Raw genomic sequence first — 230,686 nt, forward strand, 5'->3', positions numbered from 1 at the left:
CGGAGCGGGCCGGGCGCCCGGCCCGCTCCGCGCATCGGGGACGGCCGGCCGCACACCCGGCTCAGCCGGGAGTGTTCACCATCGACGCCGCCGCGTACGTGAGGTAGTTCCACAGGGTCTGCTCGTGCTCCTCGGAGAGGCCGAGCTCGTCGACGGCGGCCCGCATGTGCCGCAGCCACGCGTCGTGCGCGGCCCGGTCGACCGTGAACGGGGCGTGGCGCATGCGCAGCCGCGGGTGGCCGCGGTTCTCGCTGTAGGTGGTCGGGCCGCCCCAGTACTGCATCAGGAACAGTGCGAAGCGCTCCTCGGCCGGTCCGAGGTCCTCCTCGGGATACATGGGCCGCAGCAGCGGGTCCTCCGCGACGCCCTGGTAGAAACGGCGAACGAGCCGGCGGAAGGTCTCCTCGCCGCCGACCTGTTCGTAGAAGGTCTGCTCCTGAAGCGTGCCGCGCCGTATCTCTTTCACCCGTCCATGGTCTCAGACGCGGCGGCCGAGGACCGGAGGCTTAGGACCCTCGCGGGGGACCGGAGGACGCCCTTCGTCCCGCCGGAGCGCCCCTCGTCCCGCCGCCTTCCGGGGAGCCGTTCGGTCCCGCTCCCCCCGCGGGCCGCGGGCGGACGCGTCGGCCTCACCCGCCGCGGACGCGTCGGTCCCGGCTGATGCGGATTCGGTGGCTCCGGACGCTCGCGTCCCCGGCCCGCGCGCAGGACAGTGGAGGCATGGGCGCGTACGCCGTCGGCCACGACACCGGCGACCTGGACCACCTCGCCGCCTCGGCGCGGGCGGCGATGGTGCGCGAGATCGAGGCCGGCGGCGCCCTGGACGGCGACCCGTCCTGGCGGGAGGCGTTCGCGACGGTCCCGCGCCACCTCTTCGTGCCGTCCTACTACGTCGGCGTCCGCGGCGGGTACGCGCGCCTGAGGAGCGACGACCCCGATCCGCGCGGACGCGAGCGCTGGCTCGAAGGGGCCTACGCGGACACGCCGCTCGCCACGTGGGTGCGCGACGGGGAACTGGTCTCGTCCAGCAGCCAGCCGTCGCTGATGGCGCGAATGCTCGTGGACCTGCAGATCGGGGACGGCGACACCGTGCTGGAGATCGGCGCGGGCACGGGGTACAACGCCGCCCTGCTCGCGCACCGCCTCGGCGACGCCCTGGTGACCACGGTCGACCTGGACCCGGAGATCACCGAGGCGGCCCGGCGGCATCTGGCGGCGGTCGGCCGCCGCCCGGCCGTCGTGACCGGCGACGGAGCGCAGGGCTGCCCCGAGCGCGCCCCCTTCGACCGGATCATCGTGACGTGCGCGGTGGACTCCGTACCGCCCGCGTGGCTCGCCCAGTCCCGGCCCGGCGCCCACATCCTCGCCCCGCTCGCGAACGGCCTGATCGACCTGCGCGTACGCGACGAGGAGCACGCCGAGGGGCGGTTCCTGCACACGCCCGCCTACTTCGTGCCGCTGCGCGGCGGCGGCGCACGGCCGAGGACCGGGCACCCTCCTGAGCGCCCCGACCACGAGACGCTGCCGCGCTGGGCGGTGCGGCACGAACTGTTCCGCTTCCTGCTCTCGCTGACCGCGGGACACCTGGAGCCGCGGGAGGCGCTGGCCCTGTGGGAGCGCGAGGGGCAGCCGGTGCGCGAGCGCTACGGGATCACCGTCGAGGACGGGCGCCGGTGGGCCTGGCTGGACGATCCCCGGGGCCCGCACGCCTGGCCCCTGCCCTGACCGGGGCGCCGGCGGACCCGGCGCCCCCGCGTCTCATCCCCTCATCCCCGCCGGATCGTGATGGTCGTCCAGGCGCCCACGTGCACCCGGTCGCCGTCCTGCAGCGGTACGGGGACGAAGGGCTGGATGGGCTCCTCGGCGCCGTTCACCGTGGTGCCGTTGGTGGAGTTCTGGTCGACGACCGCCCAGCCGCCGTCCGGCTGCTGGACCAGGACGGCGTGCTGGTGCGAGACGCCCGGGTCCTCCGGCGGCACCGACAGGTCGATGTCGGGGGTGTCGCCGGTGGAGTGCCGGCGGCGGCCGATGCTGACCTGGTTGCCGGTGAGCGGGCGCCGCTGCTCCGGCGAGTACGCGGGCAGGTTCAGACCCGCGGCCTCGGGGCCGGAGCGCTGCATCATCGCCATGAAGTAGTCGCGGTCGGGCCCGATCGTGACGCTCCAGGACTGGGACTGGGACTGGGACTGCGGGAAGCCGGGCGGCTGCTGGGTCCCGCCGGGGTGCGCGGACCCGCCCGCCCCCGGTGCGCCCGCTCCCGGGGCGCCGCCGGGCGCACCGCCGGACGGCGGCGAGATCACCCAGTCGTCGTCCCCGCCGAAGGACGGGCCGGACGGCTGCTGCGGGGCGGGGTAGCCGTAGCCACCGCCCGCGCCGGGCTGTCCCGGCCGATGGAACGCCTGCGCCGCACCGGACGTACCGGGACCGGCACCGGGTCCACCACCCGCACCGGGTCCACCACCGGGCCCGCCGTTCGTCCCGGGTCCGCCAGGACCAGCGGCCCCACCGGGCCCGCCGGGCCCACCAGGTCCGCCGGGCGCCCCGAACACCCCGGGCGCGGACCCGGGTCCGCCGGGCGGCACTCCGGGACCCCCGGACGTGGGCGCGGGACCACCGGGCACCGGCCCGGGGCCGGGACCTCCCGAGGTGGGCGCGGGCGCCCCGGGCGTGGGGCCGGGCGGCGGCGGGACCGGACGCGACGAGGTGCCGGGGAAGCCGGCCGGCCCGTCGCCGAAGGGCGAGGGCGGGATCGGCTCGGCGGGCCGGTTGACCTGCGACGGCCGCGAGCTCTGGTACTCGTACGAGTCGGGACCGGGGCCGGGGCGGCCGGGCGGCGACGGGAACCGCGGCGCCTGGCCCTGGCCCGACGCCGGCGGACGCGTCGCCGCGGGGGTGTAGGAGGTCGCCGTGTTCGTGAGGAAGTTCCAGCGGCACTCCTCGCAGAACGGCGCCGCGCCCTCGCGCGGGGTGTGGCACTGCGGGCACAGCTGCGGCTCGGACGCCTGGTCGGGCACTGCGGACAGGTGCGGGCGGCCGCCCTGGCCGGGGGGCGGGGGCGAGCCGGCCGGCGGATAGCCGTACCCGGCGGCCGGGGGCGGCGGCGGAGGCGGTGGCACGGCACCCGCCATACGGTGACCGCAGACCTCGCACCAGTCGTCGGAACCCGACTGGTGTCCGTTCGGGCAGGTCGGCATGTCGGCGCTTCCCCCTCTCCCGCCCGGTCCGCGGGGACCGGGTTTCTCCGCCCCCGCGGACGGGGCCGGGCTCGTTCTCCGGCTCCAGGGAGGAGCCGGACTCGGCTACTTCTTCACACGGACAGTTTTCGTGGACCGGGTCTCGAGGGTCATCTCGTCGGCCTCTTCGACCTTCGCCTTCAGTCGCACAGTACCTGCCGCCGCGTCGACCACGTCCACCACCTTCGCGAGCAGTTTCGCCGTATCGGCGTTCCCGGATGCGCCGGCGAGCTGGACGGCGCGGCCGAGCTTGGCCGTGGCGCCGTCGACATCTCCCGCTTTGCGTGCTTCCAGCCCCTGTTGGATGGCCTGTGCCAGTTCGGCCTGGCCCGTGTAGTGCGCGACCTGCGGATTGATCGACGTGGAGGCGGCCAGGTCGTCCGTCCACACCGCCCGTACGAGTCCCTGGGCGCCCAGGGACTGCGCACCGCCGTCGCCCTGGGGGACGACGAGCGAGACCTGGGCGGCGAGCATCTCCTGGCCGAGTCCGGCCGGGGGGACCTCGACGCAGACGTGGTAGTCGCGGGACTCGTCGCCCCAGGAGCCGGTCGGGTAGTCGCCCGTGCGCGGACCCGCCTCCGTACGGCGGTCCGTCAGCTCCTCCACGGTCGGAGCCACCTGCTTGACGAACCGCACGGACGCGCCGAGCGGGGTCCACAGCCGCAGCGCGACGTCGGCGACCTCCTTGCCCATGGCCGCCTCCATCATCCGCGTGAAGTCGGCGGCGAGCCCGGCCGGGTCGGCGACGATGTCCGCGGAGCCGAGCAGCGCGGAGGCGACCCCGGTGACCTCCTTGACCTCCCAGTCCGTGCCGACGCCGCGCGCGTCGCAGGTGAAGCGGCCCGCGCAGGCGTCGAGGGTGGCCTTGAGCGCCTCGGGCGACTCGTGCTCGTTGCGGCCGTCGGTGAGCAGGATGCCGTGCCGGATCGTGACGTCCGCCGAGGACAGCAGCCGGTCGGCGAGGCGCAGCCAGGTGCCGATCGCGGTGCCGCCGCCCGCGCCGAGCTTGCGCAGCGCCTGCTTGGCCTGGCCGCGGGTGGTCGCGTCGGCCACCGCGAGCCGCCCGCCCCCCGGATAGACCTCCTTGGCCACATGCGTGCCGCCGATCACCGCGAAGTGCACGCCGTCGCGCAGGGCGTCGACCGCCGCGGCCGTGGCGTCGCGGGCGCCGCGCATCTTGGTCGGCGGGTAGTCCATCGAGCCCGAGCAGTCCACCATGATCGCGACGGCCGCGTCCGGCCCCCGCCCCGTGCCGTACAGGTGCGGGGCGGTCACCGCGCCGCCGACGGTGCCGCCCCCGGTCGCCGTCACCGTGACGATGGCGTCGACCTCGCTGCCGCCCTCCGGCAGGTACGCGTTCTGGTACACGTCCACCGAGAACCGCGGAACACCGGACTTCGAGAAATTGGCCATGACGTCTGAGCTCCCCCTCACCACTCCCGCGCGTACGCGGGCGATGTCGGCCGGCGGACCGGTCCCCTCCGGTCCCGGACCGCTCCCGAACGGTCCGCGGAACCGCTCCCGTCCGGTCCCTCAGGCCGATCCTGCCCCTTGCGGCGGTGCGGGGAACGGCAGCACGGCCACTGTTACGTTGTCGTGGCCCCCGCCGTCCAGGGCGTGGCCGACGAGCACCCGGGCGGCGTGCAGCGGGCGCTCGGCGGCGTCGAGGGGCACGGCCGCGGCCATCTCCTCGGCGGCCTCGGCGTAGTTCCACAGCCCGTCGGTGCAGACCACGACGGCGCCCGGCCGGTCCGGCTTGAAGGCGGCGGTGTGCGGCTCCAGTTCGTAGGCGTCGGCGCCGAGCCAGCCGGTGATGGCGTGGGCGCGGTCGTCGGCGTACGCCTCCGCCTCGTTCATCAGGCCCGCGGCGACCATCTGCGCGGCCCAGGAGTCGTCCTCGGTGAGCCGGGCCGGGGGCGCGGAGCGGTCGACCGGCACCCAGTAGGCGCGGCTGTCGCCGATCCAGCCGACGACCAGCAGCGCCGGGGTGACGACCGCGCCGACGATCGTGCAGGCCGGCGCGTTCTGGTGGGGCGCGTGCTCGTCGTCCTGGCCGGGCCCGTCGGCCAGCGCGGTCACGGCGTGGGCGGCCGCCACGATCGCGTCGTGCATCGCCTGCTGGGGGTGGGTGCCCAGGGGCAGGGCGGCGAGCAGCGCCTCGTTGGCCGTGGCGGCGGCGGCCAGCGACGCCTCGTCGGGGCGCGTCGCCGAGGACACGCCGTCGCAGACGACCGCGACGACCGCCGGGGAGCCGTCCGGGAGCGCGGTGGAGGAGACGGCGAACGCGTCCTCGTTGCGGTGGTGGCGCAGGCCCCGGTCGCTGACCGCGGCGACCGCGCCCAGCTCCTGCTCCATGTGGTCCCGCTCGCGGGGCTGCGCGTGCCCGCAGTTCTCGCAGTAGCCGTCGGTGTCGACCCGGCCCGCGCGGCAGGCCACGCACAGCTTCGTGCCCGCGGGCGGCGTCGGGGGCTCCGCCGTGCGCGGGTCGGCGGGCGGCTGCTCCGGGCGGGGCGGCACGACCACCGGGGGAGCGGCGGGCGGCTGCGGCGCGGCCAGCGGGTAGTCGTCGGGCTCGGCGGACCCGGCGGACCCGGTGGGCTCGGCGGACCCGGTGGGTCCCACGGGCTCCACGGACTCCGCGGACCCGGCGGGGCGGTCGAACCGCACGCCGTCCTGCGGGAGCCCGAAGCCGTCGGGTCCGGCGCCGGGGGCCCCGGCCGGTACGGGCGCGGACGGGGCGCCGCCCTGCGTCCCGGGCACGGCGGCCGGCCCGTCCGACCGCGCGGTCTGCGGGGACGGCTGCGGCGCCCACCCGTTGACGGCGTTCGTCGGCGGGTCGGCCGGCGGCGGGGGGACCGCCGACAGGTCGTACCCGCAGGCGCCGCAGAAACGGTCACCCGTCTCCAGCGGCTCCTCGCAGCTCGGGCACTTCGAAAGAGCCGTCGACCGGTGCATCTGCGCCATCAATTACACCCACGTCCGGGGGCGGTAGCGGTTGGCCCGCTCCACCAGTTCGATCCTCTCCTCGCCCCGCTGGGCGAGCCGGGCCAGTGTGCGGTACGAACGCTCCAGCCCGAAACGCAGGCCGCGCTCGTCCAGTTCACTGCCGAGCAGTACGGTCCGCGTCCGCGGGGCGGTTCCGGCGGCACCGGTGCCGGGCGGAGCGGAACCCTGGCCACCGGAGAGTACCCAGTCCAGGGCGCAGCCGAGGACCTCGGCCGACAACTGCTCGCGCCTGACCGCGTCCAGGCCGTAGGCGTCCAGGTCCCGCACCTGCCGGGCCGCCGCGGTCAGGTCGTCCAGGAAGGCCGCGCCGGCCTCCTCCGCGCGCCGCCGCAGCCGCGCCCGTACGGCCGCCACCCGGGCCGCCGTGTAGTGGATGGACGCCTCCGGCACGGACTCCAGTGTGCGCACGGCGCCCCGCCGGTCGCCCGACGCCAGCAGCACGCGGGCGAGGCCGAAGGCGGCGCTCACGTACCCGGGGTCGGTGGACCACACGAGGCGGTAGTACTCGGCGGCGTTGTCCAGCTGGCCCAGCACCTCGGCGCACAGGCCGAGGGCCAGCTTGGGCGCGGTCTCGCCGGGGAAGGCGTCGTAGAGCGCGTCGAAGGACAGCGCGGCGACCTCGTGGTCGCCGGTGGCGAGCGCCGCCACGCCCCGGTACCAGACCACCCGCCAGTCGTCGGGGAGGTCCGCCTCCAGGGCGTCCAGCGCCTGCCCCGCGCCGGTGAGGTCGCTCATCTCCAGGCGGGCGCGCAGCTCGCGCAGCCGCAGCTCCGTGGAGCGGGTGGGCGCCGCCTGCAGCGCGGTGAGCAGTTCGGCGGGCGCGGACGCCATCAGACCGGCCAGGAAACCGGCGTTGGGGTCGCCGGGGTCGACCCGCGGCACGGGCAGCGCGAGCGCGGCGGCGGCCGTGTCCAGCCGTCTGACCAGGTCCGCGGAGGTCCCGGCGGGCGGCAGGACGGGGGCGGTACCGGCTGCGGAGGACGGGGGGACGGGGGCGGGGGCGCCGCCGCCGTAGGGCACCGTCCCGCCGGTCCCGGCCGCGGCGGGACCGGGTCCGGCACCGGCGCGTCCCCGCCCGGCCGCCGCGGAACCGGCGCCCGCCGCGCCGCCTTCCACGGCGGGACCGGCGGCGGCCCCGGCACCCGCGCCGGCCGGGGCGCCGCGCCGCCGCCGCACCGGCACCGGACGCGCCCCGAGCCGCGACACGTCCCCGTCCAGCGCGCCGAACAACTCCGTGTCCGTCACCCTCAGTTCGGGCCCGAACAGCGTGGACAGGGCCGGGCGGGCGCGGCCCGTCTGCACCGACACCACCTCGCGCAGCACGCCCGTCAGCTGCTCGGCCATCTCCTGCGCGGAGGCGAACCGGCGGGCCGGGTCGGGGTCGGTGGCGCGCACCAGCAGCCGGTAGAACGACTCGTAGGTGCGGAAGACCTCGATGTGGTCGGGGTCGGGCAGGGAGTCGGCGAAGACGTTGGTGTAGCCCTGGAAGTCGAAGGTGAGGACGGCCAGCGTGCGCGCCACCGTGTAGAGGTCCGAGGCGACCGACGGGCCCACCTCGGCGACCTCCGGCGCCTGGTAGCCGATCGTGCCGTAGACGGCCGACTCGTCGTCGTCCATCCGGCGCACCGCGCCCATGTCGATCAGCTTGAGCTGGTCCTCGGTCTGGATGGCGTTGTCGACCTTGAAGTCGCAGTACAGCAGGTTGCGGCTGTGCAGGTGGCCGAGCGCCTCCAGGGCCTCGATGCCGTACGCGCAGGCCTGCTCGACCGGCAGCGGGTCGCGTCTGCCCTCCGGCGTGCGGCGGCCGTTGGCGATCTCCTTGAGGGACTTGCCGCCGACGTACTCCATGACGATGTAGCCGTCGAGCGAGCCGGTGCGCTGGTCGAGGTGCTCGACGAAGTTGTAGATGCGCACGATGTTGGCGTGCTCGATCTCGGCGAGGAAGCGGCGCTCGGAGATCGCGGCGTCCATGGCGTCCTGGTCGCCGGTGTCCAGCAGGCCCTTGAGGACCACCCAGCGGTCGGCCACCGCCCGGTCCACGGCGAGGTAGATCCAGCCGAGCCCGCCGTGCGCGAGGCAGCCCGCGACCTCGTACTGGCCGTGCACGATGTCGCCCGGGTGCAGCTTGGGCACGAACGAGTACGGGTGGCCGCACTTGGTGCAGAAGCCCTCCGTGCGGCCCGGCCGGTCGCCGCGCGGACGCCCCACCGGCGCCCCGCAGTCCGAGCGCGAGCAGAACCGCTTGCGCTCGGGCACCTCGGGGTTCTCCAGGACCATCGCGCGCGGGTCGGGCCGCGGCACGCCCGGCACCTGGACCAGGCCCGCGCCGAGCCGGCTGCGGCCGGAGGCGCCGGCCGACGGGCCGGAGCTGCGCACCGACACCGAGCGGCCGGTCGACCGCCCCGACAGGGAGCGCGACAGCCGCCCCGACACCGAGCGGCGGGACTGCGAGGACCGGGACGACGAGCGGGCCGAGGACCGCGCGGACGCCCCCGAGCCGGAACCGCCGCGCGCGCCGGAGCCGCGCGAGCCCCGGCCGCCGGTGACGCCGGTCGGCGCGCCGCCCACCGTGCCGCTCCCCGGCCCCGGGCCGGACGCGGCGGCCCCGGGGGCCGCCGCGACGACCGGCGCGAGGCCGCACGTGTCGCAGTACAGCCCGCCGCCCATGTCCTCGTACGACCCCGGGCAGCCGGGCCGCTGGCACGGCCGTGGCTCGCTCACACCGCCTCACCCCTCCCGCTCGTCCGAGGGCCCCGCGGGCTCCCGCCGCGTCTGCGGCCCGCGCTGTTCGGGGACGCCCGGCGCCAGCAGCTCGGCGGCCGCCCGCTGGTAGCGCAGCACCGCCTGCTCCGCGACCCGCAGGTCGCAGGGGGCGCTCCACAGCATCCGGCGCGCCGCGTCGTACCGCTCCACGAGCAGCGGGTCCTCGGCGAGACCGTGCCGGGCGACCTTCGCCTTGTACGCGTCGAGGCGTCCGCGCAGCTCCGCGCGGACCGCGAGCGGCGCGGTGACCGCGGTCAGCGACTCGCGGGCGCGCAGCAGCTCGTCCTCGGCCCGCTCCTCCAGCGACTCCAGGAGCGGCGAGAGCCGGTGCCACTGCCCCTGCCTGCGGTACTCGGCGGCCGCCGCCAGCTGCTCCTGCAGCACGGTCGGCGGGCCGCTGACCGCGGGCACCTCGGAGGCGGCGATCTTGGCCAGGACCTCGCCGCGCGCGGAGCGCGCCTCCGCGAGCGTGCGGTCCGCGCGCGAGAGCACGTCCCGCAGCCTCACCAGCCGCGCCTCGGCGTCCTGGCGGACGGTGAGCACCGCGTCGATCTCGCGGCGCACCTCCTCCAGAGCGCGCGCCTCACGGTCGTAGCGCGTGGTGTCGGGGCGGCCGCCGCCCGGCGCCGAACTGCCCCGCGCGGGCTGCCAGAACGCCAGCGGATCGGAGATCACCTGTTCCCGCAGGTCCGTCAGCGTACGGGTGATCCGCTCCAGGTCGTCGCCGGCCGGGTGCTCACCGGGCCGCACGCCCACGGAGTGCGCGAGGCGGCGGGTGCGCTGCAGCTCGGCGGAGAGCAGGTCGATGCGGGCGGGCAGCGCCGACCACACCGCGTCGGCGGCGACGACCATGTCGAGCGAGCTCGCGTACAGCCCGTTCATCTCGTCGACCAGGGCGGCGAGCGTGAAGCGCCGGCTGAGCACGTTCGGACCGCCGGGCGCCGCCGCGGCGCCGCCGGCCAGCGTGACGCTCTCGCCGCGCAGCAGCTCGGTCAGCTCGGCCAGGTCCTCGCGGCTCGACCAGCGCCTGCGGGAGCGGATCTCGCGCGCGGAGCGCAACGCGTCCGTGTACGCGTCGAAGTACGTCCACAGCAGCGTGATCGACGCCTCCGTGGCCGTCCAGCGCTCCTGCGTGACGCCGGTGAGCCGGGCGCCCTCGAGGAGTCTGCGGCCCGCGTGGTCCTGCAGGGCGAGCAGCGAGGTCTCGACGGCCTCGTGCTCGGCGCCGAGCCGCGCCAGCGCACGGTCCACCTCGTCCCGGTCCATCACCGGCCCGGAGGGTCCCGCGACGCCCATCGATCACCTCTCGCTCTCGGTCGTCGCCCGCGGCGCGCGGGGGCGCGTCACGGGCGGCTCTCCAGTCGTGTCGGGTCGTTGTCAGGTCGTATCAGATCGGCCGGACGCCGCCGGCTAGCGGTAGCTCACCGACGGCGGCCCCGGCGACTCGCCGAGGGTCCCGGCCAGCCACTTGTCGTACGACTGCTCCCAGCCGTCCCTGCGGTAGTCCTCCAGAACCTGGTTGACGCGGCGGACCAGGTCGTCGTCGGGACCCTTCTTCATCGCCACCCCGTAGTACTCGGTGGTGAAGGGCTTCCCCTTGAGGGCGACCGACGGGTCCTGGGCGGCCTGGCTCGCGGCGAGCGCGCTGTCGGTCACCACGGCGTCCACCTCGCCGAGCTGGAGGCGTACCAGGCAGTCGAGCTGGTTGGGCACGGTGCGGATCTCGGTGGACGCGGCCAGCTCGCCCGCCTCCCTGTCCGCCTCCAGGGTGGCCAGCGCCGTGGAGTCCTGCGCCGCGCAGATCCGCTTGCCCTCCAGCATCTTCTCGTCGTAGTCCTCGATGTCCGACTTCCTGGGCGCGAGGAGCTGCTGCCCCGTCTCGAAGTACGGGGCGGAGAAGGCGACCTCCCGCAGCCGCTCGCAGCTGATCGACATGGTGCGGACCACCATGTCGACCCTGCCCTCCTTGATCGCGGGAATGCGCTCGTTGGTCGGGACGGCGCGGAACCGCACGGCGTCGGGGTCCCCCAGGATCTCCTGGGCGATCCGGTGGGCGAGGTCGATGTCGAAGCCCTCCAGTTCGGCGTCGTCCCGGTCGCTGTTGGGGTCGCGGTAGCCCCAGCGGTAGCTGTTCTGGTCGACGCCGATGACGAGCCGGCGGTCCTTCCGGTTCTTGATCGCCTCGATGGTCGGGCCGTCCGCGCCGGACGGCGGCGGGCTCTGCTCCTCCGGGTCCTCGCAGGCCTCGGCCCGCGACGGCACCGCGTGGCCGAGGCCCCCGGCACCGGTGCCCGCGCCGCCCCCGTGCGTCTGCGAGAGCGGCAGCAGCAGGGCGAAGACCGCCGTCAGGGCGCAGACGACCGCCATCGCGCCCACGCCGCCCCAGCCCCTGAGACCGGCGCGCACCCGTCGTACCCGCATCGTCACGCCCCCTCTCACCGGTACTCCGACAGCCTGCGGCCGATGCCCAGCACGGCGCCCCCCGCTCCCAGCACCGTGAGGGCCGCGGCGCCCGCGGGGAGACCGGTCATCGCGTCCCTGCCGTCCCCGGCCGCCTGCCTGAACTGCGCCTCTTCATGGCTGATCGCGTCCCCGAGCAACCTGTCGACGTTGTCGAAGCACTCGCCGGTCGGCTTCTCGCTCCTGGCGCCGATGACCCGGTCCAGCGCCTCCTGGTAGTCGCCCGCGTCGTCGGCCGCGCGGGCCTCGCCGTGGCGCTCGCGCCACTCCTTCATGCCGGCGACGGCGGCCGCGACGGGCTCCCGGCCGGCCCGGTCGTCGGCCAGCTCCTCCGCCACGGTCAGCCCCTTGCCGAGCGCGGCCATCTCCGTCCGGTACGCGTAGTCGTAGGCGTCGACGGTCCCGGAGGCGGTCCTCCTCGTCTCCGCGCCGCGGCTGACCAGCGTCAGGTTCTCGTTGCCGCGCGCCTTGAGGGAGGCGATCCGGGCGTCGTGCAGCACGTCCAGGGAGCGCACCCCGTGGTCGTAGGAGTCGTTCAGCCCGGCCCGGGCGACGCTGTGGCCGACGACGAGCCAGAGCAGCACCACCGCGGAGGCGGCCGAGGCGGCGACCAGGCCGTGGTTCAGGACCCGGTTGGTGCGCAGGTAGGTGCGGCGCTGCGCCCACGCCAGGGCGCCCAGGGCGAGGACGCCGAGGCCGATCGCGGCCCAGGGGTAGGGCGTGGCGTCGGCGTAGTCGGAGCGCAGCCGGCGGCTCTCGCGCAGGTACAGCCGCTCGGCGTCGGGGAGCATCTGCTCCTGCATCTTCTCGTTCGCGTACCGCAGGTAGGCGCCGCCCAGCGGGAAGCCCTGGCGGTTGTTGGCGCGGGCGCGCTCGACGAGCCCCTTGTACTCCGGGAGCAGCCTGTCGATCCGGGCGATCAGGTCCGCGGAGGGGGAGCCGGGCTCGGAGTTCGCGGCGGCCGTCACCAGCTTCTCCGCGGCCGTGCGGATGTCCTTCTCGTAGCGCTCGCGGGACTCGGCCGGCTCCTGACCGCCCGCCAGGAAGCCGCTGGCGGCGGCGGTGTTGGCGTCGGCGAGGGAGCGGTAGACGGCCGCCGCGTCGTCGCTCAGCGGCTGGCTGCTGGTCAGCACGGCGTCGGCGGCGTCCGCGCGCGTCGTCGTCTGCCAGGCCGTCACCGCGCCGAACGCGACGACGAGCGCGGCGAGGACGGCGCCGATGACGCGCAGCCGCCCGGGCTCGGTCGTCGCCGCGGCGCGCAGCCGGTCGACACCCTCCGCCCAGGCCGTGCGGCGCGGCGGCTCCGGCGCGCGCTCCGGCGGCCGGGCCGGCGCGGCGGGCGGACCGGCCGGGCGCGCCGACGGGGGAGCGGCCTGCGGCGGTACGGCCGGCAGCGACGGCGCGCCGGGCGCCGGCGGTGCCTGGCCGCCGTTCGGCGGGTACGTCACGTGACCTCCCCCAGGGTCATCCGTCGATCCCCGTCCACCCGGCGTGCCCACGCACGGGAGCAGGTGTACGGCCGCAAGTATCTCCGCCGGCGCGGGCCGTCGCACAGGCCTTGGCCGGATCTTGCGCGGATCATGGCGCGACGGGAGGCTCCCGCGGCACCCCTCGCCCATGAATACGCCGGGCGGATCGGTTCTGGTTCCCCCTGCCGCACACCGGCCCGCTCCTGGCGCGAAGTGCCCGGACGCCGATCGGGCCGTCCCCACGCCTCCCCGTGCTCAGCCGTCCCAGTGGGCCCGTGCGCGCGCCTGCGCCCCGGCCGTCGCGCGCACGTGGTCCAGGCCCAGCAGCGCGGCGCCCAGGACCGGGGGCGCGGTGACCGTCCGGGCCACCGCCTTCGGCGCGCGCAGGGCCAGCGCCTCGCGGACGGCGGCGTCCAGCAGCGGGTGCCGGGCGGCCAGGACGCCGCCGCCCAGGAGCACGGGGGTCTCCTCCTCCAGCAGGTCCAGGCGGCGCAGCGCGACCGCCGCCATCAGCGCCACCTCCTGCGCGAGCCGTTCGACCAGGGAGCGGGCCACCGGGTCGCCGCCGTCCGCCGTGGCGAACAGCACCGGGGCCAGCTCGTGCCGCCGTTCGGCCGCGACGTGCCCCAGATGCAGGGCCTCGATCAGCGCGTACATGGAGCCGAGGCCGAAGTGCGCGGGCAGGGTGCGGGCCAGGGCGGTCGGGCCGCCCCGGCCGTCCTCGGCGCGCGCCGCGTGCCACAGCGCCTCCTCCGTCAGGCTCCAGCCGCCGCCCCAGTCGCCGGAGATGCGGCCGACGGCCGGGAAGCGCGCGGTGCGGCCGTCGGGCCGCAGCCCGGCGCAGTTGATGCCGGCCCCGCACACCACCGCCACGCCGCGCGGCTCGTCGGCCCCGGCGCGCAGCACCGCGAAGGTGTCGTTGCGCACCACGACGTCCGCGGACCAGCCGCGGGCGAGCAGGGCGGCCGCCAGCCGCTCCTCCTCCACGGGGAGGTCGGCGTTGGCCAGGCAGGCCGAGACGTGGGTCACGGTCCCGGCGCCGGCCCCGGCGAGGGCCGGCCGCACGGCGTCCGCGAGCACGTCCACGGCGGCCGCGACGCCGGTCACGTGCGGCTGGAACCCGCCTCCGCGGGCCGTGGCCAGCACCTCGCCCCCGGCCGACACGACCGCCACGTCGGTCTTGCTGTTGCCCGCGTCGACGGCGAGGACGGTCGTCGTGCTCACGCCCACGCCAGGTGCTCCGTGTTGTGCGCGACCAGCAGGTCGGCCAGCCGCTCGGCGTACGCGTACTGGCCGACCAGCGGGTGCGCCAGCAGGGCGCGCAGCACGCGGTCGCGGCCGCCGCGCAGCGCGGCGTCCAGCGCCAGGTCCTCGTACGCGCTCACGGCGGCCGTCAGCCCCGCGAACAGCGGGTCGAGGGCCGGCACCGGCAGCGGTGCGACCCCCCGCCTCCCGACGGCCGCCTGCACCTCCACGACGGCGTCGTCCGGCAGGAACGGCAGCGTGCCGTCGTTGCGGGTGTTCACCACCTGGTACGGGCTGCCGCCCCCGCCCAGCAGCGCGGCGGCGAGGTCCACCGCGGCCTCCGAGTAGTACGCGCCGCCGCGCCCGGCCAGCAGCCCCGGTTTCTCGTCGAGCGCCGGGTCGGCGTACAGCTCCAGCAGCTCGGCCTCCAGGGCGGCGACCTCGGAGGCACGGGAGGGCCTGGTGCGCTGCTCCCGTACGACCTCGTCGTGGGCGTAGTAGTAGCGCAGGTAGTAGGAGGGGACGGCGCCGAGGCGGTCGAACAGGGCGCGCGGCAGGCGCAGGTCGGCGGCGACGGCGTCGCCGTGCTCGGCGAGCAGCCGGGGCAGCACGTCCTCGCCCTCGGGTCCGCCGAGGCGCACGGCGGTCTCCCAGGTGAGGTGGTTCAGGCCCACGTGGTCCAGGTGGACGTCGGCCGGGGCGACGCCGAGCAGGCCCGCGAACCTCCGCTGCAGGCCGATCGCCACGTTGCACAGCCCGACCGCCCGGTGGCCGGCTCGCAGCAGGGCCCGTGTGACGATTCCCACGGGGTTGGTGAAGTCGATGATCCAGGCGTCCGGCGCGGCGCGGCGCACCCGCTCGGCGATGTCCAGCACCACCGGGACGGTGCGCAGCGCCTTGGCGAGGCCGCCCGCGCCGGTGGTCTCCTGCCCGACGCAGCCGCACTCCAGCGGCCAGGTCTCGTCCTGGTGCCGGGCGGCCTGCCCGCCGACGCGCAGCTGCAGCAGGACGGCGTCGGCGCCGTCGGCGCCCGCGTCGAGGTCGGCGGTCGTCACGACCCGCCCGGGGTGCCCCTGCCGGGCCAGGATGCGCCGGGCCAGCCCGCCGACGAGCTCCAGCCGGTCGGCGGCCGGGTCGACCAGGACCAGCTCGTCCACGGGCAGGGTGTCGCGCAGCCGGGCGAACCCGTCGACGAGCTCGGGTGTGTAGGTCGACCCTCCGCCGACCACGACGAGTCTCATGCCCTGGCCCTTCCCCTCCGGCGCCACGCGACTCCCGCGCCCCGGCCGTCCCGCGGCGCCGGGGGCCCCGCACCGCGGGCCCCGCCGCCGCGCACGCTAGGCGGCCCGGCGAAGGAGCGTCAACGGTGCCCCGGTCAGCGGCGCCGGTTCGGCGCGGCGCGGGCCGCGTCCGGTGCCGGACGCGGCGACGGCGGCACCAGGGCACTCCCTGGCGCCGCCGTCGCCGTGAGCGGCCTCGTCACTTCGTGACGCTCGGCGGGGTCAGCGGGGACGCCGCCACGGACTGGGGGGACGTCGTGGAGGCGTAGGCCGAGGGGGCCGCCATGCCGGCCGTGGGGTCGGGGGCCGACTCGTCCTCCTGCTGGGCGGGGAGGCCGCCGACGATGCGGATGCCCGCCGCGTCGAAGGCCCGCTTGATGCGCCAGCGCAGCTCGCGCTCCACGGACAGGGACTGGCCCGGCATCGTCTTGGCCGAGACGCGCACCACCATCGAGTCGAGCAGGAGGCTGTCCAGGCCCAGCACCTCGACCGGGCCCCACAGCCGCTCGTTCCAGGGCTCGTCCTTGCTCATGGCCTCGCCGACCTCGCCCAGGACGGCCTTCACCCGGTCCAGGTCCTCGGACGGGCGGACCGTGACGTCCACGCCGGCGGTGGCCCAGCCCTGGGAGAGGTTGCCGATGCGCTTCACCTCGCCGTTGCGGACGTACCAGATCTCGCCGTCCGCGCCGCGCAGCTTGGTGACGCGCAGGCCGACCTCGACCACCTCGCCGGAGGCGACCCCCGCGTCGATCGTGTCGCCGACGCCGTACTGGTCCTCCAGGATCATGAAGACGCCGGAGAGGAAGTCGGTGACGAGGTTGCGCGCGCCGAAGCCGATCGCGACGCCCGCGACACCGGCCGAGGCCAGCAGCGGGGCGAGGTTGATCTCGAAGGTGGACAGCACCATCAGCGCCGCCGTGCCGAGGATCAGGAACGACGCCACCGACCGCAGCACCGAGCCGATGGCCTGCGAGCGCTGGCGGCGGCGCTCCACGTTGACCAGCAGCCCGCCCAGCGCGGTGCCGTCCACGGCCTGCGCGGTGCGGTTCATGCGGTCTATGAGCTTGGTGATCGCCCGCCGGATGGCGATTCTCAGGGCGACCGCGATCACGATGATCAGCAGGACCCGCAGGCCGATACCGAGCCAGGTGGCCCAGTTCTCCTCGACCCAGCCGGCGATGTTGCTCGCGCTCTCCTGGGCGTCCTGGAACGTGGGCGCCGTCGGGTCCCCACTGGGGTCGGCGGCCGGCAGGACGGACAAGAACACAGCAGGTACCTCCAGGCGTAGCGGTCTGCCCGCGGCTCGGGCACACCGGGAACACCGGTCGGGCGGACTAACCACACTAACGGGGCATCGTGTGTGGATCGTTGCGATGTTCGAGGGAGAGACTGTGCTCACCCGGGGATGAAGCAGGTGTGGTCGAAAACACTCCCAGCCCGTTACGGGGACATGGTGGCGCCGTCACCAGGCATGAGGGGAGACTGGCTGCAGATCGTCCCGGCGCGAGCCACGCGCCGCCGGCGTACAAGGAGGCATCCGTGCCGCATGTCCTGGTCCTCAACGCGTCGTACGAGCCACTCGGCGTCGTACCGCTCCGCCGCGCGCTCGTCCTGGTCCTCGAGAACAAGGCCGTCTGCCTCGAGGAGTCCGGCGCCCATCTGCACAGCGCCACCGTCACTGTCCCCGCACCCAGCGTGGTCCGGCTCAAGAGGTTCGTACGGGTCCCCTACCGGGGGCCCGTTCCGCTCACCCGTCGGGCGCTGTTCGCGCGCGACGGCGGCCGGTGCATGTACTGCGGTGGCGTCGCAACCAGCGTCGACCACGTCATTCCGCGCTCCCGCGGTGGTCAGCACGTCTGGGACAACGTGGTGGCGTCCTGCCGCCGCTGCAACCACGTCAAGGCCGACCGTCATCTCGTCGAGATCGGCTGGCGCCTGCGCCACAAACCAGCCCCGCCCACGGGACTGGCCTGGCGCATCATCGGCACCGGCCACAGGGACCCGCGCTGGCTGCCCTACCTGCAGCCGTACGGCGCGGACGACGCGCTGGCCCGGATCGACGGCATATCGGCCTGACGGTCCGGGCCTTCGTCTTGCCCGGTCACGGACTCCGTGCCCCCCGGGAGGTCCCCCGTGCCCCCGGAGGGCCGGACCCGGGCCGCGGCGCGCCGCGGCGTGCCCGCGCACCGGTGTGCGCGGAATCACCCGGTGCGGGAAGAGCCGCCCCGCGCGGCCACCGCGCCACGGGCGGCCTCAGGTGAAGCGCAGCTCCGCGGGGTGCAGCGAGCGGCGCAGCAGCGGCAGCGAGGTGGCCGCCGCCAGCAGACCGCCGGCCAGGACGGCCGCCGGGACGAGCAGCGGCAGCGGCGACACGCCCCCGGCGCCGTGGAGAGCGCCGTAGCCCACGTACACCGCCGTGCCGCCGGCGGTCGCCGGCAGCAGCGCCGGGACCAGCGGCAGCGCCGTCTCCAGGAGGAGCGCCCGGACGAGGACCCCGCGCGGGACGCCCGCCGCGTGCTGCGCGGCCAGGCCCCGGCGCCGCGTGGCCAGCGACTCGGCGGTCCCCACCGCGACACCGGCCACGCCGATCAGCAGCGCCACCAGGACGGCGGCGCCCGCGAGGTCGATGCCGGTGGTGTAGAAGTCCAGGTCCGCGGCGTAGTGGCGGCCGTCGCGGTGCAGTTCCTCCAGCAGCACCTCCCGGACACCGACGAAGCCGACGCCCACCACCGTCACCAGCAGCACGGCGGCGTGGGTGCGCGCGGCGGCCCACGGGTCGGCCCGCAGCCGTGCGGCCGCGATGAGGACCGCCGGGCCGCCGGTGCGCCGGCCGAGCCACCGGCCCGTGGCGCGGGCCGTGGCACCGGCCGTCCCCACCGCGCCCACGCCGGTCAGCGCCACCGCGCCGAACACCGCGAGCACCGGGGACAGGGACGACGACGGCGCTCCGGGTCCCCGGACGAGCTGCAGCAGGCCCGCCGCGCCCAGCGGCAGCACGGGCAGCACCAGGGCGAGCGCGCGGCCGCGGCCCCGGACCCCCCGCTCCCGCCGCACCCAGCCCAGCGGCGAGGCGACGACCCGGCGCAGCGCCACCGCGCCCACCAGCGAGGCCAGGACCGGAACACAGAGCGCCACGGCGGCGAACCCGGCCCACAGCACGAGCGGCGGCCGGTGCCAGAACCGCAGCAGGAGCAGCGCGCCGAAGACGGCGGTGACCGCCGTCCCGGCCATGCAGGCCAGGCCGGTCTCCAGGGCGGCGATCCGCCGCACCCGGCCGGGCGCGGCCCCGGCCAGGCGCAGCCCGGCCAGCCGCCGGTCGCGGTGCACGGCCCCGATGCGGGCGCACTGCCCGAGGAAGCCGAGCACCGGCACCAGCAGCAGCACCAGCACGAGGACCACGCCGGAGCGCTCCCCGGGGTGGTTCAGCAGGCCGGCGGCGTACGGAACGCGCACCTGGCCGCGCACGGAGGCGACCGCGACCGCAGCGAGGGCGAAGGCCGTGGCGAGGGCCGCGCCCAGCGCGGTGAGCAGCGCCCGCCACCCCTCCCGGCGGTCGGAGCCGCGTGTCAGCAGCCAGGCGAGCCGGAGGTCCGTCCTCATGCCCCGGCCTCCAGCAGTACGGCGTCGGCGTCGGCGCCGTCGGTGAGCACGGCGCCGTCCCGCAGCCGCACCTCGCGGTCCGCGTACGCCGCCACCTGCGCGTCGTGCGTGACGAGCAGCACGGACGTGCCGCACTCGCGCACGGTCCTGACCAGCGCGGTCATCACCTGCTCGCCCGCGAGGGAGTCCAGCGCGCCGGTCGGCTCGTCCGCGAACACCGCCTTCGGGCCGGTCACCAGCGCCCGCGCCAGCGCCACCCGCTGGGCCTGGCCGCCGCTCAGCTCCCCGGGCCGCGCCCCGGCCCGCTCCCGTACGCCGAACCGCTCCAGCCACTCGCCGGCCCGCTCCAGGGCCTCGGCCCGGGGCGCGCCCGCGAGCAGCAGCGGCAGCGCCACGTTGTCGGCCGCCGTCAACTCCGGGATCAGCTGTCCGAACTGGAACACCACCCCGAACTCGGTGCGCCGCAGCGTGCTCAGCCGTTTCTCCGACGCCCGGTCGAGGCGCTCGGAGCCCCGGTGGACGACGGAGCCCTCGTCGGGGCGGACGATGCCGGCCAGGCAGTGCAGCAGCGTGGACTTGCCGCTGCCGCTCGCCCCGGTGACGGCGAGGATCTCGCCCTGCCGCAGGACGACGGACGCGCCGCGCAGCGCCGGGGTGCCGCCGTACGTCTTGACCAGGCCACGGGCCGCGAGGAGCGGCGCTGGGTTGCTCATGCTGGGTGGACCTCCGCGGTCAGGGTGGTGAGCCGGGCCGCGGTGGTGGTCATCCAGCGCAGGTCGGCGTCGAGGTGGGACAGGGCGTAGTCGGCGGACAGGACGGTCGCGAGGTCGGCGCCCGGCGCGGTCTTGACCGCGGTGAGCTCCCGCATCCGCGCCATGTGCGCCTCCCGCTGCGCCCGCAGGTAGCCGGCCGGGTCGGCCGAGGCGAGGATCGAGACGACGACCTTGGCGAAGATCTCGTTCGTCACGAAGGGCGCGGGCGGGGCGACCTCCCCGGTCCAGCGGGCCAGTTCCCGCGCGCCCTCGTCGGTGGACCGGTACAGCGTCCGCTCGGGACCGCCGTCCGAGTCCGTGCCGTCGACCTCGGCGAGGCCGTCGCGGACCAGGCGCTGGAGGGTCGTGTAGACCTGGCCGTAGGCCAGCGGACGGGCCTGCGGGAAGCGTTCGTCGTGGCGTCGCTTGAGGTCGTAGCCGTGGCTCGGCCCTCCGGCGAGCAGTCCCAGCAGGATGTGACGGGTGCTCATGCCGATCATTATGTACTCGGTATATGTACTGAGTACATAGTGGAGCCGGGAAAACCCGCCGGGCGGGCACCGTCGTGCGCGCCCGGCGGGTCCGTCCCCGCTCGGGCGGTGGGTCCGTTCCTGCGCGGGCGGTGGCTACTCCGCCACCGCGTACACCTCGGCCGACCACAGGGAGATCCCGTACCGTGTCGCCCTCTTGTCGCCCTGGACGCGGACGAAGCGGGTGTCGCGGGCGTCCATGCCGATCGAGGCGCGGCCCTCGGTGCCGTGGTCGACCGTGGCCGCCGTGCGCCAGGTGCGGCCGTCGGCCGAGACCTGGACGCGGTACCGCGAGGCGTACGCCTCCTGCCAGCGCAGCACCACCCGGCCGACGCGCGCCGGCCGCGCCAGCTCCACCTGCCACCAGGCGCCGTCCTCGGCGGGGGAGGACCAGCGGGTGTCCCGCTCGCCGTCGTTCGCGGCGGACGCCGGGAAGTCGTCCGTCTCGTCGCCCGACGAGGACGCCGTGCCGGCGCGCGCGAGGTCGGGGCCCGCGGTGCGCGGGTAGGCGCGCAGGGTCAGCGTGCGCTCCTCCTCCCCGAAGGCGACGGTCACCCTGTACACGCCGGCGGGCGTGTCCGCGGGGACCTCGATCTCGACGGGCACGTCCACCGCGGTGCCGCGCGGCAGCGTCGACCTCTTCGGCACGCGCGCCCCGATGCCCGCGGGCGCCTCGACCCTCAGGCTGCCGTCGACGTCGGAGGGGCGCTGCGGCGTCAGCCGGGCCGTCACCCGCACCCGGCCGCCGAGTTCGACGTCCGCCTCGGGCTCCGGCAGCTCCAGGGATGCCTCGGGCGTGTCCGCGTACCAGGGGATCAGGTGCCGGACGCGGGCGGGCGCCGGGCCCGTGACGCGGACCGCGTCGGCGCGCAGGCCGCCCGTGACCGCGATCTCCGTCGCGCCGCCGGTGTCCAGGGCGCCGACGGGGAGCCAGCCCGCGTCCGGCAGGCGCACCTCGACCGTGCCGGTGGTGCCCGGGTCGGACAGCACGGTGACGGCGGACAGCGTGCGCGTGCGCGACAGGTGGACGGTGCGGCCGCCGGCGGCGGGGGCGCGGCCGGCCGCCGGTTCGCCGTCGATGCCCGACCACCGCTCGTACGCCTGTGCCGCGCGCTCCAGGAAGGGGTCCAGGACGCCCTCGCCGACCGTCACCCGGTCCGCCTTCAGCGCGCCGCGCAACTCCTTCAGGGTCAGGTACTCCCGCCAGGCCGCCGTGGTGTCGCCCGCGGACTGGGCGCCGAGCATGTCCACGGCGTGCTCGCCCGCCGCGCCGTAGCGCGCGAGCCGGTTCGCCCAGGGCGCCACCTCGGACGCGAGCGGGCCGCCCAGCCCGGCGGGCACGTCGCGCAGCACGCCGAACGCGGCGCGCAGCCGGCGGGCCGCCTCGCCGTCCGGCCCGGCACCGGCCGCCCCGGCGCGGTCCGCTCCGGTGCCGCCCGGCGCGGTGCCCGCCGCCGTGTCCGGCTCGGTGCGCGCCTGCCAGAACTCCTCGATCAGCGGCCGCAGGTACGCCGACTCCTCGCCGCCCAGGACGGACGAGGCGGCGTTCGCGGCCAGCGCCCGTACGGCCCGCCGGCGCCCGGAGTCGTCGCCCGCGAGGTCCTCGACGGCGGCCCGCCAGGACTCCTGGGGGCGGTAGGCGCGCGGGTTCCAGGCGTAGTCGGCGGCGGTGAACAGCGGGATGCGGGACGCCTCGGCCTGCTGCATCGCGTTGGCGAGCAGCGCGGCGGAACCGGCGGCCACGGCCGGCTCGCGGCCCGTGTAGGGGCCGAGGAAGATCCGGTCCTGCGCGTAGTCGTTGACCGGGTAGTTGTCCATGGTGACCAGCGGGTGCGCGAACGCCGAACGGGCCTCGGCCAGTTCACGGCCGGTGATGGTCCTCGGGACGACGCCCACGCCCGTCCAGGCCACCTCCACGTCCTCGCCCAGCGCGCCCGCCAGGGTCTTCCGGTACGCGGTCGCGCCGTCCTGGTAGTACTCGGTCGGCATCAGCGACAGCGCCGCCGCGCCCGGGTGGCGGGCCTTCAGGTGGCGGGCCACGGCGTTCGCGACCTCGGCGTGCGCCCGCGCGGCCGCCTCCGGGCCCGACCCGAACCGCCTCACGTCCTCCTCGCAGCCCCACTCGCTGTAGCTGACGTCCTGGAACTGGAGCTGGAAGGCGCGCACCCCCAGCGCCCACATCGCGTCCAGCTTGCGGTTCAGCGCCCGGACGTCGGCGGCGGAGGACAGGCACATCGCCTGGCCGGGGGCCACGGTCCAGGCCAGCGTCACGTGGTTGCGGCGGGCCCGGTCCGCCAGCTCGCGGAAGTCCGCGCGCTGGTTTGCCGGGTAGGCCTCGCGCCAGCGCGCCTGCCGGTAGAGGTCGTCGCCGGGCGCGTACAGGTAGCGGTTCTGCTTGGTGCGGCCCAGGAAGTCCAGCTGCGCCAGGCGCTGCTCCTGGGTCCAGGGCGTGCCGTAGAAGCCCTCGGTGACGCCGCGGACGGCGGCGACCGGCCAGTCGCGCACGACCACCCCGGTGACGCGGCGCCCGTCGAGGAGCTGCCGCAGCGTCTGCACCGCGTGGAACAGCCCGTCCCCGCCGACGCCCGCCATCGCGACCGTGTCCCGGCCGTCGACCCGGCCGACCGCGAGCCGGTAGCCGCCGGAGGGCAGGTCGGCGCGCGGCGTCGCGCCCAGCGCGGTGAGCGCCTTGTTCAGTACGGAGGTCCCCGCCGTCGACGGGGCGGCGGAGGAGCGCGGGCCGGGCACGCCGGCCGCACCGGGCCCCGGGGGGACCGTCCGCGTACCGATGGCGTGCGAACCGTCCTGCGCCGCGCTCCCCGGATGCCCGCCGAAGTCGTACGCCCCTCGTACGCTCCTGGCCGCCGTCTCGTCACCCGCACGGACCACCAGGGCGCCGGGCGGCAGCGGCTCGTCCTCGCCCAGGGTGACGACGCGCCGCGCCCCGGCCTCCGCCAGCAGCGTCCGCAGCGCCTCGACGGCGTACGGATCGGCCGCCTCGCCGGCGACCAGCGCGACCTCGTCGGTCACGGTGACCGCCGCACCGGTCGCGCGCAGCGACTGCGGGCGCGGCCACACCGCGGGCTGCGCGCTCCGCGCCGCCGGGTCCTCCGCCCGGCCATCGGGCGAGGCCGCCGGCGCCGTGCCGGGCGCCGCCGGCGCCGCGGCCGCGTCACCGGCCGCTCCGCCGAGCGCGCCCGCGACGACGGCGAACGCGAGCGCCGCCGCTCCTCCGCTGCGTCGGACCCGCACAGCCCCCTCCTCCGGCAGTTCGTCCCCCTGGTCCCGGACCCGCCGGAACGGCACGACGACACCACTGACCCGGTGGAGGTGTCAACGACAGTGGCCGATGTGCCGCGATTGCACCGAGGTGCCCCCGCCCCTGTGCGAAGAGTGACCGAACGTACGTGTTTGGTGATTGCCCCCGCGCGGCACAGAATGTGACCAGAGCCACGTTGCGCGTTCGGTCGCGTCTGCGAACGCGTCCATTGGGTAGGGCTGTCCACACCCGCGAAGCCGTACGACGACCTCACAGGAGGCCCCCGTGTCCGCATCGGCACAGCTTCTGCTCTCGGCACTCTCCAAACAGCCGGCGGGTCCGGACGTCGAGAACGTCCTGCCCGCCACCACCGACGTCGCACCCGACGTGTGCGTCTTCAGCGCCGAGGGGAACTGCGCCGAGACCCCGCTGACCAGCGAGCCGCCGATGTCCGACGCCGAGCCCCTGACCAGCGAACCGCCGCTCGCCGACGCGGCCCACCTGACCAGCGAGCCCGTCTCCGCCGGCGCCGCGGAACCCGGTCTCCACCTCGACTCCGACCCCTCGGGGATGTAGATGGCGCTGTCCCGGCTCGCCGCCCTGCACGGCGTCGCCACTTCCTACCAGCCCTCGCCGGACCGCACGGTGGAGGCCTCCGAGGCCGCCGTCGTCGCGGCGCTCGCCGCCCTCGGCGTCGACGCGAGCACGCCCGAGGCCGTGCAGGCGGCCCTGGACGCCGCGGAGGAACGGCGGCGCGGCCGGCTGCTGCCGCCGACCGTCGTGATCTGGAGCGCGACCGCGCCGCTGTCCGCGTCCGCGTCACCGCCCGGGCCCGCCGCGGACGAGACCGCGGCATCCGCCGCGCACGGGTCCGCTCCCGCCGCACATGGTCCCGCGACCGCCGCGGGCGGTCCCGCTTCCGTCGTCGGCGGGTCCGGGTCCGCCGCGGACGGTCCCGCGACCGGCGCCGACCCTCACACTTCCGCCGGTGGTTCCGCGTCCGTCGCGGACACCCCCGCTTCCGCCGCCGACGGGCCCGCGTCCGCCGCGGACGAGGCCGCCTCCGGCGCCGTCGGCTCCGCCTCCCCCGCCGGTGGTTCCGCCCCGTCCTCCGCAGGCGGCCCCGGGGATCCCGCGCCGCGCGACGAACTCCCCGCGGCCCTCACCGCGCTGCCGCCGGGCACCCGGCTGCGCGTCGAGACCGAGCAGGGCGACGTCCGCACCTCCGTCGAGGGGCTCCCGCTCGGCGTCCACCGCGTACGGGCCACCGCGCCCGACGGCCGGACCGCGGACGCCCACCTCGTCGTCGCCCCCGCCCGGCTGCCCGCGGCGCCCGGCCGCTCGTACGGGCTCCTCGTCCAGCTGTACTCCCTGTTCTCGTCCCGCTCCTGGGGCATGGGCGACCTCGGGGACCTGGCCGAGCTGAGCGCCTGGGCGGGACGGTCGCTCGGCGCCGGGTTCGTGCAGGTCAACCCGTTGCACGCGGCCGTGCCCGGCACGCCCACCGACCCCTCGCCCTACCGGCCGTCCTCGCGCCGCTACCCCGACCCCGTGCACCTGCGCGTCGAGGACGTCCCCGAGTACGCCTACCTCTCCGGCGACTCCCGCGCGCGCGTGCGGGCCCTCACCGAGCGGGCGGAGCGGCTGCGCGAGTCCGTGCTGCACAAGGGCACGCTGATCGACCGCGACGCCGTGTGGGACCTCAAGCGCCAGGCGCTGGAGCTGGTGCACGAGGTGCCGCTCGGGCCCGGCCGGCGCGCCGCCTACTGCGACTTCCTCGCCGACGAGGGCCGGGCCCTGGAGGACCACGCCACCTGGTACGCCCTCGCCGAGGAGTACGGCTCCGACTGGCAGAACTGGCCCGAGGGCCTGCGCGACCCGCGCTCGCCGCAGACCGCCCGGGCCCGCGGCGCGCTCCGGGACCGCGTCGACTTCCACTGCCGGCTCGCCTGGCTCACCGACGCCCAGCTCGGCGCCGCCCAGCGTGCCGCGCGCGACGCCGGCATGCCGATCGGACTCGTGCACGACCTGGCCGTCGGCGTGCACCCCGGCGGTGCCGACGCCTGGGCCCAGCAGGAGTTCTTCGCGGGCGGCATGTCGGTCGGCGCGCCCCCGGACGCCTTCAACGCCCGGGGCCAGGACTGGGGACTGCCGCCCTGGCGCCCCGACCGCCTCGCCGAGTCCGGCTACGCCCCCTACCGCCGGCTGCTGCGGGCGCTGCTCCGCAACGCGGGCGCCCTGCGCATCGACCACGTCATGGGCCTGTTCCGGCTCTGGTGGATCCCGCAGGGGCAGCCCCCGACGGAGGGCACGTACGTCCACTACGACGCCGAGGCCATGCTCGCCGTGCTCGCCCTGGAGGCGTACCGGGCGGGCGCCCTGGTCATCGGAGAGGACCTCGGCACCGTCGAGCCGGGCGTGCGCGAGACGCTGCAGAGGCGCGGCGTGCTCGGCACCTCCGTCCTGTGGTTCGAACGGGACTGGGAGCGCGACGGGCTGCCGCTGCCGCCCGAGCGCTGGCGCGCCGACTGCCTGGCCACCGCCACCACCCACGACCTGCCGTCCACCGCGTCCCGGCTCACCGGCGACCACGTCGAACTGCGGCACGGTCTCGGGCTGCTGACCCGGCCGCTGGAGGAGGAGCGCGCCGAGGCCGCCGCCGACGTGCGGGAGTGGCTGGCGGTGCTCAGCCGGCTCGGGCTCCTCCAAGGGGCCGGCGGCGGGCTCTCGCAGGCGTGCGAGGAGGCCCAGATCCAGGCCGTGCACCGGTTCCTGCTGCGCACCCCGGCCCGGATGGTCGGCGTCTGGCTGCCCGACGCGGTGGGCGACCGCCGGCCGCAGAACCTGCCGGGCACCTGGGACCAGTACCCGAACTGGCGGCTGCCGATCGCGGACGCCGACGGCCGCCCGGTCACGCTGGAGGAGCTCGCCGCCTCGCCCCGGCTGCACGCGCTGATCGACGTTCTGCGCGACCGTTCCGGCGACCGCGGCGGTCCCCGTACGGCACCCCCGGACGCGCGGGTCGATTAGGGGTTCGCTACTTTTGCACTGTGGACAAGAAGAACGCCCTGCGCGCCGGCGCCCTGGCCGCCGGTACGACGCTGATGATGCTGCTCATGTCGTCTCCCGCGCTCGCGCTGACGCGCGACGACGGCGACGACCCCGGCACGGGCCTGAGCGTGTTCGAGACGCTCGGCCTCTACGTCGTGGCGCCGCTGGCGCTCTTCGCGATCATCACCGGCCTGGTGATGGTCCTCGACCGTTCCACCGACCGCGAGCCGAAGTCGAAGACCGGCAAGGCGCAGGCCAGCAGGGCCTGACCGGCTGATCCGGCCGCTTCGGCCGATCCGGTGCCGGCCCGGCCGGCCCGGGGGTCTCCGCGGGAGCCGGGGCACCGGGTCCCGGCGGCAGTTCTCACGAGGGCGCCGTCCTCGCGTCCGTACGCGCATCCGCCGTACGGAGCGGGGGCGGCGCCCTCGGCGCTTGCCCGGCCCTGGTCCCGGCCCCTGCTCCGGCCCTGGTTCCTGCTCCGGTCCTGGGCCTGGTTCCTGCTCCGCTTCTGGTCCCCGTTCCGGTCCTGGTCCCTGACTCCGGTCCCGGGCGCGCGGGGCCGGCACGGCCGCGGGGCCGGGGGCCGCCACCGGGTCAGAGGGCCCCGCCCGGGTGCGGGGCCGTGAGGTAGCGCTGGACGGTGGGCGCCAGCCAGGCCACGACCTCCTCGCGGGCCAGCGCGACGGTGGGCGGGAACCGCAGGACGTACCGGGCCAGCGCCATGCCGAGCATCTGCGCTGCGGCGAGCGCGGCCCGCGCCGCCGCCTGCTCGGGGTCGGGGCAGACCTCCCGGGCGACCGGCAGCACCTGCTGCTCGAACATCGTGTGCCGGATGCGCTCGGCCCCGGCGGCGCCGGCGACGCCGACCCTGAGCAGGGCGACGAGGGCGTCGTTGCCCTCCCACAGGTCGAGGAAGTGCTCCACCAGGACCCGTCCGGCCTCCTCGGGCGCGAGGGAGCCGAGTTCCGGGAGCCGCAGGTCGAAGGAGGTGGCCGCGGCGAAGAGGCCCTCCTTGCTGCCGAAGTAGCGCATGACCATGGACGGGTCGATGCGCGCGTCCTTGGCGATGGCGCGGATGGTGGCCCGGTCGTAGCCGTCGGCGGCGAAGCGCTCGCGGGCCGCCGCGAGGATGGCGGTACGGGTGGCGTCGGAGCGGCGCACCGGGGCGGGAGGGGGATACGAGGGGGACGCGAGGGGCTGGGGAAGCTCTGAGGACGCAGGGGGCTCGGGTGACGGGGGCGCCGTGCGGGGCGGCGCCGGACGCTCGGTATCGGCCATGCCAACGAACGTATGCCAACGGCTGTTGACAGTCCAGTACGCCGGTCCTACGTTGGCCAACAGGTGTTGACCAACAATCGTTGGCATGAGGAGGTCCGCATGGACGGCACCCGCCCCCACCCGCCCACCCACCTGCCTGCCGGCTCCGGCTCCGGCGCCGGCATCGGCTCCGGTACCGGTACCGGAGCCGATGCCGGACACGGAGACGACCGCGCGCCGCGGGACCGGGAACGTCGCGCGCCCCGTCCGGCCCGGACGCCCCGACCGGCCCGGACCACCCGGACGGCTCAACCCGTCGACGGCGTCCGGACCGCCCGCACCGCCCCGGCGGTCCGGACGTCCCACCCCTCCCACCGCCCCCGGCGCGACCCCGTCGTCGTGGTGGGCGCCGGGCCCACCGGTCTGCTGCTCGCCGGGGACCTGGCCGAGGCCGGCGTCCCCGTGACGGTCGTGGAGAAGCGCCGCCATGAGATCAGCAACCTCTCCCGGGCCTTTGCCCTGCACGCCCGGACCCTGGAGCAGCTCGACGCCCGCGGCCTCGCCGACGAGCTGGAGGCGAAGGGGCAGCCCCTGGTCGACCTGCGCCTCTTCGCCGGGCTCCGGGTCGACCTCGGCACCGTGCGCTCCCGTTACCGCCACGTCCTCGTGATCCCGCAGTACGAGGTGGAGAAGGCCCTGGAGCGCCGGGCGGTCGCGGCGGGCGCGCGCTTCGCGTACGAGACCGAGGTGACCGGGCTGACGCAGGACGCCGACGGGGTGACGCTCCGGCTCAGGGCCCACGGACCGGACGGGACGGCACCGGAGCCGGGGGAGGAGCTGCGGGCCGCGTACGCCGTCGGGACGGACGGGATGCGCAGCCGGGTGCGCGAGGCGGTCGGGCTGCCCTTCCCCGGCCGCGCGGTGATCCGCTCGGTGGTCCTCGCGGACGTGCTCCTGGCCGAGCCGCCCCGGACGCTGCTCGCGGCCAGCGCCGTCGGCGACGCCTTCGCCTTCCTCGCCCCCTTCGGCGACGGCTACCACCGGGTGGTCGGCTGGCACCGCGGCCGGAACGTCCCCGACGGCGAACCGCTCGCCCTCGACGAGGTCAGGGAGATCACCCGGCTCGCCTTCGGGCACGACTTCGGCATGCACGACGCCCGCTGGATGTCCCGGTTCCACTGCGACGAACGGCAGGTGCCCGCGTACCGCGTCGGCCGGGTGTTCCTCGCCGGGGACGCCGCGCACGTGCACACCCCGGCGGGCGGGCTCGGCCTGAACACCGGGCTGCAGGACGCGGCGAACCTCGGCTGGAAGCTGGCCGCGGTGCTCGGCGGGCACGCCGGGGACGCCCTGCTGGACACCTACCAGGCCGAGCGGCACCCCGTCGGCCGGTCCGTGCTGCGCGTCAGCGGCGGGATCGTCCGGCTCGCGATGGCCAAGCACCCCTGGACGCGCGCGGCCCGCGCCGCCCTCGCGGCCGTCCTGAACCACGTCGGCCCCGCCCGCGCGCGGATGCTGGGCCGCGTCACGGCGCTCGGGTACGCGTATCCGGCGCCGCGCGGCTCCCACCCGCTGACCGGCCGCCGCGTACCGGACCTGGCCCTGGAGGGCGGCCGGTTGTACGAGGCGCTGCGCGGCGGGCGGTTCGTCCTGGTCACCCCGCTCGACGTGGACCCGGGCCCGCGCAAGGACCGGCTCGTGACGGCCCGCTGGGCGACCGGCCGGCGCACGACGCTCCTGGTCCGGCCCGACGGGTACGCGGCCTGGGCGGCACAGTCGCCGGACGCGGCGACGGTGGAACGGGCGCTGGCGGACGCCGTCGGCTGACGGCGGCGCCCGGCACCGCCTCCGCACACCGTCCCCGCCGTCGGCGCTCGACACCGTCTCCACCGCCGGCGTCGGCCGACCCTCGGCCACCCGGCGGACCTCGGCCACCGGGCGGATCTCGGCCACCCGGCGGACCCCGGTCACCCGGCGGGCCGGCACGGACGGGAGGGCCGGCGGGCTGTCGCGGGCGGAAAGGGCCGCAGACCGTCGCGGGCGGGGCGGGGCGGGGCGGGCGTGGCCCGTGGGGCGCCGGGGCCGGTGGTCCCGTCCGGCGGAGGCGCCCTTGACACTCTCCGCCGGCCAGCCGAGCCTTGACGAAGTGTGGCCGCGGGCCTCACTCCATGACGCGCAACACCCTTGTGCAGGAGAGGAGTTGGCGTGGCCGCCGAGACAGTGGACCGCCGTCCGGGGTACGAGGGGCACACGGCCGGCGGCGGTTCCCACGGTTCCTGACCGGGCCGGCGGCATGCGGGGCACCCCGTACCCCACCCTCGACGGCCTGGTGCGCGCGGCGCGGTCGCTGGTCGCGGCGCGGCCCGGCACCCTGCGGCTGCGCGTCGCGGGCACCTCGCGCGCCGGTGAGCCGCTGTGGCTGCTGTCGGCCGGACACGGGTCCAGACAGGTGCTGACGGTGGCCGGGGCGCACGCCAACGAGCCGGTCGGCGGGGCCTCCTCGCTGAGACTCGCGGGGGAGTTCGCCCGGGACCCGGCCGTCCTGGAGGCGCTCGACTGCACCTGGAACCTCCTGCTCTGCCTCGACCCGGACGGCACGCGGCTGGGGGAGCGGTGGATGACCGCACGGCCGCCCGGCGCACCGTCCTCCGAGCCGGAATCACATGAGCCGCATGAGCCGCATGAGCCGCATGAGCCGCAGGAACCGCAGGAACCGCAGGAACCGCAGGAACCGCAGGAACCGCAGGAACCGCGTGAGCCGTATGAGCTGCGCGGCTCGCACGAGCCGCGCGAGCCGTGGACGCCGACCGTCGAGGAGTACTTCCGCGGCTTCTACCGCCCCGACTTCGGGGGCCACCCGGAGTTCCCGCCCGCGGCGGGCGACCCGAGACCGCCCATCCCCGAGTCCCGGGCGCTGATGGCGCTGATCGACGACCTGCGGCCGGTCGTGCAGTTCTCCCTGCACGGCGTGGACGTAGGCGGATCCTTTCTGCAGCTGACCCGCTCCATGCCCGGCGTGCCGGAGGCGTTCCGCGCGGTCGTGGCGGAGCTGGGCGTCCCGCTGGAGCACCGGCCGTTCGACGGGATGGAGTGGTTCGTCGACAGCCCCGGTGTGCTGGTGCGGCCCGAGGGCGCACCGGACGACGACCGCGACCCGTCCGGCTTCACCTCCCAGTCGACCTGGCTGTACCCGATGCGGTACGGCGCGGTGTCGGCGGTGGTCGAGGCGCCGCTGTGGGGCGTCGCGGCGGTGGGCGACCCCAGTCCCGTCGCCGACCCCGAACGGGCGATCGCGCGGGCCGCGGACGTGCTGCTCAGCCGCACGAAGGAGCTGGAGGAGGCGCTCGGCGGCCGCGCCCACCGGCCGCCGCGCGACGCGCGGGGGACGCCGTACTACACCGCGGCCCGCGAGCTGATGGACATAGGGCCCGGTGTGGTCGGCACCTGGACCACCTACGACGCGCGCGGCCTCGGCGGCTCCGCGCTCGCCGCCACCGCGGGCAACGCCGCCTCCCTCGGCATCGCCGCCCGCCGTATCCCGCTGCGTGCGGTGGCGATGATGCGCCAGGCGTTCACGGACGCCCCCGAAGGCACCGCCGCCCTCGACGCGCTGGTCCGCGACTGGAGCCACGAGCTGACGACGACGTTCGGGGCCCGCTGGCTGCCCGTCCACCGCCAGACGTCCCTGCACCTGCGCACGATGCGGCACGTGGCCGCCCGCCTGCTGACGGGCCGTCCGCCCGCCCGATGACGTACCGCCCGCGCGCCCGGCGGTACGGGTGCGGGCCATCCGGCGGTACGGGCGGTACGGGCCGGCACGGGCGGAGTACGGGCGGTGCGAGTCGTACGGGCGAGGGGCGCCCGGTGTGCCCGGACGCCCCTCGCCCGCCGCTGACCGGTGTCCCTACTCCTGCGCCGCAGCCGCGTCCGCCGCCTGGGCCTTCAGGGCCCGCTCGACGCCGGCGCGCGCCTCGGAGACCAGCCGGCGCAGGGCCGCGTTCGGGCGGGCCCCGGCGAGCCAGACGTCCGTGCGGTCCAGGGTGTCCTCGGAGACCTGGACCGACGGGTACAGGCCGACCGCGATCTGCTGGGCCATCTCGTGGGAGCGGGACTCCCACACGGTCCCGACGGCCTCGAAGTACTTCTGCGCGTACGGGGCCAGCAGCTCGCGCTGGTCGGTCTGGACGAAGCCGCCGATCACGGCCTCCTGCACGGCGTTCGGCAGCTTGTCGGAGTCCACGACCGACGCCCAGGCCTCGGCCTTCGCCTCCGGGGTGGGCCGGGCGGCGCGGGCCGTGGCCGCGTGCCGCTCGCCCGCCGCCGTCCGGTCGCGCTCGTACTCGGCCGCGATCTCCGCCTCGTCGAAGCGCCCGGCCGCCGCGAGCCGCTCCACGAACGCCCAGCGCAGCTCGGTGTCGACGGCCAGCCCCGCCACGCTCTGCGAGCCGTCGAGCAGCGCCTCCAGCAGGTCGAGCTGCTCCGGCGTGCGGGCGGTCGCCGCGAACGCCCGCGCCCAGGCCAGCTGGTGGTCGCTGCCCGGCTCGGCCGAGCGCAGGTGCGCCAGCGTCGCGTCCGTCCAGCGGGCCAGGCCGGTCTCGCGCCAGGCGGGGTCGGCGTACAGGTCCAGGGCCAGCTTCACCTGTCGGTGCAGCGACTGGACCACGCCGATGTCCGACTCCTTGCCGATGCCGGACAGCACCAGCGACAGGTAGTCGCGGGTGGCCAGCTCGCCGTCGCGCACCGTGTCCCAGGCCGACGCCCAGCACAGCGCGCGCGGCAGCGACTCCGCGAAGTCGCCGAGGTGCTCGGTGACGTAGGAGAGGGACTTCTCGTCGAGGCGGACCTTGGCGTACGACAGGTCGTCGTCGTTGAGCAGGACGACCGCCGGGCGGCGCTTGCCGACCAGCTCGGACACGGCGGTGATCTCGCCGTCGACGTCCAGTTCGACGCGCTCGCCGCGCACCAGCCGCCCGCTCTCCGGGTCGGCGTCGTAGAGGCCGATCGCGATGCGGTGCGGGCGCAGGGTCGGCTCGCCCTTGGCGCCGGCGGGCAGTGCGGGGGCCTCCTGGCGGACCGCGAAGGACGTGATGACGCCGTCGGCGTCCGTCTCGATCTCCGGGCGCAGGACGTTGATGCCGGCCGTCTCCAGCCACTTGCGCGACCAGGTCTTCAGGTCGCGCCCTGAGGTCTCCTCCAGTGCGCCCAGCAGGTCGCCCAGGCGCGTGTTGCCGTACGCGTGGGCCTTGAAGTACGCCTGCACGCCGCGGAAGAACTCGTCCTCGCCCACGTAGGCGACGAGCTGCTTGAGCACGGAGGCGCCCTTGGCGTACGTGATGCCGTCGAAGTTGACGAGCACGTCGTCGAGGTCGCGGATGTCCGCCATGATCGGGTGCGTGGACGGCAGCTGGTCCTGCCGGTACGCCCAGGTCTTCATGGAGTTGGCGAAGGTGGTCCAGGAGTGCGGCCAGCGGGACCCGGGCGCGTACGCCTGGCAGGCGATCGAGGTGTAGGTGGCGAACGACTCGTTCAGCCACAGGTCGTTCCACCACTCCATGGTCACGAGGTCGCCGAACCACATGTGGGCCAGCTCGTGCAGGATGGTCTCGGCCCGCGTCTCGTACGCGGCGTCGGTCACCTTGGAGCGGAAGACGTACTGGTCGCGGATGGTGACGGCGCCCGCGTTCTCCATCGCGCCCGCGTTGAACTCCGGCACGAAGAGCTGGTCGTACTTGGCGAAGGGGTACGCGTAGTCGAACTTCTCCTGGAACCAGTCGAAGCCCTGCCGCGTCACCTCGAAGATCGCGTCGGAGTCGAGGTGCTCGGCGAGCGAGGGGCGGCAGTAGATGCCGAGCGGCACCGAGCGGCCGTCCTTCTCGTACACGCTGTGGACGCTGTGGTACGGGCCCGCGATCAGCGCGGTGATGTACGACGAGATCCGCGGCGTCGGCTCGAAGACCCAGACGTCGTCCTTGGGCTCCGGGGTCGGCGAGTTGGAGATCACGGTCCAGCCGCTGGGCGCCTTCACGGTGAACTGGAAGGTGGCCTTCAGGTCCGGCTGCTCGAACGACGCGAAGACGCGGCGGGCGTCCGGCACCTCGAACTGCGTGTAGAGGTAGGTCTGGCCGTCGACCGGGTCGACGAAGCGGTGCAGGCCCTCACCGGTGTTGGTGTAGGCGCAGTCGGCCACCACGCGCAGCTCGTTGCGGCCCGCCAGCAGTCCCGGCAGCGCGATCCGCGAGTCCGCGAAGACCTCGGCCGGGTCCAGCGCGTCGCCGTTGAGGGTCACCTCGAGGACGGCGGGGGCGACCAGGTCGATGAAGGACGAGGCGCCGTCCTCGGCGGACTCGAAACGCACCGTGGTCACGGAACGGAAGGTGCCCTCGCCCTCGCCGGACCCGCCCCGGGCACCGGAGAGGTCGAGTTCGACCTCGTACGAATCCACGGTGAGCAGCTTCGCCCGCTGCTGCGCCTCTTCGCGGGTCAGGTTTGTGCCAGGCACGCGGTCATCTCCTCGTTATGTGACGGTTGCGCCATCCTTCCACGCCGTCCCGCCCGACGCGATGTCCGTTTCCCGCCGGTGCCAGGCGTCGCCGCGCGCCAGCCTGAGGCCATGACCACGTACACCGCACGCCCCATCGCCCCGGACGTCCTGGAGGAGCTGCGCGTCACCGACGACGCGGGCCGCCCCTGCGCCGCGTACACCGCCGAGGAGGGCGGCGAACCGCTGCGCTGCTGCCTGCGCCCCGCGCGGCCCGGCGAGCGCGTCGCCCTCGTCTCCTACGCCCCGCTGCGCCGCTGGGCCGCGGCGACGGGGGCCGCGCCCGGCGCGTACGACGAGCAGGGTCCCGTCTTCATCCACGCCGGCGCCGGGGAGTGCGCGGGGCCGCAGGCCGGAGCGGAGGGCTACCCGTTCGCGCGGCCCGGCGCCCTGCGCACCGTGCGCCGCTACGACGCCGCGGGCCGGATCGTCGGCGGCCGCCTCCTGGAGATCCCGCAGGCGGCCGGGGAAGGGTTCGACCGGGCCTTCGCGGAGGCCTTCGCCGATCCGGAGGTGGCCCTGGTCCACGTCAGGGCGGTGGAGTACGGCTGCTTCCACTTCGAGGTGCGCAGGCCGTGAGACGCGGGCCGCGGGGCGCGGGCCCGGAACGGCGGGCGGGTCCCGGAACGGCGGGCGGGCCGTGGCACCCGCGTGCCACGGCCCGCCCGGGGACGGCCGGGGTCAGGCGACCGGCTCGGTGCGGGCGGACAGCTCCGCCGCGACCAGCTCCGCGATCTGCACCGCGTTCAGCGCGGCGCCCTTGCGGAGGTTGTCGTTGGAGATGAACAGGGCCAGGCCGTGCTCCACGGTCTCGTCCGCGCGGATGCGGCCCACGTACGAGGGGTCCTGGCCCGCCGCCTGCAGCGGGGTCGGGATGTCGGTGAGGGCGACGCCGGGGGCGCCCGCCAGCAGCTCGGTGGCGCGCTCGACGCTGACCGGCCGGGCGAAGCGGGCGTTGACCTGGAGGGAGTGGCCCGAGAACACCGGCACGCGCACGCAGGTGCCCGACACCTTCAGCTCCGGGATCTCCAGGATCTTGCGGGACTCGTTGCGGAGCTTCTGCTCCTCGTCCGTCTCGTTCAGGCCGTCGTCGACGATGCTGCCCGCCATCGGCAGCACGTTGAAGGCGATGGGCCGCTTGTAGACGTCCGGCTCGGGGAAGTCGACCGCGCCGCCGTCGTGGGTGAGCTTGTCGGCGTCGGCGACCACCTTCTGGGCCTGGCCGTGCAGCTCGGCCACGCCGGCCAGGCCGGAGCCGGACACCGCCTGGTAGGTGGCGACGACCAGCGCCTCCAGGCCGGCCTCCTCGTGCAGCGGCTTGAGGACCGGCATCGCGGCCATCGTCGTGCAGTTCGGGTTGGCGATGATGCCCTTGGGGCGGTCCGCGATCGCGTGCGGGTTGACCTCGGAGACGACCAGCGGGACCTCGGGGTCCTTGCGCCAGGCCGAGGAGTTGTCGATCACGACCGCGCCCTGCGAGGCGACCTTCTCGGCGAGCGCCCTGGACGTGGCGCCGCCCGCGGAGAACAGCACGATGTCCAGGCCGGTGTAGTCGGCCGTGGAGGCGTCCTCCACCGTCACGCCGTCGACGACCGACCCGGCCGAACGGGCCGAGGCGAACAGGCGCAGCTCGGTGACCGGGAAGTCCCGCTCCACCAGGATCCTGCGCATGACCGTGCCGACCTGACCGGTGGCTCCGACGATTCCGACCTTCACGGCGACTCCTCTGTGCCTTCTCGTTATGTGGCCCGCGGCTCCATGATGCGTCTCCTCCCGGCATGCCTGTCCAATTCTTTGCCCGGGACTCCCGAGGAGTGGGACGGACGGTGTGACCTGCGCCTCCCAACCCCCTTGGCACACCGGGAGCGCGCCGGGCGGACGCCCGTGGATGTGATCTGCGCCTCGGCCGAACGTTCCGGGCCGCCGCCGCGTCGTAGGAGGGACGCGGGGAGGGGAGGACGGCTGTGCTGCGCGGAAGAACACGGCGTGGACCGGGGGCGGGGAGCTCCGGCGGCCCGGCGGGGGAGGGTCCCGCCGGGCCGCCGGCGGAGGATCCGCTGGACGCGGCCCAGGAGAGCCGGGTGCGGGCGGTGCTCGCGCTCGGCGGGGTGCCGCACGCGGACCTGCCGGACGGGGTGCAGCAGGTCCGGCTGCGGCTCCTGGAGCGGGCCGCGAGCGGGCGCGAGGCGCCGCGCGACGTGTCGGCGTGGGCGGCCGTCGTCGCCTCCAACCTGGCGATGGACTGGCACCGGGCCCGGCGCCGCCAGGAGCGCGTGGGGGAGCGGCTGGCTTCGCTGCGGCAGTGGGAGCACGCCCCGGGCGACGACTCCCGCGAGCTGTCGCTCGCCGTGGCCCACGGCCTGGACGAGCTGCCCGCCGCCCAGCGGCAGGTGCTCGTGCTGCGCTTCTACGCCGACCTGACCGTCCGCGCCATCGCGGCGGAGCTGGGCGTTCCGGAGGGGACGGTCAAGAGCAGGCTGCACACGGCGGTCCGCGCCCTGCGGACCCGCCTGCACGAGGACGAGGTGGTGTGACGTGGCCGGGAACGAGCGCCATGCGGCCGTGGACGCACTGCTGGCCGCGATCACCGGCGAACCCCTGCCGGAGGACCTGCGCGACGACCCCGCCGCCCTGGCGGAGCACCGCAGGGCGGCGACGGACGTGGCGCTGCTGCGCGAGCAGCTGACCCTGCTGGGGGACGCGCTGGCGGCGCCCGCGCCGGAGGCACCGCGGGCACCGGACGGACCCGCCGCACCGGCGGAGCCGGTGAGACCCACCGGACCGACGGCACCGGCCGAGCCGGCGGCGTCGGCGGTGACCGGAGCGTCGGCCGAGCCGGGCGCATCGGGGGCTTCCGGCGGGCCGGTCCCTCCGACCGAACCGACCGGACCGGCCGAACCGGCCGGCCCGCGGCGTCGTTCCGCCGCGCGTCCGCCCGCCGGGAAGCCGCGGGGCGCGGGGCGGCCGGCCGGGCCGTCCGGGCGGCGGGGCCGGCGCGGTGCGCGCCTGCTCCTCGGCGCCGGTGCCGCGAGCGCGGCCGCCGTGCTGCTCGGCGGTCTGGCGTGGCTGGGCGTACAGGGCGGCACCTCGCAGGGCGGGGGCGCAGGGAGTTCGGCCGCGCAGGCCGACAGCGGCACGAGCGGCGCCAAGCTGTCCCAGGAGGGCCTGATCGCCTGTGCGCGGCTCGTCGTGGAGGGCACGGTCGTACGGGTGGAACCGGTGCCGCAGGAGCGCCGCGACCGGATCACGCTGCGGGTGACGCGCTACTACAAGCCGTCCTCGGGACCCGAGGAGGTGGTCTTCCCGGTGGACCGCGACGCCGGCCCCCGGCTGGAGGAGGGGGACCGGACGCTGGTCACCGTCCCGGTGGACGGCGCCGAGCCGGTCGACCGGGCCGTCGGCCGGGACCTCGCGTCGCGGCGCGACTCCGTGCTCCGGGCGCTGCCCGGAAGCCGCGGCCTGACCTGCGACGGAGGCCCCGGCCCCACCGAGTGAGCGGGTGCTTGCCCAGTGGGCGGGTGACCGTCGAGTGGGCGGGTGTCCGTCGAGTGGGCGGGTGTCCGTGCGGCACGACGAGGGCGGGCGCCCGTTCCCGGACGCCCGCCCCTTCGTTCACCGTGTGCTAGCGGGTCACGGCGTGACCTCGCCGATGGCGACGCTGCCGGTGCCCGCGACCGTGCCGTGGGCGTTCACCAGCTGCACCCGGCCGAAGAACTCGCGTCCCTCGGGGGCCGGGGCCGCGGCCACGACCTGGGCGGACACCGTCGCCGAGGCGCCGGTGGCGAGCTTCACCGAGGTCGACCCGTCGACCTTCACCTCACCGAGCGCGGAGGAGAAGAACACGTCGAGGTAGTCGTACACGGTGGAGCCGGCCGGGACCGCGTAGCCCACGACCTCGACGGTGTACGTGCCGGCGGCCGGGGAGGCGACCGAGACGGCCTCCTCGGAGTCGCCGTCCGCGGACTGCCCGACGAGGGCGCCCGCGGCGTCGTAGACCGCCAGGTCCAGGTCGGCGCCCGTGTCGGAGACGTTGCCGATGGCCACGTCGAGCGACTCCGCGCCCGCGGGCACCTCGACCGTGGTCGTCTGCGTCGCGCCCTCGCCGATCGTCGGCCGCGCGGCCTTCGAGGAGCCCAGCGGGCCGCCCTTCAGGGAGCCGTCGATCGCGGCGAAGCCGTTCTTCACCGTCCAGGAGACGTCGGCCGGCGTGCCCGCCTTGATCTCGGGCACCTTCACGACCTCCGGGTCGAAGGTCGCGCCGAGCACGGAGACGTCCAGCTCGTACGGGTTGTCGAGCACCGGCGAGGTGCGGCGCGACTCGACCTCGATCTCCCAGACGCCCGGCTGCGGGTCCTCGTAGGAGCGCACGTCGGGCTTGCAGCCGTTGCCGTCGAGATAGTTGTTGTAGCAGTACGGCGTGGAGGTGTTGTCCACCGGAGTGCCGTACGGGTGGATGGCGATGAAACGGGTCTGGCTGTCCTTCTTCAGCCCGCCGATGGCCACCTCCAGCGTCTTCGCGCCCTCGGGGACGGTCACGAAGTACGACTTGGAGCTGTTGCGCTGCACGGAGCCGGACGCCGCGTAGCTGTACTCCAGCGGGGCCGAGACCACGACGGTCGACATGACCTGCTTGTCGACGCCCACGGTCAGCGGGTCGTCGACCTCCAGGATCGCGCTGCTCAGACCGGCCGCCTTCGGCTCGGCCTCGACCTTGACGGTGACGGCCTTGTTCAGCGGCAGCAGCACGGTGGACGGGCCGACGACGCGGAACGTGCCGCCGGCGTTGTTCACCAGGCGCAGCTTGTGCAGCAGCGCGAGCTTCGAACCGGTGGTGCGGGTGATGGTGACCTCGTAGGTCTTCTTCTGCCCGGCCTTCAGACCGCCCTCGCGGTCGTAGATGCCGGTGCCGAAGCCGGGGGTCTCCAGGGCGTAGTCGATCGCGGTGTCGACCGGGGCCTTGACCGTGTAGTCGTGCGCGTCGGCGCCGATCCGGGCGAGCTGGATCGACTTCCAGGCGTCCACGATGTCGATCAGGCCCGCGCCCTCCTCGTACGCCTGCACACCGTCGATGTGCTTCGCGGTGGAGGTCAGGGCGGTGCGCAGCTCGGCCGGGGTGAGGTCGATGCGCTTCTGCTCGGCGGCGCTCAGCAGCAGGGCCGAGGCGCCCGCGGCCTGCGGGGAGGCCATCGAGGTGCCCTGGAGCATGGAGTAGCCGGCCGGCAGGGAGTAGCCCGCCTCGGCGACCGGGCCGCCGGGCAGCCAGGTCTGCGTGGTGTTGATCGCCGCGCCGGGCGCGGTCAGGGTCGGCGTGAACCCGCCGTCCTCACGCGGACCGCGCGAGGAGAAGGGCATCATCGCGTACTTCTTCTCGACGGCCGAGCCGTAGTTGGCCGCCCAGGTCTCCTTGGAGATGGAGGCGCCGACCGAGATGACCTTGTCGGCGAGGCCCGGGTCGCCGATGGTGTTCGCGCCGGGGCCCGAGTTGCCCGCGGAGATCACCAGCTGGACGCCGTAGGTGTCGATGAGACGCGTGTAGAGCTCGGCGCGCGCGTTGTTGCCGTCGTTCAGCGCGGGCAGGCCGCCGATGGACATGTTGACGATGTCGACGCCGCGGTTGGCGACGAGGTCGATCATGCCCTCGGTGAGCGCGACGTTGGTGCAGCCGCCGGTCCAGGTGCAGGCGCGCGAGGAGACGATCTTGGCGCCGGGGGCGGCGCCGTTCATCGCGCCGCCGAACAGGCCGTTGGCCGCGGTGATGCCCGCGACGTGCGTGCCGTGCTCGGACTCGATGACGCCGATGTTGACGAAGTCGGCGGTCCTGCCGACCCAGTCGCCCCCGTAGGGGTCCATCGGGACGTCCTTGCGGATCTCGACGACGAACGGCTGGCGCTCGACGACGTCCGTCTTCGGGTCGTCGGTGCCGAAGTACCCGATCCGGAAGCCGTCCTTGTACGGCTTCATCGGCTCGTCGTCGCCGAAGTCGTTGTTGTTGTTCAGGTCGACGCGGACCGTGCCGGCCTTCGCGTCGTACAGCACGCCCCAGGAGTCCGTGGTGTCGCCGTCGCGGTTGGCGTCGCCGGCCGCGTCGCCGCCGGCGGTGTACGACTCGCGGAAGGAGCTGATCCGGTACGAGCCCGCGGGCGCCTTCCAGGTCTGCCCGCCGTAGGTGAAGGAGGACCCGGAGACCGAGGTCACCATCGGGCGCCAGGTCTGGTCGCTGTCGACGATCGGGTCGGTGGCGGTCACCCAGTCGACGATCTTGCGCTCGCCGGTCGTCGTCCTCTGCAGCGCCGGGTGGCCGAGGTCGACGCCGGAGTCGAGGATGCCGATGGTGACGCCGCGGCCGTCGGCCTTCGGGTTCTTCTTCACGAAGTCGACGGCGCCCGTCTCGAAGGACGGGTTGTACGGGTTCTTCGCGGGCGTCTTCCGGTCCGGCGCCGCGTAGGTGCCCGACGTGGTGGACTTCTCGGCGCCCTTGGCGGTGTCGGCGCTCGGCGTCGGGTCGTCGAGCTCGATCTCCTGGCGCAGGTCGATGCCGTGCACGGAGGAGAGCTTCGCGGCGGCCGCGATGGCCGCGTCCGCCTTGCCCGTCGGGACGGTGGCGCGGACGTAGCCGAGCTTGTCGTAGGTCCGGCCCACGGAGCCGCCCTTGACCGCGTCCAGCTTCCCGGCGACCTCCTTGGTCGCGCCGGGGGCCGTGGCGATCATCATGGTGACGTTCTTGTCGCCGTTGGCCTTGGCCTCGGCGAGGGCGTCGGCGTCGGCCGAACCGAGCTTGTCGGCCGCGGACTTGACGGTCGGGTCGGCCGGCGGGGTGTCGGTACCCGCGGCGTAGGCCATGGGTATGGGTCCGGCCGCGGCCAGCGCGGCCACCAGGCCCGCGGCCACGGCTATGCGTGCCGCGCGTCTCGCGCCCGTGCCGGGGGCGCTCTGAGGGTCGGGAGTCATCTGCATCCCTTGAGGTGAAGGAACGACGGGTGACGATCGGTTCGATCGCGAGGGTCCGGAATGTGAACCCGGATGACGGATCAGCCTTGTCCACAGCGTGGCCCTTTGGGGAGAGGTGACCGTGGCGGAATTGAGCCATGGCGTACTTCCGCCATCGGGCATGGGCCCGATGTCCTGCGATAACGCCATCTGTCCCCGGATACTGGCGGATGGGCGACTCCGCCGCGTGCCGGTCCACCGGCTCCGGCACGAGACGGCTCCCGGCTCCCGGCTCCGTCGGCCGCGGGCCGGCTCCGTCCGTGGACGGCCGGTCGCCCGTCGGACGCACGGAAGCCGGTCGGCGGCCCCGTCCGGAACCCCGGCCGGAGCCACCGGCCACCGCACCGTCCGCCGGCCACAGGACCGCATGCCGGCCACAGGACCGCATGCCGGCCACTGCACCGTCCGCCGGCCGACGCGTGCCCGGCCGGGCCGGGCCCTCGGCCGAGGGCGTCGGCGGCGGTGAGCCGGTCGGGCACCGGCCGCCGGGCGCGGGGTGCGGCTGGTCCGATCCCCTCTCGCCGTCCCGCTCCCTGCCGTAGCGTCGCTCCATGCACAAGGAGTTGAGGGTGGCGGCCTACGCCATATGCGTGCGGGACGGGCAGCTGCTGCTCGCGCGCTGGGTGGCCCGCGACGGGAGCAGACGCTGGACGCTGCCCGGCGGCGGCATGGAGCACGCCGAGGACCCGTACGACACCGTGGTCCGCGAGGCCGCGGAGGAGACCGGGTACGCGGTGGAGCCGGTCGCGCTGCTCGGCGTCGACTCGATCCGGCGCCGCTACCCGCGCCGCATGGGCACGTACGCCGACTTCCACGGGCTGCGGCTCGTCTACGAGGCCCGCGTCACCGGCGGTGAGCTGCGCCACGAGACCGGCGGCTCCACCGACATGGCCGCCTGGCACCCCCTGGACACGGTGCCGGAGCTGGAGAGGGTGGGGCTCGTCGACGTCGGCCTGGAGCTGTGGCGGCGGCGCCCGGCGGTCGGGCGGACCGCCCCCGGCGCCTAGGACCCCTGCCCCGGCGGATGAACGCGCGGTGACCGCCTCCCGGCGACTTCGGGGAGAGCCGGTGGACGCCGGGGAGGGCGGAGATCCACGTACGGCGATCGGCGCCGCTCGTTGCCGCCGCGTTCACGTCCAGGTCATCCCCGCTGCCAACGATCCGGTACGAGCGGAGTGTTCGCCATGGCGAACGGTCCGCGACCACCGCCGACGCGTCCGCATCCGGGGAGACCGCGCCATGCCGCGCTCACGCTCTGCCGCCACCGCCCGCGCCCTCGACCGACGTTCCCTGCTGGCCGCCGCCGGGGCGGTGTCCCTCTCCGCGGGCATCGGCCTCACGCTGCGCGCCGGCGCCGGCGGGACGGCCTCGGCCGCCGACTCCGCCCGCGGCGGCGCCGGGGCCGTGTCCCGCCGGGCACCCGCCGCGCCCCCGGCCCCCTGCACCGGCGGCACCACCCTGGCCGCCGCCGCGGCACCCCGCCCCGGCACCGGCTACCGCAGGCTCGGCGACGGCCCCGCCTGGCCGCGGGTGGTGCGGTCCGAGCTCGCCGCCCCGGGCGCCCGGCGCGCCGGGCGGCGCACCGCGCTCGCCGCGTTCGTACAGTTCACCGACCTGCATCTGGTCGACGTGCAGCACCCGCTGCGCTACGAGTACCTGCGCGCCGAGACCGGCAGCGCCTGGCGCCCGCAGGAGGCGCTGTCGGTGGCCGGCGCCGTCTCCCTCGTCGAGCGGGTCAACGCGCTGCGCGGGGCCCCCGTCACCGGCTCCCCGCTGCACTTCGTGATGACCACCGGCGACAACACCGACAACAACTCCCGCACGGAACTGGACTGGTTCCTGAAGGTGATGAGCGGCGGCCGCGTCACGCCCAACAGCGGCCACCCCACCCGGTACGAGGGCGTCCAGAACAGCGGTCTGAAGCTGTACTGGCAGCCCGACACGGACCTGCGCGACGCCGACAAGATGCTCGGCTTCCCGCGGCTCGACGGCTTCCTCGACGCGGCGATCCGCGAACTGCGCAGCCCCGGCCTGAACCTGCCCTGGTACTCCACGGTCGGCAACCACGACGCGCTGCCCGGCGGCTGCTACGCCCCCGGCGACTCCTTCTTCGCCGAGTTCGCCGTCGGCGGCAGGAAGCTGATGAGCCTGGACGCGTCCGTGGGCGCCGCGCTGTGGAAGAACGTGCGCAAGGGCGGCGACCCGGGGGGCGAGGCATGGCGGGAGGTGCTGAGGTCCCAGGCCCGGCGGATGCGGTCGGTCACCCCGGACGAGGGCCGGGCCCCCTTCACCCCCGCCGAGTACCTGCGCGCGCACCTCGACCCCGCCCACACCGGTCCGGGCCCCGTCGGCCACGGCTACTCGCAGGCCAACGTCGAGGAGGGCACCCGGTACTACGCGTTCCGCGTCGCCGACGACGTCCTCGGCGTCAGCCTGGACACCACCGACCCCGGCGGCCACTACGAGGGCTCGCTCGGCACCGCCCAGCTGAAGTGGCTGGAGCGCACGCTCGCGGCGGCGGACCGGGACAAGGACCACGTCGTGGTCTTCAGCCACCACACCAGCAGGACGATGCGCAACCTGCGCGAGGACCCGCACCGCCCGGGCGAGCGGCGGCACGGCGGCGACGAGGTGCTCGCCCTGCTCTCCGGCCACCGCTCGGTGCTGGCCTGGGTGAACGGCCACAGCCACAAGAACGAGATCACCCCGCACGCGGCGTCCGGCGACCGCTCCTTCTGGGAGGTCTCCACCGCCTCGCACGTCGACTTCCCGCAGCTCGCCCGCGTCATCGAGATCGTGGACAACCACGACGGCACGGTCTCCCTGTTCACCACACTGATCGAGTCCGCGGCCCCGTACCGCACCGACTTCGCGGACCTCTCCCGGACGGGCCTCGCCGCGCTCTACCGGGAGCTGGCGTTCAACGCGCCGGGCGCCCGCACCACCCTCACCGGCGACCCAGGCGACCGCAACACGGAACTGGTGCTGGAGAAGGGCTAGCCCCACGCGCGGCCGGGGACCGGTCCGCCGCGCGGCCGGAGGCGGGCCCGCCGCACGGCGAAGGGGCGGTCCGCGCCCGCCGGGCCCACCCCGGGCCCGCCGCGCGGTCCGCCCCTTCGCTCCCCTCCTGACCCTCCTGCTTCCCGCCGCCCCGTCCCGGTACCTCGTTACCGGGGGAGCACCACCACGTACGCGGCCGGCTCCCGGTCGCCCGCCGCCATCAGCGCGGTGCGCACCACCGTGGCCTGCTGGTCCAGCGCGTCGCGCAGCTTCTTCGGCGTGAGGTGCACGACGGTGATGCCGAGCCGCTCCAGGTGCTCGCGCTTGCGCGCGTACTCCGACCACACCGCGTCGTCGTCCTCGCGCAGTTCGTGCCGCGGGGCCCTGGTGTCCAGCTCGACCGCCACGGCGTGCTCGGGCCAGTAGGCGTCCAGGCCGCCGAGGTGGGGACCGCCGGGCAGCCGCAGGTCCACGTTCCACACCGGGTCCGGCAGGCCGTGCTCGCGCACCATCCGGTACAGCCGGTCCTCGGCGATGGCCCGGCCCTCGGCCAGCAGCGAGTCGACGGCGTCCACGACGTGCGGGCGGCCGAGCAGCCGGGCCTGCGCCAGCTCGTGCACGACGGCGGCCGGTTCGCAGTGGCCGCCGCGCACCGCCTCCGTCAGCAGGCGGCGCACCGTGCACGCGTCCTCAAGACCGGCCACCGCGTCGGCCAGGGCGCGCGGCACGGGCGCCACCGGCAGGCCCGTGAGCTGCTGGGGGACCGGCATCGAGGAGGTGCGCAGGACGCGCGCGCAGCCGGTGCTGCGCAGCCGGCGCAGCCGCGGCACCAGGACGTCGATCCGGTCCAGGGAGAGCAGCGGGGGAGCGCCCGAGAAGCCGTGCAGGGTGAGCGCGGCCAGACCGGTGATCACGGCGTCGGCGTAGGGCTGGGGGACGTGCGGCTTCCTGGCGCCGGGCTGGGCGGGGACACCGCCGGTCCGCTCCCGCGCCGCCTGGGGGCGCCCCGCGTACAGCAGGACCGCGTGCAGCCGCTCCTCGCTGGTGGCCGGGCCCGGGTGCAGCAGGACGACGCCCGGCAGGATCTGCTGCCAGGCGCCGCCGGGCCGGCACCGCTCGGTGGTCTCGGCGGCGGTGACGCCGCGCCCGCGGAGCTGGGCGGAGGTCAGCACCCGCTGCCGTACGTCGGACAGCCGGCGAAGGGGGTGGGGGGAGAGCGGGGTGTCGTGGTTCATGCCCCGCAATTTCCCGTGCCTGATCGCTCCCGTAACTCGTGTTACACGTTCGTCGACAAAGCCGGACGAGCCCGTCCTAAAGTGCAAGCGTTCGAAAGCCGAAAACCCCTGGTCCGAACGGAGGTTACGGGGCCGATTACCTGCATTCCGTAACGGTTGGCCGCGGACCCGTCCGCGCCCCCGCACCGGACGGCCGCGTGGCCTGTGAGCGCGCTCATGACGGGAGGCGCGCCCTGGCTCAGGGGGCGCGCCTCCGTGTGCGAGCGCCCCGTGGGCGGCGGTCGCGCCGCCCACGGGAAGGCTCACCCGGTCGTCAGCCGGCGGTCGCGTCGCACTCCTGCGCCCGCAGCGCACGGGCCAGGTCGTCGCGGGCCTCCAGGACCAGGCGGCGCAGGGCGGGCGGCGCGTCCGCGTGCGCGGCCAGCCACGCGTCCGTCGCCTCCAGCGTCTCCGGCGAGTCCTGCAGGGACGGGAACAGGCCCCGCACCACGTCCATGCCGATCTGGATGGAGCGCTCCTCCCAGATCCGCGCGATCACGGCGAAGTACTTCGGCACGTACGGCGTGACCAGCTCGCGCTGCGAGGGCTGCGCGAAGCCCGCGATCGTCGCCTCCACCAGCGCGTTCGACAACGCGTCCGACTCCACCACGGCGGCCCACGCCTGCGCCTTGACCGCGGCGGACGGCCGGGCCGCCAGGCACCGCACGTGGTGCCGCTTGCCCGACGCCGTGTCGTCGCGCGCCAGCTCGGCGGCGAGCGCGGACTCGTCGGCGGCGCCGTGCGCGGCCAGCGGTTCGAGCAGCGCCCAGCGCAGCTCCTGGTCCACGTCCAGCCCGTCGATCTTCGCGGTGCCCTGCAGCAGGCCCTGGAGCAGCTGCAGGTCGGCCGCGTCGGAGGCGACCGAGGCGAAGAACCGGGCCCACGTCAGCTGGTGCTGGCTGCCCGGCTCGGCGATCCGCAGCTCGTGCAGCGCGCCCTGGGCCAGCAGCCGCTCGCCCGTCGCGCGCCACAGGGGCGCCGCGTAGTGGACGAGGGCGGTCCGGGCCCAGGCGTGCAGCATCTGCAGCACGCCGATGTCCGTCTCGCGCCCGGCGAACCGCAGCACGAGGTCGAGGAAGTCCCGGGCGGGCATCAGCGCGTCCCGCGTCAGGTTCCACAGCGCCGACCAGCACAGCGCGCGGGCCAGCGGGTCGGTGATCTCGCCGAGCCGCTCGCGCAGCGTGGCCAGCGAGTTCTCGTCGAAGCGGACCTTGCAGTACGTCAGGTCGTCGTCGTTGACCAGCACCAGCTCGGGGGCGTCGGCCCCGGCCAGCTCCGCCACGACCGTGCGCGGTCCGTCGACGTCGACCTCCGCGCGGGCGTAGCGCACGAGCGAGCCGTCGGCGTCCTCGCGCCGGTACAGGCCGACGGCCACGCGGTGCGGCCGCAGCGTCGGGTGGGACTCCGGCGCCTCCTGCACCACGGCCAGCTCGGTGATCCTGCCCTCGGCGTTCAGGATCACCTGCGGGGTCAGCGCGTTGACGCCCGCGGTCTGCAGCCAGGCCCGCGACCAGGCGGTCATGTCGCGGCCGCTGGTCTCGTGCAGCACGGACAGCAGGTCCTCCAGGCGCGTGTTGCCGTACGCGTGCCGCTTGAAGTAGCGCCGGGCGCCCTCCAGGAAGGCGTCCCGCCCGACGTACGCCACGAGCTGCTTGAGCACGGAGGCGCCCTTGGCGTACGTGATCCCGTCGAAGTTGAGCTTGGCGTCCTGCAGGTCGCGGATGTCGGCCGTGACGGGGTGCGTCGAGGGGAGCTGGTCGGCCCGGTACGCCCACGCCTTGCGGTTGTTGGCGAAGGTGGTCCAGCCGTTGTCGAAGCGGGTCGCCTCGACCATGGAGAAGGTCCCCATGAAGTCCGCGAAGGACTCCTTCAGCCACAGGTCGTCCCACCACCGCATGGTGACGAGGTCGCCGAACCACATGTGCGCCATCTCGTGCAGGACGACGTTGGCCCGCCGCTCGTACGACGCGCGCGTGACCCTGCCGCGGAAGATGTACTCCTCCCGGAAGGTCACCATGCCCGGGTTCTCCATCGCGCCGAGGTTGTACTCGGGCACGAACGCCTGGTCGTACTTGCCGAAGGGGTACGGGTAGTCGAAGTGGTCGTGGAAGAAGTCCAGGCCCTGCTTCGTCACCAGGAAGACGTCGTCGGCGTCGAAGTGCCGGGCCAGGCCCTTGCGGCACATCGCGCCCAGCGGGATCTCCAGCCGCGTCCCGTCCTCGAGGACCCGCTCGTAGGTGTCGGTCACGTAGTGGTAGGGGCCGGCGACGACCGCCGTGATGTACGTCGAGATCGGCTTGGTCTCGGCGAACCGCCACACGCCGTCCGCCTGCTCGCCGGCGCCGTTGCTCCACACGGTCCAGCCCTCGGGCGCCCGCACCTCGAAGCGGTAGGGGGCCTTCAGGTCGGGCTGCTCGAAGTTGGCGAAGACGCGGCGGGCGTCCGCCGGCTCGTACTGCGTGTAGAGGTACACCTCGCCGTCCTCGGGGTCGACGAAGCGGTGCATGCCCTCACCCGTGCGGCTGTAGGCGCACTGGGCGTCGACCACCAGCTCGTTCTCCTCCCGCAGGTCCTCCAGGAGGATGCGGGAGCCGTCGAAGACGGCGCCCGGGTCGAGGTCCCGGCCGTTGAGCCGCACGGCGGTGACGCTCGGGGCGAGGAGGTCGGCGAAGGTGCTCGCGCCCGGCTCGGCGCAGCGGAAGCGCAGGGTGGTCACCGAGCGGAAGGTGCGCGGCTCGGCGTCGGTGTCGCCCACGGCGGACCGCAGGTCGAGGGACACCTCGTACCCGTCGACGGAGATCAGGGAGGCCCGTTCGCGGGCCTCGTCGCGGGTCAGATTCTCACCGGGCACGTAACGGCACTCCCTCGTGGCGTGTGGTTCTGGCGGTCTTCGGTCAGGACCGATCCTGCCATGCGCCTCTGACGCCGGACACCCGGGAATGGCACGGACGAGCTGCGGCGTTGAGCATGGGACCGACGACGCGTCGACGACGACCTCATGAGGAGACCCATGTCCGAGCAGACTTCCGGCAAGACCCCTGTCGACTTCTGGTTCGACCCGCTGTGTCCCTGGGCGTGGATGACCTCGCGGTGGGTCCTGGAGGTGGAGAAGGTCCGGGACATCGAGGTCCGCTGGCACATCATGAGCCTCGCGGTGCTGAACGAGCCGAAGCTCGACGAGCTGCCGGAGGAGTACCGCGAGATGCTGTCCACCAAGGCGTGGGCGCCGGTGCGCGTGGTGACCGCGGCCTGGCAGAAGCACGGCGAGTCGGTCCTCGGCCCGCTCTACACCGCCCTCGGCACCCGCTTCCACAACAACGGCGAGGGCCCGACCCGCGAGGCGATCGCGGGCGCCCTGGCGGACGCGGGCCTGCCCGCCGACCTGATCGACTACGCCGACCAGGAGGACTTCGAGTTCGAGGCCGAGCTGCGCGCCTCCCACAAGGAGGGCATCGACAAGGTCGGCCAGGACGTCGGCACCCCGGTCATCGCCGTCCCCGGCGCCGACGGCGAGCAGCTCGCCTTCTTCGGCCCCGTCGTCACCCCCGCCCCCAAGGGCGAGGAGGCCGCCAAGCTCTGGGACGGCACCCTCCTGGTCGCCTCGGTCCCCGGCTTCTACGAGATCAAGCGCACCCGCACGGCGGGCCCGGACTTCAGCAACCTGTAGACCGGTACGGCACACGCCTGCCGCACCAGGGGAGAACCCCCGCGAGTCCTGTCCTTGCGGGGGTTCTCCGTCGTGCCGCCTGCCCGGTGAGCGGTGAGAAGACGATCACGAGGCAGGACGTTCCGGGGGCCGCCGGTCGGGTTCAGGGGGCCGGCAGCAGGGTGTTCGCGCGGGACCTGGCGGCCTCGTAGCGGCGCGCCACGTCCTGCCAGTTCACGACGGCCCACATGGCCTCGACGAAGTCGACCTTCTGGTTCCTGTACTGCAGGTAGAAGGCGTGCTCCCAGGCGTCGAAGACCAGGATCGGGGTCGAGCCCTGGCCGACGTTGCCCTGGTGGTCGTAGACCTGCTCGACGATCAGCCGGCCGCTCAGCGGCTCGTACGCCAGCACGCCCCAGCCGGAGCCCTGGGTGGTCGCGGCGGCCTTGGACAGCTGCGCCTTGAAGCCCGCGAACGAGCCGAAGGACTCGGTGATCGCGTCCGCCAGCTCGCCCACGCCGTCGGCGGCCAGCGGCTCCCCGCCGCCGTCCTTCGGACCGGTCATGTTCTGCCAGTAGATCGAGTGCAGGATGTGGCCGGAGAGGTGGAAGGCCAGGTTCTTCTCCAGGCCGTTGACGGTGCCCCAGGTCCCCTTGTCCCGCGCCTCGGCCAGCTGCTCCAGGGTGTCGTTCGCGCCCTTCACGTACGCCGCGTGGTGCTTGTCGTGGTGCAGCTCGATGATCTCGGGGCTGATCACGGGCGCGAGCGCGGAGTAGTCGTACGGCAGTTCAGGAAGGGTGTAGACGGGCATGCCAGGTCCTCTCCGGCTCCGCTGCTTATTGCGAACAACTTGCAAGTGCACGCTAGCAGCAAGAGAGTGCGCCTGTCCGCCGGACGCGCCCCGGCCCGGCGGACGGGCACGCCCTTCGTCCGGTACGCCGCCGTGCACGCGAAAGGGCCCCCGCGCGAAGCCGTCCTTCGCGCGGGGGCCCTCGTGCGCGGGGCCGTACGGGGTCAGCCCCCGGCGCGCGCCCGCTGCCGGGCGTAGCCGACGGCCGCCAGCACCAGCGTCATCGCGCCCGTCGAGTACAGCTGCACCCGGGTGTCCGGCTCCCGGGCCATCAGGACGAGGACCGTCGCCATGCCCGCGAGGGCCACCCAGGTCAGCGCCGGGAACAGCCACATGCGGACGACCAGCTTCTGCGGGGCCTCCCGCTCCATGCGGCGGCGCAGCCGCAGCTGCGAGACGGCGATGAGGATCCAGACGACCAGGATCACCGCGCCGATCATGTTCAGCAGCCAGGGGAAGACGTCGTCGGGGCGCCAGTAGCTGAGCAGCACGCAGACGAACCCGAGGACGCTGGAGACGAGCACGGCGACGCGCGGGGTGCCGCCCTGGGCCCGGCCGAGCGCCTTCGGCCCCTGACCGCGCTCGACCAGGGAGTACGCGATGCGCGAGGCTCCGTAGATGTTGGCGTTCATGGCCGAGAGCAGGGCCACGAGGACGACCGCGTTCATCAGCTGCGCCGCGCCCGGGATGCCCAGGTGGTCGAGGACGGCGATGTACGGGCCCTTCTCGGCGACCTCCGGGGAGTCCCACGGGACGAGCGTGACGGCGACGGCCATCGAGCCGACGTAGAAGACCGCGATGCGCCACATCGCGGTGCGCACCGCGCGGGCCACGCCGTTCACCGGGTCCGGCGACTCGGCCGCCGCGATCGTCACGGTCTCCAGGCCGCCGTACGCGAAGACCGACGCGAGCAGCCCGGCCACCAGGCCCTCGGCGCCGTGGGGCAGGAAGCCGCCGTCACCGGTGAGGTGGGCGAGGCCGGGGGCGTCCGTGCCGGGCAGGACCCCGGTGACGGCGAGGACGCCGAGCACCAGGAAGAGGGAGATCGCGCCGACCTTCAGAGCCGCGAACCAGAACTCGAACTCGCCGAAGTTCTTCACCGCGGCCAGGTTCGCGCCGCAGAAGACGACCATGAACAGCGCCACCCAGGCCCACTCCGGCGTGCCGGGCAGCCAGCCGGTGACGATCTGTGCGGCGCCGATGCCCTCCAGGCCGACGGCCGTGCACAGCAGCACCCAGAACGACCAGCCGGCGGTGAACCCCGCCCACGGGCCGATCGCCCGCTCGGCGTGCGCGGAGAAGGAGCCCGACGAGGGGTACGCGGCGGACATCTCGCCGAGCATGCGCATCACCAGCGTGACGAGCAGCCCGGACAGGACGTAGGCGAGCACGATCGACGGGCCCGCGGCGGCGATGCCGGCGCCCGAGCCGACGAAGAGGCCCGCGCCGATGACGCCGCCCAGGGCGATCATCGACAGGTGGCGCTGCTTGAGTCCGTGAGAGAGGGAGGCGTCCGCGGCGGGCGCGGCGTCGGTGGGGGTACGGGGCATGGTGCGGGGCCCTTACGTGCGGCTGGGCAAAACGACCCCAGTCTGGTCGTCTCCCCGGCCCGCCCGGGGCGGCCGCCCACGATGTGGACGGACACGATACGGAATGTGCGGGTCCATTCACTTGGACGGGGCCTCCGGCGGGCCTCCGGACGTCCTTCCGGCGAGGCCCCGGTGTCCTTCCGGTGACCCCCGGCCCGTGCCGTTCCGGCGCTCCGGGCCGGGGCGGAGCGTTTGGCGGATCCCTACAGTTGCGTCCCGTACGGCCTCCGGGAGCGGACGACCCCCTGCCAAGTGACCGGTGTCACGCCCTTCCGGGTGTAATCGGCATCCTTTGTAGGGGGCACACCAAGCGTGTACTCCGCGGTTTGTCGGCCGCCGACCGTGATCCGCCGCGGTGCCCTGGGATAGCGTCACCGTGTCCCGATCCGTCCTCCCGCGCTCCCCGGAGCGGGGAACACAGCCGCCGGAGTCCCCATGAGCACTGCCGCCGCCCCGTCCCGCCCCGGCCAGGTCCTCGCCGACCTGCTTCCCTCCCCCAAGCTCTCGGCTTCGCTCGAGCGGGGCGGTGCCCCCACCCGCGTGCGGGACGTCGCGCTCGTGCTCGGCGGTGCCGCGCTCACCGGCGTCGCCGCCCAGATCGCGGTGCCCGTGCCGGGCTCGCCGGTGCCGGTGACCGGCCAGACCTTCGCGGCGCTCCTGGTCGGCACGGCCCTCGGCGCCCGCCGCGGCTTCCTGTCGATCGCCGTGTACGCGCTGGCCGGCGTGGCGGGCATGCCCTGGTTCGCCCAGGGCGGGTCCGGCGCCGCCGCCCCGTCCTTCGGCTACGTCCTCGGCATGCTGCTCGCCGTCACCGTGGTCGGCGCGCTCGCCCGGCGCGGCGCGGACCGCTCGGTGCTGCGGACCGCCGGCACGATGCTGCTCGGCGAGGCCCTCATCTACGCCGTGGGCGTCCCCTACCTCGCCCTCGCCACCGGCATGACGCTCGGCCAGGCCGTCGCCGCGGGCCTGGTGCCCTTCCTCGTCGGCGACGCCCTGAAGGCGGCCCTGGCGATGGGCGCGCTGCCCACCGCGTGGAAGCTCGCCACCCGCCGCGACTGATACGGCCGGGGCGCGCGGCCCGCGCCGCGCCCGGCCCGCCGACGTACGCCCGTGCCGCCGCACCCGACCGAGGGGACGGCGGCGCGGGCGTTTCCGGGCACCGCGGCCGGAGCGGTCCGCTCCGCCCGGGCGCCGTCCCGGGCCGCCGCCCCGGGGACGTGTCCGCGTACGGACATCACGACAGGTCCGGCCCCGTACGACCGGCCCGGCGCCGCGGAGCCGGGCCGGTCGTACGGGGCCGTCCGGGCGTCGTCCCGGCGTTCCGTGTACGGACATCACGACCCGCCCGGCACCGCCCCACGGGCACCCCGGCGTCGCCCGGAACCACCGCCTTCCGCCACGTCACAGTGGTCCGCTCGCCGTGACGGCCCGTCAGACTTCCACCGCGGCGCGCGGTCTCGTGCGCCCTCCCCGACTGTGTTGTCATGGAGGGAGGTTGGGGGTGGGCACGGATGCTTCCTGTCGTGAACCGGTACCGGCTCCTCGAACCCATCGGCCAAGGGGGCATGGGCCGGGTCTGGCGGGCGGCCGACGAACTGCTCGATCGTCCCGTCGCCGTCAAGGAGCTGCGGCTCGACGTCATCGAGTCCGAGGACACCGGAGTGCGCCGCGAGCGGGCGCTGCGCGAGGCCCGGGCGAGCGCCCGCATCGACCATCCCAACGTCGTCCGCGTCTACGACGTGGCGGAGCAGGGCGACCGGCTCTGGATCGTCATGGAGCTGGTCGAGGCGCCCTCCCTCGACCGGACCGTCCGGGACCGGGGCCCGCTCGGCGGCCACGAGACGGCACGGGTCGGGCTCGCGCTCGTCGAGGCGCTGCGCCGGGTCCACCTGGCCGGCGTGCTGCACCGCGACATCAAGCCCGGCAACGTCCTGCTGGAGCCCGGCGGCCGCGTGGTCCTCACCGACTTCGGGATCGCCGCCGTGCAGGACTCCACGGCCCTCACCCGCACCGGCCTCATCGTGGGTTCCCCGGAGTACATGCCCCCGGAGCGCATCGCGGGCCGCGCCCAGGGCCCGCCCTCCGACCTGTGGTCGCTGGGCGCCACCCTGTGCACCGCCCTGACCGGCCACTCGCCCTTCGAGCGCGGCTCCACGCTGGCCACCCTGCACGCGGCGATGTACGAGGACCCCGAGCTGCCGCCCGCGGACCACGCGCTGACGCCCCTGCTGCGCCGGCTGCTGGAGCGGGACCCGGCGGCGCGGCCGGACGCGACGGAGGTGGCCCGCGTCCTGACCGGCGTCCTGGGCCCGGCGCTCCCCTTCCCGTACCAGCTCCAGGCCCTGGCCCAGACCCCGTTCCCGGCCCCGCCCGCCGACCGGTCCGCGGCGCCGGGCCCGTACCCGTCCGTGACGCCGGAGCCGGGGCGGAACGGCGGCCGGCGCACGGCGCAGGGGGACCGCCGGTCCGCCCTGTGGGGGCGCGGCCGGCGGTCCGCGCCGCCCGTCGCGGCGGACGGCGGGGCGCGGACCGCGCCCGGGGGCGGCCGCGCGCCGGCCCCCGCCCCGCGCCTGGACGGCGTCCCGGCCCCCGCCCGGCGCAGGACCGGTCCCACCCGTCCGCCCCGGGCCGCGCGGCGCCCCGGGGCGGACCGGACCGTACGGCGCCCCCGGCCCGACGGCCCCGGACGCGGGTCCGGCGCGCCCGGCCGGCAGGCCCCGGAGTGGCTGCCCCGCCTGCTCACCGTCCTGGTGCTGGTGGTCGCCGCCGCGGTGGCCGCCGTCATGATCGTCACCGCGGTCCGGCCCGGCGGCGAGACCAGGCTCCCCGAGCAGAGCACGCCGCCCACGGTCGCGGGCACCTCGCGCCCGCCGGCCTCCCCGGACGCGACGACGCCCCCGCGGTGAGCCGCGGAGGCGTCGGAGGGGCCGGAGGGCGGGCGGGGGAGAGGTCAGACCCCGGCGTGCCCGGTCCCGGCGCGCTCGCCGCCCGCCGGGTCGTCCGCCGCGCCGGCCACCGGTCCGCCCCTGCGGCGGCGCACCGCCTCCAGGACCAGCGCCAGGCCGACGACGACCGCCGCCACCAGCAGCGACAGCAGCACCGTCGTCCGCCCGTCGTGCTCGGTGTCGGTCAGCATGTAGCCGAGGACGAAGACGATCAGGCCGATCGTGGCCCAGGTCAGGTACGGGTACAGCCACATCCGCACGATCAGCTTCTCGGGCGACTCGCGCTCGACGATCCGGCGCATGCGCAGCTGCGAGGCGCAGATCACCAGCCACACGAACAGGGCCACCGCGCCGGAGGAGTTCACCAGGAAGAGGAAGACCGTGTCCGGGAACTCGTAGTTGAAGAAGACCGCGACGAAGCCGAAGACCACCGACGACAGGATCGCCGTCCGGGGCACGCCGCGTCCGGTGGTGCGGGCGAAGGACTTCGGGGCGTCGCCGCGCTCGCCGAGCGAGAACGCCATGCGCGAGGCCGTGTAGAGGCCGGAGTTGAGGCAGGACAGCACCGAGGTCAGCACGATGAACTTCATGATCTCGCCGGCGTGCGGGATGCCCAGCGAGCTGAGGGCCGCGACGTACGAGCCGTCCTCCTGGATCGCCTTGTCGTCCCAGGGCAGCAGCGTGACGACCACGAGGATCGAGCCGAGGTAGAAGACGCCGATCCGCCAGATGATGCTGTTGGTGGACTTGGTGACCGCGCGCTGCGGGTCCTCCGACTCGCCCGCCGCGAGCGTGGCGATCTCGCTGCCCATGAAGGAGAAGACGACCAGCAGCACGCCGGTGAGGATCGCGCCGGGGCCGTTGGGCAGGAAGCCGCCGTGGTCGGTGAGGTTCGACAGGCCCGCCCGCTCGCTGTCGACGCCGGGCAGGATCCCCAGCACCGCGAGCGCGCCGATCACGATGAACGCGCCGATCGCGACGACCTTGATGCCCGCGAACCAGAACTCGAACTCGCCGTACGAGCCGACGGAGACCAGGTTCGTCGCGGTGAGCACGAGCATGACGATCAGCGCCCAGCCCCACTGCGGGACCGCCGGGATCCAGCTCTCCAGGATGACCGCGCCCGCGGTCGCCTCGATGGCGAGGACGACGACCCAGAAGAACCAGTACAGCCAGCCGATCGAGAAGCCGGCCCAGCGGCCGAGCGCCCGGTCGGCGTGTGCGGAGAACGAGCCCGAGGTCGGGTTGGCCGCGGACATCTCGCCCAGCATCCGCATGACGAGGACGACCATGGCGCCGACGAGGGCGTACGACAGCAGGATGCCGGGTCCGGCGGTGGCGATGCCGGAGCTGGAGCCGACGAAGAGGCCGGCGCCGATCACGCCGCCGATGGCGATCATCGACAGGTGGCGGTTCTTGAGCCCCGCGTGGAGGCCGTCGCCGGAGCGGGGCCCGCCTCCGGGGCCGTCGGCGGCCTTCGAGAGGGTCGGCTGCGAAGTCATGGGCGAAAATCCTTTGCGCCGGGGTACGGAGCCTCGTCCGGGCTCCGGACGAGTCGGTCCAGTGAATCCCAGGCCAATAATTTCGTGAACCTTTGATTCCGGATCGTTATTTGAGGTTTCCTTGAGGTTTCACGGTTTCGTATACGAGTCTTTCGGGCGGGATCGTCCGCTTCCCCCGCACGGGGCCGTCCGCGCTCCTCGGCCGGAACCCCACAGGGCCGATCCGGAACCGGCGTGACACACTCGGAACCATGCGCGTGTACCTCGGCTCCGATCATGCCGGTTACGAACTGAAGAACCACCTCGTCGAGTGGCTGACGGCCGCCGGCCATGAGCCCGTGGACTGCGGGCCCCACGTCTACGACGCCCAGGACGACTACCCGCCCTTCTGCCTGCGCGCCGCGGAGCGCACGGCGGCGGACGCCGGCTCCCTCGGCGTCGTGATCGGCGGCTCGGGCAACGGCGAGCAGATCGCCGCGAACAAGGTGAAGGGCGTCCGCGCGGCCCTCGCCTGGAGCGAGCAGACCGCGGCCCTGGGCCGCGAGCACAACGACGCCAACGTCGTCGCCGTGGGCGCGCGGATGCACACGCGCGAGGAGGCGACGAAGTTCGTGGAGATCTTCGTCAACACCCCCTTCTCCGGCGACCAGCGCCACATCCGCCGCATCGAGATGCTCGCGCGCTACGAGGAGACGGGCGAGCTGCCCCCGATCCCGGCGCACCACCCGCAGCAGGACTGACGGACCGGGGCGCCGCCCGCCCGGAGCGCCGTACGCGGCCGGATGCGCCGCGCCGGTACGCCGCACGCGGACACGGGAAGAGTGCCGCGCCGCCGCGCGAGGCCCCGCGCACACGTGGACGGGACCGGGCACAACACCCGCCACGCGGGCGTTCCGAGTACACAGGGGGCGGGGCCGCGTGTCCCGCCCCCGGTCATGCACCAGCACGTATCAGGAGGTCACGTGCCCGAGGGGCACACCATTCACCGGCTCGCCGAGGACTACCTCGCCTCCTTCGGCGGCCGCGTCGCGCGGGTCACCAGCCCGCAGGGCAAGTTCGCGGACGCCGCCGCCCTCCTGGACGGTACGGCGCTCACCACGGCCGAGGCCCACGGCAAGCACCTCTTCCTGCGCTTCGGGGGCGAGGACTGGGTCCACATCCACCTCGGCCTGTTCGGCAAGGTCCGGTTCGGCCCGGTCCCCGCGCCGCCGGCCGCGGACACCGTCCGGCTGCGCCTGGTGAACGACACCGCGTACGTGGACCTGCGCGGGCCCACCGCCTGCGCCCTGATCACGGACGCGGAGAAGCGGGCGGTGCACGACCGGCTCGGCCCGGACCCGCTGCGCCCGGACGCCGACCCCGACCGGGCCTACGCCCGGATCTCCCGCAGCCGCACCACGATCGCCGCGCTGCTCATGGACCAGAAGGTGATCGCCGGCGTCGGCAACGTCTACCGCGCCGAGGTCCTCTTCCGGCACGGCATCGACCCGTACCGCCCGGGCCGGGAGATCACCCGCGCCGAGTGGGACGCGATGTGGGCGGATCTCGTGGGGCTCATGCGCGAGGGCGTCCGCAACAACCGCATCGACACGGTGCGCCCCGAGCACGAGCCCGAGGCCATGGGCCGTCCGCCCCGCAGGGACGACCACGGCGGCGAGGTGTACGTGTACCGCAGGGCCACCCTGCCCTGCCACATCTGCGGCGGTGAGGTCCGCACCGCCGAACTCGCCGCCCGCAATCTGTTCTGGTGCCCGGGCTGCCAGCGCGCCTGACGCCGCCGGGGCGGCCGGGGAACGGGCCGGAACGGGCCGCTCCGGCCTGCCCGTGACAGCGCCCGCCCGTGACAGCGCCCGCCCGTGACAGCGCCCGCCGGTGCCCGTCACCGGAAGGCCGCCGGCGTCCGCTCTTCCCCGGAAGGCCACCGGCGCCGGCCGCCCGCCCTCAGAACCCGTGCGGCAGCCAGGGCGCCACGGTGGAGGAGAAGCCGAGCGCGGCCTCCGCCAGCGCCCCCTGCCGCAGCTCGCGCACCCGCCCCGCCGCGGCGAGCGAGGTCAGCGACGCCCCGCCGAGGTAGGCGGCCCCCAGCTCCCGTACGGACAGGGACAGGTCGGCCGGGTCGGCGGTCCGCTCGCAGGACGCGCCCTTGGCGTCGCCGGTGAGCCGCCAGCGGCCCTCGTTCCAGGGGCAGAAGGCGTCCTGGACCTCGAACACGACGTCCACGGGCGCCTGGTACGTCCGCGCCTCCAGCGCCGCGCCGACGTCCACGAGCCGCACGTGCAGCGAGTCCCGCACCCCCACCTGGCAGCGCCGGATGTCGGACACGAGGTGCTGCCAGGCGTCGTCGACGGGCCGGTTGTACGTCTCCACCGCCGAGGTCAGGTCGATGTCGAACAGCATGCGCCACAGCGCCGCGTACGCCGCCGGGTCCAGCGCCTCCAGGTCGCGCAGCGCGATCGTGCCCTTCGCCCCCGACTCGTCCCACTCCGGCCGGTTGAAGTAGCGGGCGTAGCCGACCACCTCACCGTCGCGCTCGGCGAGCACGCACTGCAGCGGAGAGGAGCCCTTGCGCGCGCTCTCCGGGTCCAGGACCGGCAGCCGCTCCCAGCCGGGCCGCCGGACGAGCATGCCGGGCCGCCCCGGCACCAGCCGCGCGTACACCGCCTCGCACGCGTCCCGCACCCCGGGCGCGCCCGGCTCGGCGAACCGCAGCCGTACGTCGTCCGTGCCCTGCGGCACCGCCAGGCTCACCCGGGCCGTGTCGATCCGCGCGTGCAGCTGCTGGGTCGCGATGCCGTAGCCGAACCGGCCGTAGATGGCCGGCTCGGACGCCGTGAGCACCGCCAGCGGCTCGCCCCAGGACCGCACGTCGTCCAGCTGCCGCCGCATCATCGAGCGCAGGACGCCGCGCCGCCGGTGGGTCGCCGCGACGCTCACCATCGTGACGCCCGCCGCCGGCACCGCCGCGCCGCCGGGCACCGACAGCCGGAACGTGAACGCCCCCGCGGTCCCCACGCACTCGTCCCCGTCCCACACGCCGAGGGAGCGTCCGTGCTCGGTGAGCTCCTGCCACAGCGCGCGCTCCTCGGGCGCCTCGGCCACCCCGCCGAAGGCGAGTTCCAGCCGTGCGTACCAGTGGTCGAACTCCGCGGGCTCCAGGACGCGCAACTCAGTCGTCATACGGCCATGCCTACCAGGGCGATCCGGGATGAGCGAGGGGATTTCTCCCGGTCGTGCCCCCCGTCCGCCGAACCTCGGTCATCCTGTGACTCGGGACCTCGGACGGGGGACAAGTGGGACCTCCCGTGCCAAGGTCCTGGTCCGATGGATAGGGTCCCGAATCAATGGCAGCAGGACGACAGCGGCGCGCGGAGGCCGACACGTTCACGGCCCGGTTGAAGAAGCAGGTACACCGGGTCCGCACCGGCCTGCGCAGAAGCGCCGTGGACTACTTCCGCGGCGACGGTCCGGACTGGGTCGCCCTGGCCGGACTGCTGCTGACGATCCCGGTCATCACCGCCCTGACCCTGGCCAACTCGGTGTGGTGCGCCCCGGCCGCCCTGGTCCTGCCGATCGTGGCGGGCGGCCTGCTGCTGCGCCCGTCGAGCCTGCTCGGCCTGTACGCGGCCGCGGCCACGGCGCTGATCGTGGAGTCCGTCGCGCTGGGCCCGTACACGGAGGGGCCGTCCCGGGTGACGCCCGGCGTGGTCCTCGTGGTGGCCGCGGGCGGCTTCTTCGGCCTGCTGATCGCCCAGTTCCGCAGCCGGGTCGGCGTGCCCTGGCGGCGCGGCGGAACGATGCTCTTCGACCTGCGCGAGCGCATCCGTGTCCAGAGCAAGCTGCCCCCTCTGCCGACGGGCTGGCACCACGAGATGGCGCTGCGCCCGGCCGGCGGCCAGTCCTTCTCCGGCGACTTCGTGGTCGCCGCCCGGACGAACGGCGGCCGCACCCTGGAGGTCGTCCTCACCGACGTCTCCGGCAAGGGCATGGACGCGGGCTCCCGCGCCCTGCTGCTGTCCGGCGCCTTCGGCGGCCTGCTCGGCTCGCTCCCGCCGCACGCCTTCCTGCCGGCGGCCAACGGCTACCTGCTGCGCCAGGACTGGGACGAGGGCTTCGCGACCTCGATCCACCTGGTCCTCGACCTGGACTCGGGCGACTACGAGCTCTTCTCGGCCGGGCACCCGCCGGGCCTCCAGCTCAGCGCGGGCAGCGGCCGCTGGGAGCAGAAGTCGGCCGAGGGCCCGCTCCTCGGGGTGTACGACGGCGCGCAGTTCGACCCGGTCAAGGGCTCGCTGCGCCCCGGCGACGTGCTGATGCTGTTCACGGACGGCCTGGTCGAGACCTCCGACCGGGACATCGCCGAGGGCATGGACCGGCTCACCGGCGAGGCCGACCGCTACGTGGCGGGCGGCTTCCACGGCGCGGCCTGGCACCTCATCGAGGCGGTCGCCAAGGACGTGAACGACGACCGCGCGCTGCTGCTGATCTGCCGCGAGGGCTGAGACGGGCCCCCGGGGCGGCCGGAAGCCCCAGGACCGCCCCGGTCTCGCGTCCCGCCGCCCCGGCTTCACGTCCCGCCGTCCCGGCCCCACGTCCGTGAGCGGAACCGGGGCGGCCCCGCCGCGGTGCGTGCGGCGGGGCCCCGGTCCGTCGTGGCGCCGTCCCCGCACCCCTACGCGGGGACCTGCTCCCGGGGCGACATCGTGCCGCCCCCGGTCCCGTCGCCGCCGCGCGGCCCCGTCGTCCACGAGGGCAGGACGCGCGCCAGCCGGTGCGAGCGGCCCGCGGCCAGCGGCCCCAGCACCGCCAGCAGCAGGACGTATCCGGCGATGAACGGCGACAGCCGCTCGTCCAGTCCTGCCGCCGCCGCCATGGTGGCGAGGATCAGCGCGAACTCGCCGCGGGCCAGCAGCGTCGTGGAGATGTTGGCCGCCGGGCCGGGCCCGAAGGAGTAGATCCGGGCGGCGCCGAGACCCGCGAGCACGTTCATGGCGAGGGTCAGCGCCACCGCCAGCAGGACCGGCACCCACACCGTCGGCAGGTCGCCGGGGTCGATGGAGAGGCCGAACGCGAAGAAGAAGATCGCGCCGAAGGCGTCCCGCAGCGGGTGCACCAGCTTGAGTATCCGCTCGCCGGACGCGGTGCTGCCGAGCATCAGGCCGACCATGAACGCGCCGATGGCGTCCGCGACCCCGAACCACTCCGAGACCCCCGCGACGAACACGGCCGCGCCCAGGAAGGAGATGACGAGCAGCTCGTCGTCCCGGGTGTGGAAGAGCCGGCTCACCACGCGCGTGCCGAACCGGGCGGCCAGCGCGAGCAGCAGCAGGAAACCGAAGGCCTTGCCGCCGTCCAGCACCGCCGAGGAGAGCGAGTCCGCCCCGGACAGGATGGGCTGCAGCGCGGCCAGGTACAGCGCGAGGAACACGTCCTCGACGACGATGATGCCGAGGATCGGCCGGGTCTCCGGATTGCCCAGGCGGCCGGTGTCGACGAGCACCTTCGTGACGATCGCGGACGACGAGATGCCGAGCACCCCGGCGAGGACCAGCGCCTCGGAGGTGCCCCAGCCGAGGGCGAATCCGAAGCCCAGGCCGGCGCCGACGTTCAGCGTCAGGTAGAGGCCGCCGGCGAGGGCCATGCGCCGGCCGCCCGCCTTGAGGTCGTCCAGATGGAACTCGAGCCCGAGGTAGAAGAGCAGCAGAACGAGGCCCAGCGCGGAGAGCATCTCCAGGTCGTGCGGGTCGTGGACGATGACCACGCCGGGCGTGTGCGGGCCGAGCAGGATGCCGGCCAGGATGAACAGGGGGATCGTCGGGAGTCCGATGCGTCCGCCGAGGCGGGCGAGGACGGCGGCGGCGAGAAAGGCGCCGCCCATGGCGATGAGGGTGTCCGCGTGTCCGATGGGCCGTTCCTCCTTCGGAAATGGGGGTGCGGTCGGTCGGGCAGATGCGCTCTCAGTCAAGAAAAGGTCAAGAAAGCGTCAATACTTAGCTTACCAAACGGCTTCGTGGGGGGATGTGCCGGTTTCCTCGCGAGGGCGGCCCGAACAGCGGAAGAGGGCGGGGCGGCGCGCGCCGGAGCCGGTGCGCGGAGCGTGGAGCGTCGTGGAGGACGGAGAACGGATGGCGGGGAACGGGACGGAGCGCGGAGCGGCGGGCGGCGGGACGCTGGCCCTCGCGGAGGTCGAGGCCCTGGCGCGTCGGGCGCACGCCGCGCAGACCGACAAGGCCGGGCGCCCGTACGCCGAACACCTGCGGGCCGTGGCCGACGGCGTGCGCGCCCGCGGGGGCGACGAGGAGCAGATCGCGGCGGCCTGGCTGCACGACGCGGTCGAGGACGACGCGCTGTCCGAGGAGTGGCTGCGCGAGGCCGCGCTGACCTCGCGCACCAAGGCCATCGTGCTGGCCCTCACCAAACGCGCCGGGGAGCCGCCGGAGGCGTACGCGCGCCGCGTCCTGGAGACCGAGGGAGCGCTCCTGGTCAAGGAGGCCGACCTGGCGCACAACGCGGACCCGGCCCGCCTCGCGGTGCTCGACGGCCCGACGCGCGCCCGCCTGACCCGCAAGTACGCGACCATGCGCGCGCTCCTGGGTCTCGCCTGAGGCGGCCCGCCGCCGCGCGGGGCAGGGGAGAGCAGGGAAAGGGAACGGGGCCCACTGCATGTGGGCCCCGTGGGGCGGACGGACGGGGTGAGGCGGGGCTAGACGGCCGTCGGGCCCTTCGCCCCGACGCGCTCGCGGGCCGGATCGGCCGCGTCCCGCTTGAAGGCCCACTCCATCCTCGGCTCCATCGCGAAGCGGAAGACGCGCTGCACGGGAGGTGTGCACAACGCGGTGACCAGCGCCGCGGCGAGGAGCGTGACGAGGACCTCGCCGAGCGGCCGGTGCAGCCACGCGGGCTCGTACCAGTCCCAGAAGCGGGAGCCCTTGATCAGGAAGCCGTGCAGCAGGTAGCCGTACAGCGTGCCCGCGCCCAGCACCGTGAACCACGTCGTGCGGCCCGGCACCCACGCGAAGAAGCAGGCGGTCAGGACCATCGAGCAGCCGAAGAGGGCGAGCGTCATCACGACGCCGGCCCACCACGGGGCGCCCAGCTCCTGCGCGCTGTCGCGGTGGTAGAACCACGCGGAGTTCATGCGCGGCGCGGCCCAGTACGCCAGGGCGAGGGCGGCCGCGAACACCGGCACCGACAGGACGCGCGCCGCACGGCGCCGCACCTGCCGGAAGTGCTCGGGCCTCATGCACAGGCCGGCGACGAAGAAGGGCAGGAACTGCAGCACCCGCTGGAGGTCCAGGTCGTCGCCGATGTCGGGGGAGACGGAGGCGAGGACGGCGACCGCGAGGGCGATCGGCAGCGGCCACCGCACGGTCCGCCACAGCGGGGTGGTCAGCCGCCACACGAAGAGCGCGACCAGGAACCAGGTGAGGTACCAGGGGTCGAGCAGGCTGACCGGGTGGGCCGGGTCGTCGTCGGCCCACCGCTTGAAGAGCGAGTACGCGGTCTCGAACACGATGTACGGCACGGCGACGCCGGTCACGAGCCGTCGGATCCGCTTCGGGCTGCCGTCGAAGCCGCGTGAGAAGTAGCCGGAGATGACGATGAAGGCCGGCATGTGGAACGTGTAGACGACCATGTACAGCGCTTCCGCCGTACGGCTCTGATCGGTCAGCGGTTCCCAGACGTGGCCCACGGCGACCAGCACGATCGCGAGGTACTTGGCGTTGTCGAAGAACGCGTCGCGCTGTCCGGCGGGGCGTGCGCCGGGCACGCGGGCGGGGGCGGTGCCCGCGGGAGCGCCGGTGCCCGGGCGGGGGCTCGGCACTCCGTCCGCCGGGAGCGGTGCCGGCGGAGCTTCGGTACGGGGGTGCGGTCGGAGCGAGTTGGTCACAGGCGGGCCTCCCACCGGGCACTGGGGGAGACGCTCCGCGGCCTCACTGCGCGTGGGGGGGACGAAGCAGTGTGGAACATTCGAGGCACCCTAGCGTCGGCGGCGGGATTTCGTAAAACCCCTGACGCGTATCGCGCGTATCGCGTCCGGCCGCTTCGGATTTCGCCAAGTCCGCATGTCGGCAGTCGTATGGCCCGACCGGGCCGCCTGGGGTGTTCTGTCCGTGTTCATCACTACTAAGTAGTGCATAACGGCCGGGGGTGACTCCGGGGGAATGTCCGGATGCCCGACGAAGGACGGTCGTTCCACGGCTTCTTCCGGTCGGCTGTGCCGATAATTCGAATTACCTGCGAACAGGGTGTGTGGGTAAGGAAACGATCATTCCGAATTCCGCGTCCGGGTGCGTTCCCGAATTGCCGCGCGGGACACGGCCGTTCACGCCGCGCCGCGGTCGCGGAAGCGCAGGTCCCGCATGTGCGTGGCCGACGATGCCTCACCTGCCGCATACCCGGGCCCCGTTGGTGGCACGATGGTTCTGGCGGGGGTGTGCGGGGTCGCATCCCCGGGCCGGGAGAGCGGACCGACCGTAGGGTGTGATCAGTTGTGGCCATTTCGCTGTCAGTTGTGCTGCTGTTGGCGATCATCCTGATCGTGTTGATCCGAGGAGGGTCCCTCAAGGGTGGTCCGGCGATCGTCGCGATCCTCTTCGGCTTCTTCCTCGCCTCGACCGGCATCGCGCCCTCGATCAACAGGTTCCTGAACTCGATAGCGGAAACGATCAACTCCATCAGCTTCTGAGGAACCGGCCCGCTCCCGGTGACGACGGACCGGCCGGCGGCGCTCCCGGCGGACGGCCGCCCGGCGAGGACATGACGGACACCGCACCACCCGGCGAGGAGCCCCGCGGCCCCGCGCCGGGCCACACGCGCGCGCAGGGACCGTACGGCCTGTGCGATGCGCCCGCCCGCCGCTCCCGTGCGCGCGGCCGTCCCGTGCGCGTACGCGGGCCCGAGAGCCGGCCGACCGCGGAAACGGCCCGGGGCCGGACCGGAGGGTGAAACCTCCGGTCCGGCCCCGGGCCGTACAGAGCGGGCGACGGGAATCGAACCCGCGTAGCTAGTTTGGAAGACTAGGGCTCTACCATTGAGCTACGCCCGCAAAGGGGATGCCGCCGGACATCGTGATCGCGAACTGTGATCGCGAACGGGGCACGGGAGCATCGTAGCGGGTCGTCCCCCTCCGCCGCACACCCCTTCCGACGGATCGGCCTGCCGCCCGCTGTTGCGAGGGCCGCACAGTCCCCGGGCATGTACCCTACGTGTCGCACCGTACGGGGTGTGGCGCAGCTTGGTAGCGCGTCCGCTTTGGGAGCGGAAGGCCGTGGGTTCAAATCCCGCCACCCCGACCACGCCGGCCCCGCCGGGCGGCCCGGCAGCCCGGACTCGCCTTTGGGTGCGTGTACCGCCTGCGGTTACTATGCAGACTGCGCGCCCGTGTGTCTGCACTTCCACGTCTCTCAAGGGCCGCGAAGCCGCTGAGGCCCTGCCCGACCCGGGCAGCGGCAGCCGGCGGATACCCAAGAAGTCAGCCACAAGGAGACCGAACCGTGAAGAGCGCCGTGGAGAACCTGAACCCGACCCGGGTTCGGCTCACTGTCGAGGTGCCCTTCGAGGAGCTCAAGGACAGCCTCGACGCGGCGTACAAGAAGATCAACCAGCAGGTCACGGTGAAGGGCTTCCGCAAGGGCAAGATCCCTGCCCGCGTCATCGACCAGCGGTTCGGCCGCGGTGCGGTCCTGGAGGAGGCGGTCAACGACGCGCTTCCGAAGCTCTACACCGATGCGGTGAACGAGGCCGAGCTCAACGTCCTGGGCCAGCCCGAGGTCGACATCACCGAGCTGAAGGACGGCGAGACGCTGAACTTCACCGCCGAGGTCGACGTCCGCCCGGCCATCGAGATCCCGGACTTCTCCGGCATCGAGGTCGAGGTCGACGCCGTCGAGGTGACCGACGAGGACGTCGACAAGGCCGTCTCCGACCTGCGCGAGCGCTTCGCCTCCACCACTCCGGTCGAGCGCGCCGCCGAGGACGGCGACGTCGTCACGATCGACCTGGAGGCCAAGGTCGAGGGCGAGGTCCTGGAGGACGGCATCGCCAACGGCGTCTCCTACACCATCGGCTCCGGTGAGCTGCTGGACGGCATCGACGACGCCGTGAAGGGCCTGGAGGCCGGTGGCGAGGCCACCTTCGCCTCCGAGCTCAAGGGCGGCTCGGCGGCCGGCAAGGAGGCCGAGGTCACCGTCAAGGTCACCCAGGTCGCCGCGCGCGAGCTGCCCGAGCTGGACGACGAGTTCGCCCAGCTGGCGTCCGAGTTCGACACCCTGGAGGAGCTGCGCGCCGACAGCCGCAAGCGCCTCGAGAACATGAAGCAGTACGACCAGGCCACGCAGGCCCAGGAGCGCGTCCTGGAGAAGCTGCTGGAGCTCGTCGAGGTGCCCGTCCCCGAGAAGCTGCTCGAGGACGAGATCAACACCCGCAAGCACAACCTGGAGCACCACCAGCTCGGCCAGATGGGCCTGACCCTCGACAAGTACCTGGAGATCCAGGGCAAGACCGCCGAGGAGTTCGAGACCGAGACCCGCGAGGCCGCGGTCAAGGGCATCAAGACCCAGTTCGTCCTCGACGAGCTGGTCAACAAGGAGAAGCTGAACGTCAACCAGGAGGAGCTCACCGAGCACCTCATGCGGCGCGCCGCCTCCTCCGGCATGTCCCCCGACCAGTTCGCCCAGGCGGTCGTCGAGGGCGGCCAGGTCCCGATGCTCGTCGGCGAGGTCGCCCGCGGCAAGGCGCTGGCCCTGGTCGTCGAGGCCGCCACGGTCAAGGACACGAACGGCGAGGTCGTGGACCTCGACGACGAGGACGAGACCGAGGCCGAGTCCGGTGAGGCCACCGAGGCCGCCGCCGAGACGGCCGAGGAGAAGGCCGAGGAGAAGCCCGAGGCGTGACGACGGGCGGCTCAGGCCGCACCGTCATGGGCCCCGGGACGCGTCAGCGCCCGGGGCCCGACGCGTACCGGGGGCTGCCCGACGCGTACCGGGAGCCGGACGTGCGCGGAGGCCGGTCGGCGGCCCGTCCGCATCCGGCTCGCCCGGCGGCCGGCCCGCCCCCGGGGCGCGCGGCCGTTCCGTCCGCGCCGCTCGCCCGCACGGTCACCCGGTCGGCCGGGCGCCCGCGCCGGTCCCGGCCCGCGCCGGTCCCGGCCCGCGCCGGGTCCGTCCGCGGCGGTGCCGTGCCGGCGACCCGCGCGGCACCGGCGGACGGGGGAGTCGGGGCGCCGCCCGGTGACGCCGTGCACCAGATGTGCGCCGGGTGCGTGCCGGGTGTGCCCCGCACGGCCCACCGCCCCACCCGGATGGCCCCCGGAGTGCCGCCCCTTCCGGACGCGCGCGTCCGGGGCGCGGGTGCGGCCGGTGGCCCGGGGAGGCCGTGCGCGGCGGCGGGCGCAAGGTCCCCAAGTGCCTCGGCGCCGTTCGGCCGAGCGTGGCGACCTGCGCTCACAGCGAACAGTCCGGGAACCGGGATGGCACCCGCCTGCCTGCGCGTTAGGGTCCATGAATACGAGGGCAGGGGAGTCCCCGAAGCCGCCCGAGGCGGCGCGCGCCGGGGTCCCACGCCCCGGCAGAACACGTGAGACGGCCCGGCGCCGTCGTAAGACGAGCAGGTGGATACGTGACGAATCTGATGCCCTCCGCCGCCGGCGAGCCCTCCATCGGTGGTGGCCTCGGCGACCAGGTCTACAACCGGCTGCTCAACGAGCGGATCATCTTCCTCGGCCAGCCGGTCGACGACGACATCGCGAACAAGATCACCGCGCAGCTGCTGCTCCTTGCCTCCGACCCGGACAAGGACATCTACCTCTACATCAACAGCCCGGGCGGTTCGATCACCGCGGGTATGGCGATCTACGACACCATGCAGTACATCAAGAACGACGTGGTGACCATCGCCATGGGCATGGCGGCCTCCATGGGTCAGTTCCTGCTGAGCGCGGGCACGCCCGGCAAGCGCTTCGCCCTGCCGAACGCCGAGATCCTGATCCACCAGCCCTCCGCCGGCCTCGCCGGCTCCGCGTCGGACATCAAGATCCACGCCGAGCGGCTGCTGCACACCAAGAAGCGGATGGCCGAGCTCACCGCCTTCCACACGGGTCAGACGGTCGAGCAGATCACCCGCGACTCCGACCGCGACCGCTGGTTCGACCCGGTCGAGGCCAAGGAGTACGGCCTGATCGACGAGGTCATCACCACCGCTGCCGGCATGCCGGGCGGCGGCGGCACCGGGGCGGCCTGACGCCCACGCCGATCCGGACGCCGTACGGCGCCGCGAGACCGCCCCACGGCGGCGCCGCGGTCCCCGGCGGACCGGGGACGCCGTCCCGCCCCAGCCGACCGCCTCAGCCCCTTCCAGGCCTCTCAGGAGACACAGTGAACGACTTCCCCGGCAGCGGCATCTACGACCGCACGCGCGCCGAGTACACCGGCCCCGCGGCCGAGTCCCGTTACGTCATCCCGCGCTTCGTCGAGCGCACCTCGCAGGGCGTGCGCGAGTACGACCCGTACGCGAAGCTCTTCGAGGAGCGCGTGATCTTCCTCGGCGTGCAGATCGACGACGCCTCCGCCAACGACGTCATGGCGCAGCTGCTGTGCCTGGAGTCGATGGACCCCGACCGGGACATCTCGATCTACATCAACAGCCCCGGCGGTTCCTTCACGGCGCTCACGGCGATCTACGACACGATGCAGTTCGTGAAGCCCGACATCCAGACGGTGTGCATGGGCCAGGCCGCCTCCGCCGCCGCCGTGCTGCTCGCGGCCGGCACGCAGGGCAAGCGCATGGCGCTGCCGAACGCCCGCGTGCTGATCCACCAGCCGTACAGTGAGACCGGCCGCGGTCAGGTCTCCGACCTGGAGATCGCCGCGAACGAGATCCTGCGGATGCGGACGCAGCTGGAGGAGATGCTGGCCAAGCACTCCACCACGCCGATCGAGAAGATCCGCGAGGACATCGAGCGCGACAAGATCCTCACGGCCGAGGACGCACTGTCGTACGGTCTGGTCGACCAGATCATCTCCACCCGGAAGATGAACAACTCCGCGGTCGTCTGACGTAGCGCAGCAGCGTCTGCCGCTCCTTGGCGCGGTTCACGACAAAGTGAACCGCGCCAAGGGGGGCCCGAACGGGGGGCCAGGCAAGGTACCGTCGGACATAAGGCAGCACCAGGAGCCGCTGGACCTAGGCGTCTCCCAGGCGAAGGGGAAGCACACCGTGGCACGCATCGGTGACGGCGGCGATCTGCTCAAGTGCTCGTTCTGCGGCAAGAGCCAGAAGCAGGTCAAGAAGCTCATCGCAGGCCCCGGTGTGTACATCTGCGACGAGTGCATCGATCTCTGCAACGAGATCATCGAGGAGGAGCTCGCCGAGACGAGCGAGGTGCGCTGGGAGGAACTGCCCAAGCCTCGTGAGATCTACGAGTTCCTCGAGGGGTACGTCGTCGGCCAGGAGGCCGCGAAGAAGGCCCTGTCGGTCGCGGTGTACAACCACTACAAGCGGGTCCAGGCCGGTGAGAACGGCGGGGCCCAGGGCCGCGACGACGCCATCGAGTTGGCGAAGTCCAACATCCTGCTGCTGGGGCCGACCGGCTCCGGCAAGACGCTGCTGGCGCAGACCCTGGCCCGCATGCTCAACGTGCCGTTCGCCATCGCCGACGCGACGGCGCTGACGGAGGCGGGGTATGTCGGCGAGGACGTCGAGAACATCCTGCTCAAGCTGATCCAGGCCGCCGACTACGACGTCAAGAAGGCCGAGACCGGGATCATCTACATCGACGAGATCGACAAGGTCGCGCGCAAGAGCGAGAACCCGTCGATCACGCGGGACGTCTCCGGCGAGGGCGTGCAGCAGGCCCTGCTGAAGATCCTGGAGGGCACGACGGCGTCGGTGCCGCCGCAGGGCGGGCGCAAACATCCCCACCAGGAGTTCATCCAGATCGACACGACGAACGTGCTGTTCATCGTGGGCGGTGCCTTCGCGGGCCTGGAGAAGATCATCGAGGCGCGGGCCGGCGCGAAGGGCATCGGCTTCGGCGCGACGATCCGCTCCAAGCGCGAGCTGGAGTCCAAGGACCAGTTCGAGGACGTCATGCCCGAGGACCTGGTGAAGTTCGGGATGATCCCCGAGTTCATCGGCCGTCTGCCGGTCATCACCTCCGTGCACAACCTCGACCGCGAGGCCCTGCTGCAGATCCTGGTCGAGCCGCGCAACGCGCTGGTGAAGCAGTACCAGCGCCTCTTCGAACTCGACGGCGTGGAGCTGGACTTCGAGCGCGAGGCGCTGGAGGCCATCGCCGACCAGGCCATCCTCCGCCAGACGGGCGCACGGGGTCTGCGGGCCATCATGGAGGAGGTCCTGATGTCGGTGATGTACGAGGTCCCCTCCCGCAAGGACGTGGCCCGGGTCGTCGTCACGGCGGACGTCGTCCACTCGAACGTCAACCCGACGCTCATCCCGCGCGACGCCCGCGGCCGCGGCTCGGGCGAGCAGAAGTCGGCGTAACCCGCCGCCCCCGAAGTGCCGAAGGGCCGCCCCGCTGGTACGGGGCGGCCCTTCGCGCTGTCCGCGTCACTTCGCGACGCGGACCTCCTCGCGCACCTTCGCGGTGATGTCGGCGGCGACGTCCTTGGTCACGCCCTTGGTGGCGTCACCGGGCGAGACCATGGCGATGGTGCTGTAGTCGGCCCAGGCGCAGAACCAGTCCGTCTTCTCCTGCTTCGTCGCCAGGTCCGTGCCCTTGGCCGCCTGGCACTTCATGGCCGCGCCGTCCAGATCGACCTCCTCGGCCTCTCCGACCAGCTCGGACCGGGCGCCGGTGCTGCTGGAGGAGCCCTCCTTGGACGACTTCTCGAAGTTGGCGAAGAAGGTGTCCAGCGCGGCCGCGGGGTCCTCGATGTCGCCGTAGGCACCGGCGAACGTGACGCTCCTGGCGGTAGCGGCCTCGCTCGGGTCGGGCGCGGTGCTCGGGTCGGCGGGGTCGTAACCGCTCAGGTCCGCCGTCGAGTAGAAGCCGATCACCGACTTGCCGTCCTTGACGCCGCTCTTCTCCAGTTCGGCCGCGGAGTCGTCGCTCGCGCCCGCGCCGTCGTCGGAGACGCGCTTGTACTCGGTGAGCACGGTCTCGGGCGTCGTCAGCTTGTGGGCGCCGTCGTCCGCGATGCCGCCCGCGCCGCCGCCCCCGCCGATCACGAAGTACGCGCCGGCCGCGATCGCCGCCACGACGGCCACCGCGCCGATGACGAGACCTGTCCTCTTCCTGCCGCCGTCCGGGGCCGGAGGCACGGGGGCGCCGTAGGGAGTCTGGCCGTACGGCGGCTGCTGGCCGTAGCCCGGCTGCGGCGGGACGCCGGGCGGCGGGGGCTGCTGGGGGTAGCCGTAACCGGGCTGCGGGGGCTGCTGGGGGTACCCGTAACCGGGCTGGGGTGCCTGCGGCGGCTGCCGGCCGTAAGGCTCCGGCTGCTGGCCGTAGGGCCCGGGCTGGCCGTACGGCCCGGGCTGCTGAGGTGGCTGTCCGCCGTACGGGCCCGGCTGGCTGTGGCTCATCTCTGGGTTCCCCCTCCAGATGCTGATGCGTTCCGGACATCCTGGCGCAGAGGAGGTGCGCCCAGGGCGCGCGGGGCCCCACCGTTACCGAACGATCCGGTTTCGGGACGGGCCCGTGACACCCCTAAACTGGGCCCGTGACCGAGAACACTCAGCAGCAGACGTCAGCGAACCCCCCCGAACTGCCGACCCAGTACGCGCCGGCCGACGTAGAGGGGAAGCTGTACGAGCGCTGGGTGGAGGCGGGCTACTTCACCGCGGACGCCAAGAGCGACAAGCCCCCGTACACCATCGTCATCCCGCCGCCGAACGTCACCGGCTCGCTCCACCTGGGCCACGCCTTCCAGCACACCCTCATGGACGCCCTGACCCGCCGCAAGCGGATGCAGGGCTTCGAGGCGCTGTGGCTGCCGGGCATGGACCACGCCGGCATCGCCACCCAGAACAAGGTCGAGCAGCAGCTCGCCGAGGAGGGCAAGTCCCGCCACGACCTGGGCCGCGAGGAGTTCGTCCGGCGCGTGTGGCAGTGGAAGGAGGAGTACGGCGGCAAGATCCTCGGCCAGATGCGCCGCCTCGGCGACGGCGTCGACTGGTCCCGTGAGCGCTTCACCATGGACGAGGGCCTGTCCAGGGCCGTCCAGACGATCTTCAAGCGGCTCTACGACGACGAGCTGATCTACCGCGCCGAGCGCATCATCAACTGGTGCCCGCGCTGTCTGACGGCCATCTCCGACATCGAGGTGGAGTACCAGGAGGACGACGGCGAGCTCGTCTCCATCACGTACGGCGAGGGCGACGAGACGCTCGTCGTCGCGACGACCCGCGCCGAGACGATGCTCGGCGACACCGCCGTCGCCGTCCACCCCGACGACGAGCGCTACCGGCACCTGGTCGGCAAGCGGATCAAGCTGCCGCTGACCGACCGCACCATCCCCGTCGTCGCGGACACGCACGTCGACCCCGAGTTCGGCACCGGTGCCGTCAAGGTCACCCCCGCCCACGACCCCAACGACTTCGCGATCGGCCGGCGCCACGACCTGGAGTCGATCACGGTCATGGACGAGCGGGCGGTCATCACCGTCCCCGGCCCCTTCGAGGGCCTGGACCGGTTCGAGGCGCGCAGCGCCATCGTCGGCGCGCTGCGCGAGCAGGGCCGGATCGTCGCCGAGAAGCGGCCGTACGTCCACTCCGTCGGCCACTGCTCGCGCTGCCGGACCACCATCGAGCCGCGCCTGTCCCTGCAGTGGTGGGTCAAGGTCGGCCCGCTGGCGAAGGCCGCAGGCGACGCGGTCCGCGACGGCCGGGTGAAGATCCACCCCGAGGACATGTCGAAGCGCTACTTCGACTGGGTCGACAACATGCACGACTGGTGCATCTCGCGCCAGCTGTGGTGGGGCCACCGCATCCCGGTCTGGTACGGGCCGGAGGGCCAGGTCGTCTGCGTCGGCCCCGACGAGGAGCCGCCCGGCACCGAGGCCGAGGGCTGGACCCAGGACACCGACGTCCTCGACACGTGGTTCTCGTCCGGCCTGTGGCCGTTCTCCACGCTCGGCTGGCCGGAGCGGACACCCGACCTGGAGAAGTTCTACCCGACCGACGTCCTGCTGACCGGCCACGACATCATCTTCTTCTGGGTCGCCCGGATGATGATGTTCGGCCTGTACGCCATGGACGGCGAGGTCCCCTTCAAGACCATCGCCCTGACCGGCCTGGTCCGCGACGAGCGCGGCAAGAAGATGTCGAAGTCCTTCGGCAACGTCGTGGACCCGCTCGACTGGATGGACAGGTACGGCTCCGACGCGGTCCGCTTCACGCTGGCCCGCGGCGCCAACCCGGGCACGGACGTCCCGATCGGCGAGGACTGGGTCCAGGCGTCCCGGAACTTCGCCAACAAGATCTGGAACGCCACGCGCTTCGCGCTGATGAACGGCGCCACGGTCGAGGGCCCGCTGCCCGACGCCGCCGCGATGTCGGCGACGGACCGCTGGATCCTGTCCCGGCTGAACAAGACGGTCGCCGAGGTCGACGCGTTCTACGAGGACTACCAGTTCGCCAAGGTCTCCGACGCGCTGTACCACTTCGCGTGGGACGAGGTCTTCGACTGGTACGTCGAGCTGTCCAAGACGACGTTCATGGGCGGCGGCGAGGCGGCGAAGGTCTCGGGCCGCGTCCTCGGCGAGGTCCTGGACGTCACGCTGCGGCTGCTGCACCCGGTCGTCCCGTTCGTGACGGAGGCCCTGTGGACCACCCTCACGGGCGGTGAGTCCGTCGTCCTCGCGGACTGGCCGACCGACTCCGGCTTCCGCGACGACGCCGCGGAGCGGGAGATCGAGACGCTCCAGCAGGTCATCACCGAGGTCCGCCGCTTCCGCGCCGACCAGGGCCTGCAGCCCGGCCAGCGGGTCCCGGCCCGGCTGACCCTCGACGGGACCGCGCTGGTCCCGCACGAGGCGGCGATCCGCCAGCTGCTGCGCCTGCAGCCGGAGGGCGAGGGCTTCGCGGCCACGGCGACCCTGCCGGTCGCCGGCGCCACGGTCGCCCTCGACCTGTCCGGCACGATCGACGTGGCGGCCGAGCGCAAGCGCCTGGCCAAGGACCTCGCCGCCGCCGAGAAGGAGAAGGCCCAGGCCACCGCCAAGCTCGGCAACGAGGCGTTCCTGGCCAAGGCCCCGGACCACGTCGTGGAGAAGATCCGCACGCGGCTCGCCAAGGCGGACGAGGACATCGCCCGCATCCAGGCCCAGCTGGACCGGCTGCCGGCGGCCTGAGCCGGGGCGGGCGCCCCGCCCGCCGACGAGGACGAGTTCGCCGGGGCCCCGGACACGCAGGCCGTGTCCGGGGCCCCGGCGCGTGCACGGCCGTACGGCGCTGCCCCGGCAGGGCGGAGCCGGCCCGTCCTGCCCGGGCGGAACAGGTCGGTTCCGCTTCGGCCGGAACCAGTGGGTCACGCCCGGCCGGGACGGCTCGGCCCCGTCCGGGCGGAGCCTGAGCCGGAAGGGACCGAGCCGGCGCGGTACCGGTGCGGTACCGGTGTGGAGCCGGAGCCGGCGTCGAGCCGGTGCGGGACCGGCATGGGGAGCGGCGCGTCGAGCCGGTGCGGGACCGGCACGGGGACCGGTGGCCCGGGCCGGACCGGGCGCGGCGCGAGGAGTGGCGGGGGCGCTCCGTAGACTGGGGAGCGTGAGTGAGCTCCCCCCGCACGACAGCAGCGAGCAGCCCGACCCGTTCGACTCCTTCGACGAGATCGTCACGGCCGAGACCGACCGCGACCCCGACCTCGCCGTGATCGAGGCAGGCAGCCGCACCCTGCGCACGCAGGGCGGCCCGCCGCAGGCCGACGTGCCCGCGCGCCCGGACGACCCCGAGACCGACAAGGCGCTGCGCGAGGTCGAGGCCGAGCTCGCCACCCGCTGGGGCGAGACGAAGCTGGAGCCGTCGGTCGCCCGCATCGCCGCGCTGATGGACGTCCTGGGGGAGCCGCAGCGCTCGTACCCCTCCATCCACATCACCGGCACCAACGGCAAGACCTCCACGGCCCGCATGATCGAGGCGCTGCTCGGCGCCTTCGAGCTGCGCACCGGCCGCTACACCTCGCCGCACGTGCAGTCGGTGACCGAGCGGATCAGCCTGGACGGCGCGCCCGTCTCCGCCGAGCGGTTCATCGAGACCTACCGGGACATCCGGCCGTACGTCGAGATGGTCGACGCGCAGCAGGAGTACCGGCTGTCCTTCTTCGAGGTGCTGACCGGCATGGCGTACGCGGCCTTCGCGGACGCGCCGGTCGACGTGGCCGTCGTCGAGGTCGGCATGGGCGGCAGCTGGGACGCCACGAACGTGATCGACGGCGACGTCGCCGTGATCACGCCCATCGACCTGGACCACACCGACCGGCTCGGCTCCACGCCCGGCGAGATCGCCAGGGAGAAGGCGGGCATCGTCAAGCAGAACGCCACGGTCGTCCTGGCGCAGCAGCCGGTGGACGCGGCCCAGGTGCTGCTGAAGAAGGCCGTGGACGTGGACGCGACGGTCGCGCGGGAGGGCCTGGAGTTCGGGGTCGTCTCGCGCCAGGTGGCCGTCGGCGGCCAGCTGCTGACGCTGCGCGGGCTCGGCGGCGAGTACGACGAGGTGTACCTGCCGCTGCACGGCGCGTACCAGGCGCACAACGCGGCGGTCGCGCTGGCCGCGGTGGAGGCGTTCTTCGGGGTCGGCGCGCAGCGTCCGGAGCCGCTCGACATCGACACGGTCCGCAAGGCGTTCGCGTCCGTGTCCTCGCCGGGGCGCCTGGAGGTCGTGCGCCGGTCGCCGACCGTCGTCCTGGACGCGGCGCACAACCCGGCCGGGGCGCGGGCGACCGCCGAGGCGGTCGGCGAGGCGTTCGACTTCAGCCGTCTGATCGGCGTCGTGGGCGCGAGCGGCGACAAGAACGTACGGGGGCTCCTCGAGGCCTTCGAACCGATCTTCGCCGAGGTCGTGATCACGCAGAACTCCAGCCACCGGGCGATGGACGCCGACGAGCTGGCCGCGGTCGCCGTCGAGGTGTTCGGCGAGGAGCGGGTCCAGGTGGAGCCGCGGCTCGACGACGCGCTGGAGGCGGCGATCACCCTCGCCGAGGAGGAGGGGGAGTTCGCGGGCGGCGGCGTGCTCGTCACCGGCTCCGTCATCACCGTCGGCGAGGCCCGACTGCTGCTGGGAAGGAACTGATCCGTGCGTACGCTCTGCGCGTCGACCCTGATCGGCGAGTTCTTCGTGATCGGCTTCGCCGGCCTGGTCGCGATGAAGGACCCGGACCTGTCCATGACGACGGTCTGGACGGTGTGCGGCGTCGCCATGCTGCTGTCCGTACTGCTGTGCGGGATGATCACGCGGCCGGGCGGCGTCCAGCTGGGCTGGGCGCTGCAGGTCGCGCTGATCGCGAGCGGGTTCGTGGTGCCGACGATGTTCTTCATGGGCGCGGTGTTCGCCGCCCTGTGGTGGGCGTCGGTCCACTACGGCCGCAAGGTCGACGAGGCGAAGGCGCGCTTCGCGGCACAGCGGGACGGGGCGACGCCGAACGCACCGGCGTGAGCCGTGGCCGCCCCCGGGGGCCCGGGGCGGCCGAAGCCTTCGCCGACCTGCGGCGACCCGAGTCAGGCACGCCCACGGCGACGCGCGCCGAGCGTGCCTGTGACGACCCGCGCCGAGTGTGCCTGTGACGACCCGCGCCGAGTGTGCCTGTGACGACCCGCGCCGAGTGTGCCTGTGACGACACGCGCCGAGTGTGCCTGTGACGACACGCGTCAGGTGCGCCCGCGGCGACACCCGGCCCGTCGTGTCCGCGACGGTGCCCGCCCCCGTGCCTGTGGCGACACGCGTCCGGTGTGGCCGCAGGGGGCGTGGAGGGTCTTTCGGCTGTCCTGCCGTGCGAGGTCCGCCCGGAGGGGCCGCGGACGCCCCGCCGGGTCCGGTCGGCACCACCGGGACCTGCGGAGCGTGCGACGGCGCTCGTCCGGCCGCACCGCTACGTCCACGTGCGCCAAAGGCACCGGCGGTCCGTGGCCGTCGGCCTGCCGCGCGGGGCCCGCGCGAGAAGTCGGGGGCGGTCCGGCGGGCGCACGGAGTGCGCGGCGGTGCCGGGGTGGGCGCCGGCGTGTGCCGGAGGCGCCGGAGGCCGTGCCCGCCGGGGGGCGCGTCCGTACGCGCCGCGGGCGGGCGTGACGGCGCCGGTCCGGCGCGCCGGACGGCGGCCCGTCCGGGAAGGGGCCGGGCCGGCCGCGGGCCGGAGCGGGTCCCTCCCTTACGAGGTTGACTCTGCGTGACCGATACTCGGACCGGGCCTGTAGCCTTCTGAGCCCGCACATTCTTGATTAAGGAGCCCCCGTGAGCCAGCGCACCCTCGTCCTCCTCAAGCCCGACGCCGTCCGTCGCGGCCTGACCGGCGAGATCATCAGCCGTATCGAGCGCAAGGCCGGCTGGCAGATCACCGCGCTGGAGCTGCGCACCCTGGACCAGGAGACCCTGGAGCAGCACTACGGCGAGCACAAGGGCAAGCCGTTCTACGAGCCGCTGGTCGCCTTCATGTCCTCCGGCCCCGTCGTCGCCCTGGTCGTCGAGGGCGAGCGGGTCATCGAGGGCGTCCGCGCGCTGGCCGGCCCGACCGACCCGATCGCCGCCGCCCCCGGCTCCATCCGCGGCGACTACGGCACGATCGTCCGCGAGAACCTGATCCACGCCTCCGACTCGGAGGAGTCGGCGGCCCGCGAGCTGAAGATCTTCTTCCCGGGCCTGGCCTGACCCCCCGTCCCGGGAGAGGGAACCGCCCGTCCGCCGGAGCGGTGAACGACGCGCTCCGGCGGTGCCGTCCGCCGGGCGCACTCCCGGAGCACTCCGGTGGCGTTCCGGCGGACACTCCGGAACGCTACTCCCACGGCGCCGCCGTCCCCACCGTTTTCACCCGTACTTCAGCGCACCGCAAATCACCCCAGCGGGTATATCACCGAATTTCTTGACGATGTGTCACCCGGTGTATACCTCTCGCCATAGTTGGTCGTAGAATCCACGCTACCCCTGGCATATGCGTGGCGTTCGGGGGAACGCATGCCCCCGATGGCTCGTCTCCAGAAGCGAGGCGACACATCATCTGCTGACAATGGCGAAGACCCTCGCGCAGTGTTCGTGCAGGCGAGACTACGATGGAAGCCTTCACGTCACAGCACCCACTTCGCCTTACCCAAAAAGCCGTCAAAGCTCCACTTGGGAAGGCCAGACGAATCCTGATGGGGAACTCAATGTCGTTCATCGGCCGTGACATGGCTGTCGACCTCGGGACCGCCAACACGCTGGTGTACGTCAGGGGTCGCGGGATCGTACTCAACGAGCCCTCCGTCGTTGCGATCAACACCAACACCGGCGGCATCCTCGCGGTCGGCGCGGAAGCCAAGAAGATGATCGGCCGCACCCCCGGCAACATCGTCGCCGTACGCCCGCTCAAGGACGGCGTGATCGCCGACTTCGAGATCACCGAGCGCATGCTCCGGTACTTCATCCTGAAGATCCACAAGCGGCGCTATCTGGCCCGTCCGCGCGTCGTCGTCTGTGTGCCCTCCGGCATCACCGGCGTCGAGCGCCGCGCCGTCATCGAGGCCTCCTCGCAGGCCGGCGCGCGCCAGGTGCACATCATCGAGGAGCCCATGGCCGCGGCCATCGGCTCCGGCCTGCCGGTCCACGAGGCCACGGGCAACATGGTGGTCGACATCGGCGGCGGCACCACGGAGGTCGCGGTCATCTCGCTCGGCGGCATCGTCACCGCGCAGTCCATCCGCGTCGCGGGCGACGAGCTGGACAACGCGATCATCCAGCACATCAAGAAGGAGTACTCGCTCCTCCTCGGTGAGCGCACCGCCGAGCAGATCAAGATCACCATCGGCTCGGCGTACGACCTCGACACCGACGAACACACCGAGATCCGCGGCCGGGACCTGGTCTCCGGGCTGCCGAAGACCGTGGTCATCTCCGCCGCCGAGGTCCGCAAGGCCATCGAGGAGCCGGTGAACGCCATCGTCGACGCGGTCAAGACCACGCTCGACAAGTGCCCGCCGGAGCTGTCGGGCGACGTCATGGACCGCGGCATCGTGCTCACCGGGGGCGGCGCCCTGCTGCGCGGCCTCGACGAGCGGCTGCGCCGGGAGACCGGCATGCCGATCCACATCGCCGAGGACCCGCTGGACAGCGTGGCCCTGGGCTCCGGCAAGTGCGTCGAGGAGTTCGAGGCGCTCCAGCAGGTGCTGGACGCCCAGCCCCGCAGATGACACCAGCCCGCGAAACCGCCGTACGAGACGTTCCCCTCTCGTACGGCGGCTCGTTGATATAACGACATACCCTCCCGAAAGGGCGCACTCTTGGGCCCCAGTACATCCCGACGAGGAAGGCACGGCCGCCGCACGTGAGGGACACACGAGAGAGCCGGCTGCTCCTGGTGCTGCTGATCGCCATCGCGTTCGCACTGATCACGGTGGACATCCGCGGCGGCGAGGACTCCCCGGTCGACGGTGCCCGGCAGGCCGCCGCCACCGTCTTCGGCCCGGTCGAGGACGGGGTGTCGTCCGCCGTCGACCCCGTCGGCAACGCGATCGCGGCCGTCCGCGACTCCGGCGAACGCCACGACCGCGTCGCGCAACTGGAGCGTGAGAACGCCGAGTTGAAGGCCGAGCTGGGCAGCGACGACCGCACCCGCAGCCGTGCGCAGCAGCTCGACAGAATGCTGAAGACCGCGGGCGCGGGCCAGTACGGCATCAAGGGCGCCCAGGTCATCGCCATAGGAGCGGCCCAGGGCTTCTCCTGGACCGTCACCATCGACGCCGGCGCCAACGACGGCATCGAGCGCGACATGACCGTCCTCAACGGCGACGGCCTGGTCGGCCGCGTCACCACGGTCGGCCCCCGCACCGCCACCGTGCTGCTCGCCAACGACCCCGACTTCACCGTCGGCACCCGGATGGAGTCCACCGACGAGCTCGGCTTCGCCTCCGGCCAGGGCGACCGTCCCCTGCGCGTCGAGATGCTCAACGGCAAGGCCGAGGTCGAGAAGGGCGACCGGCTGGTCACCTTCGGCTCGCAGGCCGACAAGCCCTTCGTGCCCGGCGTCCCGGTCGGCGTCGTCTCCCGGGTCGACCCCTCCGGCGGCGACCTGACCCGTACCGTCTACGTGGAGCCGTTCGTCGGCTTCAGCAAGCTCGACATCGTCGGCGTCGTCGTCGAGGCCCCGCGCGAGGACCCGCGCGACGCGGTCCTGCCGGCCAAGCCCAAGCCGACCCCCAGGCCGACCGTGACCGTGACGGTCACCCCCTCGCCCGGCGCCCCCGTCGAGGACGGCCTGCAAGAGCCGCAAGAGCAGCAAGAGCAAGAGCAGTAGGAGCGGACCCCATGCGTTTCAACCGGATGCTCCTCTCCGCCACGCTGGTGGTGGTCGCCCTCGTGATCCAGGTGAGCGTTCTCGCCCGCCTGCACCTGCCGGGCGCCGTGCCCGACCTCGTCCTGCTCACCGTGCTGGGCCTCGCCCTGGTCTACGGCCACGTCGGCGGCGCCCTCGTCGGCTTCGCCGCCGGCCTGCTCGCCGACCTCGCGCCGCCCGCCGACCACGCCGCCGGCCGCTACGCCCTGGTCCTGTGCGTCATCGGCTACCTCGCCGGCCTGTTCAAGCCCGACAACGGCCGGCTCAGGTCCGCTACCGGTCCCATGGCCGTGGTCGCCGTCGCCGCCATCGGCTCCACGCTGCTGTACGCGGGCGTCGGCGCCCTGGTCGGCGACACCGCGGCCCGCCACGTCGGCCTCGGCGGCCTGCTGCTCACCGCCACCGTGTACGACCTGCTGCTCGCGCCCTTCGTGGTCCCCGGGATCATGGCCCTGGCCCGGCGCGCCGACAACGATCCGCTCGCCGACACCACCAGCGCCACCAAGGCCGCCGACGTCGCCTCCGGCTGGCTCTCCTCGGGCACCGGCCTGCGCATCGGCGGCCAGCGCAACGGCCTGCGGGCGAGGGCGGCCAAGGCGCGCGTCGCCCGCGCGGGACGCATCAAGGGGGTCAAGCGCCTGTGAGCACGGCACGGCCGGCCGCCCGCGGCCACCGGGCGGCCGGGAACACGCACGACACGCACACGCAGGGGGAGGGGGAACAGCCGCAGTGAGCAGTGCCCACCCGTCGCCCACCACCGCCCTTTCACGGGATGGCCTTCGCCCATGAGCAATATTCCGGAGACCGGGCGGACCCCGAGGGTCCAGATCCGCCTCGTCATCATCCAGATCCTCGTCTTCTCGCTCCTCGGCACCCTCGGCGCCCGCCTGTGGTACCTCCAGGTCCGCAACGGCGACGAGTACGCCAAGGAGGCCTCGGGCAACCACGTCCAGCAGGTCGTCAGCCCCGCCGTGCGCGGCTCGATCCTCGACGCCCGCGGCGTGCCGCTCGCCGACAACGAGACCCGCCTCGTCGTCTCGGCGTCCCGCACCGACCTGATGAAGATGGAGGACGACGGCGAGGCCGTCCTCACCAAGCTCGCCGGCGTCCTGGGCATGAAGCCCCGGGAGGTCCAGGAGAAGGTCCGCCTCTGCGACGCGAAGACGCCGCAGCCCTGCTGGAACGGCTCGCCGTACCAGCCCATCCCGATCACCGACGAGGCCACGCCCAAGCAGGCCCTGCAGATCCGCGAGCGCGCCGAGGACTTCCCCGGCATCACGGCCGAACCGCAGGCCGTGCGCCGCTACGCCGCCCCCGGCGAGGCCAACACCGCGCAGGTCCTCGGCTACCTCTCCCCGGTCACCGACGAGGAGATCAAGAAGGCCGAGAAGACCGACTCGCCCTACCTGCGCTCCGACCAGGTCGGCCGCTCCGGCCTGGAGCGCACCTACGACAAGGAGCTGCGCGGCAAGGCCGGCGTCACCCGCTACGAGGTCGACAACCTCGGCCGCGTCATCGGCGAGGCCGAGGGCGACGAGGCCCAGCCCGGCGCGAACGTCGTCACCAGCATCGACGCCCGCGTCCAGCGCGTCGCCGAGTACGAGCTCAACGAGGCGATGAAGACCGCCCGCGGCGAGTTCGACAGGAACACCGGCGAGAACTACAAGGCCGACTCCGGCGCCGTCGTGGTGATGGAGGCCAGGACGGGCCGCGTCGTCGCCATGGCGTCCAACCCGACGTACGACCCGAACGCCTGGGTCGGCGGCATCTCCGGCAAGGACTACGCCGAGCTGACGGGCAAGAACTCCAACTACCCGCTGCTCAACCGCGCGATCCAGGGCCAGGCCGCCCCCGGCTCCATCTTCAAGGTGATCCCGACGACCGCCGCGGTCAACGCCGGGTACTCCTTCGAGGGCCCCTACGACTGCTCCGCCTCGTACTCGATCGGCGGCCAGGTCTTCAAGAACTTCGAGTCCAAGGGGTACGGCCCCATCAGCCTCGGCCGCGCCCTGGAGGTCTCCTGCGACACCGTCTTCTACCGCCTCTCGCACGAGGAGTGGAAGAAGGACGGCGGCGCCAAGCCGCACAAGGACACCAACGACTGGTTCTACAAGACGGCCCACCAGTTCGGCCTCGGCAAGGAGACCGGCATCGACCTCCCGAACGAGGTCACCGGCCGCGTCCCCGACCGCCAGTGGAAGCAGGAGTACTGGAAGGCCAACAAGGACGCCTGGTGCAGGACCGGCAAGAAGGACGGCGACTACGCGGAGAAGATCGCCTACGAGAACTGCCTCGAGGGCAACCGGATGCGCGCCGGTGACTCCGTCAACTACTCCATCGGGCAGGGCGACACCCTCGTCACCCCGATACAGATGGCGACGATCTACGCGGCCATCTCCAACGGCGGCACCCTCTACAACCCCACCGTCGGCAAGGCCATCGTCAGCGCCGACGGCAAGCGGGTGCAGGAGATCGAGCCGAAGTCGCACGGCAGGCTGCCGATGACGAAGAAGACCCGCGACGCCATCGACGGCGCCCTGGAGGGCGTCGCGACCCGCGGCACGGCCGCCTGGCGCTTCCAGGGCTGGCCGCAGGACGAGATCGCGATGCACGCCAAGACCGGTACGGCGGAGGTCTACGGCAAGCAGACCACCTCCTGGTTCGCCACGTACACCAAGGACTACACGGTCGTCATGACCATCTCCCAGGGCGGTACGGGCTCCGGCGCCTCGGGACCGGCCGTGCGCAAGATCTACAACGCGCTGTACGGCGTCAGCGAGGACGGCAAGGTCGACAAGAAGAAGGCCCTCCTCTACACCCCGCAGAAGGACCTGCCCGAGATCAAGGCCGACGGCTCCATCGCCTCCCCGAAGATCAAGCCGTACGACCCGAAGGACGAGCAGGCCACCGGGGAGGGCGAGCAGCCGGGCAGCCCCGACAACCCGGCCGCCACCACGACCCCGCCGCCCGCCGGCAACCGGAACACCCGCAGGCGCGAGGCCCGCCGCGGCCGGGGACGGAGGAGCACATGAGCGCCAACAACTTCTCCGTCAGCGGCTACGGGCCCGACCGCCCCGGCTGGACCCGGCTGTTCGCCCGCGACTCCCTGGCCCGCCGGCTGGACTGGCCGATACTGTTCGCGGCGATCGCGCTGTCCCTGATCGGCACGGCCCTCGTCCACTCGGCGACCCGCAACCGCACCGAGCTCAACCACGGCGACCCGTACTACTTCCTGGTCCGCCACCTGCTCAACACCGGCATCGGATTCGCCCTGATGGTCGGTACGGTCTGGCTCGGCCACCGCACCCTGCGCACGGCCGTGCCGATCCTGTACGGCATCTCGGTCTTCCTCGTGCTGCTGGTGCTCACCCCGCTCGGCGCGACGATCAACGGCGCGCACGCGTGGATCGTCCTCGGCGGCGGCTTCTCCCTGCAGCCCTCCGAGTTCGTCAAGATCACCATCATCCTCGGGATGGCGATGCTGCTGGCGGCCCGCGTCGACGCGGGCGACAGGCCCCACCCCGACCACCGCACGGTCCTGCAGGCCCTCGGCCTGGCCGTGGTGCCGATGGCGATCGTCATGCTGATGCCGGACCTCGGCTCGGTCATGGTCATGGTCGTCATCGTGCTCGGCGTGCTGCTCGCCTCCGGCGCCTCCAACCGCTGGGTCCTCGGCCTGATCGGCGCGGGCGCCGCCGGCGCGATCGCCGTCTGGCAGCTGAAGATCCTGGACGACTACCAGATCGCCCGGTTCGCGGCCTTCGCCAACCCCGAGCTGGACCCCGCGGGCGTCGGCTACAACACCAACCAGGCCCGTATCGCGATCGGCTCCGGTGGCCTCTTCGGCACCGGCCTCGGCCAGGGCTCGCAGACCACCGGCCAGTTCGTGCCCGAGCAGCAGACGGACTTCGTCTTCACCGTCGCGGGCGAGGAGCTCGGCTTCGTCGGCGCCGGTCTGATACTGCTGCTCCTCGGCGTGGTCTTCTGGCGCGCCTGCCGCATCGCCCGCGAGACCACCGAGCTGTACGGCACCATCGTCGCCGCCGGCATCATCGCCTGGTTCGCCTTCCAGTCCTTCGAGAACATCGGCATGACCCTCGGCATCATGCCGGTCGCCGGCCTGCCGCTGCCCTTCGTCTCGTACGGCGGCTCGTCGATGTTCGCCGTCTGGATAGCGGTCGGCCTGCTCCAGTCGATCCGGGTGCAGCGGCCGATGTCTGCGTGACGCGGCACGGGGCAGGCGGGGAGGGAAGACTCCTCCCTCCTGCCCCGCAGGGGCCTGCCCCTGTCTCCGGAAGGCGGTTAGATTCGGTACATGGCGGACACCAAGCGCGAGATCGAGCGAAAGTACGCAGCCGACCCGACCACCGCACTGCCCGACCTCACCGCCGTGCCCGGAGTGGCGGCGGTCGTGGACAAGGGCGTCGCGGACCTCGACGCCACCTACTACGACACGGCCGACCAGCGGCTCGCCGCCGCCTCCCTCACCCTGCGCCGCCGCACCGGCGGCGACGACGCCGGCTGGCACCTCAAGCTCCCCGTCGCCGACGGCGTACGGGACGAGATCCACGTCCCCCTCTCCGACACCCTGCCCAAGGCCCTCGCCGCCCTCGTGCGCTCCCGCACCCGCGACGCCGCCCTCGGCCCCGTCGTCCGGCTGCGCTCCGCGCGCGACGTCCGCCACCTCCTCGACGCCGACGGCGGCCTGCTCGCCGAGGTCAGCGTCGACCGCGTGCGCGCCGAGCGGCTCGACGGCGGCGACGGCGCCGCCGGGTGGACCGAGATCGAGGTCGAGCTCGCCGACGGCGGCGACCCCGCCTTCCTCGACAAGGTCGACAAGAAGCTCCGCAAAGCCGGCATCGAGCCGTCCTCCTCGCCGTCCAAGTTGGCCCGCGCCCTCGACGAGACGGGGGCGCGCCCGCAGCGGCCCGTCGCGGCCGTCCCCGCCACCGGGGGACCGGTGACCGCGGGCGACCACGTCCTGGCCTACATACGGGCCCAGCGCGAGGCGATCCTCGCACTCGACCCCGCCGTGCGGCGGGACGTGCCCGACTCCGTCCACAAGATGCGGGTCGCCACCCGCCGCCTGCGCAGCACGCTGCGCTCCTTCGGCTCCGTCCTGGACCGCACCGCCACCGACCCCGTCGCCGCAGAGCTCAAGTGGCTCGCCGGCGAACTCGGCGCCGACCGCGACCAGGAGGTCCTCACCGAGCGCCTCACCGCCGCCGTCGACGCCCTGCCCCGCGCCCTGCTGACCGGACCCGTCCGCGGCCGGCTGCGCACCTGGAGCCAGGCCCGGCACGGCGGCAGCCGCCGCCGTATCCTCGCCGCCCTCGACGGCCGGCGCCACCTCGACCTGCTCGCCGCCCTCGACGCCCTCGTCGCCGACCCGCCGCTGCGCCCGGCCGCCGCGAAGAAGCCGGAGAAGGTCCTGGCCAAGGCCGTGCGCAAGGACTTCGACAAGGTCGCCGCCCTGGTCGAGCGGGCCCTCGGCCTGCCGCCCGGCACCGAGCGCGACGTCGCGACGCACGAGGCCCGCAAGAAGGCCAAGCGCACCCGGTACGCCGCCGAGGCCGCCGCGCCCGCCCTGGGCGACCCGGCTTCCGCCCTCGCCAGGGCCGTCAAGTCCCTGCAGGACGTGCTCGGCGACCACCAGGACAGCGTCATGGCCCGCGCCGCCCTGCGCGACCTCGCCGCCCAGTCCCACGCCGCCGGGGAGAACCCCTTCACCTTCGGCGTGCTGTACGGCCGCGAGGAGCGCGTGGCGGCCCGCCGGGAGGCGGAGCTGCCAAAGGAGTGGAAGCGGGTCCGCAAGGCCATGCGCCTCTGACACCGAAGGGCTTCCCGGTGGTCCCGGGGGCGCCCTCCCGGACCCCTGGGCCGGACGGGGGACGGCGGGCGCCTCCGATGGCGTTAGGCTTGAGGGTCACCCGCCCCCGTCCGGGGGCGTGCCCCCAGTCCGCTCACGAAAGTCCGCGAGATGCCTGCCGAAGCCGCCGAGGCCGCTGCTGCGTCTGTGTTTCCGCAGCTCGAAGCTCTCCTCCCGCATGTGCAGAAGCCGATCCAGTACGTCGGCGGAGAGCTCAACTCCACGGTCAAGCCGTGGGAGTCCTGCGACGTCCGCTGGGCGCTCATGTACCCCGACGCGTACGAGGTCGGCCTGCCCAACCAGGGCGTCATGATCCTCTACGAGGTGCTGAACGAGCGCGAGGGCGTGCTCGCCGAGCGCACCTACAGCGTCTGGCCGGACCTCGAGAAGCTGATGCGGGAGAACGGCGTACCGCAGTTCACCGTGGACAGCCACCGCCCCGTGCGCGCCTTCGACGTGTTCGGCCTGAGCTTCTCCACCGAGCTCGGCTACACCAACATGCTCGCCGCCCTGGAACTGGCCGGCATCCCGCTGGAGTCCCGGGACCGCACGCTCGACGACCCGATCGTGCTGGCCGGCGGCCACGCGGCCTTCAACCCCGAGCCGATCGCCGACTTCATCGACGCCGCGATCATCGGCGACGGCGAGCAGGCCGTGCTCGACATGACCGAGATCATCCGCGCCTGGAAGGCGGAGGGCCGCCCCGGCGGCCGCGAGGAGGTCCTCTTCCGCCTCGCGAGGACCGGCTCGGTGTACGTCCCGGCGTTCTACGACGTCGAGTACCTGCCCGACGGCCGCATCGCCCGCGTCGTGCCGAACCGTTCGGGCGTGCCGTGGCGCGTGTCCAAGCACACCGTCATGGACCTCGACGAGTGGCCCTACCCCAAGCAGCCCCTCGTGCCGCTGGCCGAGACGGTCCACGAGCGCATGTCCGTGGAGATCTTCCGCGGCTGCACCCGCGGCTGCCGCTTCTGCCAGGCCGGCATGATCACCCGCCCGGTGCGCGAGCGCTCCATCACGGGCATCGGCGAGATGGTCGAGAAGGGCCTGAAGGCGACCGGCTTCGAGGAGGTCGGCCTGCTCTCCCTGTCCTCCGCGGACCACTCCGAGATCGGCGACATCGCCAAGGGCCTGGCCGACCGCTACGAGGACGACAAGATCGGCCTCTCCCTGCCGTCGACCCGTGTGGACGCCTTCAACGTCGACCTGGCCAACGAGCTGACCCGCAACGGCCGCCGGTCCGGCCTCACCTTCGCCCCCGAGGGCGGGTCCGAGCGCATGCGCAAGGTCATCAACAAGATGGTCTCGGAGGAGGACCTGATCCGCACGGTCGCCACGGCGTACGGCAACGGCTGGCGCCAGGTCAAGCTGTACTTCATGTGCGGCCTGCCCACCGAGACCGACGAGGACGTCCTGCAGATCGCCGACATGGCGACCCGGGTCATCGCCAAGGGCCGCGAGGTCTCCGGCTCCAACGACATCCGCTGCACGGTGTCGATCGGCGGCTTCGTGCCCAAGCCCCACACCCCCTTCCAGTGGGCCCCGCAGCTGAGCGCCGAGGAGACGGACGCCCGCCTGGAGAAGCTGCGCGACAAGATCCGCGGCGACAAGAAGTACGGCCGCTCCATCGGCTTCCGCTACCACGACGGCAAGCCCGGCATCGTCGAGGGCCTGCTCTCCCGCGGCGACCGCCGCGTGGGCGCCGTCATCCGCGCCGTCTACGAGGACGGCGGCCGCTTCGACGGCTGGCGCGAGCACTTCTCCTACGACCGCTGGATGGCCTGCGCCGACAAGACCCTGCCGGCCTTCGGCGTGGACGTCGACTGGTACACCACCCGCGAGCGCACCTACGAGGAGGTCCTGCCCTGGGACCACCTCGACTCCGGTCTCGACAAGGACTGGCTCTGGGAGGACTGGCAGGACGCCCTCGACGAGACCGAGGTCGAGGACTGCCGCTGGACCCCGTGCTTCGACTGCGGCGTGTGCCCGCAGATGGACACGCACATCCAGATCGGCCCCACCGGCAAGAAGCTGCTGCCGCTGACGGTCAAGAAGCCCGCGGCGACCGGCGGGCACACGCACTGAGAGAGGTGCGAGGGGGCTCGTTCCGATGTGAGGCGGGGGCGCGCGGGCGCATGGCCGGATCCATCCGGTCCGCTCGTGCGTCCTCACGGACATGGAGCGGAAGGGAACGGTCGTCGAGGGCGGGCCGCACCGGAGCGAGGGCTGTCTCGCGGTGGCGGTCCGGCTGCCCGTGCGGATCGTCGTGCTCGTCCTGGTCGTGCCGGTGCGCCTCGCCTGGGACGCCCTGGCGGCCGGCGGGCGGCTCCTGAACGAGGCCGTGCTCAGGCCGCTCGGCCGGGTCCTGCTGTGGCTCGGCCGGGCCGTCCTCGTACGGCCGTGGGTGGCGCTGTGGCGCCACGCCGTCGCCCCCCTCGGGCGCGTCCTGCTCGTCGTGCCCGCGGTGTGGGCGTACCGCCACGTGCTGACGCCGCTCGGACACGGTGCCGCGTGGGCGCTGCGGCGCGCCGGTGCCGGTGCGGCCCATGTGCTCCTGGGGCTGTGGTCCGGGGTGTCCTGGGCGGGGCGCGGCGCCGGTGCCGCATGGGGGTGGCTGTACGCGCGCCTGCTCGTACCCGCCGGGCGCGGCCTGTCCCGGCTGCTCGGAGGGCTGGGCCGGGGAGCGGGCGCCGCGCTCCTCGCGGTCTGCGCGGCCGCGGTGTGGCTGGGCCGGTACGTCCTCGTCGTCCCGGCGCTGTGGCTGTACCGGTGGGTGCTGACGCCCGCCGGACACGGGATCGTGTGGTGCGCGCGGGGACTGGCGTGGCTCGTCCGGGTGACCGCCGCGGGCGTCGGCGCCGCCCTGTACCGGACCCTCCGCATCGTGGTCGTCCTGCCCGCCGCCGCCCTGTGGCGGTGGGTCCTCGCGCCGCTGGCCGGGGCCCTTCTCGTGGTGGCGCGGGAGATCGTCGACGCGCTCGGGCACGCCTGGCGCGTGGCGGGACGCGTCTCGCGCGCGGTGGGCCGCTTCCTCGGCACGCTCCTGCGGTGGCTCGTGGTCGTCCCGGCCGGGTGGACGTACCGGACCGTGCTCACCCCGGTCGGGCACGCCGTGCGCGATCTGGTGTGGCGGCCTGCGGCCGACGCCGCGCGGAGCGCGGGGCGCACGGCCCGGCAGGCTCTGGCGGCGGCCCGCGACACGGCGCGTCAAGCGCGCCGAGGTCCGCAGAGCGCTCTTCGGCGCTTCCGGGGGGCGGGCCCCGGTGCCGTCCGGAGGCCCGCGGGAGCGGACGGCGGCGCCCGCCGGGGACCCGCGCGCACCCCGCCCGGTCCCGCTCGGCGAACCCCGGCGGGAACCGCAGGCCGACGAGGCACGTACTCTAGGTAGCAGTACGACCGCTCTCACGAAGGACTGAACGACACTGGGCAAGCGACAGCCCGAAGGCCCGCCGCCCGCACCGGCGGTGCAGCGCATCCGACTGCGCTACACCAAGCGCGGCCGCCTCCGGTTCACCAGCCACCGTGACTTCCAGCGCGCCTTCGAGCGCGCGTTGCGCCGTGCCGAGGTGCCGATGGCGTACTCGGCGGGGTTCACGCCGCATCCGAAGGTGTCGTACGCCAATGCCGCACCCACCGGCACGGGCAGTGAGGCGGAGTACCTGGAGATCGCGCTCACCGAGGCGCGCGACCCCGGCAGGCTGCGCGAGCTCCTCGACGAGTCGCTGCCCGACGGGCTCGACATCGTCGACGCGGTCGAGGCCCGCACGCCGGGTCTGGCCGACCGGCTCACCGCGTCCGTGTGGGAGCTGCGCCTGGACGGCGTGGCGCCCGAGGACGCGGAGCGCGCGGCCGGGGCCTTCCGCTCCGCGGAGACCGTCGAGGTCCAGCGCATGACCAAGAACGGTGTGCGCACCTTCGACGCCCGCGCCGCCGTCGCACATCTCCAGACGCACCACGATCGGGCCGATGGGCCGATTGACCAGCCTTGTGCGATACTGCGGCTGGTTGTTCGGCACGTGACGCCTGCCGTACGACCCGACGACGTCCTGTCCGGTCTCCGCGCCGTGGCCGACCTGGCGCCGCCGGTCCCCGCAGCGGTGACCAGGCTGGCGCAGGGGCTGTTCGATGAAGAGACCGGCACGGTGACCGACCCGCTCGCGCCCGACCGCGAGGCAGTTGCGGCCGCCCCGGCCGATCGTTCAGGGGCCTCCGTGACCGCCGCCGCGACGGCGCCGGTGCCGGAAGGTCCCGCGTAGGGACGGACGTCGTAGCGCCGCCCTCGTACTCGGGAGCCACCTGGGTCGGGCAGCGCACCGACACAGAAGACTTTCGCCAGGCCGTACGCACACATGGTGTACGGAACCGGCGAGACAGGACACAGAGAGCTCCCGTGCGGCGCCCTCGCCCCCGAGAACGGCGGCACCGCGCATCGCGCGAGCCGCGGACGTCACCGGACCAGGCGCGGCGCCCGGGAGCCTGACGGGAGAACCACCCGCATGCTCGAGCCGACCGAATCCACCGCATCGTCCGTGGAACCCGAGAACGACACCCCCAGCGACACCCTGCCGCCGCGCCGGCGCCGCCGCGCCGCGTCCCGGCCCGCCGGGCCGCCGGCCGCCGGCGAGGCCGCGGCCGAGGCGACCGCACCGGCCGCGCAGCCCGCGGCCGCCGGGGACGACCAGCAGGGCGCCCAGGACGCGCCGGCCGCGAAGGCCGGGTCCGCCGAGGCGCCGGAGGCCGGGACCGGCGCGCCGGCCGCGCGTCCGCGCCGCCGTGCGACACGGCGTGTCTCGGCGCCCGCCGGTGCGCCCCAGACGGCCGGGACCGCCGAGGCCGCCGAGACCGTCACCTCCGCGGAGGCGTCCGCCGAGCCGCAGGCCGCCGAGGCTGCGGCGGTCGAGGAGGCCGCCGCTCCCGCGCGTCCGCGCCGTCGTGCCACCCGCCGTGCCTCCGCGCCCGCGGGCACGCCGAAGGCCGCCGAGGGTGTGGAGAGCGTGGAGAGCACTGAGAGTGCTGCTTCCGCCGAGGCGGAGCCGCAGGCCGAGGCCGCTGAGGCGTCCGCCGAGCCGCAGGCCGCCGAGGCTGCGGTGGCCGAGGAGGCCGCCGCTCCCGCGCGTCCGCGCCGTCGTGCCACCCGCCGTGCCTCCGCGCCCGCGGGCACGCCGAAGGCCGCCGAGGGTGTGGAGAGCACTGAGAGTGCTGAGAGTGCTGCTTCCGCCGAGGCGGAGCCGCAGGCCGAGGTCGCGGAGGCGTCCGCCGAGCCGCAGGCCGCCGAGGCCGCCGCTCCCGCGCGTCCGCGCCGTCGTGCCACCCGCCGTGCCTCCGCGCCCGCCGGTGCGCCGAAGGCCGCCGAAGGCGCCGAGACCGCCGCCCCGGCCGAGGAGCAGCCGGCCGCGCCCGCAGCCGAGGCCCCCGAGCCCGTGGCGGCCGCCGAGGAGACCGCGGACCGGGCCGCCGCGCCCGCCGAGGAGGCGGCTCCGCGCCGTACGCGCCGCCGCGCCACCCGCAAGGCCGCCACCGGCTTCGCCGCGCCGCCCGCCCAGTCCGCCGCCCCGCAGGCCGGGGCCGAGGGCACGCGCCGCCCGGCGCGCCCGGCCGTCGCCGTGTTCCGGGCGCCGGTCTTCACCGAGCCGATGTTCCAGACGCCGGAGCGCGCCGCGGCCGCCGCCGCTGCCGAGGCGGCAGAGGCCGCCGGAACCGCCGAGCCGGCTCCGGCTCCGGAGGAGGAGACCGCGCCGCGTCGCCGTCGCCGCCGCCGGGCCGCCGAGGAGGAGGCCGCCGCGCCCGCCTCCGGGACGGCTGAGGCGACCGAGCCCGCCGCCGCGCCGGAGGAGCCCGCCGACACCGAGCCCGAGGAGCCCGCCGAGTCCGCCGAGGACGCGGTGGAGGACGACGAGCACGACGAGACCGAGGAGACCGGCGGGCGCCGCCGGCGCCGTCGCGGCGGCCGCCGCCGTCGCCGGGGCGAGTCCGCCGAGGACGACTCCGCGGACACCGACGAGGCCGCCGACGAGCAGGCCGCGCAGGACGCCGAGGACACCGCCGAGCAGGCGGAGGAGGACGCCGAGGACGAGCGCGAGGAGGCGGGCGGCTCCAGCAGCAGCCGTCGCCGCCGCCGTCGCCGCCGCCGTGCGGGTGACACCTCCGTCGACACCGAGCCCGGCGACGGCGACCCCGAGCGTACGGTCGTGAAGGTCCGCGAGCCGCGCCGCAAGGACGAGCGCTCCGGCGACGCCTCCGACGAGGTGCAGTCCATCAAGGGCTCGACCCGTCTGGAGGCCAAGAAGCAGCGCCGCCGCGAGGGCCGCGAGCAGGGCCGCCGCCGGGTGCCGATCATCACCGAGGCCGAGTTCCTGGCCCGCCGCGAGGCCGTCGAGCGCGTGATGGTGGTCCGGCAGAACGGCGACCGCACGCAGATCGGCGTCCTCGAGGACAACGTGCTCGTGGAGCACTACGTCAACAAGGAGCAGTCGACCTCGTACGTCGGCAACGTCTACCTGGGCAAGGTCCAGAACGTGCTGCCGTCCATGGAGGCCGCGTTCGTCGACATCGGCAAGGGGCGCAACGCCGTCCTGTACGCCGGTGAGGTCAACTTCGAGGCGCTCGGCCTGGCCAACGGCCCGCGCCGCATCGAGACCGCCCTGAAGTCCGGCCAGTCCGTCCTCGTGCAGGTCACCAAGGACCCGATCGGCCACAAGGGCGCCCGCCTGACCAGCCAGGTCTCACTGCCCGGCCGCTACCTGGTCTACGTGCCCGAGGGCTCGATGACCGGCATCAGCCGCAAGCTGCCCGACACCGAGCGGGCCCGGCTGAAGACGATCCTCAAGAAGATCGTCCCCGAGGACGCGGGCGTCATCGTGCGCACCGCCGCCGAGGGCGCGAGCGAGGAGGAGCTGCGCCGCGACGTCGAGCGTCTGCAGGCGCAGTGGGAGGAGATCAAGAAGAAGGCGAAGAGCGGCAACGCCCCGACCCTGCTGTACGGCGAGCCGGACATGACCGTCCGCGTCGTGCGCGACATCTTCAACGAGGACTTCTCCAAGGTCATCGTCAGCGGCGACGAGGCGTGGCAGACCATCCACGGCTACGTCGCGCACGTCGCGCCCGACCTGGCCGACCGCCTGCAGAGGTGGACCTCCGAGGTCGACGTCTTCGCGACGTACCGGATCGACGAGCAGCTGGCCAAGGCGCTCGACCGCAAGGTGTGGCTGCCCAGCGGCGGCTCGCTGGTGATCGACAAGACCGAGGCCATGGTCGTGATCGACGTCAACACCGGCAAGTTCACCGGCCAGGGCGGCAACCTCGAGGAGACCGTCACCAGGAACAACCTGGAGGCGGCCGAGGAGATCGTCCGCCAGCTGCGGCTGCGCGACCTCGGCGGCATCGTCGTCATCGACTTCATCGACATGGTCCTGGAGTCCAACCGGGACCTGGTGCTGCGGCGCCTGCTGGAGTGCCTGGGCCGGGACCGTACGAAGCACCAGGTCGCCGAGGTCACCTCGCTGGGCCTGGTGCAGATGACCCGCAAGCGGGTCGGCCAGGGCCTGCTGGAGTCCTTCTCGGAGACCTGCGTCCACTGCAACGGCCGCGGCGTCATCGTGCACATGGACCAGGCGGCGTCCAGCGGAGGCGGCGGCAAGCGCAAGAAGCGCGGCCGCGGCGGCGCCGAGCAGCACGAGCACGAGCACGAGCACGAGACGGCGCCGGCCGCCGGTGCCGAGGCGCCCGAGGCCGTCGAGACGGCGGCCGAGGTCGCCGCGGAGGTCGCCGAGCCGGCCGCGCTGCCCGCGCCGGAGTTCGCCCCGGACGAGGAGCTGTACAGCAGCGTCGCCGAGGCGGAGGCCGCCGCGACCCGCGGCCGTTCGCGGCGCCGGGCGAGCCGGCGCGCGTCGGCCCCGGCGGGCGCGCCCAGGTCCGCCCGCAAGGCTGCGGTCCCGACGGCGCAGGACGTGACGGCGCGGGAGGAGGCCGAGCGTCCGGTGCGGCCGGAGCCGGCCGAGGCCGCGCAGGCCGCGCCGGCGGCGGCCGAGGACCCGGTCGTCGAGGCCCCCGCGGAGGAGCCGCAGGCGCAGGCCACCGAGGCGCAGCCCGCCGAGGCCCCGGCGGAGCCCGAGGCGGCCCCCAAGGGACGGACGCGTCGCCGTGCCACTCGCCGGGTCTCCGCGCCCGCCGGTTCGCCGGCGGCGGCCGAGGAGGCCGTGGTGACGGTCGCCGAGCCGACCGTAACGGCGGAGGAGCCCGAGGCCGAGGCCCCGGCCGCCGCCGCGCCGAAGGCCCCGGCCGAGGCCGCGGAGAGCGCCGCCCCGGCGCGCCCGCGCCGCCGCGCCGTCCGCAAGGCCACCGCCCCGACCGCGCCCGAGGAGACGGCCGTCGTGGTCGTCCCGTCGGCGCAGCAGGAAGCCGCGGAGGAGGCCACCGCCACCGCCGCGGAACCGGCCGCCGAGGCCCCCGCCGAGGACGAGGCGGCGCCCGCCAAGAAGGCGGCCCGCAAGACGGCCAAGAAGGCGACCGCGAAGAAGGCGGCCACCAAGAAGACCGCCGCGAAGAAGACGGCCGCGAAGAAGACCACGGCCAAGAAGACGACGACGAAGAAGGCCGCGGCGAAGAAGACCGCCGCAGCGGAGCAGCCGTCGGCGCCCACGGTCACGGCGACCACCGACGAGGACTGAGCCCCCGGGCCCGTACCCCTCGTCGGGACCGACGCCCCCGGTCCGGCGGATTCCCGCCGGACCGGGGGCGTCGGCGTGTCCGGCGTCCTCGGCCGTCCCTTCGCGGGCGGACGCCCCTGCGGCGGCAGCCGGGCCACCGGCACGGGCGCTCGACAACGTGCGGTGCAGGCAGCGGCAGACCGCGGGCGGCACACGGCCCACCGGCATCCGCGTCCCGATCTTCGGGCTCGTCCGGCCGGTGACCGCCGAGAGGACCGTCGCGCCGGAGAGGGCGTGCTGCGCGGTCGGCGCCGCCCACGCCGGGACCGGCAGAGCCGAGGGCCCCGGCGGCATCAAGGGCACGGGGGAGGCTGCACACCTCCGGCGACCCCGCCGTGCGCTGCCACGACGACGGCCAGGACCCGCTGGACCCCGGCAGGAAGCCGCTGACGCCGTACCCCGTCCGCTTCGAGTACGTCCTGGTCGGCGGCGTGCACGACGGGGTGCGCAACAAGATCGTCCTTACCGGCTCCGGGAACTGCACCGGATCCGCGCCGCACGGGGACGACGAGTCGAGCCCGAAGGCCGACACGACGCCGCGCACGACCCGGTACGAACTCGTCTTCGACCGGGCGGTGTGAAGGTCGTCCGTCCGGGCACCGTGGACACCACGGGCCCGTGCAGGGGCGTGAAACCGCTGCCGGCCGGCAGTGAGAGACCGACGGCCCGGAGGCGCGGCCCGGCCGCCGCGTCCCTCTTCCTCCGGACGGGCGGCGGTTGCGATGGTCGGACGGTGGCGCAGTCGGCATGCCCATTGCAGCTCACGCACTGTCCACCAGTTCTCCACCTTTTGTGACGACTTTACGGGCGCTCTGTGAATTTAGTCACTGTGCAGTGGGGGAGGAAGGTGTTGTGTGCCTCCTGTGAATAAAAGAGGATCACCTCGCTTTTAGGTTCTCTTTATCGAACGGGGAGCGCGTGTCAGGGGTGGGGAAAGCGTGGTGCCGCGGTGTGGCGACCGTTTTGTCAGGGGCATTGCTAGCGTGGGGGGTCGGCGCGGGAGGAACGCCCGCCGCGGCCGCGGTCGCGTGCCCGTCGGGCACGGAGTCGGACTTCAACGGTGACGGCATCCGGGACACGGCGATCGCCGACCCCGAGGCGACCGTCGGCGGGGTGAAGAAGGCGGGTGCGGTGCACGTCGTGTACGGCGGCGGCAAGGGCACCCTCGAACTGACGCAGGACACGGCCAACGTGCCGGGCGTCCCGGAGGCGGGCGACCAGTACGGGCACTCGCTGGCCGTCTACGACGCCAACCTGGACGGCTGCAGCGACCTGGTGGTCGGTGCCCCCTACGAGGCCATCGGCACCGCCGCCGAGGCGGGTGTCGTGCATGTCGTGTACGGCTCCACCTCCGGACTGGGCGGAGGCGCGGCGGTGACGGAGTTCGTCCAGGGCAGCGGCAGCATGAACGGCTCCTCCGCCGAGGCGGGCGACTGGCTCGGGTACGCGGTCGCGGCCGGCAAGACCTCGGCCGGCACGCCCTACCTGCTGATAGGCGTCCCCGGCGAGTCGATCGGCACGCTGGACGACGCGGGGGGCGCCTACTACGTCCATGGGACCGCGCAGACCGTGGTGGGTATCAACCAGGACACCGAGGCCGGCGGCGCCGTGCCCGGAGTGGCGGAACAGGACGACCGCTACGGCGCCTCCCTCGCCGCCACCCCGACCCATTTCGCGGTCGGCACGCCCGGAGAGGCGCTCGGCACCACGACCTTCGCGGGCGGGGTCGGTGTCTTCAGTCACACCCTGGCCTCCGGGCATCCCAAGCCTCTGTACGGCATCGGCCAGGACTGGGACACGGTCTCCGGCGCGGAGGAGGTGGGAGACCAGTTCGGCGCCTCCCTCGCGATGGTTCCGTACCGGCCCTCCGGCGCCACCTCCACCACGGAGTCGCTGCTCGCCGTGGGCATACCCGGCGAGGACCTGTCGACCACCGTGGACGCGGGCGCCGTACAGGTCTTCCGCATCCCGGCGAGCGGGGACTTCACCGAGGTGAACTGGATCGACCAGAACACCGCGGACGTGGAGGGCGAGGGCGAGGGCGGCGACTTCTTCGGCCAGCGGATCACCGCGGTCAACAGCTCCCCCAACGCGACCTCCACCGCCACCACCGTCCGGCTCGCGGTCGGCGTGCCCGGCGAGGAGTCCACCGAGGAGTTCTCGGACGAGGGCGCCGTACAGATCTTCCCGCTGGTCGGTGCGCCCGGCGCGGCCGACCGCTGGATCGCCCCCGGGAACGGCATCCCCTCGGCACCGGCGACGCGGATGCTCACCGGACTGAGCCTCGGCAGCACCCCCTCCCTGCTGTACGTGGGGGTGCCGTACGGGCCGGCCGACGGACGCGCGGTCTACGGCTTCCCGTGGGGAGTGGAGTCCGGCGGCGCACCGACGCAGACCTTCAAGCCCGGCGAGGGCGGCATTCCGGCGACCGGCGTCGCATTCGGCGCCGTGGTCCGCTGACGGGAGAGACGAGACCATGAAGCAGTGGGGGAGCGGACGCATGTCCGCGTACAGACCCGATCCGGCGCGGACCCCGGATGAGTCGGGCGCCATGAGCCGGTCGGCCGGGCCGCGTACGATGCGGCGGGCCCTGATCGCCGCCGTGCTGGCCGGTGCGGTGGCGGCCGGCACCCTGGCGGCGCTGCCGGGCGGCGACCGGCCGTCCGGCACCGACCAGGCACCCGTCGCCGCCGACAAGCCGGTGCAGACCGAGCAGCAGGCGCTGGCGGCCGCGGAGGAGAGCGGTGACCAGGTGGAGGTGGTCGGGCTGCGCACCGAGCGCCGCGAGGTCTTCGCGGAGCCCGACGGCACCTTCACCGCCCGGGAGTACACCGAGCCGGTGCGCACCGTGCGCGACGGCGCCTGGGTGGACATCGACGAGACGCTGGTGAAGCGGGCCGACGGCGGCTGGAGCCCGAAGGCCGCCACCGTCGATGTCGAGTTCTCCGGGGGCCGGGCCGACGAGCCGTTCGCGACCATCCGGCACGCGGGCCGTGCGCTGTCCCTGACCTGGCCGTACGGCGAGCTGCCCGCGCCGGGGATCGACGGTGACACCGCCACGTACACCGACGCCCTGCCCGGCGTGGACCTCACGGTCCGCGCCGAGCCCGACGGCTTCGGCCATCTGCTGGTGGTCAAGACGCCCGAGGCGGCGGCCGACCCCCGGCTCGCCGAGATCGACCTGGGGCTCACGACCGACGGCCTGACGGTGCGCGAGAACACCGAGGGTGCGATCCTCGCGGAGGACGCCGAGGTCGGCGGTACCGTCTTCGAGGCGGGCAAGCCCGCGATGTGGGACTCGGCCGCGGCGGCCGAGAGCGGCTCCGCCGGGAACGCTCCGACCGCGAACAGCGCGGGCGGCGCCCGGCAGGCCGCCTACACGGTGCAGGCCGCCGACCAGCCCGCCGCCGAAGCGGAAGCGGCCCTGGAGGGCCCCGGCGGGGGCGGTCGCACCGCGCCGCTGGAGATCGAGGTGAGCGAGGACAGGCTGACCCTCGTCCCGGACCAGGAACTGCTCAAGGGCGACGACACGGTCTTCCCCGTGGTGATCGACCCGATCCAGCGGACCACCTCACGGACCTCCTGGACCGGAGTGATGTCCGGGATGCCGTCCGAGCAGGACTGGAAGTACTCGGGGAGCGCGGGCGTGGGCAAGTGCCCGACCGACTACAACCCGGTCTCCTGCAACGGCGTGGGCGTCCGGCGCCTGCTGTTCACGATGCCGCTCTCCTTCTACAAGGGGAAGCAGATCCTCGGCGCGACCTTCTCCGCCCGGGTCGAGCACATCTACAGCGCCTCGCCGACCGCCGAGCCCATTCAGCTGTACCGGATCGGCGGCAAGAACTACTCGATCAGTTCGTCCAGCGACTGGTCCAACACCAAGGACGACTGGGACGACTACCTGCAGACCGTCGACAAGGCGATCTCCCCGACCTCCTGCTCCAGCCAGGCCAACCTGCACTTCGAGAGCGGGAAGACCGGCGAGCTGACCAACGAGATCAAGACGGCCGCGGCCGACGGCTGGAACTCCATGACACTGGGGCTGCGGGCCGCCGACGAGGGCCGGTTCGCCGAGTGGAAGCGGATCTGCGGCAACGCCTATCTGTCGATCAGCTACAACAACCTGCCGCGGCAGATCAAGACGTCCGACATGTCCACCGACCCCGGCGGCGTCTGCAAGTGGGGCTCGACCCGCGAGTACGCGGAGGTCCCGCCGACGCTCCAGGCCATCGCGAGCGACCCGGACCACGGCAACGGCCGGACCGACAAGGTCAAGGTGGAGTTCAAGGTCGAGTGGACCGACCCCACCACCAAGGAGGCCAAGTCCTACACCTACCTGACCCCGGACTGGGGCTCCCCGACGCCGGGCACCAGGTTCAAGCACACCGTCAAGTCGTCGATCCCGCAGAACACCGTCATCTACTGGAGCGCACGCGCCACGGACGGTGACGGCTACGGGCCGTGGAGCTACGACGGTGACACACCGCAGCGCTGCGAGTTCATCTACGACAAGACGCTGCCCGGCAAGCCGAACGTGCTTTCGAAGGAGTACCCCTCCGACACCGTCTACCACGACGGCGTGGGCACGTACGGCACCTTCACCTTCGCGCCCAACCCGAACGACTCCATCCCGGACACGGACGTCGTCAAGTACCGCTACGCCTTCGACTCCACCGCGAGCCCGGCGACCACCGCCACCCCCGCCAAGGCGGGCGGATCCGTCTCGGTGAGCTGGATGCCGACCCGGGCCGGCCGGCACTGGGTCGACGTCGTCGCGGTCGACAAGGCGGAGAACCCGAGCACGAAGGCGCACTACGAGTTCCTGGTGAGCGAGGGCAAGCCGGTCGTGGCCCAGTGGAACCTGGCCGACCCGGCGGGTGACACCGAGGCCCACGAGGAGAGCGGCGAGTTCTCGGCGACCGCGGGCAGCACCGTCACCTTCGGCGTGGACGGGCCGGGCGGCAAGGCAGACGCGGCCGCCCGCTTCGACGGCACCTCCGAGTCGTACCTCGACGTCGGCGAGACCGTGCTCGACACCGGCAGGAGCTTCAGTGTCAGCGCCTGGGTGCGGCCCACCGCGCTGGACACCGACATGACGGTCGTCAGCCAGGACGGCACCGGCGAGCCCGGCTTCACCCTGGGCTACGACGCCACCGCGAAGACCTGGAAGTTCGCCGTCCCGGTCAGCGACGTGGACTCCCTCGGCGAGTGGAAGGCCGTTTCCACCGGTGTCTCCGTGGTCAAGGACCAGTGGGTCCTGCTGACCGGTGTCTACGACGCGCAGAAGAGCGGCGGCCCCGAGCTCAGGCTGTACATCAACAAGGACGCGAAGGGCACCGCCCAGCGCCGCTCCGTCTGGAAGTCCTACGGGCACCTGCAGATCGGCCGGGCCACGGCCAGGAGCGGCTACCGGGACCAGTTCACCGGTGACCTCGCCGAGGTCCGCGTCTTCGACCGGGTCCTGCCGGCGGCCCAGGTCGCCGAGCTGATGACGGTCAAGCCGGAGCGCAAGGGCTACTGGCAGCTCGACGACGCCAGCGGCGGTGCCTCCGCCGAGACCGGCGGCGGCCAGCCGCTGACCCTGGCGGGCAACGCCTCGGTCTACCGCCCGGCCGACCCGCTGTTCGACACCGCCGCCCTGGTCGGCGACGGCAACCTGGTCCTGGACGGCGACGGGGACTACGCGTCCACCGCCACCGCCCCGGTCCCCGGCAACAGCAGCTTCACCGTGACCGCCCGCGCCCAGCTCACCTCGCTGGACCCGGAGAAGTCGCAGACGGTGCTGTCCCTGCCGGGCGCCAACGCCAACCGCCTCCAGGTCCGCTACCAGGCGGCCACCGGCCAGTGGGAACTGGCCGTCGCCAAGACCGACACGGCCGGAGCGGAGGTCGTCACCTTCACCGACGACCAGCAACTGGCCGACACCGGCGGTTCCGGCCAGCACCTGGCGGTCGTCTACGACGCCTTCGCCAACTCGGTCCGGCTGTACGTCGACGGTCAGCTCGTCGCGGGCGCCTACGGCAAGGACGACACCCTGTGGTCCGCCACCGGCGGCCTCCAGGTGGGCCGCTCGCTGCGCGGGGCGAGCGAGTACTTCGCCGGTGCCATCGACGAGGTGCGCGTGTACAGCGGGGCCGCGGATCTGACCGCGGTCCAGGGGATGGCCGGGCTGACGGCAGAGCCCGCCATGTGACGAGCAGTCACCTCACCTTCCGGGTTGCGCCGGGTCCGTCCAGGGCCCGGCGCAACCGCCCTCTTCCATGACCTCCTCCTCCGACCAGGGAGTTGTCCGATGTTCTTCCGTGGCCGCTCATTGAGCCGCCGCATGCCCAGATCGACGGTGGTCGCGACAGTGCTCGGGCTCTCGCTCGCGCTGTCCGCCTCGTCGGTGCAGGCGGTGGCGCTCGACGACGGCGCCCGGGGCCGCACCAGCCGCCCCGGCGTCCAGGACGACGGTGATCCCGCGAAGGGATTCGCCGCCAAGAGCAAGCCCCGCCCCTCCGACCCGGCGCGCAAGGCCGCGGTCGAGGGGCTCGACAAGGCGGTGTGGCCCAGGCGGGGCGGCGCCGAGCTGAAGCTGGGGACCGCCGCGGAAGCGGGCGGTCTGCCGGTCGAGGTCCGCCGGGCCGAGGGCACGACGCAGGCCGGAACCGAGGGCAGGGCCGGCGCGAAGGCCGACGACACCGGAGCCAAGGGCACCGAGGCCGACGGCACCGGAAGCAGAAGCACCGCAAGCAAGAGCACCGAGGCGCCGGGCAAGGTCCGGGTCGACGTCCTGGACCCGAAGCGCGCCGCGAAGCTCGGCGCCGGCGTCCTCCTCGGCGTCGAGCGCGCCGACGGCGCGGACGAGGCCGCCAAGGTCCGCCTGACCGTCGACTACTCCCGGTTCGCCGAGGGCTTCGGCGGCTCCTACGCCTCCCGCCTCCGTCTCGTCCAGCTCCCGGACTGCGCGACCGTCGCCGCACCGGGCAGCGAGGACTGCCCGCAGCAGCCCGAGGTGCTGCCGACGGTGAACGACGTGGAGGCCGGCACCGTCTCCGCCGACGTGACCGTCGCCCCGGCCCCCGCCGAGGGCGTCTCCACCATGGCGGCCGACGCGACGTCCCTGGTCGCGGTCGCGGCGGGCCCGTCGAGCGCGCAGGGCACCTACAAGGCGACCGCCCTGTCCCCGTCGGCGAGCTGGAGCATCGCCACCTCCTCCGGCGCGTTCAACTGGAACTACCCGCTGCGCTCGGTCCCGACCCCGGGCGGCCTGACCCCCACCGTGGGCCTCGGCTACTCGTCGCAGTCGGCGGACGGCCGCACCGCGGCCACCAACAACCAGGGCTCCTGGATCGGTGAGGGCTTCTCCTACGACCCGGGCTATATCGAGCGCCGCTACAAGCCGTGCTCCGACGACGGCCACAGCAACTCGGGCGAGCAGTGCTGGGCGTTCGAGAACGCCACCGTCATGCTCAACGGCACGTCCGGCGAGCTGGTCAAGGACGACGACACCGGCAAGTGGCACATGTCGACCGACGACGGCACCAAGGTCGAGCGGCTGACCGGCGCCACCAACGGCGACGAGGGCGGCGCGGACGACAAGGGCGAGCACTGGAAGATCACGACGCCCGAGGGCACCGAGTACTGGTTCGGCCTGAACCGCCTGCCGGGCTGGGCCTCGGGCAACGAGGAGACCGACTCCGTCTGGACGGCGCCGGTCTTCGGCGACGACTCCGGTGAGCCCTGCTACAACGCCACCTTCACCAGTGCCCACTGCAAGCAGGCCTGGCGCTGGAGCCTGGACTACGTCAAGGACACCCACGGCAACGTGATGTCCTACTACTACGACCGCGAGACCAACTACTACGCGCTCAACGGCAAGACGGACGCCAACGGCACCGCGTACCACCGCGGCGGCTACCTCGAGCGCATCGACTACGGCCAGCAGGACAACAAGGTCTACGCGGCGAAGGCACCGGCCCGGATCGTCTTCAACACCGCCGAGCGCTGCCTGCCCACCGACGCCTTCGACTGCGCGGAGAGCAAGCGCACCAAGGCGAACGCCTCCCACTGGCCGGACGTCCCGGTCGACCAGGAGTGCAAGGCCGACGCCAAGTGCACCTCGCCCGTCCAGACCTTCTTCACCACCAAGCGGCTGACGTCGATCGTCACGCAGATGCGCAAGGACGCCACGACCTACTCGGACGTGGACGCCTGGACCCTCACCCACCTGTTCACCGACAACGGCGACGACTCCAAGACCCTGTGGCTGTCGAAGATCGACCACGAGGGCCGGGCCGGCACGGCCGTGAAGCTGCCCTCCGTCGAGCTCTTCGGCGAGCAGCTCGCCAACCGGGTCGACGCGATCGGCGACAACATCGCGCCCTTCCACCGCTACCGGCTCTCCGCCGTCCTCAGCGAGACCGGAGCCCAGCTCGACGTCAACTACGCGCCGGCGAACTGCACGAAGAGCACGCTGCCCAGGCCGGGCGAGTCGACGAAGCGCTGCTACCCGGTGAAGTGGGCCCCGCCGGGCTACCTCGACCCGATCACCGACTGGTTCCACAAGTACGTCGTCTCCGCGGTCGTCGAGACCGACCGCACCGGCGGCAGCGACGCGATGGTCACCCGCTACGACTACCAGGGCGACGCGGCCTGGCGTAAGGCGAAGCCGGACGGCATCACCGACGCCAAGTACCTGACCTGGGGCGGCTGGCAGGGCTACGGCAAGGTCAAGGTCACCAGCGGTACCTCCGACCAGCAGACCACCCGCGTCGACTACACGTTCCTGCAGGGCATGGACGGCGACAAGGACGCCGACGGCAAGACCCGCTCGGTGAAGGTCGAGGACTCCACCGGCGCCGAGTACACCGACGACGAGGAGTTCACCGGTCACCAGCTGGAGGTCGCCGCCTACGACGGCGACAAGCTGGTCGCCAGGACGATCGACACCCCCTGGAAGCACTACACCGCCACGCAGACCCGTGACTGGGGCACCACCCGCGCGGCGATCGTGCGCACCCAGACCGGCCGCGGCTTCAGCCTGAAGTCCGACGGGACCTGGCGCGAGACGAAGTCGACGACGACGTACGACACCTCCAACGGCACCGGCCGCGTGCTGACGGTCGACGACCAGGGCGACGTCTCCACCACCAAGGACGACACCTGCACCCGCACCACCTACGCGGACAACACGGCGAAGAACATCCTCTCGCTGCCCGCGCGCAGCGAGTCGGTGTCGGTCGGATGCTCGGCCACCCCGGACCGCAAGACGCAGGTCCTGGCCGACGAGCGCACCTCCTACGACGGCGGCGCGTTCGGCGCGGCGCCCACGAAGGGTGACGCGACGAAGACCGAGCGGCTGACGTCCCACGACGGGAAGACGGCGACGTACCAGGTCACCGGCGTCACGACCTACGACGCCTTCGGCCGCCCGCTGTCCCAGAAGGACGCCAAGCAGATCGGGACGACGGACGCGACGACCACCGTCTACACCGAGACCAACGGCCTGCTGACGCAGACCAAGGTCACCAACGCCCTCGGTCACGCGACCGTCACCGACTACGCCCCCGCCTGGGGCATGTCGGCGGGCCAGACCGACCCGAACGGCAAGCGCACGGACCTCGCCTACGACGCGCTGGGCCGCCTGACCTCCGTCTGGCTGGCGGACCGGGACAAGGGCAGGGACCAGACGCCGAGCATCAAGTACTCGTACAACGTCCGCAAGGACAAGGTCACCTCGATCAAGACCGAGAAGATCGAGAACGACGGCTCCTACGGCGCCGAGTACGAGCTCTTCGACAGCCTGCTGCGTCCCCGCCAGATCCAGACCGAGGGCGCGGACGGCACCCGCATGGTCGCCGACACGTTCTACGACGGCACCGGGAACGTCAAGAAGACCAACTCGACGTACAACGCCGCCGGCGCCGCCTCGGACGAGCTGCTGCTGGTCCACAACGGCGAGGTCGGCCAGCAGAGCCTGCTGGAGTACGACGGTCTGGGCCGCACCACTGCGGAGATCTTCGCGGTCAGCGGCGTCGAGCAGTGGCGCACCAAGACGACGTACGACGGTGAGCTGACGCACGTCGACCCGCCGAACGGCGGCGTGCCCACCACGACGATCACCGACGGCCAGGGCAACACGTCGGAGATCCGCCACTACCGGGGCTCCTCGCCGGGCGTGGGTGTGCCGTACGACTCGACGAAGTACACCTACACTCCGGCCGGCCGGCTGGAGACGGTCACCGACGCCAAGGGCAACGTGTGGCGGTACGAGTACGACCAGCTGGGCCGCAAGAAGACGTCGATCGACCCGGACGCGGGAACCTCGCGCACGGAGTACGACGAGCTGGACCGGCCGGTCGTCACGTACGACGGCCGGAACAAGAAGACGTCCACGGTGTACGACAAGCTGGGCCGCGTCACCACCACCTGGCAGGGGGACGCCGGCACCGGCACCAAGCTGACGGAGACGAGGTACGACAAGGCCGGCTGGCTGGGCCAGGCGTACGGCTTCCTGAGCTACACCTCCCCGACGGAGTACTTCGCCAGCGCCGTCCAGTCGATGGACGAGTTCTACCGCCCGCTGAAGACCGCCTACCAGGTACCGGCCTCGCAGGGTTCCCTGGCCGGCACCTACGAGTTCACCTCCACCTACAACCGGGACGGGACGCTCCAGACCACCGGCCTGCCCGCCATCGGTGACCTGCCGGCGGAGAACCTGACATACACGTACGACGCCCTCCAGCGACCGATGACGATGAGATCGGCCACTGACTCGTACGTCACCAGCACCACCTACTCCAAGAACAGCCAACTGCAGCAGCTGGAGCTGTTCACGGGCAGTGGCAAGAAGGTCTGGCAGACCTACGACTACGAGAAGGGCACCGACCGGCTCACCCGCTCGGTGGTCGACGTCTACGGCGCGACCGCCCCGGCCAAGGAGTCGAACTACTCCTACGACCAGGCGGGCAACGTCCTGTCCATCGCGGACACGGCGAACTCCGCCTCGCCGGACGTGCAGTGCTTCGCCTACGACAGCCGCCAGCGGCTGACGGACGCGTGGACCCCGACGGCCACCGCGACGACCGCGGCCGGCACCGGAACGCGCGGCTCCACCGCGCCGCTGGACGGCACCGGCCCGGAGGCGTGCGGGTCCGCCCCCGGTTCGAGCGCGCTCGGCGGCCCGGCGCCGTACTGGAAGTCGTACGAGACCGACGCCATCGGCAACCGCGTCTCCGAGACCGTCCACGACACCGGCCTGAACGCGGCGAAGAACATCACCCGCAGCTACGAGTACGGCGGCGCGGGCGCCCTCGGCGACGGCCCGCACCAGGTCACGAAGGTCGTCGAGAAGACCCCGACCGGCGACCGGCAGTCGACGTACGAGTACGACGACGCGGGCAACACCACCAAGCGCACGATCGGCGGCGACGCCCAGTCCCTGGCCTGGACCGACACCGGGAAGCTGAGCGAGGTCACCGAGGCGAACGGCTCGAGGACCAGCTACCTCTACGACGGCTCGGGCAGCCGCCTCGTGCGCAAGGACTCCTCGGGCACGACCGTCTACCTCCCCGGCATGGAGCTGAAGCTGTCGGCGGACGGCACCAAGAAGGAGGCCACCCGCTACTACGACTACGCCGGCCAGACGGTCGCCGTCCGCGGCGGCGGCAAGCTCTCCTTCATCGCCTCCGACCACCACGGCACGGGTGAGGTGGCGATCGACGCCGCGACCGGCGCGATCTCCCAGCGCCGCTTCGACCCCTTCGGCGTGGAGCGCGGCGAGAAGACCGGCAGCTGGCCGGGTGAGAAGGGCTTCGTCGGCGGCACGATCGACGCCTCGACCGGCCTGACACACCTGGGCGCACGGGAGTACGACGCGACGATCGGCAAGTTCATCTCGGTCGACCCGGTCATCGACTACACCCAGCCGCAGCAGATCAACGGCTACGCCTACGCCAACAACTCCCCGGTCACGCACGCGGACCCCAGCGGCATGGCCATCCCGGAGTGCCTGCAGGGGCTGATCGAGTGCCGGGGCGGCCTCCCCGTCTCCAGCACCAAGAGGGACCCGGTCGACAAGGCCCAGTCGGACCACGACAACGCCTCCTGGCAGGTCCAGGTGGCGCAGAGCCAGCAGTCGTCGGCCAAGCAGCGCATCAAGTCGGCGGGCAAGGCCCTCGTCAAGATCGTCCGGGACATCCTGGGCGTGGACGCGGCCCTGGACTGCATCTCCAGCGGCGACGTCGGCGCCTGCGGCGAGACCCTGCTCAACATCGCCGGCAGCTTCGCGGGCGGTCTGGCGGGCAAGGTCCTCGCCAAGTACGGCGCGCCGTGGAACTGGGCGAAGGGCCTCAAGCTCGCCAAGCGGGTGACGGGCCTGGTCGGCGACCTGATCGGCGGCGCCAAGGACCTGTACAAGGCGAACAAGGCACTGGGCAAGGCGAAGGCCGGGCTCGCGAAGGCCGCGGACAAGCTCGCGGACGCGAGGAAGAAGGCGGCGGAGGCACTCAAGAAACGGAAGAAGACAGAAGAAGGCGGGTCCTGCTTGACCGGGGGGAAGCACAGCTTCCTCCCGGGCACGAAGGTGCTGCTCGCCGACGGCAAGACCAAACCGATCGAGAACGTCGAGCTCGGCGACAGCATCACCGTCACGGACCCGGAGACGGGAAGGACCACCGTACGCGAGGTCGTCGGCACGATCGTCACCGAGGACGACAAGCACTTCGTCGACCTGACGGTCAAGGACGGCTCCGGCAAGTCCGAGGCCCTGATCTCCACCACGACCCACCCCTTCTGGTCGGACTCCGAGCAGGCGTGGATCGAGGCCGGTGACCTCGAGCCGGGCATGCGCCTGCACACGCCGAACGGCGAGGCGGTCGAGATCACGGCCGTCCGCACCTTCGACAAGCGTCAGCGCACCCACGACCTGACGGTCACCGGGATCCACGCGTACTACGTGCTGGCGGGCGGCACACCGCTGCTGGTGCACAACTGCGACGAGGGCACGGCCACGGTGCGCTGGGACGAGGACATGGAGCACGCCACTATCAGGGTGGAGGTCGACGGGGAAAAGCCGTTCGAGACGGAGCAGGTCGTCAACGGTTGGGACGGCACGGACAGCCCCAACGGCTACCCCACCACTGGTGCGGTCGCCGAACCTCTGGGACCGAACGTCGTCGAGCGGACGTTCCGGCTTCCCAACGCGCGGGCGGCCCTGCAAGCGCAGCGCGACACGATGGGTGCGGATCTCGGTCCATACGACGGTATCCACAACAGTTGTGTCACCTACTGTGTGGCGATTCTGAGAGAAGGCGGCGTAGACATACCAGCGGGCGCGCGAGGCATGATCGCTCTCAAACGAACGCTGGGATAGGGGCTCCATTGGCTGACGAGAAAGAGCACTGGAATGCGGTGCTCGCCGAGATCCTCCTGAGCAAAAAGGTGGGAGTGACCCATATACGTCTGGTAGGTGACCTGATTTCGGCCCAGGCCCAACTGAGCATGGGCATGCAGGGGCGAGCCGGTCTCTCACTGGCAGAGCGGGCCGATATCGCCGAGGAACTGCTGATGCTGGAGGACGCCTACAGGACGGCCTGGCAAGCGGTGGTGGCGGCCACTGACATCGACCAGCGTGTCGCCGAGCTCCACAGACTCACGACTGCGCTGTCGGACGCCGTCGAAGGGGTCACGGTCGTGGCGCGCCGATACGGCATCCGGTCGGAGCCACGCCGCTTGGACGGCGAGCGCTAGCGACTTCTTCCCTCCCTGGAGACGGGGCCCGGTTTGACCCCTCAAGCCGGGCCCCGTAACCTAGACCGTCGGCGTGTCGACTGGCGCGCCACATCCCCGTAAACCTCTTCCTCCCGGGCGCCCCGGTGTCCGAGGAGAGGCTGCCCGTGACTGTTCCCGGGCGGCTGGACTGCGGGGGTGCCGTTCCGAGCGAGAGAGAGATCCGCGTGTACGCCATCGTGCGCAGCGGTGGTCGCCAGCACAAGGTTGCTGTCGGCGACATCGTTGAGGTTGACAAGATTTCCACCGCCAAGCCCGGCGACACGGTCGAGCTCTCGACCCTGCTCGTCGTCGACGGCGACGCCGTGACGAGCGACCCGTGGGTTCTTGACGGCATCAAGGTCCTGGCCGAGGTCGTGGACCACACCAAGGGCGCGAAGATCGACATCCTGCGCTACAAGAACAAGACCGGCTACCGCCGTCGTCAGGGCCACCGCCAGCAGTACACGGCGATCAAGGTCACTGAGATCCCCACGGCTGCGAAGTAAGGGACTGAGGAGAGATGGCACACAAGAAGGGCGCATCGTCCACCCGGAACGGTCGCGACTCCAACGCTCAGCGGCTCGGCGTGAAGCGCTTCGGCGGTCAGGTCGTCAACGCCGGTGAGATCCTGGTCCGCCAGCGTGGCACCCACTTCCACCCCGGCGCGGGCGTCGGCCGTGGCAAGGACGACACGCTGTTCGCGCTGGCCGCCGGCTCGGTGGAGTTCGGTACCCACCGCGGCCGCAAGGTCGTGAACATCGTTCCGGTCGCCTGACTCACCCAGGCTCCGTAGAACAGAGTTCTTCGCGAGGGCGGACCTCGTCTTCCCGTACGGATCTCGGATCGCGTGCGGGAAGCGGGTCCGCCCTTCGTTTGTTCACCTGAGAGACACGCGCCCGGCCGAGGGCGCACCCCCATCCCCTTACGTTGCTGGAGGCACGACACCATGACCACCTTCGTGGACCGCGTCGAGCTGCACGTCGCCGCGGGTAACGGAGGCCACGGCTGTGCCTCCGTGCACCGGGAGAAGTTCAAGCCGCTCGGCGGGCCCGACGGCGGGAACGGCGGCCGCGGCGGTGACGTGATCCTGGTCGTCGACCAGTCCGTCACCACGCTCCTGGACTACCACCACGCCCCCCACCGCAAGGCCACCAACGGCAAGCCCGGCGAGGGCGGCAACCGCTCCGGCAAGGACGGCCAGGACCTGATCCTGCCGGTCCCGGACGGCACCGTGGTGCTCGACAAGGCGGGCAACGTGCTCGCCGACCTCGTCGGGCACGGCACCTCGTTCGTCGCCGCGCAGGGCGGCCGCGGCGGGCTCGGCAACGCCGCGCTGGCCTCGGCCCGCCGCAAGGCCCCCGGCTTCGCGCTGCTCGGCGAGCCGGGCGACCTGCGGGACGTCGTCCTGGAGCTGAAGACCGTCGCCGACGTGGCGCTCGTGGGCTACCCGAGCGCGGGCAAGTCCTCGCTGATCTCGGTGCTCAGCGCCGCCAAGCCGAAGATCGCCGACTACCCGTTCACGACGCTCGTGCCGAACCTGGGCGTGGTCACGGCGGGCTCCACCGTCTACACGGTCGCCGACGTGCCCGGCCTCATCCCCGGCGCCAGCCAGGGCAGGGGCCTCGGCCTGGAGTTCCTGCGCCACGTCGAGCGCTGCTCGGTCCTCGTGCACGTGCTGGACACCGCGACCCTGGAGTCGGACCGCGACCCGCTCTCCGACCTCGACGTCATCGAGGAGGAGCTGCGGCAGTACGGCGGCCTCGGCGACCGCCCGCGCCTGGTGGTCCTCAACAAGATCGACGTACCGGACGGCAAGGACCTGGCCGAGATGGTCCGGCCCGATCTGGAGGCGCGCGGCTACCGCGTCTTCGAGGTGTCCGCCGTGGCCCACACCGGCCTGAAGGAGCTGTCCTTCGCCCTGGCCGACCTGGTGGCGAAGGCCCGCGCGGCCCGGCCGGAGGAGGAGGCGACCCGCATCGTCATCCGGCCGAAGGCCGTCGACGACTCCGGCTTCTCCGTCGTGCGCGAGGAGGACGGCCTCTACCGCGTCCGCGGCGAGAAGCCGGAGCGCTGGATCCGCCAGACCGACTTCAGCAACGACGAGGCGGTCGGCTACCTCGCCGACCGGCTCAACCGCCTCGGCGTCGAGGAGGAGCTGATGAAGGCGGGCGCCCGCGCGGGCGACGGCGTCGCCATCGGCCCCGAGGAGAACGCGGTCGTCTTCGACTGGGAGCCCTCGGTCACGGCCGGCGCGGAGATGCTCGGCCGGCGCGGCGAGGACCACCGCTTCGAGGCGCCGCGCCCCGCCGTCCAGCGCCGCCGCGACCGCCAGGCGGAGCGCGACGAGGTGGAACAGGCGTACGAGGGTTTCGACCCGTTCGCGTAGGACCGTCGCCGGCGCCCGGCGGAACCGGTGGCTGTCCGGTCCGTCGGCGCGGGCCCGCACCGCCGCTGCCGCCGCTTCGGCCATGGCGGCGGGCCGGTCCAGGAGGACGAAGGTTCCGCTCCCGGGCGCCAGCCGGGGCAGGGGCCTCGGCCTGCGGTCTCTGCGCCACGTCGAGCGGTGCAGCGTGCCCGCGCACGTCCTGGACACGGCGACTCCGCGGTCCGGCCGCGACCCGATCCTCGGCCTGGACGTGATCGAGACCGAGTCGAAGGAGTACGGGGCGGGCCGGGGAAACCGGCCGCGCCTCGTCATCCGCCCGAAGGCCATGGACGACGCGGTCGTCCTGGGCCGGGGCCTCCTGGACCGGGGCCCAGCATGACGGCGGACGCCGAGACGTTCGGTCGCCGTGGGGAGAAGCGCCGTCCGAAGGCACCGCGCCCGCCCGGCGGCACCGGCGCGACCGGCGGACGGCATGGGACGAGCTGCGGCAGCGGCTCGACGGCTTCGGGCCGTTCTGCTCCCCGAAGCCGATCCACAATCGTGACACGACAGTGGGCTCCTCATCGAACAGTCCGAATAAATTGTGGGCAGCCCGTGTGCATGTGGCCACGGATGTGCAGCGGAGGCTGCGAGCAGGAGAGAGAGCCGTGAAGTGAAGATTGCATTCCTGGTCCGGGACCTGTGCCACATGGGCGGCGTGGTCAGTGCGACCCAGAACCTGGCGGGTGCGCTCGCCGAGCGTCACGAGGTCGAGATCGTGGCCCTGCGGAAGGTGCGGGACGAGTCGTACTTCCCGCTGGATCCCAGGGTCCGGGTCCGTGTCCTCAGCGACATGCGCCCTCACTCGCCGGCCTCGGACCTCGACAATCCGCTGTCGGACAAGTTCCCGCTGATCTATCCGCTCAACGAGGGAGCCAAGACCCCTGTGGTGAGCCGGCTGGCGGAGCTGCGGCTGCTGGAGTACCTCGACACCACCGACGCCGACGTGGTGGTGAGCTCAAGCCCGCGCAACACGATCATGCTGGCCCAGGCCACGGGCGACTACCTCAAGGTCACCCAGGAACACTCGATGCCCGCCATCTACGCGGCGGACATCAAGAAGCGGCTGTTTCCCGCGTACTCGGCGCTGGACGCGCTCACCGCGCTGACCCCCGAGGAAGTGGACGCCATCGGCCGCCAGGTGCCGGCCGTGCGCAACCGGCTCGCGGTCATGCCGAACTGCGTCCCGGCCGCGCCCGTGCTCTCCAAGGGAACCAACAAGGTCGTCATATCGGCCGGCCACCTCACGGTGAACAAGAACCACGCAGCCCTCGTCGAGGCGTTCGCGAAAGTGCTGGCCCAGGAGCCCGAGTGGCGGCTGCGGATCTACGGCAGCGGCACCGAGAAGAACGCGCTGCGCGCGCGCATCGAGCAGCTCGGGCTGAACGACAAGATCTTGCTGATGGGCCCGGCCGCGCCCGTCACACCGGAGTTCGGCAAGGCGTCCCTGTTCGTCCTGCCCTCCAAGCGGGAGGCGTTCGGCAATGTCATCGTGGAGGCCATGGCGGCGGGACTGCCCGTGGTCAGCACGGACGCCGACCACGGCCCGAGGAACATCCTCACGCACGGCGAGGACGGCCTGATCGTCCCCGGCGGCGACACCGACGCCATGGCCGCGGCGATCCTGGAGCTGATCCAGGACGACGACCGGCGCCACGCGATGGCGCAGGCGGCCCGGCGCAACGCGGTGCGGTTCCAGGAGACGGCCTCCCGCGAGCGGTTCGAGGCGATCATCGCCGAGGCATTCGCCCGCAAGGAGCTGCCGCGGGACGCGACGGCCCGGGTCGACGAGCAGGGCTCGGTGCACGTGGCCGTGGGCCCGCTGCCCGCCTCCGCCACCGGTGCCGAGATCGTGGTCCGCCGCGTGGGCAAGGGCGCCGATGAGCACCGCTTCCCGCTCACGGCGGACGGCGAGGCGGTCATCGGCTGGGACGCCGGGCTGCCTGAAGGCACCTGGGAGCTGTCGCTGGCCACCGCCGAGGGCCGTGAAGTGGCGCTGCGCACCGACGGATACGGCTGCGACACCCGTGATCTGCTCTCCGTGACGCTGCCGAGGCCCCGGGGGGCGGCCCTCGCCGTCCTGCTGCCGTACCTGAACGAGGACGGCGCGCTGCACGTCCGCAGTGCGCTGCGCGATGTGCACGTCGAGGTCGGGCAGGTGCTCACGGACGAGCGCCGGATCACGGTCCATGCCGAGCTGTGGGGTGCCGCGCTGGGGCAGGGTGCCGTCCTCGAAGCCGTTCTGCGCAAGGACAAGAGCCGGTCCCTGAGCTTCACCGTGCGGGCGGACGGCGGCAGCGCGCTCATCGGAGAGGTCGACTGCGGGCGCCTCGTCGAGGCGCATGTCGCGGGCGACGAGGCCGAGGTGATCTGGGACTTCTGGCTGCGGCCCACCGCGGGCGCACCGCGCGTGGCGCTCGGCAAGCTGGCGACGGACGTGCTGAAGCCGATCGACGTGTTCACCTTCCCGCGCCCGGTGGTGCGCACGCCCGCACCGGACGCGCCGAGTATGGCCTTCGTGGCCCGCGCCGCCCGCCGCGCCGCCCGCCAGGTACACGGGAAGAACGCGGCCTCCCCGCGCCCGCGCTGGCGCAGGACCGAACTGCGGCCGTACTTCACGGCGTTGAGCCAGTTCGCGGTGAAGACCGTCACCAAGTAGCAGCGCGCGCACCCCGTACGGCAGGAGGGCCCGGCCCGAGGATCCCTCCTCGGGCCGGGCCCTCCTGCCGTACCCGGCTCACTCCTCCCGGGCCTGCTCGATCATCCGGTCCACGACACGGGCCGACGCATGGCCGTCGTCGAGGTCGCAGAACAGGTGGTGGAACCGCTCGAAGCGGTCCTGGTACTCGGCGGACACGCGGTCGATGTCGCGCAGCGCATCCACCAGCTCCTTCGACGTGGCGACGAGCGGGCCGGGCGAGTCCTTCTCGAAGTCGAAGTAGAACCCGCGCAGCGTGTCCCGGTAGTGCTCCAGGTCGTACGTGAAGAAGAGCATCGGGCGACGCAGGTGCGCGTAGTCGAACATCACGGACGAGTAGTCGGTGACCAGGATGTCCGCGGCCAGGTACAGCTCGGCGATGTCCGGGTACTCCGAGACGTCCCAGACGAACCCGTTGCCGGCACCGGGTACCCGGTCCACCACGTTCGAGTGGCGGCGGATCAGCAGGACGTGGTCGTCACCGAGCCGGCGCCGCGCGTCCTCCAGGTCGATCCGCAGATCGAACAGGAACTGGCCCGCGCTGTGCGCCTGGTCGTCGCGCCAGGTGGGTGCGTACAGAACGACCTTCTTGCCCTTTGGCAGGCCGAGCCTCTCCTTGACCTGCGCGGCGATCGCGTCCCGGTTGTCGGAGTACAGGTAGTCGTTGCGCGGGTAACCGGCCTCCAGGATCTCTCCGTCATAGGAGAAGGCCCGCTTGAGGATCGGCGTGCTGAACCGGTTCGAGGAGACGACCAGGCTCCACTGTTTCGCCTCCAGCGCCAGCTTCTCCTGGTAGCGCCGGTCGAAGTGCAGGGTGTCGATGTCGTGGCCGATCTTCTTCAGCATCGTGCCGTGCCAGGTCTGCACGATGGCCTGGCCCTTGCGGCGCTGGATCCAGTCGGGCAGGTGGCCGTTGGTGACGATGTAGCGGCTGGAGGCCAGGGCCTCGTACCACTCACGTCCCCACATGCGCACGGGCTCAGCGCCTTCGGGCAGGATGACCTGGCTGTCGCGCACCGCCCACAGGTGCTTCAGGTCCGAGCCGCGGCGCAGCAGTTCCTCGTGCATGGCGCGGGGGCTGTCGGAGTACTGCTTGCCGTTGTAGCTCAGGTAGAAGACCTGGTCCTTCAGCGGCTGCTTCAGGAGCGGCTCGTACAGCTCGCGGCGCAGCTGCTTCTGGCGGAACGGACCGCGCTCCAGGTCGCTCAGTTCGGAACGGCAGTTGAGCTGCGGGAAGTCGCCCCAGCGGTTCTCGAGCCAGTAGGTGCGGCCGTTCAGCTCCACCTTGAGCGGGAACTGGCGCGCGGCGAGCCGGTCGATGATGAACGGGGTGTCGGGCGCACCCTCCTCGGCCGGGCGCAGGAAGAGATTCCAGCGGCCCGCACGTATCGGCCGGTCGCCGTTGCCGCCCAGGCGTGACGGGTCGAACGAGACGACGAACCTGCCGTCCGGCGTCCACTCGATGTCCGCGGGGCGCTCCTCGAACCGGTTGCGCGGCTTGAGGAGGAAGCCGGAGCCGGCGAGCCGGGGGTCGGCGTGACCCTCGAGGACGATCCGGCCGTCGCGGCACGCGATCCGCTCGATCACGGCACGGCGGGTGCGGCCGGAGAACTTCAGGTAGCCGGTGTGCCCGCCGACGAGGGCGAGTTCGCACAGGTGCGCCTGCTCGCCCAGCGACGCGGGCAGATCGAAGCGCACGTCGGCCAGTGACTCGTCGAGCACGGTGCTGAACCGGCGCTCCTCGCCCTGTCCCTTGGTCGCGATCAGCACGGTCGACCAGTTGCGCCGCTCCGGCTGGGCCTTCTCGTCGACGCCCGCGTGGAACACCAGCGCCACGTCGGCCACCGGCACGGCCACCGAGAACGTCGTACGGGAGCCCTGCTCCGTCAGCTGCACCGGGTACTCGTGAACCTCGGCGCCCTTCTGGTTGGTCACACGCAGCGAGACCGTCTCGCCGGCGGCCAGCGGGACCCGGATCTCGCCGGTGACGACGATGTCCTCGCCGACGAGCTCGCGGCCGGTGATCAGTGCGCGGACCTTCTCGATCCGCAGCTTGAGCGCACCTCGCTCGATGCTGGGCAGCAACCGGTGGTCGGCGCTCAGCCACTGGTAGGGGGGGAAGTTGCAGTCCGAGCCGCCGCTGGACTGGATGCCGCCGCGGCGCACCAGACCGGACGCGTAGACGCCGATCCCGACGTGCCAGGTGCCCTCCTGCCACTCGCTCCCCTTGCGCAGCTTCGCGGGGTCGAGGGTGGCCTCCCAGCCGGCCCAGTCGTACGTGTAGCGGTCCTGACCGGAGTCCGTCGTGATCTCGGGACGCTGCACGTTGTGCGCGCGCAGCAGCAGACGCCGGCGGGACTTGTCCTTGCGCAGCTGCAGCACCTTCACGGAGGACTGCTTGCTGGGCAGGTCGATCTTGTCGATCCAGGCGCTGCCGGACAGCAGCAGCTTGCCCTGCTGCCAGCTGATCGACTGCAGGGGGGCCCGCAGCTCCAGGTCACGGTCGATGCGCAGGGCCTGCTTGGGCAGTTCCAGGTCGACGTCGGAGAGCGAGGGGAACGAGGCGTACTTGCGCAGGGCCCCGCTGACCTCGACGGCCTCCCGGCGGCGCTGGCCGGCCAGGAGTGCGATCAGCTCGTCGAGCTTGTGCTTGCGGACCAGCAGCCACTGGATGCGCAGCGCGGCGGGCAACGCCATGACGATCTGCGGGTCGATGCTGTCGAGGAAGCGGTTGGCGGAGCGCAGGAACTCGGCACGGTACTCGTCGTCGCCGTCCGGCACCACGTTCAGAAACAGGCGCAGGTCGTCCAGGAGGACGCGGGTGTCGTACTCCCGCTTGAGCCGGGCGAAGGTCTCGCCCTCCTGACGGGACAGGAAGGCGCTGATCTCCATGACGGAGGTGACGCGGTCGCGGACACCTGCCGGGTTGGTGCGGTTCTGCGTGATCGAGGGGGCGGACTCGCCCTCGCGCAGCCGCCAGTAGTAGCAGGGCTCGGAGATCACGTCGACGGAGTCGGCGAGGTAGTGCGCGCGCATGGTGACGGGCGTGTCCTCGTACAGCCGGCCCTCGGGGAAGGCGAAGCCGTGCTTCTCCCAGAAGGTCCGCCGGAACACCTTGTTGCAGGCGATCCGGTCGGCCACGAGCTTGCCGTACCGGGAGATGTGGGTCGCCGGACGAGCCTCGCCCGCGAGCATCCGCATCAGCGGGACCTGCCAGGACTTCTCGCCCTTGAGGTGGAACACGTTGCCCGTGGCGAAGTCGGAGCCGGTCTCGTCGAGGCTGCCGACCATCAGCCGGTACGCGTCCGGCGGGATCAGGTCGTCGCTGTCGATGAAGGTCAGGAACTGCGACTGCGGGTCCATGTGCTGGATGCCCGTGTTGCGGGCCGCGCCGAGACCGCCGTTCTCTTTGCGGATCAGCTTGAAGCGGGAGTCGCGGGCCGCGTACTCGGCGGCTATCTCGGCCGAGTCGTCGGGCGACCCGTCATCGACCATGAGGACCTCGAAATCCGGCATGGTCTGCGCAACGAGGGAGTCCAGACAGGCGGGCAGGTATCGGGCGACGTCGTACATCGGTACGACGACGCTGAGCCGAGGGGCCATGAGGTCTCGGTTCCTTTCGTCTCGGGGCTCGTCAGACCCGTTCAGCCAGTTCACGAAGTTGGGCAGGGGTGGGTACGGGGGTGCGCTCCGCCAGGGGGACGAAGGGGATCGGGGTGGTGTCGCCCAGGAACACCCGGCGCACGACGCGCCGGGCCGCTTGGCCGTCGTCGAATTCGCAGAAGCGCTCGCGGAAGACGGAGCGCCGGGCGTCGGTGAGCTCGGTGTCCCAGGCACCGGACGCCAGCAGGTCGATGAGTTCGTCCTGCGTCGTGGCGACGGCGCCGGGGGGCTCCTTCAGCAGGTCGAAGTAGGTGCCGCGGACCGCGGAGTAGACGTCCCAGTCGTCGGCGAAGGTGATGACGGGCCGGTCCAGGACCGCGTAGTCGAACATCGCCGACGAGTAGTCCGTGATCAGCGCGTCCGCCGCCAGGTACAGCTCCTCGACGCGCGGGTGCGCCGAGACGTCGATGATCCGTCCGCTCTTCCGCAGCTCGGCGAGGTGCGCGGAGGGGTTGGCGGAGTAGAAGTAGTGGCCGCGCACCAGCAGGGTGACGTCCGGGCCCAGCTTGTCGGCGACCCGCGCCAGGTCCAGGCGGGGGGTGAACTCCGTCTGGTACTCGCGGTGGGTCGGCATGTACAGGAACACCGTGCTGTCGTCGCGCAGCCCGAGCTCCCGGCGGGCCCGCCGGACGTCGGCCGCCGTGGCGTTCACCAGTACGTCATTGCGCGGGTAACCGGTCTCCAGCGAGGTGTACGAGCAGGGGTAGACCCGCTCCCAGACCGCCGTGGAGAAACGGTTGGAGCTGAGGCTGTAGTCCCAGCGGTCGCACCGCGCGAGCAGCGCCTCGAAGTCCATGCCCTTGGCCGATGCGGGAAATCTCCGCTGGTCCAGGCCCATGGTCTTGAGCGGGGTGCCGTGATGGGTCTGCAGGTGGATCTGGCCCTCGCGCTTGACCATCGCGTCACTGAAGTTCACGTTGTTGACGGCGTACTTGGCGCGGGCCAGTGCGCTCCAGTACTCCCGCGAGCCGACCCGGACCACCTCGACCCCGGCGGGTATTCGGTCCACGTCGTCGGCCTTCACGGCCCAGACCCGGCGGATGTCCGGGGCCAGCCGGGCGAGTTCGGCGTCGATCGCGGCGGGGTTGCAGGCGTAGGAGCGGCTCCAGTAGGCGGAGAACACGGCCAGCTTGTCGTCCAGCGGGAGCCGCAGCTGGGAGCTGTAGAACATGCTCATCGCCGTGCGCTTGGCGCGGAGGACACTGCGCCCGGCCGTCCGCCGCAGGGAGGACCGGACCTTGTTGACCCCCTTGACGCCGGCCAGGGCCGGGTAGGAGCCGAGGGCGAGCAGTCCGTACTTGTGCCCGCGAACGCCGCCGGGCCGGACGAAGCCGGCGGGCTCCAGCCGGCGGTAGTCGGCCGACGCCCGCTGGAAGAATTCCGCACGCGCGTCCTGCGGCAGCCGTCCGGGACGGTCCAGGACGGTGAGGTAGTGATCGGTCATCTTGCGGAAGAGGGCCGGCCGCCAGGATTCCAGTTCCGGGTGCTCGTCGAGGTAGTCGAAGACTCGTTTGTACTGGTCGAATACATCGAAGTGCTTGCGGCTGACCGTGCGCAGGATGTTGCCGCCGGAACGGCGCTGGCGGTACAGGACGCAGACCCGGTCCAGCACGGCGATCCGCTCGGCCGTGATCAGGGAGCAGTAGGTCCAGGGAGCGTCCTCGTAGTAGCCGGGCGGGAACGTGAAGCCGTGGTGCTGCACGAAGTCGCGGCGGTAGGCCTTGTTCCAGACGATCTGCAGCAGGTCCAGCAGTTGGGGACGGTCCGCCAGCCGGAAGGACTCGGGCCCGGTCTGGTGGAGCAGGTCCTTGCGCTGGTTGGGCCGGACCCTGCCGTCCCAGTAGGTCCGCGCGTAGTCGTAGATCAGGACGTCCGGGTCCCCGGTGGCGTCCAGCCGCTCGGCGACGGCGGACAGCGAGCCGGGCGCCAGGGTGTCGTCGCTGTCGAGGAAGAGCAGGTAGTCGCCGGTGGCCTCGGCGATGCCGGCGTTGCGGGCGCGGCCGAGGCCGACGTTCTCCGGCAGGTGCAGGACGCGGACCCGGTGGTCGCGGGCGGCGAACTCGTCCATGATGGCCCCGGAGGCGTCAGGCGAGCAGTCATCGACACCGATGACCTCGAAATCCGTGTAGTCCTGCTGGAGCACCGACTCCAGGCAGTCCCGGATGTAGCCCTGCACGTTGTACGCGGGCACGACGAGAGTCAGTCGAGGCATCCTTCACCTGTTCATAGGACCAATACAGTGGGACGCCCGGGCCTCGGGTACCGGCGACGAGTCCGGCGTGTCACCACGGTATGAGAAACGCATGAGTAGTTAGCATGACAAGTATTGGCCCTCAAAAGTTGCCCTCGAAGTCGAGCAGTGTTAAACATCTCACGATCACTGCATAGATGCGCCGGTCAAACATGGTCATAACCGGTCATGGGGTTGTGGGGAAAACCTCGACGTAAGCTGTGCGCGTCGAAGGCGGACGCACGCAGGGAGAGACAGCACATGGCGACGTGGATGGTCACGGGGGGCGCCGGTTACATCGGTGCGCACGTCGTACGGGAGATGCGGGCCGCCGGTGAGTCGGTCGTGGTCCTGGACGACCTGTCCACCGGGGACGCCACCCGGGTTCCCGCGGACGTCCCGCTGGTCACGGGGAGCGTGCTCGATCGCGCGGTACTGGACGCCGCCATCCGTGATCACGAAGTGACCGGGATCGTGCACGTCGCGGCGAAGAAGCAGGTCGGAGAGTCGGTCGAGCAGCCGCTGCACTACTACCGGGAGAACGTCGACGGCCTGCGGACGGTGCTGGAGGCCGCCGTCGACGCCGGTGTGGGCCGTTTCCTCTTCTCCTCCTCGGCCGCCGTCTACGGCATGACCGACACCGAGCTGGTCACCGAGGAGACCCCCTGCGCCCCGATGAGCCCCTACGGCGAGACCAAGCTCGCCGGAGAGTGGCTGGTCGGCGCGGTCGGCCGGGCGCACGGCATGGCGACCGCCTCACTGCGCTACTTCAACGTGGCCGGAGCCGCCGCACCGGAGCTGGGCGACGCGGGTGTGTTCAACGTCATCCCCATGGTCTTCGAGAAGCTCACGGCGGACGAGCAGCCGCTGATCTTCGGCGCCGACTACCCCACGCCCGACGGCACCTGCATCCGCGACTACGTGCACGTCGAGGACATCGCCTCCGCGCACGTCGCGGCGGTCCGCCGGCTCTCGGACGACCCCTCCGCCTCGCTCGTGCTCAACATCGGCCGTGGCGAGGGCGTCTCGGTCGCCGAACTCATCGAGATCATCCGCTCGGTCACGGGCCGCACCCACCTGGCGCCGCGTACCGTGGGCCGCCGGCCCGGCGACCCGGCCCGCGTCGTCGCCTCCGCAGAACTGATCGCCAAGGAACTCGGGTGGACCGCGCGGTACGACGTGCGGTCCATGGTCGCCTCGGCCTGGGCCGGCTGGTGCCTGCGCCACCCGGAGGCCGAGGCCGGCTGAGAACCGGGCATCCATGACAGCGAGAGGGGGCGCCGGCGACCGGCGGATCCGCAGCCGCACCCTCTCGCCGTCAGGTGTCAGGCGCTCACCACCGGGCCCGGACCGTCCGGCGTCCCCATGGGGGCGGCGGGCTCCTGCCCGGTCCCCGCGGCGGCGTTCTGGGGCCGGGAAGTGTCGTCGCGCTGGCCCGGGATCTTATGGGCGAGGCGGGCGCCCATGCGGATGCGCCGTTCGTCGGCCTTCGCGCACAGCGCCGTGACGGCCCGGTTGAAGCGGACCAGGGACGGCGGATCGGACGGACCCAGCAAGTGCTCCTTGAGCTGCGCGCGGGCACTGGCGAGCAGGTCCTTCTCCGGATGGCGGACCGAGTCCAGCAGGTCCGGGACACCGTCGGCGGACGGGGTGAGGACGACACCCGCCGACACGGTCGGAAAGCCCGCTCGGAAGGCATCCTCGCTCAAGCCGGAGGTGTTGGCGACCGCGTACGGCTTCTCGCTGGACAGCCAGTCGGAGACCACCGACGAGACATCGCTGATCAGCAGGTCCGCCTGGTTGAAGCAGGCGAAGATCGCGGGCCGCGCGCTCGTGATGATCTGGTGTTCCCACTCGGGGAAGGACGCCCAGTACGCCTTCTCCCAGGCGGCCGTGGCCTGCGCGATGGCCGCCTCGTGGTCGCCCCGGGGAGCACCCTGGAGCAGCATCCGCTCCATCTCGTCCGCGGCGGCACGGAACGACGTCGACGTGAGCCCGTCCAGCTCGGCGGTGCGGCGGGCCAGCTCGGCGGCTGCCTGCGGGTCCGGACGCTCACCCGAGCGGCGGCTGTTGGCCTCTCGGATCATCGCCTTGATCCGCTCGTTGGCGGCGCCCGCGCGCGGGTCGACGGACCCGGTCATGGGATGCGGCTTGTACAGCAGGCGCACGCCGTCGTCGGCGAGCAGCCGCCGGACGATGTTCTCGCCCGCGAGCACCACCGAGGTGTTGCCCGGGTTGCCGTCCCAGCCCTCCCAGGTGGGGGCGTACAGCACGGTCGTGTACCTGCCGGTGGGCGCGCCCGAGTAGGGGCGGATCGGTGCCAGCTGCGGGCGGCCGACCTCGACGATGTCCTTGTCCTCGACGCCGACCTCGGCCAGCGCGTAGCGCTCGCGCGCGGCCGGCCCCGCGACCCACACCTCGTCGTACGCCTTCGCGTACGGGTTGCAGGACGACAGCTTGTCGCTCTCACCGTGGTTGATGAAGGCGTGTTTGATCGTAGGGATGCGCAGGACCTGCGAGGTCTTCGCGGCGTTGGCAGGGTGCAGCATCATCTTCAGCGTCGAGTCCTCCAGCGAGAACATCGTCGCGACCTTCGGGAAGCAGATGATCGGCACGTCGGTCGCGTCGATCTTCTGCATCATGAAGCGCTCGCGCAGCACGATCAGTGGCCTGCCGTCCAGCCTGGACAGTGTGGAGAGCCACATGTTGGCCTGGTACGCCGACGTCGTACCGCCGGAGAAGTACATGGCGACAGTCGGCCGGTAGTCGGCCAGCCACCGATCCAGCCACTGGACGACCTGCTGGTCGTTCTTCGCTCGCTTCCCCGGGAGCAGCCAGGTCGCCAGGTACGCCGTACCGCTCAGCATCAGGACCAGGGCCACGCAGATCCCGAGGACGCCCCAGAGCACGTTCCTGTCGGCCGCGGTGGCCAGCAGGCCGGCTGTGGCGGGCATGGAGAAGGCCAGCAGACGGTGGCTCGGGCGGCGGGCCAGCAGCCGCGGCGGAGCGGTCGTCAGGTTCAGTGCGGAGGCGTCGATGTTCCGCGTGACGATCGGCAGGGTCCGGGCGCGGCGCACCAGCACGGCCACGGCCTGGCAGGTGAAGTGCGACGCGTACAGGATGCACAGGCCGACCAGCAGAGGGGCCTGCTCGCTCAACGAGCCGACGCCGTCGATCCGCAGCAGCCCCACGAAGAGCAGCATGTCCCGCAGCAGCTGTCGCGCCGTCACGTCGAAGCGGGCCTTGGCCAGCAGCGCAAGCAGTCCCGGCTGGCGTTGCTGGAGGAGGATGTCGAGAACGAGGCCCACCGCGGACCCGACAAGGAAGAGGGGCACATGGGGCAGCAGGGCACCCAGGAGCTGAGCGGCGTATGCCACGGATATCACGCACAGTGACATTAGCTGCACTGCGCGGCGGGACACGGGTCCGGCGTAGGGCACGAGCTGAGCTCCTGACGGCGGGATTGACACGGGGAGACCGCGCGGGGCGGCCGACCACGGCTCCAGGTACATCGCTGCGCCGCGGACGACGACAGACCGTAGATGGTTGCCCGCCCCTGTGACAATTCCGAAGTGATCTTCGTCACCGGGGTTGTGGTCAGTCACCGACAGTAGAGGAAAACGCTGTGAAGGTGCTGTGGTGTCGGTGATCGCGTCGCGTCGCTCCGGTGTCTTTCCGCCATGTTCGCGACCCCTCCACGGGCCTTCCATCGCCCTTTCACCGCCTGTTCGACCTCGGCTGTCCGGGGTCCGGACGTCCCGGGCGCGACGTGACCCGCTGCCGTAGATTGACGGAACGCAAGGGTGAGCGCCGGCCTGTCCGGCCTGCCGGGCCGAGACGAGTGAGGACGCGCAAGAGGTGCCGGAAGCAGCGGATACGGAGCAACGGGGCGCGGTCGTGACGGCCCGCAGGATCGTGGTGAAGGTCGGCTCGTCCTCCCTCACCACGGCTTCCGGCGGCCTCGACGCCGACCGGGTGGACGCGCTCGTGGACGTCCTCGCCAAGAGCCGCGGCGACGGCGAGAAGGAGGTCGTCCTGGTCTCCTCCGGCGCGATCGCCGCCGGGCTCGCCCCGCTGGGCCTGCGCCGCCGCCCCCGCGACCTGGCCCGGCAGCAGGCCGCCGCCAGCGTCGGCCAGGGCCTGCTCGTCGCCCGCTACACCGCCTCCTTCGCCCGCTACGGCGTCCGCGTCGGCCAGGTGCTGCTCACCTCCTACGACACCAGCCGCCGCGCCCACCACCGCAACGCCGCGCGCACCCTCGACAAGCTCCTGGCGATGGGCGCGCTCCCGGTCGTGAACGAGAACGACACGGTCGCCACCGACGAGATCCGCTTCGGCGACAACGACCGCCTCGCCGCGCTCGTCGCCCATCTGGTCCACGCCGACCTGCTCGTCCTGCTCTCCGACGTGGACGGCGTGTACGACGGGGACCCGAGCCGGCCCGGCACCTCCCGCGTCGGCGAGGTGCGCGGCCCGCAGGACCTCGCCCACGTCGAGATCGGCAGCGCGGGCCGGGCGGGCGTCGGCACCGGCGGCATGGCCACCAAGGTCGAGGCCGCCCGGATCGCGGCCGCCGCCGGCATCCCGGTGGTGCTGACCAGCGCCAGCCACGCCGCCGACGCCCTCGCCGGCCGGGACACCGGGACGTACTTCCACCCCACGGGCCGCCGCTCCGCCGGCCGGCTGCTGTGGCTCCAGCACGCCTCCGCGCCCCAGGGCGCGCTCACGCTCGACGACGGCGCCGTGCGCGCGGTCGTCGAACGCCGCACGTCGCTGCTGCCCGCCGGCATCGCCGCCGTCGAGGGCGACTTCACCGCCGGCGACCCGGTCGAACTGCGCGACGCGGCGGGCCGCGCCGTCGCCCGCGGACTGGTGAACTTCGACGCGAAGGAGCTCCCCCAGCTGCTGGGCCGCTCCACCCGGGAGCTGGCCCGCGAACTGGGCCCGGCGTACGAACGCGAGGTCGTGCACCGGGACGACCTGGTCCTGCTGCACCCGTAGACGGGGCGCCCGCCACCTTCTCGAACGCCCGGAGGCACAGGCCCCCGGCATGGGGACGTTCCGTAAAAACGCCCCGCGGAGCCGCCGCGCCTGTTCCACTTTGGTGCAGGGAGTTCCGCACGACCATGGTGAGAAGGAGGCCGTCGTGAGACGAGTGCGCCCTGGGGCGGCGGCGTCCCGCGGTGGTGTCGCCTGCCGGACGGTCGGCGAGGAGCGGGCGCTGACGAGCGTCGCGACCGGCGACGCCTACGAGGGCGGCGAGCCGCGCGAGCAGCCCCGGCTGTGGCACGTCACGCTGAGCGTCTCGGGCGCCGAGGCCCCGCTGAGCGAGGTGCGGCGCGGCCTGGAACAGCTCGCCCACGACCACCCCTTCCTGCTGACCAGCCGGTACGCGGCCGACCACGCCGAGATCCGGTACTGGGAGGAGGCCCGCGACCTGCACGACGCGGCCGCCGTGGCGCTGCGCCTGTGGGGCGAGCACCGGCAGACGGCGAAGCTGCCGCCCTGGGAGATCGTCGGCCTGGAGGTCATCGACCGCGAGACCTACCACCAGCGCGTCGCGGAGGGCTACGGAGTACTGCCCGCCACGCCCGTGGGCGTCCACCCCTTCTAGTGCCGTGACCGGAGAGGTTCACCGGCTCGCGGCGTCCGGCACGGCACTCCCCCTGGCTCTTCGAGCAGAGGGGACCCCACGCCCCGTTGTCGGAGCCACCCGGGTACGTCCGGTACGAGGGCGGTCCTCCGCCTCGCGGCGCACCGCACCGGACGCCGCGAGCCCGCGGCAGACCTTTCCGGTCACGGCACCAGGCCCTGTCAGAGCCCGTCACCTGCCCGTTCCCGCCGCGCGCCCCTTCCGGGGCGCATGTCGGATCCGTCTCGGTTTCTGGGACGGCGGCCGACCCGCCCGGGCGGGCGCACTACCCTGCAATGCCATGACCACGCTCTCGCCGTACGACGCCATGTCCCCGGTCACCCAGGCCGCCTACCGCGCGCAGGCCGCCGCCGCGGATCTCGCGCCGCTGCCGCGGGCCGAGAAGGACGACGCGCTCCTCGCGATCGCCGACGCCCTGGAGGTCCGCACGAGCGAGATCGTCGGGGCGAACGCCGAGGACGTGGCGCGGGCCCGGGAGGCCGGGACGGGCGAGTCGGTCGTCGACCGGCTCACGCTCACCCCGGAGCGGGTGCGCGCCATCGCCTCGGACGTGCGCGACGTGGTGGCGCTGCCCGATCCGGTCGGCGAGGTCGTCCGCGGCTCGACCCTGCCCAACGGCATCGACCTGCGCCAGGTCCGCGTCCCGCTCGGCGTCGTCGGGATCATCTACGAGGCCCGCCCGAACGTCACGGTCGACGCGGCCGCCCTGTGCCTGAAGTCCGGGAACGCGGTGCTGCTGCGCGGCTCGTCCTCGGCGTACGCGTCGAACACGGCCCTCGTGCGGGTCCTGCGCGACGCCGTCGGCGGCGCCGGGCTGCCCGCCGACGCGGTGCAGCTCGTGCCCGGCGAGAGCCGCGAGTCCGTGCGCGAGCTGATGCGCGCCCGCGGCCTCGTCGACGTGCTCATCCCGCGCGGCGGCGCCTCCCTGATCCGCACGGTCGTGCAGGAGTCCACCGTGCCGGTCATCGAGACCGGCACCGGCAACTGCCACGTGTACGTCGACGCCCAGGCCGACCTGGACACGGCCGTCGAGATCCTGATCAACTCCAAGGCGCAGCGGCCCAGCGTCTGCAACGCCGCCGAGACGCTCCTGGTGCACCAGGACATCGCCCCCGCGTTCCTGCCGCGCGCCCTGGACGCCCTCGCCGAGGCCGGCGTCACCGTCCACGCCGACGAGCGCGTCCAGGCGTACGCCGAGGGGTCCAAGGCCACCGTCGTCCCGGCCACCGCCGAGGACTGGGAGACGGAGTACCTCTCGTACGACATCGCCGCCGCGGTCGTCGACTCGCTCGACAAGGCCGTCGAGCACATCCGGCTGTGGACCTCCGGGCACACCGAGGCGATCGTCACCACCTCGCAGCAGGCGGCCCGCCGGTTCACCCGGCTGGTCGACTCCACGACGGTCGCCGTGAACGCCTCGACGCGCTTCACCGACGGCGGCCAGTTCGGCTTCGGCGCCGAGATCGGCATCTCCACGCAGAAGCTGCACGCCCGCGGTCCCATGGGCCTGCCGGAGCTGACCAGCACCAAGTACATCGTGACCGGCGACGGGCACGTGCGCCGCTGAACGGGTGGTCCGGCCGCCCGGCCGGATCGTCCCGGCAACCGGATGAATTTCCTTACCGTCTGCCCAAAATGACCCCCCAGGTCTACTCTGGACCCGTGCCGGAGGACGTGGGGGGCACGCCGTTCCCTGACGGCTGGGAGCCCGACGACGACCGCGACCGCGGAGGCGACGAGGAGTTCGCCGCCGTGGTCTTCGACGAGGACTTCGTACGGGCGGCCGTGGTCCACGAGCCGACCGCCGTGGAGCGCCTGCTGGCCGCGGCCCAGGCGAGAGCCGAGGCCTCCGAGGCGGAGGCGCGCCGGGCGCACGCGCGGGGCGCACGCGGCGACGACGACCTGTACGACGAGGGCTTCGGCCCCGACGGACCCGGCGGCTTCGGCCACGATCCGGACTTCGACGAGTACGACGACCCCGACGGGCGGTACGGCGCCCCGGGCACGTACGGCAAGCCCCGCTGGCACCGCCCCGTCGCCTGGCTGCTCGCCCTGGTGATGGGCGTCGGCATGGTGGCGCTCGCCTTCGCCGCCGTCTACCGCGGCGCCTCCGCCGGCGGCCGCGGCGAGGTCCCGCCGCCCGTCACGACGACGGGACCGGAGCAGGGCCAGGACGCCGCCCCGGGGACGGGCCCGTCGGCCTCCGCCGACCGTTCCCGGCCTCCCGTGACGGCCGTGCCGCGCACTCCCTGACGCGCCGTCCCCCGGCCGGAGCGACCGCGCCCCTCCGGCGGGCGGCCATTGGAATTTGTCGTGTACCAGCGCGTTTACCCGAGGTCCGGGGGACCTAGTCTGAAGGTATGGGCGGGCCAGGAGACCCACCGGAGGGGACACCCGAGGGAGCTCCCGGTGGGGAGGACGAGTACCGATCCGTCGTCTTCGACGAGTCGTTCGTCCGCGCTGCCCGGCTCCAGGAGTTCTCGGCCCGGGAGCGCGCAGGCGACCACGCCCCCGCCGTGCGCCGCCGGCCCCCCGCGCACCGGGGACTGTCCCGGCAGGCGCTGATCCTCGTCGTACTGATCGCGCTCGCCTTCGGCACCGCCGTCTACATGGGCGTGCGCCACCCCTACGAGACCCCGCGGGCGAAGCCCGTCGAGCCGTTGCGCATGACGGTGATCCCGCTCGCCCCGCGGCAGGCGGTGCCCGGCGCGGCGGAGCCCGAGGAGCTGTACGCGCACAGTCCCGCCGCCCAGTTCCGCATCGGCGCCGACGGCTTCACGATGCCCCCCGCCCGGCGCACCGCCCACTTCTCGGAGAGCCAGGTCGTCGCCGCCCTGGCCACGGCCAAGGACTACCTCGTCGAGTCCTCGCTCGACCCGGGGGTGCTCGCCGGCGGCTCCGTGCGCTCCGTGCGCCTGCTGGTCGAACCGCAGCAGCTCGCCCAGTTCGACCGGAGCTTCGACCACCCGGCCGCGGACGGACGGCACGCGTCCACCGGCTGGCTGGTCCGCTTCGACCCCTCCCGCACCGAGCTGGCCGACAAGAAGGTCCGCGTCCAGGGCACGCTCCAGGTCGCCGAGGCCGACTCCGACGCCCTGGAGGTCGTCGCCGACCACACCCTCGTCTACGCGCTGCGGCCCGCCGGCTCCGGCCGGGGCGCCGAGGCCTCGCTGTTCGTCGTCCGGCGCGGGCTGCACTTCCGGTTCGACCGGGACGACCTGCGGCTGCACCAGGCCGAGCTGGCCGTCTCCGACCTGCGGGCCGGGCCGCTCGCCTGCGCCGAGGAGACGGCGGACCGGCTGCGCCCGCTGCTGGCCGGGCAGACGGCCGGGACGGGCGGCCCGGCGGGCACGGACCCGTACGCGACCGGCGGCGCGACCGCGCTGTGCGGGTCGCTGGCCGCCGCCGCGCAGCCGCGGGTGTGAGGGTGTGAGCACGGGCCCGTCCGGCGGGGCGGGCCCGGCGGACGGACGGCGGGACGGGTCCGGCGGTCGGCCGGACGGCGGTCAGACGTCGTCGCGCGGAGGCGGCTCCTCGTCCTTCGGCGGCCGCTCCCCGGACGCGGCGGAGGAGCCGGACCCGGTGAAGCCGCCGAAGCCGCGCCGCACCCGGCCGCCGAGGTCCCCCGCGCCGCTCGCCAGGTCGCTGACCAGCTTCATCAGCGGGTCCTTCGAGTTCTTCACATCGCTGGCGTAGCCGGCCGCCGACTGGCGGAAGGAGTCGCCGACGGAGGCGTCCTTGTCCTGGTCGCGGCGCTCGTAGTGGCCGTCCATGATCCGCTGGTGGTCGCGGGACTCGGACCACTTCTTCAGCTCGGCGGCCCGGACGGTGGTGAAGGGGTGGCTGCGCGGCAGCACGTTCAGGATCTTCAGCACGGAGTCGCGCAGGTCGCCGCCCGCCTCGTACTCCTCGGCCTGCCGCAGGAACGCGTCCACGTTCATCTCGTGCAGGTGGTTGCCGCCCGCGATCTTCATCAGGCCGCGCATCGAGGCCCGCAGGTCCTGGCCGACCAGCAGGCCCGCGCGGTCGGCGGACAGCTCGGACTTGCGGAACCACTCGCGCAGCGCCGTCACCAGGGCCATGATCGCGACATTGCCGAGCGGGATCCACGCCACCTTCAGGGCGAGGCCCGTCAGGAACAGCAGGACCGTGCGGTAGACGGAGTGCCCGGACAGCGCGTGGCCCACCTCGTGGCCGACGACCGCCCGCATCTCCTCCTCGTCGAGCAGTTCCACCAGGCCCGTGGTGACCACGATGATCGGCTCGTCCAGGCCGACGCACATCGCGTTCGGCTGGGGGTCCTGCCGCACGTACATCTGCGGGACCCGCTCCAGGTCCAGGATGTAGCAGGCGTCCCGCAGCATCACGTGCAGGTGCGCGAACTGCTCGTCGGAGACGCGCACCGAGTCGGACAGGAACAGCAGGCGCAGGCTGCGCTCCGGCAGCAGGCCGCTGAGCGCCTTGAAGACCGTGTCGAAGCCGCTGAGCCTGCGCAGCGCCACCAGGGCCGAGCGGTCCGCCGGGTGCTCGTAGGCGCGCGAGGAGATCCCCGGGAACCGCCTGCGCCGCCTGCCCGGCACGTTGCGCCGCCCGTCCTGCTCGTGACCGTCGTCGGACATGTCGTCGTCCCCCATGTACGTGATGTACGTGTGTCGTGCCCCATACGCCCCCGAGGCTGGGGTCAGCCTAGGCGGAGTTACCGTGGACGGGCAGTACAGCGAAGGAGTCGCACGTCATGGAGCACAGTTCCGCGGCCGTCCGGTCGGCAGAGGCGGTCCTCGCCGCCGGCGAGCAGGGGCCGGGCAACCTGCTCCGCATCGTATTGATCGTGATGGTCGTCGGCTGCGTCCTCACCGCCTGGCTGCTGCTGCGCGGCTACAAGCGCGACGACTGAGGTCCCGCGGGCCACCCGGGCCCCGCGGGCCGCGCGGAGCGCCGCCCCGGCCCGTGCGGCGTACGTCACGGCCGGGCGCTCCGGGACGGCCGCCTCTCTCCAACGGCGGAGTCGGCGTGAGCGCACGGGAGGCCCCCGCATACGATGGGGCGACGTCTTTCCCGCCCACACCGGATAGGTCCTGCCGAAGATGAGCATCCAGAGCACCGCCGCCCAGCTGGTCACCCTCGCCGCCGAGGGCGGGGAGCACGGCGGCAACCACGAGAGCATCAGCCCGGCCGTCACCGGCGGCGCCGCCTTTGTCATCCTGCTCCTGCTGCTGTGGATCACCACCCGCTTCAACCGCGACCGCTGAGCCCCCGCCGGGCCCGGCGGCGGGGACTGACGGCCGGAGTCCGTCGGCCGGGCCGGTAGGGTCTGCACGCATGGGAGAGCAGGACATGCCTACCGGTCCGGCGAACGGTCCGGCACGGGGCCCCGAGTTCGGCCCGTCGAACGCGGGCAAGCGCCGCCTGGGCGTCATGGGCGGAACGTTCGACCCGATCCACCACGGGCACCTCGTGGCGGCCAGCGAGGTCGCCGCACAGTTCCACCTCGACGAGGTGGTGTTCGTACCGACCGGGCAGCCGTGGCAGAAGTCCGACCGGAAGGTCACACCGGCCGAGGACCGCTATCTGATGACGGTCATCGCGACCGCCGAGAACCCGCAGTTCTCGGTGAGCCGCATCGACATCGACCGCGGCGGGCCCACCTACACCACGGACACCCTGCGCGAGCTGCGCGCCCTCAACCCCGACACCGACCTCTTCTTCATCACGGGCGCCGACGCGCTCGGCCAGATCCTCACCTGGCGCGACACCGAGGAGCTGTTCTCCCTCGCGCACTTCATCGGGGTGACCCGGCCCGGCCACACGCTGACCGACCCCGGCCTCCCGGAGGGCGGGGTCTCACTGGTCGAGGTCCCCGCTCTCGCCATCTCGTCCACGGACTGCCGTGCGAGGGTCGCCAAGGGCGATCCCGTCTGGTATCTGGTGCCGGACGGGGTCGTGCGCTACATCGACAAGCGCGAGCTGTACCGCGGCGACTGAGCCGAGAGGGGCACCGGTGAACGACCGATACGACGCCGGCTACGGAGGCGACCAGTACGAACTCGTCGGCTACGACGAGTTCGGGCAGCCCGTGTACCGGCAGGTGCCGCCGTCGGCGCAGCAGGGCCTGCCGCAGCAGCAGGACCAGCAACAGCCGTACGGGCAGGGCGGATACGCCTCCTACGACCCGTACGGGGGCGCTCAGCAGGGCTACGGCTACGACCCCTACGCGACGGGCGCCGACGGGCAGCCGCCCGCCGCGCCCTACGACCCGTACGGCGACGGGCGGCAGCCCGGCACGGCGTACGGCGGCGGGCCGTCCCCCGACCCCTACGACCCGTACGGCGCCGGAACGTCCCGGCACGACGGCGGGGCGACGGCGTACGACCCCTACGGGCAGGCCGCCGGCACCGGGCAGCAGCCCCGGGTGGCCGAGCAGACCGCCCGCATCCCGCAGCAGCAGGCGCGCTACGCCGAGCCGGACGAGGCGGCCGGGCGGGCGCCGGCCGACGGCGGGGAGCCCGGGGACGGGGCCGGGAGCGGCGCCGACCGTGACTACCGCACCGAGCAGTTCGCCTTCGTCGAGGAGCCGGACGGCGACTCCGAGGACGTCATCGACTGGATGGCGTTCACCGAGAACCGCACCGAGCGCCGCGAGGAGGCCAGACGCCGGGCCCGCAGCCGGCTGATCGCGCTGGGCGTGGTCCTCGCCCTGGTCGTCGTGGGCGGCGTCGGCTACCTCTGGTACGCGGGCGGGCTGCCCGGCACCTCGTCCGGCGGCACCGGGGGCACCACGACCGCGGCGGGCGCCCAGAACCGCGACGTGATCGTCGTCCACCTGCACGACACCAAGGGCACCGGCACCTCCACGGTGCTGCTCGTCGACAACACCACCGCCAAGCGGGGCACCACCGTCCTGCTGCCCAACTCCCTCGCCCTGACGGACGAGGACGGCACCACCACCACGCTCGCCAAGTCCGTCGACGACGACGGCTCCTCCGGGACGCGCGAGGCGCTGGACACGGTCCTCGGCACCGAGATCCAGGGCACCTGGCGGCTGGACACCCCGTACCTCAACAACCTCGTCGAACTGGTCGGCGCCATCGAGGTCGACACCGACACCGACGTGCCCGACCCGGACGCCAAGTCCTCCGACGAGGGCGCCTCGCCCCTCGTGCACAAGGGGGAGAAGCAGACGCTCAGCGGCAGGATGGCCGTCGCGTACGCCACCTACCGCGCCCCGGGGGAGTCGCAGAACGCCCAGCTGGAGCGGTTCGGGCAGGTCATGCAGGGCGTGCTGCGCAAGCTGTCCTCCGATCCGGACGCGGCGACGGTCACCGTGCAGACGCTGGCGCAGATCCTCGACCCCTCGCTCACCGACAAGGACCTCGGCACCTTCCTGGCCAAGCTCGCCGACCTCGCCAAGGGCGGCGACTACAGGACGACGTCGCTGCCGGTGCAGGCGGACGGCACGCTGAGCGCCGAGGCGAGCGACGGCGTGGTCGAGGACGTGCTCGGCGGCGCCGCCAGGAGCCCCGAGCAGGGCGCCGCCGTCCGCGTCGGCGTCCGCAACGGCACCGGCGACAAGGACGCCGGCGAGCAGGCCCGCGTGGCCCTGGTCAACGGCGGCTACACCTTCCTGGACGCCGGTACGGCCTCCGCCGCCTCGTCCGCTTCGCAGGTCACGTACGCGGACGCCGCGAAGAAGGAGGACGCGGTCGAGGTCGCCAAGACCCTCGGACTGCCGACGAGCGCCGTGCGGAAGGGCAAGGTCACGTCGAACGCGGACGTGTCCGTCGTGCTCGGTCAGGACTACGAGGTGAGCGACGCGGCGGACGGCACGGAGACGGGGGCGGGGACCTCCGGTACGACGACCGGCTGACCGGCCGGCGGGCGGGGACCGGGGCGCCGGTCCCCCTCGTGGACCGCCCGCCGGCCGGCGGGCGGGACGTGCGCGGGCGGCGCGTCCGCCGGGGCCGCTCCCGGCGGCGGACGCCCCGGGCGGCCCGCCCGTACGCCGCCTCCCGCCCCGCGGCCGATCGAGCCGTGGGTGCTTCCGGCGGTCCGTGAGACCCTTGAGGTCCGAAGACCGTCGACCGAAAGCCGCGTAGTGACCGCCACTGACCGCTCCATCGAGCTCATCAACACCGCCGCCCAGGCGGCCGCCGACAAGCTCGCGCACGACATCATCGCGTACGACGTCAGCGACGTGCTGTCGATCACGGACGCCTTCCTGCTGGCGTCCGCACCCAACGACCGCCAGGTCAAGTCGATCGTCGACGAGATCGAGGAGCGGCTGAACAAGGAACTGGGCGCCAAGCCCGTACGCCGCGAGGGCGACCGCGAGGCCCGCTGGGTCCTGCTGGACTACGTGGACATCGTCGTGCACGTCCAGCACAGCGAGGAGCGCGTCTTCTACGCCCTGGAGCGGCTGTGGAAGGACTGCCCCGAGCTGGACCTGCCCGAGGACGCCAAGGCGACCCGCGGCAAGGCCGAGGAGCACGCGCGACGCGAGGCCGCCGAGGACGCGGACCGGTTCGGCGGGGACCAGCTGTGACCGCCGAGGGGGGAACCGGGAGCACGCCGCGGCGTGCTCCCGGCCGGGGCCGCCGCGTCGTCCTCTGGCGGCACGGACAGACCGCGTGGAACGTCGAGCACCGCTTCCAGGGCACCACCGACATCCCGCTCACCGAGGCCGGCGTGCGGCAGGCCCGGCGGGCCGCCCGCCTGCTCGCCTCGCTGAGGCCCGACGCGATCGTCGCCTCCGACCTCGGCCGGGCCGCCGCCACGGCGCGCGAGCTGGCCGACCTCACCGGCCTGGACGTGACGCACGAGGAGGGCCTGCGGGAGACGTACGCGGGCGTCTGGCAGGGGCTCACGCACGACGAGATCCAGGAGCGCCACGGCGAGGAGTACGCCGCCTGGAAGCGCGGCGAGCCGGTGCGCCGGGGCGGGGGCGAACTGGAGACCGAGGTCGCCGACCGCGCCGCCCCGGTCGTCCTGCGCCACGCGGAGAAGCTGCCCGAGGGCGGCACGCTCGTCGTGGTCAGCCACGGCGGCACGATCCGGACCACCATCGGCCGCCTCCTCGGCCTGGAGCCGCAGCACTGGGAGAGCCTCGGCGGCCTCTCCAACTGCTGCTGGTCGGTCCTGGGGCAGGGCGCGCGCGGCTGGCGCCTCCTGGAGCACAACGCGGGAAGCCTGCCCGAGCAGGTCATCGGCGACGACGTCTGACCCGGCCTCCGGGCGCCGCCGCGTCCGGTGCCCGTGCCCCCGGGAGGGCGGATTTCACTTTCCGGGGGCACGCAGGCTAAAGTTCTTCTTGTTCGCCCCGCCGAGCGGGAAGCGGAACGACATGCGGCTCAGCCGCGTGGCAAGGGGCTATAGCTCAGTTGGTAGAGCGCCTGCATGGCATGCAGGAGGTCAGGAGTTCAATTCTCCTTAGCTCCACAGGAACGAGGCGACTCGTGTCCGCGGACAACGCGGACCGGGTCGCCTTCGTCGTCCTCCCCGCGGCCGCGCCGCGCAGGGCGGAGGTTTCGCCACCCGCACCCCCTGGGACCGCGGGCGCCCTCTTCTCGCACTCCCCGGGTCCTGCCCCCCGAGCCGGGGCCGCGCTCCCTCCCCGTGTCCCCGAGCCGGGGCCGCCCTCTTCCCGCATTTCTTGATCCCGGGCCCGGTCCGTTTGAGTCACCGGGGCCCCACCGGCGTATACGTCTTCGGACGCGCTCCTCGTGTGTGCATACGCGCTGGCCACAGCGGCATGCGCGGGCGCCGTGTCCGGACTGGTACTGAGGCGTCGCTGACCGTATTGGTCCGGCCGTGGCAGAATCAAACGGCCGGAAGGGGGCGCGGCCCGACGGGAGGGAGAATCGATGCCAGCGAGCATCCTCGGGGAGGTCGGCGATCTCCTCGAAGCGGGGGAGATACGGAACCTGATCACCCCCGTGGACCGCCCCTCCTGCGGCTCGCTCCACGATCCACTGCTCGGCGACGACGGCGGGACCCTCCACATGCGCACGGCCTGCGGCCACTCCTGGAGCTGACCCATGGGTGCACACAGGAGGAAGTGCGACTGGTGCGGCAGCGGCACGCCCATCGTCCGAGACATGGAGCCCGTCAACCACGACTACCAGTACTGGTGCGAGGAGTGCGCGCGGGCGCTGATCATAAAAGGCGACCCGATCGAGACGTACCGGGAGCTGGAGGGCGAGCCGATCTACGGCCGGCTCCTGGACGAGCACTGCACCCTCAAGCGGTTCTACTCGTTCGCCACGGCGTGACCGGCCGGGGCCGGTGTCCGCGCCGGCCCTGAGGGCGACACCTGCGTCGGCCCTGACGGCGGCACTTGTGCAGGCCAAAGGCGCGATCGACGCGCACGGCGGGTGACTTGTCCGGATTGCCCGCCCGTCCGGAAATCGATTTGGTGATCCACCCACCGGACCGTGTAATGTTGGCGTCGCCGCCGGGGAAACCGGGCGGAACACCGCAAGGGGCTATAGCTCAGTTGGTAGAGCGCCTGCATGGCATGCAGGAGGTCAGGAGTTCAATTCTCCTTAGCTCCACAGGAACGAGAGCGGTCCGTCTCCGGGAAGAAACCGGAGCGGGCCGCTCTCGCCGTTCGCCCACAGCCGTGGGACGGCCGGACGACGAAGGGGGTCCCTCGCGCGAGGGACCCCCTTCGTCGTCCGCACTCGGCGGCCGGGTCAGCGGCCGCTGCCCAGGGCCCTGCGGCCGCGGCCCTCGCGTACGGCGGGGAGGTTCCGGCGCGGGGCCGCGGACCGGGTGTCCTCCTCGATGCGCAGTGCGAGCGCGGGGCAGCGGCGCACCGCCCGCAGCGCCTTCGCCTCCGCGTACCGGGGCACCGACGCCTGCGCGACGGTGGGGAAGCCGTCGGCGCCCAGCTGGAAGACCTCCGGGAGGATGTCCGCGCACAGCCCGTGGCCCCGGCACAGCGTCCAGTCGACGTGGATCTTCTGCCGGCTGGGCCCGTTCGTCTGCTCGCTTTGGCCGCCGGGGACGCCGGTGGGCAGGTGGCCGCCCTCGAAGAGCGGCAGGACGCCGTGCACGGGCCGTCCGCAGCCGTTGCCGAGGACGTGCGCGGCCAGGTCGTCCGTGAACGCCTTGAGGGTCGACTCCAGGAACATCGCGGAGCCGTCCGGGTGCGAGCAGGCGCCGCGCCGCTTCACCGCGCCCGCGACCTGCTTGAGCGCCTCCAGGGCGGCGGGGCCGCCGCCGTTGAGGATGTCCTCCATGCCACGCGCCGCGGCCGGCAGGCCCAGGTAGCAGGGGCCGCACTGCCCCGCGCTCTCCTCGGCCAGCCACTGCGCCACCCGCAGCGACTCGCCCAGCGGACAGGTCTCCTGGCTGATCGGCAGGATCGCGCCGGCGCCCAGCGAGCCGCCCACCGCGTCCAGGGAGTCGCGCGAGACGATCGCCTCGTCGACGGTCGCCGCGTCGATCCACTTGCCGTGGTAACCGCCCGTCAGCACGCCCTGGGGCACCGGCGGGGCGCCCGCGAGCTGGAGGACGTACCGCAGCGGGACGCCCGTGGGGACCTCGATCACCATGGGGCGGGCGACCGCGCCGGAGACCGTGAGCATCACGGTGCCCGGCTCGTCGTACAGGCCGGTGTTGCGGTAGCGGTCGGGGCCGATGCGGGCGCCGATCGCCAGCTGGGCGAAGGTCTCGGCGTTGGAGAGCAGGGTGGGGGCCCCGCCGACGCCGCTCCGCGAGGCGCTGACCTTGCGGCCCGGCGGGATCGCCGGGCCGCCGTCGATGGAGCGGATCAGCGAGGCGGCCGCCCCGGTGACCATCCGCACCGGATTGCGCTGCACGCGTGCGCGCAGGGCCGAGCCGCGCCGGTTGGTCAGGCCGCGCTCGGCGAGCGCGGCCTCCATGGAGCGCTGGGTCGACTCCCGGGTCACGCCGACGACCAGGGTGCGGGCGCCCAGGGCCTCGGCGACCAGCAGGGCGCCGTCCAGGATGAGGTGCGGGGCGCGGTTGATGAGCACCGTGTCCTTGCGGCAGGCCGGCTCGTCCTCGCTGCCGTTGACGACCACGACGGGCCGTACGCCGCGCTTGATGGCCGACTCGGCCACCGAGCGCAGCTTCTTGTGGAAGGGGAAGCCCGCGCCGCCGCGGCCCTTGAGGTTGATGCGCTCGGCGAGCTGCGCGAGCTGCTCGCCGCCCATGGGTTCGAGCGGCCCGTGCACCTTCAGGTGCATGGCCAGGTCGAGTCTCTCGACCAGGTCGAAGCCCGACGTGAGCTGGGGAAGGCCGACGACGCGGACTTCGGGGACGTCGGGCAGGGCCTCGTTCACTTAAAGCCTCCGGAAGGCGTGTTCCAAGGTTCGCCCGAGCCCGGTGCGTCGAAGTCGTACGAGGCGCCGGGCAGTGTTTCGGTGGCGGGACCGCTGTTGTACGTGTCGCCCGTGTCGTACGTGCCGTAGGGGCTGTTCGACTCAACGGTGTCGCGTACATCACTCACGCCGTACCCGGAGGCGTCCGGATCGCCGTACGCCGGGATGGTGTACCCGGTGTCGATGAGCGGGTCGTACGCGGACGGGGGAGCTTCGCCGACCGGCGGTGGGGACGGGATCGGCCAGGCGCCCGGCGCGCCGCCGCCCCCGTCGAAGCGCGGGAAGGTCTCGGTGGGCCGCAGGTCCGAAGGCATGTCCAGCGGCGTCTGCAGCGGGGACGTCAGGTCGGAGGCGTACGGCGGCTGCGGCCGCTGCGGGGCGGAGACGGCGCGGTAGGCGGCCGCGAAGCCCGGCTCGGCAGCCGCGGGCCGCGCCGGGGCCTCGAACGACGGCGCGGACGGGAAGCCCGGGCGCGCGGCCGCCGGGTCGGTGAACGGCGCGCCCGCCCGCGGGGACGCGGCCGTCCCGGCGAACGACGCCGCCGGCCGCTGCTTCTCGTAGCCGGGCAGCGCGGACTCGCCGGCCGCTCGGGCGCGGCCGGTCTCCGTGCCCTCGCGCCCCGGGCGCTCCTCGGTGCCCAGGAACGCGGCGATCCGGTCGGCGACCCTGCGCTTGACCGGGCGGGGCGCCGCGCGCAGCGCGAGGGCGCCCGCGACGCCGAGCAGGGACAGGCCGTAGAGGACCACGAAGATCGGCTTGGCCTCGCGGCCGGCGTACAGGCCGTGGACCAGCGCCGCGCACCAGGCCGGGTAGGCCAGCATGTGCATGGCCCGCCAGCGGGCCGCGACCGGCGCGGGGGAGGCGAAGGCGCTGCGCAGCGCGCCGGTGATGCCGACGAAGATCATGAGCAGGCCGGCCGCGGAGCCGAGGCCGATCAGCCCGGCGCTCCCGGTGACGCCGAGCGAGAAGGGGATCACGGCCGCGATCAGCGTGGTGTGGTCCAGGGCGATCTTCGTGGTGATGTGCAGCAGGAGGAACGCGATCGAGGCGACCGCGGTCGTGCGGTGCACCGCCTGGCCGACGATCCGCTGCCGGGTGTTGAGGAAGATCCGGTCCTGGGCGACGAGGCCCCAGATCACGGAGCAGCTGAGCGAGACCAGGGACAGCACGCCCGCGCCGAAGTTCAGGAAGTCGCGGACGGTGTCACCTCCGACCAGCACGACCACGGGGATGAGCAGCAGGACGGCAGCCGACGCCGCCCCATAGGCCGACCGGCCGGGTATGGGGAGCGAGCTGTTACTGCGACGAGAGTTCATGGAGGCAACTCCGAGCGGGGGGTTCGGGAAAGCGGTCCCGGGCCCGCACTCTAAGTCCAGCCATACCGAGGAGTACGAGGTTTCAGTTATTGCGCCGTTATCAAAGGGCGACGAGGGTGTTGTGATGTCCCTTAGAAGTGCTTACGCGAAGTTGTCATCGACTTCTGTTCAGTCTGTGGCGACCCTGTGAAGGTGTGGCACTCTGTGTCGTGATGGGTGCGCGCCGGACGGCGCGGTGATGCCGGGGTGGCACCGTGTGCTCGTCGCGGCCCGCTCGACGCCTGCGGTACCCTGACGCCATGCGTGCCGTACGCCTTCTGCTTAGCGAGCCGCGCTGATCAGTCCCGGCCACCGACGGAGCCGATGGCATCCGTGGCCGGAATCAGCGCGGCGTCCCCTCCTGTGCGAGGGGCTTTTTCATTTCCTGAGCCGTTGGCGGAGACGATCGATGGAGCTTTCAGAATCATGAGCGAGACGACCCACGCCGCTGCCGCCGAGGCCGCGGCGCCGCACCGCTACACGGCCGCCCTGGCCGCCGAGATCGAGGCACGCTGGCAGGACTTCTGGGACGCCGAGGGCACCTACGAGGCGCCGAACCCGACCGGTGACCTGGCGGGCGACCCCGAGCAGGCCGCCCGGCCCAAGAAGTACATCATGGACATGTTCCCGTACCCCTCGGGCGCGGGCCTGCACGTCGGCCACCCCCTGGGGTACATCGCCACCGACGTGTTCGCCCGGTTCCAGCGCATGACCGGTCACAACGTCCTGCACACCCTGGGCTTCGACGCCTTCGGCCTGCCCGCCGAGCAGTACGCGGTGCAGACCGGCACGCACCCGCGCGTGTCCACCGAGGCCAACATCAAGAACATGCGGAGCCAGCTGCGCCGGCTGGGCCTGGGCCACGACAAGCGCCGGTCGTTCGCCACGATCGACCCGGAGTACTACAAGTGGACCCAGTGGATCTTCCTGCAGATCTTCAACTCCTGGTACGACGAGGAGGCGGACCGCGCGCGGCCGATCGAGGACCTGGTCGCCCAGTTCGCGAGCGGTGAGCGGGCCGTACCGGACGACACGCGCGCGTGGGGCGAGCTGTCCGACGCCGAGCGCGCCGACGTGCTGGGCCGCTACCGGCTGGCGTACGCCTCGGACGCGCCCGTCAACTGGTGCCCCGGCCTGGGCACCGTCCTGGCGAACGAGGAGGTGACCGCGGACGGCCGCTCCGAGCGCGGCAACTTCCCCGTCTTCAAGGCCAAGCTGCGCCAGTGGAACATGCGCATCACCGCCTACGCCGACCGGCTGCTGCGCGACCTGGACGCGCTGGACTGGCCCGAGGCCATCAAGCTGCAGCAGCGCAACTGGATCGGCCGCTCCGAGGGCGCCCGCGTCGACTTCCCCGTCGGCGACCGTGCCGTCACGGTCTTCACCACCCGCCAGGACACCCTGTTCGGCGCCACCTACATGGTGCTGGCGCCCGAGCACCCCCTGGTGGACGACATCGTCCCCGGCGCCTGGCCCGAGGGCACCCGCGAGCTGTGGACCGGCGGCCACGCCACCCCGGCCGAGGCCGTCGCCGCCTACCGCGCGCAGGCCGCCTCCAAGTCCGACGTCGAGCGGCAGGCCGAGGCCAAGGACAAGACCGGCGTCTTCACCGGCGCGTACGCGACCAACCCGGTCAGCGGCGAGCAGGTGCCCGTCTTCATCGCCGACTACGTGCTGATGGGCTACGGCACCGGCGCGATCATGGCCGTCCCGGCGCACGACACCCGCGACTTCGCCTTCGCGCGCGCCTTCGACCTGCCGATGCGCTGCGTGGTCGAGCCCTCGGACGACCGCGGCACCGACCCGTCGACCTGGGACGACGCGTTCTCCTCGTACGACGCCAAGCTGGTCAACTCCGCCAACGACAGCATCAGCCTGGACGGCCTGGGCGTCGCCGAGGCCAAGGCCCGTACGGCCGAGTGGCTGGAGCGCGAGGGCATCGGCGCCGGCACGGTCAACTTCCGGCTGCGCGACTGGCTGTTCAGCCGCCAGCGCTACTGGGGCGAGCCCTTCCCGATCGTCTACGACGAGGACGGGGTCGCCCACGCCCTGCCCGAGTCGATGCTGCCGCTGGAGCTGCCCGAGGTCGAGGACTACTCGCCGCGCACCTTCGACCCGGACGACGCGGACACCCAGCCCGAGACCCCGCTGTCGCGCAACGAGGACTGGGTCAACGTCACCCTGGACCTGGGCGACGGCCCCAAGAAGTACCGCCGCGAGACCAACACCATGCCCAACTGGGCCGGTTCCTGCTGGTACGAGCTGCGCTACCTGGACCCGCACAACGCCGAGCGGCTGGTCGACCCGGAGATCGAGCGCTACTGGATGGGCCCGCGCGAGGGGCAGCCCCGGGGCGGCGTCGACCTGTACGTGGGCGGCGCCGAGCACGCCGTGCTGCACCTGCTGTACGCGCGCTTCTGGTCCAAGGTGCTGTTCGACCTGGGGCACGTCTCGTCCTCCGAGCCGTTCCACAAGCTGTTCAACCAGGGCATGATCCAGGCCTACGTGTACCGCGACAGCCGCGGCATCGCCGTGCCGGCCGCCGAGGTGGAGGAGCGCGACGGCGCGTACTGGTACCAGGGCGAGAAGGTCTCCCGGCTGCTGGGCAAGATGGGCAAGTCCCTGAAGAACGCGGTCACCCCGGACGAGATCGCCGCCGAGTACGGGGCCGACACGCTGCGCCTGTACGAGATGGCGATGGGCCCCCTGGACGTGTCGCGGCCGTGGGACACGCGCGCGGTGGTCGGCCAGTTCCGACTGCTGCAGCGGCTGTGGCGCAACGTGGTGGACGAGGCCACCGGCGAGGTGACCGTCGTCGACGCCGAGCCCGACGAGGACACGCTGCGCGCCCTGCACAAGGCGATCGACGGGGTCCGCCAGGACCTGGAGGGCATGCGGTTCAACACCGCCATCGCCAAGATCACCGAGCTGAACAACCACCTGACCAAGGCCGGCCGGCCGGTGCCGCGGTCCGTGGCCGAGGCGCTGGTGCTGATGGTCGCGCCGCTGGCCCCGCACATCGGCGAGGAGCTGTGGCGCAAGCTGGGCCACACCGACACGGTGGTGCACCGGGACTTCCCGGTCGCCGACCCCGCGTACGTCGTCGACGAGACCGTGACCTGCGTCGTCCAGGTCAAGGGCAAGGTCAAGGCGCGCCTGGAGGTGTCGCCGTCGATCTCCCAGGAGGAGCTGGAGAAGGTCGCGCTGGCCGACGACAAGGTGGCCGCCGCGCTGGGCGGCGCTCCCGTCCGCAAGGTGATCGTGCGGGCGCCGAAGCTGGTGAACATCGTCACGGGCTGAGCGGTCCGTCCGGACTGGGCGGCCCGCCCGGACTGGGGGTCCGCCCGGGGTGGCGGACCGTCCGGGCCGTCCGGGCCAGGTGATGTGTCCGGTCCGTCCGGGTCGGGCGGTGTGTCCGGTCCGTCCGGGCGGTGTGTCCGGTTCGGCCGGGCGCTCCGCCCCGGCGGCGTTCTGTTCCGGCCGGATGTGCCGGACCGGCCGGATGCGTCGGGCCGGCCGGGGTAGCCGTACGAAGGCAGGTCGAGGGTTCCGCCGGAACCCTCGACCTGCCTTCTCCGTTTACGGTGAAAGAGCCCGTCTTGTTCGGACCCAGCGCGCGAGAGGATCCCCATGGAAGTCGTGGCCACGGTCGTCCTGCTGATCCTCCTGCTCTGCCTCGTCCTCGGCGTCTACGCGACGGTCAAGGTGGTCGGCGCCGCCAAGCGCGGCGTGGACCGCACCGTCACCCAGGCCCGCCGCACGGTGGAGGACTCCACGCTCCGGGCCAGGTCGCTCGCCCAGCCCGGCGCGGTCGGCGAGCTCGCCCGGCTGCGCCTGTCCCTGCGCATGTCGATGCGGTCCACCCAGGAGGCGCTGGAGGCGGGTTCGCCGGAGGACGGGTCGCTGAAGGAGTCCCTGGCGCTCTTCCAGCGGCTCAGCGCGCACGGGTACGAGCTGGACGACGAACTGCGGCGCCTGGAGCGTGACCCGGACCGGGTCCGGCTGGCCCAGCGCCTGCCCGAACTGCGCGAGCGCACGGAGCGGATCACGAAGTCGGCGGACTCCCTGCGCTGGGCCGCGCGCGACCGGGCCCGCCGCTTCGCCGACGACGAGCTGGACTCGCTGAGCGCGCAGATCGACATGGAGGCCGGGGCGCTGCGGCACTGGACGACGGAGCACGAGCCGGAACGGGAGGCGGAACCGCGACCGGGTCCGGAACCGCGACCGGGTCCGGAACCGCGGTCGGAGTCCCGGCGGACGCCGCCCCCGTGGCCCGAGGCGCCCGCCGAGCCCGCCGGCGCCGACCGGCAGACGTGGCCGGAGACGCCGGGCGCCGACCGGGCCGGGGAGCCGGAGCGGCCGGCGATACCCCCGGCGCAGCAGCCGCCCACGTACCCCTGGCAGAAGAAGCCCCGCCCGGAGAGCACGACTTGAGCGGGACGTGAATCCACCGGTCCCGCCGCAGGCCGGAGGGGCCGGGCTGCCACCCCGGCGATCCGCCGGGTAACCTCCAGCTCATGTCCCGCCATGTCGCGATCGTCACCGATTCAACGGCCTACCTGCCGCCGCGGACGATGGAGCGCCACGGCATCACCGCGGTGCCCCTGACGGTGGTCCTCGGCGACAGAGCGCTGGAGGAGGGAACCGAGATCTCGGCCCGCTCGCTCGCCGAGGCGCTGCAGAAGCGACGGTCCGTCACCACCTCGCGGCCCGGCCCCGAACTCTTCGCCGAGACCTACCGCAAGGTCGCCGGGTCCGGTGCCGAGGCGATCGTCTCGCTGCACCTGTCCGCCGAGTTCTCCGGCACCTACGACGCGGCGGTCATGGCGGCGCGCACGGCCCCCGTGCCGGTGCGCGTGGTGGACACCGGCATGGTGGCGATGGCGCTCGGCTTCTGCGCGCTCGCCGCCGCGGAGACCGCCGGGGCGGGCGGCACGGTCGACGAGGCGGTCGCCGCGGCGGAGAAGCGGGCCGCCGGCAGTTCCGCGTACTTCTACGTCGACACCCTCGACTACCTGCGCCGCGGCGGCCGGATCGGCGCCGCGCAGGCGCTGCTGGGGTCCGCGCTCGCGGTGAAGCCGCTGCTCCAGCTGGACGGCGGCCGCATCGAACTCATGGAGAAGGTGCGCACGGCGTCCAGGGCCATCGCCCGCTTGGAGGAGATCGTGGCCGAACGCGCCGGCACGGCCCAGGTCGACATCGCGGTGCACCATCTCGCGGCCCCGGAGCGGGCCTCGGCGCTGGCGGACCGGTTGCGCGAACGGCTGCCCGGGCTGGCGGACCTGCACGTCAGCGAGGTCGGCGCGGTGATCGGGGCGCACACGGGGCCCGGGCTGCTGGGGGCGGTCGTGTCGCCCCGGTGAGAGGCGTGTCCCGGCCGCTCCGGTCGTCCTGATCGTCCCGGCCGCTCCGGTCGTCCTGATCGTCCCGGCCGCTCCGGTCACCTCGGTGAGGGCACACCCTGACGGGGCTGGTGGTGCCGAAGGGAGCAGGGGAGGCGCCGGGACTCGTGTGGGTGACGGAGTTGTCCACAACCGGCCCGTGATCCCCGGAAAACAAGCAAGATCATCGCGATGAGCCGGAGCGGCCCATGCTCGTCGCATGACACTTCGATCGCGTTCCCGCACATCGCTCGCCACCAGTGGCCCGGGCCGCGGCCCCGGCTCCGACGGCCGTGTCCGGCGCCGCCACCGCACCGCCGTGGGCCGGGTCCGGCACCGGCAGGTCTCGGCGGAGATCCTGCGACTGCGCGCCGAGGCGCTGTTCGCCGACCGCGCGCTTCCACTGCCCGCGCATCCACCGCCCGCGGGGCAGGTACGGGAGTCCGGGACGTCCGGAGAGCCCACGAAGGACAGGGCGTCCGGGGAGTCCGGGAGGGGCGGCCACGGTGACGGTGACGCCGGGGCCCGCGGCGCGGACACGGACGAGGGCGCCGCCGATACGCGGGTGCGTGCGGACGGGAACGTAGGCACGCGCACGAGGACAGGCACAAGGACAGGCACGGGCGGCGACGCTGATAGGGACACCGGCGCAGGTGCCGATAAGGGTGCTCGTGCCGACACCGACACCGACACCGGCACGGGTGCGGGTGCGGACGCGAGGCCGGGCGCGGTTCCGTGGCGGGAGCGCGTCGGGCCCGCCCTGCGCGAGCGGATGCCGCTGTGGCTGCAGGCGCGCTGCGGTCTGGAGCGCAGGAGCGTCGTGGCCCTCGCGGTCCTGCTCGCCGTCGTGGCCCTCGTCGCCGTGCAGCACTTCTGGGCCGGACGGACCCAGCCGGTCCGGGCGCCGGACGTGGTCCGGGCGGCTCCCTACGGGGAGGGGGACGGGCCGGGTGCGGAGGTGCCGGACGCCTCGCCCGGGACGGTGGCGGTGGACTCCGCGAGTCCGTCCGGGGCCGCGATCGTGGTGGACGTCAGCGGCAAGGTGCGGGAGCCCGGGATCCACCGACTGCCGGCCGGTGCGCGGGTGGCCGACGCGCTGCGCGCGGCGGGCGGCGTCCGGCCGGGCGCGGACACCACCGGACTCAACCGCGCCCGTCTCCTCGCCGACGGCGAACAGGTCGTGGTCGGCGAGCCCTTGGCGGCTCCTCCCGGCGGAGCGGGCGCGGGCGGCTCCCGCGGCACCACCGGAGGTGCCGGAGGCGCCGCCGGTACGGCTCCCGCGGCCCCGGTCCCGCTGAACTCGGCCACCGCGGAGCAACTCGACACCCTGCCCGGCGTCGGCCCGGTGCTGGCCCAGCACATCATCGACTACCGCACTCAGCACGGAGGCTTCCGCTCGGTCGACGAACTCCGCGAGGTGAACGGCATCGGCGACCGCCGCTTCGCCGACCTGCAAAACCTCGTACGGCCATGAGGGCGCCGGAGGCCGCGGACGCTCCCGGCACCGTCCCCGGGGCCACCGACCCCGGGGCCACCGACCGCGCGGCCGTGCACGCGGTGTCCGGGCGGCGGCTGGGGGCCGCGCACCCTCGGCAGGAGGGCCCCGCGGACCTGCGGCTGGTGCCGTCCGCGCTGGCGGCCTGGGCGACGGCGGCGCTGACGCTCCACGCGCCGCCCGCACTGGTCACAGGCGTGGTGCTGGCCTGCCTGCTGACCGGCGGCGGCCTGCTGGCGGCGGGGCGGAGCCGGAACCGGCTCCGATTCCGGCTCCGGCTCCGGAACCAGGACCGGACCCCGGGGCGAAGCCGGCCCCGGGACCGGTCCAGGAGCCGGCCGCCGGGCCGGCCGCCGGGCCGGCCGCCGGGCCGGGCGCGGGCTCTCCGCTCAAGGGCGCCGGTCGCCGCCGTGCTGCTCTGCGTCGCGGCCGCCGCCGTGTCGGGCGGGCTGCACGGCGCGGACACGCGCCGGGGCCCCGTACCCCGGCTGGCCAGCGAGTACGCCGAGGTGACGGCCGAGGTGAGGGTGGTCTCCGACCCGAGGCGCACACGACCGCGCATCACGGGGGACCATCTCGCACCGCGGGCTGTGCTGATCGACGCGGAGGCCGAACGTGTCGAGCGGACGGACGGCGGAGCGGCGACCGTCCGCGCCCCCGTACTGCTGATCGTGCGCGCGCCGGCGGGCACGACCTCGGACGGACCGGCAGCGAGCAGGAGCACAGCGGGCGGAAGCGGAGCGAGAGCGGAGCCGCACGGCCCGTCCTGGCTCTCGCTGCTGCCCTCCACCAGGCTGCGGGTGTCCGCGCGGCTCGTGCCGCCGCTGGAGGACGGCGGGCGGATCGCGGGCGTGCTGCGGGTGCACGGCGAGGGGCCGCCGGAAGTGGTGCGGGGCCCGTCGGCGGCACAACGGTTCGCCGGACGGCTGCGCGCAGGGCTGCGGCGGGCGGCCGACGGCCTGGAGCCGGACGCGCGGGCCCTGCTGCCGGGCCTGGTCATCGGGGACACCTCGCGGGTCCCGCCGGACCTGGACGAGGCGTTCAGGGCGACCGACCTGACCCACCTCCTGGCCGTGAGCGGCGCCAACTTCACCGTCCTGCTGGCCCTGCTCCTCGGACCGGCGGGACGCGCCCAGCACGCCGAGCGGCGCGGTCTGGCGCCCCGGCTCGGCATATCGCTGCGCGGCACCGCCCTGGCAGGCGGCGCGCTCACGCTCGCCTTCGTCGTCGTGTGCCGCCCGGACCCGAGCGTGCTGCGGGCCGCGGCCTGCGGGACGATCGCGCTGCTCGCCCTGGCCACCGGCCGTCGCAGATCGCTGGTCCCGGCGCTCGCCACGGCGGTTCTGCTGCTCGTGCTGTACGACCCGTGGCTGGCGGTGAGCCACGGCTTCCTGCTCTCCGTCCTGGCGACCGGCGCCCTGCTGACGCTGGCGCCGAGGTGGAGCGTGGCACTGCGCAGGCACCGGATGCCGCCCCGTGCCGCCGAGGCGCTGGCCGCGGCGGCCGCCGCGCAGGCCGTGTGCGCGCCGGTCGTGGCCGTCCTCTCGGCGCGGGTGAGCCTGGTGGCGGTGCCGTGCAACCTCCTCGCGGAGTTCGCGGTCGCACCGGCGACGGTGCTCGGCTTCGCCGCCCTGGCCGCGGCCCCGTGGGCGATGCCCGCGGCCGAGGCGCTGGCGTGGTGCGCGGGCCTGCCGACGGGATGGATCGCGGGCATCGCCCGTGCCGGAGCGGGCCTGCCGGGCGCCGCGGTGGACTGGCCGGGCACGGTGTGGGGCGCCCTGCTGCTCGCCTGCGCCGTCGCCGCGGCCGTCCTGGCCGCGCGCCGGCTGCCGGGGCGGCCGTGGCTGTGCGGGCTCTGCGCCCTCCTGCTGGTGCTCGTGGTCGTACGGCCGCCGCCGCTGGTCAGGGTGGTCACCGGGTGGCCGCCGCCCGGCTGGAGGTACGCGATGTGCGACGTGGGCCAGGGCGACGCGACCGTGCTCGCCGCGGGCGACGGTGCCGCGGTGGTGGTCGACGCGGGCCCCGACCCGGTCCTGGCCGACCGGTGCCTGCGCGGGCTGGGCGTCACCCGCGTCCCTCTCGTGATCCTCACCCACTTCCACGCCGACCACGTCGCGGGGCTGCCCGGTGTGCTGAGGGGCAGGGAGGTCGGGGCCGTCGAGACGACCGGGTACGAGGAGCCGCCGGACCAGGCGGAGTTCGTGCACCGGGAGGCGGCGGCCCGGGGCGTCCCGGTGACACGGGCCGTGGCGGGGGAGCGGCGGCGGACGGGCGCGCTCGCCTGGCAGGTGCTGTGGCCGCCGTCCCGGCCCGCTCCGGAGCCCGAGGGGCCGAACGACGCGAGCGTGGCCCTGCTCGTCCGTTCGGGCGGGCTGACGCTGCTGCTCCTGGGGGATCTCGAACCACCGTCCCAGCGGGCGTTGCTGAGATCGCCGGCCGGGGCCGGGCTGCCCGCCGTGGACGTCCTCAAGGTCGCCCACCACGGTTCGGCCTACCAGGACCCGGACCTCATGCGCAGGGCGGCGCCGCGCCTCGCGCTCGTCTCGTGCGGCGCGGGCAACCCGTACGGGCACCCGGCGCCCAGTACGGTCGCCGCCCTCCGCGCCGCAGGGGCCGCGGTGCTGCGCACGGACGAGGGCGGGGCGGTCGCCGTGGCCGGGTCGGGCGACCGGCTCGCGGTGGCGCGGGAGTGAGACCGGCCGACCGCGGGCCCCGGTGCCGGCCCGGCCCGGGGGCCGGGGCGCCGCGGCCTGGACGTACCGGAAAATGGGCGGGTGAGCGATGTGAGACACGTACTGGTGCTGCCCGACCGCGACGCGGCGGAGGAGGCGGCGGAGGCGCTGGGGGAGCGGTTCGGGCTGGACGAGGAGCCGCAGCTCGTACGGGACGCGCTGGCCGGTGAGGACGACGCCGAGGACGCGCAGTGGCTGCTCGTCCTCCGGGACGAGGGGGAGCGGCTGGACCCGGCCGGGCTGGACGAGTTCGCGCGGGAGTGGGACGGGTGGCGCGAGGAGCCGTGACCCCGGCCGGGCGCCGGACGCGGCGCGACGGTTCCGGGGCGCCCGCCCCGGAACCGGCCCCGCCTGTCCCGGCGTCGCCTGCGGCGCGACGGTTCCGGAGCGCCCCGGCCCCGCCCTCGCTCCCCGCTGTCCCGGCCCCGGCCCGCCCTCGCCCCACGTGACGTGCGCAGCACCCGGCCGGCCTCGCCCTGCCCGTCCCGGCCCCCGGCCCGACCGCGCCCCACCTGTGCAGGACCCGGCCGACCTCGCCCGGCCCGGCTTCGCCCCGCCTCTCCCGGTTCCGGTACCACCGTTCCCGTTCCCGTCCGTCGCGGTGCCTGCGCCGCCCGTGCTGTCAGTCGTCCATGGGATGCTGAACCACGATGGCCAGGAAGACTGACACCGCCGATGTGCTCGCTCCCGTCACGCTCGCCGTGGGACAGGAGGACCTGCTGCTCGACCGCGCCGTGCAGGAGGTGGTGGCCGCCGCGCGGGCGGCCGACGCGGACACGGACGTCCGTGACCTCACGCCGGACCAGTTGCAGCCGGGCACGCTCGCGGAGCTGACGAGCCCGTCGCTGTTCGCCGAGCGCAAGGTCGTGGTCGTGCGCAACGCGCAGGACCTGTCGGCGGACACGATCAAGGACGTCAAGGCGTACCTGGGCGCGCCCGCCGAGGAGATCACGCTCGTGCTGCTGCACGCGGGCGGGGCGAAGGGCAAGGGACTGCTCGACGCGGCGCGCAAGGCGGGCGCGCGCGAGGTGGCGTGCGCCAAGATGACCAAACCGGCCGACCGGCTGTCGTTCGTGCGGGCCGAGTTCCGTACGGCGGGGCGGTCGGCCACGCCCGAGGCGTGCCAGGCCCTCGTCGACGCGATCGGCAGCGACCTGCGGGAGCTGGCGTCCGCCGCGGCGCAGCTCGTCGCGGACGTCGAGGGGACCATCGACGAGGCGGTGGTCGGGCGGTACTACACGGGCCGGGCCGAGGCCTCCAGTTTCACCGTGGCGGACCGCGCGGTGGAGGGGCGGGCCGCGGAGGCGCTGGAGGCGCTGCGCTGGTCGCTGTCGACGGGCGTCGCGCCGGTGCTGATCACCAGCGCGCTGGCCCAGGGGGTGCGGGCGATCGGCAAGCTCTCCTCGGCCCGCGGCGGCCGCCCCGCCGACCTCGCCCGTGAGCTGGGCATGCCGCCGTGGAAGATCGACCGGGTGCGCCAGCAGATGCGCGGCTGGACCCCCGACGGGATCGCGGTCGCGCTGCGTGCGGTGGCCGAGGCCGACGCCGGCGTGAAGGGCGGCGGCGACGACCCGGAGTACGCGTTGGAGAAGGCGGTCGTCACGATCGCCCGCGCGGCCCGCTCCCGCCGCGGCTGACCCCGCCGACGGCGCCCTCCCCGTACGGCGCGTCCGTACCGGAGGGTGCCTTCTCCGACCCTCTCCTCCAGCTCCTCCAGCCTTCTCCGACCCTCTCCTCTCGGCATGAGCGCCCGTACGGCCCACGCCCGCCGGGGCCGACCTCTCACCGGCCCGGGTGCACCGCCGGGGGCACCGGCCCAGTCACACCGCCGGAGGCACCGGCCCGGGTACACCGCTGGACGCACCAGCCCCCGAACACGCCGAGGACCCCGTCCCCCACCCGGGGAAGGGTGGAGGGCAGGGTCCTCGGATGGAGCTGGTGGAGCCCACACCCGCGTGGCGAACGCAGGCCGCGTGCGGGCTCGGGGGGCCGGTCGGGGGCGGATGAGAGAGGGCCCGCCCGGGTCCTTCCGGCGGTCGGATCCCGATCGGTGGTCAGCGGGACGACCGATGATCAATGACCGGGGATCACAGGATCAACGTTCAGATCAGCCATGCGTCCGGCCGGGCCGGACACGGCGGGGATTCAGCCCTTGATGCCCGCGACCTTGGAAGCAAGCGCCGACTTCTTGTTGGCGGCCTGGTTCTTGTGGATGACGCCCTTGGAGACGGCCTTGTCGAGCTGGCGCGCGGCAGCGCGCTGGTACTCGGTGGCCTTCTCGGCGTCACCCGCGGCGGCGGCCTCGCGGGCCTTGCGGATCGCGGTCTTCAGAGAGGACTTGACGGCCTTGTTGCGCAGCCGGGCCTTCTCGTTGGTCTTGATCCGCTTGATCTGGGACTTGATGTTCGCCACGAATGAGCCTTTTCAGGTTCGGGCACGTGAGGGCACGCCTCACGCGCCTGTGTTTTCTTTGGGGTGTGCCTCCCGCTGAGAGGGCACGAGACACAGCTGCCCAGGCTACCAGCGGCCCCCGGAGCGGCCCAAACCGGTCGCACCGCCCGGCCCGTGGGACCATGGAGCCTACGTATCGATCCGACCCGAGGCATAAGGCGCCTCAAGAGACAGGACCCTGCGTGCCCGCGACCCCTAAAAATGTGCCCGAGCCGAGCCGTACCGACCCGGCTCTGATCCGCAATTTCTGCATCATCGCGCACATCGACCACGGCAAGTCCACGCTCGCCGACCGGATGCTCCAGCTGACCGGTGTGGTCGAGCAGCGGCAGATGCGTGCTCAGTACCTCGACCGCATGGACATCGAGCGTGAGCGCGGTATCACGATCAAGTCCCAGGCGGTGCGGCTGCCCTGGGCCCCGACGGAGGATCCGGGCAACACCCACATCCTCAACATGATCGATACCCCCGGGCACGTGGACTTCACGTACGAGGTCTCCCGGTCGCTCGCGGCCTGCGAGGGGACGATCCTCCTCGTCGACGCGGCCCAGGGCATCGAGGCGCAGACCCTCGCCAACCTCTACCTGGCGATGGAGAACGACCTCACGATCATCCCGGTCCTCAACAAGATCGACCTGCCGGCCGCGCAGCCCGAGAAGTTCTCCGAGGAGCTGGCGAACCTCGTCGGCTGCGACCCGGAGGACGTGCTCAAGGTCTCCGCGAAGACGGGCATGGGCGTCGAGGCGCTCCTCGACAAGGTCGTCGCCGAGATCCCCGCCCCGGTCGGCGTCGCGGACGCCCCCGCCCGCGCGATGATCTTCGACTCGGTCTACGACTCCTACCGCGGCGTCGTGACCTACGTCCGTGTCATCGACGGCCAGCTCAACAAGCGCGAGCGCATCCGGATGATGTCCACGGGCGCCACGCACGAGCTGCTGGAGATCGGCACCAACTCACCCGAGATGCTGCCGGCCGACGGCCTCGGCGTCGGCGAGGTGGGCTATCTCATCACCGGTGTGAAGGACGTCCGCCAGTCCAAGGTCGGCGACACCGTCACCAGCCAGAGCAAGGGGGCCGAGGAGGCGCTCGGCGGGTACAAGGACCCCAAGCCGATGGTCTTCTCCGGCCTGTACCCGCTGGACGGCTCCGACTACCCCGAGCTGCGCGAGGCGCTGGACAAGCTCCAGCTCAACGACGCCGCCCTCGTCTACGAGCCGGAGACCTCCGCGGCCCTCGGCTTCGGCTTCCGCGTCGGCTTCCTCGGCCTGCTGCACCTGGACGTGATCCGGGAGCGCCTGGAGCGCGAGTTCGGGCTCGACCTGATCGCCACCGCCCCCAACGTGGTCTACCGCGTGATCATGGAGGACGGCAGCGAGCACACGGTCACCAACCCGAGCGAGTTCCCCGAGGGCAAGATCGGCGAGGTGTACGAGCCGGTCGTGCGGGCCACGATCCTGGCCCCGAGCGAGTTCATCGGCTCGATCATGGAGCTGTGCCAGGCCCGGCGCGGCGTCCTGCTCGGCATGGACTACCTCTCCGAGGACCGCGTCGAGATCCGCTACACGCTGCCGCTCGCGGAGATCGTCTTCGACTTCTTCGACCAGCTGAAGTCCAAGACCCGCGGCTACGCCTCGCTCGACTACGAGCCCACCGGCGAGCAGACCGCCCATCTGGTCAAGGTCGACATCCTGCTGCACGGCGACAAGGTCGACGCCTTCTCCGCGATCACCCACCGCGACCAGGCCTACGCCTACGGTGTGCGCCTCGTGGCCAAGCTCAAGGAGCTGATCCCGCGGCAGGCGTTCGAGGTGCCGGTCCAGGCGGCCATCGGCTCCCGGGTCATCGCCCGCGAGACCATCCGCGCCATCCGCAAGGACGTCCTCGCCAAGTGCTACGGCGGTGACATCTCCCGCAAGCGGAAGCTGCTCGAGAAGCAGAAGGAGGGCAAGAAGCGCATGAAGATGGTGGGTTCCGTGGAGGTCCCGCAGGAGGCCTTCATCGCCGTGCTCTCCAGCGACGACGCCGGCGGCTCCGGCAAGGGCAAGAAGTAGCCGGGCGGCCGTCCCGGCCGTTCCCCGGGCACCACGGGCCCGTCGCGCTCCGGCGCGGCGGGCCCGCCGCGTTCCCGGAAGCGCTTCTTCACTCCCGCACCGGGGGAAATGAGGGTACGCCGCCCCTTACGTACCGGCCGGTCGGCGTCTTACTCTGATCACCACCCGATAGTTACTCGCGAGTTAAACAGCAGCCGCAATGGACCATCCGCACGCACTGCCGCGGGCCCGGAGGATGTCGTGAGCGACACACAGACCCACATCGAGAACCGTCCGCCGTCCGTGGCGGCCCTCTTCCTGGAGCGCGTCGCCGCCACTCCGGACGCCGAGGCCTACCGCTACCCGGTCCCGCCGGCCGCGGGCGAGGGCCCCGACGACTGGAAGTCCCTGAGCTGGCGGCAGGCCGCCGACCGGGTGTACGCCATCGCGGCCGGGCTGATCGAGCTGGGCGTGCGGCCGGAGGAGCGGGTGGCCCTGGCCTCCGCGACCCGCGTCGAGTGGATCCTCGCCGACTTCGGCATCATGTGCGCGGGCGCCGCCACGACGACCGTGTACCCGCAGACCAACGCGGACGAGTCGGCGTTCATCCTCGCCGACTCCGGCAGCCGGGTGCTGATCGCCGAGGACGCCGCCCAGCTCGCCAAGGCGCGCGAGCGGCGCGCCGAGCTGCCGGAGCTGAAGCACGTCGTCGTCATCGACGGCGCGGGGGCCGACCCGCTCCCCGAGGAGGGCGACTGGGTCCTCACCCTCGCCGAGCTGGAGAGGCGCGGCGCCGCCCACCTGGAGAAGAACCCCGACCTGATCAGAGAGCGGGTCGGGGCGATCACCGCCGACCGGCTCGCGACGCTGATCTACACCTCCGGCACCACCGGCCGCCCCAAGGGCGTGCGGCTGCCGCACGACAACTGGTCGTACATGGCGAAGGCGATCGCCGCGACCCGGCTGCTCGGCCCCGACGACGTGCAGTACCTGTGGCTGCCGCTCGCCCACGTCTTCGGCAAGGTGCTCACCTCGGGGCAGGTCGAGATCGGGCACGTCACGGCCGTCGACGGCCGCGTGGACAAGATCATCGAGAACCTTCCGGTGGTGCGGCCGACGTACATGGCGGCCGTCCCGCGCATCTTCGAGAAGGTCTACAACGGGGTCGCCGCCAAGGCCCGGGCCGGCGGCGCGGCCAAGTACCGGATCTTCCAGTGGGCGGCCGGGGTCGCCCGCGAGTACGCCAAGGTCAGCCAGGACAACTTCCGGCGCACCGGCACGGCCTCCGTCCCCTTCGGGCTCGGCGCCAAGCACAAGGCCGCCGACGCGCTGGTGTACTCCAAGATCCGCGAGGCCTTCGGCGGGAAGCTGCGCGCCTGCGTCTCGGGCAGCGCCGCGCTGGCCCCGGAGATCGGCTACTTCTTCGCGGGCGCCGGCATCCACATCCTGGAGGGCTACGGCCTGACCGAGTCCTCCGCCGCCTCCTTCGTGAACCCCGGCGAGGCCTACCGCACCGGCACCGTCGGCAAGCCGCTGCCCGGCACCGAGGTGCGCATCGCCGACGACGGCGAGATCCTGCTGCGCGGCCCGGGCATCATGGAGGGCTACCACGGGCTGCCGGAGAAGACCGCCGAGGTGCTGGAGTCCGACGGCTGGTTCCACACCGGCGACATCGGCGAGCTGTCCCCGGACGGCTACCTGCGCATCACCGACCGCAAGAAGGACCTGATCAAAACGTCGGGCGGCAAGTACATCGCGCCCGCCGAGGTCGAGGGCCAGTTCAAGGCGGTGTGCCCGTACGTCTCCAACATCCTGGTGCACGGCGCGGACCGGAACTTCTGCACCGCGCTCATCGCGCTCGACGAGCCGGCGATCCTGGAGTGGGCCAAGGAGAACGGCATGGAGGGCAAGTCGTACGAGGACGTCGTCGCCGCGCCCGCGACCGTCGAGCTCGTCCAGGGCTACGTCACGGAGCTCAACGAGGGCCTGCAGCGCTGGCAGACCATCAAGAAGTTCAAGCTCCTGCCGCGCGACCTGGACGTCGAGCACGGCGAGCTCACGCCCAGCCTGAAGCTGAAGCGCCCGGTCGTCGAGCGCGAGTACAAGCACCTGATCGACGAGATGTACGCGGGGACGCGGGAGGCCTGACGGGCGCCGCCCACGGCCGCGCGCCCGGCGGCCGGCCGTACGCCGGTCCGGCCGCACGCCGGCCACGGGACCGGTACCGTCCACCGGCGCCGCACGCCGACGTCGAGGACCGCCGCCGCGCGTGGCCACCGGCCACCGGAGACCGGCACCCGGGTCCCGGCACCGAGCGGCGGCACCGGGACCTGCCTCGATGCCGGCGTCACGCACCGGCGCCGGAGGCCGGTGCCCAGGGCCGATGCCGCAGACCCGGACCCGGGACCGGTGCGCGGCACCGGCGCCGGGGCCAGGTCTTCGACGACGGGTACGGGAGAACCACGTCCGCGCGGGGCGCGGCCCCTCAGAACGGCCGCGCCCGGCGCATCTCCCCCAGGATCTCCTCCATCCGGCGGATGTGGCGGCGCAGCTCGCCGGCGTCGCCGTGCCCGTCCCCGGGGCCGGAGGCCAGGCGCTCCTCGACGGCGCGCAGCCGCGTGGCGAGGTCCTCGAACTGCTTCTGCTCGCGTGCCAGCATCCGCTCCAGCTGCTGGTTCTTGCGGTGCAGGTCCAGGAAGACCGTCACCTTGGCGCGTAGGACCCAGGGGTCGAAGGGCTTGGTGAGATAGTCCGCGGCGCCGGTCGCGTAGCCGCGGAACGCGTAGCCCGCGTCGGCGTCCGTCCCCGTCAGGAAGATGATCGGGACGTCCTTGGTCTGGTCGAGCCGCTTGATGTTCGCCGCGGTCTCGAAGCCGTCCATGCCGGGCATCCGGATGTCGAGCAGGACGACGGCGAACCGCTGCCGCAGCAGGGCCTTCATCGCCTCCTCGCCCGAACGGGCCCGCACCAGTGGTTCGTTGAGGGACCCCAGGACGGCCTCCAGCGCGATCAGGTTGTCCTCCATGTCGTCCACGAGGAGGATGCTGGCGCGCGAGTCGGTCGTTTCCTCTGTCGCTGTACTCATGTCGTGGCTGCCTGCCTCATTCGACGGTCGGCGGGACCGTGGGCTCCTCGGTCGTACGCGGTCCCGGATCGGCGGAACCTGTGGAGTCGCCCTGCTCTGCGGTGCAGTCGACGCCCTCGGGGTCCAGGAGCGCGCAGACGACGGTCAGCAGCTGATCGACGTCCACCGGTTTCGGTACGTAGTCGTTCGCCCCTCGCGCGATCGACTTCTCGCGGTCCCCCGGCATCGCCTTGGCGGTCAGCGCGACGATGGGGAGGTCCGCCCAGCGCGGGGTGCGCCGGATGGCGGAGATGGTCTCGTATCCGTCCATCTCCGGCATCATGATGTCCATCAGGACGATTTGCACGTCGGGGTTGCGTTCCAGGATCTCTATGCCCTCGCGGCCGTTCTCTGCGTACAGGACGGGCATGCCGACCCGGCCCAGGACGTGGGTCAGCGCGAAGACGTTGCGGATGTCGTCGTCCACGATCAGTACGCGGTGCCCGGGCAGCACCCGGCCCGCACGGCCGGTCTTCCACTCCTCCAGTTTCGTCGCTGTCGGCCAGTTCTCGTCCTGGTCGGGTCCGGTGAATCCGTCCGACGCCTGCTGTTCGGGTATCGGCACCGGACGCTCCTCCGGCGTGGGGCCGGTCGCCGCGTGCCCGGGGCTGACCACCGGGACGTACAGGGTGAAGGTGGAGCCCCGCCCCGGCGTGCTCTCGGCCACGATGCGGCCGCCCAGCAGGTTGGCGATCTCGCGGCTGATGGACAGGCCCAGGCCCGTCCCGCCGTACTTGCGGTTGGTGGTGCCGTCGGCCTGCTGGAACGCCTCGAAGATGACCGGGAGCTTCTCGGGGGCGATGCCGATGCCGGTGTCGGAGACGGAGAAGGCGATCACCTCGCCGTCGCCGTCGCGGGTGTAGCGGTGGTCGGAGTTGTCGACGCGCTTGACCCGCAGCTCGACGCGGCCGGACGCGGTGAACTTGATCGCGTTGGACAGCAGGTTGCGCAGGATCTGCTGGAGCCGCTGCTCGTCCGAGTACATCTCGCGCGGCACGTCCTCGCCGACCGCCACCTCGAAGGCGAGCCCCCGGTCCAGGGTGAGCGGGCGGAACGTGGCGTGCACGTAGTCGAGGAGCTTGATCAGCGGCAGCTTCTTCGGGCGTACGTCCATCCGGCCGGCCTCGATCTTCGACAGGTCGAGGATGTCGGTGATCAGCTGCAGCAGGTCCGAGCCCGAGCGGTGGATGGTCGTCGCGAACTGCACCTCCTGGTCGGAGAGGTGGCCGTCCGGGTTGTCGGAGAGCAGCCGGGCCAGGATCAGCAGCGAGTTCAGCGGCGTGCGCAGCTCGTGCGACATGTTCGCCAGGAACTCCGACTTGTACTGCGAGCTGGTCGCCAGCAGCGCGGCCTTCTCCTCCAGCTCGGCGTTGGAGCGCTGGAGCTCGCCCTGCTGCTTCTGCAGTTCGTCCGAGCGCTCCTGGAGCTGTTGGGCCAGCCGCTGCGACTCGCCCAGCAGGGACTCGGTGCGGGAGTTGGCGATGATGGTGTTGATCGCGACGCCGATGGTGTTCACGAACTGGTCGAAGAACGCCAGGTGCACATCGGAGAAGCGGGAGAAGGAGGCCAGCTCGATCACGCCGAGCAGCTTGTCCTCGAACAGGATCGGGATGATGACGACGCTCGTCGGGGCCGCCTCGCCCAGACCACTGTTGATCTTGATGTAGTCGGGCGGGGCCTCCTCCACCAGGATGCGCTTCTTCTCCCGCGCCGCCTGCCGTACGAGTCCGTGCACCGGCATGCCGCCCGTGTCGACGGTGGCGCCCTGCGCCGAGCCGTACCCGGCGATGAACGCGAGCCCCTTCGGCGGCACCGAGGTCCGCAGCGCCCCGCCGTCCTCGTCGGGGTCGGCCAGGAAGAACGCCCCGTACTGGGCGTTCACCAGCGGCGTCAGCTCGCGCAGGATCAGGTCGGCGACCTCCATCAGGTCGCGGTGGCCCTGCATCAGCGCGGCGAGCCGGGCGAGGTTGGACTCCAGCCAGTCCTTCGCGCGGGTGGTCTCGCGCAGGTTGGACACCATCAGGTTGATGTTGTCCTTCAGCTCGGCGACCTCGCCCTGGGTCTCCACGGTGATCGACCGGGACATGTCGCCCTGCGCCACGGCCGAGGCCACCTCGGCGATGGCGCGGACCTGAGTGGTCAGGTTCAGCGCCAGCTCGTTCACGCTCGTCGTCAGGCGCTTCCAGGTGCCGTACACGCCCTCGACCCGGGCCTGGCCGCCGAGCTGGCCCTCGGAGCCCACCTCGCGGGCCACCCGGGTGACCTCGGAGGAGAACGAGGAGAGGGTGTCGACCATCGTGTTGATGGTGGTCTTCAGCTCCAGGATCTCGCCGCGCGCGTCCACGTCGATCTTCTTGGAGAGGTCGCCCTGGGCCACGGCGGTGGCGACCTGGGCGATGTTGCGGACCTGGGAGGTGAGGTTGTCCGCCATGTAATTGACGTTGTCGGTGAGGTCGCGCCAGACGCCGGAGACGCCGAGGACCTGGGCGCGGCCGCCGAGCCTGCCGTCGGTGCCGACCTCGCGGGCGACGCGGGTCACCTCGTCGGCGAAGGCGCGCAGCTGCTCCACCATCGTGTTGACGGTGTCCTTCAGTTCGAGGATCTCGCCGCGCGCGTCGACAGTGATCTTCTTGGAGAGGTCGCCGTTGGCGACGGCGGTGGTGACCTGGGCGATGTTGCGGACCTGGGAGGTCAGGTTCAGCGCCATGAAGTTGACGTTGTCGGTGAGGTCCTTCCAGACCCCGGACACGCCCCGCACCTGGGCCTGGCCGCCGAGGTTGCCCTCGGTGCCGACCTCGCGGGCGACGCGGGTGACCTCGTCGGCGAAGGCGGACAGCTGGTCCACCATCGTGTTGATCGTCGACTTCAGTTCGAGGATCTCGCCCTTCGCCTCGACCGTGATCTTCTTGCCGAGGTCGCCCTGGGCCACGGCCGTGGACACCAGCGCGATGTTGCGGACCTGCGAGGTGAGGTTGTCCGCCATGAAGTTGACGTTGTCGGTGAGGTCCTTCCAGACCCCGGACACGCCCCGCACCTGGGCCCGGCCGCCGAGGTTGCCCTCGGTGCCGACCTCGCGGGCGACGCGGGTGACCTCGTCGGCGAAGGCGGACAGCTGGTCCACCATCGTGTTGATCGTCGACTTGAGCTGCAGGATCTCGCCCTGCGCGTCGACGGTGATCTTCTGGCTGAGGTCGCCGTTGGCGACGGCGGTGGTGACCTGGGCGATGTTGCGGACCTGGGAGGTCAGGTTCGACGCCATGAAGTTGACGTTGTCGGTGAGGTCCTTCCAGACCCCGGACACGCCCCGCACCTGGGCCCGCCCGCCCAGCCTTCCTTCGGTGCCGACCTCGCGGGCGACGCGGGTGACCTCGTCGGCGAAGGCGGACAGCTGGTCCACCATCGTGTTGACGGTGAGCTTCAGCTCGAGCAGCTCGCCGGTCGCCTCGACCGTCACCGTGCGGGTCAGGTCGCCGCGCGCCACCGCCGTCGTCACCAGCGCGATGTCGCGGACCTGGGCCGTCAGCCGGGACGCCATGGTGTTGACCGCCTCGGTCACGTCCCGCCAGCTCCCGGAGAGCCCCGACACCTTGGCCCGGCCGCCGAGCCGCCCCTCGGTGCCGACCTCCCGCGCGACCCGCGTCACCTCGCCCGTGAAGAGGGACAGCTGGTCGACCGTTCTGTTGACCGTGCGCCCCAGCCGGCGCAGGTCGCCGCGGAGCTGCCGGTTGCCGTCGTGCAGGTCGACCCGCTGGGTCAGGTCGCCGCCGGCCACCGCGTCGAGCACCCGGGTGGCGTTCGCCGCCGGAGCCACCAGGGCGTCGAGGAGCTGGTTCACGTCGTTGACCCGGGTCGTCCAGCTGCCCTGCCCCGGGCTCGCGGACAGCCGCTCGTCCAGCCGGCCGTCCCGCACGATCTCCCGCCGGACGCGCTGCACCTCGCGGTTGAAGTGGCTGCTGCGGTCCACGATCTGGTTGAACATGGCGTGCAGTTCGGCCACCGGGCCGTACCCCGTCTCCGGGACCTTCGCGAAGTCGCCGTCCCGGGCCGCGGTCATGGCGGCGAGCAGAGGGCGGAGTTCCGATGCCCGAATGTGTCCGTCTTCGAGCACGTGCATAGCACTGTTCTCACTCATGGAGGCCCACTTCGGTAACTCGGTGCTTATGGGCGTGGCCAGTCTGTCACTCTGGCCGTGCCGTGAGAGACCTATTCGTCCGAACTGCTCGGGGGAGCTGCACAGTGAGGGCCGTTCCGATGCAACGGGAGACCGTGTTCCGTGCGCCTGGTGCGCCTGATGCGCCCGCGTCCGGCCGTACGAACCGGCCACCGGTGACACGGACGTCCCTGCCGGGCAATCCGCTCGCCCCGGGGGCGGCCCGCCGCTTCGTCCGCGCCGTCCTCGCGGACTGGACGCGGCTGGCCGTGCCGGGCGCCGACGGCATCACCGACCGGCTCGCCGAGGACGCCAGCGTCGTCGTCAGCGAACTCGTCACCAACGCGGTCGTGCACGCCGGCACCGACGTCGACCTGCTCTGCCGCCTGGAGGAGTCCGAGGAGCCCCCGGAGGGGCCGGACGCCCGGGACGGGACGGGCGGGCCGAGAGCACCGAAAGCACCGGGAGCACCGGGAGCACCGGGAGCACCGGGAGCACCGGGAGCACCGGACGGAGCCGACGCCCCGGGGGCCCGCCCGGCCGAAACCGCCGGCGTCCCGGCGGCCGGCCGCGGCGCGTTCGGCGCCCTCGTCGTGGAGGTGGCCGACCGCCACCCCGCACGCTCCGTGCGCGACGGCGGCGAGGAGCGGCCGTACGACATGCCGGAGTACGGGCGCGGCCTGCACCTGGTCGCGGACCTGTCCGAGGAGTGGGGCATCACCTACCGCACCGGCACCAAGACCGTCTGGGCGCGGCTGCCGCTGGCCAGGGTGCCGCCCGAGCCGGAGGACCCCGGCCCGCCCGAGGCGACGCCGTACCCGGGGCAGAACGCGCTGCGGCGGGGGCTGCGCGTCGCCGAACTGCTCGCACCCGCCCCCCGGCAGGGTGTGCAGGACCCGGACTGGCTCAACCGCGGCGCCCTCACCTTCCTCGCCGAGGCATCCGACCTGCTGGCCGGGCAGCTCGACGAGGACCTGATCGCCGCGCTCACCGGCCAGCTGCTGGTGCCGCGGCTCGCCGACTGGTGCGCGGTGTGGCTGGACCAGGAGGCCGCGTGGGGCGGCGCCCACCGCGCGGGCGCCGTCGCCGGGGCGCGGCTGGCCCGCGTCTGGCACGGCAGCGAGAACCGCATCGGGGAGCTGCGCCGGGTCCTGGAGCGGACCCCGCCGGTGCTGCCCGACGCGCCGCGCGGCACGGCGATCCCCGTGCCCTGGCCCGCGGAGGCCCTCGGCGGGCACGGCGCCGTCGGCGCGGCCCTGGCGTACCGGCTGGTCGCGGGCGGCCAGCCGGTGGGCACGCTGGTCATCGGCCGGGCCGGGCTGCTGCGCTTCCCCGACGAGATCACCGGGCTCGTGGAGGACTTCAGCCGCCGGGTCGCGCTCGCCGTCGGCACCGCGCGCCAGTACGCGCGGCAGGCCACCATCAGCCGCGTCCTGCAGCGCGGCCTGCTGCCCGGCGCGGTGGCGGACATCCCCGGACTGCAGAGCGCGCTCGTCTACGAGCCCTGCGACAAGGGCGGGCCCAGCGGGGACTTCTACGACCTGTTCCCGGCCGGGGACGGGCGCTGGTGCTTCGCCCTCGGCGACGTGCAGGGCAAGGGGCCCGAGGCGGCGGTGGTGATCGGGCTCGCCCGCCCCTGGCTGCGGCTGCTCGCCCGCGAGGGGTACGCGGTGCCGGACGTCCTCGACCGGCTCAACCAGCTCCTCCTCGACGACGCGACGGAGGTGTCCAACGCGGCGGCCCGGGCGCTGGCGGCGGCGGGCGGACAGGGGGTCGGCGAGCTGGGGCAGTACCCGCAGAGCCGGTTCCTGTCGCTGGTCTACGGCGAACTGGTGCCCTTCGACGGCGGGGTGCGCTGCACCCTCGCCTCCGCGGGGCACCCGCTGCCGCTGGTCCTGCAGCCGGACGGGAAGGTCCGCGACGTGGTCGAGCCGCAGACCCTGCTCGGCGCCTTCGAGGAGGTGGCGTACACCTGCGAGACGTTCGAGCTGCGCTCCGGGGAGAGCCTGCTGTGCGTCACGGACGGCGTGACGGAGCGGCGCGACGGGCAGCGGCTCTTCGACGACGAGGACGGCCTCGCGGCGGTGCTCACGGAGTGCGCGGGGCTCGGCGCGCGGCTCGTGGCCGACCGCATCCGCCGCCTGGTGCACGCCTTCGGCGCCGAACCGCCGGAGGACGACCTGGCGCTGCTGGTGCTCCAGGCGGAGTAGCGCGGGCCGCCGCCCACGCCCCCGCCGGGCCCGGAGCGGGGCCGGAGGGGGAAGGCGCACGGGTACGGGACAATGGAGGACATGCCTTCCGCACTTCCCGACGGCGAGCCCGTGCCCGACGACGGGGCGCTGCCCGCGTCCGCCCTCGTCGGCGCCCAGGACCGGCCCCTCGGGTTCTACCTGCACGTCCCGTACTGCGCCACGCGCTGCGGCTACTGCGACTTCAACACGTACACGGCGACGGAGCTGCGCGGCACCGGCGGCGTCCTCGCCTCCCGCGACAACTACGCGGAGACCCTGGTCGAGGAGGTCCGCCTGGCCCGCAAGGTGCTCGGCGACGACCCCCGCCCGGTCCGCACGGTCTTCGTCGGCGGCGGCACGCCGACGCTGCTGGCCGCAGACGACCTCGTACGGATGCTGGACGCGATCCGCGAGGAGTTCGGGCTCGCGCCGGACGCCGAGGTCACCACCGAGGCGAACCCCGAGTCGGTGGACCCGGAGTACCTCGCGGTCCTGCGGGCCGGCGGCTTCAACCGCATCTCCTTCGGCATGCAGAGCGCGCGGCAGCACGTCCTGAAGGTGCTCGACCGCACGCACACGCCGGGCCGCCCCGAGGCATGCGTCGCCGAGGCCCGCGCCGCCGGCTTCGAGCACGTCAACCTCGACCTGATCTACGGCACGCCGGGGGAGACCGACGACGACTGGCGCGCCTCCCTCGACGCCGCGCTCGGCGCCGGGCCCGACCACGTCTCGGCGTACGCCCTGATCGTGGAGGAGGGCACGCAGCTCGCCCGCCGCATCCGGCGCGGCGAGGTGCCGATGACGGACGACGACGCGCACGCCGACCGCTACCTCATCGCGGACGAGGTCATGGCGGCGGCCGGGTTCGAGTGGTACGAGGTCTCCAACTGGGCCACCTCCGAGGCGGCCCGCTGCCTGCACAACGAGTTCTACTGGCGCGGCGCCGACTGGTGGGGCGCGGGCCCCGGCGCGCACAGCCACGTCGGCGGGGTGCGCTGGTGGAACGTCAAGCATCCGGGCGCGTACGCGGCGGCCCTGGCGGCCGGGCGCTCGCCCGGTGCCGGGCGCGAACTGCTGACCGACGAGGACCGCAGGGTGGAGCGGATCCTGCTGGAGCTGCGGCTGCGCGAGGGCGCGCCCCTGGACCTGCTGAGGCCGGACGGACTCGCGGCCGCACGCCGCGCCCTGGCCGACGGCCTGCTCGCACCGGGCCCGTTCGACGGCGGCCGCGCGGTCCTCACCCTGCGGGGCCGGCTGCTGGCGGACGCGGTGGTCAGGGACCTGGTGGACTGAGGGGCCCCGGCGGTCCGGGCGTCCGGGCGGCCCAGGTGGCCCGGGCGATCCGAGTGGCCCGGGCGGACCGTCCGGACCGGGGACGCGGGACCGGGGACGCGGGACCGGGGGTGCCGGACCGGGAGTGCCAGCCGGAAGTGCCGGACCGGGAGTGCCGGGCCGGAAGTGCCGGACCGGGGGTGCCGGACTGGAAGTGCCGGGCCGAGAACACCGGGCGGGACGTGCCCCGGCCCGCCCGCACACCCTGCCCCTCCGCTTCTGCTTGCTACCGCTCCTCCGGTGCGGTGACGAAGTCGATCAGTTCCTCGACCCGGCCCAGGAGGGCGGGCTCCAGGTCCTTGTACGACCGCACCCGCGACAGGATGTGCTGCCAGGCGGCACCGGTGTTCTCCGGCCATCCCAGCGCCCGGCACACGCCCGTCTTCCAGTCCTGTCCGCGCGGCACGCGGGGCCAGGACGGGATGCCGAGCGACGACGGCTTCACCGCCTCCCACACGTCGATGTACGGATGGCCCACCACCAGCGCGTACTCGCTCGTCACCGCCTCCGCGACACGGGACTCCTTCGAGCCGGGGACCAGGTGGTCGACCAGGACGCCGAGGCGGGCGTCGGGGCCGGGGGCGAACTCCTCGACGATCGCCGGCAGGTCGTCGACGCCCTCCAGGTACTCGACGACCACGCCCTCGATGCGCAGGTCGTCGCCCCAGACCTTCTCGACCAGCTCGGCGTCGTGGCGGCCCTCCACGTAGATGCGGCCCGCGCGGGCCACCCGGGCGCGCGCGCCGGGCACGGCCACCGAGCCGGACGCGGTGCGCGCGGGGCGGGCGGGCCCGGCGGACGGGCGCACCAGCGTCACCACCTCACCCTCCAGGAGGAAGCCCCGCGGCTGCAGCGGGAACACCCGGTGCTTGCCGAAGCGGTCCTCCAGCGTCACCGTGCCCGCCTCGCAGCGGATCACCGCGCCGCAGAACCCGCTGCCCGGCTCCTCGACGACCAGCCCCGGTTCGGCGGCCACCTCGGGCACGGGCCGGGACTTCTTCCACGGCGGGGTCAGATCGGGTGAGTACATACGAGGGCGGGGACGCGAGGGGTCCCCGTTGGAGGGGTGACGGTGGGAGACGGATGGGCACATTCGAACGACGATAGGAGAAAAGGCCGCCGGGCTCCTCGGACACGCCGGGACGGGGAACGGGCGGGTCGAAAAGAGGCAGGAGGAGGCAGGGGCGGACGGGCGGCGGGCAGGAAACGGGCAGGCCGAAAAGAGTTGTCGGGCCCACGCCCCTCCGTGACGCCCCGACCGCGCGACGCCCCGACCGCGCGACGCCCCGATCATGCGGCGCGCCGACCGGGCGACGCGCCGACCACGCGACGCGCCGACCACGCGACGCGCCGATCATGCGGCGCGCCGATCGGGCGACACGCCCGGATGCCCGTCCCCGGGCACGGCCACTCGTCCGCCCCGGACCCGGCCCTCGGCCGTTCCGGGCCCGGCCCCGTCCCGGCCCCCGGCCTGCCGTCCGTCCGCTCCGGACCTGTCCCCGCTCGCTCCGGACGCGGCCCCGCCCGCCCCGGCCCCGCCCCGGCCCCGGTCTCCCGCCGTCCGGCCGTGCCCCGCGCGGCTGCCCGTCCGGGCTCGGCCGTGCCCGAGCGGACGGCCGCGCCCGCGCCGCTACTGGGCCCCCGCGCCCTCGAAGCGCCGTGCCAGTTCGTCGCGCTGGGCGCGGACGTACGCGGCGTCCACGGCGGCGCCGTGGCCGGGCACGTACAGGGCGTCCTCGCCGCCGAGTGCGAGCAGCCGGTCCAGGGCCGCGGGCCAGCGGGACGGCACGGCGTCGGGTCCCGCCTGCGGCTCGCCCGACTCCTCGACCAGGTCGCCGCAGAAGACGACCTCCGGCGCGGACGGGACGAGGACCGCCAGGTCGTGGGCGGTGTGCCCGGGGCCGACGTTGGCCAGCAGGACCTGGACGCCGCCGAGGTCGAGCGTCCACTCGCCGCAGACCGGGTGCCGCGGGCGGACCAGCGCGTCGGCGGCCTCGGCCGCCTCCCGGGGGTCGGCGCCGTTGCGGACGGCGTCCGCGCACAGCTCCTCGCGTCCGTGCGCGAGGACCTGGTCGACGCCCACCGCGCCGAAGACCTCGGCCCCGGCGAAGGCGGCGGCGCCGAAGACGTGGTCGAAGTGCGGGTGCGTGAGGGCCAGGTGCGTGGGCCTGCGGCCGCCGAGCAGCCGTTCGGCCTGCGTACGCAGCTCCGCGCCCTCCCGCAGGCTCGACCCCGCGTCGACCATCAGCACCGCGTCCTCGCCGACCACCAGCCCGGCCGTGCAGTCCCAGACCGGCAGCCGCCGCCGCCCGACCCCGGGCGCCAGCCGCTCCCACGCCATGCCGTCCCACGCCACCGTCATGGCACGACGCTAAGCCCCGGCGCGTCCCCCGGCGGCACGTGCCCCGCGGCGCGCCGCGCGACGCCCGCGCGGTCCGGCACCGCCCGCCCGCGGCCGGGCCCGGTGGCGCCGGTGTGACGAGGGCCCGGACATCGCCGCAGGCCCACCCTTGCCGGGCCCGTACCCACCGGCCGTACACTTGACCGGGGATGCTGGCACTCCCCTGCGGTGAGTGCCAGGTCAGAGAGCACGGAAGAGGCCAGCTGGAGGTGTGCGCGGTGCTCAGTGAACGCAGACTCGAAGTACTGCGCGCCATCGTCCAGGACTACGTGGGCACGGAGGAGCCGGTCGGCTCCAAGGCGCTCACGGAGCGGCACAACCTCGGCGTCTCGCCGGCGACCGTGCGCAACGACATGGCGGCGCTGGAGGACGAGGGCTACATCGCCCAGCCGCACACCAGCGCCGGGCGCATCCCCACCGACAAGGGCTACCGGCTCTTCGTCGACAAGCTGGCCGGCGTGAAGCCGATGACGGCACCCGAGCGCCGGGCCATCCAGAACTTCCTCGACGGCGCCGTCGACCTCGACGACGTCGTGGGCCGCACGGTGCGGCTGCTCGCGCAGCTGACCCGGCAGGTCGCCGTCGTGCAGTACCCGTCGCTGACCCGGTCCACCGTCCGGCACGTGGAGCTGCTGTCGCTCGCCCCCGCGCGTGTGATGCTCGTGCTCATCACGGACACCGGGCGCGTGGAGCAGCGCATGGTGGACTGCCCGGCGCCCTTCGGGGAGGCCGCGCTGGCGGACCTGCGCGCGCGGCTCAACAGCAGGGTCGCGGGCCGCCGTTTCGCGGACGTCCCGCAGCTGGTGCAGGACCTGCCGGAGGCCTTCGAGGCGGAAGACCGCGGTACGGTCGCGACGGTGCTCTCCACGCTGCTGGAGACGCTGGTCGAGGAGACCGAGGAGCGGCTGATGATCGGCGGCACCGCCAATCTGACGCGCTTCGGGCACGACTTCCCGCTCACCATCCGGCCCGTTCTGGAGGCCCTGGAGGAGCAGGTCGTGCTCCTCAAGCTGCTGGGTGAGGCGACGGATTCGGGCATGACCGTACGGATCGGTCACGAGAACGCCCATGAGGGGCTCAGCTCCACATCGGTCGTCTCCGTCGGCTACGGTTCGGGCGGCGAGGCAGTAGCCAAACTCGGCGTGGTCGGACCGACGCGCATGGATTACCCGGGAACGATGGGAGCGGTACGAGCGGTGGCACGGTACGTCGGACAGATCCTGGCGGAGTCCTGAGTGGCCACGGACTACTACGCCGTACTCGGCGTGCGCCGCGACGCGTCCCAGGACGAGATCAAGAAGGCCTTCCGGAGGCTCGCGCGCGAGCTGCACCCGGACGTGAACCCCGATCCGAAGACGCAGGAGCGCTTCAAGGAGATCAACGCCGCGTACGAGGTGCTCTCGGACCCGCAGAAGAAGCAGGTCTACGACCTCGGCGGCGACCCGCTGTCCCAGTCGGGCGGCGGGGGCGCGGGCGGCTTCGGCGCCGGCGGCTTCGGGAACTTCTCGGACATCATGGACGCCTTCTTCGGCACGGCGTCCCAGCGCGGCCCGCGCTCGCGCACCCGGCGCGGCCAGGACGCGATGATCCGCCTGGAGGTCGAGCTCGACGAGGCGGCCTTCGGCACCACCAAGGACATCCAGGTCGACACGGCCGTCGTCTGCACCACGTGCAACGGCGAGGGCGCGGCGCCCGGCACCTCGGCGCAGACCTGCGACATGTGCCGCGGCCGCGGTGAGGTCTCCCAGGTCACCCGGTCCTTCCTGGGCCAGGTCATGACCTCCCGGCCCTGCCCGCAGTGCCAGGGCTTCGGCACGGTCGTGCCCACCCCGTGCCCCGAGTGCGCGGGCGACGGCCGGGTGCGCTCCCGCCGCACGCTCACCGTCAAGATCCCGGCGGGCGTCGACAACGGCACCCGGATCCAGCTCGCGGGCGAGGGCGAGGTCGGCCCCGGCGGCGGCCCCGCCGGCGACCTCTACGTCGAGATCCACGAGCTGCCGCACCCGACCTTCCAGCGGCGCGGCGACGACCTGCACTGCACGGTCACGATCCCGATGACGGCGGCGGCGCTCGGCACGAAGGTGCCGCTGGAGACGCTCGACGGCCTGGAGGAGGTCGACATCCGCCCGGGCACGCAGTCGGGGCAGTCGATCCCGCTGCACGGCCGCGGCGTCACCCATCTGCGCGGCGGCGGGCGCGGCGACCTCGTCGTGCACGTCGAGGTGCAGACCCCGACCAAGCTGGACCCGGAGCAGGAGCGCCTGCTGCGCGAGCTGGCCGAGCTGCGCGGCGAGGAGCGTCCGACGGGCCAGTTCCAGCCCGGCCAGCAGGGCCTCTTCTCCCGTCTGAAGGACGCCTTCAACGGGCGGTAGCCGACCCCGTGCGCCCGGGGGCCTCCCCCCCCCCCACGCCGGTGGCGCGCCCCGGGCGCGCACGGGGTGGTACACGGACCGCGCACCGGTTCCGTCGCGCCGCAACACCGGATTCGGACTTGTTCGGAGTACGTGACAACATGCCGTCATGTCATCCGCGCTGACCGATCTCTGCCCGCTTCCGATCGTGCAGGCGCCCATGGCGGGCGGCATCTCCGTCCCGCCGCTCACGGCCGCCGTGTCCGAGGCGGGCGGCCTCGGGTTCCTCGCCGGCGGCTACAAGACCGCCGACGGCATGTACCAGGAGATCAAGCAGCTGCGGAGCCTCACCGCCCGCCCGTTCGGCGTGAACCTCTTCGTGCCGCAGCCCGACACGGCCGACGCCTCGGCCGTCGACGTCTACGCCCACCAGCTCGCGGGCGAGGCCGCCTGGTACGAGACCGAGCTGGGCGACCCCGACGGCGGACGCGACGACGGCTACGAGGCCAAGCTCGCCGTCCTGCGCGACGACCCCGTCCCCGCCGTCTCCTTCCACTTCGGCTGCCCGCCGCGCGAGGTCCTGGAGTCCCTCGCCCGCCTCGGCACGCGCACCCTGGTCACCGCCACCACCGTCGAGGAGGCGCTGGCCGTGCAGTACGCCGGGGCCGACGCGGTGATCGTGCAGGGCGTGGAGGCGGGCGGCCACCGGGGCACCCACCGGGACAACCCGGAGACGGACGGCGCGGGCATCGGGCTGCTGTCCCTGGTCGCCCAGGTCCGCGAGGCCGTGCACCTGCCGATCGTCGCCGCGGGCGGGCTGATGCGCGGCAGCCAGATCGCCGCGGTGCTGGCCGCGGGCGCGTCCGCCGCGCAGCTCGGCACGGCGTTCCTCGCCACGCCCGAGTCCGGCGCCCACCCCGTGCACAAGCAGGCGCTGACCAACCCGCTCTTCGTCCGTACGGAACTCACCCGCGCGTTCTCCGGCAGACCGGCCAGAGGGCTGGTCAACCGCTTCCTGCGCGAGCACGGTCCGTACGCCCCCGCCGCCTACCCCCAGGTGCACCACCTGACCCAGCCGCTGCGCCAGGCGGCCGCCAGGGCCGGGGACGCGCAGGGCATGGCGCTGTGGGCGGGGCAGGGCCACCGCATGGCGCGGGAGCTGCCGGCCGGGCAGCTCGTGGAGGTGCTCGCGGCCGAGACCGCCTCGGCGTGCGCCGCCCTGACGCAGGAAGGAGCGGGCCGATGACCGCACCGGTGTTCGTGGTGGACGCGCTCGACGGGATCGGGCCCGAGTACGTCCTGGAGGGGCCCGAGGGGCGGCACGCGGTGTCCGTGAAGCGGCTGCGGCCGGGGGAGGACGTGGTCCTCACCGACGGGCGCGGGCACTGGGCCGAGGGCGTCGTGCGGGCCGCAGAGGGCAAGGACCGGCTCGTGGTGGCGGTGGAGGGGGTGTCCGAGGAGCCGGAGCCCGAGCCGCACATCACCGTGGTGCAGGCGCTGCCCAAGGGCGACCGGGGCGAGCTCGCCGTGGAGACCATGACGGAGACCGGCGTCGACGCGATCGTGCCGTGGACCGCCTCCCGCTGCATCACGCAGTGGAAGGGCGAGCGCGGCCAGAAGGCGCTCGGCAAGTGGCGCGCGACGGCGCGGGAGGCCGGCAAGCAGGCGCGGCGGGTGCGGTTCCCGGAGGTCGGGGACGCGATGTCGACCCGGCAGGTTGCGGCACTTCTCGCCAAAGCGGATCTGGCCGCCGTCCTGCACGAGGACCGGAACCACCCCAGCGAGCCGCTCGCCACCGCCGGACTGCCCACGACCGGGCGGATCGTGCTGGTCGTGGGCCCCGAGGGAGGCGTCTCCCCGGAGGAGCTGGAGACGTTCGCCGAGGCCGGCGCGAAGGCGTACCGGCTGGGACGCTCCGTGCTGCGCACCTCCACCGCGGGAACGGCGGCGGCCGCGCTGCTGCTGGGGCGCACCGGCCGCTGGTCCTGACCCGCACAGTGGCCGCAATGGGGCCTTCCGCCGGTCTGCGGTGGCTGGCACCCTGCCGTACATGGGGGCATTGAGGCGTGTATGGGGCCGTCGGGGCGCCCGTCGGGGGGCCGTCGCAGCCGGGGCCGCCGTGGCGGCCGTGGTCGCCCTGACCGCGTGCGAGCCGGCGGGCGACTTCAACACCTCGACCGTGGCCTACACCACCGACGAGGCCGGGACCCGGGAGCTGGAGCGGCAGGGCGTCGACGTGGCGTGGCTCAGCTGCGGCGCGTCCTACCGGGACGGCGGGAACGGCGACGGAAGCGCCGACGGCGGCAGCGGCAAGAACGACGGCGCCAGCGGTGACGGTGGCAAGAACGACGGCGGCAGCGGTGACGGCAGCCAGGACGGTGGCAAGAACGACGGCGGCAGCGGTGACGGCAGCCACGACGGTGGCAAGAACGACGGCGGCAGCGGTGACGGCAGCCAGGACGGCGGCAAGAACGACGGCGGCGGTGGTGACGGAGGTTCCACCACCGGGAACTCCGTGGTCGACGTCGACTGCCAGGGCGAGACGAAGGACGGCCGCGACATCACCCTCAAGGGCTGGGTGACGCAGGTCGTGGAGGGCGAGTGCGTCCGCGGCGACCTCGTCGCGAAGGTCGGGGACAAGGAGTGGTTCCGCCTGGACGTGATCGGCGACTGCACCCCCGACGACGAGCCGACCACCGTCCCCTCCTGGACCCCGTCCGACGACGGCCACCAGGGCGACGGCCAGGGCGACGGCGACCACCAGGGCGACGGCGGCTGGCAGCAGCCCGGCCCGGCCGTCACCGAGACCGTCACCAAGACCGTCTGGTGCCGGGAGGACCCGGGCTGCTGGCCCGACGGCAAGTGACCCCGGGGCGGACGGCGCCGCGACGGCCGCCGGCGCCGGGGCGGCCGCCGCGGCGCCCGGTGCCCGCGGCGGGCCGCCCTTCGCGCAGGTCGGGTGATCCAAACCCCTGTCCGCCGCCGTGACGGCTGCATAGGGTGGACCGGGTGACACAGTCTGCGCAGTCTGCTTATCTCCGGTTTCCGCACCTGCACGGCGAGTTGCTCGCCTTCACCGCCGAGGACGACGTCTGGGTCGCGCCGCTCGACGGCGGCCGCGCCTGGCGGGTCAGCGCCGACAACGTACCGGTGAACCACCCGCGCATCTCGCCGGACGGCACCCGCATCGCCTGGACCTCCCTGCGCGACGGCGCCCCCGAGGTCCACCTGGCCCCGGTCGACGGCGGCCCGGCCGAGCGGCTGACGTACTGGGGCGACGCCCGCACCCAGGTGCGCGGCTGGACCCCCGACGGGCAGGTGCTCGCGATCAGCGCGCAGGGCCAGGCGTCGCTGAGACGCAGCTGGGCCCGGGCCGTCCCGCTCGACGGCGGTCCCGCCACCACCCTCCCGTACGGCCCCGTGGGCGATGTCGCGTACGGCCCGGACGGGCAGGTCGTGCTGCTCTCCGCGACCATGAACCGCGAGGCCGCGTGGTGGAAGCGCTACCGCGGCGGCACCGCGGGCAAGCTGTGGATCGACCGCACGGGCGACGGCGAGTTCGTCCGCCTCCACGAGGACCTCGACGGGAACGTCGAGGCGCCGTCGTGGGCGGGGGAGCGGATCGTGTTCCTCTCCGACCACGAGGGCGTGGGGGCCGTCTACTCGTCCCTCGCGGACGGCTCCGACCTGCGCAGGCACACCCCGGTGGACGAGGGGGCGTTCTACGCCCGGCACGCCACCACCGACGGCACCCGCGTCGTGTACGCGTCCGCCGGCGAGCTGTGGCTCCTGGACGACCTGGACGGGGCGGAGCCGCGGCGGCTCGACGTCCGGCTCGGCGGGCAGCGCGTCGACCTCCAGCCGTACCCCGTACGGGCCGCGCACTGGTTCGGCTCCGCCGCGCCCGACCACACGGGCCGCGGCAGCGCCGTCTGCGTGCGCGGCGCCGTCCACTGGGTCACCCACCGCTCGGGCCCGGCCCGCGCGCTCGCCGCCGAGCAGGGCGTACGCGCCCGGCTGCCCCGAGCCTTCCGCGCGGACGGCGAGGAGCACGTGGTGTGGGTGACGGACGCGGAGGGCGACGACGCCCTGGAGTTCGCGCCCGCCACCGGCACCGCGCCCGGCGCCACGCCGCGCCGGCTCGCCGCCGGGCAGCTCGGCCGGGTGCTCGGCCTGGCGGTGGCGCCCGACGGCAGCCGCGCCGCCGTCGCCTCGCACGACGGCAGGGTCCTGCTGGTGGAGCGGGAGACCGGCGAGGTCAGAGAGGTCGACCGGAGCGAGGACGGCGACGTGTCCGGGCTGGTCTTCTCGCCCGACTCCGCCTGGCTCGCCTGGTCGCACCCCGGCCCGAGCCCGCTGCGCCGGCTCAAGCTCGCCAACACCGCCGACCTGTCGGTGACCGAGGCGACGCCGCTGAGGTTCCGCGACTACTCGCCGGCGTTCACGGCCGACGGCAAGCACCTCGCCTTCCTCTCGGCCCGCTCCTTCGACCCCGTCTACGACGAGCACGTCTTCGACCTGGTCTTCGTCGGCGGCTCCCGGCCGTACCTGATCACCCTCGCGGCGACCACGCCGTCGCCGTTCGGGCCGCAGCGCCACGGCCGCCCCTTCGACGCGCCGGACAAGGACGAGACGCCCGACAGCGAGGGCTCGCCCGCCACCCGCATCGACCTGGACGGACTCGCCGACCGCATCGTGCCCTTCCCGGTCGAGGCCGCCCGCTACTCGACGCTGCGGGCCGCCAAGGACGGGGTGCTGTGGCTGCGCCACCCGGTGCGCGGCGTGCTCGGCTCCTCCCGGGCCACCCCGGACGACCCGGACCCGCGCAGCGAGCTGGAGCGCTACGACCTCGTCCAGCGGCGCGTCGAGCACCTCGCCGTGGACGCCGACCACTACACGGTCACCGGCGACGGCAAGCGGGTGCTGCTGTGGACCGACGGCAAGCTCAAGGTCGTCCCCAGTGACCGGCGCGCCTCGAACGACGAGGAGAGCGACACCAACATCACCGTCGACCTCTCCCGTGTCCGCCGGACCGTCGACCCGGCCGCCGAGTGGCGGCAGATGTACGACGAGGCCGGCCGCCTCATGCGGGACAACTTCTGGCGCCCCGACCTCGGCGGCGTGGACTGGGACGCCGTCCTGGACCGCTACCGGCCCGTCCTCGACCGGGTCGCCACCCACGACGACCTGGTCGACCTGCTCTGGGAGGTGCAGGGCGAGCTGGGCACCTCGCACGCGTACGTCACCCCGCGCGGCGGCGGGCGCGGCGAGCGGCAGGGGCTGCTCGGCGCGGACGTCTCCCGGCACGAGGACGGCAGCTGGCGCATCGACCGGATCCTGCCCTCGGAGACCTCCGACCCGGACGCGCGGGCACCGCTGTCCGCGCCCGGTGTCGCGGTGCGCGCCGGGGACGCGATCGTCGCCGTGGGCGGGCAGCCCGTGGACCCGGTGAAGGGGCCGGGCCCGCTGCTGGTCGGCACGGCCGGCAAGCCGGTCGAGCTGACGATCCTGCCCGCGGGCGGCGGCGACCCGCGGCACGCGGTCGTCGTGCCCGTCGCCGACGAGGAGCCGCTGCGCTACCACGCGTGGGTCGCCGACCGCCGCGCCTACGTGCACGACAGGTCCGGCGGGCGCCTGGGCTACCTGCACGTGCCGGACATGGTCGGCTCCGGCTGGGCACAGCTCCACCGCGACCTGCGCGTCGAGGTCGCCCGCGACGGCCTGGTGGTGGACCTGCGGGAGAACCGCGGCGGCCACACCTCGCAGCTCGTCGTGGAGAAGCTCGCCCGGCGGATCGTCGGCTGGGACCTGCCGCGCGGGGCACGCCCGCAGAGCTACCCGGAGGACGCGCCGCGCGGCCCCGTCGTCGCCGTCGCCAACGAGTTCTCCGGCTCGGACGGCGACATCGTCAACGCGGCGATCAAGGCGCTCGGCATCGGCCCGGTCGTCGGCACCCGTACCTGGGGCGGCGTCGTCGGCATCGACAGCCGCTACCGCCTGGTCGACGGCACGCTCGTCACCCAGCCGAAGTACGCCTTCTGGCTGGACGGGTACGGCTGGGGCGTGGAGAACCACGGCGTGGACCCCGACATCGAGGTGGTCCAGGCGCCGCAGGACCACGCCGCGGGCCGCGACACCCAGCTCGACGAGGCGGTCCGCACGGCCCTGGCGTCCCTGGAGCAGAACCCGCCGAAGACGGCGCCGCGACTGCCCGGGGAGTGACCGCCCGGCGGGGTGGCGGACCGGCCGGTCCGCCACCCCGCCGGGCGGCCCGTCGCCCCGCGGGCGCCCGGGACACGGGCGCCCGGCGCGGGCCGCTAGCATGCCCGTCGTACGTCATACGTCGTGCCGACCGGTGGAGGAGCGAGCGGGATGTCAGGTGAGGCGCAGGCCGACTGCCTGTTCTGCAGGATCGTCGAGGGCAGCGTCCCGGCGACCGTCGTGCGCGAGAGCGAGACGACCCTCGCCTTCCGCGACATAAACCCCCAGGCGCCCACCCACGTGCTGGTCATCCCCAAGGCCCACCACCCGGACGCCGCCTCCCTGGCCGCCGCCGACCCGGCGCTCACCGCCGACGTGCTGCGCACCGCCGGCGAGGTCGCCGCCGACGAGAAGCTCGGCGACGGCTACCGGATCGTCCTCAACACCGGCAAGGACGCCGGGCAGACCGTCTTCCACGTGCACGCCCACGTGCTCGGCGGCCGCGGCCTGCAGTGGCCCCCGGGGTAGTCCGCCGTGTCCGTACGCGAACTGGTGGTCCTGGGCACCGCCAGCCAGGTGCCCACCCGGCACCGCAACCACAACGGCTACCTGCTGCGCTGGGACGGCGAGGGCATCCTCTTCGACCCCGGTGAGGGCACCCAGCGCCAGATGCTGCGCGCCGGGGTCGCCGCGCACGACCTGAACCGGATCTGCGTCACGCACTTCCACGGCGACCACTGCCTGGGCCTGGCCGGCGTCATCCAGCGCGTCAACCTCGACCGGGTCCCGCACGAGGTCACCGCGCACTACCCGAGGAGCGGCCAGCACTTCTACGACCGGCTGCGGTACGCGACCGCCTACCGCGAGACCGTCCCGCTCACCGAGGCGCCGGTCGACGCCGACGGCGTGCTCGCCACCGCGCCCTCGTACACGCTGGAGGCGCGCCGCCTCTCCCACCCCGTCGAGTCGTACGGCTACCGGCTCGTGGAGCCCGACGGGCGGCGGATGCTGCCCGCGCTCCTCGCCGAGCACGGTCTCAGGGGGCCCGACGTCGGCCGCATCCAGCGCGAGGGCGTCCTCGGCGGCGTCACGCTCGACCAGGTCAGCGAGGTGCGGCGCGGGCAGCGCTTCGCCTTCGTGATGGACACCCGGCTGTGCGACGGCGTGCACGCGCTCGCCGAGGGCTGCGACATGCTCGTCATCGAGTCCACCTTCCTCGACGAGGACGAGCCGCTGGCCACCGAGCACGGCCACCTCACCGCCGGGCAGGCGGCCCGCGTGGCGCGCGAGGCGGGCGTGCGGCACCTGGTGCTGACCCACTTCAGCCAGCGCTACACCGACCCCGAGGAGTTCGAGCGGCAGGCGCGGGCCGCGGGCTTCGAGGGCGAGCTGACGGTGGCGTACGACCTGCTGCGGGTGCCGGTACCGAAACGCAGGTGACCAGGCCGTACGATGCGATGATGCCCCTACCCAAAGCCGAACTGCACCTGCACATCGAAGGCACACTCGAACCGGAGCTGGCCTTCGCGCTCGCCGAGCGCAACGGCGTCGAGCTGCCGTACGCCGACGAGGACGCCCTGCGCGAGGTCTACAGCTTCTCCGACCTCCAGTCGTTCCTGGACCTGTACTACGAACTGATGGCGGTCCTGCGCACCGAGCAGGACTTCGCGGACCTCGCCGACGCCTACCTCGCGCGGGCCGCCGCGCAGGGCGTGCGGCACGCGGAGATCTTCTTCGACCCGCAGGCCCACACCTCGCGCGGCGTCGGCATCGGCACGGTGGTCGAGGGGCTCGCCCGCGCCCTGGACCGCAGCGAGGAGCGGCACGGCGTCTCCACCGGGTTGATCCTGTGCTTCCTGCGGGACGAACCGGCCGAGTCCGCCCTGGAGACACTGGAGGCGGCCCGCCCGTACCTGCACCGGATCGTCGGGGTCGGCCTGGACTCGGCCGAGGTCGGCAACCCGCCGGCGAAGTTCCGCGCGGTGTACGAGGCGGCGGCCGCGCTCGGGCTGCGCCGGGTCGCCCACGCGGGCGAGGAGGGCCCGCCGGAGTACATCGCCGAGGCGCTCGACGTGCTCGGCGTGGAGCGCGTCGACCACGGGCTGCGCTGCATGGAGGACCCCGCCCTCGTGGAGCGGCTGGTGCGCGAGCGGGTGCCGCTGACCCTGTGCCCGCTGTCGAACGTCCGGCTGCGCGCCGTCGAGGACCTGGCGCACCACCCGCTGCCCGCGATGCTGGACGCGGGCCTGCTGTGCACGGTCAACTCCGACGACCCGGCGTACTTCGGCGGCTACGCCGAGGACAACCTCCGCGCCGTCCGCGACACCCTCGGGCTGAGCCGGGAGCGGCTGCGCGAGCTGGCCCGCAACTCCTTCCTCGCGGCGTTCCTCGACCACGACGAGGAGCGCAGGGCGCGCTACCTCGCCGAGGTCGAGGCGTACGACTTCGAGCGGGAGGGATAGGGCCGGGGGGTCGCGCAGGCCGGGTCGCGCAGGCCGGACGGACCCCGCCGTCCGGGCACGGGCCTCCGGCCGGCCTGCGGGCCCCGCCCGGGCTCAGCCCTCGGCGGCCGGGCCCGGCGCGGCCGCGGTGAGCTGCGGGCCCGCCGTGCCGTACTCCCGGCGGTCGGCCGCACGGGTTTCGACCTCGATCTCCACGACCGGCTGCTCCGGCGCGCCGACCTCGGGGACCGTGCCCGTGGGCGCGCCCGCGGTGGCGGCCAGGACGGCGACGGGCGTACCGCCGCGGCGGCGCACGGCGCCGGGCAGCAGTGGCCGGCCGCCGGTGTGCAGGGCGACGGCGGCCAGCGGCAGCGCGAGGGCCAGCAGCAGCGCGGCCAGGGTCAGGCCCATCCCTGGGTAGCCCGCGGCCGCCGAGAGCAGACTGCCGGCCAGCGGGCCGCACGCCGTGCCGAGCGAGGACGCCGAGCCCGCGAGCACGGCCCAGCGGCCGCGCGGGTCCAGCGAGGCGGCGAGGCCCATCAGGTACGACAGCACGATCGGGTAGAGCGTGTTCCAGGCGATCTCGCCGCCCGCGAAGCCGGCGAGACCGTCGGCGCGGGCGCTGACGAGGACGGAGCCGGCGATCAGCGCGGTGCCCACGCCGATCGGCAGGGCCCGGCCGAGCCGCGCGCCCAGCGCGCCCGCGCCGAGCACGCCGACCAGCCCGGCGCCCAGCGCGATCGCGAACACGGCGCCGACGGTGACCTCGCTCAGGCCCGCCTGCTCGGTGCCGATGCGGCTGCTGACGCCCCACAGGGAGTTCTGCGCCATGGACCAGCAGAGCATCGCGGCGGCGAGCACCAGGCCCGGGCGGCGGTAGGGCAGCCGGCCCGCGGGGGCCGCCGTGTGCCCGGCCGCGGACGTGCCGCCGAGGCGGGCGGTGGCGGGCCACACCAGCAGGGCCGTGAGCGCGAGCGCGGCGAACGGCAGCCCGTGTCCGGGGCCGAGGTGCGGCACCGTCAGGTACAGGGCCCCGGCCAGCGCGGACACGCTGAGCAGGCCGAGCGTGGAGCCGCGGTGCGGGTCGCGCAGCGCGGCGATGCCGGTGGCGGCCACGGTGGTGGCGGTGCCGGAGCCGAGGCCGCCGAGGACGGCGCCCGCGACGACGGCGGGGACGGAGCCCGACACGGCGGCGAGGCCGTAGCCGGCGACGGCGAGCAGCAGCCCGGCGCGGGCGGTGCGCCGCACGCCGAGGCGTTCGACGCGGGAGGCCAGCAGGAAGCCGGCCGTGGCGGAGCTCAGCAGCAGCGCGCTGCCGACCGAGCCCGCCTGGGTGGCGGTGAGCGGAAGCGAGGCGTCGAGCCTGCCGACGGTGGTGGGGAGGAGGTAGGAGGCCAGGTAGCCGGCCGTGAAGACGGCGACGAGCGGCCAGGGGGCGGTGCGGGGGGAGGACACGGGCGTTCCCAGGGCATGCGGAAGGAGCGGCACAGGAAAGAGGGAGGGGAGGCTGCGGCTGTCGACGGACAGGAACGCGCGGGCAATTTGTATCAAGCACGAAGTCGTGTCACGAAGCCGGGAAGCCGTGATCTGAGACACATGTGGTTTGCGCTCGCCCCCAAGGGGTAGCAACTTTGCCCCTCTGTCGCCTCCGCATCGCCCGGACGTCACTTCGAGGGCATGCCGAAACCCCCTCCGACGTGCGGAGTCGAGGTCTCTTCGAGGGCGGCCGGGTGCCGTTCAGCGCCAGTGCGGAGCGGCCGCCGTGCCGCCGGGGGCCGCCGCCTCGATCTTCAGCCGGATCTCCCGCATCACGGCGACGATCCGCTCCTCGTGGGCCGGTGTCAGCCGGGCCGCCGGCACGGAGCAGCTGACGGCGTCCTGTGCCGGGCTGTCGTAGCGCAGCGCGAAGCCGAAGCCGACGATGCCGAGGACGCCCTCCTCGCGGTCCACGGAGTACCCGCGCTCCCGGGTCGCCGCGAGGTCGGCCAGCAGTGCCGCCCGGTCGGTGTGCGTGTGGGGCGTCAGGGCCTCGTACGGACCCTCGGGCAGCTCCGCGTCCGGCCGTTCGGCCAGCAGCGCCTTGCCGAGCGCGCCCACGTGCGCGGGCAGCCGACGGCCCACGCGGCTGATCGTGCGCAGGTACTCGTGGGACTCCCGGGTCGCGAGGTAGGCGACGTCGCGGCCGTCCAGGCGGGCCAGGTGGATGGTCTCGCCGAGCGCCTCCGAGGCCTCGTCGAGGTAGGGGCGCACGACGCGCACGCGCGGGTCGGAGTCCAGGTAGCCGGTGCCGGTCAGCAGGGCGTGGATGCCGATGCCGTACAGGGAGCCGGTGACGTCCGTGCGCACCCAGCCGCGGGCGATCAGGGTCTGCAGCAGCGCGTACATGGAGCTGCGCGGCACGTCCAGCTCGTCCGCGAGCTCCTGGAGGCGCGCGGGGCGGTCGCCGCGCGCGGCCAGCAGTTCCAGCAGGTCCACCGTGCGGGCCGCCGACTTCACCTCGCGCACGCCGGCCGTCTCCCGGTGTGCGCGCGCGGCCCCGAACCCTGTCTCCGACATGCGCCGATCGTAGTCGCGGCGGGGCCGGTCCGACCGGCCCGCGGCCGGCCTGACCGTGCGGACCCATTGACGCCACCGGTCCGCCTCTCTACTCTCCATCTTCATACGTGGATGATGTCTACATACGGAGACAGCGTGCGGGTCGCCGACGGTGCCGTGAGGGAGCCGCCGCACCGCCCGGCCCTCTCGCCGCCCGCCGATCCGACCCGCCCCGGACCCCGTAGGAGCCGCCCTGTGACCGCCGCCGGAACCCGCGACCTCACCATCACCGAGGTGCGGCTCACGCCGATCCTCGTCGCCGACCCGCCGCTGCTGAACACCCAGGGCGTCCACCAGCCGTACACGCCCCGCCTGATCGTCGAGGTGGTCCTCGCCGACGGGACCACCGGAGTCGGCGAGACCTACGGCGACACCAAGTACCTGGAGCTGGCCCGGCCCTTCGCCGAACTGCTCGTGGGCCGCCAGGCGCACGACCTCAACGGGCTGTTCACCGTCGCCGACGAGGTCGCCGTCGACCGGTCGCGGGTGGTCGACCAGGTCGACGTCGGCGGTCTGCGCGGCGTCCAGACCGCCGACAAGCTCCGGCTCTCCGTCGTCTCCGGCTTCGAGGTGGCCTGCCTCGACGCCTACGGCAAGGCCCTCGGCCTGCCCGTGCACGCGCTGCTGGGCGGCAAGGTCCGCGACGCCGTCGAGTACAGCGCGTACCTGTTCTACAAGTGGGCCGACCACCCCGAGGGCGTGAAGAGCGAGAAGGACGACTGGGGCGCCGCCGTCGACCCGGCCGGGGTCGTCGAGCAGGCCCGCAGGTTCACGGAGCGGTACGGCTTCACCTCCTTCAAGCTCAAGGGCGGCGTCTTCCCGCCCGAGGAGGAGATCGCCGCGGTCCGGGCGCTCGCCGAGGCGTTCCCCGGGCACCCGCTGCGCCTCGACCCCAACGGCGCCTGGTCCGTGGAGACCTCCCTGAAGGTCGCCGACGCCCTCGCGGACGTCCTGGAGTACCTGGAGGACCCGGCGCTGGGCACCGCGGCGATGGCCGAGGTGGCCGCCCGGCTGAAGGGGGCGGCGCGAGGCGTCTCGGACGGGGGCGGCGGGCGGCGGGCGGGCGTCCCGCTGGCGACGAACATGTGCGTGACGACCTTCGCGGAGATCAAGGAGGCGTTCACCAAGGACGCCGTCCAGGTCGTGCTCTGCGACCACCACTACTGGGGCGGGCTGCGCAACACCCGCGAGCTGGCGGCGATCTGCCGCGCGTTCGGTGTCGACGTGTCCATGCACTCCAACACCCACCTGGGGATATCCCTCGCCGCGATGACCCATGTCGCCTCGACCGTCCCCGGCCTGCACCACGCCTGCGACTCCCACTACCCCTGGCAGTCCGAGGACGTGCTGACCGAGCGCATCGCCTTCGAGGGCGGCAGGGTGCGGGTCTCCGACGCGCCCGGCCTCGGCGTCGAACTCGACCGCGACAAGCTGGCCCTCCTGCACCGGCGGTGGCTCGACGACGACGGCACGCTGCGCGAGCGCGACGACGCGGCCGCCATGCGCGTCGCCGACCCGGACTGGGTGACGCCGGCGGTCCCGCGCTGGTGAGAGCCGCCGTCCGGCGAGGGGCGGGCCACGGCCCGGCGCCGGACGAGGGGGACCACCGCCGGTGGCGGAGGCGCCCGCTCCCGGTGGCGGCGGCCACCGTCGGCGGTGGGGCTCCGCTCCCGGTGGTGGCGACGGCCCGCCGCCGGCGGGTGCGCTCACTGCCGGTGGCGGACATCCGCTTCCGGTGGTGGCGACGGCCCGCCGCCGGTGCCGGAGGCCCGCCTCGGCGGCGGCAGCCGCAGTCGACAGCGCAGCCCGCGCCGACGGCGGCGGCCCACCGTGGTCGGCAGGGGCCCGTCGCCGACGCGAGGGTGCCCACGGGCACCGGTGGTGGCCCGCCGCCGGTGCCGGAGGCCCGCCTCGGCGGCGGCAGCCGCGGTCGACGGCGGCGGCTCGGCGTCCTTGGTGGCAGCCCTCGCCGACGGCAGCGGTCCACCGCTGTCTGCAGTGCGCCGTCCTCGGCGGCAGCCCCCGCCGATGGCGGCGGCCCGCCGCCGACGGCGCGGTGCCTCGCCGACGGCGCGGTGCCCGCCGCTGACGGTACGGTCCGCCGCCGACGGCGGCGGACCGCCGTCCGCCCGGTCATCCGCCGTCACCAGGGGCGGCCCGCCGTCCCGGCGGCGGAGACCCCTCCACCGGAGGCGCCGGTGGCCGGGCCGCCACCGGCGTGACGCCCCACCGCCCCGTCGACGGGCCGTCCCCGGCGGCGGTGGCGGGGCGGTCGTCGGCGCCGGTGGAACGGCCACCGGCGCCGACGACGGTGACCGTTCCACCCCGCGGCGAGCCCTTCCCGGCCGCCACCCGCGGTGCCCCCCACCCGTCCGGCGGTCCGAGCCGCCCGCCGGACGGACACCGCGTACGGGCTCCCGGGGCCGGGAGGTCAGCGAGACCCGGCCCGCCCCTTCCCCCTCCTGCCACGATCGGAGCCGCTCGTGTCCGCAGTAGCCCCCGCCCCGCATCCGCCCGCCGTCCGGTCGGCCGTCAGGAAGATCTTCCGGCGGGTCGTCCCGCTGTTCTTCGTGATGTTCGTCGCGAACTACACGGACCGCGTCAACCTCGGCTTCGCCCAGGACGAACTCCGCGCCGACGTGGGCCTCTCGGCCGCCGCCTTCGGCCTCGGCGCCGGCATCTTCTTCATCGCGTACGCCCTCTTCGAGGTCCCCTCCAACATGCTCATGGAGCGCTTCGGGCCGAAGATCTGGCTCACCCGGATCATGATCAGTTGGGGTGTCGTCGCCACCCTGATGGCCTTCGTGAACAGCGCGGGCATGTTCTACGCCCTGCGCTTCCTCCTCGGCGTCGCCGAGGCCGGCTTCTTCCCCGCGGTCATCTACTACTTCAGCCGCTGGCTGCCCGACTCCCACCGCGGCCGGGCCACCTCGGTCTTCCTGATGGGCTCCGGCACCGCGACCGTCCTCGTCGGCCCGGTCTCGGGCGCGCTGATGGAGATGCACGGCGTATGGGGCCACTCCGGCTGGCAGTGGATGTTCTTCGTCGAGGGCGTCTTCTCGGTCGTGCTCGGCTTCGTGGTCCACCGCTTCCTGGACTCCGGCATCGAGAGCGCCACCTGGCTCACCGACGAGGAGAAGCGCGGCCTCGCCGCCGTCATCGACGCCGAGCAGGACGAGCGCGACGCGCGGCGCGGCACCGCCCCCGTCTCCCGCTGGAGGCTGCTCGCCGACCCGCAGATACTGCTCTTCCTGTGGATCTACTTCGCGATCAACGTCGCGCTGTACGCGGTGACGTTCTGGCTGCCGTCGATCGTGGACGACATCGGCGGCCTGAGCGACTTCCAGGTGGGCCTGCTCACCGCGGTGCCGTGGCTGTGCGCGATCGCCGCCGTCTACGTCAGCGGCCGCCTCTCGGACCGGATCGGCAGGCGCCGCCCGGTCCTGGTCGCCCTGCTGGTCCTCGGCGGCTGCGGCACGCTCCTCGCCGTTTTCGTCTCGCCCTGGGCGGGCCTGGGCGCCCTGTGCCTGGCCGCGATGGGCTTCAAACCCGCCTCGCCGATCTTCTGGACCATCCCGCAGAGCTACCTCGACGCCCGCGCCGCCGCCCCCGGCATCGCGCTGGTCAACTCCATCGGCAACCTCGGCGGCTTCGTCGCGCCCACCGCGTTCGGCCTGATCGAGGACGCGACCGGCTCCACCGAGGGCGGCCTCGTCGGCCTGACCGTGGTCGGCTTCCTCGCCGCGCTCAGCGTCCTGCTGGTCCGCGGCGGCGGCCGCAACGACCGCGTCCGCGCCCGCCGTGCCGGGACGTCCGCGGCCGACGGCTCCCGGACCGCCCCCGGCGCGGCCCGCCCGGCGGACCCGGGGCCCGCGGGAACGGCGTCGGCCTGATTCCGGCCGGCACGCCGGGGCCGGCGGGGCGGCGGGCCCACCGCCCCTCCACCGGCCCCGCCACGCAGGCGGCACCGCCCCCGTCCGCCCCGCCCGGTGGTGCACACTGGCCTGCAACCGCACCACCGCAGGGGAGCGCACCGTGACCGCGTCCGAAGGAGAGCGACGACACCGCCACGCCCAGGTCGACCCGCTGGCCGGGCTGCGCACTCCCGAGGACCCGCCCTGGGACGTGTACCTCACCGGCACCGTCTTCCTGGACATCGTCTTCACCGGGCTCGACCGCGCCCCGGTGCGCGGCACCGAGACCTGGGCCCGCGGCATGGGCTCCAGCCCCGGCGGCGTGGCGAACATGGCGACCGCGCTGGCCCGGCTCGGCCTGCGCACCTCCCTGGCCGCCGCCTTCGGCGACGACCACTACGGCGAGTACTGCTGGGACGCCCTGGAGCAGGGCGAGCACATCGACCTCTCCGCCTCCCGCAAGGTGCCCGGCTGGCACTCCCCGGTCACCGTCTCGATGGCGTACGAGGGCGAGCGGACCATGGTCTCCCACGGGCACGCGCCGCCCGCCGCCAAGACCGCGCCCGTGCACGCCCCGCGCGCCCGGGCCGCCGTCGCCTCCCTGGCGCCCGGGACCCGCGCGCCGTGGATCGCCGAGGCCGCGCGCCGCGGCACCCGCGTCTTCGGCGACGTCGGCTGGGACGACACCGGCCGCTGGGACCTGGCCGCGCTGGCCGACCTGGAGCACTGCGAGGCGTTCCTGCCGAACGCCGAGGAGGCCATGCGCTACACCGGCACGGACTCCCCGCGCGCCGCCGCCCACGCGCTGGCCCGGCACGTCCCGCTCGCCGTGGTCACCCTGGGCTCCGAGGGTGCGTACGCCGTCGACGGCCGCACCGGCGAGACCGCCGAGGTCCCGGCCATCGAGGTCGAGGCGCTCGACCCGACGGGCGCCGGGGACGTCTTCGTCGCCGGCTTCGTCACGGGCACCCTGGCCGGCTGGTCCCTCGCCGACCGGCTGGCCTTCGCCGGGCTCACCGCCGCCCTCTCCGTCCAGGAGTTCGGCGGCTCCCTGTCCGCGCCCGGCTGGGACGAGATCGCGGCCTGGTGGCGGCGCGTGCAGTCCTACGGCGGCCAGGAGCCGGGCCCGCTGACCCGCTACGCCTTCCTGGAGGACCTCCTCCCGGCGGAGGCGCGGCCCTGGCCGCTGCGCCGCGCGGTCCCGACGGTCGGCTTCGGCCGCAACACCTAGGCGCCCGCGCCGGGGTGGAACTCCGGGGCCCCCCGGGCGGCCCCGGAGCGACCCCGGAGCGGCCCCGGAGCGGTGCCGTGCGAAAAGACCTACGGTCCTGCCGGTGCTCCGACGTACTCTGGAAGTGCAAGGCAGCCCGTTGGCTGGCCCCGCGACGAGGAGGACGAGCAAGGCTTACAGAGCCGGCCCATGACTGACACACCCACAGCGCAGAATCCCGCTCAGGGACACGCACGTGCGCGGTTCGCCGTCCCGGCCAAGCACCCCATGGTCACCGTACTGGGGTCCGGAGACGCTCTCCTGCGCGTGATCGAGAAGGCCTTCCCGGCGGCCGACATCCACGTCCGGGGCAATGAGATCAGCGCGGTCGGCGACCCCCGTGAAGTCGCTCTCGTCCAGCGCCTGTTCGACGAGATGATGCTGGTGCTCCGCACCGGACAGCCGATGACGGAGGACGCAGTGGAACGCTCGATCGCCATGCTCCGGGCCAGCGAGAACGGCGAGGGCGACGGCCAGGAGACCCCGGCCGAGGTGCTCACGCAGAACATCCTGTCCTCGCGCGGGCGCACCATCCGCCCCAAGACGCTGAACCAGAAGCGCTACGTCGACGCCATCGACAAGCACACCATCGTCTTCGGCATCGGCCCCGCCGGCACCGGCAAGACCTACCTGGCCATGGCCAAGGCGGTCCAGGCCCTGCAGTCCAAGCAGGTCAACCGGATCATCCTGACCCGCCCGGCGGTGGAGGCGGGGGAGCGCCTGGGCTTCCTGCCCGGCACGCTCTACGAGAAGATCGACCCGTACCTGCGCCCGCTGTACGACGCGCTGCACGACATGCTCGACCCCGACTCGATCCCGCGTCTGATGGCGGCCGGGACGATCGAGGTCGCGCCGCTGGCCTACATGCGCGGCCGCACGCTGAACGACGCCTTCATCATCCTGGACGAGGCCCAGAACACGAGCCCCGAGCAGATGAAGATGTTCCTCACCCGCCTCGGCTTCGACTCGAAGATCGTCATTACGGGCGACGTGACCCAGGTCGACCTGCCCGAGGGCACCAAGTCCGGTCTGCGCCAGGTCCAGGACATCCTGGAGGGCGTCGACGACGTCCACTTCTCGCGCCTGTCGTCCCATGATGTCGTACGGCACAAGCTGGTCGGCCGTATCGTCGACGCGTACGAGAAGTACGACAGCGAGAACGGCACGAGCAACGGCGTCCGCAAGGGCGGCCGCGGCCGGGCCGACACCAGAGGGAAGTAGACCAGCACACCCATGTCGATCGACGTCAACAACGAGTCCGGCACCGAGGTCGACGAGCAGGCGATCCTCGACATCGCCCGCTACGCGCTCGCGCGGATGCGCATCCACCCGCTGTCCGAGCTCTCGGTGATCGTCGTGGACGCCGCCGCCATGGAGCAGCTGCACGTGCAGTGGATGGACCTGTCCGGTCCCACGGACGTCATGTCCTTCCCCATGGACGAGCTGCGCCCGCCCGCGAAGGACGACGACGAGCCGCCGCAGGGCCTGCTCGGCGACATCGTGCTCTGCCCCGAGGTCGCCGCCAAGCAGGGCGCCGAGGCGCCGACGCAGCACTCCATGGACGAGGAGCTCCAGCTCCTGACCGTCCACGGGGTGCTGCACCTGCTCGGTTACGACCACGAGGAGCCGGACGAGAAGGCCGAGATGTTCGGCCTCCAGGCGGCCATCGTGGACGGCTGGCGCGCGGAGAAGGGCCTGACCGGTCCCTCCCCGGCCCCGACCGTCTCATGAGCGCGCAACTGGTCCTCGGCGCCATAGCCCTGGTCGTCGTGGCGTGGCTGGCCGCCTGCGCGGAGGCGGCGCTCGCCCGCGTCTCCAGCTTCCGCGCCGAGGAGGCCGTGCGCTCGGGCCGCCGCGGCGGCGCCAAGCTCGCCCAGGTCGCCGCCGACCCCACCCGCTACCTCAACGTCGCGCTGCTGGTGCGCGTGGCCTGCGAGATGGCGGCGGCCGCGCTCGTGACGTACGCCTGCCTGCGGCAGTTCGACGCGACCTGGGAGGCCCTGGTCGTCGCCATCGCCGTGATGGTCCTCGTCTCCTACGTGGCCGTCGGGGTCTCCCCGCGCACCATCGGCCGCCAGCACCCGCTGAACACGGCGACGGCCGCGGCGTACGTCCTGGTGCCGCTCGCGCGGATCATGGGCCCCGTCCCGTCGCTGCTCATCCTCATCGGCAACGCGCTGACGCCGGGCAAGGGCTTCCGGCGCGGTCCGTTCGCCTCCGAGGCGGAGCTGCGCGCGCTGGTGGACCTGGCGGAGAAGGAGTCGCTCATCGAGGCCGAGGAGCGCCGCATGGTGCACTCCGTCTTCGAGCTGGGCGACACCCTCGTGCGCGAGGTGATGGTGCCGCGTACGGACCTGGTGGTCATCGAGCGGTTCAAGACGATCCGCCAGGCCCTCACCCTCGCGCTGCGCTCGGGCTTCTCGCGCATCCCGGTCACCGGGGAGAGCGAGGACGACATCGTCGGCATCGTGTACCTGAAGGACCTGGCCCGCAAGACGCACATCAGCCGGGACGCGGAGAGCGAGCTGGTGTCGACCGCGATGCGTCCGGCGGCGTTCGTGCCCGACACCAAGAACGCCGGCGACCTGCTGCGCGAGATGCAGCAGGAACGCAACCACGTCGCCGTCGTCATCGACGAGTACGGCGGCACGGCCGGCATCGTCACCATCGAGGACATCCTGGAGGAGATCGTCGGCGAGATCACCGACGAGTACGACCGGGAGCTGCCGCCCGTCGAGGAGCTGGGCGAGGACCGCTACCGCGTCACCGCCCGCCTGGACATCGGCGACCTCGGCGACCTGTACGGGATCGAGGCCTACGACGACGAGGACGTGGAGACCGTGGGCGGCCTGCTGGCCAAGGCGCTGGGCCGGGTGCCGATCGCCGGCGCCACGGCGGTGGTGCCGCTGCCCGACGGCCGCGAGCTGCGGCTGACGGCGGAGGCCCCGGCCGGCCGCCGCAACCGCATCGTCACCGTCCTGGTGGAGCCGGTCCCGCCCGCCGGGCCCGGGGAGGACGAGGCGGCGCGCGCGGAGTGACGGAGTGACGGAGGGGGGAGAGGGGATGACACCGGGGGAGCTGCGCGCGTTCTGCCTGTCGTTCGACGCGGCGGTGGAGGACTTCCCGTTCAACCCGCAGACCTCGGTCTTCAAGGTGTGCGGCAAGATCTTCGCGCTGACGGACCCGGCCGCGCGTCCCCTCACCGTCAACCTCAAGTGCGGCCCGGAGGACGCCCTGCGCCTGCGGGCCGGCCACCCGGGGCTGATCGTCCCGGGCCGGCACATGAACAAGCGCCACTGGAACACGGTCACCGTGGACGGCGGCCTGCCGGACACCCTCGTACGGGAGCTGATCGAGGACTCGTACGACCTGGTGGTGGCGGGGCTGCCGCGGGCGGAGCGGCTGCGGCTCGACCGCCCCTGAGAACCGCTCCGCGGCCGCCGCCCCCGGGCCCGCGGGAGCCGCCCCGGGAGCGGACCCGGGCGGGCGCTTCGTATGCTCGGGGCATGACCGACAGCAGCGCGCTCGACCCCGAGGACCGCAAGATCATCACCCTGGCCCGCTCGGCGCGGGCCCGCAACGGAGTGCCCGAGGGCGCGGCCGTGCGCGACGAGACGGGACGGACCTACGTCGCGGGGACGGTGGACCTGCCGTCGCTGCGGCTGAGCGCGCTGCGGACCGCCGTGGCCATGGCCGTGGCGTCCGGTGCGAAGTCCCTGGAGGCGGCGGCCGTGGTGACGGAGGCCGGGGCGGCCTCCGCCGACGACCTGGCGGCCGTGCGCGACCTCGGCGGCGCGGACACGCCGGTGTTCCTGGCGGGCCCCGACGGCGCGGTGCGCGAGGCCGTCACCGCCGGCTGAGGAGAGACGGGAAGAAGGCGCAGGGGCGGGCCGGGGCCCGCCCCTCCGCGCTCTCCGGCACTCCGGCCCGCGGGGCGTCCGGGCCCGCGTTCTGCCGTACGCTTCCGGGATTCCGGCTCGGAAGGCGTCCGGATCCGCGTCCTGCCACGCGCCTCCGGAACCCCGTGTCCGCCGTCCCGTGGGCGGCGGCGGACGCCCGCGTTCCGGCGCCATGGGCGACAGCCGTGCGGTACCGGTCCGTGGATCAGGGACAATGGGCGCCATGAGCGTTCGTACCCCGTCATCCGAGCCGTCCGAGGCCACTCGCCCTCACCGTGCCGGCTTCGCCTGCTTCGTGGGCCGCCCCAACGCGGGCAAGTCCACCCTCACGAATGCTCTGGTCGGCCAGAAGGTGGCGATCACCTCGAACCGGCCGCAGACCACGCGGCACACGGTGCGCGGCATCGTGCACCGCCCCGACGCGCAGCTGATCCTCGTGGACACCCCCGGCCTGCACAAGCCGCGCACGCTGCTGGGCGAGCGGCTCAACGACGTCGTGCGGACCACCTGGGCCGAGGTCGACGTCATCGGCTTCTGCCTGCCCGCGGACCAGAAGATCGGCCCCGGCGACCGCTTCATCGCCAAGGAGCTGGCCGGGATCAAGAAGACCCCGAAGGTCGCGATCGTCACCAAGACGGACCTCGTGGACGGCAAGGCCCTCGCCGAGCAGCTGATCGCGGTCGACCAGCTCGGCAAGGAGCTGGGCATCGAGTGGGCGGAGATCATCCCCGTCTCGGCGACCGCGGCGGAGGAGGCGGGACGCAGTCCCTCGAACAAGGGCGGTGGTGGGCGAGGGGCCGGCCAAGTGGATCTGCTGGCCGACCTGCTGGTCCCGCTGCTGCCCGAGGGGCCCGCGCTCTACCCGGAGGGCGACCTCACGGACGAGCCCGAGCAGGTCATGGTGGCGGAGCTGATCCGCGAGGCCGCCCTCGAGGGCGTGCGCGACGAGCTGCCGCACTCCATCGCCGTGGTGGTGGAGGAGATGCTGCCCCGCGAGGACCGCCCGGCGGACAAGCCGCTGCTCGACATCCACGCCTTCGTCTACATCGAGCGGCCCAGCCAGAAGGGCATCATCATCGGCCCGAAGGGCAAGCGGCTGAAGGACGTGGGCATCAAGTCCCGCAAGCAGATCGAGGCGCTGCTGGGCACGCCCGTCTTCCTCGACCTGCACGTGAAGGTCGCCAAGGACTGGCAGCGCGACCCGCGCCAGCTGCGCAAGCTGGGCTTCTGACCCTCCCCGCGCGGACCGCGCGGCCCGGCGCCCGTCACCGCTGGGCCCGCAGCACCTCCCTGAACCACGCGTACGACGCCTTCGGGGTGCGCTCCAGGGTCTCGCGGTCGACGTGGACGAGGCCGAAGCGGCGGGTGTAGCCCTCCGCCCACTCGAAGTTGTCCAGCAGCGACCAGACGAAGTAGCCGCGCACGTCGACGCCCGCCTCCACGGCGGCGTGCAGCGCCCGGATGTGGGCGGCCAGGAACGCGATCCGCTCCTGGTCGTCCACGCCCTCGTAGCTGCACCCGTTCTCGGTGATCACGACGGGCGGCAGCCGGTCGCCGTAGCGTTCGCGGAAGCCGGTGAGCAGGGCCGTCAGCGCCTCGGGCACCACCGGCCAGCCGTAGTCGGTGCGCGGGTACCCCTCGATCTCGCGCACGGAGAAGGGCAGTCCGGCGGGCAGCCGCAGCCCCGAGTGGACGGTCTCCGTCCCCCGCGGCGCCCCCACCTTCGTCGGCGCGTAGTAGTTGACCCCGTACCAGTCCAGGGGCTCCGCGATCGTCTCCAGGTCGGCCGCGGCGCCGTCCGGCAGCAGCTCCGCCAGCTCCTCGGGGTAGCGGCCGAGCAGCAGCGGGTCGGCGAAGAGGCGGTTCAGCAGCAGGTCGTACAGTTCCGCGGCCGCCGTGTCCTCGGGGTCCTGCGAGGCGGGCCAGACCGGGCCGTGCGAGTTGGCGATCCCGACGTCGGTGATCCCGACCGCCCGCAGCGCCCGGACGGCCAGGCCGTGGGCCAGCAGCTGGTGGTGGGCCGCCGGCAGCGCGTCGAGGAGGAGCGCGCGGCCGGGCGCGTGCACGCCGAGCGCGTGGCCGAGCAGCGTGTGCTCGGCGGGTTCGTTCAGGGTGATCCAGGTGCGGACGCGGTCGCCGAGGTGGTCCGCGACCCGCCCCGCGTACCGCGCGAACTCCTCGGCCGTCGCCCGCCGCAGCCAGCCGCCCGTCTCCTCCAGGGCCAGCGGCAGGTCCCAGTGGAAGAGCGTCGGCACGGGGCGCACGCCCGCCGCGCACAGCTCGTCCACCAGCCGGTCGTAGAAGCCGAGGCCGCCGGGGGACTCCGCGCGCGGCCAGGAGACCGAGAAGCGGTACGCGCCCACGCCCAGGTCGCGCAGGAGCGCCACGTCCTCGCGGTAGCGGTGGTAGTGGTCGCAGGCCACCGCCGCCGTCGAACCGTCCCTGACCCGGCCGGGCTCGGCCGTGAAGGCGTCCCACACCGACGGGGCGCGCTCGTCGGCGCCGCCCTCGATCTGGTGCGCCGAGGTGGACACGCCCCACAGGAAGCCGGGCGGGAAACGGGGAACCGCTGCGCTCGCCATGCGCGCGATCCTCCGCACAACCGGCGGGCCGCGTCAACGGGGCGTCCCACGGGGCCCGGACGGGCGGCGCCTTCGCGCCACCGCCGCCCGTGCAGCCCGTGCAGCCCGTGCCGCCCGTGCCGCCCGTACCGTCCGCCCGCCGCCCGCCGCCCGCCGCCCGCCGCCCGCCGCCCGCCGCCCGCCGCCCGCCGCCCGCCGCCCGCCGCCGTCCGCGCCGCCGCCCGTGCCGCCGGCACCGGTCCGTTCCGCGTCCGCCGCTCACGCCCCGTGCTCCAGCACCCGCGAGATCAGCTCCCGCTGCTCGTCCGTGAGCCGGGGGTCCGCGCAGTACGCGGTCCGGCCGTCCACGGTGATCCGGTAGGCGAAGCCGTCCGGCACACCGGCCGGCGGGGTGTCCCGGCAGGCGGCCACGGCCCGCTCGGCGAGCGCGTGCCAGTCGGCGGCGTCGGCCCGTCCCGAGGTGTCCACCTCGGCGCGGCGCCCGATGCCCGCGAAGCCGCCCGTGCGCCTCACTTCGATCCGCATGAGGTCCTGTCTAGTACGTCGGGCCGGGTACGGCTACGCGGCCGAGGAGCCGTTCCCCTCGGTCTCCACCCCGACCTGCTGCCACGCCTTCAGGACGGCCTGGAGCTCCTCGCCCCGGCCGAACGCGGTGCGCGCCCGCGCCACCGTCAGCCGCGCGAAGTCCGCGAAGCCCGCCTCGGAGGACAGCTCGCCGCCGGTCAGCACGTCGTACCAGATCTGTCCCGCGCGCTCCCAGGCGTAGCCGCCGAGGGCCTTGGCGACCAGGTAGAACGCGTGGTTCGGGATGCCGGAGTTGATGTGCACGCCGCCGTTGTCGTCATGGGTGTCGACGTAGCCGTCCATCGTGGCGGGCTGCGGGTCCTTGCCGAGCACGTCGTCGTCGTAGGCGGTGCCCGGCTCCTTCATCGAGCGCAGCGCCTCGCCGGTGACGCGCGGGGCGAGCAGGCCCGCGCCGATCAGCCAGTCGGCCTCGCCGGCGGTCTGGCCGAGCGCGTACTGCTTGACGAGCGAGCCGAAGACGTCGGACAGCGACTCGTTCAGGGCGCCGGGCTGGCCGGAGTAGGTGAGGTTCGCCGAGTACTGCGTGACGCCGTGGGCCAGCTCGTGCCCGATGACGTCGACCGGGACGGTGAAGTCCAGGAAGATCTCGCCGTCGCCGTCGCCGAACACCATCTGCTCGCCGTTCCAGAAGGCGTTGTTGTAGTCCTCGTCGTAGTGCACGGTCGCGACCAGCGGCAGGCCCCGGTCGTCGACCGAGCGGCGCCGGTAGGCCTTGAGGAACAGCTCGAAGGTGGCGCCGAGGCCGGTGTACGCGCGGTTGACCGTGGCGTCCTTGCCCGGCTCGTCGCCCTCGCCGCGCACCTTCCGGCCGGGCAGGTCCCGGCCGTGCCGGGCGTCGTGGACGGTGCGCCGGGGCCTGTCCGGCTCCGCGGCGTCGGCGGGGGCGGGCGCGCCGAGCGCGGCGGTCGTGCGGCGGCGGGTGCGTTCGAGGGCGTCGCGCTCCAGGGTGCGGCGGGCCGGGCCGGAGAGCGCGGGGTCCTCGGCCCGGGCGAGGCGGTCGAGGACGTGGGGCGGGACGATGGTGCAGAAGACAGGCTCGAAGCCTGCGTCGGCGTTCATGGCGGAGAGATTCGCACCCGGCCGCAGGGCTGTCACGGACGGCACTCATGATGAGGGAAATACCCGCACAGGGATTTCCGCGTTCCGTCACGAGTGGTATGAGACACCTTTTGTCCCGTATGGGATCACGATCCCGCATACTGATACGGAACCGCGAACCCGGCACGGCTCGGCTAGGCTGCGGAGCACCATGTGTTTCGGGCTGCTTCTCCTTAGCTGCCGCGGCGAGGGCCTGTAAGTCGAGGCCGACCCCCTCCCCGCGGAGTTCGGCGTTGCCCGTCGGCCGGCCCTCCGTGGACCGGGTCCCGGAGGATTCAGCGGACCAAGAGGAGCCCCAGGCACCATGCCGAACCGCCAGCAGCCCACCGCCATGCCGATCCACAAGTACCGCCCGTACGAGCAGGTCGAACTGGCCGACCGCACGTGGCCGGACAAGCGGATCACCACCGCCCCCCGCTGGCTCTCCACCGACCTGCGCGACGGCAACCAGGCCCTGATCGACCCGATGTCGCCCGCCCGCAAGCGCGAGATGTTCGACCTGCTGGTGAAGATGGGCTACAAGGAGATCGAGGTCGGCTTCCCCGCCTCCGGCCAGACCGACTACGACTTCGTACGGTCGATCATCGAGGACGAGGGCGCGATCCCCGACGACGTCACGATCTCCGTGCTGACCCAGGCCCGCGAGGACCTGATCGAGCGGACCGTGGAGTCGCTGAAGGGCGCGAAGCGGGCCACCGTGCACCTGTACAACGCCACGGCGCCGGTCTTCCGCCGGGTCGTCTTCCGCGGCTCCAAGGACGACATCAAGCAGATCGCCGTCGACGGAACCCGCCTGGTGATGGAGTACGCGGAGAAGCTGCTGGGCCCCGAGACCGTCTTCGGCTACCAGTACAGCCCCGAGATCTTCACCGACACCGAGCTGGACTTCGCCCTGGAGGTCTGCGAGGCGGTCATGGACGTCTGGCAGCCCGGCCCGGACCGCGAGATCATCCTGAACCTGCCCGCCACCGTCGAGCGCTCCACGCCGTCCACGCACGCGGACCGCTTCGAGTGGATGAGCCGCAACCTCTCCCGCCGCGCGTACGTCTGCCTGTCGGCCCACCCGCACAACGACCGCGGCACCGCCGTCGCCGCCGCCGAGCTGGCCGTGATGGCCGGCGCCGACCGCGTCGAGGGCTGCCTGTTCGGGCAGGGCGAGCGCACCGGCAACGTCGACCTGGTCACGCTGGGCATGAACCTGTTCTCGCAGGGCGTCGACCCGCAGATCGACTTCTCGGACATCGACGAGGTCCGCCGCACCGCCGAGTACTGCAACCAGATGGAGGTCCACCCGCGCCACCCGTACGTGGGCGACCTGGTCTACACGTCCTTCTCCGGCTCCCACCAGGACGCCATCAAGAAGGGCTTCGACGCCATGGAGGCCGACGCGAAGGCCCGGGGAAAGACGGTCGACGAGATCGAGTGGGCCGTGCCGTACCTGCCCATCGACCCCAAGGACGTCGGCCGCTCCTACGAGGCGGTCATCCGCGTCAACTCGCAGTCCGGCAAGGGCGGCATCGCGTACGTCCTGAAGAACGACCACAAGCTGGACCTGCCGCGCCGGATGCAGATCGAGTTCTCGAAGATCATCCAGGCGAAGACGGACGCCGAGGGCGGCGAGATCACGCCGCAGGACATCTGGGCGGTCTTCCAGGACGAGTACCTGCCGAACCCGGACAACCCCTGGGGCCGCGTCCAGGTCAGGGCCGGCCAGACCACGACCGACCGCGACGGCGTCGACTCGCTGACCGTCGAGGCGACCGTGGACGGGCGGGACACCGTCCTGACGGGCTCCGGCAACGGTCCGATCTCGGCCTTCTTCGACGCCCTGCAGGCCGTCGGCATCGACGTGCGCCTGCTGGACTACCAGGAGCACACGATGAGCGAGGGCGCCTCCGCGCAGGCCGCCTCCTACATCGAGTGCGCGATCGGTGACAAGGTCCTGTGGGGCATCGGCATCGACGCGAACACGACACGCGCCTCCCTGAAGGCCGTGGTGTCCGCCGTCAACCGCGCCGCTCGCTGACGCCCACGACCTGCGTCCTCCCGGTCCCGTCCGCCGTCGAGGCGGGCGGGGCCGGCTCTTTTCCGGGGCGTTTACCGGCCATGGTCACGAACAGGTCTCGTACGGGGTAATGACTCCACAACGGCTATGTGGCTAACATCACGCCAGCGCGGCGATGTTGCCGCGGGGTTACGGAGGTGCGACGTGCTGCCAGGACGGGGACGACACGGCCGTGGTGACCGCAGAGGCGTCCTGCCGGGCGTCCCGCGCCTCCTGGGGACCCGCACCGCGTGGACCGACGCCGGCGACGGCGAGTTCTTCTGCCCCGGCTGCGGGGGCGACCGCAACTACCAGCGGATGACCGGGCGCCGCCGCTTCACCCTTCTGGGCGTACCGGTCCTGCCGCGCGGCGAGACCGGTCCCGTCGTCGAGTGCGCGGCCTGCCGGGAGCGCTTCGGCACGGACGTGCTCGACCACCCCACCACCACCCGGTTCTCGGCGATGCTGCGCGACGCCGTGCACACCGTCGCCCTCGCGGTGCTGGCCGCCGGCGGCACCGGCGCGCGCCCGTCGCTGGAGACCGCCGCGGCCGCCGTCCGCTCGGCCGGCTTCGCCGACTGCACCGAGGACCAGCTCGCCGCGCTCGTCGACGCCCTCGCGGCCGACACCGGGCGGGTCGTCGACGCGCCCTGCGGCCCCGGCCTCGCCATAGAGCTGCACGAGGCGCTGGACCCGCTGGCCCCGCACCTGGCGCCCGCGGGCCGCGAGGCCATCCTGCTCCAGGGCGCCCGGATCGCCCTGGCCGACGGCCCGTACACGCCCGCCGAGCGCGACGCCCTCACCACGGTGGGCGCGGCGCTGACGATCTGCGCGGACGACGTGACGCGGCTGCTGGCGGCGGCGTACACGTCGTCGTAGCCCGGCCGGTGCGGGAGGCGCGGCCCGTCCGCGGAGACGCGGGCCGCGCCTCCGTCCGCGTACGGGGCCGTGCGCGCCGCCCGCGTGTCGTCGCGCGGGGCCGTGCGCGCCGTCCGGCCCCGCGCCGTGCGGGGGCGGCCCCCCGTCCGTGAGGGGAAGGCGCCCCCGTGCGCTCCTCGCAGGCGCCCACCGCCCGGGGGCCCGTGCCCGCCGTCCGGTACCGCGTCGTACGGGGCGCCTGTCCCCTTCTCGCGGGGGCAGGCGCCCCGAGCGCTCCCCGCCGGTGCTTGCCGCCCGGCGGGCGTCCGCTACAGCAGCCCGGCCGCCGCCAGGGACTCGCCCACGCGCTCCACCTCCTCCGGGGAGAGCGGCACCTGGGGCTCCGCCGTCACCGGGCAGGCGATCACGCCGCGCAGGTGCAGGGCCGCCTTGAACGCGCCGAGCGCGGCCGAGCCGCCGCCCATCCGCGCGGGGTCGCCCGCCCGGACCATCCCGAACAGCGCGCACAACCGTTCCTGCGCGGCCCGCGCCGCCGTCCAGTCGCCCGCGCGGCAGAGCTCGTACAGGCGGACGTAGCCGTGCGGGTCCACGTTCGCCAGGCCCGGCACCGCGCCGTCCGCGCCCATCGCGAGGGCCGCGTCCACCAGCAGCTCGGAGCCGGTGAGGACGCTGAAGCCGGTGATGCCGGGGTGGGCGCGGGCGCCCGTCACGACCGACCGGAACCCCGCCTCGTCCCCGCTGGAGTCCTTCAGCCCGGCCAGCGTGCCCTCCGCCGCCAGCTCCAGGACCAGCTCCGCGGGCAGCTTGCTGTGCACGGAGGCGGGCAGGTCGTAGGCGACGACGGGGACGGGGGAGCGCTCGGCGGTCAGGCGGTAGTGGCGGGCGATCTCCGCGGGGTGCGTCCGGGCGTAGAAGGGCGCCGTCACGACGACGGCGTCCGCGCCCGCCTCCGTCACGGACCGGACGTGGTCGAGCACGCGCGGGGTCGTCATGTCGATCGCCCCGGCCAGTACGGGCACCTCTTTGCCCACGTGCCCCGTCACCGCCTCCGCCACCACCCGGCGCTGGCGGTCCGTCAGGTACGCGGCCTCGGAGGACGAGCCGAGGACGAACAGGCCGCTCACCCCGCCGTCCAGCAGGTGGTCCACCAGCCGCAGCAGCGAGGGGACGTCCACCTCGCCCTCCGGTGTCAGGGGGGTGCAGACGGGCGGGACGACACCGGTGAGCGGGGCGGGCACGGTCATGAGGGCTCCCTGGGTGGTGCTGACGGCACGGTCATGGAGACTGTTCCCGCTTTCGCGGCCGGTCGTCGGCCGGGGCGGTGGCCGTGGGCGCGGGGGCGCCGGCGGCCCGCGCGACGAGGCCGTGCGTCGGCCGGTCCGCCGGCACCGGGTGGTGGCGGCGGAAGCGGTGCCCGCCCTCGTCCGTGACGGGCGGCGGCAGGACGGCGGCGCACGTGGCGTCCGCCTTCCAGCACCGGGTGCGGAACGGGCAGCCGCTCGGCGGGCGCGTCGCCGAGGGCACGGGCCCGGCCAGCGGGATCGGGTCGACCGGGTCGAGCAGGCCGGGCGTCGCGGGGAACAGCGCTCCGGTGTACGGGTGGCGGGCGTGGTCGGTCACCCGGTCCGCCGGGGCCTCCCCGACGACGCGGCCCAGGTACATGGTGACGACGCGGTCGCCCATCCGGCGGACCGTGCGGATGTCGCGCGAGACGAAGACCAGGGCGAGGCCGAGGCGCTCCCGCAGGTCGAGGAGGAGGTCGAGGATCTGCGCGCGCACCGACACGTCCAGGGCGCTCGTCGGCTCGTCCGCCACGACCAGGGCCGGCTCCAGGGCGAGCGCGCGGGCGACGGCGACGCGCTGGCGCTGGCCGCCGGAGAGCTGCCCCGGCAGCGCGTCCGCCAGTACGGGCGGCAGGCCCACCAGCGCCATCGGCTCCCGTACGCGCTCCTCGCGCTCCTCGCGCTCCGCGGGCGCGCCGCGCCGGTGCACGTCGAGCGGGTCGCGCAGGATGCGGCGCACCGGCAGCCTGCGGTTGAGGGCGGTCGAGGGGGCCTGGAAGACCATGCCGGCGCCCGCGCCGACCGCCGCGCGCCGCTCGGCCGGGTCCGTCGTCCACAGGTCGCGGCCGCCGAAGGACACCGTCCCGGACGTCGGCCGCTGTACGCCGACCAGCACCTTGGCGAGCGTGGACTTGCCGCAGCCGGACTCGCCCACGACGCCCACCGTCTCACCCGGCGCGACCGTGAGGTCGGCGCCGGTCAGGGCGTACACGCGGTCGCGGGAGCGGCGCATGATGGTCCGCGACGCGCCGCGCGGACGGCGCACGGACCGGCGGGGGGAGAGCGCGATGGGCGAACTGTGGGAGGACGGGGCGGCGGGCGTGCTGCGGCTGCCGTCGGGGCGGCTGGTCCGGGGCCGCGGTCTGCGCCGGCCGCTGCCGCCGGGCCCGCACCCGTCCTTCGCCGTCCACCTCCTGGGCGGGCGGCCGCCCGAGGCCCCCTGGGAGACGCGCTGGCTGCGCTGGCCGGACTTCCGGCTGCCGGGCGACCCGGAGGACGCGCGGGCCGCGCTGACGGAGGCGTGGGAACGCGCCGCCGGCGAGCGGGTGGAGGTCGCCTGCGGGGGCGGCCGCGGCAGGACCGGCACGGCGCTGGCGTGCCTCGCGGTCCTGGACGGCGTCCCGCCCGGGGAGGCGGTCGCCTTCGTGCGCGCGGGCTACGACCGCCGCGCGGTGGAGACGCCGTGGCAGCGGCGGTACGTGCGGCGCTTCCGGCGCTGACGGCGCGCGGCGATCGCGCGGCGTGCCGTACGGGGCGGCCCGGCGGTGCCGCCCGCGAAGGCGGCCCGGGCGGGGGCGCCGACGACGGCCACGGGACCGTCCGGCCCCTGCCGTCCCGGACGGGGGCGACACCCGGGGAGGCCGACGACGGTCTCGACGCGGTCACCGCCGCTTTCGCCGCTGTCCGCGTTTCCGCGCCGGCGGACGGAACCGGGGAAGTCGTGGGCCGCTACGACGGGGCCGCCGCAATTCCCGTCGCTGTACGTGCTCCTGTCCCGGCGGACGGAGCCGGGGCGGCCTGATCGGACCGTGTGCGCCCCGCGTGCTCCACCGGCGCCGGATCGTCCGGGAAGTCTCCCGAAAACGCCGCCTCCGCGCAGACGGTCGGTGGCGGCTCTTTCGACCGCAGCGCGCCATGCGCTTCCGTGCGTGACGGCCCGGTGGGCCGACTGCGGGCCGCCCGCCGGAATGCGCGGGAAAACCTCCGGTCCCAGGATCTCGTCGATCCGCCCGGCGGCGTCCAACTGCGGTTTTCGGATGGTCTGTTCGAACAGTCCGAGAGGATCGCCGGACACGGTGACCCCCGTTCAGGCTCCGTCCGGGTGAAAGCGGCTTCCTTCCTGCGCCGTTCCGGTTCCGTTCCGGAGAACTCCCGCGCCGCCTTTCGTGAACCGTTGGCCACGGGCAACCCCATTGCAGTGCACCACTGTTGCCGGACGTACGGGTTTTCCGGATTCGCATGCGCGCCGTCACCGTTGTGCCGCAAAGAGTGAAACTCCGATGGGGAAATCGCGGGCAAAGGGGAGCACAGTGAAGAGGCATGGTTCTGTGCATGGTGCACGACACTCGGCGGCTCGTGTCGAAGAGGCGGAGGAAACGGTGAAGGAATTGCGCGCGGTGCCCATGGGAGCGGGAATTGCGCTGCCGACGCCCGGGGGCGGCCCGGTGGCCGGGGCGGGGGAGGCGCCCCGCCCGCCGGCGGAACCCGGCCGCTGTTCCGTCAGGACCCCGGCCCGGCTCGCGGCGGTGCCCCGGTGACGCCGCCGGTCGGGGCGTACGCGGTCGACACGGGGACGGGACGGGTGGGCGTGGTGACGGCGCACAAAGGGGCGTACGTGCAGCTCAGGCCGGTCGGCGGCGGACGGGAGTGGGACGCCGAGCCGGAGGCGGTGCGGGCCGCGACGACGGCGGAGCGGCTGAGCGCGGCGACGGCGTACGCGAACGCGCGCAGCCGGGGCGAGGTCCCCTGACGGGCGGCCCGTCCCCTCCGCCCGGTCCGGGCGGAACGGCCCCAGGAGCGGCGAACCGGCAGTCCGGCGGCCCGCGCACCGCCGATGGCAGGCATGGCACGGCCCTCGCCCGGAGTGCTCGAACACGTGGGAGAGGTTCCGGGAGGACGGGAGGCGCGGTGAGGGCGACGGCGCGGAGGGCGACGCGGACCGCGGTCCGCGTCGCTGGTGGCCGTCGCCGCCCTCGGCGGCGGCCCGGACGACGCCTTCTCCTCCCTCGGGGTCTCCCCGGCCCCGCCGGGCGGGACGGCGGCCGGGGAGCGGCCGCTCCTGACCGGGACGCCGCCGGCCCGCGGCGGGCGGGGAGCCGGGCCGCGGAGGAGGGCCCGGCGGGCCGGGTTGTCGGCGGCGTGGGCGAGAATGGGAGGCATGAGTCTGTTCCCCGCCGCCGGCGCCGTACCGCCGCGCGCCCCCGCGTCCGGCGGGCGCCGCGGAGGTGCGTCGTGAGCCTCTTCCGGGACGACGGGGTCGTCCTGCGGACCCAGAAGCTGGGCGAGGCGGACCGCATCATCACCCTGCTCACGCGGGGGCACGGGCGCGTGCGGGCCGTGGCCCGCGGGGTGCGCCGCACGAAGTCGAAGTTCGGGGCGCGCCTGGAGCCCTTCTCGCACGTGGACGTGCAGTTCTTCGCGCGCGGCAGCGAGCTGGTCGGGCGCGGGCTGCCACTGTGCACGCAGAGCGAGACGATCGCCCCGTACGGCGGCGGCATCGTCACCGACTACGCCCGCTACACCGCCGGGACGGCGATGCTGGAGACGGCGGAGCGGTTCACGGACCACGAGGGCGAACCGGCCGTGCAGCAGTACCTGCTGCTGGTGGGCGGGCTGCGCACGCTGGCCCGCGGCGAGCACGAGCCGCACCTGGTCCTGGACGCCTTCCTGCTGCGCTCCCTCGCGGTGAACGGCTACGCGCCGAGCTTCGGGGACTGTGCGAAATGCGGCATGCCGGGACCGAACCGCTTCTTCTCGGTCGCGGCGGGAGGTTCCGTCTGCGCGGACTGCCGGGTGCCCGGCAGCGTCGTACCCTCGGCACAGGCCCTGGAGCTGCTCGGCGCACTGCTGACCGGTGACTGGGCGACCGCGGACGCGTGCGAGCCGCGGTATGTCAGGGAGGGCAGCGGGCTGGTCTCGGCCTATCTGCACTGGCACCTGGAGCGCGGCCTGCGCTCGCTGCGGTACGTGGAGAAGTAGCCCCGTGCCGGGACGGCGGAGCCGCGGCCGTCCGTCCATCCGTACGTGGAACAGACCGAGGGAGACGAGAAGCACATGGTGGTACGCGGGATCCTGGGGCGCCAGCGCCGCGAGTACAAGACGCCGGAGCCGCACCCGTCCGGCGCCCGCGCGCCGAGGCTCCCCGGCGAGCTGATCCCGGGCCACGTGGCGATCGTCATGGACGGGAACGGCCGCTGGGCCAAGGAGCGCGGCCTGCCGCGCACCGAGGGCCACAAGGTCGGCGAGGGCGTCGTGATGGACGTCCTCAAGGGCTGCATCGAGATGGGCGTCAAGAACCTGTCGCTGTACGCCTTCTCGACGGAGAACTGGAAGCGCTCGCCGGAGGAGGTGCGCTTCCTGATGAACTTCAACCGGGACGTCATCCGCCGCCGCCGCGACGAGATGGACGAGCTGGGCATCCGCATCCGCTGGGTGGGCCGCATGCCCAAGCTGTGGAAGTCGGTCGTGCAGGAGCTCCAGATCGCCCAGGAGCAGACGCAGGGCAACGACGCGATGACGCTGTACTTCTGCGTGAACTACGGCGGCCGGGCGGAGCTGGCGGACGCGGCGAAGGCGATGGCCGCCGACGTCGCCGCGGGCAGGCTGGACCCGGACAAGGTCAGCGAGAAGACCATCCAGAAGTACCTGTACTACCCGGACATGCCGGACGTGGACCTGTTCCTGCGTCCGAGCGGCGAGCAGCGCACGTCCAACTACCTCATCTGGCAGTCGAGCTACGCCGAGATGGTCTTCCAGGACGTGCTGTGGCCGGACTTCGACCGCCGCGACCTGTGGCGCGCGTGCGTCGAGTACGCCTCCCGCGACCGCCGCTTCGGCGGCGCGGTCCCGAACGAGGAACTGCTCGCCATGGAGGGCCGGCAGGAGGGCTGACCGGCCGGAGACCGGCCGGGTAGCCGACCGGCGCCGGGGGACCGGCCCGTCGCGTCCGCCGCGCGGGCCGGGACGCCCCTGCGGCGCCGCGGCCGGAGCGCCCGTACGCGCCGCCGACGGCGGGCCGTGCCGTCCGGGCCCGGCCCGCGCGCGGGGCCGGACCCGGACGTGACGGAGGGGCTGCGGGCGGCGATCCGCCCACAGCCCCTCCGCCGTGCCCGTACGGGGCTCAGCCCTCGCTCGCCGCGCCGTTCGCGCAGCTCGCGCAGGTGCCGAAGATCTCGACGGTGTGGGCCACGTTCACGTAGCCGTGCTCCGCGGCGATCGCCTCGGCCCACTTCTCCACGGCCGGGCCCTCGACCTCCACGGCGCTGCCGCAGACGCGGCAGACGAGGTGGTGGTGGTGCTCGCCGCTGGAGCAGCGGCGGTAGACCGACTCCCCGTCGGAGGTGCGCAGGACGTCGACCTCGCCCGCGTCGGCGAGGGACTGCAGCGTGCGGTACACCGTGGTGAGCCCGACCGAGTCGCCCTTGTGCTTGAGCATGTCGTGGAGCTCCTGCGCGCTGCGGAACTCGTCCACCTCGTCCAGGGCCGCCGCCACGGCGGCCCGCTGCCGGGTGGAACGGCCGCGTACGGACGGTCCAGCGGTCGTCACCGTTGCCTCCTCACGTCTGCGCCTTGCCCGGCCATTGTGCCAGCCGGAGCGGTGCGCGGTCAGACCGCTGCCCCGTCGCCGGGGCTCCGGGTGGCCGGAACCCGTACGTCCGGGCGATCGGGTCCGGCCTGCGGGATCGCGCACTCCAGCGGGTCGCCCGACGCCTGCGCCGCGGCCCGTGCCCGGCGCCGGGCGAGCGGCGCCGACAGGGCCGTGAGCACGACGAACACGGCGATGGTCAGCAGGACGATCGTCGCCCCGGGCGGCACGTCCTGGTAGTACGAGGTGACCGTGCCGCCGATGGTCACGGCCACGCCGATGGCCACCGCGATCGCGAAGGTCGCGGCGAAGCTCCGGCTGAGCTGCTGCGCGGCGGCCACGGGCACGACCATGAGCGCGCTCACCAGCAGCAGCCCGACCACGCGCATGGCGACGGTGACGGTGACGGCGGCGGTCACGGCCGTCAGCAGGTTCAGCGCGCGCACGGGCAGCCCGGTGACCCGGGCGAACTCCTCGTCCTGGCTGACCGCGAACAGCTGGCGCCGCAGGAGCAGCGTCACCGCCACGACGAAGGCCGCGAGCAGGCAGATCGCGGTGACGTCGCTCTCCGAGACGGTGGACAGCGAGCCGAACAGGTACGAGGTCAGGTTCGAGGTGGAGCCGCCCGGCGCGACGTTGATCAGCAGCACGCCGCCGGCCATGCCGCCGTAGAAGAGCATGGCGAGCGCGATGTCGCCGCGCGTGCGGCCGTACCAGCGGATCAGCTCCATCAGCACGGCGCCGAGCACGGAGACGGCCGTCGCCATCCACACCGGGGAGGTGGAGAGCAGGAAGCCGAGGCCGACGCCGGTCATGGCCACGTGCCCGATGCCGTCGCCCATCAGGGCCTGGCGGCGCTGCACGAGGTAGACGCCGATGGCGGGCGCGGTGACGCCCACCAGCACGGCGGCGAGCAGGGCCCGCTGCATGAAGGCGTAGTTCAACAGGTCCATCAGCTCAGCAGTCCCGTCCGGGTCGGTTCGGCGTGGTCCGCGTGCGGGTGCACGTGGTCGTGGCCGGGCAGGGCGTGCTGTCCGACCGCGCGCGGCGGCGGTCCGTCGTGCAGGACGCAGCCGTCGCGCAGCACGACGGCGCGGTCGATCAGCGGCTCCAGCGGGCCCAGCTCGTGCAGTACGAGCAGGACGGAGACGCCCCGCTCGACCTGCTCGCGCAGGGTCGCGGCGAGCACCTCCTGGCTGGCCAGGTCGACGCCCGCCATGGGCTCGTCCATGATCAGCAGCTCGGGCACGGAGGCCAGGGCGCGGGCGATGAGCACGCGCTGGTGCTGGCCGCCGGAGAGCGCCTCCACGGAGTCCCTGGCGCGGTCGGCCATCCCGACCTGCTCCAGGGCGTGGCGGACGGCGTCCCGGTCGGCTCTGCGCAGCACCCCGAAGCGGGCGCGGGACAGCCGCCCGGAGGACACCACCTCGGTCACCGTCGCGGGCACGCCGCCCGCGGCCGTGGTGCGCTGGGGCACGTAGCCCACGCGCGCCCAGTCGCGGAAGCGGCGCCGCGGGGTGCCGAAGATCTCTATCTCGCCGCCGGTCACCGGGACCTGCCCGACGATCGTGCGGATCGCCGTGGACTTGCCCGAGCCGTTGGCGCCGAGCAGGGCGACGACCTCGCCGCGGCGCACGGCGAGGTCGACGCCGCGCAGCACGCGGCGGGAGCCCAGTTCGGCGGTCACCCCGCGCAGGGAGATCACGGGTTCGCGCGCGGCGTCCTCGCTCACGGTGCTCACGGTGTCCTCCGCACTGTGTCCTCCGTCGTGCTGGTCGTGCTCGTGGTGCCGGTCATGCCGGCGTCCTGGTCGTCACGCCGCGCCCAGGGCCTTCTTCAGGGCCGCGAGGTTGGCGTCCATGACCGCGATGTAGTCGTCGCCCTTCGACTTGTCCGTGATGCCCTCGACCGGGTCCAGCACGTCCGTCTCCAGGCCGGCGTCCCCGGCGAGGGTCTTGGCGGTCCTGTCGCTGACGAGCGTCTCGTAGAAGACCGTGGAGACGCCGTCCGCCTTCGCCATCCTCTCAAGCTCCTTGACGCGGTTGGCGCTGGGCTCGCTCTCCGGGTCCAGGCCGCTGATGGCCTCCTCGGTCAGGCCGTAGCGCTCGGCGAGGTAGCCGAAGGCGGCGTGCGTGGTGATGAACGTCCTGGTCTTCGTGTCCGCGAGGCCCTCCTCGAACCGGGTGTTCAGGGCGTCGAGGTCCTTCACCAGGGCCGCGGTGTTCTTCCTGTAGTCGGCGGCGTGGTCCGGGTCCGCCTTCTCGAAGGCCTTGCCCACGCCCTCGGCGACCTCGGCGTACTTCACCGGGTCCAGCCAGACGTGCGGGTCCTTGCCGCCGGTGTCGTGGTCGTGGCCGTCGTCCTCGGCGTGCTCCTCCCCGGCGTGCTCGTCCTCGGCGTGGTCGTGACCGCCGACCTCGGAGCCGTGCGTCTCCAGGGCGGTCAGGGTCGCGGCGTCGATCTTGTTCTTCAGCTCCGACTGCGCCACCGCGTCGTCCACGGCGGGCTGGAGGCCCTTGAGGTAGAGGACCGCGTCGGACTTCTGGAGTTCCACCGTCTGCTTCGCGCTGATCTCCAGGTCGTGCGGCTCCTGGCCGGGCTCGGTGAGGCTGGTGACGCTCACGTGGTCGCCGCCGATGCGCTCGGCGAGGAAGGCCATCGGGTAGAACGACGCGACGACGTCGAACTTGTCGGTGCCGCCGGCGGCGGAGGAGGACGAGCAGGCGGAGAGCGCGCCCAGGGACAGGGCGGTGACCGCCGTGAGCGCGGCCGCGGGTATGTGTCGTCGTGCGTTCATGACACTCATTTTCACTAAATCTGGAAACGATTGTCAATAATGTGTCCGCAGCGACCGGCTTAGGGCCGGTATGCGGAGCGGGCCGCGCGGCGGCGGGCATACCGATTTGATCCGGGGGGTGCGGCCGCCGGTAATCTGAAGCATTCGCTCTGAAGCGCAGGCTCCGAACGGATCATCCCCGCTGGTGATCGTCCCGGAAGCGACCGCTTCGTCGCCCGTCGTCGTAATGAAGAGAGCACCGTGGCCGCCGACAAGATCGACACCATCGTCAGCCTGAGCAAGCGCCGTGGCTTCGTCTACCCGTGCAGCGAGATCTACGGCGGCCAGCGCGCCGCCTGGGACTACGGGCCGCTGGGTGTCGAGCTCAAGGAGAACCTCAAGCGCCAGTGGTGGCGCTACATGGTGACGTCGCGCGAGGACGTCGTGGGCATCGACTCCTCGGTGATCCTGGCGACCGAGGTCTGGGTGGCCTCCGGGCACGTCGCCACCTTCACCGACCCGCTGACCGAGTGCACCTCCTGCCACAAGCGGTTCCGCGCGGACCACCTGGAGGAGGCCTACGAGGCCAAGCACGGCCGCCTCCCCGAGAACGGCCTCGCCGACCTCAACTGCCCCAACTGCGGCAACAAGGGCACCTTCACCGAGCCCAAGCAGTTCTCGGGCCTGCTCTCCACGCACCTCGGCCCGACCCAGGACAGCGGCTCCGTCGCCTACCTGCGCCCCGAGACCGCGCAGGGCATCTTCACCAACTTCGCCCAGGTCCAGCAGACCTCGCGCCGCAAGCCGCCGTTCGGCATCGCCCAGATGGGCAAGTCGTTCCGCAACGAGATCACGCCGGGCAACTTCATCTTCCGCACCCGCGAGTTCGAGCAGATGGAGATGGAGTTCTTCGTCAAGCCGGGCGAGGACGAGAAGTGGCAGGAGTACTGGATGCAGGAGCGGTGGAACTGGTACACCGGCCTGGGCCTGCGCGAGGAGAACATGCGCTGGTACGAGCACCCGAAGGAGAAGCTCTCCCACTACTCCAAGCGCACCGCGGACATCGAGTACCGCTTCCAGTTCGGCGGTAACGAGTGGGGTGAGCTGGAGGGCGTCGCCAACCGCACCGACTACGACCTCTCCGCGCACTCCAAGGCCTCCGGCCAGGACCTGTCCTACTTCGACCAGGAGGCCGGCGAGCGCTGGACCCCCTACGTCATCGAGCCCGCGGCCGGTGTCGGCCGCGCGATGCTGGCCTTCCTGCTCGACGCCTACGTCGAGGACGAGGCGCCCAACGCCAAGGGCAAGATGGAGAAGCGCACGGTCCTGCGCCTCGACCCGCGCCTGTCGCCGGTGAAGGTCGCGGTCCTGCCGCTGTCCCGCAACCCCGAGCTGTCCCCGAAGGCCAAGGGCCTGGCCCAGGCGCTGCGGCAGCACTGGAACATCGAGTTCGACGACGCGGGCGCCATCGGCCGCCGCTACCGCCGCCAGGACGAGATCGGCACGCCGTTCTGCGTGACGGTCGACTTCGACACCCTGGAGGACAACGCGGTCACCGTCCGTGAGCGCGACTCGATGAAGCAGGAGCGCGTCTCCCTCGACCAGATCGAGAGCTACCTGGCCGGCCGCCTGATCGGCTGCTGAGCCCGCGCCTCTTCGCCCCGAAGCCCCCGGCTCCCGTGAGGGAGCCGGGGGCTTCGCCGTGTCCGGACCGGTTGCCGCCGGCCGGTGCGGTCGCCGGCCGATCCGGCCGGAACGGACCGGCGACACCGTAATGACGACTGACAAAAATTGAAATCTGTCATTCGTCATGCCAGAGTGGAGGTACGGCACGCCGCCGGGCGCGCCCGCCGGGTGCTCCTCTCGCCCGGGAACCCCAAGGAGCTGCCATGCAAACCCGTCCCCTCGGAACCACCGGTCCCCAGGTCTCCGCCCTCGGCCTCGGCTGCATGGGCATGTCCGCGCTGTACGGCGACGCGGACAGGACCGAGTCGATCGCCACCGTCCACGCCGCCCTGGAGGCGGGGGTCACCCTGCTCGACACGGGCGACTTCTACGCCATGGGCCACAACGAGATGCTGATCGGCGAGGCCCTGCGCACGGCCCCCGCGGAGCTGCGCGAGAAGGCGCTGCTCAGCGTGAAGTTCGGCGCCCTGCGCGGTCCCGGCGGCGAGTGGTTCGGCTACGACGGCCGCCCCGCCGCGGTGAAGAACTTCGCGGCGTACTCGCTCCAGCGGCTCGGCGTGGACCACATCGACGTCTACCGCATCGCCCGCGTCGACCCCGACGTCCCGATCGAGGAGACCGTCGGCGCCATCGCCGAGCTGGTCGAGCAGGGGTACGTGCGGCACATCGGCCTCAGCGAGGCCGGCGCGGAGACGATCCGCCGGGCGGCGGCCACGGCCCCGGTCACCGACCTCCAGATCGAGTACTCCCTGATCTCGCGCGGCATCGAGGAGGAGATCCTGCCCACCACGCGCGAGCTGGGCATCGGGATCACCGCCTACGGCGTGCTGTCGCGCGGCCTGATCTCCGGCCACTTCACCCGTGACCGGCGGCTGGCCGCGAACGACTTCCGCGCCATGAGCCCCCGCTTCCAGGGCGAGAACCTGGAGCACAACCTCGGCCTCGTCGAGGCGCTGCGCAAGGTCGCCGACGGCAAGGGGGTCTCGGTCGCGCAGACCGCGATCGCCTGGGTGCTCTCGCGCGGCGAGGACATCGTGCCGCTGGTCGGCGCGCGCACCCGCGAGCGGCTCGGCGAGGCGCTCGGCGCGCTCGACGTGACGCTGGACGACGCCGACCTCGCGGCGATCGAGGAGGCGGTGCCGGCCGGGGCCGCGGCGGGCGAGCGCTACCCGCAGGCGCAGATGTCCCACCTCGACAGCGAGCGCTGACGGCACCGCCGGGTACGGTCGGGGACATGGCACCGAGCACCGAGACCCTGACCGCCGAGCGCATCCTGGAGGCGACCGAGGAGGTGCTGCGCCGCTACGGGCCCGCGAAGGCGACCGTGGTGGACGTGGCCCGCGCGCTCGGCGTCAGCCACGGCAGCGTGTACCGCCACTTCCGGACGAAGGCGGCGCTGCGCGAGGCGGTCACCGAGCGGTGGCTCGACCGCACCTCGCGGGCGCTGGCCGGGATCGCCGCGGAGGACCGCGGCGCGGAGGGGCGGCTGCGGGACTGGTGCGCGGCCCTGTTCACGGCCAAGCGGCACAAGGCGGGCGACGACCCCGAGCTGTTCGCCACGTACATGGTGCTGATCGGGGAGAACAGCGCGGTGGTGGAGCGCCACGTCGCCGACCTCGTCGCCCAGCTCGGCCGCATCGTCGGGGACGGCGTCCGCGCGGGCGCGTTCGCCTCCGCCGACGTCCCGGCCACGGCCCGCGCGGTCTTCGACGCCACGGTCCGCTTCCACGACCCCGCCCACGCGCGGGACTGGGCGCACCCGGGCGCGGACGCGGAGTTCGCGGCGCTGGTGGACCTGGTGGTGCGGGGGCTCAAGGGGGCCTGAGGGGCCCGGGGACCGAGCGGCCCGGGAAGCAAGAGGTTCAAGGGCCGAGGGGCTCGGGCGGGCCGCCGGGGCGGTCACGACGTGGCCGTCGCCCGCGCCGCCTCTCCGACCTCGGCCGACTCCAGGCGTTCCGCGGTGCGCTCCGCCGTGCCGCGGGCCCAGCGGCCGGTCGTCAGGGCGCCGAGGCCCAGGACGGCCAGGCCGCAGGCGGTGAGGATCCACCAGCCGGGCCGGGAGGCCGGGACGAAGGCGTCCGCGTACGAGGACGCGCCCACGCCCGAGGCCAGGACCGCGCCGATCACGGCGACGCCGAGGGTGGAGCCGGTCTGGCGGCTGGTGGAGGCGACGGCGGCGGCGACCCCGGCCTGGGCGCGGGGCATGCCGGAGACGGCGGTGTTGGTGATGGGGGCGTTGACGAGGCCGAAGCCGATGCCGAACAGGACGTAGCCGATCACCAGCGTCACGTTCGAGGTCTCGGCCTCGAAGAGGGCGAAGAGCAGCCCCGCGGCCGTCATCGCGGTGCCGGCGAGGAGCAGCGGCAGGCGCGGGCCGCGGCTGCCGACCAGCCGGCCCGACAGCGGCGCGCACACGAAGCACATGAACGCCATCGGCAGCATCCACAGCCCGGCCTGGAGCGCGGTCAGACCGCGCACGTTCTGCAGGTACAGGGTGGACAGGAAGAGGAAGCCGCCGAGCGCGGCGAACGCGCTGAGCGCGATGCCGGTGGCCCCGCTGAACGGCGCCGAGCGGAAGAAGCGCAGGTCGATGAGGGGTTCCTCGCGGCGCGGCTCGTAGCGCAGCAGGGCGAGCAGCGCCGCCAGCGCCACCGCGCCGAAGCCCAGGGTGTGCGCGGAGGCCAGGCCCGCGGAGGGCGCCTCGATGATCGCGTACGTCAGGGAGCCCAGCAGGGCGACCACCAGGAGCTGGCCGACCGGGTCGGGGCGGCGGGCCCTGGGGGCGCGGGACCCGGGGACGAAGCGGAGCGTGAGCAGGAGGGCGGCGAGGCCCACCGGGACGTTGATCCAGAAGATCGAGCGCCAGCCGACCGAGTCCACGAGCAACCCGCCGACCAGCGGTCCGGCCGCCATCGAGATGCCGACGACGGCGCCCCACACGCCGATGGCGCGGGCGCGCTCGCGCGGGTCCGTGAAGGTGTTGGTGATGATCGACATCGCTACCGGGTTCAGCATCGAGCCGCCGACCGCCTGCACCATGCGGGCGGCGACGAGCAGCTCCAGGCTGGGCGCGAGCGAGCAGAGCACCGAGCCCAGGGTGAAGACGACGAGCCCCGTCATGAAGACCTTGCGGCGGCCGATCCGGTCGGCGGTCGACCCGGCGAGCATCAGCAGCGAGGCCAGGACCAGCGTGTAGGCGTCGATGGTCCACTGCAGTCCCGACACGGAGGCGTCCAGTTCGCGCTGCATCGCGGGCAGGGCGACGTTGAGCACGGTGTTGTCGAGGCTCACGATCAGCAGGCTCATGCAGCAGATGGCGAGCACGAGCAGACGTCGGCGATGGCTGAGCTGGGGCATTGCTCCATCCTAGGCCATTTTCAATAGTGCGCCTAACTAATGACATATGCAGTGATCGCGGATGTCGGGTGCCGGGTACCCCTCGGCGTACGCGACAATGGAGCCATGCCCACGCCCGCTCCCGCCCTCGATGCCCCGCCGTCCACCGCCGCCGCCGGTCCGCTCGCGATCGGTCCGCACACGGTGCGCCCGCCCGTCGTCCTCGCCCCCATGGCCGGGATCACGAACGCGCCCTTCCGCACGCTGTGCCGGGAGTTCAGCGGGGGCAAGGGCCTGTTCGTCAGCGAGATGATCACCACGCGGGCGCTGGTCGAGCGCAACGAGAAGACCATGCAGCTGATCCGCTTCGACGCCTCGGAGACACCGCGCTCGATCCAGCTGTACGGCGTCGATCCGGTGACCGTCGGCAAGGCCGTCCGCATGATCGCGGAGGAGGACCTCGCCGACCACATCGACCTCAACTTCGGCTGCCCGGTGCCCAAGGTCACGCGCAAGGGCGGCGGCTCCGCCCTGCCCTACAAGCGCAACCTGCTGCGGGCCATCCTGCGCGAGGCCGTCGCCGGCGCCGGGGACCTGCCGGTCACCATGAAGATGCGCAAGGGCATCGACGACGACCACATCACGTTCCTGGACGCCGGGCGGATCGCCGTCGAGGAGGGCGTCACGGCGATCGCCCTGCACGGCCGCACCGCCGCCCAGCACTACGGCGGCACGGCCGACTGGGAGTCCATCGCCCGCCTCAAGGAGCACGTGCCGGAGATCCCCGTGCTCGGCAACGGCGACATCTGGTCCGCCGAGGACGCGCTGCGCATGGTGCGCGAGACCGGCTGCGACGGCGTGGTCGTGGGCCGCGGCTGCCTGGGCCGGCCCTGGCTCTTCGCCGACCTGGTGGCGGCCTTCGAGGGGCGGGACGACTTCGCGCGCCCGACGCTGCGCGAGGTGGCCGACGTCATGGTCCGCCACGCCACGCTCCTCGGCGAGTGGCTCGGCGACGAGGCGCGCGGCGTCGTCGACTTCCGCAAGCACGTCGCCTGGTACCTGAAGGGCTTCTCGGTCGGCTCCGAGATGCGCAAGCGCCTCGCCGTCACGTCGTCCCTGCAGGAGCTGCGGGGCGGCCTGGACGAGCTGGACCTCGACCAGCCCTGGCCGGCCGGCGCCGACGGCCCCCGCGGCCGCACCTCGGGCAACAACCGCGTCGTCCTGCCCGACGGCTGGCTCAAGGACCCGTACGACTGCGCGGGCGTCGGCGAGGACGCGGAACTGGACACGTCCGGCGGCTGAGCGGGACCGGCGGCGGACGGGCGGACCCACCGGGGCCCCACCGACCGTGCCGCCCGCCGTACCGGCGCGGGGCGGTGCCGCCGCCCCGCCGCGCGGTCACCCCGCCCCGCCGCGCGGTCACCCCGCCCCGCCGCGCGGTCACCCCGCCCCGCCCCTCAGGCCTCGCCCACCGCCGTCAGCAGCGCCAGCGGGGCCGCCGCCGAGCGGGACTCGCGGACGCAGGCGTGCGGGTAGGGCACCGGCTCGCCGTGGCCGGCGCGGTCGTAGCCGGCGAGGACCTCCGGCAGCCGGTGGCCGGTCGCGGTCGCCGCGTCGACCAGGGCGTGCGCGACCGCGCGGGCCTCGTCGTGCAGTCCGTAGCGGGCCAGGCCGAGGGCGATCAGCGCGTTGTCGTGCGGCCAGACCGAGCCCCGGTGGTACGACAGCGGGTGGTACGCCGCCTGGCCCGCGGCCAGCGTGCGCACGCCCCAGCCGGAGAAGAAGTCGGGCTCCAGGAGCCTGCGGCCGACCAGTTCGCCGTACTCCTTGTCGAGCAGCCCCGACCACAGCAGGTGCCCGGCGTCGGAGGCCAGCGCGTCCACGTGGCGGCCCTCGCCGTCGAGCGCGAGCGCCGGGAAGGCCCGGTCGTGCATCCAGAAGTCCCGCTGGAAGCGGTCGCGCAGGTCGGCCGCCGCCTGTTCGAGCAGCGCCGCGTACACCTCGTCGGTCCAGACCGCGCGGGCGAGCTGGGCGGTGCGGCGCAGCGCGTCGTAGGCGTAGCCCTGCGCGCCCGCCGCCATCACCGGGCCCGACGGGCGGCTCCCGTCGGCGCCGCAGATCGCGCCGGGGGAGTCCTTCCAGTTCTGGTTGGCGAGGCCGCCCTCGTCGGCGCGGTAGACGAGGTAGCCGCGCGAGGTGAGCCCGCCGTGGTCCAGCATCCAGCCGACCGCCGCCCGGGCGTGCGGTTCGAGCCGCCGGGCCAGGGCCAGGTCCCCGGTCCGCTCGACGTACGCCCCGAGCAGCACCAGGAACAGCGGCGTCGCGTCCACGGAGCCGTAGTAGCGCCCGTAGGGCACCTGCCCGAAGTGGGCCAGCTCGCCGTGGCGCACCTCGTGCACGATCTTGCCGGGCTGGGCCACCGCGCCCGCGCCGGTCTCCACGGCCTGCGTCGCGGCCAGCGCCAGGAGCGTGGACGCCGCCGGCTCGGGGCGGTAGGGGAGCGCGAAGAGGGAGGCGATCAGGGCGTCGCGGCCCAGCAGCGTCAGGAACCAGGGCACCCCGGCGGCCGGGACGCGCAGCTCCTCGCCGTCCGGGCCCGCCGCCGCGATCTGCAGGACGGCCAGGTCGGACAGGCCCTGCGCGCAGGCGGCGGCCAGCGCGGGCCAGGCCGCGGGGAAGGGCACGCCGCGCGCCAGCTCCGCCGACGCCTCCTGCTGCCGCTCGCGCACGGCGGCCGGGGAGCGGGGCGCCTCGGGCTCCCGGGCGCCGTGCGGGCGGGCCGAGACCCTCAGGGCCAGCTCGGCGGAGCTGTGCGGCGCCAGCTCCAGGGTCCACACCAGGCGCCGGGCGCCGGTGCCGGTCTCCTCCACGCCGTCCGGGGCGGGCTCGGCGGTCACGGTGGTGCGGGAGCGCCACTCGCCGCGCTGGTAGGTGAAGCGCACCCCGTCGTCCAGCACCTCGCGGCCGCGCACGGCGCCAATCTTGGTGTAGGTGCGGTGGTCGGAGCGCAGCTCGAACTGGTCCGTGAAGTCCGCGTCGGCGGTCACCGCGATGCGCACGACCGTCGGCACCGGGCGGTTGCTCGTCACCCGCAAGGACTCCACCAGCACGCCCTCGGCGACGGCCTGCTCGCGGAAGAGCGTGTACGCGGGCGGCTCCTGGCGGCCGCCGCGCGGCACCAGGACGCAGCGCGCGGTGTCCCCGTCCGCGACGGGCGCGAGTGTCTCGGGCACCGCCCCGTCCACGGTGAGCTGCCAGCGGCTCAGGTGCCGGGCGTCGCGCACGAACAGCCCGTCCGGCGCGCTGCCGCCGCGTACGCCGCTGACGTCCCCGCCGTCGCCCACCGCCGCGAACGTCCCACCGTGCACGAGCAGGTGATGCCGCTCCGTCATCCCCGTTCCCCTCCCTCGGCGTCTGCGCGCCCGGTCGTCGTCGTCCGCTTCGTGTGATGCGCCGCGTGTCGTACGTCCCCATGCCGTGCTGCCGTGCCGTGTGCTCCGCGTCACGCGCTCCGTGCGGCGCCGGACGCGTCCCGCTCCGGCCGGGGCAGGCCGTCCGCGCAGTCGTGCAGCAGGTCCAGCGTCAGCGCGGCCGTCCAGCTGAAGTCGCGCGCGCCGCACCCCTCGCCGGTGTACGGGTCGACGTACTCCGCGAAACCGGACTCCCCGGCGGCGTCGAGCAGCGCCGCCCGCAGCGCGTCCGCGCACGCCTGCTCGCCGTGCGCGCGCAGGCCGCGCTCCAGCAGCCAGTTGGTGTTGAACCACGCCGGGCCCCGCCAGTACCGGTGCGGGTCGAAGGCGTGCCCGGTCAGGTCGTAGCTCGGCGCCAGGCGGGTCGCCGCGCCGAGGCCGAAGTGCGGGCCGCCGGCGGTGCGGACCAGGGCGGCGGCGACGTCGGCGGGCAGGCCGGGCAGCACCAGCGGGATCAGTCCGGCGACGCTCCGCTCGGCGACGAGCGCGCCGGGCGGGGAGGCCGTCGGGGAGCCCGCGGACGGGCCGGCCGCCGGGTCCGCCGCCGCGCCGTCGGCCGGTGTGCGCTGTCCGGGCAGCAGGGGGGCGCCGCTCCCCGGGTGCCGCCCCGGGCGGGCCGTGCCGCGCCCGGGCGCCGCGGGCACGTCGTCGGCAGCGGTGCGCTGCCCCGGCAGCCCGACCCCGGTCCGCGCCTCGCCCCGGACCTCGCCGCCCCGCAGGTCGCGGCAGAGGAACAGCCCCTCGGCCGGGTCCCACAGACGGTCGACCAGGGCCTGGGTCAGCCGCTCGGCCCGGGCGGCGCGGGCCCGGGCCGGGACGCCGATCTCCCGGGCGATCCGGGCGAGGGCGTGCTCGGAGGCGATCAGCAGCGCGTTGAACGCCGGGTCCTCCACCGCGAAGTCGCTCTCCCCGTCGGCGTACCCGCGGTCGCGGTAGTCCGCGGCCAGCCGCACGTACCGCCCGTAGTCCAGGTCCGTCGGGCGGTCCTGGGCCGCCCCGTGGTCGAGGTCCGCGCGCCGGAAGGTGCGCGGCTCGGCCGGAACGATTCGGCTCAGCGGCACGTCCCACGCGGGGCTGTTGTCCATGCCCTGCTCCCAGGGGTGGACCACGGCGGCGAGGCCCCCGCCGCCCAGGTCCCGACGGTGCAGCAGATAGCGGTGCCAGGCCGCGAGGCGGGGGTAGAGCCGGGGCAGGAAGGAGCGCGTCCGCGACAGGCCGGGGTCGGAGGTGTGCACCAGCCACGCGGCGAGCGCGTGCACGGGTGGCTGCACGATGCCGGACGTCTGTACGGTGCGCGGGGCGCCCGCCGCGGCTCCCGCGGTGGACGAGCGCCAGAAGTCGGGGCTCGGGAAGTAGGCGTCCAGCGGCACGGAGGGGTTGAACACGATGTGCGGAACGCGGCCGTCGTCCCACTGCGCGCCGAGCAGCGTCTCCAGCTCCACCTGGGCCCGCAGCGGCGACAGGTGCCGCAGTCCGATCGCGATGAACGCCGAGTCCCACGACCACTGGTGCGGGTACAGGCCGCGTGAGGGGACCGTGGACGTGCCGGTCCAGTTACCGAGCAGTACGCGGGACGCCCGGGCGTGCAGGGAACCGGATCCCGTCACGGTGGCCGGATCGTATGCGACCGCCTGGGCGGGAACGAGCGCGCCGTGGCCGGGGACGGGGGGAGGGACGGGGTGGCGAGAGGGCCGGGACTGCCCGGTGCGGCGGGCGGTGAGCTGGGTCGAGCGGTCCACTCAGGTCTCCCCGGAAGAGATGCGGCCGACCGGTTCTGCCGGTTAAGCCCTAGGGTTACGTCTATTTAACACGCAAAACTCAATATGTAATGCAGAGTTGAGGAAAGCAAGGGGGTGTGCATGGCCGGACGGGCCGGAAGGACCGGCAGCCGGGCGGGCGCCGGAGAGCTGCTCGCACTGGTCCGCAGCGGACGGGCCACGACGCGCGGCGCGCTGCAGCAGGCGACGGGGCTGTCCCGGGCCACGGTCGGTCAGCGGCTCGACCGCCTCTTCCGCGCGGGCTGGCTGCGCGAGGGGGCGGGCGGCCCGGTGGACTCGCCGCTGGGCGGGCGCCCCTCCGTCACGCTGGAGTTCGACGACGCCCACGCGGTCGTCCTCGCCGCCGACCTGGACACCCGGCACGCGCGCGCCGCGGTCCTCTCCCTCGCCGGCGACCTGCTCGTCGAGCACTCGGGGGCGCTGCGCGTCGAGGACGGCCCGGACGCGGTCCTCGGCGAGCTGGGGCACTGGTTCGGGCGGCTGCTGGAGAAGTCGGGCCGGCCGGCGGACGAGGTGTGCGGCATCGGGCTCGCGGTGCCGGGCCCGGTGGACACCGGCACCGGCCGGGTCGTGCAGCCGCCGATCATGCCCGGCTGGGACGGCTACGACATAAGAGGCCGCCTCACCCGTGCCTTCACCGAGCACACGGGCGCCGCCGGCGTCCCGGTCCTCGTCGACAACGACGCCAACCTCATGGCGTACGGCGAACAGCGCGCCGGCTACCCGGACTGCCCGGCGTTCGTGCTGGTCAAGGTGTCCACGGGCATCGGCGCGGGCGTCGTCGTGGACGGCGGGGTCTACCGGGGCCTGGACGGGGGAGCGGGGGACATCGGGCACGTGCGGGTGGCGCGGGGCGCGGACGCGCAGTGCCGGTGCGGGGCGTACGGCTGCCTGGCCGCGGTCGCCGGCGGCGGTGCCGTGGCGCGGCGGCTCGCCGCGTCCGGGGTGCCGGCCGCGTCCGGCTCGGACGTGCGCGACCTGCTCGACGCCGGTCACCCGGAGGCCGCCGCGCTGGCCCGGGAGGCCGGGCGGCACGTCGGCGAGGTGCTGGCGACCGTGGTGACGCTGCTGAACCCCGGCGTGCTGATGATCGCCGGGGACCTGGCCGGGACGCCGTTCCTGACCGGGGTGCGCGAGCTGCTCTACCAGCGGGCGCTGCCGCGCTCCACCGCCCGCCTGGAGGTCGTGACCTCGCGGCTCGGCGAGCGGGCGGGACTGGTCGGGGCGGGCGCGCTGGTCGTGGAGCACCTGTACGCGCCCGAGCGGGCCGAGGAGCGGCTGCTGGCCCTGGGCGTGTGACGTCCCCGTCACGGCCGGGCGCGCGGTCCGAATGGTGGACCTCGGGGGGCGCACTACGGCGTGATTCTCGCCACCCTTGATAAACCTTGCGCTCAGATGAGCAGGGCGCGGGCGGCTGCACTTCCTCAAGGGGTGGCACTCAGTGCCACCCCTTTGTTGTTCACGCATCAAACTCAAGCGTATCTGCAGCCGCTCACATGAGCATTCATCACGGTCTACGGGCGTTGACTCGTTCAAGAGGTGAACGCGTGATCGGCCATGGCCTTGCCAAGCCATTACTTTCGATCTGTTGGCGCACGCCCGGTTACAGCCGTATGACGTGTAAGCAGACCTCCTCAGACGCCTTGGATCTGGGTATGTTCCTCGCCGTCAGGGCAGCCACCGCGTCCTCGAGGAGTCGAGACCCGTGTCGGAAAACAAAGATCCCCACGCAGCCGAGGGCGTGAAGCTCGTTTACGACTTCACCGAAGGCAACAAGGACCTCAAGGACCTGCTCGGCGGGAAGGGCGCGAACCTCGCCGAGATGACCAACCTGGGCCTTCCCGTTCCTCCGGGCTTCACCATCACCACCGAGGCATGCAGGGTCTACCTCGACAGCGGTGAGGAGCCGGCGGCACTGCGTGACGAGGTGAGTGCGCACCTCGACGCCCTGGAGGCGAAGGCGGGCAAGAGGCTCGGCCAGGCCGACGACCCCCTTCTCGTGTCCGTGCGCTCCGGGGCCAAGTTCTCCATGCCGGGCATGATGGACACCGTCCTCAACATCGGGCTCTCCGACCGGTCCGTACAGGGCCTCGCCGAGCAGGCCGGCGACGAACGGTTCGCCTGGGACTCCTACCGCCGGCTCATCCAGATGTTCGGCAAGACCGTCCTCGGAGTGGACGGCGACCTCTTCGAGGACGCCCTCGACCAGGCCAAGAGGGCGAAGAAGGTCACGGTGGACACCGAGCTGGAGGCGGCCGACCTCAAGAAGCTCGTCACGAAGTTCAAGAAGATCGTCAAGGCCGAGGCCGGACGCGACTTCCCGCAGGACCCGCGCGAGCAGATGGACCTCGCGATCAAGGCCGTCTTCGACTCCTGGAACGGCGAGCGCGCCAAGCTCTACCGCCGCCAGGAGCGCATCCCGCACGACCTGGGCACCGCCGTCAACGTCTGCTCCATGGTCTTCGGCAACCTCGGCCCCGACTCCGGCACCGGCGTCGCCTTCACCCGCGACCCCGCCTCGGGCCACCAGGGCGTCTACGGCGACTACCTGCAGAACGCGCAGGGCGAGGACGTCGTCGCGGGCATCCGCAACACCGTGCCGCTCGCCGAGCTGGAGTCGATCGACAAGAAGTCGTACGACCGGCTGATGCAGATCATGGAGACCCTGGAGAACCACTACAAGGACCTCTGCGACATCGAGTTCACCATCGAGCGCGGGCAGCTGTGGATGCTCCAGACCCGCGTCGGCAAGCGGACGGCCGGCGCCGCCTTCCGCATCGCCACCCAGCTGGTGGACCAGGGCCTGATCGACGAGGCCGAGGCGCTCCAGCGCGTCACCGGCGCCCAGCTCGCCCAGCTGATGTTCCCGCGCTTCGACGACCAGGCGAAGGTGCGGCAGATCGGCCGGGGCATCGCCGCCTCGCCGGGCGCGGCCGTCGGCAAGGCCGTCTTCGACTCGTACACCGCGGTCAAGTGGTCGCGCTCGGGCGAGAAGGTCATCCTGATCCGCCGCGAGACCAACCCCGACGACCTCGACGGCATGATCGCCGCCGAGGGCATCCTGACCTCGCGCGGCGGCAAGACCTCGCACGCGGCCGTCGTCGCCCGCGGCATGGGCAAGACCTGCGTGTGCGGCGCCGAGGAGCTGGAGGTCGACACCAAGAGGCGGTGCCTGTCCGCGCCGGGCGGCGTCGTCGTCGAGGAGGGCGACGTCATCTCGATCGACGGTTCGACGGGCAAGGTGTACCTGGGCGAGGTCCCGGTCGTGCCGTCGCCGGTCGTCGAGTACTTCGAGGGCCGGATGCACGCGGGCGCCGACGACGCCGACGAGCTGGTCGAGGCCGTGCACCGGATCATGGCCTTCGCCGACCGCAAGCGCCGGCTGCGGGTGCGCGCCAACGCCGACAACGCCGAGGACGCGCTGCGCGCCCGCCGCTTCGGCGCCCAGGGCATCGGCCTGTGCCGCACCGAGCACATGTTCCTCGGCGACCGGCGCGAGCTGGTGGAGCGGCTGATCCTGGCGGACACCGACGCCGAGCGCGAGGAGTCCCTCAGGCAGCTGCTGCCGCTGCAGAAGCGGGACTTCGTCGAGCTGTTCGAGGCGATGGACGGGCTGCCCGTCACCGTCCGCCTGCTCGACCCGCCGCTGCACGAGTTCCTGCCCGACATCACCGAGCTGTCCGTGCGCGTCGCGCTCGCCGAGGCCCGCAAGGACCCGCACGAGAACGACCTGCGCCTGCTCCAGGCCGTGCACCGGCTGCACGAGCAGAACCCGATGCTGGGCCTGCGCGGCGTCCGCCTCGGCCTGGTCATCCCCGGCCTGTTCACCATGCAGGTACGGGCGATCGCGGAGGCCGCCGCCGAGCGCCGGGCCGCCAAGGGCGACCCGCGCGCCGAGATCATGATCCCGCTGGTCGGCACCGTCCAGGAGCTGGAGCTGGTGCGCGACGAGGCCGACCAGGTCATCGCCGAGGTCCAGGAGGCCACCGGCACCGACCTGAAGCTGGCCATCGGCACCATGATCGAGCTGCCCCGCGCCGCGCTCACCGCCGGGCAGATCGCCGAGGCCGCCGAGTTCTTCTCCTTCGGCACCAACGACCTCACGCAGACCGTCTGGGGCTTCAGCCGGGACGACGTGGAGGCCAGCTTCTTCACCGCGTACCTGGAGAAGGGCATCTTCGGCGTCAGCCCCTTCGAGACGATCGACAAGGACGGCGTGGGTGCCCTGGTGCGGTCCGCCGCCGAGGCCGGCCGCGCGACCCGGCCCGGCCTCAAGCTCGGCGTCTGCGGCGAGCACGGCGGCGACCCGGAGTCGGTCCACTTCTTCCACGAGGTGGGTCTCGACTACGTCTCCTGCTCGCCGTTCCGCATCCCGGTGGCGCGCCTGGAGGCGGGCCGCGCGGCCTCGCGGTCCCGGGGCAGCGACCACCGCTAGCCCTCCGGGGCGCGCAAGTTCCGGAGCCGTTGTCCGTCACCTGAACACCCTCACCGATCGGCAACGGTTCCGGACCGCGGAAAGGAGAGGGCGGCACCCGTGCGGGGGTGCCGCCCTCTCGTGCGCTTCCGCCGCTTTTACGGCCCTTCGTGCCCAGGACCGTGACGGGCCTCTCACGGTCGTCCCGCACGATCTCCGCGTGGCTGGTCATACGCAGGGAAAGGTACGCCCCTGTCGGAGCCTCGGGTACGAAAGTGATGGGTGCATGAAGAGAACGGAGTACGCGGCACCGGAGGCCGGTGCGGTCACGGACCGGACGGACGGCGGGACGACGCCCGCGGCGTCGGCGCGGACCGTCGGCGAGGCGCGGACGGGTGCCGCGGCCGGCCCGGCCGCGGCACCCGTCCGTGGCGGTCGGCTCGCCGCGCTGGACGGACTGCGGTTCCTGGCGGCGCTGGCGGTGGTGCTCTTCCACTTCGTCGGGCAGGCCCCCGGAACGATGCGGTCCATCTGGGGCCGCCCCTACCAGGAGATCTTCCCCGAGGCGCACGCCTACTTCGCCTACGGACGGCTGGGCGTGGACCTGTTCTTCCTGATCAGCGGCTTCGCCATCTGCATGAGCGCATGGGGGCGCACCCCGCGGGACTTCTTCATATCCCGCGTCACCCGTCTGTACCCGATGTACTGGGTGGCGATCGCGGTGTCGGCGAGCGTCATCTGCCTGTTCGACACCCCGTTCGGGCGCCTCGAACCGTGGGTGCTGTTCGCCAACCTCACCATGCTGCAGACCCCGCTCGGCGTGGACAACCTGGACTCGGTGTACTGGACGCTGTGGCCGGAGCTCTGCTTCTACCTCACCTTCGCGGTCGTGGTGTGGAAGGGGCTCACCTACCAGCGCGTGGTGATCTTCTGCGGACTGTGGACGGTCGCCGCGGTGCTGGCGCCGACGGCCGACCTGCCGCTGCTCACGCTGCTGACCAACCCGGTGTCCGCCCCGTACTTCATCGCGGGCATGGCCTTCCACCTCATGCACCGCTTCCGGCCGACGCCGCTGCTGTGGGGCATCGTGACCATGTCGTGGCTGCTGGCCCAGTACTTCCTGCTGACGCCGCACGGCGGTCGGAACAACTGGGACAACTGGGCGCCGGGGCGTGGCTGGCTGGTCCTGGTGATCACGGTGTTCTTCGTGCTGGTCGCCGCCATCGCGCTCGGCTGGACCCGCCGGATCCGCTGGCGCCGGCTGACGGTGGCGGGCACGCTGACCTTCCCGCTGTACCTGCTGCACGACGTGATCGGGATGACCGTGGCGCAGCGGTACGGGGACCGGACCGACCCGTGGGTGCTGGTCGGGGTCACGGTGGCGGTCCTGGTCGTCCTGTCGTACGTGGTGCAGCGTTTCGTCGAGCGTCCGATCGCGATGGCCGTGCGGCGCCGGCTGAGCAGCGCCGAGTTCTGCCCGGGACCGTCGGCGCCCCGCCGCTGAGCGGAGGACGGCGGGCCCGGGAGCCCGGCCTCACGCGGCCGTGCGTACCTCGTACGTCGCCACCCGCACCGACTCGTCGTCCAGGCACTGCCCGGACGACAGGTCGAAGCGCTGCTTGAGCAGGGGCGAGGCGACGAAGGGGCGGCCCTGGTGGGTGCCGGTCAGGCCGCGCGAGAGGACGGCCGCGCCGCTGAACGGGTCGCGGTTGTCGATCGCGTACAGCCGGCCCGCGCGGTCCAGGAACAGGGCCGCCTGACGGCCGTCCGGGAGCAGGGCCGCCACGCCGCGGCCGGGCAGCAGCCGGCCGAGGTCGCAGACCGTGAACCAGTCGTCCGCGAGCCGGAGCTGCACCATCAGGTCGGTCGTCTCGGGTGCCAGGGTCATCGCTGGGCGCTTCCTTCCAGGACGGTGTCCGCGGGCCGCGTGCCGATGGCCAGCAGCGGCAGGTCGGGCTTGATCTGGTCGCGCTCGGGGACGAAGCCGACGACCGGGTCGGGGGTGTCGGGGGCGTTGACGAAGGAGACGAAGCGGGCCAGCTTCTCGGGGTCCTCGATGGTCGTCGCCCACTCGTCGCGGTAGTGCGCGACGTGCGCGGCCATCAGGGACTCCAGCTCCTCGCAGATGCCGAGGGAGTCGTGCACCACCACGTCCCGCACGTGGTCCAGGCCGCCCGGGATCCGCTCCAGCCACACCGACGTGCGCTCCAGGCGGTCGGCGGTGCGGATGTAGAACATCAGGAAGCGGTCGATCAGCCGGACCAGCTCGGCGTCGGAGAGGTCCTGGGCGAGCAGGTCCGCGTGGCGCGGGGTGGCGCCGCCGTTGCCGCCGACGTACAGGTTCCAGCCGTTGGCGGTGGCGATGATCCCGAAGTCCTTGGACTGGGCCTCCGCGCACTCGCGGGCGCAGCCGGAGACCGCCGACTTCAGCTTGTGGGGCGACCTGAGTCCCCGGTAGCGCAGCTCCAGGTCGATGGCCATGCGGACCGAGTCCTGCACGCCGTAGCGGCACCAGGTCCGCCCCACGCAGGACTTCACCGTGCGCAGCGACTTGCCGTACGCGTGGCCCGACTCGAAGCCCGCGTCGACCAGCCGGGTCCAGATCAGCGGCAGCTGCTCCACGCGCGCGCCGAACAGGTCGATGCGCTGGCCGCCCGTGATCTTCGTGTAGAGGCCGAAGTCCCGGGCCACCTCGCCGATGACGATGAGCTTCTCCGGGGTGATCTCGCCACCGGGGATGCGCGGCACGACCGAGTACGAGCCGTTCTTCTGGAGGTTGGCGAGGAAGTGGTCGTTGGTGTCCTGCAGGGCCGCCTGCTCGCCCTGGAGGACGTAGCCGTCGGCGCCGATCGTGGGCGCGAGCGAGGCGATGATCGAGCCGACCGTGGGCTTGCAGACCTCGCAGCCGTCGCCGCCGCGCGCCGCCTCCCGGCCGTAGCGGTCCAGGAGCTGCCGGTAGGAGGTGATGCGCAGGGCGAGGACGATCTCGTACAGCTCCTCGCGGGTCTGCGGGAAGCAGCCGCACAGGCCCTTGTCGACCTCGACGCCGCTCGCCTCCAGCTCGGCCGTGACCAGCTGGCCGAGCACCTTCACGCAGCTGCCGCAGCCCGTGCCGGCCCTGGTGCACTTCTTCACCTCGGGCACGGTGGTGCACTTGTGCTCGGTGACCGCGCCGCGGACGGTGCCCTTGGTGACGTTGTGGCAGGAGCAGACGACCGCCTCGTCGGGCAGGGCGGACGGGCCGAGCTGCGCGGGGGCGCCCGCGCCCGCCGGGAGCACCAGCTGCTCGGGGGCGATCGGCGGGACCGAACCGGTGAGCGCGCGCAGCGTGCCGTACGCCTCCGCGTCGCCGACGAGGATGCCGCCGAGCAGCTCGCCGCCGCGGCCGACGACCAGCTTCTTGTACGTGCCGGAGCGGGAGTCGGCGTAGACCACGTCGAGGCAGCCGTCGGTGGTGCCGTGCGCGTCGCCGAAGGAGGCCACGTCGACGCCGAGGAGCTTCAGCTTGGTGGACAGGTCGGCGCCGGTGAACGACTTCCGCCCGTCCTCGTCGGCGGCGATCGCGGCGGCGGCCGTCTCGGCCATCTCGTAGCCGGGCGCCACCAGGCCGTACACCCGGCCGTCCGCGGCCAGCGCGCACTCGCCGACGGCGAAGACGTGCGGGTCGGACACCGTGCGGCACTGCTCGTCGACCGCGATGCCGCCGCGCTCGCCGACCGTGAGCCCGCAGTCCCGGGCGAGCTGGTCGCGGGGGCGCACGCCCGCAGAGAACACCACCATGTCCGTGGGCAGTTCGGAGCCGTCGGACAGCCTCATGCCGGTCACTGCGCCGTCCGCGCCGGTGACGACCTCCTGCGTGCCCGTGCCGGTGTGCACGGTCAGGCCCATGCCCTCGACGGTGCGCAGCAGCGCCGCGCCGCCGCCCTCGTCGACCTGCACCGGCATCAGGCGCGGCGCGAACTCCACGATGTGGGTGTCCAGCCCGAGGCCCTTGAGCGCGCCCGCCGCCTCCAGGCCGAGCAGCCCGCCGCCGACCACCGCGCCGGTGGTGGCCCTCGACCGCGCGTACTCCTCGATCGCGAGCAGGTCCTCGATCGTGCGGTAGACGAAGCAGCCCTCGGCGTCCCTGCCGGGCACCGGCGGTACGAAGGGGGAGGAGCCGGTGGCGAGGACGAGGGTGTCGTAGGCGACGGTCAGACCCGAGCGGGCGGTCACCGTCCGCGCCGCGCGGTCGACCGCCTCGGCCGGGTCGCCCAGGTGCAGCTCGATGCCGTGCTCCGTGAGGAACCCGGGATCGGTCATGGACAGGTCCTCGGGCGTCCGGCCCGAGAAGTACGAGGTCAGCTGGACGCGGTCGTAGGCGGGGCGCGGCTCCTCGCACAGCACGACCACGCGGTGCGTGGCGGTCAGGCCGCGCTCGGCGAGCGCCTCGAGGAAGCGCTGGCCGACCATGCCGTGCCCGACGAGCACGATCGTGGGGCGGGGCCGGGCGGGGGAAGCCGTCGTGGACATCAGGAGCCTCCGTCGTGGGTGAGCGGGTGGAGCGGAGAGGTGCCGTCCGAGGGCAGCGGCTCCGCTCCCTCCCGGGCGCGGGCGGGCGCGCCGGCGGGCACCCCGCCGACCGGGCGGCCACCGCCGGCGGTCTCGCGGTGGGGGTGGGGGCCGCGCGTGCCGCCGGCGGGCCGGCCGCCCACGGGTCCGGCGCCGGCCGCCACCACACGCGCATTCGAGGTCATGCACGCAGCGTGCGGTGCCGGTGTTACCCGGTCGCATCACGGTTGTTTCCCACGGGGAACGCTGCCCTCAGCCCGTCGGCGGACCGGCTGTGAGGGTTTCGACCTGGCACGACGGCACCGCGGAAGGCTCAGAAAAGGCTCAGGAAAAGCGCAGGGCACACCCGGTGGATGGACTGGCCAACCATCCGCTCCCTAGGGTCGTGATCATGCCTGACATCTCTCTGACCACGGTCGTCGTCCTCTGCGCCGCCGCCCTGGCGGCCGGCTGGATCGACGCCGTGGTGGGCGGCGGCGGACTGCTGCTGCTCCCGGCCCTGCTGCTCGGACTGCCGGGCGGCACCCAGGCCGCGTACGCGCTCGGCACCAACAAGGCGGTGGCGATCGTCGGCACGACGGGCGCCGCCGTGACGTACGCGCGCCGGGCGCCCGTGCCCGTGGGCACCGCCGTGCGGATCGGCCTCGCCGCGCTGGCCGGCTCGACGGGCGGGGCCTTCTTCGCCGCCGGGATGAGCACCGAGGTGCTCAAGCCCGTGATCATGGTCGTCCTGCTCGGCGTCGCCGCCTTCGTCATCCTGCGGCCCGCGTTCGGCACGGCGCCCGCGGCCGGCCCGGTCCCCCGCCGCCGGATCTGGGCGGCGATCGGGCTCGCGGGCCTCGGCATCGGCTTCTACGACGGGTTCATCGGACCCGGCACGGGCACGTTCCTGGTGCTGGCGCTCACCGCCGTGCTCCACCTCGACCTGGTCTCCGCCTCCGCCACCGCGAAGATCGTCAACTGCTGCACCAACGCCGGCGCCCTCGCGATGTTCGCCTGGCAGGGCACCGTGCTGTGGCAGCTGGCCGGGCCGATGGCCGTGTTCAACCTGGCGGGCGGCATGCTCGGGGCGCGCACCGCGCTCAAGAGGGGCAGCGGCTTCGTCCGGATCGTGCTGCTCGTGGTCGTGTTCGCGCTGGTGGCGAACCTCGCGTACGAGCAGTGGCTCGCGTGAGCGGGCGCCCGTCCGCGCCTGTCCTCGGGGGGCACCCGTCCGCGCCCGCTCCCCGCGGGCGGCTCAGCGGCTGCCCGTGAGGCGGGCGAAGACCACCACGTTCCCCCGGTAGCCGATCCCCTTCGCGTAGCCGCCCCCGCAGGTGATCACCCGTAGCTCGGGGCGCGGTGCCGCGCCGTACACCTTCCCGTCCGGGAAGTGCCGGCGGTCGTACACCTCCACGGCGTGCACGGCGAACACCGCGACCGTGCCGTCCCGCCGGTCCACCTCGATCGTCGCGCCCCTCTCCACCGCGCCCAGGCGGTAGAAGACGGCGGGGCCGTCCGCGTTGTCGACGTGGCCGGCCACGATCGCGGTGCCCCGCTCGCCGGGCGAGGTGCCCGCCTCGTACCAGCCGGCGAGCCGGGGGCGGTCGGCCGGGGGCGCGTCGAGGCTGCCCTGCGGGGTGAGGCGGAGGCCCGTCAGGGGCGCGTCCACCCCGATCGAGGGGATGCGGATGCGGTCGGGCGGCGACGGCGGCAGGGCGTGCGCGGCCGGCCGCTCCCGGCCGGCGTCCGTACCGGACTGCGCGGGCGACGGCTGCGGCGGCGCGTGCGTGTGCGCGCCGCCCAGCAGCCAGCCGCCCGAGCACAGGGCGACCACGGTGACGGAGGCTATGACGGTGTTGCCCGGCCTGGGCATGCGCGGCCCCTTCGCCTCGGCGCGACGGATGCGGAAGAGCCCCGCGTCCCCTCCGGGCGCGAGGGGCGTCGCGCCCGGAGGGGAGGGGACGTGCGGTACCGGTGGACAGCGGAGGTGTCCTCAGATCCCGTCGCCTCTCGCCCGGCGGTGCAGGAGCCAGGTACCGCCCGCGGCGGCGACGGCCAGTGCCGCCACGCCCGCCGCGGTCCGTGCGGGGTCGGGACCGAGCGCGCCGCCGACCCCCGTCTTCACGCTTCCCTTCGGGACGTCCGGAGTGGCGGGAGCGCTCGGGACGCTCTCCTGCGGGCGCTCCGGCCGCGCGCCGGCGGCCAGGCTCACCACCAGGTCCGCGGTGATCCTGCCGCCGTCCGAGCAGCGCGCGACGATCTCGTACGTGCCGGGCTGCGCCGACGGCGGCACGTCGAAGTGCCCGACCGCGTCCTCCTCGTGCTCGCTGGGCGCCAGGGTGAAGGAGCCCGCGCCCACGGCCGCGGCGTCACCCGTCACGGGGGCGTTCCCGCCGCACGCCGCCGTGTTCACCGTGACCTCGTCGCCGGGGGCCACGGTGGCGGGGTACACCTCCAGGCCGTCCGCGGCGCCGTACGCGGGCGCGGCGGCCGGACCCGCGGCGGCCAGGCCCGCGGCGGCGACGGCGAGCGCGGTACCGGTCAGCGGACGGACTGTGCGCATCGTCTGCTCCTCCGAACGGGCGCGGCCGGCAGCACCCCGTGTGCCGCTGCGTCGGCCTGGCCCCGCCCTACCGAGGTAAGTGGCAGAAGGCCGCGCACGCTTGCTGATGGCGCGTCAGATGACGTGCTACGGGGCGGCGCGCGACCGCGGCCCGAAGCGATTCTCACGCTGTTTCAGCAGGTCAGCCGGGCGTCTCCCGGGAGCGGCGACCGTATGTCCGAAGAGTGCGCGCGGCGCGTGTGAACGGGTGACCCGGCGGGGCGCGGAGCCGCCCGGCCGCCGCCGTCGCGTGCGGGAGAGGACGGGCCGCGGCGGCCGGGGCGCCCGCCCGGCCCGGGCCGGTCCCCCCGCGCGCCGCGTGCGTGCCGCGTGACCGGCACGGGGCGCGGGGGACGAGAATCGTTGCCGCGAAAGCCCGGAGAGGAGACCGAAGATGGCCACGGCAGCCTGGCTCACCGTTCTGACCACGACCGACGACGCCGGCAAGGCGGAGGCGCTGGCCCGCGGCGCGGTCGGCGCGCGGGTCGCGGCCTGCGCGCAGATCAGCGGACCGGTCACGTCCGTCTACCGGTGGCGGGGTGAGGTGGAGACCGCCGCCGAGTGGCAGGTGCTGTTCAAGACGACCGGCGCGCGCTACGAGGAGCTGGAGTCGTACCTGCGCGCCGCCCACGACTACGACACGCCCGAGATCGTCGCGACCCCGATCGTGCGCGGCGGCGCGGACTACCTGCGGTGGCTGGAGGAGGAGACGGCGCAGGCGCCGGAGGCGGGGGAGCGGACCGGGGGGAGGGACTGAGGGAGGGGACGGGAGGGGGAGGGGCGGTGAGCGCGGCCGGGAGCGGAGAGCGGGCTGAGGGCGCGGCCGGGAGCGGAGAGCGGGCTGAGGGCGGGGACGGGGAGGGGCGGGAAGCGGGACTGGGGGAGAGGACGCGGAAGGGGGGCTGGGGGGAGGACGTGGAAGGGGCGGAGAGCGGCTACCGGGCCGACGCCAGGGCCCGGGAGACCCCCGGTTCCTTCGGGCCCAGGAAGTGCGGGTCCGGCTCGACCAGGGCGTCCAGGGCCGCCTTGCCCGCCGCGAACAGCTCGCGGGTCGCGCCGTAGTACCAGGTCACGTCGTGCCGGTCGGCGGAGGCCGCGACGCCGTACCCGTCGATCCCCGCCTCCCGGCACAGCGCCACCGCCCGCCGGACGTGGAAGCCCTGGCTGATCAGCACCGCCCGGTCGACGCCGAAGACCTCCCGGGCGCGCACGCAGGAGTCCCAGGTGTCGAAGCCCGCGTAGTCGCTGACGATCCGCCGGTCCGGCACCCCGCGCCGGGTCAGGTACGCCCGCATGGCGTCCGGCTCGTCGTAGTCCTCGCGGCTGTTGTCGCCGGTGACGAGCACGACCTCGACACGGCCCGCCTCGTACAGGCGCACCGCCGTGTCCAGCCGGTGCGCCAGGTACGGCGAGGGCCCGCCGTCCCGCAGCCCCGCCCCGAAGACGACGGCCACGTCGGCGCGCGGCACGTCGGCGGCGGTGCGCAGCCGGCCGTCCGCCGCCGTGAACATCCAGGTCGCGGGCAGCAGCGCGAGCACGCACCCGAGCATCACGGCCTGCACGGCGCGCCGTCGCCCGGCACGGGTCCGTGGCAGGCGCGGCCGGGGCAGGGGTGTGCGGGGGCGGTGCATCGGTGTCCCTCCAGGGGCGTCGGGAGCGCACGGGCGGCCGTACGCGGACGATCTCTCCCGGGAAGGACGCGGCACCCGGTGCTCCGGTTCACCGACGTCGCCGGGGCGGCCGTCGCCCGCTGCGGGGACCCCGTACGGGGGCGGGGCGGGCCGCCGCCCGCCGTGGGGATCCCGGGCCGGAGCGGCCGATGCCCGCCGCAGGCACGTCGTACGAGGTGGCCGACGCCCGCCGCGGGCACCGTCGTAGGGGGCGGTCGGCGCCCGCCCGGAGGTCTCCGCCCGGGGCGGCCGGCGCCCGTCGCGGGGCCCGCGTACAGGGGGCCGGTGTCCGCCGCCGGGACCGCCGTGCGGTGACGTACTTCACTCGCGGCGGGGAAAGCGCAGCTCAGGACGGGGTTCAACGGGCGGGCAGGCACCTCACACACCCCGTGCCCCCCACCGTGAACCGCCCGAAAAGACCCGTCATCGCCGCGCAACGGAGCGGCAACCTCCCCCCGTCACGATCGGTCCATGACGGCGTCGACCCCGCGAAGCGACGAGTTTCCGCCCGGCCCCGGCGGCCCCCGGCCGTTCGACGGCCCCCACCTCGACAGTACGGCGCACCTCATGAACCGGATCACCAGTCAGCTCGGCAGCCAGCTCCGCCTCGTCCGGCGCGACGGCCGGCGGCGCCCCGCTCCGCCCACCCTGGTCCTCGTCGCGCACGGCAGCCGGGACCCGCGCGCCCTGAGCACCGTCGGCGCGCTGCTCGACCGGGTCCGCGCGCTCCGCCCCGGCCTGCCCGTCCGCCTCGGCCACATCGAGCTGAACGAGCCCCTGCTGCCCGACACCCTCGACACCCTCGGCACCGGCGCCGCCGTGCTCGTCCCGCTGCTGCTCAGCCGGGGCTACCACGTCAAGCGGGACATTCCCGGGGCCGCGGCCGCCGCGGCGGCGCGCACCCGGCTCGCCGCCCCGCTCGGCCCGCACCCGCTGCTCGTGGAGGCGCTGCACGCCCGGCTCACCGAG

General features: G+C 73.6%; 165 protein-coding genes, 4 tRNA genes and 1 pseudogene (1 of these 170 cut by a window edge). 110 read left to right on the top strand and 60 right to left on the bottom strand.

Annotated features, from left to right (window positions below):
• Positions 1–61: 61 nt before the first annotated feature.
• A complete protein-coding gene (locus tag IE271_RS00005; RefSeq protein ID WP_190187990.1) occupies positions 62–466 on the bottom strand; it encodes a globin in 405 nt (134 codons plus the stop codon).
• Between the two features lie 254 nt (positions 467–720).
• Between IE271_RS00005 and IE271_RS00010 the strand changes: the two genes are divergently transcribed.
• Entirely contained in the window at positions 721–1,725 is a 1,005-nt protein-coding gene (locus IE271_RS00010; protein WP_190187991.1) for a methyltransferase domain-containing protein, read from the top strand.
• 41 nt (positions 1,726–1,766) lie between these two features.
• On the opposite strand, the gene IE271_RS00015 is transcribed toward IE271_RS00010, so the two are convergent.
• The 10 genes from IE271_RS00015 to IE271_RS00060 form a co-directional block, all read right to left on the bottom strand.
• Entirely contained in the window at positions 1,767–3,194 is a 1,428-nt protein-coding gene (locus tag IE271_RS00015) for an FHA domain-containing protein (protein WP_190187992.1), read from the bottom strand.
• 105 nt (positions 3,195–3,299) lie between these two features.
• Entirely contained in the window at positions 3,300–4,646 is a 1,347-nt protein-coding gene (locus tag IE271_RS00020) for a vWA domain-containing protein (RefSeq protein ID WP_190187993.1), read from the bottom strand.
• Between the two features lie 120 nt (positions 4,647–4,766).
• On the bottom strand, positions 4,767–6,197 hold the full coding sequence (locus tag IE271_RS00025; RefSeq protein ID WP_229919053.1) for a PP2C family protein-serine/threonine phosphatase: 1,431 nt from the start codon (positions 6,195–6,197) through the stop codon (positions 4,767–4,769).
• A gap of 3 nt (positions 6,198–6,200) precedes the next feature.
• Positions 6,201–8,906 carry a serine/threonine-protein kinase gene (locus tag IE271_RS00030; RefSeq protein WP_190188531.1) on the bottom strand — a complete coding sequence of 902 codons (2,706 nt, stop codon included), beginning with the start codon at positions 8,904–8,906 and terminating at the stop codon, positions 6,201–6,203.
• 60 nt (positions 8,907–8,966) lie between these two features.
• The gene (locus IE271_RS00035) at positions 8,967–10,298 is read right to left on the bottom strand and encodes a coiled-coil domain-containing protein (RefSeq protein WP_190187994.1); all 1,332 of its coding nucleotides are present in this window, start codon (positions 10,296–10,298) and stop codon (positions 8,967–8,969) included.
• A gap of 114 nt (positions 10,299–10,412) precedes the next feature.
• Positions 10,413–11,423, bottom strand: coding sequence for a glutamate ABC transporter substrate-binding protein (locus tag IE271_RS00040; protein ID WP_190187995.1), 1,011 nt, complete (start codon positions 11,421–11,423; stop codon positions 10,413–10,415).
• A 14-nt stretch (positions 11,424–11,437) separates the two neighbouring features.
• The gene (locus IE271_RS00045) at positions 11,438–12,910 is read right to left on the bottom strand and encodes a GlnX family signal transduction membrane protein (protein ID WP_190187996.1); all 1,473 of its coding nucleotides are present in this window, start codon (positions 12,908–12,910) and stop codon (positions 11,438–11,440) included.
• 276 nt (positions 12,911–13,186) lie between these two features.
• Entirely contained in the window at positions 13,187–14,155 is a 969-nt protein-coding gene (locus IE271_RS00050) for an N-acetylglucosamine kinase (protein WP_373308670.1), read from the bottom strand.
• Positions 14,152–15,417: a family 4 glycosyl hydrolase gene (locus IE271_RS00055; RefSeq protein WP_190187998.1), complete on the bottom strand. Its 1,266-nt coding sequence runs from the start codon at positions 15,415–15,417 to the stop codon at positions 14,152–14,154. The genes IE271_RS00050 and IE271_RS00055 overlap by 4 nt, the downstream gene beginning before the upstream one ends.
• A gap of 238 nt (positions 15,418–15,655) precedes the next feature.
• Complete coding sequence (locus IE271_RS00060) at positions 15,656–16,723, bottom strand: mechanosensitive ion channel family protein (RefSeq protein WP_190187999.1); 1,068 nt, start codon at positions 16,721–16,723, stop codon at positions 15,656–15,658.
• A 272-nt stretch (positions 16,724–16,995) separates the two neighbouring features.
• On the opposite strand from IE271_RS00060, the gene IE271_RS00065 reads away from it, so the two are divergent.
• Positions 16,996–17,532 carry an HNH endonuclease gene (locus tag IE271_RS00065; RefSeq protein ID WP_190188000.1) on the top strand — a complete coding sequence of 179 codons (537 nt, stop codon included), beginning with the start codon at positions 16,996–16,998 and terminating at the stop codon, positions 17,530–17,532.
• A 177-nt stretch (positions 17,533–17,709) separates the two neighbouring features.
• Here the strand turns inward: IE271_RS00065 and IE271_RS00070 are convergent, their stop codons facing one another.
• The 4 genes from IE271_RS00070 to IE271_RS00085 all read right to left on the bottom strand — a co-directional run bounded on the left by IE271_RS00070 (position 17,710) and on the right by IE271_RS00085 (position 23,590).
• Positions 17,710–19,056 carry an ABC transporter permease gene (locus IE271_RS00070; RefSeq protein WP_190188001.1) on the bottom strand — a complete coding sequence of 449 codons (1,347 nt, stop codon included), beginning with the start codon at positions 19,054–19,056 and terminating at the stop codon, positions 17,710–17,712.
• Positions 19,053–19,769: an ABC transporter ATP-binding protein gene (locus IE271_RS00075; protein ID WP_190188002.1), complete on the bottom strand. Its 717-nt coding sequence runs from the start codon at positions 19,767–19,769 to the stop codon at positions 19,053–19,055. The genes IE271_RS00070 and IE271_RS00075 overlap by 4 nt, the downstream gene beginning before the upstream one ends.
• Positions 19,766–20,299: a PadR family transcriptional regulator gene (locus tag IE271_RS00080; RefSeq protein WP_190188003.1), complete on the bottom strand. Its 534-nt coding sequence runs from the start codon at positions 20,297–20,299 to the stop codon at positions 19,766–19,768. Before IE271_RS00080 ends, IE271_RS00075 begins: the two co-directional genes overlap by 4 nt.
• Before the next feature lie 135 nt (positions 20,300–20,434).
• The gene (locus IE271_RS00085) at positions 20,435–23,590 is read right to left on the bottom strand and encodes a glycoside hydrolase family 84 protein (RefSeq protein ID WP_229919055.1); all 3,156 of its coding nucleotides are present in this window, start codon (positions 23,588–23,590) and stop codon (positions 20,435–20,437) included.
• Positions 23,591–23,882: 292 nt separating this feature from the next.
• Between IE271_RS00085 and IE271_RS00090 the strand changes: the two genes are divergently transcribed.
• Genes IE271_RS00090 through IE271_RS00100 form a run of 3 tightly spaced genes read left to right on the top strand, consistent with a single transcriptional unit; the run spans position 23,883 to position 26,917 of the window.
• Positions 23,883–24,173, top strand: a complete 291-nt coding sequence (locus tag IE271_RS00090) for a hypothetical protein (RefSeq protein ID WP_190188004.1) — start codon at positions 23,883–23,885, stop codon at positions 24,171–24,173.
• Positions 24,174–26,627, top strand: coding sequence for a 4-alpha-glucanotransferase (gene malQ, locus IE271_RS00095; RefSeq protein ID WP_190188005.1), 2,454 nt, complete (start codon positions 24,174–24,176; stop codon positions 26,625–26,627).
• 20 nt (positions 26,628–26,647) lie between these two features.
• Positions 26,648–26,917, top strand: a complete 270-nt coding sequence (locus IE271_RS00100) for a hypothetical protein (RefSeq protein WP_190188006.1) — start codon at positions 26,648–26,650, stop codon at positions 26,915–26,917.
• A gap of 325 nt (positions 26,918–27,242) precedes the next feature.
• On the opposite strand, the gene IE271_RS00105 is transcribed toward IE271_RS00100, so the two are convergent.
• The gene (locus tag IE271_RS00105; RefSeq protein WP_190188007.1) at positions 27,243–27,926 is read right to left on the bottom strand and encodes a TetR/AcrR family transcriptional regulator; all 684 of its coding nucleotides are present in this window, start codon (positions 27,924–27,926) and stop codon (positions 27,243–27,245) included.
• A gap of 99 nt (positions 27,927–28,025) precedes the next feature.
• On the opposite strand from IE271_RS00105, the gene IE271_RS00110 reads away from it, so the two are divergent.
• Both IE271_RS00110 and IE271_RS41585 read left to right on the top strand, forming a co-directional pair.
• Positions 28,026–29,732 (top strand): FAD-dependent monooxygenase, encoded by a 1,707-nt coding sequence (locus IE271_RS00110; protein ID WP_229919056.1) that lies wholly within the window; start codon positions 28,026–28,028, stop codon positions 29,730–29,732.
• Positions 29,733–30,198: 466 nt separating this feature from the next.
• Positions 30,199–31,656 carry a M14 family zinc carboxypeptidase gene (locus tag IE271_RS41585; protein ID WP_229919057.1) on the top strand — a complete coding sequence of 486 codons (1,458 nt, stop codon included), beginning with the start codon at positions 30,199–30,201 and terminating at the stop codon, positions 31,654–31,656.
• 153 nt (positions 31,657–31,809) lie between these two features.
• Here IE271_RS41585 and pepN (IE271_RS00120) read toward each other — a convergent pair whose 3' ends face one another.
• Positions 31,810–34,404: an aminopeptidase N gene (gene pepN, locus IE271_RS00120; protein ID WP_190188008.1), complete on the bottom strand. Its 2,595-nt coding sequence runs from the start codon at positions 34,402–34,404 to the stop codon at positions 31,810–31,812.
• 111 nt (positions 34,405–34,515) lie between these two features.
• On the opposite strand from pepN (IE271_RS00120), the gene IE271_RS00125 reads away from it, so the two are divergent.
• Positions 34,516–35,022 (top strand): DUF1203 domain-containing protein, encoded by a 507-nt coding sequence (locus IE271_RS00125; protein WP_190188009.1) that lies wholly within the window; start codon positions 34,516–34,518, stop codon positions 35,020–35,022.
• Between the two features lie 102 nt (positions 35,023–35,124).
• Here the strand turns inward: IE271_RS00125 and IE271_RS00130 are convergent, their stop codons facing one another.
• The gene (locus IE271_RS00130) at positions 35,125–36,159 is read right to left on the bottom strand and encodes an aspartate-semialdehyde dehydrogenase (RefSeq protein WP_190188010.1); all 1,035 of its coding nucleotides are present in this window, start codon (positions 36,157–36,159) and stop codon (positions 35,125–35,127) included.
• A gap of 248 nt (positions 36,160–36,407) precedes the next feature.
• Between IE271_RS00130 and IE271_RS00135 the strand changes: the two genes are divergently transcribed.
• Both IE271_RS00135 and IE271_RS00140 read left to right on the top strand, forming a co-directional pair.
• Complete coding sequence (locus IE271_RS00135) at positions 36,408–36,977, top strand: sigma-70 family RNA polymerase sigma factor (protein ID WP_373308671.1); 570 nt, start codon at positions 36,408–36,410, stop codon at positions 36,975–36,977.
• Between the two features lies 1 nt (position 36,978).
• Positions 36,979–37,938, top strand: a complete 960-nt coding sequence (locus tag IE271_RS00140) for a hypothetical protein (RefSeq protein ID WP_190188011.1) — start codon at positions 36,979–36,981, stop codon at positions 37,936–37,938.
• 135 nt (positions 37,939–38,073) lie between these two features.
• Here IE271_RS00140 and IE271_RS00145 read toward each other — a convergent pair whose 3' ends face one another.
• On the bottom strand, positions 38,074–41,391 hold the full coding sequence (locus IE271_RS00145) for a S8 family serine peptidase (RefSeq protein ID WP_190188012.1): 3,318 nt from the start codon (positions 41,389–41,391) through the stop codon (positions 38,074–38,076).
• Positions 41,392–41,981: 590 nt separating this feature from the next.
• On the opposite strand from IE271_RS00145, the gene IE271_RS00150 reads away from it, so the two are divergent.
• Positions 41,982–42,437, top strand: a complete 456-nt coding sequence (locus tag IE271_RS00150; RefSeq protein WP_190188013.1) for an NUDIX hydrolase — start codon at positions 41,982–41,984, stop codon at positions 42,435–42,437.
• A gap of 232 nt (positions 42,438–42,669) precedes the next feature.
• Positions 42,670–44,430, top strand: coding sequence for a TIGR03767 family metallophosphoesterase (locus IE271_RS00155; RefSeq protein ID WP_190188014.1), 1,761 nt, complete (start codon positions 42,670–42,672; stop codon positions 44,428–44,430).
• A 167-nt stretch (positions 44,431–44,597) separates the two neighbouring features.
• Here IE271_RS00155 and IE271_RS00160 read toward each other — a convergent pair whose 3' ends face one another.
• Together IE271_RS00160 and pepN (IE271_RS00165) are read right to left on the bottom strand one after the other, a co-directional pair.
• Positions 44,598–45,665 carry a hypothetical protein gene (locus IE271_RS00160; protein WP_190188015.1) on the bottom strand — a complete coding sequence of 356 codons (1,068 nt, stop codon included), beginning with the start codon at positions 45,663–45,665 and terminating at the stop codon, positions 44,598–44,600.
• Between the two features lie 313 nt (positions 45,666–45,978).
• Positions 45,979–48,555, bottom strand: a complete 2,577-nt coding sequence (gene pepN / locus IE271_RS00165) for an aminopeptidase N (RefSeq protein ID WP_190188016.1) — start codon at positions 48,553–48,555, stop codon at positions 45,979–45,981.
• Positions 48,556–48,714: 159 nt separating this feature from the next.
• Here pepN (IE271_RS00165) and IE271_RS00170 point away from each other — a divergent pair, with 159 nt between their 5' ends.
• Complete coding sequence (locus IE271_RS00170) at positions 48,715–49,371, top strand: mycothiol-dependent nitroreductase Rv2466c family protein (RefSeq protein ID WP_190188017.1); 657 nt, start codon at positions 48,715–48,717, stop codon at positions 49,369–49,371.
• Between the two features lie 142 nt (positions 49,372–49,513).
• Here IE271_RS00170 and IE271_RS00175 read toward each other — a convergent pair whose 3' ends face one another.
• A complete protein-coding gene (locus tag IE271_RS00175; protein WP_190188018.1) occupies positions 49,514–50,161 on the bottom strand; it encodes a superoxide dismutase in 648 nt (215 codons plus the stop codon).
• Positions 50,162–50,364: 203 nt separating this feature from the next.
• Complete coding sequence (locus tag IE271_RS00180; protein WP_190188019.1) at positions 50,365–51,750, bottom strand: amino acid permease; 1,386 nt, start codon at positions 51,748–51,750, stop codon at positions 50,365–50,367.
• A 474-nt stretch (positions 51,751–52,224) separates the two neighbouring features.
• Between IE271_RS00180 and IE271_RS00185 the strand changes: the two genes are divergently transcribed.
• A complete protein-coding gene (locus IE271_RS00185; protein ID WP_190188020.1) occupies positions 52,225–52,848 on the top strand; it encodes a biotin transporter BioY in 624 nt (207 codons plus the stop codon).
• Positions 52,849–53,312: 464 nt separating this feature from the next.
• The gene (locus IE271_RS00190; RefSeq protein ID WP_229919058.1) at positions 53,313–54,695 is read left to right on the top strand and encodes a serine/threonine-protein kinase; all 1,383 of its coding nucleotides are present in this window, start codon (positions 53,313–53,315) and stop codon (positions 54,693–54,695) included.
• 44 nt (positions 54,696–54,739) lie between these two features.
• On the opposite strand, the gene IE271_RS00195 is transcribed toward IE271_RS00190, so the two are convergent.
• Positions 54,740–56,236: an amino acid permease gene (locus IE271_RS00195; protein ID WP_190188022.1), complete on the bottom strand. Its 1,497-nt coding sequence runs from the start codon at positions 56,234–56,236 to the stop codon at positions 54,740–54,742.
• Positions 56,237–56,487: 251 nt separating this feature from the next.
• On the opposite strand from IE271_RS00195, the gene IE271_RS00200 reads away from it, so the two are divergent.
• Positions 56,488–56,976, top strand: coding sequence for a ribose-5-phosphate isomerase (locus IE271_RS00200; protein ID WP_190188023.1), 489 nt, complete (start codon positions 56,488–56,490; stop codon positions 56,974–56,976).
• Between the two features lie 222 nt (positions 56,977–57,198).
• Positions 57,199–58,008 carry an Fpg/Nei family DNA glycosylase gene (locus IE271_RS00205; RefSeq protein ID WP_190188024.1) on the top strand — a complete coding sequence of 270 codons (810 nt, stop codon included), beginning with the start codon at positions 57,199–57,201 and terminating at the stop codon, positions 58,006–58,008.
• 169 nt (positions 58,009–58,177) lie between these two features.
• Here the strand turns inward: IE271_RS00205 and IE271_RS00210 are convergent, their stop codons facing one another.
• Entirely contained in the window at positions 58,178–59,413 is a 1,236-nt protein-coding gene (locus IE271_RS00210; RefSeq protein WP_190188025.1) for a GNAT family N-acetyltransferase, read from the bottom strand.
• 164 nt (positions 59,414–59,577) lie between these two features.
• Between IE271_RS00210 and IE271_RS00215 the strand changes: the two genes are divergently transcribed.
• Positions 59,578–60,735: a PP2C family protein-serine/threonine phosphatase gene (locus IE271_RS00215; RefSeq protein WP_190188026.1), complete on the top strand. Its 1,158-nt coding sequence runs from the start codon at positions 59,578–59,580 to the stop codon at positions 60,733–60,735.
• Positions 60,736–60,905: 170 nt separating this feature from the next.
• Here IE271_RS00215 and IE271_RS00220 read toward each other — a convergent pair whose 3' ends face one another.
• Positions 60,906–62,111, bottom strand: a complete 1,206-nt coding sequence (locus IE271_RS00220) for a cation:proton antiporter (RefSeq protein WP_229919059.1) — start codon at positions 62,109–62,111, stop codon at positions 60,906–60,908.
• Between the two features lie 247 nt (positions 62,112–62,358).
• On the opposite strand from IE271_RS00220, the gene IE271_RS00225 reads away from it, so the two are divergent.
• The gene (locus tag IE271_RS00225; RefSeq protein ID WP_190188027.1) at positions 62,359–62,838 is read left to right on the top strand and encodes an HD domain-containing protein; all 480 of its coding nucleotides are present in this window, start codon (positions 62,359–62,361) and stop codon (positions 62,836–62,838) included.
• A 98-nt stretch (positions 62,839–62,936) separates the two neighbouring features.
• On the opposite strand, the gene IE271_RS00230 is transcribed toward IE271_RS00225, so the two are convergent.
• Positions 62,937–64,124 (bottom strand): acyltransferase family protein, encoded by a 1,188-nt coding sequence (locus IE271_RS00230; protein ID WP_190188028.1) that lies wholly within the window; start codon positions 64,122–64,124, stop codon positions 62,937–62,939.
• A gap of 603 nt (positions 64,125–64,727) precedes the next feature.
• Here IE271_RS00230 and IE271_RS00235 point away from each other — a divergent pair.
• The gene (locus IE271_RS00235) at positions 64,728–64,922 is read left to right on the top strand and encodes a hypothetical protein (RefSeq protein ID WP_190188029.1); all 195 of its coding nucleotides are present in this window, start codon (positions 64,728–64,730) and stop codon (positions 64,920–64,922) included.
• Between the two features lie 289 nt (positions 64,923–65,211).
• On the opposite strand, the gene IE271_RS00240 is transcribed toward IE271_RS00235, so the two are convergent.
• A tRNA-Gly gene (locus IE271_RS00240) sits at positions 65,212–65,282 on the bottom strand.
• 173 nt (positions 65,283–65,455) lie between these two features.
• On the opposite strand from IE271_RS00240, the gene IE271_RS00245 reads away from it, so the two are divergent.
• The 5 genes from IE271_RS00245 to clpX all read left to right on the top strand — a co-directional run bounded on the left by IE271_RS00245 (position 65,456) and on the right by clpX (position 70,735).
• A tRNA-Pro gene (locus IE271_RS00245) sits at positions 65,456–65,532 on the top strand.
• Positions 65,533–65,730: 198 nt separating this feature from the next.
• Positions 65,731–67,128: a trigger factor gene (gene tig / locus IE271_RS00250; protein WP_190188030.1), complete on the top strand. Its 1,398-nt coding sequence runs from the start codon at positions 65,731–65,733 to the stop codon at positions 67,126–67,128.
• A gap of 736 nt (positions 67,129–67,864) precedes the next feature.
• Positions 67,865–68,473 (top strand): ATP-dependent Clp protease proteolytic subunit, encoded by a 609-nt coding sequence (locus IE271_RS00255; protein ID WP_190188536.1) that lies wholly within the window; start codon positions 67,865–67,867, stop codon positions 68,471–68,473.
• Between the two features lie 134 nt (positions 68,474–68,607).
• Positions 68,608–69,288 (top strand): ATP-dependent Clp protease proteolytic subunit, encoded by a 681-nt coding sequence (locus IE271_RS00260; protein WP_308435146.1) that lies wholly within the window; start codon positions 68,608–68,610, stop codon positions 69,286–69,288.
• A gap of 160 nt (positions 69,289–69,448) precedes the next feature.
• Entirely contained in the window at positions 69,449–70,735 is a 1,287-nt protein-coding gene (gene clpX, locus IE271_RS00265) for an ATP-dependent Clp protease ATP-binding subunit ClpX (RefSeq protein WP_190188031.1), read from the top strand.
• A gap of 66 nt (positions 70,736–70,801) precedes the next feature.
• Here clpX and IE271_RS00270 read toward each other — a convergent pair whose 3' ends face one another.
• Positions 70,802–71,776, bottom strand: coding sequence for a hypothetical protein (locus tag IE271_RS00270; protein ID WP_190188032.1), 975 nt, complete (start codon positions 71,774–71,776; stop codon positions 70,802–70,804).
• A gap of 137 nt (positions 71,777–71,913) precedes the next feature.
• Here IE271_RS00270 and IE271_RS00275 point away from each other — a divergent pair, with 137 nt between their 5' ends.
• From IE271_RS00275 to IE271_RS00390, 24 genes and pseudogenes are all read left to right on the top strand, one after another.
• A complete protein-coding gene (locus IE271_RS00275; protein WP_190188033.1) occupies positions 71,914–74,544 on the top strand; it encodes a valine--tRNA ligase in 2,631 nt (876 codons plus the stop codon).
• A gap of 412 nt (positions 74,545–74,956) precedes the next feature.
• The gene (gene folC / locus IE271_RS00280) at positions 74,957–76,477 is read left to right on the top strand and encodes a bifunctional tetrahydrofolate synthase/dihydrofolate synthase (protein WP_190188034.1); all 1,521 of its coding nucleotides are present in this window, start codon (positions 74,957–74,959) and stop codon (positions 76,475–76,477) included.
• A gap of 3 nt (positions 76,478–76,480) precedes the next feature.
• A complete protein-coding gene (locus IE271_RS00285) occupies positions 76,481–76,840 on the top strand; it encodes a DUF4233 domain-containing protein (RefSeq protein ID WP_190188035.1) in 360 nt (119 codons plus the stop codon).
• A 792-nt stretch (positions 76,841–77,632) separates the two neighbouring features.
• Positions 77,633–78,046: a nucleoside-diphosphate kinase gene (gene ndk, locus IE271_RS00290; protein WP_190188036.1), complete on the top strand. Its 414-nt coding sequence runs from the start codon at positions 77,633–77,635 to the stop codon at positions 78,044–78,046.
• A 494-nt stretch (positions 78,047–78,540) separates the two neighbouring features.
• Positions 78,541–79,560 (top strand): rod shape-determining protein, encoded by a 1,020-nt coding sequence (locus IE271_RS00295; protein ID WP_081217257.1) that lies wholly within the window; start codon positions 78,541–78,543, stop codon positions 79,558–79,560.
• Positions 79,561–79,694: 134 nt separating this feature from the next.
• Positions 79,695–80,663, top strand: a complete 969-nt coding sequence (mreC, locus tag IE271_RS00300) for a rod shape-determining protein MreC (RefSeq protein ID WP_190188037.1) — start codon at positions 79,695–79,697, stop codon at positions 80,661–80,663.
• 11 nt (positions 80,664–80,674) lie between these two features.
• Entirely contained in the window at positions 80,675–81,346 is a 672-nt protein-coding gene (gene mreD / locus IE271_RS00305; protein WP_190188038.1) for a rod shape-determining protein MreD, read from the top strand.
• Positions 81,347–81,487: 141 nt separating this feature from the next.
• Complete coding sequence (gene mrdA / locus IE271_RS00310; protein WP_190188039.1) at positions 81,488–83,734, top strand: penicillin-binding protein 2; 2,247 nt, start codon at positions 81,488–81,490, stop codon at positions 83,732–83,734.
• On the top strand, positions 83,731–84,927 hold the full coding sequence (gene rodA, locus IE271_RS00315; protein WP_190188040.1) for a rod shape-determining protein RodA: 1,197 nt from the start codon (positions 83,731–83,733) through the stop codon (positions 84,925–84,927). Before mrdA ends, rodA begins: the two co-directional genes overlap by 4 nt.
• 90 nt (positions 84,928–85,017) lie before the next feature.
• Entirely contained in the window at positions 85,018–86,532 is a 1,515-nt protein-coding gene (locus IE271_RS00320) for a CYTH and CHAD domain-containing protein (RefSeq protein WP_190188041.1), read from the top strand.
• A 150-nt stretch (positions 86,533–86,682) separates the two neighbouring features.
• The gene (locus IE271_RS00325; RefSeq protein ID WP_190188042.1) at positions 86,683–88,656 is read left to right on the top strand and encodes a TIGR03960 family B12-binding radical SAM protein; all 1,974 of its coding nucleotides are present in this window, start codon (positions 86,683–86,685) and stop codon (positions 88,654–88,656) included.
• A 91-nt stretch (positions 88,657–88,747) separates the two neighbouring features.
• Positions 88,748–89,959, top strand: a complete 1,212-nt coding sequence (locus IE271_RS00330; RefSeq protein WP_444546132.1) for a hypothetical protein — start codon at positions 88,748–88,750, stop codon at positions 89,957–89,959.
• 76 nt (positions 89,960–90,035) lie between these two features.
• A complete protein-coding gene (locus IE271_RS00335) occupies positions 90,036–90,827 on the top strand; it encodes a TIGR03936 family radical SAM-associated protein (protein WP_190188043.1) in 792 nt (263 codons plus the stop codon).
• Between the two features lie 240 nt (positions 90,828–91,067).
• Positions 91,068–95,237: an Rne/Rng family ribonuclease gene (locus tag IE271_RS00340; protein WP_190188044.1), complete on the top strand. Its 4,170-nt coding sequence runs from the start codon at positions 91,068–91,070 to the stop codon at positions 95,235–95,237.
• Between the two features lie 374 nt (positions 95,238–95,611).
• On the top strand, positions 95,612–95,857 hold the full coding sequence (locus IE271_RS00345; protein WP_190188045.1) for a hypothetical protein: 246 nt from the start codon (positions 95,612–95,614) through the stop codon (positions 95,855–95,857).
• Positions 95,858–96,251: 394 nt separating this feature from the next.
• Entirely contained in the window at positions 96,252–97,736 is a 1,485-nt protein-coding gene (locus IE271_RS00350) for an FG-GAP repeat domain-containing protein (protein WP_229919061.1), read from the top strand.
• Between the two features lie 40 nt (positions 97,737–97,776).
• A complete protein-coding gene (locus tag IE271_RS00355; RefSeq protein WP_190188047.1) occupies positions 97,777–101,469 on the top strand; it encodes a LamG domain-containing protein in 3,693 nt (1,230 codons plus the stop codon).
• Between the two features lie 132 nt (positions 101,470–101,601).
• Complete coding sequence (locus tag IE271_RS00360; protein ID WP_190188048.1) at positions 101,602–108,633, top strand: polymorphic toxin-type HINT domain-containing protein; 7,032 nt, start codon at positions 101,602–101,604, stop codon at positions 108,631–108,633.
• An 8-nt stretch (positions 108,634–108,641) separates the two neighbouring features.
• A complete protein-coding gene (locus tag IE271_RS00365; RefSeq protein WP_190188049.1) occupies positions 108,642–109,010 on the top strand; it encodes a hypothetical protein in 369 nt (122 codons plus the stop codon).
• Between the two features lie 206 nt (positions 109,011–109,216).
• On the top strand, positions 109,217–109,537 hold the full coding sequence (rplU, locus tag IE271_RS00370) for a 50S ribosomal protein L21 (protein WP_190188050.1): 321 nt from the start codon (positions 109,217–109,219) through the stop codon (positions 109,535–109,537).
• Between the two features lie 14 nt (positions 109,538–109,551).
• A complete protein-coding gene (rpmA, locus tag IE271_RS00375) occupies positions 109,552–109,806 on the top strand; it encodes a 50S ribosomal protein L27 (RefSeq protein ID WP_190188051.1) in 255 nt (84 codons plus the stop codon).
• Between the two features lie 171 nt (positions 109,807–109,977).
• Positions 109,978–111,417, top strand: a complete 1,440-nt coding sequence (obgE, locus tag IE271_RS00380) for a GTPase ObgE (protein ID WP_190188052.1) — start codon at positions 109,978–109,980, stop codon at positions 111,415–111,417.
• Positions 111,418–111,535: 118 nt separating this feature from the next.
• Positions 111,536–111,739 (top strand): annotated as a pseudogene (gene obgE / locus IE271_RS43805) (GTPase ObgE); the annotation flags it as partial.
• A gap of 330 nt (positions 111,740–112,069) precedes the next feature.
• Complete coding sequence (locus IE271_RS00390) at positions 112,070–114,115, top strand: glycosyltransferase family 4 protein (RefSeq protein ID WP_229919062.1); 2,046 nt, start codon at positions 112,070–112,072, stop codon at positions 114,113–114,115.
• Between the two features lie 78 nt (positions 114,116–114,193).
• On the opposite strand, the gene IE271_RS00395 is transcribed toward IE271_RS00390, so the two are convergent.
• Both IE271_RS00395 and IE271_RS00400 read right to left on the bottom strand, forming a co-directional pair.
• The gene (locus IE271_RS00395) at positions 114,194–117,757 is read right to left on the bottom strand and encodes a bifunctional glycosyltransferase/CDP-glycerol:glycerophosphate glycerophosphotransferase (protein WP_190188053.1); all 3,564 of its coding nucleotides are present in this window, start codon (positions 117,755–117,757) and stop codon (positions 114,194–114,196) included.
• Positions 117,758–117,788: 31 nt separating this feature from the next.
• Positions 117,789–120,029 (bottom strand): bifunctional glycosyltransferase/CDP-glycerol:glycerophosphate glycerophosphotransferase, encoded by a 2,241-nt coding sequence (locus tag IE271_RS00400; RefSeq protein ID WP_190188054.1) that lies wholly within the window; start codon positions 120,027–120,029, stop codon positions 117,789–117,791.
• A 279-nt stretch (positions 120,030–120,308) separates the two neighbouring features.
• Here IE271_RS00400 and galE point away from each other — a divergent pair, with 279 nt between their 5' ends.
• The gene (gene galE / locus IE271_RS00405; RefSeq protein WP_190188055.1) at positions 120,309–121,295 is read left to right on the top strand and encodes a UDP-glucose 4-epimerase GalE; all 987 of its coding nucleotides are present in this window, start codon (positions 120,309–120,311) and stop codon (positions 121,293–121,295) included.
• Between the two features lie 77 nt (positions 121,296–121,372).
• On the opposite strand, the gene IE271_RS00410 is transcribed toward galE, so the two are convergent.
• Positions 121,373–123,487: a CDP-glycerol glycerophosphotransferase family protein gene (locus IE271_RS00410; RefSeq protein WP_190188056.1), complete on the bottom strand. Its 2,115-nt coding sequence runs from the start codon at positions 123,485–123,487 to the stop codon at positions 121,373–121,375.
• Positions 123,488–123,944: 457 nt separating this feature from the next.
• Here IE271_RS00410 and proB point away from each other — a divergent pair, with 457 nt between their 5' ends.
• The 5 genes from proB to IE271_RS00435 all read left to right on the top strand — a co-directional run bounded on the left by proB (position 123,945) and on the right by IE271_RS00435 (position 129,125).
• Positions 123,945–125,048 carry a glutamate 5-kinase gene (proB, locus tag IE271_RS00415; RefSeq protein ID WP_229919063.1) on the top strand — a complete coding sequence of 368 codons (1,104 nt, stop codon included), beginning with the start codon at positions 123,945–123,947 and terminating at the stop codon, positions 125,046–125,048.
• 154 nt (positions 125,049–125,202) lie between these two features.
• Positions 125,203–125,661, top strand: a complete 459-nt coding sequence (locus IE271_RS00420) for a DUF8830 family protein (RefSeq protein WP_190188539.1) — start codon at positions 125,203–125,205, stop codon at positions 125,659–125,661.
• Positions 125,662–125,980: 319 nt separating this feature from the next.
• Positions 125,981–127,267 carry a glutamate-5-semialdehyde dehydrogenase gene (locus IE271_RS00425; protein ID WP_190188058.1) on the top strand — a complete coding sequence of 429 codons (1,287 nt, stop codon included), beginning with the start codon at positions 125,981–125,983 and terminating at the stop codon, positions 127,265–127,267.
• A gap of 95 nt (positions 127,268–127,362) precedes the next feature.
• Positions 127,363–127,953 (top strand): SCO2584 family spore wall biosynthesis protein, encoded by a 591-nt coding sequence (locus tag IE271_RS00430; RefSeq protein ID WP_444546133.1) that lies wholly within the window; start codon positions 127,363–127,365, stop codon positions 127,951–127,953.
• A 107-nt stretch (positions 127,954–128,060) separates the two neighbouring features.
• Positions 128,061–129,125, top strand: a complete 1,065-nt coding sequence (locus IE271_RS00435; RefSeq protein ID WP_190188060.1) for an SCO2583 family membrane protein — start codon at positions 128,061–128,063, stop codon at positions 129,123–129,125.
• Between the two features lie 81 nt (positions 129,126–129,206).
• Here IE271_RS00435 and IE271_RS00440 read toward each other — a convergent pair whose 3' ends face one another.
• Positions 129,207–130,319 (bottom strand): M48 family metallopeptidase, encoded by a 1,113-nt coding sequence (locus tag IE271_RS00440; protein ID WP_190188540.1) that lies wholly within the window; start codon positions 130,317–130,319, stop codon positions 129,207–129,209.
• A 116-nt stretch (positions 130,320–130,435) separates the two neighbouring features.
• Here IE271_RS00440 and IE271_RS00445 point away from each other — a divergent pair, with 116 nt between their 5' ends.
• The 10 genes from IE271_RS00445 to IE271_RS00490 all read left to right on the top strand — a co-directional run bounded on the left by IE271_RS00445 (position 130,436) and on the right by IE271_RS00490 (position 136,247).
• Positions 130,436–130,594: a hypothetical protein gene (locus tag IE271_RS00445; RefSeq protein WP_190188061.1), complete on the top strand. Its 159-nt coding sequence runs from the start codon at positions 130,436–130,438 to the stop codon at positions 130,592–130,594.
• A 190-nt stretch (positions 130,595–130,784) separates the two neighbouring features.
• Positions 130,785–130,949, top strand: a complete 165-nt coding sequence (locus IE271_RS00450) for a hypothetical protein (RefSeq protein WP_190188062.1) — start codon at positions 130,785–130,787, stop codon at positions 130,947–130,949.
• 70 nt (positions 130,950–131,019) lie between these two features.
• A complete protein-coding gene (nadD, locus tag IE271_RS00455) occupies positions 131,020–131,682 on the top strand; it encodes a nicotinate-nucleotide adenylyltransferase (RefSeq protein ID WP_190188063.1) in 663 nt (220 codons plus the stop codon).
• A 16-nt stretch (positions 131,683–131,698) separates the two neighbouring features.
• On the top strand, positions 131,699–133,564 hold the full coding sequence (locus IE271_RS00460; RefSeq protein WP_190188064.1) for a LytR C-terminal domain-containing protein: 1,866 nt from the start codon (positions 131,699–131,701) through the stop codon (positions 133,562–133,564).
• Between the two features lie 228 nt (positions 133,565–133,792).
• Complete coding sequence (gene rsfS, locus IE271_RS00465) at positions 133,793–134,239, top strand: ribosome silencing factor (RefSeq protein ID WP_190188065.1); 447 nt, start codon at positions 133,793–133,795, stop codon at positions 134,237–134,239.
• Positions 134,236–134,916 (top strand): histidine phosphatase family protein, encoded by a 681-nt coding sequence (locus tag IE271_RS00470; protein WP_190188066.1) that lies wholly within the window; start codon positions 134,236–134,238, stop codon positions 134,914–134,916. Before rsfS ends, IE271_RS00470 begins: the two co-directional genes overlap by 4 nt.
• Positions 134,917–135,059: 143 nt before the next feature.
• Positions 135,060–135,132 (top strand) — tRNA-Ala (locus IE271_RS00475).
• 425 nt (positions 135,133–135,557) lie between these two features.
• Positions 135,558–135,728, top strand: coding sequence for a hypothetical protein (locus IE271_RS00480; protein WP_190188067.1), 171 nt, complete (start codon positions 135,558–135,560; stop codon positions 135,726–135,728).
• A gap of 3 nt (positions 135,729–135,731) precedes the next feature.
• On the top strand, positions 135,732–135,965 hold the full coding sequence (locus IE271_RS00485; protein WP_010986886.1) for a hypothetical protein: 234 nt from the start codon (positions 135,732–135,734) through the stop codon (positions 135,963–135,965).
• A 209-nt stretch (positions 135,966–136,174) separates the two neighbouring features.
• Positions 136,175–136,247, top strand: a tRNA-Ala gene (locus IE271_RS00490).
• Positions 136,248–136,388: 141 nt separating this feature from the next.
• On the opposite strand, the gene IE271_RS00495 is transcribed toward IE271_RS00490, so the two are convergent.
• Together IE271_RS00495 and IE271_RS00500 are read right to left on the bottom strand one after the other, a co-directional pair.
• The gene (locus IE271_RS00495; RefSeq protein WP_190188068.1) at positions 136,389–138,005 is read right to left on the bottom strand and encodes an NADH-quinone oxidoreductase subunit NuoF family protein; all 1,617 of its coding nucleotides are present in this window, start codon (positions 138,003–138,005) and stop codon (positions 136,389–136,391) included.
• Entirely contained in the window at positions 138,002–139,360 is a 1,359-nt protein-coding gene (locus IE271_RS00500) for a ferric reductase-like transmembrane domain-containing protein (protein ID WP_190188069.1), read from the bottom strand. The genes IE271_RS00495 and IE271_RS00500 overlap by 4 nt, the downstream gene beginning before the upstream one ends.
• A 465-nt stretch (positions 139,361–139,825) precedes the next feature.
• On the opposite strand from IE271_RS00500, the gene leuS reads away from it, so the two are divergent.
• The 7 genes from leuS (at position 139,826) to holA (ending at position 150,644) form a co-directional block, all read left to right on the top strand.
• Positions 139,826–142,699, top strand: coding sequence for a leucine--tRNA ligase (gene leuS / locus IE271_RS00505; protein ID WP_190188070.1), 2,874 nt, complete (start codon positions 139,826–139,828; stop codon positions 142,697–142,699).
• A gap of 330 nt (positions 142,700–143,029) precedes the next feature.
• Positions 143,030–143,833, top strand: coding sequence for a hypothetical protein (locus tag IE271_RS00510; RefSeq protein WP_190188071.1), 804 nt, complete (start codon positions 143,030–143,032; stop codon positions 143,831–143,833).
• Positions 143,834–143,916: 83 nt separating this feature from the next.
• Positions 143,917–144,762: a DegV family protein gene (locus tag IE271_RS00515; RefSeq protein ID WP_190188072.1), complete on the top strand. Its 846-nt coding sequence runs from the start codon at positions 143,917–143,919 to the stop codon at positions 144,760–144,762.
• 238 nt (positions 144,763–145,000) lie between these two features.
• Complete coding sequence (locus tag IE271_RS00520) at positions 145,001–146,254, top strand: ComEA family DNA-binding protein (protein WP_190188073.1); 1,254 nt, start codon at positions 145,001–145,003, stop codon at positions 146,252–146,254.
• Positions 146,255–146,328: 74 nt separating this feature from the next.
• Positions 146,329–148,968, top strand: coding sequence for a ComEC/Rec2 family competence protein (locus IE271_RS00525; RefSeq protein ID WP_229919091.1), 2,640 nt, complete (start codon positions 146,329–146,331; stop codon positions 148,966–148,968).
• A gap of 81 nt (positions 148,969–149,049) precedes the next feature.
• Entirely contained in the window at positions 149,050–149,295 is a 246-nt protein-coding gene (locus tag IE271_RS00530; protein WP_190188075.1) for a hypothetical protein, read from the top strand.
• A 362-nt stretch (positions 149,296–149,657) separates the two neighbouring features.
• Entirely contained in the window at positions 149,658–150,644 is a 987-nt protein-coding gene (gene holA / locus IE271_RS00535; protein WP_190188076.1) for a DNA polymerase III subunit delta, read from the top strand.
• A 508-nt stretch (positions 150,645–151,152) separates the two neighbouring features.
• On the opposite strand, the gene rpsT is transcribed toward holA, so the two are convergent.
• Positions 151,153–151,419 (bottom strand): 30S ribosomal protein S20, encoded by a 267-nt coding sequence (rpsT, locus tag IE271_RS00540; RefSeq protein ID WP_190188077.1) that lies wholly within the window; start codon positions 151,417–151,419, stop codon positions 151,153–151,155.
• A gap of 221 nt (positions 151,420–151,640) precedes the next feature.
• On the opposite strand from rpsT, the gene lepA reads away from it, so the two are divergent.
• Positions 151,641–153,509: a translation elongation factor 4 gene (lepA, locus tag IE271_RS00545; protein WP_190188078.1), complete on the top strand. Its 1,869-nt coding sequence runs from the start codon at positions 151,641–151,643 to the stop codon at positions 153,507–153,509.
• A gap of 240 nt (positions 153,510–153,749) precedes the next feature.
• Positions 153,750–155,636 (top strand): AMP-dependent synthetase/ligase, encoded by a 1,887-nt coding sequence (locus IE271_RS00550; protein WP_190188079.1) that lies wholly within the window; start codon positions 153,750–153,752, stop codon positions 155,634–155,636.
• 337 nt (positions 155,637–155,973) lie between these two features.
• Here the strand turns inward: IE271_RS00550 and IE271_RS00555 are convergent, their stop codons facing one another.
• Together IE271_RS00555 and IE271_RS00560 are read right to left on the bottom strand one after the other, a co-directional pair.
• A complete protein-coding gene (locus IE271_RS00555) occupies positions 155,974–156,573 on the bottom strand; it encodes a response regulator (RefSeq protein WP_190188080.1) in 600 nt (199 codons plus the stop codon).
• A 16-nt stretch (positions 156,574–156,589) separates the two neighbouring features.
• Positions 156,590–160,666 carry a HAMP domain-containing protein gene (locus IE271_RS00560; RefSeq protein WP_229919064.1) on the bottom strand — a complete coding sequence of 1,359 codons (4,077 nt, stop codon included), beginning with the start codon at positions 160,664–160,666 and terminating at the stop codon, positions 156,590–156,592.
• Between the two features lie 272 nt (positions 160,667–160,938).
• On the opposite strand from IE271_RS00560, the gene IE271_RS00565 reads away from it, so the two are divergent.
• Both IE271_RS00565 and hemW read left to right on the top strand, forming a co-directional pair.
• On the top strand, positions 160,939–162,972 hold the full coding sequence (locus tag IE271_RS00565; protein WP_229919065.1) for a SpoIIE family protein phosphatase: 2,034 nt from the start codon (positions 160,939–160,941) through the stop codon (positions 162,970–162,972).
• An 81-nt stretch (positions 162,973–163,053) separates the two neighbouring features.
• The gene (gene hemW / locus IE271_RS00570; RefSeq protein WP_190188083.1) at positions 163,054–164,286 is read left to right on the top strand and encodes a radical SAM family heme chaperone HemW; all 1,233 of its coding nucleotides are present in this window, start codon (positions 163,054–163,056) and stop codon (positions 164,284–164,286) included.
• Positions 164,287–164,551: 265 nt separating this feature from the next.
• On the opposite strand, the gene IE271_RS00575 is transcribed toward hemW, so the two are convergent.
• Together IE271_RS00575 and IE271_RS00580 are read right to left on the bottom strand one after the other, a co-directional pair.
• Positions 164,552–165,418, bottom strand: a complete 867-nt coding sequence (locus IE271_RS00575) for a DUF3097 domain-containing protein (protein WP_373308675.1) — start codon at positions 165,416–165,418, stop codon at positions 164,552–164,554.
• A gap of 537 nt (positions 165,419–165,955) precedes the next feature.
• Positions 165,956–166,687: an MBL fold metallo-hydrolase gene (locus IE271_RS00580; RefSeq protein ID WP_190188085.1), complete on the bottom strand. Its 732-nt coding sequence runs from the start codon at positions 166,685–166,687 to the stop codon at positions 165,956–165,958.
• Positions 166,688–166,944: 257 nt separating this feature from the next.
• Here IE271_RS00580 and hrcA point away from each other — a divergent pair, with 257 nt between their 5' ends.
• The 9 genes from hrcA (at position 166,945) to IE271_RS00625 (ending at position 177,740) form a co-directional block, all read left to right on the top strand.
• On the top strand, positions 166,945–167,961 hold the full coding sequence (gene hrcA / locus IE271_RS00585) for a heat-inducible transcriptional repressor HrcA (protein ID WP_190188541.1): 1,017 nt from the start codon (positions 166,945–166,947) through the stop codon (positions 167,959–167,961).
• The gene (gene dnaJ / locus IE271_RS00590; RefSeq protein ID WP_190188086.1) at positions 167,962–169,098 is read left to right on the top strand and encodes a molecular chaperone DnaJ; all 1,137 of its coding nucleotides are present in this window, start codon (positions 167,962–167,964) and stop codon (positions 169,096–169,098) included.
• Positions 169,099–169,246: 148 nt separating this feature from the next.
• Positions 169,247–170,323 carry a nitronate monooxygenase gene (locus tag IE271_RS00595; protein ID WP_190188087.1) on the top strand — a complete coding sequence of 359 codons (1,077 nt, stop codon included), beginning with the start codon at positions 169,247–169,249 and terminating at the stop codon, positions 170,321–170,323.
• Positions 170,320–171,066: a 16S rRNA (uracil(1498)-N(3))-methyltransferase gene (locus IE271_RS00600; protein ID WP_190188088.1), complete on the top strand. Its 747-nt coding sequence runs from the start codon at positions 170,320–170,322 to the stop codon at positions 171,064–171,066. Before IE271_RS00595 ends, IE271_RS00600 begins: the two co-directional genes overlap by 4 nt.
• Positions 171,067–171,205: 139 nt before the next feature.
• A complete protein-coding gene (locus IE271_RS00605; protein ID WP_190188089.1) occupies positions 171,206–171,943 on the top strand; it encodes a hypothetical protein in 738 nt (245 codons plus the stop codon).
• A gap of 143 nt (positions 171,944–172,086) precedes the next feature.
• The gene (locus IE271_RS00610) at positions 172,087–175,299 is read left to right on the top strand and encodes a S41 family peptidase (RefSeq protein WP_190188090.1); all 3,213 of its coding nucleotides are present in this window, start codon (positions 172,087–172,089) and stop codon (positions 175,297–175,299) included.
• 150 nt (positions 175,300–175,449) lie between these two features.
• A complete protein-coding gene (locus IE271_RS00615) occupies positions 175,450–175,806 on the top strand; it encodes a histidine triad nucleotide-binding protein (RefSeq protein WP_190188091.1) in 357 nt (118 codons plus the stop codon).
• A 6-nt stretch (positions 175,807–175,812) separates the two neighbouring features.
• Positions 175,813–176,718, top strand: coding sequence for a ribonuclease Z (locus tag IE271_RS00620; RefSeq protein ID WP_190188092.1), 906 nt, complete (start codon positions 175,813–175,815; stop codon positions 176,716–176,718).
• A 20-nt stretch (positions 176,719–176,738) separates the two neighbouring features.
• Positions 176,739–177,740, top strand: coding sequence for an adenosine deaminase (locus tag IE271_RS00625; protein WP_190188093.1), 1,002 nt, complete (start codon positions 176,739–176,741; stop codon positions 177,738–177,740).
• A 93-nt stretch (positions 177,741–177,833) separates the two neighbouring features.
• On the opposite strand, the gene IE271_RS00630 is transcribed toward IE271_RS00625, so the two are convergent.
• Together IE271_RS00630 and IE271_RS00635 are read right to left on the bottom strand one after the other, a co-directional pair.
• Positions 177,834–179,174: an MFS transporter gene (locus tag IE271_RS00630; RefSeq protein ID WP_190188094.1), complete on the bottom strand. Its 1,341-nt coding sequence runs from the start codon at positions 179,172–179,174 to the stop codon at positions 177,834–177,836.
• Positions 179,175–179,456: 282 nt separating this feature from the next.
• Positions 179,457–180,275: an IclR family transcriptional regulator gene (locus IE271_RS00635; RefSeq protein WP_190188095.1), complete on the bottom strand. Its 819-nt coding sequence runs from the start codon at positions 180,273–180,275 to the stop codon at positions 179,457–179,459.
• A gap of 234 nt (positions 180,276–180,509) precedes the next feature.
• On the opposite strand from IE271_RS00635, the gene IE271_RS00640 reads away from it, so the two are divergent.
• From IE271_RS00640 to IE271_RS00680, 9 genes are all read left to right on the top strand, one after another.
• Entirely contained in the window at positions 180,510–181,865 is a 1,356-nt protein-coding gene (locus tag IE271_RS00640) for a glucarate dehydratase family protein (RefSeq protein WP_229919066.1), read from the top strand.
• 932 nt (positions 181,866–182,797) lie between these two features.
• Positions 182,798–184,207, top strand: coding sequence for an MFS transporter (locus tag IE271_RS00645; RefSeq protein ID WP_229919067.1), 1,410 nt, complete (start codon positions 182,798–182,800; stop codon positions 184,205–184,207).
• Between the two features lie 142 nt (positions 184,208–184,349).
• Positions 184,350–185,459, top strand: coding sequence for a carbohydrate kinase family protein (locus IE271_RS00650; protein WP_229919068.1), 1,110 nt, complete (start codon positions 184,350–184,352; stop codon positions 185,457–185,459).
• Positions 185,460–185,648: 189 nt separating this feature from the next.
• Entirely contained in the window at positions 185,649–186,719 is a 1,071-nt protein-coding gene (locus IE271_RS00655; RefSeq protein ID WP_190188096.1) for a PhoH family protein, read from the top strand.
• Positions 186,720–186,731: 12 nt separating this feature from the next.
• Positions 186,732–187,229 carry an rRNA maturation RNase YbeY gene (gene ybeY / locus IE271_RS00660; protein WP_190188097.1) on the top strand — a complete coding sequence of 166 codons (498 nt, stop codon included), beginning with the start codon at positions 186,732–186,734 and terminating at the stop codon, positions 187,227–187,229.
• Complete coding sequence (locus IE271_RS00665; RefSeq protein WP_190188098.1) at positions 187,226–188,536, top strand: hemolysin family protein; 1,311 nt, start codon at positions 187,226–187,228, stop codon at positions 188,534–188,536. Before ybeY ends, IE271_RS00665 begins: the two co-directional genes overlap by 4 nt.
• A gap of 25 nt (positions 188,537–188,561) precedes the next feature.
• Positions 188,562–188,921 (top strand): MmcQ/YjbR family DNA-binding protein, encoded by a 360-nt coding sequence (locus IE271_RS00670; protein ID WP_190188099.1) that lies wholly within the window; start codon positions 188,562–188,564, stop codon positions 188,919–188,921.
• Between the two features lie 83 nt (positions 188,922–189,004).
• Positions 189,005–189,358, top strand: coding sequence for a cytidine deaminase-like protein (locus tag IE271_RS00675; protein ID WP_190188100.1), 354 nt, complete (start codon positions 189,005–189,007; stop codon positions 189,356–189,358).
• A gap of 253 nt (positions 189,359–189,611) precedes the next feature.
• Positions 189,612–190,628 (top strand): GTPase Era, encoded by a 1,017-nt coding sequence (locus IE271_RS00680; RefSeq protein WP_190188101.1) that lies wholly within the window; start codon positions 189,612–189,614, stop codon positions 190,626–190,628.
• A gap of 34 nt (positions 190,629–190,662) precedes the next feature.
• Here IE271_RS00680 and IE271_RS00685 read toward each other — a convergent pair whose 3' ends face one another.
• The 3 genes from IE271_RS00685 to IE271_RS00695 form a co-directional block, all read right to left on the bottom strand.
• Complete coding sequence (locus IE271_RS00685; protein WP_190188102.1) at positions 190,663–191,979, bottom strand: GH1 family beta-glucosidase; 1,317 nt, start codon at positions 191,977–191,979, stop codon at positions 190,663–190,665.
• Positions 191,980–192,237: 258 nt separating this feature from the next.
• A complete protein-coding gene (locus IE271_RS00690) occupies positions 192,238–192,504 on the bottom strand; it encodes a protealysin inhibitor emfourin (RefSeq protein WP_190188103.1) in 267 nt (88 codons plus the stop codon).
• Positions 192,505–192,537: 33 nt separating this feature from the next.
• The gene (locus IE271_RS00695) at positions 192,538–193,623 is read right to left on the bottom strand and encodes a M4 family metallopeptidase (protein WP_190188104.1); all 1,086 of its coding nucleotides are present in this window, start codon (positions 193,621–193,623) and stop codon (positions 192,538–192,540) included.
• A gap of 343 nt (positions 193,624–193,966) precedes the next feature.
• On the opposite strand from IE271_RS00695, the gene leuA reads away from it, so the two are divergent.
• On the top strand, positions 193,967–195,688 hold the full coding sequence (gene leuA / locus IE271_RS00700; RefSeq protein ID WP_190188105.1) for a 2-isopropylmalate synthase: 1,722 nt from the start codon (positions 193,967–193,969) through the stop codon (positions 195,686–195,688).
• 183 nt (positions 195,689–195,871) lie between these two features.
• On the top strand, positions 195,872–196,585 hold the full coding sequence (locus IE271_RS00705) for a TerB family tellurite resistance protein (protein WP_190188106.1): 714 nt from the start codon (positions 195,872–195,874) through the stop codon (positions 196,583–196,585).
• A gap of 308 nt (positions 196,586–196,893) precedes the next feature.
• Here the strand turns inward: IE271_RS00705 and IE271_RS00710 are convergent, their stop codons facing one another.
• Entirely contained in the window at positions 196,894–197,829 is a 936-nt protein-coding gene (locus IE271_RS00710) for a dihydrodipicolinate synthase family protein (protein WP_190188107.1), read from the bottom strand.
• Between the two features lie 31 nt (positions 197,830–197,860).
• The gene (locus IE271_RS00715) at positions 197,861–198,880 is read right to left on the bottom strand and encodes an oligopeptide/dipeptide ABC transporter ATP-binding protein (RefSeq protein WP_190188108.1); all 1,020 of its coding nucleotides are present in this window, start codon (positions 198,878–198,880) and stop codon (positions 197,861–197,863) included.
• 55 nt (positions 198,881–198,935) lie between these two features.
• Here IE271_RS00715 and IE271_RS00720 point away from each other — a divergent pair, with 55 nt between their 5' ends.
• From IE271_RS00720 to IE271_RS00735, 4 genes are all read left to right on the top strand, one after another.
• Positions 198,936–199,367 (top strand): phosphatase domain-containing protein, encoded by a 432-nt coding sequence (locus tag IE271_RS00720; protein ID WP_190188545.1) that lies wholly within the window; start codon positions 198,936–198,938, stop codon positions 199,365–199,367.
• Positions 199,368–200,401: 1,034 nt separating this feature from the next.
• On the top strand, positions 200,402–200,617 hold the full coding sequence (locus IE271_RS00725; protein WP_190188109.1) for a hypothetical protein: 216 nt from the start codon (positions 200,402–200,404) through the stop codon (positions 200,615–200,617).
• A 482-nt stretch (positions 200,618–201,099) separates the two neighbouring features.
• Entirely contained in the window at positions 201,100–201,846 is a 747-nt protein-coding gene (gene recO / locus IE271_RS00730) for a DNA repair protein RecO (RefSeq protein ID WP_190188110.1), read from the top strand.
• 75 nt (positions 201,847–201,921) lie between these two features.
• A complete protein-coding gene (locus tag IE271_RS00735) occupies positions 201,922–202,758 on the top strand; it encodes an isoprenyl transferase (RefSeq protein ID WP_190188546.1) in 837 nt (278 codons plus the stop codon).
• 229 nt (positions 202,759–202,987) lie between these two features.
• Here the strand turns inward: IE271_RS00735 and IE271_RS00740 are convergent, their stop codons facing one another.
• From IE271_RS00740 to IE271_RS00755, 4 genes are all read right to left on the bottom strand, one after another.
• On the bottom strand, positions 202,988–203,413 hold the full coding sequence (locus IE271_RS00740; protein WP_190188111.1) for a Fur family transcriptional regulator: 426 nt from the start codon (positions 203,411–203,413) through the stop codon (positions 202,988–202,990).
• A gap of 59 nt (positions 203,414–203,472) precedes the next feature.
• Positions 203,473–204,405: a metal ABC transporter permease gene (locus IE271_RS00745; RefSeq protein WP_190188112.1), complete on the bottom strand. Its 933-nt coding sequence runs from the start codon at positions 204,403–204,405 to the stop codon at positions 203,473–203,475.
• A complete protein-coding gene (locus IE271_RS00750; RefSeq protein WP_229919069.1) occupies positions 204,405–205,193 on the bottom strand; it encodes a metal ABC transporter ATP-binding protein in 789 nt (262 codons plus the stop codon). Before IE271_RS00750 ends, IE271_RS00745 begins: the two co-directional genes overlap by 1 nt.
• A gap of 72 nt (positions 205,194–205,265) precedes the next feature.
• Positions 205,266–206,249, bottom strand: coding sequence for a metal ABC transporter substrate-binding protein (locus IE271_RS00755; RefSeq protein ID WP_190188113.1), 984 nt, complete (start codon positions 206,247–206,249; stop codon positions 205,266–205,268).
• A 240-nt stretch (positions 206,250–206,489) separates the two neighbouring features.
• On the opposite strand from IE271_RS00755, the gene IE271_RS00760 reads away from it, so the two are divergent.
• The 3 genes from IE271_RS00760 (at position 206,490) to IE271_RS00770 (ending at position 209,739) form a co-directional block, all read left to right on the top strand.
• Positions 206,490–207,872, top strand: a complete 1,383-nt coding sequence (locus IE271_RS00760) for a glycine--tRNA ligase (protein ID WP_190188114.1) — start codon at positions 206,490–206,492, stop codon at positions 207,870–207,872.
• A gap of 245 nt (positions 207,873–208,117) precedes the next feature.
• Complete coding sequence (locus IE271_RS00765) at positions 208,118–209,122, top strand: aldo/keto reductase (protein ID WP_190188115.1); 1,005 nt, start codon at positions 208,118–208,120, stop codon at positions 209,120–209,122.
• 26 nt (positions 209,123–209,148) lie between these two features.
• Positions 209,149–209,739, top strand: a complete 591-nt coding sequence (locus IE271_RS00770; protein WP_190188116.1) for a TetR/AcrR family transcriptional regulator — start codon at positions 209,149–209,151, stop codon at positions 209,737–209,739.
• A gap of 74 nt (positions 209,740–209,813) precedes the next feature.
• Here IE271_RS00770 and IE271_RS00775 read toward each other — a convergent pair whose 3' ends face one another.
• A complete protein-coding gene (locus IE271_RS00775; RefSeq protein ID WP_190188117.1) occupies positions 209,814–211,271 on the bottom strand; it encodes an MFS transporter in 1,458 nt (485 codons plus the stop codon).
• A gap of 105 nt (positions 211,272–211,376) precedes the next feature.
• Between IE271_RS00775 and dusB the strand changes: the two genes are divergently transcribed.
• Positions 211,377–212,552: a tRNA dihydrouridine synthase DusB gene (gene dusB / locus IE271_RS00780; RefSeq protein WP_190188118.1), complete on the top strand. Its 1,176-nt coding sequence runs from the start codon at positions 211,377–211,379 to the stop codon at positions 212,550–212,552.
• Between the two features lie 155 nt (positions 212,553–212,707).
• Here the strand turns inward: dusB and IE271_RS00785 are convergent, their stop codons facing one another.
• Both IE271_RS00785 and IE271_RS00790 read right to left on the bottom strand, forming a co-directional pair.
• Positions 212,708–214,642, bottom strand: coding sequence for an amylo-alpha-1,6-glucosidase (locus tag IE271_RS00785; RefSeq protein ID WP_190188119.1), 1,935 nt, complete (start codon positions 214,640–214,642; stop codon positions 212,708–212,710).
• A gap of 110 nt (positions 214,643–214,752) precedes the next feature.
• Positions 214,753–216,459 (bottom strand): MGH1-like glycoside hydrolase domain-containing protein, encoded by a 1,707-nt coding sequence (locus IE271_RS00790; RefSeq protein ID WP_190188120.1) that lies wholly within the window; start codon positions 216,457–216,459, stop codon positions 214,753–214,755.
• A 120-nt stretch (positions 216,460–216,579) separates the two neighbouring features.
• Between IE271_RS00790 and IE271_RS00795 the strand changes: the two genes are divergently transcribed.
• From IE271_RS00795 to IE271_RS00805, 3 genes are all read left to right on the top strand, one after another.
• Complete coding sequence (locus IE271_RS00795) at positions 216,580–217,797, top strand: ROK family protein (RefSeq protein WP_190188121.1); 1,218 nt, start codon at positions 216,580–216,582, stop codon at positions 217,795–217,797.
• A 406-nt stretch (positions 217,798–218,203) separates the two neighbouring features.
• Positions 218,204–220,933: a pyruvate, phosphate dikinase gene (gene ppdK / locus IE271_RS00800; RefSeq protein WP_190188122.1), complete on the top strand. Its 2,730-nt coding sequence runs from the start codon at positions 218,204–218,206 to the stop codon at positions 220,931–220,933.
• A gap of 265 nt (positions 220,934–221,198) precedes the next feature.
• Positions 221,199–222,416, top strand: a complete 1,218-nt coding sequence (locus IE271_RS00805; protein ID WP_190188123.1) for an acyltransferase family protein — start codon at positions 221,199–221,201, stop codon at positions 222,414–222,416.
• 30 nt (positions 222,417–222,446) lie between these two features.
• On the opposite strand, the gene nirD is transcribed toward IE271_RS00805, so the two are convergent.
• The 3 genes from nirD to IE271_RS00820 are packed head-to-tail and all read right to left on the bottom strand — an operon-like array spanning position 222,447 to position 225,648.
• Positions 222,447–222,800 (bottom strand): nitrite reductase small subunit NirD, encoded by a 354-nt coding sequence (nirD, locus tag IE271_RS00810; RefSeq protein ID WP_190188124.1) that lies wholly within the window; start codon positions 222,798–222,800, stop codon positions 222,447–222,449.
• Positions 222,797–225,424, bottom strand: a complete 2,628-nt coding sequence (nirB, locus tag IE271_RS00815; protein WP_190188125.1) for a nitrite reductase large subunit NirB — start codon at positions 225,422–225,424, stop codon at positions 222,797–222,799. Before nirB ends, nirD begins: the two co-directional genes overlap by 4 nt.
• Positions 225,424–225,648: a hypothetical protein gene (locus IE271_RS00820; protein WP_190188580.1), complete on the bottom strand. Its 225-nt coding sequence runs from the start codon at positions 225,646–225,648 to the stop codon at positions 225,424–225,426. Before IE271_RS00820 ends, nirB begins: the two co-directional genes overlap by 1 nt.
• A gap of 206 nt (positions 225,649–225,854) precedes the next feature.
• Between IE271_RS00820 and IE271_RS00825 the strand changes: the two genes are divergently transcribed.
• Entirely contained in the window at positions 225,855–226,637 is a 783-nt protein-coding gene (locus IE271_RS00825; protein WP_190188126.1) for a sulfite exporter TauE/SafE family protein, read from the top strand.
• A gap of 63 nt (positions 226,638–226,700) precedes the next feature.
• On the opposite strand, the gene IE271_RS00830 is transcribed toward IE271_RS00825, so the two are convergent.
• Together IE271_RS00830 and IE271_RS00835 are read right to left on the bottom strand one after the other, a co-directional pair.
• Positions 226,701–227,318, bottom strand: coding sequence for a class F sortase (locus tag IE271_RS00830; RefSeq protein WP_190188127.1), 618 nt, complete (start codon positions 227,316–227,318; stop codon positions 226,701–226,703).
• Positions 227,319–227,438: 120 nt separating this feature from the next.
• Positions 227,439–228,008: a hypothetical protein gene (locus IE271_RS00835; RefSeq protein ID WP_190188128.1), complete on the bottom strand. Its 570-nt coding sequence runs from the start codon at positions 228,006–228,008 to the stop codon at positions 227,439–227,441.
• 433 nt (positions 228,009–228,441) lie between these two features.
• Here IE271_RS00835 and cutA point away from each other — a divergent pair, with 433 nt between their 5' ends.
• On the top strand, positions 228,442–228,804 hold the full coding sequence (cutA, locus tag IE271_RS00840) for a divalent-cation tolerance protein CutA (protein WP_190188129.1): 363 nt from the start codon (positions 228,442–228,444) through the stop codon (positions 228,802–228,804).
• Between the two features lie 178 nt (positions 228,805–228,982).
• On the opposite strand, the gene IE271_RS00845 is transcribed toward cutA, so the two are convergent.
• Positions 228,983–229,678, bottom strand: a complete 696-nt coding sequence (locus IE271_RS00845; RefSeq protein WP_190188130.1) for a SanA/YdcF family protein — start codon at positions 229,676–229,678, stop codon at positions 228,983–228,985.
• Between the two features lie 510 nt (positions 229,679–230,188).
• Here IE271_RS00845 and IE271_RS00850 point away from each other — a divergent pair.
• Positions 230,189–230,686, top strand: the 5' portion of a protein-coding gene (locus IE271_RS00850) for a sirohydrochlorin chelatase (RefSeq protein WP_190188131.1). 411 nt of this gene lie beyond the right edge of the window; 498 of the gene's 909 nt are visible here — the first part of the coding sequence; it begins with the start codon at positions 230,189–230,191; the stop codon falls past the right edge of the window.

The organism is Streptomyces minutiscleroticus (assembly GCF_014650875.1).
Taxonomy (GTDB): domain Bacteria; phylum Actinomycetota; class Actinomycetes; order Streptomycetales; family Streptomycetaceae; genus Streptomyces; species Streptomyces minutiscleroticus.

Excerpts from the sequence above, each read along its gene's own strand:
- IE271_RS00600 (WP_190188088.1), top strand. The coding sequence starts at position 170,320 with ATGACCGCACCGGTGTTCGTGGTGGACGCGCTCGACGGGATCGGGCCC.
- IE271_RS00395 (WP_190188053.1), bottom strand. The coding sequence starts at position 117,757 with ATGGCCCCTCGGCTCAGCGTCGTCGTACCGATGTACGACGTCGCCCGA.
- IE271_RS00180 (WP_190188019.1), bottom strand. The coding sequence starts at position 51,750 with ATGCCCCGTACCCCCACCGACGCCGCGCCCGCCGCGGACGCCTCCCTC.
- IE271_RS00480 (WP_190188067.1), top strand. The coding sequence starts at position 135,558 with ATGCCAGCGAGCATCCTCGGGGAGGTCGGCGATCTCCTCGAAGCGGGG.
- IE271_RS00710 (WP_190188107.1), bottom strand. The coding sequence starts at position 197,829 with ATGACCGTGCCCGCCCCGCTCACCGGTGTCGTCCCGCCCGTCTGCACC.
- IE271_RS00715 (WP_190188108.1), bottom strand. The coding sequence starts at position 198,880 with ATGCGCCGCTCCCGCGACCGCGTGTACGCCCTGACCGGCGCCGACCTC.
- IE271_RS00845 (WP_190188130.1), bottom strand. The coding sequence starts at position 229,678 with ATGCACCGCCCCCGCACACCCCTGCCCCGGCCGCGCCTGCCACGGACC.
- IE271_RS00825 (WP_190188126.1), top strand. The coding sequence starts at position 225,855 with ATGCCTGACATCTCTCTGACCACGGTCGTCGTCCTCTGCGCCGCCGCC.
- IE271_RS00435 (WP_190188060.1), top strand. The coding sequence starts at position 128,061 with ATGGGCGGGCCAGGAGACCCACCGGAGGGGACACCCGAGGGAGCTCCC.
- IE271_RS00485 (WP_010986886.1), top strand. The coding sequence starts at position 135,732 with ATGGGTGCACACAGGAGGAAGTGCGACTGGTGCGGCAGCGGCACGCCC.
- IE271_RS00735 (WP_190188546.1), top strand. The coding sequence starts at position 201,922 with ATGGTGGTACGCGGGATCCTGGGGCGCCAGCGCCGCGAGTACAAGACG.
- IE271_RS00355 (WP_190188047.1), top strand. The coding sequence starts at position 97,777 with ATGTCCGCGTACAGACCCGATCCGGCGCGGACCCCGGATGAGTCGGGC.
- ybeY (WP_190188097.1), top strand. The coding sequence starts at position 186,732 with ATGTCGATCGACGTCAACAACGAGTCCGGCACCGAGGTCGACGAGCAG.
- nadD (WP_190188063.1), top strand. The coding sequence starts at position 131,020 with ATGGGAGAGCAGGACATGCCTACCGGTCCGGCGAACGGTCCGGCACGG.
- IE271_RS00665 (WP_190188098.1), top strand. The coding sequence starts at position 187,226 with ATGAGCGCGCAACTGGTCCTCGGCGCCATAGCCCTGGTCGTCGTGGCG.
- cutA (WP_190188129.1), top strand. The coding sequence starts at position 228,442 with ATGGCCACGGCAGCCTGGCTCACCGTTCTGACCACGACCGACGACGCC.
- IE271_RS00195 (WP_190188022.1), bottom strand. The coding sequence starts at position 56,236 with ATGACTTCGCAGCCGACCCTCTCGAAGGCCGCCGACGGCCCCGGAGGC.
- mreD (WP_190188038.1), top strand. The coding sequence starts at position 80,675 with ATGCGTTTCAACCGGATGCTCCTCTCCGCCACGCTGGTGGTGGTCGCC.
- IE271_RS00450 (WP_190188062.1), top strand. The coding sequence starts at position 130,785 with ATGAGCATCCAGAGCACCGCCGCCCAGCTGGTCACCCTCGCCGCCGAG.
- IE271_RS00325 (WP_190188042.1), top strand. The coding sequence starts at position 86,683 with ATGCCTGCCGAAGCCGCCGAGGCCGCTGCTGCGTCTGTGTTTCCGCAG.
- IE271_RS00070 (WP_190188001.1), bottom strand. The coding sequence starts at position 19,056 with ATGAGGACGGACCTCCGGCTCGCCTGGCTGCTGACACGCGGCTCCGAC.
- IE271_RS00510 (WP_190188071.1), top strand. The coding sequence starts at position 143,030 with ATGGAAGTCGTGGCCACGGTCGTCCTGCTGATCCTCCTGCTCTGCCTC.
- IE271_RS00675 (WP_190188100.1), top strand. The coding sequence starts at position 189,005 with ATGACCGACAGCAGCGCGCTCGACCCCGAGGACCGCAAGATCATCACC.
- IE271_RS00580 (WP_190188085.1), bottom strand. The coding sequence starts at position 166,687 with ATGACGGTGGCGTGGGACGGCATGGCGTGGGAGCGGCTGGCGCCCGGG.
- IE271_RS00635 (WP_190188095.1), bottom strand. The coding sequence starts at position 180,275 with ATGTCGGAGACAGGGTTCGGGGCCGCGCGCGCACACCGGGAGACGGCC.
- IE271_RS00295 (WP_081217257.1), top strand. The coding sequence starts at position 78,541 with ATGTCGTTCATCGGCCGTGACATGGCTGTCGACCTCGGGACCGCCAAC.
- IE271_RS00595 (WP_190188087.1), top strand. The coding sequence starts at position 169,247 with ATGTCATCCGCGCTGACCGATCTCTGCCCGCTTCCGATCGTGCAGGCG.
- IE271_RS00040 (WP_190187995.1), bottom strand. The coding sequence starts at position 11,423 with ATGCGGGTACGACGGGTGCGCGCCGGTCTCAGGGGCTGGGGCGGCGTG.
- IE271_RS00745 (WP_190188112.1), bottom strand. The coding sequence starts at position 204,405 with ATGGACCTGTTGAACTACGCCTTCATGCAGCGGGCCCTGCTCGCCGCC.
- IE271_RS00775 (WP_190188117.1), bottom strand. The coding sequence starts at position 211,271 with ATGCCCCAGCTCAGCCATCGCCGACGTCTGCTCGTGCTCGCCATCTGC.
- IE271_RS00360 (WP_190188048.1), top strand. The coding sequence starts at position 101,602 with ATGCCCAGATCGACGGTGGTCGCGACAGTGCTCGGGCTCTCGCTCGCG.
- IE271_RS00670 (WP_190188099.1), top strand. The coding sequence starts at position 188,562 with ATGACACCGGGGGAGCTGCGCGCGTTCTGCCTGTCGTTCGACGCGGCG.
- IE271_RS00015 (WP_190187992.1), bottom strand. The coding sequence starts at position 3,194 with ATGCCGACCTGCCCGAACGGACACCAGTCGGGTTCCGACGACTGGTGC.
- IE271_RS00655 (WP_190188096.1), top strand. The coding sequence starts at position 185,649 with ATGACTGACACACCCACAGCGCAGAATCCCGCTCAGGGACACGCACGT.
- IE271_RS00145 (WP_190188012.1), bottom strand. The coding sequence starts at position 41,391 with ATGACTCCCGACCCTCAGAGCGCCCCCGGCACGGGCGCGAGACGCGCG.
- nirB (WP_190188125.1), bottom strand. The coding sequence starts at position 225,424 with ATGTCCACGACGGCTTCCCCCGCCCGGCCCCGCCCCACGATCGTGCTC.
- IE271_RS00685 (WP_190188102.1), bottom strand. The coding sequence starts at position 191,979 with ATGGCGAGCGCAGCGGTTCCCCGTTTCCCGCCCGGCTTCCTGTGGGGC.
- mrdA (WP_190188039.1), top strand. The coding sequence starts at position 81,488 with ATGAGCAATATTCCGGAGACCGGGCGGACCCCGAGGGTCCAGATCCGC.
- IE271_RS00440 (WP_190188540.1), bottom strand. The coding sequence starts at position 130,319 with ATGTCCGACGACGGTCACGAGCAGGACGGGCGGCGCAACGTGCCGGGC.
- IE271_RS00175 (WP_190188018.1), bottom strand. The coding sequence starts at position 50,161 with ATGCCCGTCTACACCCTTCCTGAACTGCCGTACGACTACTCCGCGCTC.
- IE271_RS00035 (WP_190187994.1), bottom strand. The coding sequence starts at position 10,298 with ATGGGCGTCGCGGGACCCTCCGGGCCGGTGATGGACCGGGACGAGGTG.
- IE271_RS00320 (WP_190188041.1), top strand. The coding sequence starts at position 85,018 with ATGGCGGACACCAAGCGCGAGATCGAGCGAAAGTACGCAGCCGACCCG.
- IE271_RS00795 (WP_190188121.1), top strand. The coding sequence starts at position 216,580 with ATGGCCGGACGGGCCGGAAGGACCGGCAGCCGGGCGGGCGCCGGAGAG.
- IE271_RS00515 (WP_190188072.1), top strand. The coding sequence starts at position 143,917 with ATGTCCCGCCATGTCGCGATCGTCACCGATTCAACGGCCTACCTGCCG.
- IE271_RS00770 (WP_190188116.1), top strand. The coding sequence starts at position 209,149 with ATGGCACCGAGCACCGAGACCCTGACCGCCGAGCGCATCCTGGAGGCG.
- leuS (WP_190188070.1), top strand. The coding sequence starts at position 139,826 with ATGAGCGAGACGACCCACGCCGCTGCCGCCGAGGCCGCGGCGCCGCAC.
- IE271_RS00765 (WP_190188115.1), top strand. The coding sequence starts at position 208,118 with ATGCAAACCCGTCCCCTCGGAACCACCGGTCCCCAGGTCTCCGCCCTC.
- IE271_RS00255 (WP_190188536.1), top strand. The coding sequence starts at position 67,865 with ATGCCCTCCGCCGCCGGCGAGCCCTCCATCGGTGGTGGCCTCGGCGAC.
- IE271_RS00010 (WP_190187991.1), top strand. The coding sequence starts at position 721 with ATGGGCGCGTACGCCGTCGGCCACGACACCGGCGACCTGGACCACCTC.
- IE271_RS00210 (WP_190188025.1), bottom strand. The coding sequence starts at position 59,413 with ATGACGACTGAGTTGCGCGTCCTGGAGCCCGCGGAGTTCGACCACTGG.
- IE271_RS00080 (WP_190188003.1), bottom strand. The coding sequence starts at position 20,299 with ATGAGCACCCGTCACATCCTGCTGGGACTGCTCGCCGGAGGGCCGAGC.
- IE271_RS00220 (WP_229919059.1), bottom strand. The coding sequence starts at position 62,111 with ATGGGCGGCGCCTTTCTCGCCGCCGCCGTCCTCGCCCGCCTCGGCGGA.
- holA (WP_190188076.1), top strand. The coding sequence starts at position 149,658 with ATGGCCAGGAAGACTGACACCGCCGATGTGCTCGCTCCCGTCACGCTC.
- IE271_RS00150 (WP_190188013.1), top strand. The coding sequence starts at position 41,982 with ATGCACAAGGAGTTGAGGGTGGCGGCCTACGCCATATGCGTGCGGGAC.
- IE271_RS00575 (WP_373308675.1), bottom strand. The coding sequence starts at position 165,418 with ATGTGCCCATCCGTCTCCCACCGTCACCCCTCCAACGGGGACCCCTCG.
- IE271_RS00425 (WP_190188058.1), top strand. The coding sequence starts at position 125,981 with ATGACCACGCTCTCGCCGTACGACGCCATGTCCCCGGTCACCCAGGCC.
- IE271_RS00170 (WP_190188017.1), top strand. The coding sequence starts at position 48,715 with ATGTCCGAGCAGACTTCCGGCAAGACCCCTGTCGACTTCTGGTTCGAC.
- IE271_RS00155 (WP_190188014.1), top strand. The coding sequence starts at position 42,670 with ATGCCGCGCTCACGCTCTGCCGCCACCGCCCGCGCCCTCGACCGACGT.
- IE271_RS00830 (WP_190188127.1), bottom strand. The coding sequence starts at position 227,318 with ATGCCCAGGCCGGGCAACACCGTCATAGCCTCCGTCACCGTGGTCGCC.
- IE271_RS41585 (WP_229919057.1), top strand. The coding sequence starts at position 30,199 with ATGCGGGGCACCCCGTACCCCACCCTCGACGGCCTGGTGCGCGCGGCG.
- hemW (WP_190188083.1), top strand. The coding sequence starts at position 163,054 with ATGCCTTCCGCACTTCCCGACGGCGAGCCCGTGCCCGACGACGGGGCG.
- IE271_RS00225 (WP_190188027.1), top strand. The coding sequence starts at position 62,359 with ATGGCGGGGAACGGGACGGAGCGCGGAGCGGCGGGCGGCGGGACGCTG.
- IE271_RS00105 (WP_190188007.1), bottom strand. The coding sequence starts at position 27,926 with ATGGCCGATACCGAGCGTCCGGCGCCGCCCCGCACGGCGCCCCCGTCA.
- IE271_RS00330 (WP_444546132.1), top strand. The coding sequence starts at position 88,748 with ATGGAGCGGAAGGGAACGGTCGTCGAGGGCGGGCCGCACCGGAGCGAG.
- IE271_RS00270 (WP_190188032.1), bottom strand. The coding sequence starts at position 71,776 with ATGAGCCACAGCCAGCCGGGCCCGTACGGCGGACAGCCACCTCAGCAG.
- IE271_RS00020 (WP_190187993.1), bottom strand. The coding sequence starts at position 4,646 with ATGGCCAATTTCTCGAAGTCCGGTGTTCCGCGGTTCTCGGTGGACGTG.
- IE271_RS00680 (WP_190188101.1), top strand. The coding sequence starts at position 189,612 with ATGGGCGCCATGAGCGTTCGTACCCCGTCATCCGAGCCGTCCGAGGCC.
- IE271_RS00340 (WP_190188044.1), top strand. The coding sequence starts at position 91,068 with ATGCTCGAGCCGACCGAATCCACCGCATCGTCCGTGGAACCCGAGAAC.
- IE271_RS00055 (WP_190187998.1), bottom strand. The coding sequence starts at position 15,417 with ATGAGACTCGTCGTGGTCGGCGGAGGGTCGACCTACACACCCGAGCTC.
- IE271_RS00720 (WP_190188545.1), top strand. The coding sequence starts at position 198,936 with ATGGGCGAACTGTGGGAGGACGGGGCGGCGGGCGTGCTGCGGCTGCCG.
- IE271_RS00615 (WP_190188091.1), top strand. The coding sequence starts at position 175,450 with ATGTCAGGTGAGGCGCAGGCCGACTGCCTGTTCTGCAGGATCGTCGAG.
- leuA (WP_190188105.1), top strand. The coding sequence starts at position 193,967 with ATGCCGAACCGCCAGCAGCCCACCGCCATGCCGATCCACAAGTACCGC.
- IE271_RS00520 (WP_190188073.1), top strand. The coding sequence starts at position 145,001 with ATGACACTTCGATCGCGTTCCCGCACATCGCTCGCCACCAGTGGCCCG.
- IE271_RS00785 (WP_190188119.1), bottom strand. The coding sequence starts at position 214,642 with ATGACGGAGCGGCATCACCTGCTCGTGCACGGTGGGACGTTCGCGGCG.
- obgE (WP_190188052.1), top strand. The coding sequence starts at position 109,978 with ATGACCACCTTCGTGGACCGCGTCGAGCTGCACGTCGCCGCGGGTAAC.
- IE271_RS00030 (WP_190188531.1), bottom strand. The coding sequence starts at position 8,906 with ATGGGCGGCGGGCTGTACTGCGACACGTGCGGCCTCGCGCCGGTCGTC.
- IE271_RS00400 (WP_190188054.1), bottom strand. The coding sequence starts at position 120,029 with ATGCCTCGACTGACTCTCGTCGTGCCCGCGTACAACGTGCAGGGCTAC.
- IE271_RS00215 (WP_190188026.1), top strand. The coding sequence starts at position 59,578 with ATGGCAGCAGGACGACAGCGGCGCGCGGAGGCCGACACGTTCACGGCC.
- IE271_RS00025 (WP_229919053.1), bottom strand. The coding sequence starts at position 6,197 with ATGGCGCAGATGCACCGGTCGACGGCTCTTTCGAAGTGCCCGAGCTGC.
- IE271_RS00690 (WP_190188103.1), bottom strand. The coding sequence starts at position 192,504 with ATGCGGATCGAAGTGAGGCGCACGGGCGGCTTCGCGGGCATCGGGCGC.
- IE271_RS00200 (WP_190188023.1), top strand. The coding sequence starts at position 56,488 with ATGCGCGTGTACCTCGGCTCCGATCATGCCGGTTACGAACTGAAGAAC.
- IE271_RS00555 (WP_190188080.1), bottom strand. The coding sequence starts at position 156,573 with ATGAGTACAGCGACAGAGGAAACGACCGACTCGCGCGCCAGCATCCTC.
- IE271_RS00820 (WP_190188580.1), bottom strand. The coding sequence starts at position 225,648 with ATGACCTCGAATGCGCGTGTGGTGGCGGCCGGCGCCGGACCCGTGGGC.
- IE271_RS00695 (WP_190188104.1), bottom strand. The coding sequence starts at position 193,623 with ATGAACGCCGACGCAGGCTTCGAGCCTGTCTTCTGCACCATCGTCCCG.
- IE271_RS00160 (WP_190188015.1), bottom strand. The coding sequence starts at position 45,665 with ATGAACCACGACACCCCGCTCTCCCCCCACCCCCTTCGCCGGCTGTCC.
- IE271_RS00625 (WP_190188093.1), top strand. The coding sequence starts at position 176,739 with ATGCCCCTACCCAAAGCCGAACTGCACCTGCACATCGAAGGCACACTC.
- IE271_RS00075 (WP_190188002.1), bottom strand. The coding sequence starts at position 19,769 with ATGAGCAACCCAGCGCCGCTCCTCGCGGCCCGTGGCCTGGTCAAGACG.
- IE271_RS00560 (WP_229919064.1), bottom strand. The coding sequence starts at position 160,666 with ATGACCGCGGCCCGGGACGGCGACTTCGCGAAGGTCCCGGAGACGGGG.
- IE271_RS00445 (WP_190188061.1), top strand. The coding sequence starts at position 130,436 with ATGGAGCACAGTTCCGCGGCCGTCCGGTCGGCAGAGGCGGTCCTCGCC.
- galE (WP_190188055.1), top strand. The coding sequence starts at position 120,309 with ATGGCGACGTGGATGGTCACGGGGGGCGCCGGTTACATCGGTGCGCAC.
- IE271_RS00835 (WP_190188128.1), bottom strand. The coding sequence starts at position 228,008 with ATGCGCACAGTCCGTCCGCTGACCGGTACCGCGCTCGCCGTCGCCGCC.
- malQ (WP_190188005.1), top strand. The coding sequence starts at position 24,174 with ATGGCGCTGTCCCGGCTCGCCGCCCTGCACGGCGTCGCCACTTCCTAC.
- IE271_RS00110 (WP_229919056.1), top strand. The coding sequence starts at position 28,026 with ATGGACGGCACCCGCCCCCACCCGCCCACCCACCTGCCTGCCGGCTCC.
- rodA (WP_190188040.1), top strand. The coding sequence starts at position 83,731 with ATGAGCGCCAACAACTTCTCCGTCAGCGGCTACGGGCCCGACCGCCCC.
- IE271_RS00755 (WP_190188113.1), bottom strand. The coding sequence starts at position 206,249 with ATGAACGCACGACGACACATACCCGCGGCCGCGCTCACGGCGGTCACC.
- IE271_RS00125 (WP_190188009.1), top strand. The coding sequence starts at position 34,516 with ATGACCACGTACACCGCACGCCCCATCGCCCCGGACGTCCTGGAGGAG.
- rpmA (WP_190188051.1), top strand. The coding sequence starts at position 109,552 with ATGGCACACAAGAAGGGCGCATCGTCCACCCGGAACGGTCGCGACTCC.
- nirD (WP_190188124.1), bottom strand. The coding sequence starts at position 222,800 with ATGACCCTGGCACCCGAGACGACCGACCTGATGGTGCAGCTCCGGCTC.
- IE271_RS00500 (WP_190188069.1), bottom strand. The coding sequence starts at position 139,360 with ATGAACTCTCGTCGCAGTAACAGCTCGCTCCCCATACCCGGCCGGTCG.
- dusB (WP_190188118.1), top strand. The coding sequence starts at position 211,377 with ATGCCCACGCCCGCTCCCGCCCTCGATGCCCCGCCGTCCACCGCCGCC.
- IE271_RS00805 (WP_190188123.1), top strand. The coding sequence starts at position 221,199 with ATGAAGAGAACGGAGTACGCGGCACCGGAGGCCGGTGCGGTCACGGAC.
- IE271_RS00185 (WP_190188020.1), top strand. The coding sequence starts at position 52,225 with ATGAGCACTGCCGCCGCCCCGTCCCGCCCCGGCCAGGTCCTCGCCGAC.